Origin of the sequence: Paraburkholderia sp. JHI869, from assembly GCF_038900775.1 — a bacterium.
Lineage (GTDB): Bacteria > Pseudomonadota > Gammaproteobacteria > Burkholderiales > Burkholderiaceae > Paraburkholderia.
Window position 1 is genome coordinate 399,715 of record NZ_JAYMSC010000003.1, and the last position, 176,565, is coordinate 576,279.

Sequence of the window (176,565 nt, forward strand, 5' to 3'; positions counted from 1 at the left end):
AACAGCCGAGTACGTGGGCGGCTCGCTCACGATGACGATCGAGCAGCCCGATCCGCTGCAGCTCTTTCTGCGCTTCGAGTACCGTACGACGCTGCCGACCGCCGATACCGAGGACGATCGCCAGACTTCGGAGATCGTGAAGTCGGCGTATCGCGAGTCGGATATCGACACCGTGCGTCTCATCCGCCAGTTCGTGCAGGGCGACGGCAGCGCGCCGAACGCGCTGCACTGAAAGCCCCCGGCGTTTGTCGGCCCGCCGAAAGGCGGGACGGCAAACGCCGATTCACCGCGCAGCGCCTCTTTCGGTTCAGGCTATCGACATTCGATTTCGATGAATATCGTGTAGTTGAAAATGGGAACGATTATCATTTAGAATCATTCCATCGAATCGAGACAAAGACGTCACGTTCATGACCGAACTGAACCGCACCTCCACGCTAAGCTTGCGCCGCAACGGCAGCTCGGCATTGACCAGCGCGCGGCCGAAACCTGCCGCCGTCGAACGGCCGATGCCGCGCAAGAGCGCCGAACCGGCTCCCGCTCCGGCCAGCGACGAGCGCAAGCTGGATAGCGCGGCGCTGCTGCAAGGCCGCAGCCATGTGAGCATCATGCACAACGGCGAGACGTATCAGTTGCGGGCCACCCGGCTCGGCAAGCTGATCCTGACGAAATAGGAAGCCGCAAGGTTTCAACCGGGTATTGTGGGGACCGCCTCCACCGAGAGGCGTTGGGGCATTAGCCAGCTACGACGGCTTGCACGCGAGATCTAGACCCCTTCGTGCAGACATCCTTCAAGCTTCAAGCCGGCCGTCGAAGCAAGCCAAGCCATTTTTTTGTTCTCATACCAGATTGGGGCAGCGCGCGAAGCGTGAGCCGCCCGAGGCACAAGCCGCGGAATAAAAATCCGCGGCTTATGTTTTTTCTGGCGCCCTCAAGCGCGACGATGGATGCGCCTACTCCACTCCGAGCGCCGCTATGCCAGCGCGCGCAATGGCGGCGTCCTGATCGGACTTCACGCCCGACACGCCTACCGCGCCAATCACGTCGCCGTTCACGATCACGGGCACGCCGCCTTCCAGCATGCCGGTGAGCGGCGCACTCAGGAACGCCGTGCGGCCCTGCTTGATCACGTCCTCGTAGACCTTGCTTTCGCGGCGGCCCAGCGACGCCGTGCGGGCCTTGGACACGGCGATCTCCGCGGTGATGGGCGAAGCGCTGTCGAGGCGGCGTAGATGCAGCAGATGGCCGCCATCGTCGACGATCGCGATCGTCACGTTCCATTCATTCGCTCGGGCGTGCGCAACGGCTGCCTCGGCTACCCGGATCACGTCTTCATCGGTCAGTACTGCTCGCGTTCGCATGCGTCTCTCCGAAAAGTCAAAAACCGGGTTTGGCGAAATAGCCAACCCGGTTTTTTAGAGTAACACCCAGACTTGTGCCGCGACGGCTAACGCCTCGTATGCCGCCTATATCAGCGGCAGATGAAAAAAACTCTCAGCGCACCCAGCCCCAGAACATGAGCCACCACGCGCTGTCGACCACGGCTAGCGCGAGCGCGAAGCCCGCGAATGCGAGCGCGCGCTGCCAGAACCGCGAACTGTAGCGCCCCGTCACGCGCCACGCGAGCCAGGCGCTCCAGAGGTTCGTGATGACGAGAATCGCAATGCGCACCTCGGCGGCCCAGTCGAGCGGCACGTGTTCGGCGCGCAGGAGCGAAAGCGTCGTGGCCGAAAGGCCGAGGAACACGCCCGCGCCCGCGAGCGGTATCAACGACTGCGCGAAATGATGCAGGCGCCGCATCTGGAAGCGCCCGAGCACGGCCGTCGAGCCCGCGAGGATTACGAGCAGCGCCGTGCCATAAACGAGCGCCGTCGCGATGATATAGCCAACGATCATCGTGCCGTCGAGCCACGAGAACACGTCGTTCTGCTCGGGGTAATGCGTGAGCAGGAACCACGGCGCGTTGGTGTCGAGCGGCCAGGTAATGTCGCGGTCGATGAGCCAGCCCGCGAGCCACTGCTTGATGCCGATGAACCACGGCGAGCCGGTCCAGTGGAACGCACCGATCGCCACGCCGAGCAGGCCGTAGAGAATCAATGCGGTGTCCCACGGGTTCGCCTGGCTGTCGCCGAGTTCCACCACTTCTTCCGCGGGCGAGCGCCACGAGAGTTCGATCGCGTCGCGGTGGCCGCTGCAGCGTCCGCACATGTGGCACTGCGCGGCGCCCTTCATGTTGCGCAACGGCACGAGCGGCGCGCAGTTCACGGGAATCACGCGATGCCCGCCGTGCTCGCCGTGCGTATAGGAATTGCGCCAGGCGTCTTCGTCGACCTTGTAGCGGAACGGCGCGAGACGCGCCAGAAGCGCAAAAACCCCGTTCACGGGGCAGAGATACTTGCACCAGACGCGCTTCTCGCGCCCGTACAGAAAGCCGATCACCATTGCGCCGAGCGTCGAGCCGCCCAGCACGAGCAGCACCGCCTTGGGGTACTGGTAGACGCTCACCATCTGGCCGTAGATCGTGGTGAGGCCAAAGGCCACGAAAGGCCAGCCGCCCCAGCGCATCCAGTGCGGAATCGCGCGGCCGCGGCCGAACTTGCTGGCGAACTCGGTGAGCGCGCCTTCGGGGCAGAGCACGCCGCACCACACGCGGCCGAGCATCACCATCGAAAGCAGTACGAACGGCCACCAGATGCCCCAGAACACGAACTGCGCCGCGAGCGTGAGGTTGTTCCACAGGTGCGCCGTATCGCCGGGCAACGGCATCGCCGCCGGCACGAGAATCAGGAACGCGTAGACGGCGACGACGACCCACTGCACGGCGCGGATCGCCGCGCCGTGACGTTGCATCCACTGGCCCGCCTGGGCGAGCTTGCCGGGGCGCCCCGTTGCCTGCATCGGGCGCTGGGATGCACAACTCATGCTGCCTTCCTCTTCGCAACCGCGCCGGTGCGGCCGGTGGCGCGCTTCACGAGGAACCACACCACGAGCCAGTACACGGCGTAGGCAATCAGGTTCATGAGCGCCGGATGCGCACGGTAGCCCGTGAGCGTCGCGACGAGCGAGCCGAAGGTGCTCGAGTCGTCGAGGATCGCCGAAGAGTTCCACACCTGGTCAACGATGGTCGGCAGGATTTCCTTGTCGATCAGCTTGTCCACGCCGGTCTGGAACAGGCCCGCGCCGAGGAACAGCAGCAGGATCTCGGTGACGCGGAAGAAGTGCCGCCACGAGAAGTACTTGCCGCCGAGCTGGAGGATGTAGAACGTGAGGAACGCGAGGCCGAGGCCGATCAGCACGGCGAAGTACTGGCTCGCGTCCACGTGGCCCGACTGGCCGAAGCCGAGGCCGTAGAGGAAGATCACCGTCTCGCTGCCTTCACGTGCGATGGCGAGCGCGACGAGAATCGTCACGCCCCACCAGTTCGCGTCGCGCGTGCTCTTTTCCAGCGACTCTTCCATCTCGCGCTTGAGCGTTCGGCCGTGCTGCTTCATCCACAGCACCATCTGCACGATCAGCACGCACGCCACCAGCACCATGCCGGTCTGGAAATAGTCCTGCGCGTCGCCCGACAGCACTTCGGTGAAGCCGACCAGCGCCGCGCCGAGGCCGATCGCGGCAAGAATGCCGATCGCCACGCCGCCCCACAGGTACGGCACGCCGCGCCGCGCATCCGCGTCGCCGTTTTTCAGCCACGCATAAAGAATCCCGACGACGAGCAGCGCCTCGACGCTCTCCCGCCATACGATGAACATCACCTGACCCATTCAACACCTCCTGCTACTGGCGACGCGCGCCAGCGGCCTTCACTTCGCGACAATCACGCCCTGCGCCTGCTGATGGAAATCGTCGAAGAACTTGTACTCGCCCGGATCGAGCGGCGCGATCACGACGAACGAGTCCGCGCCCGGCGCGAGCACCTTCTCCTTGCGCAGCTGAACGCTTTCGAACTCCGCTGCGCCCTTGCCCGTATTGCGCACCTCGATTTTGATGCGCTTGCCCGCCGGCACTTCGATGCGCGCGGGGTTGAGCTTGCCGTCGCTCATTTCGAGCTTGAACGTGGGCAGATCTTCGGCGTGCGCCACCGCGGCCACGCCCGCCAGCGACACCGCAAAAGACGCGCTGAGCGCGAGCGCCACAAACTTCCGCATTCCAGTCATGGGTTTTACCTGCTCCTTGCTGCCATTCACGCGGCGGCGCTGCACGAGATGCGCGCCGCCGCTCGAACTGCCTCGCGATTACTTAGTAACCGCCCTTCTTGCCGATACCCGCGAACGGGAAATCGTATTCCAGCGTGACCGGCTTGAACCACGGGCCCACGCCCGTTTCCTTGTCGACGTGACGGCCGAACGCCATGTGGCCCGTCTGCATCGGCGCTTCGACGATCAGCTTGAGGTGGTATTTGCCGGGACCGGCCAGTTTCACGTTGTCGCCGTAGTGCGGGCCGTCGTTCGCGACCATCGGCATCAGGTCGCCCTTTTGCACGTAGCTCGAACCCGGCTTCGTGAGTTCGTAGTGAACCTGCAGATACGGCATCCAGTCGCCTTCAGCGAAGCCGGTCGGGTTGTTCTTGACCGCGTGGATGTCCGACTCGAGGTGAATATCGGAATCCGATGCCTTGCGCATCATGCCTTCCGGCTCCATCGTGATCGGCTGCAGATAGACCGCGCCGATTTCCATGCCGCCCTGGATAGCCTGCTTGCCGATCGGGTATTCAGCCGCATGGGCCGAAAATGCCGCTGTGGCGGCCGCGATGACGGCAGTGCCGCGCAAGAGAGAGTGAATCCGCATCGAAACTCCTGGTTTTTATATGAGGGTTACATCCCACTGAGCCTGCCGCATGCACATAAAAAAGTTAATGCGAACAATTCTCAATAATGCCGAAGTTTAACACTGATGCAGATGAGGGACAAATTCAGCGCCACGAAAAGCCTCAGTGGAACAGGGTTTTAGCAGCGCATTGTTAACACAGTCTTAGGGCGCCTTGCGGCGCCCTTTCGGGCGACAGGAAATCCGTCAGATCGGGTGGTCGCCCACGTTCGCCCCGAACACGCGCTGGCGCAGCACGGCGAGTTGGTCGCGCGCCTGCGCGGCCTTCTCGAATTCGAGGTTCTTCGCGTAATCCATCATCTGCTTCTCGAGCTTCTTGATTTCCTTCGCGATCTGCTTCTCCGACATGTCCTCGAACTTCGCGCGCTCCTGCTCCTCGCGCAACTCGGCGCGGGCTTCATCGACGTTGTAGACGCCGTCGATGATGTCCTTGATGCGCTTCACGACGCCGCGCGGCACGATGCCGTGCTCCTCGTTGAAGTGCATCTGCTTGGCGCGCCGGCGCTCCGTTTCGTCGATGGCCCTGCGCATCGAGTCGGTGATGCGGTCGCCGTAGAGGATCGCCTTGCCGTTCACGTTACGCGCGGCGCGGCCGATGGTCTGAATGAGCGAGCGCTCGGCGCGCAGGAACCCTTCCTTGTCGGCGTCGAGAATCGCCACGAGCGACACCTCGGGAATGTCGAGGCCTTCGCGCAGCAGGTTGATGCCCACGAGCACGTCGAACGTGCCCAGGCGCAAGTCGCGGATGATCTCGACGCGCTCGACCGTGTCGATGTCGCTGTGCAGATAGCGCACCTTCACGCCGTGGTCGGCCAGGAACTCGGTGAGCTGCTCGGCCATGCGCTTGGTGAGCGTGGTGACGAGCACGCGCTCGCCCACGGCCACGCGCTCGTTGATCTCGCCGAGCACGTCGTCCACCTGCGTCGAGGCCGGACGCACCTCGATCACCGGGTCGACGAGGCCCGTGGGCCGCACGACCTGTTCCGCGATCTGGCCCGTCACCTTCTTCTCGTAGTCGGCGGGCGTGGCCGAGACGAACACCACCTGGCGCATCTTGCGCTCGAACTCGTTGAACTTGAGCGGCCGGTTATCGAGCGCCGAAGGCAGACGGAAGCCGTAATCGACGAGATTTTCCTTGCGCGCACGGTCGCCGTTGTACATGCCGTTGAACTGGCCGATCAGCACGTGCGATTCGTCGAGGAACATCATCGCGTCGGTCGGCAGGTAATCGACGAGCGTGGGTGGCGGCTCGCCGGGCAGCGCGCCCGAAAAGTGCCGCGAGTAGTTCTCGATGCCCTTGCAGAAGCCCAGCTCCTGGAGCATTTCCAGATCGAAGCGCGTGCGCTGCTCGAGGCGCTGCGCCTCCACGAGCTTGCCTTCCGTATGGAAGAACTCGAGGCGATCGCGCAATTCGGACTTGATGGTTTCGACGGCGCGCAGCACGGTTTCGCGCGGCGTGACGTAATGCGACGACGGATAGACCGTAAAGCGCGGAATCTTCTGGCGCACGCGGCCCGTGAGCGGATCGAAGAGCTGCAGCGTTTCCACTTCGTCGTCGAACAGTTCCACGCGCACCGCCATCTCGGCGTGTTCGGCCGGGAAAATGTCGATGGTGTCGCCGCGCACGCGGAAGGTGCCGCGCTGAAAGTCCTGCTCGTTGCGCGTGTATTGCATGGCGATCAGGCGCGCGATGACGTCGCGCTGGCCGAGCTTGTCGCCGTGGCGCAGCGTGAGAATCATCTGGTGGTACTCGGACGGGTTGCCGATACCGTAGATCGCCGAAACGGTCGCGACGATCACCACATCGCGCCGCTCCATCAGGCTCTTGGTGGCCGAAAGCCGCATCTGCTCGATGTGCTCGTTGATCGACGAATCCTTCTCGATGAAGAGATCGCGCTGCGGCACATAGGCTTCCGGCTGGTAGTAGTCGTAGTACGAGACGAAGTACTCGACGGCGTTGCGCGGAAAGAACTCGCGGAACTCGGCGTAGAGCTGCGCCGCGAGCGTCTTGTTCGGCGCGAAGACGATGGCCGGGCGGCCGAGACGCGCGATGGTGTTCGCCATCGTGTACGTCTTGCCCGAGCCCGTCACGCCGAGCAGCGTCTGGAACGAGAGGCCGTCTTCCACGCCTTCCACGAGCGTTTCGATGGCTGTAGGCTGGTCGCCGGCCGGCAGGTACGGCTGGTAGAGCTCGAACGGCGAGCCTTCGTACTGGACGAATTTCGACTCGTCGAGCGCGTGCGCGTCGGCGACGGTGTGGTCGGACATGGGGGCATCCTGTGCGCGGAGCAAACAACTATTCTAGCGTCTCGCCGGATCTGGCCGTCGGGCGAGCCTGGGAGGGGTTCTGTGCTAGATGGGTGCGCGTGGCGGCGCTGCAAGGGCGCCGCGCCGCGGCAAAGGTTGGCGGGCGGCGAGCGCTGCGCGGCCACGCGCCAGAAATCGTCCATTCGTGCCGGAAATAGCCCTGAAAGCGGCGCGGAGAATGGCAATTCCGCGGAAAACCGGCTTGAGGATTCGTTACAATAGCGAGTTCCGTGGCCGGTGCAGCACGTGGCCCAACCGATCTTCCTTCACTTTTGCCGAACGATCATGTCCCTCTTTTCCGCTGTCGAACTCGCCCCCCGCGACCCGATCCTGGGTCTGAACGAAGCCTATAACGCCGATGCGCGCGCGACCAAGGTGAACCTCGGCGTGGGCGTGTACACCAACGAAGAAGGCAAGATTCCGCTGCTGCGCGCGGTGCGCGAAGCCGAAAAGGCGCGCGTGGAAGCCGGTCTGCCGCGCGGCTATCTGCCGATCGAAGGTCTCGCCGCCTATGACGCCGCCGTGCAAAAGCTGCTGCTCGGCGACGACTCGCCGCTGATCGCCGCGGGCCGTGTCGTCACGGCGCAGGCGCTGGGCGGCACGGGTGCACTGAAGATCGGCGCCGACTTCCTCAAGCGCGTGAACCCGAACGCCAAGGTCGCGATCAGCGACCCGAGCTGGGAAAACCACCGCGCCCTGTTCGAAAGCGCAGGCTTTGAAGTCATCGCGTATCCGTACTACGACGCGCAGACCAACGGCGTGAACTTCGAAGGCATGCTCTCCGCGCTGAACGGCTACGCCGCCGGCACCGTCATCGTGCTGCACGCGTGCTGCCACAACCCGACGGGCGTGGACCTCACGGTCGACCAATGGAAGCAGATCATCGAAGTCGTGAAGGCGCGTAACCTCGTGCCGTTCCTCGACATCGCGTATCAAGGCTTTGGCGACGGCATCGCCGAGGACGGCGAAGTCGTGCGCCTCTTCGCCGCTTCGGAACTCAACGTGTTCGTGTCGTCGTCGTTCTCGAAGTCGTTCTCGCTGTATGGCGAGCGCGTGGGCGCGCTGTCGATCCTCACGAGCAGCAAGGAAGAATCGTCGCGCGTGCTCTCGCAACTCAAGCGCGTGATCCGCACCAACTACTCGAACCCGCCGACGCATGGCGGCTCGGTGGTCGCAGCCGTGCTCGGCTCGTCCGACCTGCGCGCCATGTGGGAAGCGGAACTCGGCGAAATGCGCAACCGCATTCGCGCCATGCGCACGGGCCTCGTCGAGCGCCTTACGGCAGCCGGCGTGGACCGCGACTTCAACTTCATCAACGTGCAGCGCGGCATGTTCTCGTACTCGGGCCTGACCGCTGCGCAAGTCGATCGCCTGCGCGAAGAGTTCGGTATCTACGCCGTGAGCACGGGCCGTATCTGCGTGGCCGCGCTGAACACGCGCAACCTCGATGCCGTGGCTAGCGCTGTTGCACAAGTGCTGAAGTAAGTTCGTTTGTCAGCGCCGCTGCAAGGCGGCGCGCTGACGGATAAAAAAGGCGTCCGTTCTATCGAACGGACGCCTTTTTCTTTGGCGAACCAGGCGGAAAACTCAGCTGCCGTGGCCGCGCATGTCGCGGTGGATATCGTGCGTGACGAAGCCCGAGTCGTTGTCCGGCTTGTCGAGCCAGCCAGGCTGCGCGAGCGAGGCGCGGATGTCCTGCAAGCCACTCGCCCAATGCTCGTGCATGGTCGAGAGGCCGAACTGGTAGTCCTTGAAGTGCCCCTCGTATTCCTTCTGCCGGTAGATGAGGTGGATCACGTTGTACTTCTTCGAGCACGAGAGTTCATCTGCCAGCGCGACCCACGGGTCATTGCGATGCTCGGGCGCGACGCGATCGAGAACCTCGCGCAGCACATGCCGGTAACGCTGCGAGCGCTGCAGGATGTCGGTCACGAGACGCGTGCGGCTCGAATACTGAATGTCCTTCACCCGGCCCTGCACGTCGATGAGGTTGTCGGGCACCGGCCCGCGCGCGCTCCAGAGATCGACCTGGAACGCAAGCGTGTCGCGCCGCGGCGTGGTCTGGATCACTTCATAGAGCGGCGTGTTCGACATCAGGCCGCCGTCCCAGTAGTACTCGCCGTCGATCTCGACCGCGGCAAAGCCCGGCGGCAGCGCGCCCGAGGCGATGAAATGCTCGGGACGCAACGTCGTGGTCTTGTTGTCGAAATAGCAGAAGTTGCCGCTGCCCACATTGACCGCGCCCACCAACACCCGCGTTTCACCCGAGTTGATGCGATCGAAGTCGCACAAGCGCTCCAGCGTGGCCTTGAGCGGCTTCGTGTCGTAGTAGCTGGCCTTTTCGGGCGAACCCGATCCATGCGGCAGCGGCGGCGGAAAGCGCGGCACGAAGAAGCCCTTCTGCCCTTCCACGATCGCACCTGCCGCCTGCATGGCCGTAAAGGTCTTGCGCACGGCGGCATTCGAATTGAAGAGCGCATGCTCGACGAAGGGCGGCAACGGGAAACTGTAAGCGGGCTGGCAGATGGTTTCCCAGAACTCGCGCAAACGCGCCACGCGATGCTCAGGCGCATTGCCCGCGATGATGGCGGTATTGAGCGCACCGATCGAAATGCCCGCAATCCAGTTGGGCGCAATGCCGGCCTCCACGAGCCCTTCGTACACGCCCGCCTGATACGCGCCGAGCGCACCGCCCCCCTGCAGCGTAAGCGCGATGGTTTCCCACTCTTTCGCTTCCGCGCCGCACTGGGAAACATGCGGGCGCGCTGCCTCGCCGGCATGCGCGCCGGTATGCACGCCGACCTCGTCGGCGACCGCGCTCGCCTCTACCTGCCCCTTCTTACGTTGCGCCATTGCCGCGCCTCCTCCGCTCGATGCGTGCGTTATTGCATGAACCAGCCGTGGCTCACCACGAAGGACTGGCCCGTGAACGCAGCGCTCGGGAACGCCGAGAGAAACAGCACCGTTTGCGCGACGTCCTCGACGGTCGTGAAAATGCCGTCCACCGTGCCGCCGAGCATCACGCGCTTGACCACTTCTTCCTCGGAGATGCCGAGTTCCTTGGCCTGCTCGGGAATCTGCTTTTCCACGAGCGGCGTGCGCACGAAACCCGGACACACCACGTGCGAGCGCACATTGTGCTTGCCGCCTTCCTTGGCAAGTACGCGCGCGAGACCGAGCAGTGCGTGCTTGGCCGCGACGTAGGCCGACTTGAGCGGCGACGCTTCGTGCGAGTGCACCGAGCCCATGTAGATGACCACGCCGCCGCGGTCGTCCTTGTACATGTGCTGGAGCACCGCCTTGGTGGTGAGGAACGCGCCGTCCACGTGAATGGCCTGCATCTTCTTCCAGTCGGAGAACGCGTAGTTCTCGATCGGGTTCACGATCTGGATGCCCGCGTTCGAGATGAGGATATCGACCGGGCCGAGTTCGGACGCGACGCGATCGATACCCTGGTTCACGGCGTCTTCATTGGTGACGTCCATGGCGACGCCGATGGCCTTGCCGCCCGCGCCCTTGATCTCTTCGGCCACGGCGTCCGCGCCGCTCTGGTTCAGGTCGGCGATGGCGACCGCGGCGCCCGCCTGCGCGAGCGTGAGCGCGATTTGCTTGCCAATGCCGCTGGCCGCGCCGGTAACGACTGCGACCTTGCCATCGAGTTTCGTGTTCAGTGAGAGAGACGACATCGGGCACCTCCAGGTGAGTGAACGGGACAGGATGAAACCTCGGGGGGCGCGCCGTCAAACCTGACGAATGGCTTATGCCATCCGGCCGGATGTTGCGTCGCGGCCAACCGGGCTATTGTGCATGAAGGCGCCTGGTCGAAGCATCGAGCAGGACAAGCAAAAGTGTTTTTCGCCGCACTGCAAGGCGCGGCGCGCGGCCGAGGCCCGTTCAGCAGCAATGGCCAAGTCGTGCTAGCTTTATCGGCTCACAAGGAGGCGTTAATGAACTATCGGCGACTGGGCCGCTCAGGCCTGCAGATAAGCGAACTGTCCATCGGCTCGTGGGTCACCTACGGCAATCAGGTCGACGCCAGGCTCGCGCGCGAATCGCTCGCGGCGGCGCGCGACGCGGGCATCAACTTCTTCGACAACGCCGAGGCTTATGCCGGCGGCAAATCGGAAGAGTTGATGGGCCAGGCGCTCAAGGAACTCGCGTGGCCGCGCGTGAGCTACGTGGTCTCGACCAAGTTCTTCTGGGGCTTGAACGAAGCGCCCAACCAGTACCACACGCTCAACCGCAAGTACCTCATGAACGCCATCGACGGCTCGCTCAAGCGGCTGCAGCTCGACTACGTCGATCTCGTGTTCTGCCACCGCCCCGACCCGAACACGCCGGTCGAGGAAACCGTCTGGGCAATGAGCGACATGATCACGCGCGGCAAGGCGCTCTACTGGGGCACCTCGGAGTGGAGCGCCGACGAAATCCGCGCCGCGTGGGAAATCGCAGAGCGCCATCACCTTCACAAGCCGGTCATGGAGCAGCCGCAGTACAACCTGTTCCACCGCACGCGCGTGGAAGAAGAATATCGCCGGCTCTATGAGGATATTGGCCTCGGCCTCACCACCTGGAGCCCGCTCGCTTCTGGCCTGCTCACCGGGAAGTACCGCGGCGGCGTGCCCTCGGGCAGCCGCGCGGAACTGCAGGGCTACGACTGGCTGCGCAAGAACGTCACCGACCCTGACAAGAACGCGATCGTCGGCAAGCTCGCCGAATTCGCGAAGCAACTGGACTGTTCAGTGGGGCAACTGGCGCTCGCGTGGATCCTGAAGAATCCGCGCGTGAGCACGGTCATCACCGGGGCCTCGCGCATCGAGCAGATCGGCGAGAACATGAAGGCGCGCGACGTGGCGGAAAAGATCACGCCGGACGTCAAGGCGCAGATCGAGGCGATCGTCGGCGACGCGTACAACTGACGTCCCGCGCATGCCCGGACGGCATACCGCGGGTGACGTATCGCGGTGGCGTACAATACGCGGCCTCGCAGGCGGCGCAGCCATCGCGCCGCCGTCGCCGTCTTCCCCGTTTTCACCGGACCCCGTGTCCCGTCCATCATGCTGAGCTACCGTCACGCCTTCCACGCCGGCAATCATGCCGATGTCCTGAAACACGCCGTCGTCGTGCAACTGCTGCATTACCTCGGCAAGAAGGACAAGGCGTACTGGTACATCGACACCCACGCGGGCGCCGGCGCCTATGCATTGCGCGAAGGCTACGCCACGAAGAACGCCGAGTTCGACACGGGCATCGGCAAGCTGTGGGGCCGCGACGACCTGCCTGCGGCGCTCGCGGACTACGTCGACGAAGTGGCGGCGCTGAACCCCGACGGTGACCTGCGCTTCTACCCAGGCTCGCCGTATCTGGCATGGCGTCTCATGCGCGAGCAGGATCGCATGCGGCTCTTCGAATTGCACAGCACGGAAATCGACGTGCTGCGCCACCGCTTCCACGACGCGGGCCGCCGCGTGATGATCTACGCAGGCGACGGCTTCGACGGCATCAAGGCGCTCCTGCCCCCGCCGCCGCGCCGGGCGCTCGTGCTGATCGATCCGTCTTTCGAGGACAAGCGCGATTACTCACGCACGCTCAAGTGCGTCGAGGAAAGCCTCCTGCGCTTCGCGAACGGCACCTATGCGGTCTGGTATCCGCAGGTCACGCGCCCCGAGTCGCAGCGCTTCCCGGAGCAACTCAAGCGGCTGCAGAACAAGAACTGGCTGCACCTCACGCTGTCGGTGAGCAATCCGCCCGAGGACGGCTTCGGCCTTTACGGCAGCGGCATGTTCATCCTGAACCCGCCGTACACGCTTGAAGCGGCAATGAAAGAGGCGCTGCCGTGGCTCGTGAAGACGCTCGGCCAGGACGCCGGCGCGCAATTCAAGATCGAGTCACGCGGCGACTAAGCGGCGCGATCAACCCACAAGCGGCCTCCCCCCTGCGCGAGAGGCGTCACTGCCCAGACGGTAAAGGCTGCGGAAGCGGCGGCGTTGGGCGATGAGGGGGCCGCGGCGGTCGCGGTGGCGGATTCGGCCGCCCACCGCCTTGTTGCACTTCCACGTACGGCGCGACGACGTAGGGCTGCGACGAATCCGGCGCGAGACCCGCCGGTTGCGCCGCCTGAACCATCGGCTCGTGCGAGAGCGGCGCGTTTTGCAGCACCAGCCCCGATTGCCCGTCGCTAATCCCTCTTTGCGTATCCAGAATAAGCGGCTGCCCAGCATGCGCGCCGGCGCTAGCGCACGCCATGACGACAGCGATCAGGCCCGCACGCGCGACAGATAAGCGACGCAATGCGCAGCGCGGCAACACAAGCCTGCGGTGGGAAATGCGGTCTTGCACCATGAACAGCCCCCGGAGAGTAAGCGACACCATTGCTATGACGGCTCGTCGCAAAAAAGACTTTACCTTACCCCGGTGGGAAGGCTCAGACTCTGTTCCATCGACGGTGCAGAAATGACAAAGCCCCGCCAATGCGGGGCTAGAAGCGCTACTGCTTGAACCGGGTCAGACCTGGCTTACAGCGAGTTGTAGCCGTTCGACTCGATCGAACGAATGCGCTGTTCGAGCTGCACGATGTCGGACGACGATGCGAGATACGCTTCGCGGCGACGACGTTCAGCAGTTTCAAACCAGTTGCTCAGCTTTTCAAGAAGGAATGCAAACATGATGGTGTGCTCCAAGGATTCGGTTCGGCGATCCCCGGTGAATTCGCATCAGGGATAACCCTCATAAGGGATAACCCGCATTATAACGGTTGCACCGAACTTTGCTAGTGAATTGCCCGAATACCGTGCATTCCATTTTGGAATGACCTTGGAATATGAATTGGCAACATCATGTTTTATCGACACATTTTCCAGCGACTTCGCGGGGGCTTGACAGCAATCGCGCACAATCGCACCAATATGGTGCAATTGACGAGGAAGGTTGCGTCAATTTGCCCGCCGCGGTTGCACCTGCGTTCAGTGCGTATGGTCAGGCTCATGGCAGTCTGCCCCGGCAACGTCGGCGAGCCGTTCGATGATCGGACAGTCGGGCCGGTCGTTGCCCTGGCAGTGCGAGGCCAGGTGGGCAAGCGTGTCGCGCATCTGGGAGAGCTCGGCGATGCGCTGGTCGAGTTCGGCGACGTGTTCGAGCGCGATCGACTTGACCTCGGCGCTCGCGCGCGAGCGGTCGTGCCAGAGCGCCAGCAGGCGCCGGATGTCTTCCACCAGAAAGCCGAGCCGGCGCGCCTGGCGGATGAAGCGCAGCGAATGCACTTCCTGGGCGCCATACACCCGATAGCCAGACTCCGTGCGCCCTTTGGGCGCCAGCAGCCCGACACTTTCGTAGTAGCGAATCATTTTCGCCGTAACGCCCGATTCGCGCGCCGCTTCGCCAATGTTCACGCCGTTCTCCCGCTGATAGGTCAATGGTTTGATCGTACACCTTCCCACTATGGGAAGGTCCAGCGCGACAACCAGCCCCGGCTGGCATAATCCGCCGGCGGCCTCATATGAGTAGTAACCAGCCTCAATCTCTGAAAAAGGAACACACGATGATCCAGTTCAACGTCGAAGGCATGAGCTGCCAGCACTGCGTAGGCGCCGTCACCCGCGCCATTCACGAGCAAGACGCGCAGGCCAAGGTCGAAATCGATCTGGCCGCCGGCCGCGTGAAGGTCGAATCGAGCCGAAGCGCAGAAGCCCTGAAGTCGGCGATCGACGAAGCCGGCTACACCGTGGTCGGCACGGCCAACGTCTGACAGGCCGCGCCATGTTCAAGGTTGCCGTGATCGGCGCGTCTGGCCTGCTTGGGCGCGCCGTGGTGCGCGAACTCGCGGCCGTTACCACCTGGCAAGTCGTGCCAACCGCGTTCCGCCACGGCGGCCCGCAGCAGACCGTGCTCGATGTGCGTGACGCGCAGGCGGTGAATGCATTCGTCGAGCGCGAAGCGCCCGACGCGATCGTGCTGGCCGCCGCCGAGCGCCGTCCCGACGTGTGCGAACACGATCCGGCGGCCGCGCGCGCGCTCAATGTCGATGCGGTGCGCAACGTGGCCGCAGCGGCGCGGCAGCGCGGCGCGTGGGTGCTCTCGATCTCCACCGATTACGTGTTCGACGGCACGCAGCCGCCCTACCGCGTCGACGACACGCCGAATCCGCTCAATGCCTATGGCCACAGCAAGCTCGAAGGCGAACGCGCCTTGCTCGAAGCCAGCGACAACGCCCTCGTGCTGCGTCTGCCCCTACTGTTCGGGCCGATCATCGGCTGGCACGAATCCGCGGTCACGAGCCTCGTGCCGGCTATCCTCGCTTCGGCTGAGCCCGGAGCGAAGGCGGCGCCAATGGACGCATGGGCTACGCGCTACCCCACTTTCACGCCCGACGTGGCGTTCGTGATCCGCGAACTGTTGCTGCGCTGTGCAGACGGCGAGCCCGTGCGAGGCGTCGCGCAGTGGTCCGGCGACGAACCGATGACGAAGTACGACATCGCCCGGCGGATCGCCCAGGTGCTGGGCGTGGCGGCGGATCTGCTCGCACAGCCGACGCCCACCGACGCCACGCCGCGCCCGCGCGACTGTCATCTCGATTCGAGCCGCCTCGAAATACTGGGCATGGGCCGCCGCACCCCGTTCGACGCGGCGATTCGCGCCGTGCTCGACGCTTTCATGAGAGACGGCGGGCAACCAACCGCGTAGCGGCGAGCCAGCCGCGCTTCAATGAAAATTCCGGCTCTCGGTCGCGAGCCGCCCGAGCAGCCGGCTGTGGTCCTCCAGCCGGTGCGCCACGAGGTGCACCACCTCGCCCTCGCGCTGCACCACGCCCGCCACCGCCAGCAGCGATGACCCCAGCAGCTCCTTGCGCTGCGACTCGACGAGCGCCGCGTGCACGATCACGTTGACACTGCCGGTCTCGTCCTCCAGAGAAACGAAGATCGTGCCGTTCGCCGTGCCTGGCCGCTGCCGCACCGTGACGATTCCACACACGCGCGCGAGCATGCCGTGGCGGCAATGCGCGAGTTGCTCCGCCGTGCGAAAACGCTGCTTCGCGAGACCGTGGCGCAGCAGTTCGAGCGGATGGCGATTGAGCGTGAGCCGCAGGCTCGCGTAATCGGCGACGATTTCCGCACCCTCGGAAGCACGCGGCAACGCGAGCGGCGCCTCGGCGACGGGCGCATCGCGCAACAGCGCTGGCACCGCCTGCTGCGCCGTCACGGCCCACCACGCCTCGCGCCGATGGCCTGCGATGCTCGCCAGCGCGTTCGACGCCGCCAGCGCCTCCAGCTCGCGCCGCGTGAGCGCCGCGCGGCGCGCGAGATCGTCGACATCGGCGAACGGCGCGCGCTCGCGCGCCTCCATCACACGCCGTGCGGCGTCTTCGGAAAAGCCCTTGATGAGACTGAAGCCGAGGCGCACGGCCGGCCCGCCGCGTCCATAGCGTCGCGGCGCGAGCGCAATGCGTGAGCGCGCGATGCGCTTGAGGCCGTCCATGAACCTGTGCCGCCGGCCGCCGCGCTTGAGCGTGCCTCTGCGCATCAACGCGGCGGCGCCCAGCAGCGCGCGATAACGCAGCACGTCGGCGTTGCGCGCGCGGACCGCCTCGGCATCGAGCCGTTCGCCGGGTGCGCCGCGCCGCTCCAGCACCGACGCCCAGTCGCTCAACGCGATATCGGGCGCACGCACCTGCACGCCGTGACGCTTCGCATCCTGCACGAGCTGCGAAGGCGAATAGAAGCCGAGCGGCTGACTGTTCAGCAGTCCTGCCAGAAATGCCGCGGGCTCGTAGCGCTTGAGCCACGAACTCGTGTAGACAAGCAGCGCGAAACTCGCCGCATGGCTTTCCGGAAAGCCATAGTCGCCGAAACCCTCGATCTGCTTGCAGATGCGCTCGGCGAATTCCGGCGAGTAGCCCTTCTTGAGCATGCGCTGCGTGAGATCGGCCTGATACGGACGCAGATCGCCGTCGCGCCGCCATGCGGCCATCGCGCGGCGCAGCTTGTCGGCTTCCTCGCCGGTGTAATCGGCGGCGACCATCGCGAGATGCATCACCTGCTCCTGGAAGATCGGCACGCCGAGCGTGCGCTCGAGCACCGGGCGCAATTCTTCCTTTGCGTACTCCACCGCTTCGTCGCCGTGCCGGCGCTTCAGGTACGGATGCACCATGTCGCCCTGAATCGGCCCCGGCCGCACGATCGCCACCTGGATCACGAGGTCGTAGTATGTACGCGGCCGCAAACGCGGCAACATGCTCTGCTGCGCGCGCGACTCGATCTGGAACACGCCGACCGTATCGGCCTTGGTGCACATGCGATACACCGCCGGGTCTTCGACGGGAATGTCCTGCACGCGCATCTCGGTCAGCCCGCGCCTTAGCGCCACGAATTCGAGCGAACGACGGATCGCCGAGAGCATGCCGAGCGCGAGCACATCGACTTTGAGCAGCCGCAGCGCGTCGATATCGTCCTTGTCCCATTCGATCACGTAGCGGTCCTTCATCGCCGCGTTTTCGATCGGCACGAGGCGCGAAAGCTTGTCGCGCGCAATCACGAAACCGCCCACGTGCTGCGAGAGATGGCGCGGAAAGCCGCGCAGCTCGCGCGTGAGGCGGATGAGTTGCTGCGTGACGTGTGAGTCCGGCGAAAAGCCCGCCTCCTCCAGATGACTCGCGATCGAATCGGGACCGTCCCACCACTGATGCGCGCCCGAGAGCTTTTCGACGAGCGCATTGTCGAGGCCGAGCGCCTTGCCCACGTCGCGCAACGCGCTGCGCGAGCGATAGGTGATGAGCGTCGCGGCCAGCGCGGCGCGGCGCGTGCCGTACTTGCGGTAGATGTACTGAATGACTTCTTCGCGGCGCTGATGCTCGAAGTCGACGTCGATGTCGGGCGGCTCGTTGCGCGCGCGAGAGAGAAAGCGCGCGACGAGCATGTTCATGCGCACCGGGTCGATCTCCGTGATCTTCAGGCAGTAGCAAACCACCGAGTTCGCCGCCGACCCGCGCCCCTGGCACAGGATCTTCCGCTCGCGCGCGAAGCGGACGATGTCGTGCACCGTGAGGAAGTACTTCTCGTACTTCAGCTCGTCGATGAGCACGAGTTCCTGTTCGATCTGATCCCGCCGCTTGTCGTTCAGCCCGTCGGGCCAGCGCTCCAGTGCGCCCTGCATCACGAGCTTGCGCAACCACGTCTGAGGCGTCTCGCCGGGCGGCACCAGTTCCTCGGGATATTCATAGGCCAGTTCGCCGAGCGAGAACGTACAGCGGCGCGCAACCTCGAGCGTCGCGTCGAGCGCCTCGCGCGGATAAATCGCGCCAAGCCGCACACGCGAGCGCAGATGCCGCTCCGCGTTCGCCTCCAGCGCGCGCCCGCACGAAGCGAGCGGCTTGCCGATGCGGATCGCGCTCAGCGTGTCCTGCAAGGGCTTGCGCGAGCGCGCGTGCATCAGCACGCCACCCGCCGCGACGAGCGGCAGGCCGCTCTCCTGCGAGACGTGGCGCAGCACTTCGATCTGCGTGTCGTCGCCGCCGGTTTGCCAGAGTTCGAGCGCGAGCCACGCGCGTTCGGCCGCGAAGCCCGCGAGCCAGTGCGCGGCGCGCAGCGTTTGCGCGAGCGTGGCCGTGCGCTGCGGCACGAGCAGCAGCACGCAGTCACGCAAATGCTTCAGATGCTCGAAGCCAGTTTCGGGCTCGATGAAATCGGCGGGATGCACGCGATAGCTGCCTTTGGGCGCACGCGAGCGCGCGAGCGTGATCAGTTCGCACAGATTGCCGTAGCCTTCGCGATTCATTGCGAGCGCAACGATCGTGCAGAACGGCGCGCCATGTTCATCGACGAGATTGAGCTCGCTGCCGATCAGCAAGTGCAGCGAAGGCTCGAACGGGCCCAAGGAGGCCGCGGCTGTGTTGCCGCTGCGCTCGCGAGCTTCGCGCACGGCTTCGTCGTGGGCTTTTTTGCGCCCCTCGTCGTATTCGTTGAGTGCGCTCCAGGCGCGCACGACGCCTGCGAACGAGCATTCGTCGGTGATCGCGAGCGCGCGGTAGCCGTGGCGGATCGCCTGCTCGACCATCTCACCCGGGCGCGACGCGCCCTGCAGGAAGGTGAAATTGGTCAGGCAGTGCAGTTCCGCGTAGTCAGGTAACTGCGCGGGCAACTGCGCGGGCAACTGTGGAGGCGACGACATGTTTCCTGAAACCCGAATGAGCGAAGACCAGGCGACAACCAGGCGCTAGCCGAAAAGCCCTTGCAGATACCACTGGCCGCCAATGCGTTCGCGATACAGCCAGAACATGCGGCCCTGGTCGTCGGCGGCGACGTAGTAGTCGCGCCCGACGCCCTCGCCGTCCCACCAGCCGGACTCGATGCGCTCGGTGCGCGTGAGCGTCTTGAGCGGCCGTCGATAAACCGGGCGGTCGCCGCGCATCGCGAGCTTGAGCGGCTTTTCGAGCAGCCACGCCGGACGCGGCTGGGTCGGCAGCGGCACCTCGGGCAGATCGAAGGCGCTTTGCGCGGGTGCGCTCGCGCCGGTTTCCGGCTGCGGCTTGCCTGCCTTGCGCGGCTTGCGCGCACGCTTCACGCCGCTCTCGCGGTAAGGCCGCGCCGACATCGCCAGCTCCGGCCGATGATCGTCCTCGACGAACAGCTGCAGCACGTTCTGCTCGCCAAGCCGCGCGCCGATGCGCTCGAAGAGCTGCCCGAGCGACGCCTCGGCGGCCTCGGCCATCGGAAAGAGCGTGTCGGTGGGCGCCGCGTATTCGCTCACGTGCGAAGCGACGAGCGCGAGGCCGATCACGGGCGCGGCGAGTTCGGTCTGATTCAGGCGCTCGCGCAGCAGCCACAGCAGATGCTCGGCATCGCGCGAAGGCGATGCCCAGGCGATCGTGAGCGTCGAGGTGCGCGGCGCGTGCCGCGAAGCCAGCTCGTGTTCGAGACGCAACTCGAAGCCGGAAAGCGCCGCGTGCTGCGCGGCGAGCCAGCCGGCCAGTTGCATCACGAGCCGGCGCGCGGCAAAGAGCAGCGCCTCGGCGCTCTCCACGCGCGCCTGCAATTCGAGCGACGCGTGAAACGACGGCGGCGCGGCAAACCAGACACGCGGATCGGGCGCTTCGCCGCGCGCCTGCGCGAGCCAGCCGAGCACGCCGTCGCCGAAACGCCGCACGATGCCGTCGCGCGGCAGCCGCCGCAGATCGCCGAGCGTGGCGCAGCCGATCTGCGTGAGCGCGTGCTCGTGCTGCGCGGCGAACGGCGCGAGCGTGACCGGCAGCGCATCGAGCACGCGCGCGAGCGTCGTTTCCTTGAGCACGTGCCAGCGGCGCGACGAACGCGTGACGCGCGCCTGCGCGAGCGTCCACGCGCCCCACGCCGTGGGCGCGCAGGCCATGCGCGCGGTGTGCCCGCAGCCGGCCACCGTCGCCGCAACCTTGGCGAGCAGCGCGCGCACGCCGCCGAAAAGACGCAAGCCCGAACCGACTTCGAGCAATAGTGTGTGCGACTGCGCGAACGACACCTTGGGCGTATAGGCGAGCAACGCGAGCGCGAGCGCCTCGAACGCGCGGGTCTCGCGCGCCGGCTCGGCTTCGAGCAGCACGAGCCCCGGCGCGAGCGCGAGCGCATGCGAGCGCGTGTTGCCGGGCTCGACGCCTGCGCGCAGCGCGTCGAGATCGGCGATCAGGATGCGCGTGTGGTCGGCGAGCGCGTAGCAGCGCGGCGCGCTGACGGTATCGGCGTCGGCATCGGCGCTTTCAGGCAGGCGCGATGTTGACGGCGCCGGCGGCGTCAGAGGTCTGACGGCCTCCAGCGGCAACAACGGCAAGGTGACGGCGATCCACAACATGATTGACCCCGGGCCACGGCATGACGACGGAGGCTGCGTCCGGCTGGGGCAGCACCGCGTCCTGCAGCGGCAATGTAATGACGAGTGGCTGGGCGGGCGGCGGCCCGCGGCGCTTGAAGATATCGACGGAGAGCGCGGCGAGCTGCATCCATTCGCGCCGGTTCAGGCTCGCGTCGTCGGGCGGCGGCACCGGCGAGCAGGTCATGCGCAGCGGCGCCGGCGACGACTGGTTGCGCGCGGCGAGCGGCCGCACGAGAAACGCGAGCGCCTGCGAATCCTGGGCGGCGACCTGCAGACGACGCACGGCGTCGGCGCGCGCCTTCGTCTGCCAGAGCAGCACGGCGCCCATGCCTTCCTGCTTGAGCGCCTGCTCGGCCACCCAGGCGGCCTCGCCTTCGGCCGCGCGCACCCAGATCACGCGCTCGAGCGCGAGCCCCCATGCCTTGAGCGCACAAGCGTACGGGCGCCACGGCGGCGCGACGAGCAGCACGTGCCGGCCCCCCTGCGCGGTGAGCGCGCGCAATGCGGGAGCGACGAGCCGCATCTCGCCCACGCCGCCCTGCTCGACGAGCAGTTCGGTCAGGCTGCCCGCGGGCCAGCCGGCGCCGGGAAGCTGGGCGTCGAGCGTGGCGTGGCCGCTCGGCACCGAGCGCTCGCTGGCGTGCGCAAGCTGATCGCCTTGCCACACGCGGCTTTGCAGCCGGGGGGGCAAGTGCGCGGCGAGCTGAGCAGTGGTCTGCGCAGTGATCTGAACGGCTGCCATGGTTCGTGGCCTGGTTGATGGGAACGCTCCGCCCTGCCCGGCAAGAAATGGGGCATCGGCAGGAAGGAGGTCGGTTCGCCTCCACCTGTATATTTATACAGTATTTTATGGGATTAGAGGAAGGCGGGAAATGGGGGAAGGGTCACTTGGCGATCCATTGCGGATCGCGCAGACAGGCGAATCGCGCGCCGCGCTGAGGGTGCGCTGACGCATCTCGCCTGCCTTTTCCCGCCTGTCAGGCCGCGTGCGCCGACGTCAGACTGAGCGCCACGGCTTGCGCCACTTCGATGCCGTCAATGGCCGCCGAATAGATACCGCCGGCATACCCGGCGCCTTCGCCGGCCGGATACAGACCTTCGACGTTCACGCTCTGGTAATCGTCTTTGCGACGAATACGCAGCGGCGACGACGTGCGCGTCTCGACGCCGGTGAGCACGGCATCGTGCATCGCGAAGCCTGCGATCTTCTTGTCGATCTGGGGCAGCGCTTCACGGATGGCTTCGATCACGTAGTCGGGCAGCGCCGTGCTGAGATCGGTCGGATGCACGCCCGGCTTGTAAGACGGCACCACGGAGCCCAGCGACGTCGAAGGCCGGCCGGCGATAAAGTCGCCGACCAGTTGGCCCGGCGCCTGATAATTGCCGCCGCCGAGTTCGAACGCGCGCTCTTCCCACTTGCGCTGGAACGCGATGCCCGCGAGCGGGCCGCCCGGATAGTCCTCCGGCGTGATGCCGACGACGATGCCCGCATTCGCGTTGCGCTCGGCCCGCGAATACTGGCTCATGCCGTTGGTGACCACGCGGCCGGGTTCGGAGGTCGCCGCGACCACCGTGCCGCCGGGGCACATGCAGAAGCTATAGACGGCGCGGCCATTGTTGGCGTGATGCACCACCTTGTAGTCGGCCGCGCCGAGCTCCTTGTGGCCCGCAAACTTGCCGAAGCGGCTGCGATCGATCACGCCCTGCGGATGCTCGATGCGAAAGCCCAGCGAAAACGGCTTGGCTTCCATGAACACACCGCGATCGTGCAGCATCTGGAACGTGTCGCGGGCGCTGTGGCCAACAGCCAGCACGACGTGGTCGCACGGCAGCGTCTCGCCGTTCGAGAGTTTGAGCGCGCGCACCTTGCCCTGCTCGATGTCGATGTCTTCGACGCGCGTTTCGAAGCGCACTTCGCCGCCCAGTTCGTGGATGGTGGCGCGCATCTTTTCCACCATGCTGACGAGGCGGAACGTGCCGATGTGCGGGCGGCTCAGATACAGGATGTCTTCCGGCGCACCCGCCTTGACGAATTCGTCGAGCACCTTGCGGCCGTAGTGGTGCGGATCCTTGATCTGGCTGTACAGCTTGCCGTCGGAGAACGTTCCGGCCCCGCCTTCACCGAACTGCACGTTCGATTCCGGGTTGAGCACGGACTTGCGCCACAGGCCGAAGGTGTCCTTGGTGCGCTCGCGCACGGCCTTGCCGCGCTCGAGGATGATGGGACGAAAGCCCATCTGCGCGAGGATCAGTCCCGCGAACAGACCGCACGGTCCCATGCCGATCACGACCGGACGCGGACGCGTCGAGTGCTCGGGCGCCTTCGCGACGAAGCGGTAGGTCATGTCCGGTGTCACCCCGCAATGCGGCTTGCCGGCGATCCGCTTGAGCACCTTCGCTTCGTCCTCGACTTCGATGTCGACGATATAGTTCAGCTTGATATCCGAGCGCTTGCGTGCATCGTGCGCACGGCGGAAGACGGTGTAACGGACGAGCGCGTCCGCTGCTACGCCGAGTTCCGCGAGGCGTCCCCGAATCGCGGCTTCAAGATCGCTTTCGGCGTGGTCGAGGGGGAGTTTGACTTCGGATAAACGTAACATGGCTGCCAGGGTGCGATCGCCACGGGAATCGTGGCCGATCCGTATTTTATAAGCTCGACGGCTTTTCAAATGGAACGGCGCCGTACGACGAAACGCGAGCGTATACGACAAAAACGGGAGAAAAAGAAAAAGGGGCTACAGGCCAATGGCGTGTAACCCCTCGGTATTGCTGGTCGGAGCGATAGGATTCGAACCTACGACCCTCTGATCCCAAATCAGATGCGCTACCAGGCTGCGCTACGCTCCGACGAATCCGAGATTGTATCGGTAGTGCCCCCGCGCCGTCAAATCCCCTTGAACAAAAAAGAACCGCATCACGCGCTTGCCGCTCACCAGCGGGGCGTGCACCATGAGAGCACACGCCGAAAGTGCACCCCATACCGCGAAAAAAGGAGACGCCATGCACCTCATCCTCTGGCGCCACGCCGAAGCCGAAGACATCGCCGCCAGCGACCTCGCCCGCCAGCTCACCACGCGCGGACGCAAGCAGGCGCAGAACGTCGCGCGCTGGCTGCGCGCGCGGCTGCCCGACGACGCCGTGATCCTCGCCAGCCCCGCCGCACGCACCATCCAGACCGCCGAGGCGCTTACCGATCAATATCGCGTCGTGCGCGAACTCGCGCCCGATGCGAGCGTCGAGCAGGTGCTCACCGCCGTCGGCTGGCCCGAGGGCCTCTCGTCCACGGTCGTTGTCGTCGGCCATCAGCCCACGCTCGGCGAAGTCGCGGCGCGGTTGCTCTCGGGCGGCGCCGACCCGCGCAGCTGGGCCGTGAAGAAAAGCGGCGTGCTCTGGCTCGCGAGCCGCGAGCGCAACGGCAGCGAGGCCGTCCTGCACGCGGCCATCACACCCGATCTCGTCTAGTCCTCCACCCGCCTCCGTCTGCCCCGCCGGGCCGCCTCTACGCGGCCCCTACAGCGGTTCCCACGCTCCCGCCGCCCCTGGCCATTCGGCTAGCTCGCCCGTCTGCCTTACACCACGTCATTGAATCGTCATTGCGTTTTCATGGAAACGTAACGGCGTATTACTAAATTGCCGGAAAAGTTCTCTTACTTCCGACCAGGACGCCCCATGCGAGATCTGCCGACGCCCACCCTGCCGTTCGCCTCGATTTTCGAGTCGAACCGACGCTTGCCGCGCGCCGAAGAAACGGTCACCGCGCAGCATCGGCTGCAGGTGGCCTGGGCTCGCACCGACGAGGAGCTGCGCGAAGCCCAGCGTCTGCGCTACCGCGTGTTCGCCGAGGAAATGGGCGCACGCCTGACCGGCCCCGCCGGTCTCGACGTCGACGCCTTCGACGCCTACTGCGACCACCTGCTCGTGCGCGACCTCGACACGCTCAAGGTCGTCGGCACCTATCGCGTGCTGCCGCCGCACCAGGCGGCGCGCATCGGCCGTCTCTATGCCGAAAGCGAGTTCGACGTCTCTCGTCTCGCGCATCTGCGGCCGAAAATGGTCGAGGTGGGCCGCTCGTGCGTGCACCCCGACTACCGCAGCGGCTCGGTCATCATGTCGCTGTGGGGCGGTCTGGGCGGCTACATGCAGCACAACGGCTACGAGACGATGCTCGGCTGCGCGAGCGTCGCGATGGCCGACGGCGGCCACTACGCGGCGAACCTGTACTGCGCGCTCGACGCGAACGCGCTGACCGCGCCCGAATACCGCGCGTTCCCGCACACGCCGCTGCCCGTCGAAGAGCTGCGCACCAACTCGCCCGCCGTGGCGCCGCCGCTCATCAAGGGCTATCTGCGCCTTGGCGCGAAGATCTGCGGTGCGCCCGCCTGGGACCCCGACTTCAACACCGCCGATTTCCTCACGCTCTTCCGTCTGTCGGAGATCAACGAGCGTTACGCGCGCCACTTCCTCGGCGAAGCCATCGCGCGCTGACACCGCATGCGCCCCTCTGCGGGCGAAAACAGTGGACGAAAAAAAAGCCCGGCTCACGAATGAGCCGGGCTTTTTCTTTACCGATTGACGATGGGCAAAGCGCTGCGCGCTTCGCTCACTCCTCCGTATAGACCACGCGATACGGAATGCCGATCTTGCCCCATTCCGCCGCTTCCTGAACGAGGTTGTAATCGGTGAGCGGATTGTTCTGGACCCAGGCATTGGGCAGCAGCACTTCGTAGCCGTTGCCCTCTTCCTCCACCGTGATGTGCGGCAGGCCGACGTCGGCGCGGCGGCGCGTCAGCAGCGCGGCGAGCCGCAGGCAGAACAGCAGCGGCCACTCCACGTCGCGCGTTTGCGAGAGCTTGCCGAGCTTGCCCACGTGGCCGAGCACGAGCGCGGCGAGGCGCGCCTGATCGGTGCGCGAGAAGCCGGGCATGTCCGCGTTGCTGGCGATATAGGCCGAATGCTTGTGATACGCGCTGTGCGAAATGGAGAGCCCGATCTCGTGCAGCGACGCCGCCCACGTGAGGAACATGCGGTTCTCTTCGCGGCGCTCCTCGTCGGGCTCTTCGAACTGGTCGTAGAACTTCACGGCCAGCTCGCCGATGCGCCCCGCCTGCGCGCGATCCACGCCGTAGCGGCGCATGAAGCCTTCCACCGTGACCGTGCGCATGTCCTCGTGCTGCGAACGGCCTAGCAGGTCGTAGAGCACGCCCAGACGCAGCGCGCCGTCCGTGGTGTCGACATAGTCGATGCCGAGTTCCTCGAACACCGCGATCATGATCGAGAGGCCGCCCGCCAGCACCGGGATGCGGTCGGGCTTGAGCGCGATCAGCTTGAGCCGGTTCACGTTCTCGGCCTTGATGAGCGCGCGCTTCAGACGCTCGAGCCCGCCGCGCGAAATGCCGTGCGTGATGCCCGGATCGTTGAAGCCGTTCGCCTCGACGAGTTCCGCGAGCGCGCGCGCCGTGCCCGACGAACCGATCGCCTGGTCCCAGCCGGTCTTGCGGTAGTCGGCGGAAATGATCTGGATTTCGCGCGTGGCCGCGAGTTCGGCCTGGCGCATGGTGTACTCGTCGACGTTGCCCGAGGGGAAGAACTGGCGGCTATGGCTCACGCAGCCGATATAGAGGCTTTCCATGCGGATCGGCGTGTAGTGCGCGCCGATGATGAACTCGGTCGAGCCGCCGCCGATGTCCACCACGAAGCGTTTGCCCGCGCTGGCCGGCACCGAGTGCGCAGCGCCCGCATAGATGAGGCGCGCTTCTTCGCGCCCCGCAATCACTTCGATCGGGAAGCCGAGCGCGGCTTCGGCCTCGGCGAGGAACTCGCCCGCGTTCTTGGCGACGCGCAGCGTGTTGGTCGCCACCGCCCGCACCTGGTCGGGATGAAAGTCGCGCAGCCGCTCGCCGAAGCGCTTGAGCGCGTCCCAGCCGCGCACCTGCGAGGCGCGGTCGAGCAGTTTGTCCTTCGAGAGGCCGGCCGCGAGCCGCACCGGTTCGCGCAGCGCATCCACCGGGTAGATCTGGCTGCCGGCGTCGGTTTCCTCGACGCGGCCTACGATCAGACGAAAGCTGTTCGAACCGAGATCGACGGCGGCAAGCAGTTGGGGATTGGTGACCATCGAGGGGGCAGGCTCCATGCGTGCATACATAGACGAACGCGCGGCCATGCGAGCTTGTTGCGCCGCCGCCGCACCGTCCAAATGCGTCATTTTAAGCGTAGCCGACTTCACCATGTCGCTCCTCGCATTGGTCATGACCATGGGTACTTTTACCCAGCGTGCATGTTCGCAACGCGACTTGTCGATTTCGTGAAAATGCGGCGTAAAATTTATGACATACCGAATGTCACAATAAAGTCATATTACTGTGAGAATTTCCGAGCGTCCGTTCGAATCACTTCCTGACATTCCGTTTTCATTGCCGATGTCCATCCGCTATCCCCTACTCAATCGCGAACTGGGCATTCTGGGATTCAATGAGCGCGTGCTCGCACAGGCGTCCGATCCCGCTGTTCCTTTGCTGGAGCGCTTGCGCTTCATCTGTATCACCAGCAGCAACCTCGACGAATTCTTCGAAGTCCGTATGGCCGGACTTCAGGAGCAAATGCGCGACAACCCCGGCGTGCTATCGCCCGACGGCATGTCGCTGCAGCACGTGTACGACCTCGTGGTCGAGCGCGCGCAGCGTCTCGTGCATCGCCAGTACCGCATGCTGCACGACACCGTGCTGCCCGCGCTCGAACAGGAAGGCATTTATTTCCACGGCACCGACGCCTGGAACGAGGCGCAAACCGCATGGGCGCGCAAATACTTTCTCGACGAACTGCTGCCGGTTCTCACGCCTATCGGGCTCGATCCCGCGCACCCGTTTCCGCGCGTGCTCAACAAGAGCCTGAACTTCGTGGTCGAACTCGAAGGCAAGGACGCGTTCGGGCGCCAGGCCGTCATGGGCATCGTGCAGGCGCCGCGCGCGCTGCCACGCCTCGTGCGCATGCCACAGGAGCTATCCGGCTTCCAGCACGGCTTCGTGCTGCTCGGCTCGCTGCTGCAACGCTTCGTGGGCGAGCTGTTCCCAAGCCTCGTCGTGCGCAGCTGCAACCAGTTCCGCATCACGCGCAACAGTGAACTCTTCGTAGACGAAGACGAAATCACCAACCTGCGCGTGGCGCTGCAGGGCGAACTGCCCGCGCGGCACCTGGGCAATGCGGTGCGGCTCGAAGTGTCGGCGGAAACGCCCCCGCATCTCGTGAAGCGCCTGCTCGACGAGAGCGGCCTCAATGAAAAGGACTGCTATTTCGTCGATGGCCCCGTGAATCTCGTGCGTCTCATGCAACTGCCCGAGATGGTCGATCGCCCCGACCTCAAGTTCGTGCCGCACGTGCCTGCCATTCCGCAGCGCATCGCCGCGAACAGCAACATGTTCGACGTGATCGATCAGGGCGACGTGCTCCTGCATCATCCGTACGAGAGCTTCCAGCCCGTGCTCGAACTGCTGCTGCAAGCCGCGAACGATCCGAACGTGGTCGCGATCAAGCAGACGATCTACCGCACCGGCACCGACTCGCCGCTCATGGACGCGCTCATGCAGGCCGCGCGCAACGGCAAGGAAGTGACGGTGGTCGTGGAACTGCTCGCACGCTTCGACGAAGAAACCAACATCAACTGGGCAGCGCAGCTCGAAGCCGTGGGCGCGCACGTGGTGTACGGCGTGGTGGGCCACAAGTGCCACGCCAAGATGATGCTGATCGTGCGCCGCGTGCCCGTGAACGGCCGCATGGTGCTGCGCCGCTACGTACACCTGGGCACCGGCAACTACCATCCGCGCACGGCGCGCCTCTATACCGACTTCGGCCTCATGACCTCGGAGCCGAAGATGTGCGAGGACGTGCATCACGTCTTCCAGCAGCTCACGGGCATCGGCGGCGAATTGCAGCTGCACGATCTGTGGCAGTCGCCGTTCACGCTGCACCCGAAGATGATCGAGGCGATCCGCAACGAAGCCGACGCCGCGCGCGCGGGCAAGAAGGCGCGTATCGTCGCGAAGATGAACGCGCTGCTCGAGCCGACGGTGATCGACGAGTTGTACGAAGCATCGCAGGCCGGCGTGAAGATCGATCTGATCATCCGCGGCGTGTGTTCGTTGCAGCCGGGCGTGCCGGGGCTCTCCGAGAACATCACGGTGCGCTCGATCGTAGGGCGGTTCCTCGAGCACCATCGCATCTACTACTTCTATGCGGGCGGCAAGGAAGACGTTTACTTGTCGAGCGCGGACTGGATGGATCGCAACCTGTTCCGCCGCGTCGAAGTCGCGTTCCCGATTCACGACCGCAGGCTCAAGCGCCGCGTGATCGCCGAAGGGCTTTCTATGTTCCTCGGCGACAATCAATCGGCTTGGCTCATGCAAAGCGACGGGCACTACCGCCGCCGGCGCGCGGGCAAGGCCGTGCGCAATGCGCAAATGAGCTTGCTGGCGAAGTTCTGTCCGTGATGTCTTGACGAGCCGATAACGCTGGACGCAAAAAAGCCGCTTCGAACGAAGCGGCTTTTTCATTTGCGGCTGCAGATGGTTATACCGGCGCCGGCTGCCTTCTCGTCGTGCGCGCGTTCGGAAAGCGCACCGTGAACGTGCTGCCCCGCCCTTCCTCGCTCTTCACTTCGAGCGCCGCGTCGTGGCGCTGCAGCACGTGCTTGACGATCGCAAGGCCCAGCCCCGTGCCGCCCGTGTCGCGCGAGCGGCTGCGATCCACGCGATAGAAACGCTCGGTCAGGCGCGGAATATCGGCGGCCGGAATGCCCAGGCCGCTGTCGGTGACGGAGAACACCGCGCTGCCCTGCTCCGCGCGCCAGGACAGATGCACCGTGCCGCCGTCCGGCGTGTAGCGCACCGCATTGGTCGCCAGATTGCCGAGCGCGCTCATGATTTCGGTTTCGGAACCCGTGACGCTCAAGCCATCGTCGAAATCGGCCGTGATGCGGTGATGCCCGCCCGAGAGGCTTTCGGCGTCCTCGCGCACGTGTCCGAGCACCGCGCGCATGTCGACCATATGGTCACCGGGCTGGCGCCCCTCGCCTTCGAGTTTCGCGAGCACGAGCAGGTCGGTGACGATGTGGCGCATGCGCGAAGCCTGCTGCTCCATCAGCTCCAGATAGCGGTTGCGCTCGGCTTCGCCAAGCGGCAGCTCGCGCATCGTTTCGAGGAAGCCCGAGAGCACCGTGATCGGCGTTTTCAGCTCGTGCGAGACATTGGCCACGAAGTCGCGCCGCATGGCGTCGGTGCGCTCGAGTTCGGTGATGTCCTGCGAAAGAACGAGCTTGCGGTTCTCGCCGTACGGAAACACCTGCACCGAGATCACGTTCTGACGTTTCGCGCCCATGCCGCGCATGATCAGCATGTCTTTGTAATCGTGCGAATTGAGGTAGCGCACGAAGTCGGGCTGGCGCACGAGATGCGTGATGTGCTGGCGCAGATCGCGCCTGGCGTCGAGCCCGAAGTGAACTTCGGAGATCGCGTTGCACCACTCGATCTGGTCGTGGTCGTCGAGCATGGCGACGCCATTGGGCGAAGCCTGGATCGCCTGGATGAAACGCGAATGCTGCTGCTCCACCTGGCGCACCTGAGCATGCCAGCGCTTCGCGAGCTTATGCAGACGGTAGTAGATTTCGCCCCAGATGCCGGGAGCGCTCGGCACTTCGCCATAGACCGGCGCGTCGAGCAGGCGCCAGAGACGCTGCTTGTGGAACGTGCTGAAGAGCATTTGCGCGAGCAGCGCCAGCACGGCGATGCCCAACGCGATCTTGACGCCGAAAATCGCGCCGACACCCGCGCAAACGAGCGCGAGCAACACGATCGATACAAGGGAGCGCGCCCAGATGATGTTCATGTTCCTGCGATCGAAGAAAAATACGGTCGGATGCGGGCACGCGACATCGAGTTACCGCCGCTCGAATACCGGCTGCGGTGAAACGGTCGCGCCGCCCGGTGATTCACCCTGCGGCGCGGCCATGTTTCCAGCTCAGGCGCTCTTGGCGAGACGGTAGCCGCTGCCGCGCACCGTTTCGATCATAGCATCGCAGCCTGCCGGCTTGAGCGCGGCACGCAGACGCTTGATATGCACGTCCACCGTGCGCTCTTCCACGAACACGTGATCGCCCCACACCTGGTCGAGCAACTGCGTGCGGCTATGGACGCGTTCGGGATGCGTCATGAAGAAGTGCAGCAGGCGGAACTCGGTCGGGCCGAGGTCGAGCTTGATTTCCGAGCCTTCGGCGGCGGCGGCCACGCGATGCGTGGCCGGATCGAGCTTCAGACCGTTGATCGCCACCACGTCTTCCGTGAGCTGCGGCGCACGGCGGCGCAGCACCGCCTTGATGCGCGCCATCAGCTCCTTGGGCGAGAACGGCTTCGTCACGTAGTCGTCAGCGCCGATTTCGAGGCCGAGGACCTTGTCCTGCTCGTCGCCACGCGCGGTCAGCATGATGATCGGAATATGCTTCGTGCGTTCGTTGTTGCGCAAGTCGCGCGCGAAGTTCACACCCGACTTGCCCGGCAACATCCAGTCGAGCAGGATGAGATCGGGCAGCACGTCGCTGATCAGGTTCTGCGCCTGCTCCGCGTTGTAGGCGCGGATCGGGCAGTGGCCTGCGTGCTGCAGGTTCACCGAAATCAGCTCGGAAATAGCGGGCTCATCTTCGATGACGAGAATGCTGCTAGGCATCGGCACCTCTTGACCTTGTTACCTGTGTGTGGAGTGATTAGCTGAGTGCTTCGCGTTCGAGCGCGTCGCGCGACTTGTGGCGCACGTCGGTACCCTTCACGATGTAGATGATGAACTCCGCGATGTTCTTCGCGTGGTCGCCGATCCGCTCGATCGCCTTGGCGATGAACAGATAGTCGAGGCCCACGGAAATCGTGCGCGGATCTTCCATCATGTAGCTCACGAGCTTGCGTACGAACGCGCGAAATTCCTCGTCGATCGCCTTGTCGTCGCGCACGATCTGCGCGGCGGCCACGGTGTCGAGGCGAGCAAAAGCGTCGAGCGCGCGGCGCAGGATCGACACGGCCATCTCGCCCGAGACCTTGATCTCTGCGATGTTGACCGTGCGCGACGCACCGTCTTCCATCAGGCGCTTCGTGCGCTTGGCGATCTTCTCGGCTTCGTCGCCGGCGCGCTCGAGGTTCGTGATGGTCTTCGAAATGGCAAGCACGAGGCGCAGGTCGCGCGCGGCCGGCTGGCGGCGCGCGATGATGTTGCTGCACTCCTCGTCGATCTCGACTTCCATCGTGTTGAGGCGGTCTTCAGCGGCGATCACGCGCGCGGCAGCTTCGCCGTCGAAGTCGTTGAGCGCCTGCATTGCCGTGATGATCTGCGATTCGACGAGGCCGCCCATTTCGAGCACCTTCGACGAAATGAGGTTCAAATCGGCGTCGAACTGGCTGGACAAGTGTTTGTCGGACATGATTTGCTCCCTGCAACAATCAGCCGAAACGGCCGGTGATGTAGTCTTCCGTTTCCTTGCGGACCGGCTTGATGAAGATCTTTTCGGTGTCGCCGAACTCGATCAGCTCACCAAGGTACATGTAAGCAGTGTAGTCCGAGCAGCGCGCGGCCTGCTGCATGTTATGGGTGACGATCACCACCGTGTAGTCGCTCTTGAGTTCCGCGATCAGCTCTTCGATACGGCCCGTGGAAATCGGGTCGAGCGCCGAGCACGGCTCGTCGAGCAGCAGCACTTCGGGGCGGATCGCAATGCCGCGCGCGATACACAGGCGCTGCTGCTGGCCGCCCGAGAGGCCGTAGCCGCTCTGGCCGAGCTTGTCCTTCACTTCGTTCCACAGCGCGGCCTTGGTGAGCGCCCATTCCACGCGGTCATCCATTTCCGGGCGCGAGAGCTTCTCGAACATCTTCACGCCGAACGCAATGTTGTCGTAAATCGACATCGGGAACGGGGTCGGCTTCTGGAACACCATGCCGATGCGCGCGCGCAGCAGCGAGATATCGCGCTTGGTCGTGAGCAGGTTCTCGCCGTCCATCACGATCTCACCTTCGGCGCGCTGCTCCGGATAGAGCGCGAACATCTTGTTGAAGGTGCGCAGGAGCGTGGACTTGCCGCAGCCCGACGGGCCGATGAACGCCGTCACCTTGCCTTCGGGAATCTGCAGGTTGATGTTCTTCAGCGCATGATACTTGCCGTAGAAGAAGTTCAGGTCCTTCACTTCGATCTTCGGCTTGCCCAGCGCCGGCAGGCGTGCGCTCTGGGCGGGATCCGCAGGTTCAAACCCAGCGGAGGGCGCATTGCCGTGCGCAGCGGTGTTGAGGTGACTCTCAGCCATGTTCATCGGGAACTCCGCCCTTACTTTTTCGAAAAGACCGTGCGCGCGAGGATATTCAGACCCAGCACGCCCAGCGTGATCAGGAAAACGCCGGCCCACGCAAGCGACTGCCACTGCGCAAACGGGCTCATCGCAAACTTGAAGATCGTGACCGGCAGGTTCGCGATCGGTTGATTCATGTCGGCGCTGAAGAACTGGTTCGACAGCGCGGTGAAGAGCAGCGGCGCGGTTTCGCCGGCGATACGGGCGATCGCGAGCAGCACGCCCGTCACGATGCCCGCGATCGACGCCTTGAGCGTGATGGAGAGCACCATCTTCCACTTCGGCGTGCCGAGTGCGAAGGCCGCTTCGCGCAGCGCGTTCGGCACGAGCTTGAGCATGTTCTCGGTCGTGCGGATCACGATCGGGATCTGCAGCAAAGCGAGCGCGATCGCGCCGGCCCAGCCGCTGAAGTGCCCCATCTTCGCCACTACGAGCGCGTAGACGAACAGGCCCACGACGATCGAAGGCGCCGACAGCAGAATGTCGTTGATGAAGCGCGTGACGCTCGCGAGCCACCCCTTCTGGCCGTATTCCGCGAGATAGATGCCCGCGAGAATGCCGATCGGCGTGCCGACGAACGTTGCGATCACAACGAGCAGCAGGCTGCCGACGATGGCGTTGGCCAGACCGCCGCCATCCGTGTTCGGCGGCGGCGTGGACTGCGTGAACAGATCCAACGAAAGACCGCCGATGCCGAGCGAAATCGTCGTGTAGAGAATCCACACGAGCCACAGAAGGCCAAACGCCATGGCGGCGAGCGAGAGCGAGAGCGCGATCGCGTTGGTCACGCGGCGGCGGCGCTGCAGCTTGTCGCGCATGCGATCCAGTTCGGGGCCGTAAACCGCACCCGGAATTTTCATCATCGGTTCGCTCATCGCGCACCCTCCGATTTTTCAAGGCGCAGCAACATGAGCTTCGAGATCGACAGCACGATGAACGTGATCACGAAGAGGATCAGGCCGAGCTCCATCAGCGCGGCCGTGTGCAGGCCGGGGCTCGCTTCCGCGAACTCGTTGGCGAGCGCCGAGGTGATGCTGTTGCCCGGCGAAAAGAGCGACACGTTGTCGAGCAGGTTCGTATTGCCGATCACGAACGTGACGGCCATCGTCTCGCCGAGCGCGCGGCCAAGGCCGAGCATCACGCCGCCGATCACACCGGTCTTCGTGAACGGCAGCACGATCTTCCACATCACTTCCCAGGTCGTGCAGCCAATGCCGTAGGCCGACTCTTTGAGCAGCACGGGCGTGACTTCGAACACGTCGCGCATGACCGAGGCGATGTACGGAATGATCATGATCGCGAGAATCACGCCGGCGCACAGAATGCCGATGCCGATGGGCGCGCCCTGGAACAGCGCGCCGACGATCGGCATGCCGCCCAGCAGCGAGCCGAGCGGCTTTTCGAACCATTGCGCGAAGATCGGCGCGAACACGAGCAAGCCCCACATACCGTAGACGATCGACGGGATCGCGGCGAGCAGCTCGATGGCGATGCCTAGCGGCCGGCGCAGCCACGCGGGCGAAAGTTCGGTGAGAAAGAGCGCAATGCCGAAGCTCACAGGCACGGCGATGATCAGTGCAATCAGCGAAGTGGCGATCGTGCCGTAGATAGGCACGAGCGCGCCGAACTGCTCGCTGGGTGGATCCCAGTCGGCAGTCCAGAGGAATGCGAAACCGAATTTCTGGATCGTCGGCAACGAGGCGACGAGCAGCGACACGATGATGCCGCCAAGCAGCAACAGCGTGACGATGGCGGCGAGGCGCGCGAGGCCGCCAAAAATGATGTCCCCTGCCGGGCTGGGCGCTTTTTGCTGCGCGGCGTTGCCGGGCGGGTTCGACACGAGCGGGACGTCGGACATGGTGACCTGGGTTCCAGTTGCCGCGAGCGCGTGGCTCACGACGTTGATGCAGCTGTAGGACTGCAAATCGCCCGACTTCCGGCCGTAATACAGACGACTACGTCGGAAGGCGGGCGGCACATCATGGACAGCGCAGAATCAGGCAAGCCACAAGCGAACAGGCCGCGCGCGTCACGCGGCGGCCTTTTTTTACGCTTGCCTGACGCCTTGCTTACTCAGCGACCGGCTTGCCGCTCGCGTCCTTGACCTTCTCCTTCCACTGCGACTTGATTTCGCTCACAACCGACTGCGGCAGCGAGATGTAGTCGAGGCTGTCAGCGGCCGGCGTGCCGTTCTTGAACGCCCAGTCGAAGAACTTGAGCGTTTCCTTGCCCTGGTCCGGCTTGTCCTGTGCCGTGTGCAGCAGCACGAAGGTCGCGCCGACCACCGGCCATGCGTCCTTGCCCGGCTCGTTCGTGAGGATCTGGTAGAACGACTTCTTCCAGTCCGCGCCAGCGGCCGCTGCCTTGAACGTTTCGGTGTCCGGCTGAACAACGGCGCCCGACTCATTCTTCATGGCAGTGTAGACCATGTGATTTTGCTTGGCGTACGCCCACTCGACGTAGCCGATCGCGCCCGGCAGACGTTGCACGAAGGCTGCGACGCCGTCGTTGCCCTTGCCGCCCGTACCCGTCGGCCAGTTCACCGTCGTGCCTTCGCCGACCTTGCTCTTCCAGTCGGGGTTGACCTTCGAGAGGTAGTTCGTCCAGATGAAGCTGGTGCCCGAACCATCGGCGCGGCGGACCACAGCGATGTCGAGGTCAGGCAGCTTGACCTTCGGGTTCAGCGCGGCGATGGCCGGATCGTTCCACTTCTTGATCTTGCCGAGGTAGATGTCGCCGAGCACCGGGCCCGACAGCGTGAGTTCGCCAGCCTTGACGCCCGGCACGTTGATCGCCGGCACGACGCCGCCAACCACCGTCGGGAACTGGAACAGGCCTTCCTTGGCCAGATCTTCGTCCTTCAGCGGAGCGTCCGAGCCCGCGAAGTCAACGGTCTTGGCTTGAATCTGCTTGATGCCACCCGACGAGCCGATGCCCTGGTAGTTGACCTTGCCGCCGCCCGACTTCTGATAGGCGTCCGCCCATTTCGTGTAGATCGGTGCTGCGAAGGTGCTGCCCGCGCCGGTGATGTCAGCAGCCTGCGCTGCGATCGCGAAGAGCGCGCCAGCAACGCCAGCGAGCGCGGTTTGCATCAATTTCATGAGACCTCCAGTGTGTGAGCGGATGAACGACACCGCGAAGCTTAGGGGGTCTCTGTGACAGTACCGTGACGATTCATGAAGCAAACGTGACAATACGATTACCGGCTGAAAGGCGCGTGGCTATGCGTTTTGGGCGTGATTTGTGCGGACCGCGAGGCGCGGTTGCGGCACGGCGGGCAAGGGAGAGGATGGCTGAAAAGGCCACCAGACGGGCGTTTAGAGGCTGCCCCGGGGTCCGATGCAAAAAAATTCGAGGAATCCCTCGAAAGTGGTTTGCAAACCGCTATTCGAATGTTTTAAACGTTTGCTTGTTTCTGCTTCGACGCCGAAAAAATCGAGAAAAAGGATGAGCACGACGGCGGCTCGCACCGTCGTGCTCGCCCATCACGCAATCGAACGCTTGACCACGGTGGCAATCGCCTCGGCGTAATGCACCGTGTCGCGCTCCTCGCGCGCCTCGACCATCACACGCAGCACCGGCTCCGTGCCCGAGGCGCGGATCAGAACACGCCCCTTGCCCTTCAATTCCGCCTCGGCCGAAGCAATCGACTTCTGGATCTCTGCGTTGCCCTTCCAGTCGGCGCCTTGCGCGATGCGCACGTTGATGAGCTTCTGCGGAAACAGCTTCACGCCATCGAGCAGTTGCGCGATCGTCTTGCCGCTGCGCTTCATCGCCGCCAGCACGAGCAGTGCGGAGACGATGCCGTCGCCGGTCGTGTGACGGTCGAGCGACAGAATGTGGCCCGAGCCTTCCGCGCCGAGCTGCCAGCCGCGCTCGCGCAGTTGCTCCAGCACGTAGCGGTCGCCCACGTTCGCGCGCACCAGCTTCACGCCAAGGCCTTCGAGCGCCTGCTCCACAGCAAGATTGGTCATGAGCGTGCCCACCGCCCCTTCCACCTTGCCGTCGGTCGCGATGCGGTCCTTCACGAGCACATAGAGCAGCTCGTCGCCGTTGTAGAGGCGGCCCTGTGCATCCACCACCTGGAGACGGTCGGCGTCGCCGTCGAGCGCAATGCCAAGGTCCGCGTGATTGGCGCGCACGGCGCGCACGAGCGCGTCGGGCGCGGTCGCGCCCACGCCGTCGTTGATGTTGAAGCCGTTCGGCGACACACCGATCGGAATCACGTCCGCGCCCAGTTCGTGGAACACGTGCGGCGCGATGTCGTAACCCGCACCGTTGGCGCAGTCGATCACGAGCTTCAGACCACGCAAGTTGAACGCCTGCGGGAACGTGCTCTTGCAGAACTCGATATAGCGGCCGCCAGCGTCGTGCAGGCGGCGAGCGCGGCCAAGCTGTTCCGACGGCGCGCAGGCGAGTGGCTGCTCGAGCTGCTCCTCGATTTGCGTCTCCACTTCGTCGGGCAGCTTGTTGCCGTCGGCGGAGAAGAACTTGATGCCGTTGTCGTAGTACGGATTGTGCGACGCGCTGATCACCACACCCGCGGCAAGCCGCAGCGCGCGTGTGAGATAGGCGATGCCGGGCGTTGTCATCGGGCCCGCCAGCATCACGTCGATGCCGGCCGCCGAAAGCCCCGCTTCCAGCGAGGCTTCGAGCATATAGCCCGAGATGCGCGTGTCCTTGCCGATCAGCACGGACGGGCGCGTCCCCGAAGCCGCTGCCGAGCCCGCAAGCACCTTGCCCGCGGCGTAGCCTAGCCGGAGTACGAAATCGGGCGTGATCGGCGCCTCGCCGACCTTGCCACGCACCCCATCAGTTCCGAAATAACGACGTCCCATCTTTCTACCCCTCGGTTTGATACTGCTTTGTCCTGTATTGTGGCCGCCCGGATCCGCTCCGGCGCATTTCGCGCTCGTCAGCGTTCTTCCCTGGCCACGGTTCAGCCTTGTGTGTCCAGCGCGCCGCCTTGCATCGCGTCGCGCATCGCTGTCCAGATCTTGAGTGCGTCCACGGTTGGCGCGACGTCGTGCACGCGAATGATCGCCGCACCGCGCTCCGCCGCGCACACCGCCGCTCCCACACTCGCAGCGACGCGTTCTGCAGCGGGCCGGTTCACAAGCGCGCCCAGCATCGATTTGCGCGACATGCCAGCAAGGATCGGATACGGCGCGACGCCTGCGGCTACCTCGGGCGCCGTCTCGGGCAAGTGCGCGAGCAGCGCGTAATTATGCTCGACCACCGTCTTGCCGAAGCCAAAGCCCGGATCCACGCTGATACGCGCCTTCGCGACGCCCGCCGCTTCGAGTTCGGCGCAACGCTGGGCGAGAAACTCCCGCACCTCGCGCACGACGTCCACGTAGTCGGGCTCGCCCACCTGCATCGTCTGCGGCTCGCCGAGCATGTGCATCACGCACAGCCCGCAGTCGCTGCCGCGTACGGCCTCGATCGCGCCGGGCATCCGGAAACCCCAAATGTCGTTGATCATGTCGGCGCCGGCCGCGAGCGCCGCGCGCATGACTTCGGGCTTGTACGTGTCGATCGAGAGCGGCAGGTTCGCCCCCTTGAGCTTTTCCACGAGCGGAATCACGCGCTCGAGTTCCTCGTCGAGCGGCACGGGCGGCGCGCCCGGCCGTGTCGATTCACCGCCAATGTCGATGATATCGACGCCGTCGAGCATCATCTGCTCGGCGCGGCGTAAGGCGTCGCCAAACGCGATATAGCGACCGCCGTCGGAAAACGAGTCGGGTGTCGCGTTGAGGATGCCCATGACGAGCGGACGCTCGAAAGTCAGCGTGAAACGGCCGCAGGCGAGCGGCTCAGGTGGGAGACTACCTTGCGAGGTGATATTGGGCACGTCAAGAAACGTCAGATGTGTAACGAGATGCGGCGGCCCGGCGGCGCGCCAGAAATGCAAAACGGGCCGATGTGAACGTCACACCGGCCCGCAACTTTACTCGATAAGGATCACGCCGGTGCAGTGGCGCTACCGGGTTTGACCTCGGTGCCCGTGCTGCCACCCGACGACGCGTCGCCCGTCGACGGCGTGCTCTTGGGCGAGCGCGGCGGACGGCCGGCCATGATGTCGTTGATCTGGTCGGCGTCGATCGTTTCCCACTCCATGAGTGCCGCGGTCATGGCTTCGACCTTGTCGCGGTTCTCGTCGAGCAGGCGCTTCGCGAGGTTGTACTGCTCGTCGAGCACGCGGCGGATTTCCGCGTCGACCTTCTGCTGCGTCGCTTCCGAAATCGCACGCGTGAAGCCCTTGCCGAACGGGCCGCCGTCGTTGTCGTCGTCGGCGTAGACCATCGGTCCGAGCGCGTCGGTCATGCCGAAGCGCGTGACCATGGCGCGAGCCGTTTGCGTCGCCTTGTTGAAGTCGTCCGAGGCGCCCGTGCTGATCAGGTTCATGAACAGCTCTTCCGCCACGCGGCCGCCGAACAGAATGGCCAAACGATCCAGCAGATAGTCCTTCGAATACGTTTCGTTGTCATGCTCAGGCAACTGCCACGTCACGCCCAGTGCACGGCCACGCGGAATGATCGTGACCTTGTGGACCGGATCGGCCTTCGGCAGCAGCTTCGCGATAACCGCGTGACCCGACTCGTGGTACGCCGTCGCACGCTTGGCTTCTTCGCGGATGACCGCCGACTTGCGCTCCGGACCCATGAAGATCTTGTCCTTCGCGTCTTCGAAGTCCTGCATTTCGACGATGCGCTTGCCGCGGCGCGCCGCGAAGAGCGCTGCTTCGTTCACGAGGTTTGCGAGGTCGGCGCCCGAGAAGCCCGGCGTGCCGCGTGCGATAACCGCTGCATCCACGTCGTTGGCGATCGGCACCTTGCGCAGGTGCACCTTCATGATCTGTTCGCGGCCACGGATGTCCGGCAGGCCCACATACACCTGGCGGTCGAAACGGCCAGGACGCAGCAGCGCCTTGTCGAGCACGTCCGAACGGTTGGTTGCCGCGATCACGATAACGCCCGAGTTCGCCTCGAAGCCGTCCATCTCGACCAGCATCTGATTCAGCGTCTGCTCGCGCTCGTCGTTACCGCCGCCCATGCCGGCGCCGCGATGGCGGCCGACCGCGTCGATTTCGTCGATGAACACGATACACGGAGCATGCTTCTTGGCCTGCTCGAACATGTCGCGCACGCGGGCCGCACCCACGCCGACGAACATTTCCACGAAGTCCGAACCCGAGATGCTGAAGAACGGCACTTTCGCTTCGCCGGCAATCGCTCGCGCAAGCAGCGTCTTACCGGTACCCGGAGGGCCGACCAGCAACACGCCGCGCGGAATGCGGCCGCCCAGCTTCTGGAATTTTTGCGGATCACGCAGGAAGTCGACGAGCTCGGACACTTCTTCCTTGGCTTCGTCGCAGCCCGCGACGTCGGAGAAGTTGACCGCGTTGTTGTTCTCGTCGATCAGGCGGGCGCGCGATTTACCAAAGGAGAACGCCCCGCCTTTGCCGCCCCCCTGCATCTGCCTCATCATGTAGAACCAGAACACGATGATCAGTATCGTCGGTCCAAGGTAATACAACGCCGAAACGAGCGCATTCGGCTCTTCGTCGGCCTTGCCGCTCACCTGCACGCCATATTTCATCAGGTCGCCGACCATCCAGATGTCGCCTGGGGAGACGATCTGGTATTTCTGGCCGTCAGCCGGAGTGACCGTGAGGTTCCGCCCCTGCACCACGACGCTCTTGACCTTGCCGGCCTTCGCGTCGTCCATGAACTGCGAGTACGAAACGCCTTCCTGGACACGGGGCTTGTCGAACTGCTTGAACACCGTAAACAGCACCAGTGCTATCACCAGCCACACTGCTGCCTTCGAAAACATGTTGTTGTTCAAAGCACCACTCCTTCACTCATAGATGGGCGCCTACATTTGCCTTGCGACACCACCAAAGCATTCTAATCCAGTACACCGACCCCTGCCATAACGTTTCGCTACCGCAGGAATAGCCCGAGCGCCTTGTCCTGTCCGCCTCTTGCACCCATTTTGCGGCCAGTTCGCGCCTTTTGCACGGCAATCATGCCCCGATTAACGGGGACGCTTCAGATGTTTGCCCAATATAAACGTTTCGGACGATTTATCGCGCGAAGCCTTCGGTTTTCGCGCTGCGACGACCTTGAACTGTTGCTTGAACTTCTCGACGATCTGACTGTAACCGCTGCCGTGGAAGCATTTGACTAAAAGGGCTCCATCGGGTTTCAGATGATTTTGCGAGAACTCCAGCGCGAGATCGCACACGTGTTCGATACGTGCCGCATCTGCCGACGCGACCCCGGAGAGATTGGGCGCCATGTCCGAAATTACAAGATCAACCGGGCGCCCACCCACCAATTCTTCCAGTTGCCCGAGCACCTCGTCCTCGCGGAAGTCACCCTGCAGGAACTGCACGTCCGAGATGGGCTCCATGGGCAGGAGGTCGAGCGCGATGATCGTGCCGTCGATACCGCCTTGCCGCTCGTCATCGCGCTTCGTGCTCTGCGCGAGCTTGTTGCGCGCGTACTGGCTCCAGCTGCCGGGCGCGGCGCCCAGGTCCACGATCACCATGCCTGGGCGAATCAACTTGTCCTGCTCGTCGATTTCCTTGAGCTTGTATGCGGCGCGGGCGCGATAGCCCTCCCGCTGCGCCATTTTCACGTACGGGTCGTTGATATGGTCGTGCAGCCACGACTGGTTGAAGCGATTTTTTGCCATTAAAGATGAACTCTTGCTGCGTGATTCCGCGCTTTTAGCGGATAATACGCGTTTAATTCGTGCGGCCGTCGCGGCCCGCCTGGCCGGATGTTTGTTTCTCCGCCGGCGTTTTTTGCCCGCGCCCTGCCGTTCCCCACGGTTTTCCGTTGTTCCGACGCGCTTTGCCCGCTGGCGGCCCGCTATTCGCGGACCGCATTCACGTCTGCCCAGGTTGTCAATTCATGCCTGTCGACCCGCGCGGCGCCGTCATTTTAGTCGAGTCTGCCACATCCCATGCCCGCCCTCACTCTTTCCGCCGAACAGCGCTCCGAGCTGCGCTCCCAGGCTCACGCGCTCAAACCGGTCGTGCTCATCGGCGCCGAGGGACTGACCGACGCCGTGCTCAAGGAAATCAAGGTTCACCTTTCCGCACACCAGCTCATCAAGGTGCGCGTGTTCGGTGACGAGCGCGAAGAGCGCCTCGCGATCTACGAAGAGATCTGCGACCGCCTGAGCGCCGCCCCGATCCAGCACATCGGCAAGCTGCTCGTCATCTACAAGCCCGAGGACGCCAAGGCAAAGAGCACCACCGCGCGCGCCGGCGCCCGCGGCACCGTGTCGCGCCCGTCCGCCGATGTACCGAGCGCGCGCGAAGCGGGCAAGCGCGGCGCGGCTCCGCGCACCGTCAAGGTCGTCAAGGCCAGCGACAACCCCATGCGCAAGCCGAAATCGCAAAAGGTGACGGTCAAGGGCAACGAGCGCGTCACGCAAGGCGGCAACATCAAGCGCGCCAAGAAGCGTCAGACCAGCTCCAAGCGAGCCCACCAGGGTTCGAAGTAAAAAGCGCGGCCTTCGAGCCGCGCTTTTTTTTCGCCTGCTCCGGCGGCAGGATGATTGCTTAGTGCGAAGCGGCTTCGAGGCGCTGCGGCAGCGTGCCGCGCGCCGAAGGCAACAGCCACACTAGCCACGCACCCAGCAGGCTCTGCACGAGATAGAACAGGCTCGACACGCCGTGGAGCAGGCCGAAGCGGCTCGCGTAGGGCGAACTGGCCACATCCATGCCGGCGCTCATGGCCTGAACGCGCAACGCGTTCATGAACGGCTGCAGCGCAAAATAGCCGATCAGCACGCACAGCAGCATGGCGGCCAGAATCCAGCGCAGCCGGCGATAGCCCAGTGCGCCGCGGCGCGCAAGCACGTTCGAAAGCCCGAGCAGCAGCACGCCGCACACCACGCCGATGATGCCTTCAAGACGAAAGAGCTGCGCAGCGAGTTCGCCGGCCACCACCCTTTCGAGCGACGCAAACAATACCGGCGCGACCGCGTAGCCGATGGTCAACTGACTACCGACCCACAGCATGGCCAGCAGCCCGAATAACCGGTGCGGAACGAGTGAAACGGGAGTGGCGGAAGCCACGTGGCTAGCAGTACTCACGTCGATGCGCCCTCAGACGTAACGAACCTCAATGACCTCGTACTCGCGCACGCCGCTCGGGGCCTGCACTTCGGCGACATCGCCTTCGGACTTGCCGATCAGCGCGCGAGCGATGGGCGAGCTGACCGAGATCAGGCCGTGCTCGAGGTCGGCTTCGTCGTCGCCGACGATCTGGTAGGTCACCGTCTTGCCCGAATCGAGGTCTTCGAGCTCCACGGTCGAGCCGAACACCACGCGGCCGTCCGCTTCGAGCGTGGCCGGGTCGATGATCTGCGCGGCCGCCAGCTTCGACTCGATCTCGGCGATGCGGCCTTCGATGAAGCCCTGCTTTTCCTTTGCGGCGTCGTATTCCGCGTTTTCCGACAGATCGCCTTGCGCGCGCGCTTCCGCGATCGAATTGATGACCGCCGGACGCTCGACGGATTTCAGGCGCTGCAGCTCACCGCGAAGTTGGTCTGCGCCGCGCTTGGTCAAGGGAATCGTGCTCATAAACAACTCGTACGGCCCACGAGGGCCTAAAGAAGGCCGCGCCACGCGCGCTTCTCGCGCTCGTTGCGGCCATAAAAAAAATTCCGCGGTTAAGTGCATCCCGCCAAGGCGGCCGCGCGGTCTGGCGCAGCCTGAAAACCCTGTTGGGACGCCGCTTAACCGCGGCACATTCAGCTTTTTTAGCCTGCCTCGTTGAACGTTAGACAGACAATTGAAGCCTTAGTTTAGGCGAGCATGGAGGCCTTGTAAATCATAGACTTCCAGGTTCTTCAGGTAGCGCAGGCCCTCGACGGCCGCACGTGCGCCCGACATCGTCGTGTAGTACGTGACCTTATTGGCCTGCGCGCTCATGCGGATCGAACGCGAATCGGCGATCGCCGAGCGGGTTTCGTCCACCGTCGTGAAGACGAGCGAAATCTCGCCGTTCTTGATCATGTCGACGATGTGCGGACGACCGTCCTTCACCTTGTTCACGACCTTCACCGGCACGCCGGCCGCTTCGATCGCGGCAGCCGTGCCGCGCGTGGCGACGATCGGGTAGCCGAGTTCGTGCAGCATGCGCGCGACTTCCACAGCCTTCGGCTTGTCGGCGTCCATCACGGTGATGAAGACGGTGCCCGACTCCGGCAGGCGCGAGCCCGCTGCGAGCTGCGACTTGAAGAGCGCTTCGCCGAACGTCTTGCCCACGCCCATCACTTCGCCCGTGGAACGCATTTCGGGCCCAAGCACCGGATCGACGGTCGGGAACTTGATGAACGGGAACACCGCTTCCTTTACACTGAAGTACGGCGGCACGACTTCCTTCGTCACGCCCTGCTGCGCCAGCTTCTGGCCGACCATCGCACGCGCCGCGATCTTCGCGAGCGGCAGGCTGGTTGCCTTCGAAACGTACGGCACCGTACGCGAAGCGCGCGGGTTCACTTCCAGCACGTAAATGATGTCCTTCTTCGAACCGTCATCCTGCGGCACTTGCTGGATCGCGAACTGCACGTTCATCAGGCCGACCACGTTCAGCGCCTTGGCCATCGCGGCCGTTTGACGCTTGAGTTCGGCAACCGTTTCCTGCGAGAGCGAGTACGGCGGCAGCGAGCAAGCCGAGTCACCCGAGTGCACGCCCGCCTGCTCGATGTGCTCCATCACGCCGCCGATGAACACGTCCGTGCCATCGGAGATACAGTCGACGTCGCATTCGATCGCGTCGTTCAGGAAGCGGTCGAGCAGCACCGGCGAATCGTTCGACACCTTCACGGCCTCGCGCATGTAGCGCTCGAGGTCGCGCGGCTCGTGGACGATTTCCATGGCGCGGCCGCCCAGCACGTAGGACGGGCGCACGACGAGCGGGTAGCCGATTTCGTCGGCGAGCTTGAGCGCTTCGTCTTCGGCGCGTGCGGTGCGGTTCGGCGGCTGGCGCAGACCGAGGTCCTGCAGCAGCTTCTGGAAACGCTCGCGGTCTTCTGCGGCGTCGATCATGTCCGGCGAGGTGCCGACGATGGGCACGCCGTTCGCCTCGAGATCGAGCGCGAGCTTCAGCGGCGTCTGGCCGCCGTACTGCACGATCACGCCAACCGGCTTTTCCAGGTCCACGATTTCAAGCACGTCTTCGAGCGTGAGCGACTCGAAATACAGACGATCGGACGTGTCGTAGTCGGTCGAAACCGTTTCCGGGTTGCAGTTGACCATGATCGTTTCGTAGCCGTCTTCGCGCATGGCGAGCGCGGCGTGAACGCAGCAGTAGTCGAACTCGATACCCTGACCGATCCGGTTCGGGCCGCCGCCCAGCACCATGATCTTTCTGTTGTTCGTCGGGTTGGCCTCGCACTCGTCCTCATAGGTCGAGTACATGTAGGCGGTCTTGGTCGCGAACTCGGCCGCGCAGGTGTCCACACGCTTGTAGACCGGGCGCACGTTCAGCTCGATACGGCGCTTGCGCACGTCGGTTGCGTTCGAGCCGAGCAGCTTCGCGAGACGGCGATCCGAAAAACCGCTTTGCTTGAGGTAACGCAGCTCGTCCTTCGAGAGGCTTTCGAGCGTGCGGCCCTTTACAGCAGCTTCCTTCTTGATGATCTCTTCGATCTGCGCGAGGAACCACGGGTCGATCGCGGTTTCTTCGAAGATCTCTTCGCGCGTCATGCCCACGCGGAACGCATCACCCACGAACCAGATGCGGTCCGGACCGGCTTCGCCGATCTCGCGGATGATCTCGTCGCGGCTCGTGGTCTTTTCGTCCAGACCGTCGACGCCGACTTCAAGACCGCGCAGCGCCTTCTGGAACGACTCCTGGAAGGTGCGGCCAATCGCCATCACTTCGCCGACCGACTTCATCTGCGTGGTGAGGCGCGGGTCGGCTTCGCGGAACTTCTCGAACGCGAAACGCGGAATCTTCGTGACGACGTAGTCGATGGTCGGCTCGAACGATGCCGGCGTCTGACCGCCCGTGATTTCGTTCTTGAGCTCGTCGAGCGTGTAGCCGACAGCCAGCTTCGCCGCGACCTTGGCGATCGGGAAACCCGTGGCCTTCGAGGCCAGCGCCGAAGAACGCGACACGCGCGGGTTCATTTCGATCACGATCATGCGGCCCGTACGCGGATCGATCGAGAACTGGACGTTCGAACCGCCCGTGTCCACGCCGATTTCGCGCAGGACTGCCAGCGAGGCGTCGCGCAGGATCTGGTATTCCTTGTCCGTGAGCGTTTGCGCCGGCGCGACCGTGATCGAGTCGCCGGTGTGGATGCCCATCGGATCCAGGTTTTCGATCGAGCAAACGATGATGCAGTTATCCGCCTTGTCGCGGACCACTTCCATCTCGTATTCCTTCCAGCCGAGCAGCGACTCTTCGATCAGCAGTTCGCGCGTGGGCGACAGATCGAGACCGCGCTTGCAGATTTCTTCGAATTCTTCGCGGTTGTACGCAATGCCGCCGCCCGAACCGCCGAGCGTGAACGACGGACGGATCACGACCGGGTAGCCGCCCGTGCCGGTCTGCTCGGCGATTTCGCCTTGCACCTTGAGCGCCTCTTCCATCGAGTGCGCGACGCCCGACTTCGCCGAACCGAGACCGATCTTGGTCATCGCGTCCTTGAACTTCTGGCGGTCTTCGGCCTTGTCGATGGCTTCCGGCGATGCGCCGATCAGCTCGACGTTGTACTTCTTGAGCACGCCGTGGTGGTGCAGGTCGAGCGCGCAGTTCAGCGCGGTCTGGCCGCCCATCGTCGGCAGGATCGCGTCGGGGCGCTCCTTCTCGATGATGCGTTCCACCACTTCCCACGTGATCGGCTCGATGTAGGTGACGTCGGCCGTGTTCGGGTCGGTCATGATCGTCGCCGGATTGCTGTTGACGAGGATGACCTTGTAGCCTTCTTCACGCAGCGCCTTGCATGCCTGCGCGCCCGAATAGTCGAACTCGCACGCCTGGCCGATGATGATCGGACCTGCGCCGATGATGAGAATGCTCTTGATGTCTGTCCGCTTGGGCATAACGCTCTCGCTAAATATTCCTGTGTCTTTTACGTCTGGCGGCTTACCTCTTGCCGCCCGGGTGCGCGCGTGGGCCGTTTTTTAAACCGGCTCGCTGCGCACCCTGCTCTGCTCTTTCCTTCGGTCGGCGCTTACGCCTTCGCCTTGTCCATCAGCGCGGTGAAGCGATCGAACAGATAGCCGATGTCCTGCGGACCGGGCGACGCTTCCGGGTGGCCTTGGAAGCAGAACGCGGGCTTGTCGGTCAGTTCGAAGCCTTGCAGCGTGCCGTCGAACAGCGACACGTGCGTGACGCGCGCGTTCGCGGGCAGCGTGGCGGCGTCCACCGCGAAGCCGTGGTTCTGCGACGTGATGACGACACGGCCATCTGCGAGATCCTTCACCGGATGGTTCGCGCCGTGGTGGCCCGTCTTCATCTTCAGGGTCTTGGCGCCCACTGCAAGGCCCATGATCTGGTGGCCGAGGCAGATGCCGAACGTCGGGATGCCTCGCTCGATGAACGCTTGCGTCGCCTTGATCGCGTAGTCGCACGGTTCCGGATCGCCGGGGCCGTTCGAGAGGAACACGCCGTCCGGGTTCAGCGCGAGCGCGTCTTCAGCCGTGGCTTGCGCCGGCAGCACGGTCACGTCGCAGCCGCGCTCGGCCAGCATGCGCAGGATGTTCTGCTTCACGCCGTAGTCGAACGCCACGACCTTGTACTTCGGCGCCGACTGCGTGCGGTAGCCTTCGCCCAGACGCCATTCCGTGGTGTTCCACGTGTACGGCTTTGTGGTCGAGACGACCTTCGCGAGGTCCATGCCCGCAAGGCCCGGGAACGAGCGCGCGAGTTCGATGGCACGGGCTTCGTCGTCGGAACCGGCGAGGATCGCGCCGTTTTGGGCGCCCTTGTCGCGCAGGATACGGGTGAGCTTGCGCGTATCGATGCCGGCGATGGCGACCACGCCTTCGTCCTTCAGATACTGGCCAAGCGTGCGCTCCATGCGGAAGTTCGAGGCGAGCACAGGCAGGTCGCGGATGATCAGACCGGCGGCATGGACTTTCGTGGCTTCGACGTCTTCGGCGTTGACGCCGACGTTGCCGATATGCGGATACGTGAGGGTAACGATCTGGCGAGCGTAGCTCGGGTCGGTCAGGATTTCCTGATAACCGGTGATGGCCGTGTTGAACACGACTTCACCGATCGTATGACCCGGCGCGCCGATCGAGTAACCACGAAAGACCGTGCCGTCGGCGAGCGCGAGCAGAGCGGGAGAGAATGACGGCAACACGGGAGACTCCTTGGGGGAGCACCCTGTGCCGACCTGTTATCCGACGTTGCGATCTTGCGACCTGAGAGCGGCTGCGGCGTCGGCACCCTTTTCTGTGAAGATCAGGATGCGCGCGCAGCTCGCTCGCTGCGCGACCTCTTCGTGCGGTTGGCTGTTGTGGCGCCGTGCCACGAGCGCGCGTTTGTGACGCAGGATCGGGCGGCAGCCGGCCAGTTGACGATGAAGCGCGGGCGGCGGATGAACGGATGGGAGGAGGTAGGCGCTAGGGTGCGGGTTGATAAGCTCAAACCTTGAAATTATAGCGCGAAAGTCACCTTTCCTTCAAATTTCAGGATGACGCTGGCGACGGGGAGCGTGCTCGCAGCCCGGTGCGCGGCCCTTTCCACTATAGCGGGCGGGGGCGCGGGGGCAAGCGCCGCCCGCTCGGCGCGGCTCGTGATCGCGCCCATGATTGTTGGCACCCACCAATGAAAACGCCGCCACCTGGCGGGGTGACGGCGTCAAACACAACAAAAACGGAAAAGTGATCGGAGCGAAATACCATGCGCTGCCCCCGCAACGCATGTTTGAGCACCCTTCGCCAGCCGCTATTTTGTCTGGTGCTTCTGCGCGTGGGTTTCGGCCTTCGGGCGGCTCGCCGCACCCTTCGACGCCTTGCTGGGCGCAGCGCTAACCGTCTTGGCCTTGACAGGTTCGGAAACCTTGACAACTTCGGTGCGCGCGCGACCGTGCTTCTTATCGTATCGCGACTTCGACCCGGTGTCTGCAACGCGGGTGCCAATTCGCTGCACGCCACCACCAGAAGCGTTCGTTGCCAGACGCTCCGGCCCCGGTTCGCTCGGCATTGCCTTGTTGACCGGCACGTGCAGCACCAGCACCTGGCCCGGCGCGACGTAGTCGCGATGGGTCTTGTTCCATGCCTTCAACTGGCCGAGCGACACGCCATAGCGGCTCGCCACCGCTTCCATCGACTGCTTGCGGCGCACGCGGATCAGCATCTTGCGCGTGTCGGGCACGTCCGGCTCCATGGCCAGCACAGCGCTTTCCGCCACATCGGCGCTGATGTCCTCGTCGTCGCCGTCGTCGGTGCGCGGCACCACGAGCGTCGAGCCCGCCTTCAGGCGCATGCCCGCCGGAATCTTGTTCACCGACATCAGCGTGTCGGCGTCCACACCGATCTTTTGTGCGATCGCGGCCGGCGTGGTGCGCGAGTCGGTCGTGTAGACGGTCCAGGACGAAAGCTGGCCGGAATAAGCCTTCAGGTTGCGCTCGAACGCGCTCGCGTTGTCGAACGGCAGCAGGATCTGCGGGTCGGTCGCGCCGAGAATCACGGGCTTCTTGAACGACGGGTTGAGCGAGCGGAACTCGTCGGTCGTCATGTTCGCGAGCTTGGCGGCGACGTCGACGTCGATGTCGTGCGAAGTCGTGACCGTGACGAAATACGGGTGGTTCGGAATGGACGGGAGCGTGAGCCCATACTGCTGCGGGTTCATCACGATGTTCTTGACCGCCTGCAGCTTCGGCACGTAGTTACGCGTTTCGCTGGGCATGCGCAGGCTTTGATAGTCGGTCGGCAAGCCCGCCGCCTCGTTGCGCGCGATGGCGCGCTGCACGTTGCCCTCGCCCCAGTTGTACGCAGCAAGCGCGAGATACCAGTCGCCGAACATGTCGTGCAAGCGCGAGAGGTAGTCGAGCGCGGCGCTGGTCGAGGCCAGCACGTCGCGGCGCTCGTCCTGCCACATGTTCTGCTTGAGGTTATAGGTGCGCCCCGTGCCCGGCACAAACTGCCACATGCCAGCGGCCTTCGCGACCGACAGCGCCTGCGGGTTATAGGCGGATTCGATGAACGGCAGCAGCGCGAGCTCGGTGGGCATGTGACGCGCCTCGAGCTCTTCGACGATGTGGTAGAGGTACTTCTGCGAGCGCTCGGTCATGCGCGCGACGTAGTCCGGCCGCTGGGCGTACCAGTTGGCGTTCATGTCGACGAGGTCGCTTTGCAGGTCGGGCATCTGGAAGCCGCGGCGAATGCGCCCCCAGAGGTCGGCGTCGGGGCTCGTCAACTGATCGACGGAGCCTTGATCGACGTTAATGGTTTCCTTCGCAGCGGAGGTCTTACGAATGAGGTCGGCGTTGGCCTGGGCGTTGGCTGGTGCTAGAGAGCTCGCAGACGGTCCCCCGCTCGCACAGGCGGCGAGCATGAGGACCAGCAGCGCACTGATTATGAATCGCATGAAAATCTACATCCGCATGGCTGGAATTTGCAGCCGATAGTACGGAACGCGTCCGTTTCCGTCAATCGGAATTAATGGAAAAAAAGCCATGAAATCCGCAGCTTGGGCGTGATTCCATACGATTGGGTTGAGCATGCCCCCTGACCTGGGTGGGTCAGCGGAACCGATTCTTCCATTCACGCATCATTGCGAATGCCGCAAGCCGGTCCGGCACCGATTCGTGCAACGCCTCGGTGAGCGCGGTTTGCACCGCCGCATCACCCGCGCGCAGGAAAGGATTGACGGCGCGCTCGTGCGCGATCGTCGTTGGCAGCGTCGGCACGCCGCGCTCGCGCAGCGCCGCCGCCTCGCGGCTCCAGTCGCGCAGATCGGCGTTCTCGGGATCGCAGGCAAGCGCGAAGCGAATGTTCGACAACGTGTATTCGTGTGCGCAGTGCACATGGGTATTGCCGGGCAGCGCCGCGAGCGCGTCGAGCGAGTCGAGCATCTGCGCGGGCGTGCCCTCGAACAGGCGCCCGCAGCCGCAGGCGAACAGCGTGTCGCCGCAGAACACGTGCGGCGTGCCGCTTGCATCCGCCGCCTGGAAGTAAGCGATGTGGCCGCGCGTGTGGCCCGGCACATCGATCACCGTGAGGTCGAGTGCGGGGGTTTCCAGATGCACGGCGTCGCCGCCCTTCACCCGGGTGACGAACGGGTCGAGCGGACCGAGCGCCTCGCCGGCCGGGCCATATACGGGCACGCGAGCGTCGGCGAGCAGGTCGGCCACACCGCCGACGTGGTCGTTGTGGTGATGGGTGAGTAAAATAGCGACGAGCCGCCAGCCGCGCTTCGCGAGGTATGCGCGAACCGGAGCGGCGTCGCCCGGATCGACGGCAACGGCATTCCGGCCGTCCGAAACGACCCAGATGTAATTGTCATCAAAAGCCGGAACCGGCACGTACTCGTAGGCGCACGCATCGCTCGGACGCGCGTACTCAAGCGGACTCTTCATGGGGCGACGTATTCTTCGACATGTCTGATCGATTGATTATAGACTGGCCCGCCTGGACCACCTCGCCCGCTGGCAGGTATGTGCTCGGTTGGGAACAGGAGCAGCTCGACCGCGTGGTGTCGAACATATTCGGCTACCATGCGCTGCAGCTCGGCCTGCCGCAGCTCGACGCCCTGCGCGAGAACCGCATGTCGTGCCGCGGCCTCGTGCTCGACGCCGCCAGCGCCGCAAGCTCGCCCTACTCCGTACCCGGTGCGTCGGCCCATGCCCACTCTGACGGCGGCCAAACGATGCCCGGCGCGGGCGGCGCAGCGCAAAACCGCAGCCCAGCTGAGGGCGGGAGTTCGCTGCTTCACGCGCCCGCGGGCCGCAGCACCGTGTGGTGCGACTTTCTCGACCTGCCGTTCGAGGCGCAGAGCGTCGACCTCATCGTAATGCCGCACACGCTCGAGTTCACGAGCGACCCGCACCGCCTCCTGCGCGAAGCCGAGCGCGTGCTGATGCCCGAAGGGCAACTGCTGATCGTCGGTTTCAACTCGCTTTCGCTGTGGGGCGCGCGCCAGTCGGTCGGCAAGCTGACAGGCCATCCGTTCCTGCCCGCGCGCCAGGACCTGATCGCGTTCACGCGCCTCAAAGACTGGATCAAGCTGCTCGGCTTCGAGCTTGAACGCGGGCGCTTCGGCTGCTATCGTCCGCCGCTTGCTACCGACCAGTGGCTCGGCCGCTACGGCTTCATGGAAGCCGCGGGCGACCGCTGGTGGGCGATTTTCGGCGCTATCTATATGGTGACGGCGATCAAGCGCGTGCGCGGCATGCGCCTCGTCGGGCCACTGAAGGTCAAGAAGCCGGTGCTGGCCGCGAGCCTGAAGCCTGCGGCCACCACCCCTTCCCCAACACGCAACAAGGACACATGAGCACACCCGACTTCGTCGAAATCTTCACGGACGGCGCCTGCAAGGGCAACCCCGGCCCCGGCGGCTGGGGCGCGCTGCTGCGCTTTGGCGCGCAGGAAAAGGAACTGTTCGGCGGAGAGCAAGGCACGACCAACAACCGCATGGAGCTGATGGGCGTGATCGCGGCGCTCGAAGCGCTCAAGCGCCCGTGCAAGGTGATCGTGCATACCGACTCGCAATACGTGCAAAAAGGCATCAGCGAGTGGATTCACGGCTGGAAGAAAAAGAACTGGATGACTGCGGCCAAGACGCCGGTCAAGAACGACGACCTCTGGAAGCGTCTGGACTCGCTCGTCGGCCAGCACGAGATCGAGTGGCGCTGGGTGAAGGGTCACGCCGGCCACCCGGAGAACGAGCGCGCCGACGCGCTTGCGAACCGCGGCGTCGCCACGCTCGCCGAACTCTGACCGCTTACTGCAACCGCATCAGGCGGTTGCCCCTCGCCTTCACGTTTTACAAGACATGCGCCAGATCATTCTCGATACCGAAACCACCGGCCTGAACGCTCGTACGGGCGACCGCATCATCGAAATCGGCTGCGTCGAACTGGTAAATCGCCGGCTCACCGGCAATAACCTGCACTTCTACATGAACCCGGAGCGCGACAGCGACCCGGGCGCACTCGCCGTCCACGGCCTCACGACCGAGTTCCTCTCCGACAAGCCGAAGTTCGCCGAAGTCGCCGACGAGATCCTCGACTTCATTCGCGACGCGGACATCATCATCCACAACGCGCCGTTCGACATCGGCTTTCTCGACGCCGAACTCGGGTTGCTCGGCAAGCCGGGGTTCAAGGAGCATTGCGGCGAGGTGATCGACACGCTCGTGCAGGCCAAGCAGATCTTCCCCGGCAAGCGCAACTCGCTCGACGCCCTGTGCGACCGCTTCGGCATCAGCAACGCGCACCGCACACTGCACGGCGCGCTGCTCGACTCGGAACTGCTCGCCGAGGTCTACCTTGCGATGACGCGCGGCCAGGAAAGCCTCGTCATCGACATGCTGGGCGAGCACGCCGCGCCCGGCGCAGCCGCTGCGCCGCGCGTGCAGCTCGGCTCGATCGAGCTGCCGGTGATCATGGCGAGCGACGAAGAAGTCTCCGAACACAACGCCGTGCTCGATGGCCTCGATAAGGCGATCAAAGGGACGTCGGTTTGGCGCACCGAGCCCGCCCCTGCCGAAGCCAATGCGGCCGATGCGCAAAATGCTTAAAAAGGGCTTTACAAGATCGGAAATGCCCTGCATAATCTGAATCTCTTCGGGTGGTTAGCTCAGCGGTAGAGCACTGCCTTCACACGGCAGGGGTCACTGGTTCGATCCCAGTACTACCCACCAGAATTTCTGGTGTTGGTAACGACAAGCACCGAAGAACAAGGGCTTACGTCGCAAGACGTAGGCCCTTTTCCTTTTCCAGCGCCGTTCGTTGCGCCTGCAACCTTCCCGGCTACGCCTGCCCCGCCCCACTGAGGAATTCCCTGCCCTACCCGGTTGGGGGGGTCACCCCGGATGGCCCGACTCCTAAGGTAACGCCAGACATCGGCAATACCGAAGCGCAATTCAGTTCCAGCAATCCGTGCGCGAACAAGGAGACATCATGAAAGCATTGGGCGTCGCTGCTCCCCCCTCCCATCTCGAATTCGCCGTATCCCCCCACTGAACCAACGCACTGCATCGGCCGCTGCGCGCAAAGCCTTCACCCGTACAGTCGCGTCCGTGCGTTGCACCTGTCAGCCGGCCCCAGCCGCTACACCGAGATCGCCCATGCCCAACACCCCTTCCTGGCAGCCAAAGTCCGCCTGGACCATCACGGCCCTCCTCACCGGGCTTTCCACAATCAATTTTCTCGACAAGATCGTCCTCGGCATGGTCGCCGTGCCGCTCATGGCCGAAATGCATCTCTCGCCAGCGCAATTCGGCTTCGTCGCGGGCAGCTTCTTCTGGCTGTTCTCGACTTCGACTGTGCTCGTAGGCTTCCTCTCGAACCGTGTGCCGACACGCTGGATTCTGCTCGCCATGGGCGCAAGCTGGGCGCTGTTGCAGATACCCCAGGCATTCGCCACGAGCGCGTCCGCGCTGCTGCTCTGTCGCGTGGTTCTCGGCGCGGCGGAGGGCCCCTCGTTTCCGGTCTCTGTCCACTCGCTCTTCAAGTGGTTCCCCGACCACATGCGCAGCCTCCCCGTAGCCGTCATCAACCAGGGCGCGGTCGCCGGCATGGTGCTCGCCGGGCTCCTGATTCCCGCGATCTCGCAGCGCTGGGGCTGGCGCACGAACTTCTTCGTGCTCGCCGTGGTGGGCGCACTCTGGTGCGCGCTGTGGCTGGCCTTCGGCCGCGAAGGCTCGCTCGACGTCATGCGGCGCACGCCGCACGAACCGGCCTCGGCCGGCGCGGCGGCCGCTCCGCTGCCCTATCGCAGGATTCTCACTGACGCGTCCGTGCTCTCGGTCTTCCTGCTCGGCTTCGTAGCGTACTGGCTGCTCGGCCAGACGATCACGTGGTTGCCCACCTACCTCGAAAAGGGGCTTGGTTTCGGCAGCGTTGCTTCGGGACGCCTCTTCGCACTCGTCATCGCATTCGCGGCGCCGGTCAACATCGGCCTGAGTGCGCTCTCGCAGCGCATGCTCCGGCAAGGCGCGACCTCGCGCGAAGCCCGCGCACGGCTCACGAGTGTTCTGATGATCGCAGGCGCGCTGCTCTTCTTCGCAATGGCGGCGATCGACCTGACGCCCATGCAAAAGGTGTTCTGCTACGCCGTAGCGGCGGCGCTGTCCACGTTCTGCCTGACGCTCGCACCGGCGATGCTCGCCGAAATGGTGCCGCTCGCCCAGCGCGGCTCGGTCATCGCGATCAATACCGCGGTGGCAAGCCTCGGCGCGGCGATCGGGCCAGCCCTGATCGGCCGGATCGTCGAGTCGTATGCCCCGACGGGCGCGCACGCTTACGAAATCGCCATCGCAGTCACCGCGGCACTGCTGGTCGTCGCGGCACTCGTGGCGCTGCGCTGGCTACACCCCGAACGCTCGCTGCACACGCGAGGCGAAGCCACAGCGCCACTCACTGCCTGAACGAATACATCACGCGTTGCGCACGCAGCGCAACGCGTGAGCCGTTAAAGGCCGCGCACGACGGCCACAAGCACATATCGTCAATGGAGACTTACATGCAAGCAACCGTTAGCGTACCTAACGAGTTTCAGACCGACGCAACAATCGGCGAAAGCTGGCCTTTCACCCTCACGCGGCACACGCCGACCATCGGCGCCGAGATCGGCGACATCGATCTGCGCGAGCCGCTCGACGACGTCACGTACCTGGCCCTGCGCCGCGCGCTGCTCAAATACAAGGTCCTGTTCTTCCGCGACCAGGACATCACGCCCGCGCAGCACGTGGCCGTTGCACGCCGCTTCGGCGAACTGGAGGTCCACCCTACGTTTCCGCATCACCCGGACCACCCGGAACTCGTCATCCTCGGGCGCAACGATTCGAAGCGCGGGCGCGAAAATCTCTACCATTCGGACGTGTCATGGCGCGAAATTCCTTCGATGGGGTCGATGCTGCGCTGCGTGACATGCCCCGAGGTGGGCGGCGATACCATGTGGATCAACATGGCCGCGGCCTACGAGGGCCTGCCCGAAGAGATCAAGACACGCATTGCCAACCTCACGGCGGCCCACGATTTTCTGCCGCTGTTCGGGATCGCCATTCCCGAAGATCAGCATGCCGAAATGAAGAAACGCTTTCCACCTGCCACACATCCGGTGGTGCGCACACACCCGGAAACGGGCGAGAAGATCCTCTATGTCAACGAGGCTTTCACCACGCATCTGGCCAACTACGGTCACAAGACCGCAGACCAGTACCGCGTGGGCTTCGACTTCAAGCTCGCCGAAATGGAACTGTTGCAATTGCTGTTTCGTCAGGCGCAGGTGCCCGAGTATCAGGTGCGACTCAAGTGGCGCCCGAACACGATCGCCTTCTGGGACAACCGGTCGTGCCAGCACTACGCCGTGCAGGACTACTACCCCGCCGTGCGGCACATGATGCGCGCGACCGTCATCGGCGATCGGCCGGTTTGAGCCTGTCACATCGCGACTTGGGAAACGCATCATGAAAACATTGAACCGCTTCTACATCGACGGACAGTGGGTCGAACCCGCGCAGCACGGCACGCGCTGCGTCTCATTCGATATCGTCGATCCCGCCACCGAAGAACGCATCGGCACGCTCGCAATGGGCAATGAGGAAGACGCCGATCGCGCCATCGCCGCCGCGCGCGCCGCTTTTCCCGCGTGGTCGGAAACGAGCCGTGAAACGCGCATCGCGCTGCTCGAGCGCATCGCCGCGATCTATCAGCGCCGCCTGCCCGAGATCGCCGAAGCCGTGCGCCAGGAAATCGGCGCGCCGGTCTCGCTGTGCAATGCGTTGCAGGCGCCAATCGGCCTCGCGCAGTTGCGCGCGACCATCGATATCCTGCGCGACTATGCGTTCGAAACGACGCACGGCAAGAGTTACGTGCGTCGCGAGGCGATCGGCGTCGCCGCGCTCATCACGCCATGGAACTGGCCGCTGAACCAGATCGCGGCCAAGGTCGCTCCGGCGCTGGCCGCGGGCTGCACCGTCGTGCTCAAGCCCTCCGAAATCGCGCCGTTCGACGCCATGATCTTCGCCGAGATTCTCCATGCGGCCGGCGTGCCCGCGGGCGTATTCAACATGGTGTTCGGCGAAGGCCGCACCGTGGGTGCGCGGCTCGCCTCGCATCCGCACGTGGACGTGGTTTCCATCACGGGTTCGGCCCGCGCGGGCGTGGAAGTCGCGATCAGCGCAGCGCCCACGGTCAAGCGCGTCACGCAGGAACTAGGCGGCAAATCCGCCCTGCTCATTCTCGACGATGCCGATCTGCAGTCCGCCGTGGCTAGCGGCGTCGCGCAATGCATGGCGAATTCCGGTCAGACCTGCATCGCGCCCACACGCATGCTCGTGCCACATGCACGCTACGACGAAGCAGTCGGAATCGCAGCGGCGGCCGCGAATGCAATAACGGTCGGCGATCCGGCGGACCCTGCCACGCGCATGGGCCCCATTTCGAACCGCGCCCAGTACGACAAGGTGCAGCACATGATCGAGTCGGGCATCGCGGAAGGCGCGCGCGTGGCGGCGGGTGGGCTCGGCCGCCCGCCTGGGCTCACGCGCGGCTTCTACGCGCGGCCCACCATCTTCGCCGGCGTGCACAACGACATGACGATCGCACGAGAGGAAATCTTCGGCCCAGTGCTCGCGCTGATTCCCTACGACGCTGAAGAAGACGCCATCCGTATCGCGAACGATAGCCCCTACGGGCTTGCGGGCTATATCGCGACGAGCGATCTGCAACGCGCACGCAAGGTGGCGGCGCGCCTGCGCGTAGGGTCGGTACGCGTCAATGGCGCGATGCTCGATGTGACCGTGCCGTTCGGCGGCTACAAGACGTCTGGCAACGGCCGCGAATACGGCGCCGAAGGGTTGGCCGAGTTCCTCGAGTGCAAGTCGGTGACAATGTGAGTCTCAAGCGGAAACGGGACCGTTCTCACGGTCCCGTTTTTCCCGCACATACCGGTTCGACGCACTAGAACGTCGAAAGCGCCAACGTGTTCTTGACCGAGGTCACGCCGGCCACACCCTGGGCGATCCGCGTCGCCTGATCGATCTGAGCCTGTTCCGGCACCCATCCTTCCAGCCTCACTGCGCCATTGGTCGCGCGCACGGTAATGCCGCCGGCGTGCAGTCCCTTTGCTTTCGCGAGGGCGTTCAGCACACGCCGGCGCAGCGCGCGATCAGCGGCCTTCTGCGAAGCCGGCGTTGCGCTGGCGCCTGAAGAGGAAGCCGCGGCAGGCGAACCCGGCACGCCGTCCTGAGCATGGGCCGGCAAAGAAGCGGCAAATAAACCAGTCAAAAGCGTGGCCACAGCTAGCGCGCGCCGGTTGCGAATGACATTCATCTTGGTCCCTTCTCGTTGATTGTGAGTTGCGGCCGCGCCGGAGCGCGGCAATGTCAGTTCAACACGCGCCGTCAGAAGCGATGCGTCATGCCGACCACCCCGAGCACCTGCGTCGAGCCGTAGTTCGTGACCGAAACGCCCGGCCAGCTCATCGTCGCGGTACCGTTGTTTCTCATGTAGCCCGCGCGCAGGTAGAACGCCGTACGCTTCGAGATGCTGTGGTCGTAGCCGATCTGCACGCCCGGGGTGTTGTCGTGCGCGCCGCGCACGTTGCGCGCGATCCCGGCGATTTCGACCGTGTCCGCCGGCGTTGCCTGAATCGTCGCGCCAAACTCCATCAGGCTCGACGACTTGCCCGCGCCAAGCACGGCTGCGAGCGAGTGCGGCGCCGCGTCGTGCGGACGGTTGTACGCGTAGTTGAATTGCAGGTTGACAATGCCGATGCGGTACCCGAGCGCGCCCGTGAAATGTTCGGTACCGAGCAGGTTGAGCGCTGCGGGCAACCCCGCGATCGTCGCCGTGCCGGGATGCTGGTACTGGTAGGCGATGCCGGCATACAGTCCATAGGCCGAATACGAGAGCCCCAGGTCGAGCGTGTTCCCCGACGTCTGTGGCACCGGCTGCGTGACCGTGGCCGAGAAGCCGTACAGTCCGTAGAGCTGGAAGCCTGCGAGATTCGGCGACTTGTAGAGTATCGAGTTGCTCGTGCGGCCCGTCGCGTACTGGGTGGCGAGTGTATTGTGATCGACCGCGAGAACCCCCGCCGAAAGCGGCGAAAGAATTTCATTGCCGCGGAACGGATCGGACGGGTAGACAACCCAGAACGTAGGCTGGTACTGACGCCCAAACGTGAGCGAACCGTATTTGTCGTGCGTGAGGCCAACCCATGCCTGCCGGTAGAAGAGCGCGGTGGTATCCGCGAACAGCCCCCCGTTATTGATGTTGTACCCGGCTTCGACGTTGAACACCGCCTTCAGACTGTTGCCGAGATCCTCACTCCCCTTGAGGCCGAACATCGACCCCGCGTTACCGCCGCTTCGTTCGGAGTACGAATGCTTTCCCCCGTTGTCCAGATACTGGAGGAATACATCGGCCACACCGTACAACGTCACATTCGACTGCGCCGCGGCACTGCCGGCCATCACGGCCAGCGTGGCACCGCAAATACCCTTGCTGATAAAACGCATGCACGTCTCCTCTTTTTTGATTGCCGCGTGCGAGAGGCGCGGCGGATGTGCAACCGGTTTTGCACCGTTTGGCACCGGCAGGCACATGCGGCGCAGTGTTGCAGGGACGACCAGGGGGGCAACTACCCAAACGGAGTGGGGACGGGAATACCCCAAGCGGTATGCGCGTTGCGACCCTACGCGCCAAGCCGATGCGCTCCGGCCACCCGCGCGGGGTGGGGACACCGCGCGTTGCCTGCGTCACCATCGCGATATCGCGCCTTTCGTTGCTGTGGCGCATTCAGGAAGGCAATCGCATGTCTCAAAATGACACCGCAGGCGTGCCGCGCAAGTTGGCGCATACGCGTCAGATCGTCTGTAGCGGGTACACGCGCGAAGACGGCCTCTATGACATCGAAGCCCACATGACGGATACAAAGGGCCATGACTCGGCGCTGTTGTTCAAGGACGTGCCGGTGGGCGGCGCGATTCACGACATGTGGCTCACGATCACCGTCGACGAAAACCTCGTGATCCGCGCGGCGCACGCGCGCACCGACACCGCGCCCACGCCCTGGTGCGCGCAGATCAATGAGGCCTACGCGAAGCTCGCAGGCATCGCGATCGGCAATGGCTTCATGAAGGAGGTGAAGGCAAGACTGGGCGGCACGCACGGCTGCACGCACCTCACCGAACTGCTCGGCCCGATGGCTACCACGGCGTTCCAGACGCTGATGGGACTGCAGAGCGGCGCACACGAGCGTCTTGCCGAATTCGCTGGCGGCGCTCCGGCGCCGCTGCTGCCCATGCTGGACACGTGCCACGCCTGGCGCGCGGACGGCGACGTGGTGCAGGTTCTGCGCGAGCGCACTGCCGGCTCGGTTGCCCGCACGGAAGTCCCCGCCAATGTCTAGCCAGCCCCGCCGGCACGCAACGCACTCCGTTGCGCTGCCGCAAAACAGCACGGTTCGCCAGGCGCGCGCGCCCGCGTGCCCGCGCAAGCGCGCGCGCTACAATAGTCCGATCCTCGTTTCGTCATCGGGCGCGCGCAGACATCGCGGCGCCTGGACTGCAAGGCGCACGCGAACATGCCGCAACGCTGGCCCGATTCCCCTTCCACCGCTGCTGGCGCGGCGTCCCGTGTGATGGCGCCGCGCAGCAAGACACGCGTCGTCGCGCGCGAGCGCGTGGTCGGCCAGTTGATCGAGGCGCGGCGCAAGCGCTGCATCGTGCTCCAGGGCCCGGCCGGCTGCGGCAAGACCACCACGCTCCTCGCCTGGCGCGAGGCGCTCCTGCCGCTCGGCTTCGATCTCGCCTGGCTCACGTTCGCGCCAGAAGACGACGACCTCGCGAGCTTCGTCGACGGTCTCGTGGCGAGCCTCGCCCAGGTCGATCCCGCCATTTGCCGCGAAGCGGCCATCCTCGGCGGCCGCGGCGTGGACGACGAAGCGGTCGAGCGCACGGTGATTGCGCTCGTGCGCGCCATCGGCGGCCGCTCCTCCGACCTCGCCCTAGTCATCGACGATCTCGACCACGTTACCAATGCTCGCAGCCAACGCGCGCTCCAGTGGCTCATCGACTATGCGCCGCAAAACCTGCACATCGTGCTGGTGTCGCGCGGCAGTTTCCCCGTGTCGCTCGGCCGCCTGCGCGACCAGGATCTGGTGCTCGAACTCAACATGCGCGACCTGCGCTTCACCTTCGCCGAATCCGCGCAATACCTGCGCGCACAACTCGGCGAGGTGAGCGAGCGCGACGCGCGCGAAATGCACGAGCTGACGGACGGCTGGGTGGCGGGGCTGCAGCTCTTCGCAATGCACCTGAAGCGACGCCGCACGGCCACTGGCGCGGCGGACGTCACGACGTCGTTCGCGAGCACGCATCTGCACGACGCGCGCGCCTTCGGCGACTACTTCGAGGGCGCGGTGCTGTCGCGCCTTTCGGCAAGCGAAGTCGAACTGCTCGTGCGCACGTCGGTTTGCGCGCGGCTGTGCTCCTCGCTATGCGTCGCGCTCGTCGGCGACGAGCAGCCTTCGAACGAAGTCCTCGCGCTGCTCGCGCGCCTGGAAACCGACAACCTCTTCATCGCGCAAATCGAACGCGTAGGCAACGAGACCTGGTACCGCCTCAACCCGCTCTTTCGGGAGACCCTGCTCGAACGCCTGCACGCGCGCAGCGAGGCGTTCCAGCGCTCGGTGCACCACGCCGCCTGGTGCTGGTTCCGTGACCACGGCCTGCGCGAGGAAGCCGTGCGGCATGCGCTGCTCGCCGGCGAACCGGCCGCCGCCGCCGAACTCGTGCTGAAAGTCGCTCGCGACCTGCAGTTCTCGGGCGAACTGCGCAAGCTTGTCTCGCTGATGCATCTGCTTCCGCATGCCGAGATCGAAGCACGCATCGAACTACGCCTCTGGCGCCTGCAGCTCGAGTTGTACGCGCGCGACTTTCAGGCCTGCGCCGCCACCATCGCGCGTCTCGACGCCGACATTCCGGCTGAAGACGTAGCCGCACGCTACCGCCTCACGCTGCTGCGCGCCGCGGTGGATGTGCAGCGCGACGACGCCGAAAGCGCGATGGCGAACCTGCCGTTGATCCTCGCTGCGCCGCCGGACGCCCACAGCGTGTCGATCGGCGCGCGCGACAACCTGCTCTCATGGCTCTACATGCGCCACGGCGATTACGAGCAGGCCCGCGCCGTGCAAGCCGACACAGCGCGCCCGCTCTATGCCGGCGCGCCGTTGATGGGCACCTCGGCCGGCGTGCTCAATGGCCGCTGTATCGTCGGCTTCAGCTACGCGCTCGAAGGACGCTTTCTCGAAGCCGAGCGCATTAGCCGCGACGTCCTCGCGGAGGCCGACCAGCGCGGCAGCAGCGCGGCGGAAGCCGCCTGTCTCGCAGCGGCGCAGCTAGGCGAGGCGCTCTACGAGTTCAACGATCCGCGCGGCGCAAGGCGTCTGCTCGAAGATCGCGTCGACGTGCTCGAGCGCGTATCCATTCCGGATTCCGTATTGCGCGTCATCAGCGTGCTTTCCGCTGCACATTGGGTCGAGGGGCACAGGCTCGATGCCTTCGCCTATCTCGAGCGGCTCGAAGAGTATGCGCAGCGGCACGACCTGCCCCGGCTCCTTGCGCACAGCCTCGCAGCGCAGGTCCAGCGGCGTCTGCAATGCGGCCAGTTCGACGCTGCCGAAGGGCACCTGGCGCGGCTAGATACGATCGCGGCGCGCCTGCGGCCCACGCGGCCCGGCGCCTGGCGCGACATCAATGCGCTTGCGGAGCGCTCGCACGTCAACTGGTGCCTCGCGCACGAAGACCTCGAAGGCGCCGCTCTGCGTCTGCCATCGCTCATTGCGTTTTGCGGCGAGCACGGCTGGCAGCACCAGGTCGCCCATCTGAAGATGCAGTCCGCACTCGTGGACCACCAGCGCGCACGCGAGGAAGCCGCAAGCCAGGCCGCGATCGCGGGCCTGCGTCTCGGCCACCGGCTGGGCCTCGTGCGCAGCGTGCTCGACGCAGGCCCGAACGTGCTGGACTTCGCGGCTCAGGTGACACACGGTGAAGCGGGCGATCCGGTGCTGGCGTTCTATGTCGACCGGTTGCGCGTCGCGCAGGATGCGGCGTCCGCGCTCGCCAGGACAACGAGCGAAGTCGGGCTCGAACTCGATACGGCGCACATCGGTGCCGAAACGCTCAGCGAACGCGAATCGAAGGTCGTGAGCCTGCTCGCCCAGGCGCTGCCCAACAAGAAGATCGCCCGCACGCTCGGCATCTCGCCCGAAACGGTCAAGTGGCACCTGAAGAACATCTACGGCAAGCTCGGCGTGTCGAGCCGCGATGAGGCGGTCGCGCGCGTGCGCGACCTCGGCATCGACACCTGAGCGGCACCGCGCCGACGCGCTACCCGGTTCGGGTGGTCCGACCCACGACCCCACTCGATATCCTTGCTTTAAGGGGTGCCGCCCAGCGGTACCTCTCCCGACACAATCAACGTGGTGCGCCCGCCAGGTCGCACGCAAACGTTCAGGAGACACGGCTCAATGAGTACGCTCACGGCCAGTATTTCGCCGGCGGTCGCCGTCCGGCCGGTCCGCATGCCCCACCGCGAGACGCTCGTCGAGCGGCGCAGTGACGGCAGCCTGATCCTTCGCTCAGCCAACCCGCCACCCGCCATTACGCAAACGAGCTTCGCGGATTTCATCGAAGGATGGGCAAACGCGCGGGGCGAGACTGCTGCCTTCTGCGAGCGCAACAGCGACGGCGCCTGGCGGCGCGTGAGCTGGCGCGAACTGTGGCAGCAGGTGCAATGCGTCGGCGCGGCGCTGCTCGAGATGGGCCTCGACCAGGCGCATCCGCTCATGCTGCTCTCGGGTAACTCGATCGAGCAAGCCGTCGTGCTGCTCGCCGCCGAATACGTGGGCATTCCCGTCGCGCCGGTTTCGCCCGCTTACTCGACGCTAAGCCAGGATTTCGCGCGCCTGAAGGCCGTGGTCGAACTGGTGCCGCCCGCCGCGCTGTTCGTGCAGGACGCCTCGCCCTTCGAGCGCGCGCTCGCCGCACTCGCGCATCTCGGTGCACCGGTCATCGCCGTGCGCAATGCCCGCGCAGGTCAGATCGAGTGGGCTGCGCTCGCACAGACTGAACTGACAGAGCCGCGACGCGCGGCCGTCGCCGCCGCGCACGCGGCAATCACACCCGAAGCCACGGCGCGCGTGCTCTTCACGTCGGGCTCGACCGGCGCGCCCAAGGGCGTCAATCTCACGTACCGCAATTTCAAGGCGGTGGCTTCTTATTTCGCCGACAACCTCGCCTTCCTGCTCGACACGGAGCCCGTATTCCTCGACTGGCTACCGTGGCACCACGGTCTGGGTGGTGTGCTCAACCTGGGCCGCTCGATCCAGTTCGGCTCCACCCACTACATCGACGACGGCCGCCCCGTGCCCGGCATGATCGAGCGCACCGTGCGCAACCTGCGCGAAGTGGCACCGACGATTTTCACGAGCGTGCCCTCCGCCTGGACCGTGCTCGCGAACGAGCTCGAACGCGATCCCGAACTCGCGGCAAACCTGTTCTCGAAGGTCCACTTCTTCGGCTACGGCGGCGCGAGCCTGCCCACCGAAGTTTGGGAGCGCATTCAGCGCGTGGCCGTCAAGACCATCGGTCTGCGCATCGCCTTTGCGAGCGGCCTCGCCTGCACGGAGACAACAGGCATGGGCACGTTCTGCGGCTGGCCCACGGATACCGTCGGCAACATCGGTACGCCGGTGCCGGGCTCAGAAGTGAAGCTCGTGCCGCTCGAAGGCGGAGATGCGCGCTACGAAATCCGCATGCGCGGCGCGAATGTGTTCGGCGGCTATATCAAGCATCCCGAACTCAGCGCGGCCGCGTTCGACGACGAAGGCTTTTTCCGGCTCGGCGACGCCGTGCGTTTCGCGAATCCGGACAATCCGTCGGAAGGCCTGCTGTTCGCGGGGCGCGTGGTCGAAGACTTCAAGCTCACCAACGGCACCTGGGTGCGCACCGGCGCCATGCGGCTCGCCCTGCTCGACCGCTGCGCGCCGCTCCTTACCGACGCCGTGATCTGCGGTCACGATCACGCGTATGTCGCCGCGCTCGCCTGGCCGAATGTGGCCGCGTGCCAGCGTTTCGCGCCGGAACTCGCCGGGCTTGACGCCGCGGCGCTCGTGCAGCACCCCGTTCTCATGGCCACGCTGAGCGAGCGGCTGCGCGCCCAGCGCGGTCAGGGCGCGAGCGTTCACGTCGAACGACTCATGCTGATGGCCGAACCGCCCTCCATGGACGCCAACGAGATCGCCGACAAGGGCTACGTGAATCAAGCCGTCACGCGAGCGCGCCGGGCTCACCTGGTCGACGCGCTTTATCTTTCCGAACCTGCCGCGCACGTTGCGCGCGCGCATTGATCCACCCACACCGATCCACCGCCACGAACGCAATCGTTCACATTCAGGAATCCTGATATGCATATCAACCGTAACGTCTTCCGCGACGACCACGAGATGCTGCGCACCACCGCGCGGCGCTTCCTCGAGAAAGAATGCGTGCCGAAGCAGGCCGAATGGGACAAGGCCGGCAAGGTCGATCGCGAGACCTGGCTGAAGGCCGGCCGCGAAGGCCTGCTCTGCCTCACGCTGCCTACCGAATACGGCGGCGGCGGCGGCGACTTCGGCCACGCGGCTGTGCTCAACGAGGAAATCAACCGCGCCGGCGTGAGCGGCCTCGGGTTCCCGGTTCACTCGGACATCATCGCCCCGTACATCGCGCGCCTCGGCAATGAAGAGCAGAAGCAGCGCTGGCTGCCCAAGGTTTGCTCCGGCGAATACATTCTCGCCATCGGCATGACGGAGCCAGGCACGGGCAGCGACTTGAAGGCCGTGCGCACCACCGCCATTCGCGACGGCGACGAATATGTGATCAACGGCAGCAAGACCTTCATCAGCAACGGTCTGATGGCTGACCTCATCATCATGGTTTGCAAGACCGATCCGGCGGCGGGTTCGAAGGGCGTGAGCCTGATCGTCGTGGAAGCGGACCGTGAAGGCTTTCGGCGCGGGCGCAAGCTCGAAAAGGTAGGCCAGCACGCGCAGGACACCGCCGAACTCTTCTTCGACAACGTGCGCGTGCCGGTCTCGAACCGCCTCGGCGAGGAAGGCAAGGGCTTCTCCTACCTGATGGCGGAACTGCCGCAGGAGCGTCTGTCGATCGCGGTGGGCGCAGCGGCAAAGCTGGAAACCTGTCTTGAGCACACGCTGAACTACGTGAAGGACCGCAAGGCATTCAACCAGACCGTGTGGGACTTTCAGAACACCAAGTTCAAGCTCGCTGACATCAAGGCCCAGGCGCTCGCCGTGCGTCTAATGGTCGATCACTACCTCTCCGAGCATGTGCGCCGCCGTCTCACGCTGGAAGAAGCGGCCGTGGTGAAGCTCTTTGCGACCGAGTCGCTCGGCAAGGCGCTCGACGACATGGTGCAACTGCATGGCGGCTACGGCTACATGCTCGAATATCCGGTCGCCCGCGCTTTCTGCGACTCGCGCGTCAATCGCATTTACGGCGGCACCAGTGAAGTGATGCGCGACCTGATCTCGCGAAAGCTTTAAAAAATTTCAATACATTTAGGAGTACTGATATGAGTAGAAGCGCATTCATCGCTGGCGTCGGCATGATTCCGTTCAAGAAGCCCGGCACGAGCGAAACCTATGACACGATGGGCGCCACGGCAATTCGCCAGGCGCTCGCCGACGCGGGCCTCGACTACAACGACGTGCAGCAGGCCTACGCGGGCTATGTCTACGGCGACTCGACCTGTGGCCAGAAAGCGCTTTACCAGGTGGGCATGACGGGCATTCCCGTCATCAACGTGAACAACAACTGTGCGACCGGCTCGTCCGCGTTGTACCTCGCGCGCCAGGCCGTGCAGAGCGGCGCGGTGGAATGCGCGCTCGCCGTTGGCTTCGAGTTCATGGGTCCGGGCGCGCTGAAGTCCGCGTGGACCGACCGCGCCAGCGCGCTCGAGCGCGCGCTCGACATCACCGACGAGCTGGTCGGCCGCCCAGAGGGTCTCAGCAACGCCATTCGCCAGTTCGCAGGCGCGGGCATGTCGCACATGAAGAAGTACGGCACGAAGCTCGAAACCTTCGCGAAGATCCGCGCGAAGGCAAGCCGTCACGCGGCGCGCAACCCGCTCGCCGTGTTCCGCAACGTCGTTTCGACCGAAGATGTGATGGCCGCGCCAATGTTGTGGGAAGGCGTGCTCACGCGCCTGATGGCGTGCCCCCCGACCTGCGGCGCGGCGGCGGCACTCGTCGTTTCCGAGGCGTTTGCGAAGAAGCGCGGCTTGCGCGCCAACGTGGTCATCGCGGGCCAGGCGCTCACGACCGACACGCCGAGCACGTACGACGCACGCGACATGATCCGCGTGGTCGGGTTCGACATGACGCAGTCGGCGGCGAAGAGCGCCTATGAGCAAGCCGGCGTCGGCCCGCGCGACATCGACGTGATCGAACTGCACGACTGCTTCGCGCAGAACGAGTTGCTGACCTACGAAGCGCTCAGCCTGTGCGCGGAAGGCGAAGGCGAGAAGCTTGTCAACGACGGCGATAACACCTACGGCGGTGAATGGGTCGTCAATCCTTCGGGTGGCCTGCTCTCGAAGGGCCATCCGCTCGGCGCAACGGGCCTCGCACAGTGCTATGAACTCACGCAGCAGTTGCGCGGCACGGCGAACGACCGCCAGGTGGAAGGCGCAAAGGTCGCGCTCGCGCACAACGTGGGCTTGGGCGGCGCGTGCGTTGTCACGGTCTACAAGTCGGTGTGAGCGTGAACTCCCGCCAATAGCATGGAGCCCTCGACATGATCGACAAACAACATATCGGCAGGACGCTGCCCGCGTTTCGCGCGGTGGCCGAAGCAGGCCGGCTGCGCTTTTTCGCGAAGGCGATCGGCGAAACGAACCCGGTGTACTTCGACGAATCCGCTGCTCGCGACGCGGGCCATCCGGGCCTGCCGCTGCCGCCCACGTTCCTGTTCTCGCTCGAACTCGAGCAGCCGGACGCGTCGTGGCGCGACGAGATCGGCATCGAACTGCCGCGCATTCTGCACGGTGAGCAGACCTTCACGTATCACCGGCTAGCGTACGCCGGCGACGTGCTGCTGTTCGAGTCGCGCATTGCGGACATCTACGACAAGAAGGGCGGCGCACTCGAATTCGTCGTGCGCGAAACACGCGTGACCAACCAGCGCGGCGAGCACGTAGCCGATCTGCGCAGCGTGATCGTGCAACGCAACGGCTGAAGGGAGAACTCGCATGACCATCCAGTACGACACGATCCAGGTGGGCGACACGCTGCCGCCGCTCGAACTGCCGCCCGTCGACCGCAAGATGCTCGCGCTCTTCGCGGGCGCCTCGGGCGATCACAACGCGGTGCATATCGACATCGACTACGCGCGGCGTGCGGGCATGCCCGACGTGTTCGCGCACGGCATGCTCTCGATGGCCTGGCTCGGCCGCTTGCTCGCGCAGTGGGTCGATCAGCGCCAGTTGCGCCAGTTCGGCGTGCGTTTCGTGGGCATCACGCATCTCGGCCACCGCATCGTCTGCACGGGGCGCGTGGTCGAGAAGTTCGAGGCCGAAGGCGAGAAGCGCGTGCGCCTCGAAATCCAGACCGCCAACCAGTATGGCGAACCGCGCGTCGTGGGCGATGCCGTGGTTTCACTGTAAGCAATCCGAATCAAATAATCGAAGGAGAAGGCAGCATGGGTAAGCTCGATGGCAAGGTGGCGCTCGTCACCGGTTCGGGACGCGGCATTGGCCGCGCGATCGTCGAAAAGCTCGCGAGCGAAGGCGCGCGCATCGTGGTGAACGATCTCGACGCCGATCCGGCGCACGAGACGGTTGAAGCACTGAAGCAGATGGGCGCCGAAGCGGTGGCCTGCGTGGGCAACGTTACGGCGCCGGACTTCGCCGAGCGTTTCGTCAACACGGCGATGAGCGCGTACAAAGGCATCGACATCATCGTCAACAATGCCGGCTACACGTGGGACGACGTGATCCAGAAGATGACCGACGAGCAGTGGTACGCGATCCTCGACTGCCATATGACCGCGCCGTTCCGCATCTTGCGCGCCGCGTATCCGCACGTGAAGGCGCTGCACGCCGCCGACGTCGCCGAGGGGCGCGAGGTGTATCGCAAGATCGTGAACATTTCGTCGGTGTCGGCGCTCAACGGCAATGCCGGTCAGATGAACTACTCGTCCGCAAAGGCCGGTGTGATCGGCATGACGCGCGCGCTCGCCCGTGAATGGGGACGCTTCAACGTGAACGTCAACGCCGTGGCGTTCGGCTTGATCCACACACGCATGACGTCGGCCGACGCAAAGGCTGGCGCGACCGTGAAGATCGATGGCCGCGACATCCGCGTGGGCCTGAACCCCGAAATGCTCAAGACGCATGCGCAGCGCAATCCGCTTGGCCGCGGCGGCACGCCCGAGGAAGCGGCGGGCGGCGTGTATCTCTTCTGCACGCCCGAGTCGAACTACATCACCGGGCAGACGGTTGCCGTAGCGGGGAATCTCCAGTAAAGCGAAGCAGCATGTCGGCCACACCGGGAAGCCCGCCGTTGCGCGGGTTTTCTGTTTTGCGGCCTGCCCTATTCGGTGCCGGTGTCGAGACCGATGCCGCGCGCCATGCCTGTGGCCGCGACCACCATCACGACGAGCAGAAGCGTCTGCCATCTGCCGATGCGTGCGTATTGCGGCGCGTGGGTGAGATCCGGCACATCGCCGCGCCGCACGGCAAGACGCCAACGCAGCAACGCCATCATCGGTGCGATTTCGAGCAGCAGGATCAGCACGAGCGCGCCCATCTTCACAAGAAAGAGCGGTTCGTGGAGGTAATACGCCGCGCCTTTCTCGAAGCCGCCGAACGCACGCATGGCGCCAGTCACGATCAGGACGACCGCCGAGCCGCCCCAGCCGTTGTCGGCGCTGAAGATCATCGGCAGGTCTTCGGTGGAGGTGCAGCGGCGCAGACCGCGTGTGCGCCGCAAGATCGACGCGAGCGCAAAGCCGAAGGCGAGCAGATGAATGGCGGCGAGCAACCAGCGGATGAGCATTGCGACTCCTTCGACGGACGACAGGAACGGCAAGCAATAGTAAAGCGACTCGCGCGCCGGCGTGACGCAACGCGGCCAGGCCGCGGCGCGTGTGCAAGCGGGGCGTCAGACCTGCTTTAGCGCGGCATCGAGGGCGAGCGCGGCTGTGCGGTCGCCTTCAGAGCCGAGCCGCGCGCGAAATACAGTTTGACGGTTGTGGCCCGCCGCAGCCGGCGAATCCCAGAGCAATTCGATCTTCGGCCGGCGCGCGGGCTTGCCCGCAGGCGCCGCAGTCGCAGATGCCGACGCCGATGCCGGCCGCTGTTCTACGGGTGCGCCCGGCTCAGGCGTAGCCGCGGACTGGCTGGCCCCCTGCGCTGCGCCGCAATCTGTGGGATCCGCGGGATCCGACACGTCAACCGGTTCGGCAACGCCTGTCGCCGGTGCAGGATCGCCGGTCTGCACCGGCGCCGGCAACAGCGCGGGGCCAGCGGCAACCGCCCCGCCCTGCGGCACCCCGGAAAGCCAGCGCACCGACAACTCGCGCGCATCGTATTGACCGACCTTGCGGCTCTCCTGCCAGACCACCGTCGTGCGCGTGGCGGCATCGATCGAAACGGCGAAACGCCCGATCGCGAAACGCCGCGCGGCGAAGTTGCTGCGCCAGAGCGCGCGTGGCCGGCAAATCCAGACCACGGCGGCATAGAGCGCGGGGGCGGCGACGAGCCAGCCGTTGGTGTCGGCCACGGCGTGGATGGTGCGCCGCCAGCCGGCGGTCCAGACGAACAGCCCGATCGAGCCGATCGCGAACAGAAAACCGAGCACGCCGAAAAAGCGCAGCGCCTGGCGCAGCCACTGCGGCAGTGGGTGAAACGGCCGCTCGACGCGCGCCTTGGCGCCCGGCAGCACGATCAGCAAAAACAGGAAGACGAGATTCAGGCTTGCCGCCGGCGACGACGCCATGCCTTCGAGCGCGGCAAGGAAATTCATCTGCGCCATGGAGTGCAGCCAACGCGCCAGGATCACGAGCCCGATCGCGCGCAGCGCGAAAAGCGTCCCGGCACCGGGTACGGTGGCCGTGGGCGTCGGTCGGGTTCTGGCCAAGGGACTACTCCTTCTCTCACTGTCGTCGTGGGCGCCGCGGATTTTACGGCACGGCCATTATAGGGACATTGAGCGTGCGCCTCACTCGCCGCCGCCGCGAAAATGACAACGCCCCGGTGCACAGGCACCGGGGCGTTGGGGGAAAGCAGGAAAACCAGACGCGCCGCAGCGCATCAGGTTTCAGTACAGGCTTAGCCGGCGTTGACTTCGCGCAGTACAGTGCGATGCTTCTGGCGCAGCAGTTCTTCGTACACGGCCACGTAGTTGCGTGCCATCACCTTCGACGAGAAGCGTGACTCGAACGCGCCACGCACCTTCTCGCGCGACAGCGTCGACAGGCGCTTGACCGCCGCGACTGCGCTGATTTCGTCTTCGACGACGAAGCCCGACACGCCATTCTCGATGACTTCCGGCACCGAGCCGCGCTTGAAGGCGATGACCGGCGTGCCGCAGGCCATGGCTTCGATCATGACGAGGCCGAAGGGCTCCGGCCAGTCGATCGGGAACACCAGTGCGTGCGCATTGCCGAGGAACTCGCGCTTTTCGTGCTCGCCGATTTCACCGATGTATTCGACATGCGGCAACGCCATCAGCGGCTTGATGACTTCTTCGTAGTAGGCACGGTCGGCCTTGTCGATCTTGGCGGCGACCTTGAGCTTCATGCCCGCCTGGCCGGCGATGCGGATCGCGCGATCAAGACCCTTCTCCGGCGAGACGCGGCCGAGGAAGGCGAGATAGCCGGGCTCGACGTTCGGAATCGGCGTGAGCACGTCTTCCGGCAGGCCGTGGTAGACGGTCTGCTGCCAGTTGGCTTGCTGCAGCGGGAGGCGCTGGTTGTCCGAGATCGAAACGACCGGCACGTCGCTGAACGCGGTGAAGACCGGCTGCAGTTCCGGCAGGTCGAGACGGCCGTGCATCGTGGTGACGAACGGCACTTCCTGACGCGCGAACAGCGAGAACGGGTAGTAGTCGATGTGGAAGTGCAGGACGTCGAACTCGTCCGCGCGGCGGCGAACTTCTTCGAGCAGCAGCATGTGCGGAGCCATCACGTCGCGAATCGTGGGGTCGAGGCGCAGTGCCTGCGGCCAGAACGCTTCGAGCTTTGCCGAGGTGATCGAATCGCCGCTGGCGAACAGCGTGACATCGTGGCCCTGTTCGACCAGCGCTTCGGTCAGGTAGGAGACCACCCGTTCCGTGCCGCCGTACAGCTTGGGAGGAACCGCCTCGTGCAACGGAGCGATTTGAGCGATTCGCATAGTGGTGAACTCCTTCCTCGTAATAAATCGGGCAATAGACTGCAAATTTGACAATCGACCTATGCAGGCTGCGGCTTCCTTGTCGCCACGCACCTTACAGGCGTTCCGTACCGCTAACCGCGCCGGAAATCCGGACACAGACCCGACGCAGTTGTGAAGCGGCTAGAGAGCGCACACGCGGCGGTTCAGGCGGTAAACGCGCAGGGTTCGCGGCCGTTGACACAGAAGCTGTCAAATTCCCTACGCCGTTCGAGTCGGCATTATCCCGTTCCAGGGTAAATACCGGCTAGATCATTTCAAAGTCTTTACGTTGTTACAAACCGGAAACACTCCGCAACCCATTGTTTTCCAAGAGAGTTCTAGATTGGGTGCTGCGCTGCGGAAAACAACTGCGGGCGATTGCCGCGGCACTGGTGCGCATCAATCGATCCTGCTCGCTTCCTGGTTTGCGACCGGCGGACAGCGCGTTGCGAGCAAGCACAGCGCTTTTCCGAATGCAATCCGTAATTCTATCTCTAAAACCCCTCTCTCTAAAACGGTCCTGGATTCCTGTTGAACCTCTGCTGCAACAACGTGTCCCCAATCTGTATCCCGCGCTATCTTGTCGCGATATGATGCGCGTCCGCTGGGCACAGGCGGTGCGCCAGGCCCATGGGGTGTTTACAATGCGGTAAGTCCGCCTTTCGTTGCCGCGCGCCCGAAGCCTTTCGTAGCCTGAGCGCCCGCTATCTTTCTTTGAACTTGCACGGACGAAGTTCCGTCAGACCGACCACTCGATCAATTGGAACATCTGACCATCGCTCAGCGTAACGCCCACAACGCAAAGCTCGCGAGCTATGCGCGGCACCCGCTCGCGTTCCTTTTCCGCTACATCAAGCGCCATCCGTTCGCCCACGCCGTCGTGCTCGCCAGCGTGTTTGCGGCTGTCGGCTGCGCGCTTGCGTCGCAGTACGCCATCAAGCATCTGATCGACGTGCTCGGAGCGGGACGCCATCATCCGGGCCCGCTGTGGACCGCGTTCGCCATCCTCGTAGGCCTGATCGCCGCCGACAACCTGCTCTGGCGGGTCGGCGGCTGGTTCGCGGCGCACACCTTCGTCGCCGTGACGGGCGACCTGCGGCGCGACCTCTTCCAGTACCTGAGCGGCCACTCGCCCACTTACTACGCCGAAAAGCAGCCCGGCACGCTCGCGAGCCGTATCACCGCGACGTCGAACGCCGTCTACACGGCCGAGAACACCACCGCCTGGAACGTGCTGCCGCCCTGTATCGCCGTGGCCGGCGCGATCGTCATGATCATCGCGGTCAATCCGCTGATGGCTGCGGGCCTGCTGCTCTGCTCGGCGATCCTTTCGGTCATCCTCTTCAAGCTGGCCGGGCGCGGCTCGTCGCGCCACCACACCTTCGCCTCGAAAGCGGCCGCGGTGGATGGCGAACTCGTCGACGTCATCGGCAACATGGCGCTCGTGCGCGCTTTCGGCATGACGTTCCGCGAGCAAAAGCGCTTCGGCTCGACCGTCAAGGCCGAACTCGACGCGCGCCGCTCGAGCCTGCTCTACCTCGAAAAGCTGCGTCTGCTGCACGCGGTGATCACGGCCATGCTGTCCGCCGGCCTGCTCGGCTGGGCGCTGTGGCTCTGGGATCAAGGCAAGGCAACGTCGGGCGACATCGTGCTGGTGAGCTCGCTCGGCTTCACGATCCTGCACGGCACGCGCGACCTGGCCGTGGCGCTCGTGGACGTCACTCAGCACGTGGCGCGCCTTGCCGAGGCTGTGCAAACGCTGCTGGAGCCGCACGGCATGCCCGACCGCGACGACGCCAAGGAACTCGTCGCCCAGGGCGGCCGCGTCGATTTCGAGGGCGTGACCTTCGCGTATCCGCACCGCAAGGCGATCCTCGATCATTTCGATCTGCGCATCGAGGCCGGTCAGCGCGTGGGCCTGATCGGCAAATCGGGCGCGGGCAAGACCACGGTGCTCGCGCTGCTGCAACACTTCTACGAGACCCAGGGCGGCGCCATCAAGATCGACGGCCAGGAGATCTCGCATGTCACCCAGGACAGCCTGCGCCACGCCATCGCGCTCGTGCCGCAAGACATTTCGCTCCTGCACCGCTCGATCTACGAGAACATCGCTTACGGCCGCCCCGAGGCGAGCCGCGAGGAAGTGTTCGCGGCGGCCCGCGAGGCGCGCTGCGCCGAATTCATCGAGGCGATGCCGGAAGGCTATGACACGATCGTGGGCGACCGCGGCGTGAAGCTGTCGGGCGGGCAACGCCAGCGCATCGCGATCGCTCGCGCCATTCTCAAGAATTCGCCGATCCTGCTGCTCGACGAAGCCACCTCGGCGCTCGACAGCGCGTCCGAAGAGGCCATCCAGCAGGCGCTCGACCGGCTGATGGTGGGCCGCACGGTGATCGCCATCGCGCACCGCCTCTCCACGCTCAACAACTTCGACCGCATCATCGTGATGAGTGCGGGCAAGGTGATCGACGACGGCACTCCGGAAGAGCTGCGCAACCGTCCGGGCCTCTATCGCGACCTCCTCGCCAAGCAGTACGGCAAGCAGTCCACGCTGCATCTGGGGAACAAGAAGGCCGACGAAAAGCACGTGGCCTGACACCGCTCAGGCGGATGCTAGCCTGCTGCTACGCTTTGCCCAGAACGCCCAGACGCAAAAAAGCCGCTTCAGTACATCGACTGAAGCGGCTTTATTTCGCTTTCGCCCTGGTGAGCCCGCGCGGGTGCTCAGCCCTGCGCACGCGCGAGCGGCGGCAAGTTCACCCCTTGCCGCACCCTGACCTGACCGAGATCGCGCATGAAGCGATCGCGCCACACCGAGACATTGTTCTCTCGCAACTGGACCATCATGTCCTGATAGCGCGCGAGCCGCTCGGCGAGCGGCATGGAGAGCGCTGCGCCCAGCGCATCGGCCATGCCGTCGATATCTAGCGGATTGACGATCAGCGCCCCCGAAAGCTCCTGGGCCGCACCGGCAAAGCGCGAGAGCACGAGCACGCCCGGGTCTTCGGGATCCTGCGCCGAGACATATTCCTTGGCGACGAGGTTCATGCCGTCGCGCAGCGGCGTGACGTAGCCGACGTTCGACGCCCGGAACAGCGCGGCCAGCACCGCCCGCTCGTACTGGCGGTGGATGTACCAGATCGGCGTCCAGTCGAGTTCTGCGTAGCGGCCGTTGATGCGCCCCGATTCCGCCTCGAGGCGCAGCCGGATGTCCTGATACGCGTGCAGGTCGGCGCGCGTGGGCGGCGCGATCTGCACGAACGAGACCTTGTTGCGCTGCGCCGGCGCATGGTCGAGCAGCCGTTCGAAGGCGCGAAACCGTTCCACGAGCCCCTTCGAGTAGTCGAGCCGGTCCACGCTCATGATGACCTTGCGCCCGTGCAGCGTGGACTTGAGCGTGCGCACCGGCTTGCCGCGCTCGCCGGCCTTGGCGAGTTCCGCGATCTCATCGGGATAGACGCCGATCGGGTAATCGCCTGCGCAGAGCGTCTGCCCGAACGCCTCGATGCGCGTGAGGCCGTCCGGCTGCATGGCGGTCGTGCCGCCCGCCTCGTTCACGATGTAATCGCAAAAGGCGCGCAGATCGGGCCTGGTCTGGAAGCCGAGCAGGTCGAACGCGCACAGCGCCTCAACCAGCTCGCGATGCGGCGGCACCGCCAGCAGCACCTGCGAGGCCGGAAACGGAATGTGCAGGAAGAAGCCGATGCGGTTCTTCACGCCCGCCGCGCGCAACGCCTGGGCGAACGGAATGAGGTGGTAGTCGTGGACCCAGATTACGTCGTCTTCGCGCAGGAGCGGCACGAGCTGCTGCGCGAGCCACGCGTTCACACGGCTATAGCCTTCGTACTCGTGGCGGTCGTACTGGACGAGATCGGCGCGGTAGTGGAATGCGGGCCAGAGCGTCGCGTTCGAGAAACCGCGGTAGTACTGGTCGTAATCGCGCCGCAACAGGCCGATGGTGGCGAAAGTCACGGGCCCGCGCTCTTCGAGCGCGATCTGCGGCTGGCCGGAGGTGAGCACGTCGCCGCTCCAGCCGAACCACATGCCGCCAGTTTCCTTGAGCGCGTCGTACACGCCCACGGCGAGGCCGCCCGCGGCCGGACCGCCCTCGGAAATCGGCGCGACGCGGTTCGACACGATGATCAATCGGCTCATGAGGGGCGGGGTCCGTGCAGGAAATCGGGAAGGCGTAGTGAGCACGAGGCCAGGCCTCGCGCAATGCAAACCAGGTCGAAAGTGAAGCCAGGCATGCGCGCGGTCACCGGGCGCCCGGCATGGCCGCGACAAGCGATGCGAGCCAGCCGATCAACGCCTCGACGGAGTCGACGCGCGTCTGCGCGATGGTGTCGCCGCCGCCGACCTTGATCGACAATCCACCCAGGTCGTTGACGACGGCAAAGCCCTTCTCGTCGGTCAGGTCGTCGCCGGCGAACACCGGGCGGCGGCCCGCGAACGGTGGCTCGTCGAGGAAGGCGCGCAGCGAGCGGCCCTTGTCGACGTCCTTCGGCTTGATTTCATAGACCATCTTGCCCGGCTGCAGCACGTAGGCGTCGGCGTAATCGGCGGCGAGACGCTCGGTCGCGGCGCGCGCAGTGCCTTCGTGCTCCGGCGCGTTGCGGTAGTGCAGCGCGAGCGACGCACCCTTGATCTCGAGCAGCATGCCCGGATGCGTGCGCACCACCTCCGCGAGCACCTGCTCCATGTGCAGCAAGCGCTGGTCGTTGAAGCCGACACGCTGCGTGTCGCCGTTGGCGTCGCGCCGCTCGGCGCCGTGCAGGCCGGCCACGGGCAGGTCGGGCATGCCGAGAAAACCGTCGATGCTTTCGATGCCGCGCCCGGAGACGATCGCCACGGCGCCGTGCGTCGCGCGGCGCAGCTCGCGCAGCAGCGCGAGCATGTCGGGGCGGACGAGCACCCCGTCGGGCGTAGGCGCGAGATCGACGAGCGTGCCGTCGAAATCGAAGAAAAATGCCGTCTGTTCAGGCGGCAGGACTGCCGGAAGTGCTTGCATTGCGTTCTTTTCACCCATCGGCCAGTTGGCCGGGTATGGCTCCGGGCGGCGCTGCGCCCAGGTAAAGTGTGCGAATCTTACCGCGCCTTGGATCGATTATCGAGAAAGTAAGGGGCTGAGCGGCTGCGCGGGCATCGGCGGACGCGAATCCACGCGTAGGCGGTCCAATCATTCGAGAGGCGCTCCCTACCGCCAGAGCGGTCATTCATCCGATGCGGCATATCGACGCGAGCAATCCGTACGACCGGGGCGCTCGCGACCGCGCGGACCCAATTTTGCTACAGTCGCAGCGACACGCCATCCAATCGAGTCGACGAGATCGCCTTTGCTCCCCATCTTCGAGCCCACGCTGCGCACGTTCCGCACCCGCCTCCACGGCGGCCTGCGGCACGCGGCGCTCGCTGCGGGCGCGATGTTGCTCGCAGCCTGCTCACACCCGGGTGAGCCGTGGCAGCTCACGAACGTGAGCGGCCACCTGCCCGACCTCGACTTCGCGCTCACGGCCGACGACGGCCAGCCCGTAACGGGCGCGAATTTTCGCGGACACGCGACGCTCGTCTACTTTGGCTACACGCATTGCCCCGACGTCTGCCCGGAGACGATGGCGCGCCTGATGCAGGTTATAGCGAAGCTCGGCCCCGACGCCGGGAAAGTGCGGATACTCTTCATCAGCGTCGATCCGGCGCGCGACACGCCGCAGGCACTGCACGCCTACGTCGGCGCGTTCGACGCCCAGCATGCGCGCGGCCTGACCGGCACCGACAGCCAGATCGAGTCGCTCGCGCGACGCTACCGCGTGGCCTACCAGATGGAAAAGCGCGACCCCGACGGCAGCTACGAAGTCACGCACAGCTCGGCCGTCTATGTGTTCGACGCTCAGGGGCACGCGCGCCTGCTCGCCACCGACCACGACACACCGGACGCGATCGCGCATGACCTGCGCCGCGTCATCGACGACGCGGCGTGAACGCATGCCGCCTCGCCAGTCCCATCATCGAGTCTTGACGCAACAGCAAACGCAACAGGAAACCTTATGACGAAGAACCTCAAGTCAATCACCGTCTCGCTTGGCTGCGCGCTGAGCACCTTCGGTGCGCTCGCCGCCTTCGCGCCTGCCGCGCACGCCGCCAGCGCGCTGAGCACGCAGGACGCGTGGGTGCGCTGGCTGCCCAACGACCTTCCGGCGGCGGGCTATGTGACGCTCAAGAACGATGGCGACCAGCCAGTCGATCTCGTGGGTGTATCCAGCGACGCGTACGGCATGGTCATGCTGCATCAGACGGTCTCGAATGGCTCGACGCAGAAGATGGTCATGGTGCACAAGGCGACGGTGCCCGCGCACGGCACGCTCGCGATCGCACCGGGCGGCTATCACCTGATGCTGGAGAAAGCAAAGCACAAGGTCGCGCCGGGCGACACGGTGAACGTGAAGCTGCAGTTCTCGGACGGCGAAACGCTCGACACGCCGTTCGCCGTCAAGTCGCCCTCGGGCCAGTAAGGCCGCCGCAAAACAAGCGCGCATTCACTGTGGTTGCGCGCGCAAGCATGTTGAATCCGCGGAATCCACAATAAGGCCGCCGCCATGCTCGCGATGACCCTGCTCTACTGGCTCCAACCCTGGGAGCCTTCGCCGACCGTGATGATCTGCACGCTGCTCGCGGCGGTGCTGTTCGTGCGCGGCAAACGGCACGCGCGGGTATCGCTCGCACGCCAGATCTCGTTCTGGTTCGGGCTCGGCGCGCTCTACGTGGTGCTCCATGCGCGGCTCGACTACTACTTCGAGCACGAGTTCTTCATGCATCGCGCGCAGCACCTCGTGCTGCATCATCTGGGGCCGTTCTTCATCGCGCTCGCCTACCCAGGCGCGGCGCTGCGCGCGGGTATTCCGTTCAAGTTGCGGCAGCGCTTCGTGCGCCCCGTACTTGCCGCGCGGCCCGTGTGCGTGGCGCTCGACATCGTCATGCATCCCGTCGTTGCGGTCGGGCTCTTTGTCGGCTTGATCTACTTCTGGCTCTTTTCGCCGATCCACTTCATCGCGATGCTCGACTGGCGTCTTTACCGCGTCATGAACTGGAGCATGGTGATCGACGGGCTGCTGTTCTGGTGGCTCGTGCTCGACTCGCGCCCCGCCCCGCCCGCTCGCCTCTCGCCTGGCAAGCGCGTGCTGGTCGTGATCGCGGCGATTCCGCCGCAGATCGTGCTCGGCGCGTTCATCTTCTTCACGCCGCGCGAGCTTTACCCGGTTTATTCGATCTGCGGGCGCGCGTTCACCTGGCTTTCGCCCATGCGCGATCAGCAGATCGGCGGGCTGCTGCTGTGGATTCCGGGGTCGATGATGAGCGTGATCGGCGCACTGGTCGCGCTGCGCCACTGGATGCGCCTATCCGCGCGCGGACGTTTGCAGCGGGAGCGGCGCGCCGGCGTACACGCCGCGCACGGTGCGCATCCCGAGGAAGAACGCACGCTGCGCACATAATGCACGTCGCGACACGCGACGTGGATTGCTCAAGCCGAGCGCATCCACACGTGCGGAATGCCATCCTCGTCGTGAATTTCGCCAACGGGTGAGAAGCCGAACGCCCCGTAGAACTTCTGCAGATGCGCCTGGGCATGCAAACGCATCGCGACGTCCGGCCATTGGCGCTCGATCTGCACGATGGCGCGTTCGAGCAGCGCGTTGCCGAGCTTGATGCCGCGGTGGTTTTGCGAGGTCACTACGCGGCCGATACGCACGTCGGCGTCGTCCGCGTCGGGCAGCAGCACGCGCAAATAGCCCGCGAGTTCGCGCTCGCTGCCCTGCCCGTTCCATGCGAACAGATGCCACGCGCCGAAGTCGAGACCGTCGATATCGCCATACACGCAGTTCTGCTCGACGACGAACGCGTCGGAGCGCAGCTTGAGCATGGCATAGACCTCGCGCGCGTCGAGCGCATCAAAAGCTTTCCATTGCCAGTCGAATTGGGGTAGCGGCAAGGCGGCGGACTGCACGGTCATGGTCGGTGATTTCCATCAAAACATCGTCAATGACCACGATTATGCCGCGCGCCGCGCGCGTCACAAACCCGCCGTACGGGCTGCGCTCACTTTCGCCGGCGCGGTTGCTCGTATTTGCGCCAGTACTGGAACGGCTCTTCATGCAGATCGATGTCGAGATCGACGATGCGCGCCTGCATGCTCTCCTGCGCGTCGGCAATGGCCTTGTTGTAGACCGCCGGCGCGATCTCTTCGAGAAAGAAGCCCAGCAGCGCGCCCGCCGCGATGTTGCCGATCGGCTCTTCCATGTTCGCGTCGAAATAGCGCTGGATGGAGGCAATCGCTTCGGTGCGCGCGTCTTCGGGGAGTTCGATGGACATGTCGGGAAACCGCAGGGGTGGGGTTCCGACTATTTTGGCGCAAAAACAAAAGCCACCCGAAGGTGGCTCTTGTTTTGCATCTGGAGGCGCGAGCCGGAGTCGAACCGGCCTACACGGCTTTGCAGGCCGCTGCATAACCGCTTTGCTATCGCGCCAGAAGCGGACTGACCGGTTTAAGGCAAATTGCTTGCGCCCGCAACCACCGGACAGATTTGTTTGATGGCTTGATGCGCTGATCAAAGCCTGCCAAACAAAAAGGGAAGCGCTGCTTCCCCTTGGCATTTGGAGCGGGAGACGAGTCTCGAACTCGCGACCTCAACCTTGGCAAGGTTGCGCTCTACCAACTGAGCTACTCCCGCAAATGTCCTGCTTTACTGCAATTTTCCTGCTTCAGCGCTTCGTTTTTCCCTACTGAAAAAACGCCGCACCTCAAATTCTGGAGCGGGAGACGAGTCTCGAACTCGCGACCTCAACCTTGGCAAGGTTGCGCTCTACCAACTGAGCTACTCCCGCATATTTGCTTCAGACTTCGCAGATTTTTCGCTTAACCACCGCTTATCTTCTGCTATCTCCACCGCATCTGCTTGCTTGCTACTGCGTCGTGCAGCGGAGAAGTGAGATTATGTATAACCCGCAGAATCGTGTCAACCCCTTCGCGTGATCTTTTTGGAAAAAGCCATGAGGGATTCACAGCGTAACGATCACAGACCGGATCACAGACTGCCCCGCTCGCGGATCTGGGGCCACGCGAGCTTCATGTAGTAGAGCATCGACCAGATCGTGAGGAACGCCGCCACGTAGATGAGCCACGCGCCCCACACGCGCGAGTCGAACAGCGTCACGCCGCCGAGCGTGAGCGGCGCGTAGAACAGCAGCATGGGAATGGCGACCATCTGGCACGCGGTCTTGAACTTGCCGAGCGAATTCACGGCCACGCTCTTCGATGCGCCGATCTGCGCCATCCATTCGCGCAGCGCCGAAATTGCAATCTCGCGTCCGACGATCACGAGCGCGATCACGGCATCGAGTCGCTGCAGATGCACGAGCACGAGCAGTGCCGCGGTCACCATCAGCTTGTCCGCGACAGGATCGAGGAAGGCGCCGAACGAAGACGTCTGATTCCACTTGCGCGCGAGAAAACCGTCGAACCAGTCGGTGAGCGCCGCCAGCACGAAGAGCAGCATCGCCAGCACGTTCTGCTGCATCGGGGAGAGCATCGTCTGCGGCAGATAGAACACGCCAACCACGAGCGGAATCGCCAGGATCCGCAGCCAGGTCAGGAGAATCGGAATATTGAACGGCATCGGCTGGCGCTATCTGTCGGGGGAGATGCAATTATGGGAGATGCAATTGTGCCGCGTCGCCGCACGTGCCACAAGCAACCGTAAGGAAAGGCCGGTCCCGGACCTGGTCAACGCGGCCGCCGCATCAGTGAAGCTGCTGGTAGATCTGTTCGGCGAGCGAGCGCGAGATGCCCTCCACGCTCGCCAGATCTTCCACGCTTGCCGCCATCACGCCTCGCAGCCCGCCAAAGCGCGCGAGCAGGCGCTGACGGCGCTTCGCCCCCACGCCCTCCAGTTCTTCGAGACGCGAAGTCTGGCGTGTTTTGCCGCGCTTCGCGCGCATGCCCGTGATGGCGAAGCGGTGCGCCTCGTCGCGAATCTGCGCGACGAGCATGAGCGCGGCGCTCTCCTTGCCGAGTTCGAGCGGCGCGCGGCCATCGGCGAACACGAGCGTTTCGAGGCCGACCTTGCGCCCCTCGCCCTTCGCCACGCCCACCAGCATCGCCGGATCGAGACCCAGTTCGGTGAACACCTGGCGCGCGATCTCGACCTGCCCCTTGCCGCCGTCGATCAGCACGATGTTGGGTAGCGTGCCGCCGGGCGGCGGGGCTTCGACTGCCTCGTTGGGCTCCACGACTTCCGAAGCTGCGTTCGGGTCGGCGGGATCGGGCGCCGGCACGGGCGCCGCCTCTTCGGCTTCGGCACGCGCCGCTTGCGCGACCATCTTCTCGTAGCGGCGCGTGAGCACCTGGCGCATGGCGGCGTAATCGTCGCCGGGCGTGATGCCGGTGATGTTGTAGCGCCGGTATTCGGCCGACTGCATCTTGTGATGGTGATAGACCACGCATGACGCCTGCGTCGCCTCGCCCATCGTGTGGCTGATGTCGAAGCACTCGATGCGCAAATGCGCGAGATCGTCGAGCTCGAGCCCAAGTAGCTGCGCGAGCGTGCGCGTGCGCGCCTGCTGCGAACCCTGCTCGGAGAGCAGGCGCGCAAGCGCGAGCCTTGCGTTCTGTTCGGCCATCGCGAGCCACGCGCGCTTCTGCCCTTGCGGCTGGCGCAGCACCGAGACCTTGTGCCCTGCCTGCTCGCTCAGCACATCGACGAGTTCGCGGTTCGCGGGCGGATGGCTGACCACCAGCACGGGCGGCACGCGGTTGCCGAAGTAGTGCTGCGCGATGAAGGCATCGAGCACTTCCGATTCGATGCCGATCTCGCGCTTCCCGCGCGAAGCCGCCTGCGGCTCGAGCGCGGGCGTGTCGGCGGGTGTATCGGATGCGGCATCGCTTTCCACGTCTTCATCGTCGGCGAGGTCGGCCGCCATCGTAAGCGGATCGAGCGGATCCGCTTCGAGCGCCGCTTCGTCTTGCGCGTCGGCCTCTTGCGCTTCCTCGACGTAATCCTCCACCGTCTTGCGCGCGAGCGACGGCAGCGACTTCAATGCGCTCGCCGCGACCACGGTCTCGCTGTCGATTTCCTCGGCGACGCCGCCCTCTTCGTCGGTGAGCGCGCGCTCCACATGCGCCGGGAAATAAGCCTTGTCGCCCAGATGCCGGCCGCCGCGCACCATCGCGAGATTCACGCAAACGCGCCCGCCCAGCGCCACCACGGCAAGAATGTCGACGTCGCTCTCGCTGCCCGTTTCGATGGCCTGCTGATGCAGCACGGTCGAAAGCGAACTCATCTGGTTGCGCACGGACGCCGCCTGCTCGAACTTGAGCTCGGAGGCGAACGCGTGCATCTTCGTCTCCAGTTCCTTCATCACCTCGTTTTGCCGGCCCAGCAAAAAGCGCGATGCGTTGTTCACGTCGCGTGCGTAATCCTCTTCGCCGATCGCGCCCACGCAAGGCGCCGTGCAGCGCCCGATCTGATGCAACAGGCAAGGCCGGGTGCGGTTGTTGAACACCGAGTCCTCACAGGTGCGCAACTGGAACACGCGCTGCAGGATCTGGATGCTTTCGCGCACGGCCGAGGCGCTCGGAAACGGCCCAAAGTACTGATTGTTGCGATCGACCGCGCCGCGGTAGTACGCCATGCGCGGGAACTTGTGCCCGGTGATCTTGAGAAACGGATACGACTTGTCGTCGCGAAAAAGGATGTTGTAGCGCGGCGTGAGCGCCTTGATGAGATTGTTCTCGAGCAGCAGCGCCTCGGCCTCGGAACGCGTGACCGTGGTTTCGATGCGCGCAATGCGCGTAATCATCATCGCGATGCGCGGCGAAAGCTGCGTCTTGGTGAAGTAGCTCGACACGCGCTTTTTCAGGTCGCGCGCCTTGCCGACGTAGAGGACCGCGCCTTGCGCATCGTAGTAGCGATACACGCCTGGCAGATGCGGCAATTGCGCGAGCGTCTTTTTCGGGTCGAAAACGTCGGTGTCGGTCATCCAGTTTCGGGGACGGGCGGTGCGTCAAGTGAGGTGAGGCCAGGCCCTGCGCCGCCGTCGCGACGCGTTCATGGCTGTGTCCTAGAATCGCAAGTTTAGATCATTCCATGCCGCGCGGAACCTGCGCCGAACCTGCCGGCGCGATCGCTCTGCACCCGCCTGCGGCATGGCGGCCATGATTCGCCGCGTCGCACGCCACCCTACGCCACCCATGACAGAAGCCCATCCCCCCGCCGCCGCTAGCGATATCCCCATCGCCTGCGACCTCTTTTGCGCCGTGATCGACAATTTCGGCGACATCGGCGTGTGCTGGCGGCTCGCGCGCCAGCTCGCCGGTGAGCACGGCTGGCAGGTGCGCCTGTTCGTCGACGACTTGCACGCTTTCCAGAAGCTCTGCCCCGCGCTCGACCCGAGCCGTGCGACGCAGTCGGTCGAAGGCGTGCTCGTCGAGCACTGGCACGAGCCCGAGCACGCGGGCGACACGCTGCAGATCGCCGATGTCGTGATCGAGGCGTTCGCGTGCGAATTGCCGCCCGTCTACGTCGCGGCGATGGCCGAGCGGGCGCGCAAACCCGTCTGGCTCAATCTCGAATATCTGAGCGCGGAAGACTGGGTGGCCGATTTTCATCTGCGGCCCTCGCCGCATCCGCGCTACGCGCTCGCCAAGCACTTTTTCTTCCCCGGCCTCGGCCCCGGCACGGGCGGCGTGCTCAAGGAGCGCGCGCTCGACGCCGCGCGCGCGGACTTCGAGCGCTCGCCAGACGCCCGCGCCGCATGGTGGCAGCGCGCCACGGGCGGCCCGCCGCCCGGGCAGGAAGCCACCGTGATCTCGCTTTTCGCCTACGAGAACCCCGCCGTCGACCACCTGCTGGAACAATGGCGCGACGGCGCAAAGCCGGTCGTCCTGCTCGTGCCGGAGGGCCGCATCTCTGGCGCGCTCGCGCGCTTTTTCGGGGACACGGCGTTCGGCGCAGGCTCGCAGGCCACGCGCGGCGCGCTGCACGCGCACGCGCTTGCGTTCACCGAGCAGCGCGGTTACGACCCTCTGCTCTGGGCGAGCGATCTGAACTTCGTGCGCGGCGAGGATTCGTTCGTGCGAGCGCAATGGGCCGCGCGACCGTTTGTCTGGCACATCTATCCGCAAGCCGACGAAGCCCATCTGCCGAAGCTCGATGCCGCGCTCGCGCACTACGGCCGCACGCTGCCAGAGGCGCCGCGCGCCGCGCTCGAACGCTTCTGGCATGCGTGGAATGGCCGCGGCACGCCGGACTGGGCCGATTTCGCGCAGCATTTGCCCGTGTACGCGGCGCGTGCGAACGCCTGGGCCAAAGAGCTCGGGCAGGTTGGCGATCTCGCCGGAAATCTCGCCGGTTTCGCAAAAAGTCAGTTAAAATAAGCGGTTATCCGACGGCAGCCGTCTCAAGCGGCCTCAAGCGGTCTAACGCAGCGCTTCGAGTTTCGCGCCCTCATCGTGCACACGCGAAAGAGGGTCGCAGCGGTTGCACCACAGCAACTGCGGCACCGACCGAATCCGCTTGCGACGTTTGCCGTCGAGCACACTCGAAGCTACTTAATCTGGACAGGACAGTTTTTTACTATGAAGACCGCACAGGAACTCCGCGTCGGCAACGTCGTGATGATCGGCAACGACGCCATGGTCGTGCAAAAGGCCGAGTACAACAAATCGGGCCGTAACTCCGCCGTCGTGAAGATGAAGTTCAAGAACCTGCTGACCGGCGCGGGCATGGAAACCGTGTACAAGGCGGACGACAAGTTCGACGTCGTCGTGCTGGATCGCAAGGAAGTGACGTATTCGTACTTCGCCGACCCGATGTACGTGTTCATGGACGCCGACTACAACCAGTTCGAAGTCGAAGGCGAGATGATGGGCGACGCCCTGAACTACCTCGAAGACGGCATGGCTTGCGAAGTCGTGTTCTACAACGAAAAGGCCATCTCGGTCGAACTGCCGACCGTGCTGGTGCGCGAGATCATCTACACGGAACCGGCCGTCAAGGGCGACACGTCGTCGGGCAAGGTCCTGAAGACCGCCAAGCTGAACACCGGGTTCGAACTGCAAGTGCCGCTCTTCTGCAACATCGGCGACAAGATCGAAATCGACACGCGTACGAACGAGTACCGCAGCCGCGCCTAAGGCCACATCAGGCTAAACGCGCCCGCCCGCTGCCCCGGCGGCGAAAGGCGGACACCGCTGTGAAAGCGCCCCCACGGGGCGCTTTTTCTTTTTTTGCCGAACGTGTATGTTTGAGACTGCTACGGAAAACCTTACCGGTTATGCGTAACAAATTGCGCACTTGCCGTCTGCAATGAACAGGCGGCGAACAAGCGCGGCGCGCACCGGTCAGATTGACTCCCGCGGCACGGTTTCTGCTGTGAGGGGAAAGAGCATACGTTCCACGCTCTTTCCCCTTTTCAGGAGAAACACAATGAATAACGACATTGCTGAAGGCAAGTGGAAGCAGTTGGTCGGCAAGGCCAAAGCGGCATGGGGCGAGTTGACGGACGACGAACTCGCGAAAGCCGAAGGCCGTGCGGATCGGCTCGCCGGGCTCATCCAGGAACGTTACGGCAAGACGCGTGACGAGGCAGAACTGGAAGTGCGCCGCTGGTTCGACGCACACTGGCCGCGCGACTGACGCACCGTCCACGGGATGGCCGTTACGGCCGTCGCCCACTTGCAGGCAAACAGGGGGTTGCACGCATGCCAAAGCGCCTGGCGCTTCGGGCTTGCGCTGCTGCTCGGCCGCCGGCGGCTCGCTGCCCGGCGAAGCCGTCGCGCCCCCCGCTCTGGCGCAGCACAACTGGGAGGACCGGAACTGAACACCCTGCTACGAGACATCTCCGTGATCTCGGTGAAATCTTTCGCATCGTGCCGCGCTCCCGCGCGCCGCGCAGCTGTCTGCCGGGGCGCGTGCGCTACCCCGCGCGCGCAGCGCCGGCGCGCCTGCGCTCATCCGTAAGCCGCTACCGCCATGCCACACGCCCTGATTGTCGAAGACGATCCCAATAGCCTGTCAGGACTCTCTGCGATCCTGTCGGCCGACGGGTTCTCCGTCGACACCGCTGCCAGTCTCGCCGAAGCGCGCGCCGCCCTGGCGCGCTTCATTCCTGACGTCGTACTCGTCGACCTGAACCTGCCCGACGGCGGCGGTCTCGAGCTGCTGCCGCACTTGCCCGCGCAGCCGCCAGGCGGCGCGCTCCCCGTGATCGTGATGACCGGCAACGCCACGGTCGAAAGCGCGATCGAAGGCCTGCGCCACGGCATCTGGGACTATCTGCTCAAGCCCGTCAACATTCCGCGCCTGCGCAGCCTGCTCGCGCGCATTCCGCGTCCCTACGAGCTGACCGAGGAAGTGCGCGCGCTGCGCGCCACACTGCGCCAGATGGGCCACTTCGGCCCCATGCTCGGGCGCAGCGCCGCGATCCAGCATGTCTACGACACGCTCGAACAGTTCGCGCCCACCGAATCGGCACTGCTCGTGCACGGCGAGGCCGGCACCGGCAAGGAAGTCGCCGCGCGCACGCTCCACCAGTTGAGCCGCCGCCGCAAAGGGCCGTTCATCGTGTGCGACGCGCGCTCGCTCGTGGCCGAAGCGGCCGCTGGCCGCCCGCTCGCGAGCGTGCTGTTCGGCCACGAGCGCGGCGCGTTCACGGGCGCGGAACAGCGCGAGCCCGGTCTCGTCGATCAGGCGAGCGGCGGCACGCTCTTCATCGACGAGCTGACCGACCTGCCGCGCGAGCAGCAGGAAACGCTGCTGCGCGCGCTCGATTCGCAGACCTTCATGCGCGTGGGCGGCAGCAGTGAGGTGGGCACCGATTTCCGCCTGATCGCCGCCACCCGTGCGATTCCGCGCGAAGCCGTCCAGCAGGGCGCATTGCACGACGATCTGTGGCTGCGCCTCGACGCCGCGGCAATCCAGCTCCCGCCGCTGCGCGAGCGTGACGACGACGCTGCCCTGCTCGCCCTCGCATGCATCGACGAACTCAATCAGGAAGCCCAGGCGCACGGTCTGGCTGGTGCGACGCGGCTCGTCGCGCCTTCGTTCGTCCGCGAGTGCCTCGCGTATGACTGGCCCGGCAACGTGCGCGAGCTGCACGAACGCGTGCGGCGCGCGTGGCACGCCTCGGGCGAGGTGCTGGAAACCTTGCAGGCCGAGGAAAGCAGCGGCGCGGGGCAGCGCGAGATGAACGGCGGCCGCGTGCAGGTCACCGTGGGCACGCCGCTCGCCGACGTGGAAGAAATGCTGATCCGCGCAACGCTCGACGCCGTGGGCGGCACGCGGCACCGCGCCGCCTCGCTGCTTGGCATCAGTCCCAAGACGCTCTACAACAAGCTGCAGCGCATGCGGCTGAACTGAGTCCGCAAGACACGCGCTGCATGTAAAAAAGGCGATCCTTCGTTTCCGAAGGACCGCCTTTTTTGTTTTTCCGACGCCGCAATCAGGGCAATACGCTGCGCAGCAACGCCTGCGCCTCGATGTACCCCGGGTCCGCCACCATCTTGTCCCAGCGTTGCGCCTTGCCGCGTGCACGCATGCGCTTGATGCGCAGGTCCGAGGCCTTGGCGGCACGCCGCGGCTCCGTGGTGCGCAACGCGTCGAGCACCTTTTCGGCCTCGTGCGGCTGGTTGCAGATCAGCACCATGTCGCAGCCCGCTTCGAGCGCGGCGCGCGCGCCCTCGGTGAGCGTGCCGCCCTGGCGCGCGGCCTCCATCGAGAGGTCGTCGCTGAAGATTGCGCCCGTGAAGCGCAGGCGCTTGCGCAGAATCTCCTCGACCCAGATGCGCGAAAAGCCCGCGGGCTTCGAATCGACCTTCGGATAGATCACGTGCCCCGGCATCACCGCCGTCAGTGACAGGCCGAGCCAGTCGTACGGCTGCGCATCCTCGCCGAGGATCGCCTCGAGCGGACGCTCGTCCACCGGCACCGCGACGTGCGAGTCCGCCGTCGCAAAGCCATGACCCGGGAAATGCTTGCCGCAATTGGCCATGCCCGCAAGCGAAAGCCCATGATTGAGACTCTTGGCGAGCAGCGTGACGACGCGCGGGTCGCGATGGAACGCGCGGTCGCCGACCACCTTCGACTGGCCGTAGCCGAGATCGAGCACCGGCGTAAAAGAGAGATCGATGCCGCACGCGCGCAGCTCGCTCGCGAGGATGTAGCCCACTGACGTCGCGAGCTTGGTGGCGAGCAGCACGTCCTTGTCCCACAGCGCGCCGAGGCGCCCCATGGCGGGCAGGACCGTAAAGCCGTCGGTGCGAAAGCGCTGCACGCGGCCGCCTTCATGGTCGACGGCGATCAGCAGGTCCTCGCGCACCGCGCGGATCGAGTCGGTGAGCGCGACGAGCTGCGCGCGGTTCTCGTAGTGGCGCGCGAACAAGATCACGCCACCGGTCATCGGGTGCGCGAGACGGCGCACGTCATCGTCGCTCAGCGTGGTGCCCACCACGTCGAGCATTACGGGCCCGGGATTATTCTTCATCGATGAGTTTTGTGTAGATGCCGCGCGACGCACGGCGAGAGATATCAACCGTTGACTGCGGCGTTGATTTCGGCAACGACGAACGACACCGCGTATTCATGCTCGTCGGTGATGCTCACGCGTGCCGTGATGCCACGTTCGTCGAGCCAGCGCGCGAGATCGCCCGAAGCAACGATCACGGGACGGCCGCCCGGCTCGTTGAGGGTCTGCATGGCGCGCCAGGTCATCGGCATGCGCATGCCTAGGCCGATCGCTTTCGAAAATGCCTCTTTCGCGGAGAACCGCGTGCACAGGTAGGCCAGGCCCCGCGCCTCCGAGCGCGCCTTGCGCGCCTCGTAGACGGCGAGTTCGTCCGGGCCTAGCACGCGCGGCGCGAAGCGCCCGTTGGTGCGCTCCATCACTGCCGCCACGCGGCTCACCTGAATGATGTCGGTGCCGATACCGTAGATCGCCATGAGACTCCCGTCGAGAGATGTCGATTGCGTGAGTACGACGCGTGAGGTTGCGATCAGCCGCGGGTGCCGAGACGCGCCGCGACCATGATCGCCTTCATTTCGCGCACGGCGTTCTCCCAACCCGCGAAGATTGCGTGCGCAACGATCGCGTGGCCGATGTTCAATTCGACGATGCCGTCGATGGCCGCGATCTGCTGCACGTTCGTGTAGTGCAGGCCGTGGCCGGCGTTCACCTTCAGTCCGAGGCTGTTGCCGCAGTTCACGCCCGTTACCACGCGCTCGTATTCGCGTTCCTGCTCGCCGGCGTCGTGCGCCTCGGCATAGCGGCCCGTGTGCAGCTCGATCACCGGCGCGCCCGTTTCGTGCGCCGCGCGGATCTGCGTTTCGTCCGGGTCGATGAACAGCGACACGCGGCAGCCCGCATCGGCGAGCTGACGGCAGGCGGCGGCAACGGCGTCGAAGTGGCCAGCGACGTCGAGGCCGCCCTCGGTCGTCAGCTCCGCGCGCTTTTCGGGCACGAGGCAAACGTCGTGCGGTTTGATTTCGCACGCAATGTCGAGCATTTCGGCCGTCACCGCGCACTCGAGGTTCATGCGCGTTTTCAGTTGCGGGCGCAGCGCGCGCACGTCGGCGTCGACGATATGGCGACGGTCCTCGCGCAGATGCAGCGTGATCGCGTCGGCGCCCGCCTCTTCGGCGAGCAGCGCCGCTCGGATCGGGTCGGGATAAGCGGTGCCGCGCGCGTTGCGCAGCGTGGCGACGTGATCGATATTCACGCCCAGGTCGATCACGTTGGGAGAAGTCAGAAAGAAGCTCATAGGTTCTGCAAGTCGATCAGAATCTGGCGCGTCGCGAGCGGCGTGCCGCCAAGGTAAGTGTTCAGCAGAAAGCGCATGAGCGCCTTGCTCTGCGCAACCGTCTGGGGTCGATGGTAATCGTCCTCTTCCATGTCGAGCAACGTCTGCCCCGAAAGCCGTGGCCATTGCGCAGGCCATTCGTCCGACGCTTCGCGCACGCCGCGTTCCGGATCGAACACGTAGCGGCCTTCCGCCACCACGGCTTTGCGGTTCACAGTGCGGTTGAGCGCGAGCGCGTAACCCGCCTCGCGCAGCAGCACGCGCTCGAACGAGCGCAGCACCTGCACGGGCGGCTCGTCGTGAGCGAGTCGCGTGAGCGTCACGACGTAGTGGCGAAAGAGTTCGGGGTGCGGGTCTTCGCGCGCAATGAACTTCACGAGCAACTCGTTCACGTAGAAGCCGCACAACAGCGCGTCGCCGGTCAGCGGCAACATGCCGCCCACCCACTCGGCGCCCGTGAGCGTGCGCACCTCGCCCTTGCCGCTCCACGACAGCGCGAGTGGCTGGAAAGTTTGCAGCACGCCGCGCAGCGCCGAGTGCGGACGCTTCGCGCCCTTCGCGACGAGCGCCACACGGCCGTGATCGCGCGAGAGCACGTCGATGATGAGGCTCGTCTCGCGGTACGGGTAGCTGTGCAGCACGAAAGCCGGCTGCTCGGCGATGCGGTAATCGGGTGTGGTGCTGCGGGAGGCGCGCGGCAGTTGCGAGCGTGCGGTGGTCTTGCGCGCGGGGCGCGGTTCGGCTCGGCCTTCGAGCGTGGCGTCGGCGCCTTCGGTCATCGCGTTGCGCGTGGCCGCGCCTTTCGCCACCTTCGGGCTTTTGCCGTTTTTCGCGGATGAGCGCTGCGTGCCGCGGGAATCCGACGCTGCTTCGCCCGCGGCGAATACCTCGTCGGCCTGCGCTTCGTCGTGCGCGGGCCGGTCGTCGTGCAGGGTTCCGGCTGCGCCGTCACTCATACGCGGTGCCCGTCGTGCTTACTCGTAACCGTAGGCGCGCAGCCCGGCTTCGTTGTCGGCCCAGCCGCTCTTCACCTTCACGAAGGTTTCGAGGTACACGGGACCGTCGAACAGCTTCTCCATGTCGAGACGCGCCTCGGTGCTGATCTGCTTGAGCTTTGCGCCCTTCTGGCCGATCACCATCGCCTTCTGCGTGTCGCGCTCGACGAGGATCGTCGCGAAAACGCGGCGAAGGCGCCCTTCCTGCTCGAACTTGTCGATGATCACGGTGCTCGTGTACGGCAGTTCGTCGCCGGTCCAGCGGAACACTTTCTCGCGCAGGATTTCGGCGGCAAGGAAACGCTCGCTGCGGTCGGTCAGATCGTCTTCGCCGTAGATCGGCTCGCCTTCGGGCAGATACGGCTTGAGCGTCGCGAGCAGGCGCTTGATGTCGTCCGGGTTCTGCGCCGAAAGCGGCACGATCTCGCGGAACTCGCGCAGCCCTTGCACCTGCTGAATGAACGGATAGAGCGTGCCCTTGTCGGTCACGCGGTCGATCTTGTTGGCAATCAGGATCGTGGGCGCATTCGGCGGGATCAGGTCGAGCACTTTCTGATCGTCGGGGCCGAATTTGCCAGCCTCGATCACGAACAGCACGGCGTCGACCGCGCTGAGCGTCGAGGTGACCGCGCGGTTCAGCGAGCGGTTCAGCGCCGTGCTGTGGCGCGTCTGGAAACCGGGCGTGTCGACGAAGATGTACTGCGCGTCGTCGATCGTGTTGATGCCGGTGATGCGATGGCGCGTGGTCTGCGCCTTGCGCGACGTAATGCTGATCTTCTGGCCGACCAGCGCGTTCATCAGCGTCGATTTGCCAACGTTCGGCCGGCCGACGATCGCGACCATGCCGCAGCGGAAACCGGCAGGAGTGGAAGTGGGAGCGTTCATGATCGGACCGGAATAGGAAAACGGGAGGCGCGCTCGCGGCGCGCCTCGGTGGAATCAGTGGCCGGCATCGGCCGCGCGCACGGGAATGGCCGTAGTGGCTTCGGCATGCGTCTCGGCGTCGCTGCTGGCGCCGCCAGTGGTCGCGGTTTGCGCACGCTCGGCGGTGCGCAACGCCGATTCGGCTTTGACCGGGGCCGAACGGTGGCCGATGGCCCCGGCGCTCGGTACGGCGTCGAAACCTGTGGCCTTGTCGGTGGGCTTGTCGCTCGCTTTGTCCGCACCGCGCTCAGCCTTCTCCGCGGGCTTGTCCTTCTCCGCCGGCCGCTCCTGCACGTGCGCAGCGCGAATCACCGCAAGCGGCGCGCCTTCGGCTGCCGCGGCTTGCGCCGGACGTTCCGTACGCGCCGCGGCACGCTCACGGCGTTCCGGCGAACGCAGATCGAGCGCGCCCTGCACGCCCGTCACGCCAGGGACGACCTCAGGCTCCGGCTTGGGAGCACGCGCGCCCTTCGAGCGGCGCGGCTTGGCTACCAGCGCGGGCGCCGCGGCCATGACCTCGTCGAGCGCCTTCTTCGCCGCGGCCTGCTCCGCCGCGCGACGGCTCGCACCCGAGCCCGACACCTTCACGTCGAGCTTGGGCACCGTGCATTCGACTTCGAACTGCTGATTGTGCGCCGCACCATGTGTCGCGACGACCGTATAGGTCGGCAGCGCAATCTTGTGGCCTTGCAGGTACTCCTGCAGCAGCGTCTTGGAATCTTTGCCGAGCGTGCGTGGGTCGATGTGATCGAGAATCGGCACGTAGAGGCGTTTGATGACCGTCTGGGCGGCGTCGAAGCCGCCATCGAGGAAGATCGCCCCGAAGATCGCTTCCAGCGCATCGGCGAGGATCGACGGGCGGCGGAAGCCGCCGCTGCGCAACTCGCCTTCGCCGAGACGCAGGCCGTCGGCAATATTGAGGGCCTGAGCGATCTCGTAAAGCGACTGCTGCTTGACCAGGTTTGCGCGCACGCGCGAGAGGTCGCCTTCGTCCAGCTTGCCAAAACGTTGGAACAATAGGGCAGCCACCGCGCAATTCAGAACCGAATCACCGAGGAATTCGAGGCGTTCGTTATGCGTGGCACTGTGACTGCGGTGGGTTAAAGCCTGGCGCAGCAATTCCGCATTGCGAAATTCGTAGCGCAAACGGCTTTCCAACGGAGATTGGGGCATGGCGAGAGTATAACGCGCCCGCCGCCCCCGGCGAAAACAGGGGGCGGCGGGCGAAAAACCGTGATGAAGCGACGTTACCGAGGATTCTTCAAGTAGCGCGCGAAGATGCGATGCGCTTGAAGCGAGTGAAACTCGTGTTCGCGCCTACGCTTTTTGTTGCGGCTTCTAGTGCGTCTTCGCGCGGCGTGATCAACATGCATCGCATGTCGATCAAACACACATTACTCGAACGAACCGATGCGACGCAGGTTGCTGAAGTTCATCCAGATGAAGAACGCGCGGCCCACGATGTTCGCGTCGGGCACGAAGCCCCAGTAGCGGCTGTCCGCGCTGTTGTCGCGGTTGTCGCCCATCATGAAGTAGTGGCCCGCCGGCACCTTGCAGATCACGCCGCGCGCGTTGTACTGGCAGTTGTCGCGATACGGATAATCCTCTGCACCCACGATGAACGGCGGCACCGCCGGATTGTTCAGGATGTTGTTCTTGCGGCCGTTGCCAAGGTCTTCCGTGAACTGCTTCGCGTAGCCAATGCGCTCTTCGTCGAAGAAGTCGCCTTGCGGCACTTCCGGCACCGGCTTGCCGTTGATCGTGAGCTGCTTGTCCTGATAGGCAACCACGTCGCCCGGCAGGCCGATCACGCGCTTGATGTAGTCGACCGACTCATCTTTCGGATAGCGGAACACGACCACGTCGCCGCGCTCGAGCGGACGGCCCTGCGTGACCTTCGTGTTCGTGATCGGCAGGCGGATGCCGTAGTCGAACTTGTTCACGAGGATGAAGTCACCCACGAGCAGCGTGGGCACCATCGAACCCGACGGAATCTTGAACGGCTCCACGACGAACGAGCGCACGAGGAACACGATCAGGATGACGGGAAAGAAGCTCGCCGTGTATTCGAGCCACCACGGCTGGCGCAGCTTGTCGTTACGCAGGTTCTGCCGCGTGACAGGCGCGTTTTCATCGGCAAAGCGCTCGCCAATGCGCTCCTGCTGACGGTCGAACTCCGCAACCGCCGCATCGGCGGCGAGGCGCCGGCGCGGCATGAACACCAGTTTGTCTGCAACCCACGCAACGCCCGTCAAGATGACGAGCACAAAGAGTATCAGCGCAAAATTCATGTAGATAGATCCGTTGTCCGGCTTATTTGCGTTACTTATTTATCTTCGACACGAAGGATGGCGAGGAAGGCCTCTTGCGGAATCTCGACCGAACCGACCTGCTTCATCCGCTTCTTGCCTTCCTTCTGCTTTTCGAGCAGCTTCTTCTTACGCGTGATGTCGCCGCCGTAGCACTTGGCCAGCACGTTCTTGCGCAGCGCCTTGATGTTCTCGCGCGCGATGATGTGCGCGCCGATCGCGGCCTGAATGGCTACGTCGTACATCTGGCGCGGAATGATCTCGCGCATCTTCGCCGCCACTTCGCGGCCGCGGTACTGCGACTGCGAACGGTGGACGATGATGGACAGCGCATCGACCTTGTCGCCGTTGATCAGCATGTCGACCTTCACGACGTCCGCGCTGCGGTACTCCTTGAACTCGTAGTCCATGGACGCATAGCCGCGCGACACCGACTTCAGACGATCGAAGAAGTCGAGCACGATTTCCGCCATCGGAATTTCGTACGTGAGCTGCACCTGGCGGCCGTGGTACTGCATGTTGATCTGGTTGCCGCGCTTCTGCGTACAGAGCGTGATGACCGAACCCACGTAGTCCTGCGGCATGTACAGGTTCACGGTCACGATCGGCTCGCGGATCTCGGCGATCTTCGGGGGCTCCGGCATCTTCGCCGGGTTCTCGACCTTGATCTGGGTGCCGTCCGCCTGCACGACTTCGTACACCACGGTAGGCGCCGTGGTGATGAGGTCCATGTCGAACTCACGCTCGAGACGCTCCTGCACGATTTCCATGTGCAGGAGACCCAGGAAGCCGCAGCGGAAACCGAAGCCCAGCGCCTGCGACACTTCCGGCTCGTATTGCAGTGAGGCGTCGTTGAGCTTCAGCTTTTCGAGCGATTCGCGCAGCGCGTCGTACTGGTTCGCTTCGACCGGATAAAGGCCCGCGAACACCTGCGGCTTCACTTCCTTGAAGCCCGGCAGCGGCTCGGGCGCCGGCTTCGTCGCGAGCGTGACGGTGTCGCCCACCTTCGTCGCGGCCAGTTCCTTGATGCCGGCGATGATGAAGCCCACCTGCCCCGCCGAAAGCTGCTCGAGGTTGCGCGACTTGGGCGAGAACACGCCGACGTGCTCGACCGGATACTGCGCACCGGTGGCCATCAGCTTGATCTTGTCCTTCGGACGCAGCGTGCCGTTGACGATACGCACGAGCATGACCACGCCGACGTAGTTGTCGAACCACGAGTCGATGATGAGCGCCTGCAGCGGTGCTTCCGGATCGCCCTCGGGCGGCGGCACCTTGGCGATGAGTGATTCGAGCACGTCTTCCACGCCGAGGCCGGTCTTCGCGCTGCAGCGAGTGGCGTCGGTCGCGTCGATGCCGATCACGTCCTCGATCTCTTCGATGGCGTTTTCGGGGTTGGCCGCGGGCAGGTCGATCTTGTTGAGCACCGGCACGACTTCCACGCCGAGTTCGATCGCGGTGTAGCAGTTCGCCACCGTCTGCGCCTCTACGCCCTGGCTCGCGTCCACCACGAGCAGCGCGCCCTCGCACGCGGAGAGCGAGCGGCTCACCTCGTACGAGAAGTCGACGTGCCCCGGCGTGTCGATCAGGTTCAGGTTGTAAACCTTGCCGTCACGCGCCTTGTACGAGAGCGCTGCGGTCTGCGCCTTGATGGTGATGCCGCGCTCGCGCTCGAGATCCATCGAGTCGAGCACCTGCGATTCCATTTCGCGGTCGGACAAGCCGCCGCACAGCTGGATGATGCGATCGGCAAGCGTCGACTTGCCATGGTCGATGTGCGCAATGATCGAGAAGTTACGAATATGATCCATTCAGTGCCGATCAAGCGAAAAAGGCGCGCCCCAACGATAGCTGGACACGCCTCGTAAATAGATGAAAAACCGGACTATTTTAGCCGAAAAGGGGTCCCACGGGCGAACCATCCGGTGATGTAACGGATGTGTCATGCCGCGGCGGAGATGTCCCGCGGCGTGCCGGCCGTAAGTTTCACGCTCCGCCCGGCGCCGTCAGCGGTACGCTCGGCGCGTCCGGACCCAGGCCCAACGTGGCGCGCACGCGCGCTTCGTCGAGGTGGTAGTGACACAACTCGATGCCGTCGCAAAGGAGCACCGGCACGAGTTCGTCGTAGCGCGCCTGAAGCTCGGGGTCGGAATCGACATCGATCACGTCGATCCGCGCCCCCGCTGCCGCCGCGAGCGGCTCGAGCGCCGCGCGCATCTCCTCGCACAGATGACACCACGCGCGAGCGTAGAGCACGAGGTGCGCGCTCGCACGCTCGAGCGCGCCCGGCGCTGCCGACGATGACCGCATGGGCGTGCGCATCGGCGTTACTTCTGCCCCGGCGCGCGTGGGCGCAGCGGCACAAACTGCGTGTTGTCGCCGCGCCGCACGAGCACCGCCACCATCTTCTGCGGGTCGAGATGCGACGTGACGTCCTGGAACTGCTTCGCGCTCGTGATATCCGTGTCGCCCACGCGCAGGATGATGTCGCCCTTCTGCAGGCCGGCGCGCGCCGCTGGGCCGTCCACCGAATCCACCATCGCGCCGCCCTTGATCTTGAGCTGGGCGAGCTGGTCGGCGGGAATATCGACCGCCGCGATACCGAGCGCAGTCAACGCGCGCGGCTTGGGCTCCGGCGCCTTTTTCGGGTCGGCCTTCGCGCTCTTGTCGGTCTGCATCTCGGCGATCGTGATCGGCAAATCGCGCGTCGCGCCCTTGCGCCAGATCGTGATGGTGGCCTTGGTGCCCGGCTTCGTGTCGCCGACCATGCGCGGCAGGTCGGTCGCGGCATCGACGAGCACGCCATTGAACTTCTGGATGATGTCGCCCGGCTGGATGCCCGCCTTGTCGGCCGGCCCGCCCGGCTCGACGCTGGAAACGAGCGCGCCTTGCGCCTTGGGCAAGCCGAGCGAGTCGGCCACGTCCTTCGTCACCTCGCCGATCGCCACGGCAATACGGCCGCGCGTAACCTTGCCCGTGGACTTGAGCTGATCCGCCACGCGCATCGCCTCGTCGATCGGAATCGCGAACGAGATGCCCATGAAGCCGCCGGTGCGGCTGTAGATCTGCGAGTTGATGCCGATCACCTCGCCCTGCATGTTGATGAGCGGACCGCCCGAGTTGCCGGGGTTCACTGCCACGTCGGTCTGGATGAACGGCAGATAGTCGCCCGTGTCACGCCCCTTCGCGCTCACGATGCCCGCCGTCACGGTGTTTTCGAGGCCGAACGGGGAACCGATCGCCACGACCCACTCGCCCACGCGCACCTTGTTCGAATCGCCCATCGTCACAGCCGGCAGATTCGCGGCCTGGATCTTCACCACGGCAACGTCCGTGCGGTCGTCCACGCCGATCAGCTTCGCCTTGAATTCGCGCTTGTCGGTAAGCGTCACGTAGATGCTGTCCGCGTCGTCCACCACGTGCGCGTTGGTCATTACGTAGCCGTCGCTCGACAGGATGAAGCCCGAGCCGACACCGCTGTTCTGCTCGGAGTCGTTGCCGCTGTCCGGGCCGGAGTCGGAGCCGCCGCCGGGGCTTCCGCCCTGGCTGCCACCTTGACCGCCGCCCTGCCCACCCTGCGGACCTTGCGGAAGCGGGATGCCGAAGAAACGCCGGAAGAATTCCGACATGTCGCCTTGATCCATGCCCGGCGGGAGTCCGCGTTGGGCCGAGGAGACGCGCGTGGTTGTGCGGATATTGACGACCGACGGCCCCACTTTGTCCACGAGGTCGGCGAAGTCGGGCAGGTTGGCAGCCGGCGCCGCCGATGCCACGTGCGGTGCGAACGGCAGGCACGCCGCCACGACCGCGGCCGCGAAGAATTTGCGCAGCGGGAGAATCGTCATATCGAAGTCAGCCGAAGGAAGGAGTTACCTGGGAGCCTTGTATTCTATGGCAGACGCGAACTGCTGCAACGTGGTCTGGGGCACTTCGCCAAGCAACGTGATGAAGTAATCGCCGTTGCGCTTCACGAGCACGTGGGTCGCCCCACTGCTGCCCGAGCCTTCCTTGCGACTGTTGTTCTTGACCGGTTCGATGAAGACGGAAAGCGTGGACAGCCCGTCGGAAAACACGGCCTGATCGACGGGAATAGGCGGTTCGCTTGCATCGCGCGCCGCCATGGGCCGGCGCACTTCACGAATTTTCTGGAAGCCCGGTGCAGCCTGGCCGAACGACCAGCCCTGCGCTTCGATGTCGACCGGCTGGAGCGGCGGGCGCACCACGTTCCAGCCCTCGATATTGCGCATGCCGTTCACGATAGGCGTCTTGTCGACGGGCCCGCCGATGTGCACCTGCGTGAACGCAAGCTGCTGGAGCACCTGGCCGTTCAACGGATCGAGCATCTGCGAGCGCAGCAGCAGACCGGTTTTCGCATCGGCCCACAGCTTGTAGGCGAAGCGGAAATTGTCCTTCGGGTCGAGCTGAATGACCTGGCTATCGAGGCCCGCCACCCGGTCGTTGCCGAGCATCTTCGGCTCGTAGACGCTCAGCACCTGGTCGCCACTCGTGGAGAGCAGCGCCGGGAAAGCGTCCTTGTTCTGGCGCTTTTCGACGACGAGCAGCTTGCGCTCGGGCACGAAGGTGTAGAGATCGTCGTTGTGGCGCAGCATCGTCCGCGGTTTGCCGTCGAGACTTTCGAGCTTCTCGAACTCGCCGTCCTGCTTCGAGGCGTAGTGCGTGATGCGCGAGGACTGAACGAACTCGCCGCGCTGGTAGACGAAGGTGCCTTCGTAACTTTGCTGCTGGGCGGCCTGCTGGATGCGGTCGAGCAACTGCGCGGCGCTCTGGCGCGTGGCAGCATCGGCCGCGGACGCGCCTTGCGCGTGAACACACGGGGCGACAGACAGAGCGGTGAACATCACGGCTGCGCAGCAGAGAAATGCCGGCAACCGCCCCCAGATTGTCTTTTTATTCAACCGCAATGTCTGCATCAAACTTATTGGCCTTGCGTGGAGAGAGCGGCTGACCGGACGTACGGCATGGCATCCGAGATGACCGGCTGCTGCGCGAACTGCTGGTGCGCCTGAAGATATTCGTCGAGGCGTGCGTCGCGGATGATATTGCCGTCCTGACCGCCCGCGACAGGCGCCGGCGTGGTGTTCATGGCCACGCGCTGCACGCCGTCCTGCGACTGCACGGCGGCGATTTGCGGCGCGCCGGCCATGCCCACACCGCGCATTTGCGGCATGACGATCCACGTGAGCGTGGCTGCGGCGGCGGCCACGGCCAGCGACGGCATTACGCGGCGGCGCAGCGCCAGAATACGGCCCACGCGCGCATTGCGGCCAGCCTGCGCCTGCGGCAACGCAGCGGGCGCGAGCAGATGCGGCTCCGCTTCGAAGCGCGCGGCGAAACCCGTCATGAAAGCCCGGCTCGCGGCCTGACTGAGGGCCAGATCGTCCGAGCGTAACACGTCGCCGATCAGGTGGTACTCCGACCAGGCTGCGCGCCCTTCGCCGTCGAGTTCCAGATAATTTCCGTTCAGATGCTCCTGCGCCGACGCTTCACCGTCGACGAAGGCGGACAGACGCTCGCCGCGCGAGCTTGATACCGATTGCATCGAGACCGAACCCATGATGCTCCCCATTCCCTAACAGACGTCCCTGTGACACCAACTCATTCTGGTGAATCGCGTCGCCGCCCGGGGCGAAGCTGGATGTTCTTCTTACCAGCGCTTGCCTTCCGGAGTGTCCAGCAGCGGACGCAATTTTGCCGCAATGGCTTCCCGAGCGCGGAAAATTCTCGATCTGACGGTGCCGATCGGGCACCCCATCATCTCGGCAATTTCCTCGTAGCTTAGGCCTTCTATTTCCCGAAGCGTAATGGCGGTGCGCAGCTCTTCCGGTAAAACCGCCATTGCAGCATTGACCGTCTGTGCGATCTGCTTGCTCATCAACATCGACTCGGGCGTATTGATATCCCTTAGTTGATCGGCGTCCGAGAAAGTTTCCGCTTCTTCTGCATCTGCCTCGGTAGAAGTCGGCGCGCGTCTTCCCTGGGTCGCAAGGTAGTTCTTCGCCGTATTGACAGCAATTCGGTACAACCACGTATAGAAAGCTGATTCGCCACGAAATTGCGGTAGTGCGCGGTAAGCCTTGATGAAGGCGTCCTGGGCCACGTCCTCGACCTCGGCGGGGTCCCGCACAAGGCGCGAGATCAGCCGGATGATCTTGCGGTGGTATTTCGAGACCAGGAGCTCGAACGCGGCCTTGTCGCCTTTTTGCACGCGCTCGACCAGAACCTGATCAATTTCTTTTTCGCTCACCTGAAAAATCCGTTAGCACATGAAGTAGACGTGGGGGCACCATTGTAGCGTCCCCGCCACGGTCTCACGTTACGCGAGTAACAGCGGTTACAAGCTTTACAGCGAAGGGAGGCTCAGCGGCCGGCCGCGCTGCGCGCGCGCACGGCGAGCGTACGGAAGATTTCCGGCGAAACGGCGTCCGCGGCGATGAGTATCGTCGTGCGGCGTGCGCCCTGCTCCACGACGAGCGCAAGCAGCCATGCGCCCCATTGCGACGCGCCGGCAATCTGTCCCGCGACGAGACAGGCGCCATCGCGCGAATAGGCCGCGAAGAAATCTGACCCGATTTCGATGAAAGCCGGCTGCTTGCGACGCCAGGCCGCAGCCGCAAGACCGCCGGTCGCCAGAAACGCCAGCGTGATCGGCAAGGCTTGCCAGGCGCCGTGCCAGGACGCAAGCGTCGTGTAGACGGCGGCCGTAGCCACGCCCAAGGCCGCGGCAACGAGCAGTTGCAGCGCGAGAGAAGGACGCAGGCAAAGAAGCGGCGCGCCCGCGCGCCGCGAGGGGAAAGCAGGAGGAACGCGGCCGGCCGGAGAATTCGGCGCGGCCGCTGTCTCGTCGTGCGAGATCAAACGTGACGCTTGAAGACCAGCGTGCCGTTCGTGCCGCCGAACCCGAACGAGTTCTTCAGCGCGACGTCGATCTTCATGTCCCGCGCGGTGTTCGCGCAGTAGTCCAGGTCGCAAGCCGGATCCTGGTTGAAGATGTTGATCGTCGGCGGCGAGATCTGGTTGTGCACGGCGAGCACCGTGAACACCGATTCGAGACCGCCCGCGCCACCCAGCAAGTGACCCGTCATCGACTTCGTCGAGTTCACGACGATATTCTTCGCGTGGTCGCCGAACGCGCGCTTGATCGCGGTGGTTTCCGCGAGATCGCCGAGCGGCGTCGAGGTGCCGTGGGCGCTCAGCCAGTTCACTTCGTTGGCGTTGACGCCCGCGTTCTTCATCGCCGCAAGCATGCAGCGGCGTGCGCCGTCGCCGTTTTCCAGCGGAGCGGTCATGTGATAAGCATCACCGCTCATGCCGTAGCCGCCGATTTCCGCGTAGATCTTCGCGCCGCGCGCCTTCGCGTGCTCGTACTCCTCGAGCACCATCACGCCCGCGCCTTCGCCGAGCACGAAACCGTCGCGGTCCTTGTCCCACGGACGGCTCGCCGTCGCCGGATCGTCGTTGCGCTGCGAGAGCGCACGCGCCGCCGCGAAGCCGCCGATACCGAGCGGCGACACGGTCGATTCCGCGCCGCCCGCGATCATCACGTCGCAGTCGCCGTATTCGATCAGACGCGACGCTTCGCCGATGCAGTGCAGACCGGTCGTGCAAGCCGTGACCATCGCCAGATTCGGGCCCTTGAGGCCGAAATTGATCGACAGATGGCCGGAGATCATGTTGATGATCGAGGCCGGCACGAAGAACGGCGAGATGCGGCGCGGGCCGCGGTTGAGCAGTTCGGTTTGCGTGACTTCGATCATCGGCAGGCCGCCGATGCCCGAGCCGACGTTCACGCCGATGCGCTCCGCGTTCGCTTCGGTGACTTCGAGACCGCTGTCCTTGATCGCCTGCATGCCCGCTGCGATGCCGTAATGGATGAACGTATCCATATGGCGCGCTTCTTTCGCCGGCATGTAGTCTTCGACGTTGAAGCCCTTCACTTCGCCGGCAAAACGGGTCGAGAAGTTCGTAGCGTCGAACTTCGTGATGTTGGCGATGCCGGACTTTCCGGCGACCAGATTGGCCCAGCCGTCGGCAACATTATTGCCAACAGGCGAAATCAGCCCCAGGCCTGTAACAACAACTCGACGACGGCTCACGGTAACCCCTTATCCATAGATGACAAAAACAAAAGCCACAGAGGCCACAGGAAATGCTCCTGTGAGCCCTGTGGCTAGTTGACCGGCAGATGCCCCGCAGCGAGTGCGGCAGGCGTATGCGGTTTCACGGGCGAGCGTCCTCGCGGGCCGCCAGCGCATGCGTTGCGCGGCCCAGGCGGGAATCTGGCGCTTAGGCCTTGACGTTCGCGCGAGCGTAGTCGATCGCTTGCTGAACCGTCGTGATCTTCTCGGCTTCCTCGTCCGGGATTTCCATGCCGAACTCGTCTTCGAGAGCCATGACCAGTTCGACGGTGTCGAGCGAGTCGGCGCCCAGATCGTTCACGAACGAAGCTTCGTTCTTGATTTCAGCTTCGGCGACGCCCAGTTGCTCGGCGACGATCTTCTTGACGCGCTGTTCGATGTTGTCCATTACCCCTCCAAGGGAAAAAAAGTTAGCTCATGAATGCGAGTGCGCGCATTTTATCAGGTTTGACCTGGCTGAAAAGCGGCGCTCAAGGTTCCGGAAGGCTATCCGCGACGGCGCTTGAGCAAGGTTTTGCAGCAAGCGCATCAAGGCGCGGATAGTACCTGAATCCGGTTAAGACATATACATGCCGCCGTTCACGTGCAACGTCGTGCCCGTGATATAGGCCGCCTGCGGCGACGCGAGGAACGCAACCGCATGCGCGATGTCGTCCGGGCTGCCGAGGCGGCCCAGCGGAATCTGCTGCTTGAGGGCGGCTTGCTGCTCCGCCGGCAAGTCCTTCGTCATGTCGGTGTCGATGAAACCGGGCGCGACGCAGTTCACGGTGATGCCGCGGCTGCCGATCTCACGTGCGAGCGCGCGCGTCATGCCCGCCACGCCTGCCTTGGCCGCTGCGTAGTTGGCCTGGCCCGGGTTGCCCGACGAGCCCACCACCGAGGTGATGTTGATGATGCGGCCGCCCTTGGCCTTCATCATTGGGCGCAGCACGGCGCGCGAAAGGCGGAACACCGACTTGAGGTTCGTGTCGATGACCGAGTCCCACTCGTCGTCCTTCATGCGCATCGCCAGGTTGTCCTGCGTGATGCCCGCATTATTGACGAGGATCGCAAGACCGCCGAATTCCTTGACCGTTGCGTCGATGAGCGCTTCTGCCGCAGCGGCGTCGTTCACGTTGAGCACTGCGCCGCGGCCCTTCAGGCCCGCTTCTTCGAACGCGGCCGAAATGGCCTGCGCGCCGGCTTCGCTCGTTGCCGTGCCGATCACCGTCGCACCCTTGCGCGCCAGTTCCAGCGCGATTGCGCGGCCGATGCCACGGGTGGCGCCGGTCACGATCGCGGCTTGATTGTCGAGAGTCTTTTCCATCGTTTGAATCCGTTAGCGGTGGTGACGTAGGCGCTTAGGCCTGCAGAAGCGCGAGCGCTTCTTCGAGCGACTTCGGATCGAGCACCGAGGCGCCGACCAGGTTGCCGTCGATACGCTTGGTGAGGCCCGCAAGCACCTTGCCCGGACCGCATTCGACCACGTGCGTTGCGCCTTGCGCTGCGATGGCCTGCACGCACTCGACCCAGCGCACAGCACCCGCGGCCTGGCGCACGAGCGCGTCGCGGATCTTCGCGGGGTCGGTTTCGAAGGCCACGTCCACGTTGTTCACGACGGGAATTTGCGGCGCGTTCAGCGTGACGTTCGCGAGGTAGTCGCGCAGCTGGTCCGAAGCGGGCTTGAGCAGCGACGAGTGAAACGGCGCCGAAACCGGCAGCGGCAGCGCGCGCTTGGCGCCCTTCGCCTTGGCGATTTCGCAGGCCTTCTCGACCGCGCCCTTGTGGCCCGCGATCACGACTTGCGCCGGCGCATTGAAGTTCACGGCTTCGACCACGCCGCCGCTTGCTGCGGCGGCTTCGGTGCAGACGGTACGCACGGTGTCGTCATCGAGGCCGAGCACGGCGGCCATGCCGCCCTCGCCCACCGGCACCGCGCTTTGCATGGCCTGCGCGCGGAAACGCACGAGCGGCACGGCGTCGCGGAACGCGAGCACGCCGGCGGCGACGAGCGCCGTATATTCGCCGAGGCTGTGGCCCGCGACGATCGCCGGAGCCGGGCCGCCTGCCTGCTGCCACGCGCGATAAACGGCGTAGGCAGCGGTGAGCATGACCGGCTGCGTATTGGTGGTGAGATTGAGCTCTTCGGCGGGGCCTTCGGCGATCAGCTTGCCGAGGTCCTGACCCAGTGCGTCGGACGCTTCTTGCAGCGTTTCGCGCACGACGGCGTTATCGGCGAAGGCGTCGAGCATGCCGACGGCCTGCGAGCCTTGGCCGGGAAAAACGAACGCAAATTTCATAACGTCCCCAAATTCGATCAATACGGGTGGGCGATGCGCTCGGATCGACCGCCGCCGGCTGCGCACAACGAGCACGTTGTGCGCGGCGCCCGGCCGCGGGAGCGCGAAAGCCCGCTCAGGATGCTTAGAAGCGGATGACGGAGGCGCCCCAGGTGAAGCCGCCGCCCACGCCTTCGATCAGCACGTTCTGGCCGCGCTTGATGCGGCCGTCGCGCACCGCGACGTCGAAGGCGAGCGGAATCGAAGCCGCCGAGGTGTTGCCATGCTCGCCCACCGTGACCACCATGCGCTCGGCGGGCAGGCCGAGCTTGCGGCAGGTGCCCTGCATGATGCGGATGTTGGCCTGGTGCGGAATGAGCCAGTCGACCTGGTCGGCGGTGAGCTGCGCCTTGTCGAGCGCCTCGATCGCAACCTTTTCGAGCACGTTCACGGCCAGCTTGAACACCGCCTGGCCGTCCATGTGCAGGAACGCGTTGCCCGCAATCACGCCGCCATTGACGTTGCCCGGCGTGCACAGGATGTGCGCGTAGCTGCCGTCGGCGTGCAGCGCGCTCGAAAGCACGCCCGGTTCGTTCGACGCCTGCAGCACGATTGCGCCCGCGCCGTCGCCGAACAGCACGCAGGTGGTGCGGTCGTTGAAATCGAGAATACGCGAGAAGGTTTCCGCGCCAACGATGAGCGCCGTGCGGTGCTGGCCGCTGCGGATCAGGCTGTCGGCCACCGAAACGGCGTACGCGAAGCCCGAGCACACGGCCTGAACGTCGAACGCCGCGCCGTGATTGCGGATGCCGAGCTTGTTCTGCAAGAGGCAGGCCGTGCTCGGAAAGACGAAATCGGGCGTGGAAGTGGCGACGATGATGAGGTCGATCGACTGCGGATCGACGTCGGCGGCCGCGATCGCACGCTGCGACGCCGCAAGCGCGAGATCGCTCGTCGTGACGTCGGGCGCGGCGAAGTGGCGTGCGTGAATGCCCGTGCGGGCGACGATCCACTCGTCGCTCGTCTCGACGCCTTTCGCGGCGAGCCGTTCGGCCAGTTCCTGGTTGGTGACGCGATCAGGCGGAAGGTAGCTGCCCGTGCCGATCACGCGGGAATAGAGAGTCGATTGAGCCATTATGCCTTCGAGGATGATGCGGCACCGGGCGGTACCTCGCCCGCTGCCTGGCCAGGCGCACTAATAACCTGCGCGGCTTGCGCGTTCTGGGCGCCGCCGGGCTCGCCTGCCGCCTGTTCGAGCGAACCGGCGTTTTCTTCCATGGCGTGCGCAAGTCGCTCCAGCACGCCATTTTTGACGGCATCATACCCGCGATTGATCGCACACTCAAACGCGTAGGCATCGGCCGAGCCGTGGCTCTTGATGACGAGGCTTTTCAAGCCGAGCAGCGCCGCGCCGTTGTACTGGCGATGGTCCACACGCTTCTTGAAGCGCATGAGCACCGGCAATGCGGTAATCGCCATGAGCTTGGTGAGCCACGAGCGGCCGAACTCTTCCTTGATCATGTCGTTGAGCATCTGCGCGAGGCCCTCCGACGTCTTGAGCGCGACATTCCCAACGAAACCGTCACAGACGATGACGTCGACGGTGCCCTTGTAAATGTCGTTGCCTTCGACGTTGCCGCGGAAATTCAGCGTGCTCGCGCGCAGGAGCTCGCCCGCGCGCTTGATGGTCTCGTTACCCTTGATGACTTCTTCGCCGATATTCAGGAGCCCGATGGTTGGGCGATCCTTGCCCTCGAGCGCCGCGACGAGTGCGTGGCCCATCTCCGCGAACTGCAGCAGGTGCTGAGGTTCGCAGTCGACGTTCGCGCCGAGGTCGAGCATCGTCGTATAGCCGCGCGGGTTCGGCAGCGCAAAGGCGATAGCCGGGCGCTCGATGCCGGGCAGCGTCTTGAGCACATAGCGCGACACGGCCATGAGCGCGCCGGTGTTGCCGGCAGAGATGCAGGCTTGCGCCTCGCCCTCTTTCACGCGATTGAGCGCGACGCGCATGGACGAATCTTTTTTCTTGCGCAGGGCGACTTCGACCGGATCGTCCATTTCGACGATCTCGGTGGCGGGCACGACGGTAAGCGCGGGATGGTCCGCCGCCTTCAGCTTTTTCAACTGGGCGCGGACCGCCGACTCGACGCCCACGAGCATGAGATGCGCGTCGGGGTGCGAGCGGACGAAATGGACTGCGGCAGGCACCGTCACAGACGGGCCGTGGTCGCCTCCCATGCAATCTATCGTGAGCGTAACAGTCATGGAATGCGACGGATTTCAGGCATAAAAAAGCGGCAGTTGAATGCCGCCTTTTTTGCCGAGCCGAAATATGGTCAAGCGAACGGAATCGTCAGTTGCGGCGCCAGGCTGGAAGCCACGCGCCGCACGCTGGAACGATTAGTCGTTCTTGGTCTTGACGACTTTCTTGCCGCGGTAGTAGCCGTTCGGGCTGATGTGGTGACGCAGATGCACTTCACCCGTGCTCGGCTCGACGGCCAGCGGCGCGCCCGTGAGGAAATCGTGCGAGCGGTGCATACCGCGCTTCGACGGCGACTTCTTGTTTTGTTGAACTGCCATGATAACTCCTGAAAATTTTCCGAATTCTAACACAGCCCGATCCGGCCGCCGCCACCGGGGGGGTGACCGGACTCCGGGCTCAGGCCCACGCGTCTGGTACTGCCTGCCCTGTGCAGCCGCCTAAGGCTGACCTTAATGCTTGCTGCCAGGACCGTCCTTCTTGAGCGATTCGAGCGCGGCAAACGGGTTGACGCGCTCTTCCGGCTCGATTTCCTGCTCCGGCACGTCGTCCACGGAATCCACGCCTTCCGCGCCGTCGGGACCCGAGGCGAGGCTTTCGTGAATTTCCGGACAGACTTCGTGCTTCGGCACCAGCGGCAGCGAGAGCAACAGCTCCTCTTCGATCAAGTCGACGAGATCGAAATGGCGCGAGCCCACGATCACTTCGACTTCATCGTCGTCGAGCGGAAACTCGTCCGCCTCTTCTTCCGTCTGGACGATACGGAAGGTCGCATCCGCATTGAATGCCTGCTCGTACGGAGCGAGGCACCGCTGGCACGCGAGCCACGCGCCACCGTGAACGGCCAGGCGCAGGTATGGCTGCGCCCCTTCGGTGCCGTTGTCCTGCAATTCCTGCTGGCTAAAGCCCGCAGCCTGCCAGGTGAACGCGGTGTCGCGATCTCGCGCTTCGGCCGGGACTTCGTTTAACATGCGCGGCAGTTGCGAAACGCGCACGACACCTGCTGCTTCACGCTCGCTGCGCGCGAATTCGAAGATATCGACGTCACGCGGATTCAGTTCAGCGCCAGCAGGCTTACCAGAATGTTCGGTCATGTGCGCTCTCCTGCTTCAAGGCTTGGCGACCGGCGAGCGATGCGCGTAAGCCGATAGAGGCTCGCAGCAATCCAGCTTGTACCGGCCCGCATTGGCCATCGGAACGCTGCCAGCAAGGCCTTTTGAGCCGCGACGCCAGCAAATACAGGCGCCCGCACAAGACGTGCGACGAGAGCATACCGATGAAAAGCCCAAAATCATATCGCCTTTATCTTTGTGAGTCAAACACTTAAGCTCGCGTACGCAAGTGTTTGTGTGTGCGAGGTTTTCAGGCGTCTCTGACGATGCTTTGCGGGAAATCCGCCCCCGTTTTCGAGGCGAAATCGACCCGAAAATCGCCAAACCTCAGCCGACTTTTCCAGTTACATTCGCAGCCGTTTCCATACTCCGATCGAACATGCAGGATTCTCACCCGCAGGCCCCGCGCACGGGCCGCCCCGCTCTCATCCTCGCCTCCAGCTCGCGCTACCGGCGCGAGTTGCTCGAACGTCTGCGCATTCCGTTCGACACGGTCGTGCCCGCCATCGACGAAACGCCGCAGCCCGGCGAGACACCCGAGGCGACGGCGCTGCGCCTGGCCGGCGCGAAGGCCCACGCCGTGGCCGCGGGCCTGCCCGCAGGCACGGGCCGCACGCTCGTGATCGGCTCCGACCAGGTCGCCACCTTCGATGGTCGCCAGATCGGCAAGCCCGGCACGCACGAACGCGCGCTCGAACAGTTGCAAGCCATGCGCGGCCGCGAAGTGTTGTTCCATAGTGCCCTAAGCCTGCTCGACACCGCTACTGGCCAAACGGATACCGTCGATATCGTCACGAAGGTGCGCTTTCGCAACCTGCCCGATGCGGCGCTCGACGCCTACCTGCGCGCCGAAACGCCCTATGACTGCGCGGGCAGCGCGAAATCGGAAGGGCTCGGCATCGCCTTGCTCGAAGCGATCGAATCGGACGACCCCACCGCCCTGATCGGCCTGCCGCTCATCGCGCTCACGCGCATGCTGCTCGCCGCGGGCTATCCGCTGCTGGAGACGCAAGCATGACGAATGGAGCAAAGGGCACCCTCTATCTGATCCCGAACACGCTCGGCGAAGGCGACGATGCCGCGCTCAACGCCGTCCTGCCCGTGCCAGTGCGCGAACGCGCAGGCGCGCTCGCCAGCTACATCGGCGAAAACGCGAAGACCACGCGCGCCTTCCTCAAGCGCGTGGGCACGACGCGCCCGATCCAGGAAATCGAGATCCGCGAACTGAACGTCAACACGCCCGCTGGCGAAGTCGAGAAGCTGCTCGCGCCGCTGCTCGCGGGTATCGACACGGGGCTCGTTTCCGAGGCGGGCGTGCCCGCTGTCGCCGATCCGGGCGCGCTCCTCGTGCGGCGCGCGCACGAGCGCGGTATCAAGGTCGTGCCGCTTGTGGGCCCGAGCTCGATCCTGCTCGCGTTGATGGCGTCGGGCCTGAACGGCCAGAGTTTCGCGTTTCACGGCTACCTGCCCGTCGACGCGAACGAGCGCGTGAAAAAGCTGCGCGAACTGGAGCAGACCTCGCGCAAGGGCAAGCAGACGCAGATCTTCATCGAGACGCCCTACCGCAACCGCACGCTACTCGACGCCCTGCTCGCAACCTGCGCGCCCTCCACGCTCGTGTGCGTCGCCGCCGACCTCACGCTGCCGACCGAGACGATCATGAGCCGCGCCGTGTCCGACTGGAAGAAGAAGCCCGCGCCCGAATTGCACAAGCGGCCGGCGATTTTCCTGCTGCTCGCAAACTGAGGCGTTCACAGCGCGCAAAAACGATTCGGCCGCTGCGCAAGCTTCGCGCAGCGGCCGATTTTTCTTGAATCCCGCCAAAAGCAGGAACGCCGAACTCTCAGCGAACCGACAGCTTGCCGCCCATCAGCAGCGAATGCATGGCCGCCGAGCCGATGTTCGCGCCCACGCGCTTCGCCACGCGATCGGTGAGGCTCTGCTTGACCGTGTAATCGACGACGTCGGGCGCCTTGATGACCTCGCGCGCCACGTAGTCGGTGTCGCCGTAGCCGTCCGCGAGACCGAGTTCCACGCTCTTCTGGCCGGTCCAGAAGAGGCCCGAGAAGATATCCGGCGAGTCCTTCAGGCGCTTGCCGCGGCCCGCCTTCACGGCGTCGATGAACTGCTGGTGGATCTGGTCGAGCATCTCCTGAGCGTGCGCGTCCATTTTCGGCGTATCGGGCGAAAACGGATCGAAGAAGCCCTTGTTTTCGCCGGAGGTGCGCAGGCGCCGCTGGACGCCGAGCTTGTCCATCAGGCCGGTGAAGCCGAAGCCATCCATCAGCACGCCGATCGAGCCCACGATGCTCGCCTTGTTGACGTAGATCTTGTCGGCGGCGGCCGCGACGTAATAGCCGCCCGATGCGCACATGTCGCCCACCACCACATACAGCGGGATAGCCGGGTACTTCGTGCGCAGACGGTGAATCTCGTCGTTGATGATGCCGGCCTGCACCGGGCTGCCGCCGGGGCTGTCGATATGCAGGATCACGCCCGCGGTGCCGTCGTCGTCAAAGGCGCTGTCCAGCGCGCTGATCATGTCCTCGGCATTCGCCGAGGTGTCGGAGCCGATTTCGCCATCGAGCGAAACGAGCGCCGTATGACGCCCTTCACTCTCCACGCGCGCGCCCGAAAGGTCGAGGATCGCCCACGCGATCACCACGAACACGGCGAGGAACGCGAAGCGAAAGAAGATGCGCCAGCGCCGCGCCGCGCGCTGTTCGGTGATTGCCGCGAGCGCAATGCGTTCGAGCGCCTCGCGCTCCCAGCCAGGCGCGCTCGCGCCGCGGTCTGACGAAGCCGCGCGGGGCGCTTCGTTCGAATCAGGGGTCGGATTGTCGGACATGCGAGCGGGTAGCCGGTCGAAAGGGTTCAGAAGTCGGAGCTCAGTTTGGGGTCGGACGCAAAGCGTCGTCCGGCAGCCAGAATACCGCACGGCCCTCTGGCGTGTCGCGTTCCTCGACCTGCACGGCGCGCAAACGCCCGCCACGGCACGGCCCGCCCACGCACTTGCCCGTGTCGGGCTGGTAGATCGCGCCGTGCGTGGCACACATCAAATAGAGCCCCGACGACTCGAAGAACTGGCCCTCGACCCAGTCGAGCTCCATCGGCACGTGCGCGCAGCGGTTCAGGTAGCCGTAGACCTCGCCGCCGTAACGCACGAAGAACACCACGGCGTCGCCACCCGCGTAGGTCGCGTTCATGCGCCGACCCTCGCCGCCCTCAATGAGTTCTTCGGCTGCGCACACGCGCACCGGTTCGGGTATCGCTGCCCCCGGCGCCGCGCTCATGCGTTCTCCCTCAGCCAGCCCGCGAGCGCCGCCACGTCCTGCGCGACGAAGCGCGGCTCGAGCTTTTCGAGCGCGCCGGATGCATGCGCGCCATACGCCACACCGATGCCCGCCGCGCCCGCGTTGATCGCCATCTGCAGGTCGTGCGTCGTGTCGCCGACCATCACCGTGCGACCGAGATCCTGCCCCAGTTCGCGCGTGAGTTCCTGAAGCATGGCCGGATGCGGCTTCGAGAAGGTTTCGTCGGCGCAGCGGGTGCCGTCGAAGAGGCTCGTGAGCCGCGAATCCGCGAGTGCGCGGTTCAGCCCCACGCGGCTCTTGCCCGTCGCGACGGCGAGCAGATAGCCGGTGTCGCGCAGTTCCGTGAGCATCTCGCGCACGCCCGCAAACAGCTCGGTCTGCTGGTCCTTCAGCAAATAGTGGATGCGATAGCGCTCGACAAGCCGCGGGTAGTCGGCCGGATCGAGCGTGGGCGCCGCAATCTGCAGCGCTTCACGCAGGCCAAGGCCGATCACATAGCTCGCCGCCTCGTCGCCAGGGACGGGCAGGCCGAGGTCGCGGCACGCCGCCTGGATGCTGCGCGTGATATGGGCGGTCGAGTCCATCAGGGTGCCGTCCCAGTCGAACACAATCAGGTCAAATAACTCTCGAGCCATGCAGGACTTCTCCAAACGCTGTCAGATTCGGTGTCATTCGGAACGGGCCGCGTCAGGTCGCGCCGCGCCAGGCCGGGCTGTCGCCGCGGCGTCTTCGCCAGCGCCGCCGTCGCGCTGCGCGCGCAGCGCGTCGACGAAGCCGCGGCAATCCGCCGGCAACGGCGCCTCGAACTGCAACGGGGCGCCCGTAATCGGGTGGGCGAGCTTCAGGCGGTGTGCATGCAGGAACATGCGCTTGATGCCCGGCCGCGCGCCAGTGCGCGCGAGTTCCTTGTTGAGCGCGAAGTCGCCGTACTTGGCGTCGCCGACGATCGGCAGCCCGAGGTGAGCCAGGTGCACGCGGATCTGGTGCGTGCGGCCCGTCTTCAGCTCGGCTTCGAGCAGCGCGTAGCCCGGCCAGCGCTCGACGAGATTGAACACCGTGTGCGAGGGCATGCCGTCCGGCTGCACGCGCACGCGGCGCTCGCCTTCCGGGGTCAGATATTTATGAAGCGGCTCCTTCACGGCGCGCCGACGGCCCCAGTCGCTTGCCCATTCGCCGTGGACGCAGGCGAAATAGCGCTTGTCGGTCTGGTTGTCGCGCATCTGCGCATGCAGGCCCACGAGCGCGGCGCGCTTCTTGGCGAGCATGAGCACGCCCGACGTTTCGCGGTCGAGCCGATGGACCAGTTCGAGAAACTTGCCCTGCGGGCGCGCTTCGCGCAACTGCTCGATCACGCCGAACGCCACGCCGCTGCCGCCGTGCACGGCGACGCCGGCGGGCTTGTCGATGACGAGCAGCGCGTCGTCCTCGTAGATGACCGGAAACTGGGCCGCCGGCACCGGCGCAGCGCCCGCCGGCGCGCTCGATTGCGAGGTGCGGATGGGCGGCACGCGTACGATGTCGCCTTCCGCGAGCCGATATTGCGCATCGACCCGACCCTTATTCACGCGCACTTCCCCGCTGCGCAAAATGCGATAGATGTGGCTCTTCGGCACGCCTTTACAGACGCGCAAGAGAAAATTGTCGATGCGCTGACCGGCCGCGCCGTCGTCGATTTCGACGAACGAAACCTGGTCGCTTGCGACTTGATTCTGGGATGTTTTGCCTAACCCTTTCATTCTGAATATAATTTGCCCAGCGCCGACGCAACGGTAGGCCTTTCGGCCAAATGTCCTGCGAACCCCAAGAGGGTTATCCTGGACTCGGACCACGCGGCGAGCGCAGGCTGCAAGCGATAAACGGTTATTTTACTTGCGCCCGGGGCTGGTTGCTCACCCCGCTTGATGAGAAGCAACGAGTTGCACGCACGGATCACCATTCCGGCAGGGACGGCGCCCACAGGCACGTTCGGTCAGGAGCGGCTCCGACGGTAACGGAACAACGGTATAAAGAATTTATCCGGCGCGTCCCGCCGCGCGGTCGAAGTGACCGCCGCAGGAGGCGCTGGTGGCGAAAATACGGCGAGCGCCCGAAGCGTCCCGGCAATGTGCGGGACACGGCGACGTCAAAAGTGGCGAGACACCCCGAGGGGGAAGACGGGCGTTCCTGAAAAGCTTCCCGTGCGCGGCCCTGATTGAATCTGGAGGCCGCGAACCTGATCCAGTCGCAAGCGCGCGCGGTTCGCCGCTGCGGCCGGCGTCTGTCACGGCCAGTGCGATGTGTACACGATGGGCACAACCCTCGGCACATCGCTGGCCACGGCAGCCAGGTGGATTGGAAGCGCAGGAAAACGTTGCCGTCGCGAACCCGCGGCATGTCTCTTCGCTTCTTGAAGACGTATTTCGCATGTGCCCACGCGGCCCCGTCCACGGCAACGCAACGCCGGACCGGCGCCCACAAAAGGCAATTCTCCCCGCCGTCGTTCCCGCTCCAGCGTGCTTGTGACAACACAATAAGGCGCGGCTCGCCGCTGCCCGCATCGTGCTGCCTGGCGTCGTCGCCGCGCACTGTGCGGCTCGCGCGCGAACGCACTGGAGTCGTTCAATGAAACGAATGCTGTTCAACGCGACACAGCAGGAAGAACTGCGTGTCGCCATCGTCGATGGACAGAAGCTCATCGACATCGACATCGAAACCGCCGGGCGCGAACAGCGCAAAGGCAATATCTACAAGGGCATCGTCACCCGCATCGAGCCCTCGCTCGAAGCGTGTTTCGTCAACTACGGCGAAGACCGCCACGGCTTCCTGCCGTTCAAGGAAGTCGCCCGCCAGTATTTCCGCGAAGGCATCGACATGCGCGGCGCGCGCATTCAGGACGCCCTCAAGGAAGGCCAGGAGCTGATCGTCCAGGTCGAGAAGGAAGAACGCGGCAACAAGGGCGCTGCCCTCACCACGTTCATCTCGCTCGCCGGCCGCTACCTCGTTCTCATGCCGAACAACCCGCGCGGCGGCGGCGTCTCGCGCCGCATCGAGGGTGACGACCGTCAGGAACTGCGCGAAACCATGGCGCAGCTGCAACTGCCGGACGGCATGAGCATCATCGCGCGCACGGCCGGCATCGGCCGCTCCGCCGAAGAGCTCCAGTGGGACCTGAACTACCTGCTGCAACTGTGGCGCGCCATCGAAGCCGCGTCGCAGGCCGGCCAGTCCGGTCAGCCCATGCTGATCTACCTGGAATCGAGCCTCGTCATTCGCGCGATCCGCGACTACTTCCAGCCCGACATCGGCGAAATCCTCATCGACACCACCGAGATCTATGACCAGGCACGCGCCTTCATGGATATCGTGATGCCGGACAATGTCAATAAGGTGAAGCGGTATCACGACGATGTGCCGCTTTTCTCGCGTTTCCAGATCGAGCACCAGATCGAGACGGCGTATTCGCGTACGGTTCCCCTGCCCTCGGGCGGCGCGATCGTGATCGACCACACCGAAGCACTGGTCGCCATCGACGTGAACTCGGCGCGCGCCACCAAGGGCGCCGACATCGAGGAAACCGCCGCGCGCACCAACCTCGAAGCCGCCGACGAAGTCGCGCGCCAGCTGCGTCTGCGCGACCTGGGCGGCCTGATCGTGATCGACTTCATCGACATGGAGTCGGCCAAGAGCCAGCGCGAAGTCGAGCAGCGCCTGAAAGACGCGCTGCGTCACGACCGCGCCCGCGTGCAAATGGGCAAGATCTCGCGCTTCGGCCTGATGGAGCTGTCGCGCCAGCGTCTGCGCCCCGCCCTCTCGGAAGGCAGCCACGTGACCTGCCCGCGCTGTAACGGCACGGGTCATATCCGCGATACGGAATCGTCGGCGCTTCAGGTCCTGCGCATCATCCAGGAAGAAGCGATGAAGGAACACACCGCGGCAATTCATTGCCAGGTGCCGGTCGAAGTGACCGCCTTCCTGCTCAACGAAAAGCGCGCGGAAATCAACAAGATCGAGTCGCGCTTCAAGGTCGGCGTCGTTCTGATCCCGAACAAGCACCTCGAAACGCCGCACTACAAGCTCGAGCGCCTGCGTCACGACGATGCGCGCCTCGACGACCCGCGCGCCTCGTGGAAGATGGCCGAAGAAGCGGCTCGCGAGCTCGAGTCGGAAACCGGCTACAGCAAGCGCACCGCCGAAGCCAAGCCCAAGCAGGAAGCCGCGGTGAAGGGCATCACGCCGGAGCGTCCGGCGCCGAGCGCGCCGGTCAAGCCGGCAGAAGCGCCGGTGGCCGCGCAAGTGGCCGTTACGCCCGCGGGCGGCGGCTTCTTCGGCTGGGTCAAGCGCCTCTTCGGCGGCGCACCGGCTGCGGCACCTGCACCGGCACCGGTCGCGCAACCCGAAAAGGCCACCCGCCCGACCCGCGAAGCGCGTACCGAGCGCGGTGAGAAGAGCGGCGGCGACCGCAACCGCAATCGCCGCACCGGCGGCCGCGACGCGGCAGGCCGCGGCGAAGGCGCAGGCGGCGCACGCACCGGCCAGCAAGGCGGCCGCCGTGAGGAACGCGAACCGCGCGAACAACGTGAGCCGCGTGAACCCCGCGAACCGCGTGAAGCACGCGAAGGCCGCGGCGCTCGCGAGCCGCGTGAACCGCGTGAGCAACGCGAACCGCGCGAGCAACGTGAGCCGCGTGAAACCCGCGAAGCACGCGGCGAGCGCGAACAGCGCATCGAACGCGTCGAGCGCGGCCAGGAACGCAGCGACGTGACGGCGGAAGCCGGCGCCGCACGCGGTGAGCGCCAGGAACGTGGCGAGCGCCGCGAACGTGGTGATCGCAATGAGTCGCGACGCCGTCAGCAGGCCGAGGCCGCCGAAGCCCAGGAAGCGCGTCTTGACGCAGCATCGGCAGATGCCGAAGGCGTTGAAGCACCGCTGTCGGAAGAGTTGCCCGAAGGCGTGAGTGCGGGTGCCGACGAAGAAGGCGCACCGCGTGAAGGCGAAGAACGCCGCCGCCGCCGCCGTGGCCGCCGTGGCGGTCGCCGCGAGCGCGAGACGGATGCAGCAGGCCTCACGCCGGGCGCAGACGCGCCGGAAGGTGCAGAGGAAGCCGCACCGGCTCAACCGGCCATCGAGCAGCCTGCCGTTGCTGCGCAGGTGCATGAAGCGCATGAAGCGCCGGCTGTGGAAGCGCGCGCCGAGACTGTTGTCGAGACTGTTGTCGAGACTGTTGTGACCGCACTGCCGGCCGCAGCCGTCGTCGCCGAAGCCGCACACGTGCCCGCTGCCGTGACGACCACGCCGGTCGAAACCGTCGCGCCCGCTGCAGAGCAGGCTCCGACCGCGGCCGAGCCGGCTCCGGCACCCGCCGAAGCCGCACCGGTGAGCGTCGAAACCGCGCCTGTGGTCGAGCCGAAAGCCGAGGAGCCGGTGGCGCCTGCAGCAGCGGAAGAACAGGCCGCGCCGGCAGCCCCGGCCGAAACGCAACCTGTCGTGCGCGAAGATCGTGTCGAAGCGCCGCAGACGGTAGAGCCGGCGGAAGCGCCCGTCGCTCAACCGGAGCCGGTGCAAGAAACGGTTGCCGCCGCTCCGACGGTCGTCGCGATCGCCGAGCCGGTGGCAGAGCGTCCGGCCCCGGTGGCACCGGTAGCACCGGTTGCACCCTCGACGGCAGCGGCCGCCGCGGATACGCTGCGTCCGATGCTGGAATCGGCGGGTCTCGTCTGGGTCAACACCGACGCCGACAAGCTGCACGCCGCCCAGCAAGCCGCCGCGCAACTGGTGAAGCCCGCCCGCGCACCGCGCGAGCGCAAGCCGCTGCCGCCGGTCGACAGCTCGCCGATGCAGCAGGTCGAAACCACGCGCCAGCCGTAAGCGCTGCAAGCGTAACTGGCCACGCGCCGGGCCTCGAGTCCGGCGCGCCCCAAAAAGCCCGCCGCTCCCGGCGGGCTTTTTTTTGATATATCAGCGTTCTCCCTCGTCTGTCGGTGCGCGCTGGTTCGGCTAAAATCGAATCAACGCGAGAACGAAGAGACCATGACACGACGCATCATCCCCGTTGCCGATGTTCGAACGCTGCCGCCCGAGCTGCCCCGGCCGGCCGCGGGAACCGTGCGCGCGCCGTCTGGCGCGGTCTTCGACACGCTCGCCAGGCCCCTGCGCGACCTGCGCATCTCGGTCACGGACCGCTGCAATTTCCGCTGCGTGTACTGCATGCCGCGCGCCGTGTTCGACAAGGACTATCCGTTTTTGCCCCATTCCGCGCTGCTTTCGCTCGAAGAAATCGAGCGGCTCGCGCGGCTTTTCGTCGCGCACGGCGTCACCAAGATCCGCCTCACGGGCGGTGAGCCGCTGCTGCGCAAGAACATCGAATTCCTGATCGAGCGCCTCGCCGCGCTGCGCACGCCCGAAGGCGAGCCGCTCGACATCACGCTCACCACCAATGGCTCGCTTCTCGCCCGCAAGGCGCGCGCCCTGCGCGACGCGGGCCTCACGCGCGTGACGGTAAGCCTCGACGCCCTCGACGACGCCCTCTTTCGCCGCATGAACGACGCCGACTTCGCGGTGGCCGACGTGCTCGACGGCATCGCGGCGGCCCAAGCCGTGGGTCTCGCTCCGATCAAGGTCAACATGGTCGTCAAGCGCGGAACGAACGACGGCGAGATCGTGCCGCTCGCCCGACATTTCCGCGGCACGGGCGTAACGCTGCGCTTCATCGAGTACATGGACGTGGGCACTTCGAACGGCTGGAACATGGCCGAAGTGCTGCCGTCGGCCGAGGTCGTCGCGCGCATTTCTGAACACTGGCCGCTCGTGCCGCTGGAGCCGCACAACGCCGCTGAAACGGCGCAACGCTGGGGCTACGCGGACGGCGCGGGCGAGATCGGCGCGATCTCCAGCGTGACGCGCGCATTCTGCGGCGACTGCACACGCGCGCGCCTTTCGACCGAAGGCAAGCTGTACCTGTGCCTGTTTGCCTCGATGGGCTACGACCTGCGCGCGCTGCTGCGCAACGGCGCGACCGACGCGGCGATTTCCGGCGCAATCGCGCAGGTATGGGAAGGCCGCGCCGACCGCTACTCGCAACTGCGAGGCAGCGCGCAGGCCCCGGCGGCCTCCGACGAGCGCCGCATCGAAATGTCGTATATCGGCGGCTGAGAAGCCAATGACGCCGATGAGCGCCAACACCATTTCCATCGCATCGATCACGGGCCTCGTACTCGCGGGCGGCCGCGGCCAGCGCATGGGCGGCGCGGACAAGGGCTTGCAGATGCTGCACGGCAAGCCGCTCGCGGCGCACGTGCTCGCGCGCCTCGCGCCCCAGGTGGGCGCCCTCGCGATCAGCGCAAACCGCAACGGCGACGCCTACGCGGCACTCGGCGCGCCATGGCAAGCAAACGTGCTCGCCGATACGCTGCCCGACTTCCCCGGCCCGCTCGCGGGGCTCCTTGCCGGACTGCGCGCGGCGCAAACCGAATGGCTCCTCACGGCGCCCTGCGACTCGCCCTGGCTGCCAGCCGATCTTGCCGAGCGTCTGGGTCATGCCGCGTTGGGGCAGCACGCCGACATCGTCACCGCGACCACGACGAATGCCGCAGGCGAGGTCTCGCTCCACCCCGTATTCGCGCTGGTACGCACCTCGCTTGCCGACGACCTCGCCGCCTTCCTCGCTGCCGGCGAGCGCAAGGTGCGTGCGTGGTACGCGCGCCACACGGCCACCGAAGTCGCCTTTGCCGACGAACGTGCGTTTTACAATATCAATTCCTTACAGGAACTGGCCGAACTCGAACGCGCCTGAATTGCAATCGGGCGGCGCCCGGCCAGCCGCCGTCCCCGGCACACGGCCGGCACGCCCGCCTTGGACGATCGCCGCACACGCTGTGCGGATGCGACGCTTCCTCACTCGATGACCACGCTTAACCATCCCACCGGCCAAGCCGGGTGCATCAGCCAGTACGATCCGCAAGCTTTGCCCGTCAGCGCCGCGCAGGCCATCGTGCTGCAGTGGGTGACGCCGCTTGCGGCGAGCGAACGCGTGCCGCTGCGCGAGGCGCTTGCACGTGTGCTGGCTGAAGACGTGATTTCGCCCATTGACGTCCCCGCGCACGACAACGCCGCGATGGACGGCTATGCGTTCGACGGCGCGGCGCTGGCCGACGCCGGCGGCCCCCTCTCGCTCGCCGTGTGCGGCAAAGCCTTCGCCGGTCATGCCTACCCGGGCGAAGTCGCCGTGGGTGCCTGCGTGCGCATCATGACCGGCGCGCCGATGCCCGCGGGCTGCGACACCGTCGTGCCGCAAGAACATGTGTCGGCGCTGGGCGAAGTCATCTCGTTCGAAGCGAATATCGTCAAACGCGGCGCGAACGCGCGCCGCAGGGGCGAGGATCTCGCGCACGGCGGTGTGGCGCTCGCGGCCGGCCGCGTGCTGCGCGCGTCCGACATCGGCTTGCTGGCCTCGCTCGGCCTCGTCGAGGCGAACGTCAAGCAACGTCTGCGCGTGGCCTACTTCTCGACCGGCGACGAACTGCGCTCGCCGGGCGAACCGCTCGAGCCGGGCTGCATCTACGACAGCAACCGCTATGCGCTCGGCGCGATGCTTCAGCGCCTGAACGTCGAAGCGATCGACCTGGGCGTCGTGCGCGACGACCCCGCGGCGCTGACCGCCACGCTGAAACTCGCTGCCGAAACCGCCGATGTCGTGCTAACCTCCGGCGGCGTCTCGGTCGGCGAAGCCGATTTCACGCGCACCCAGTTGCAAGCGCTCGGCGACGTCTCGTTCTGGGGCCTCGCCATGCGCCCCGGCCGCCCGCTCGCGTTCGGCCGCATCTGGTCGGGCGGACACCCGGGCGCCGGCCGCGCAGCGCTCCTGTTCGGCCTGCCCGGCAACCCGGTCGCGACGATGGTCTCGTTCTACCAGATCGTGCGCCCTGCCCTCATGACGATGGCGGGCGCGCAAGCGCAGCCCGTCCCGCTCGTCCCCGCGCTGAGCGATCAGCCGATCAAAAAGCGCGCGGGCCGCACCGAGTTCCAGCGCGGCCTCGCGCGCCGCGACGCCAGCGGCCAGTGGCGCGTCGCGCCGACCGGCTCGCAAAGCTCGGGCGCGCTCAGCACGATGAGCGAAGCGAATTGCTTCATCGTGCTCGCCCATGAGGCGGGCGACCTCGACGCTGGAGACCCCGTCGACATCATGCTGTTCGATGGACTCGTCTAGCGCGGCGGCGCCTCAGAGGCCATCAACCGTATCCACACGTCCACACCTGCATAACGGACCGACTACTATGAAAAAACAGATCTCGTTCATCGCTGCGGGCCAGACCGCCAAGGCGCTCATCCTCGTGTACCTGACCTTCAGCGTGCCTATCGTGCTGCTCGGCGTTCTCGTGGCGTTCGTGCGCTATGGCTCGGTCGAACTCTCGACCATCTTCAGCGCGCTGCTGCTCAATGCGATCGTCGGCTTCATCCTGCTGTGGATCGCCTGCCACGCGTACAACTGGGTGGCCTCGCGCTTCGGCGGCATCGAGATCCATCTCTCCGACGTCCCCGAGGAAGCGTGATGAGCGCGACGATCCGCGCCGCCACGGCCGCCGACGTCGGCGCAATGCACGCGCTGATGTATGAACTCGCCGAGTTCGAGAAGCTCACGCATCTGTTCACGGGCACGGCCGAAGGACTCGCCGACGCCCTGTTCGGCGCACGCCCCGCAGCAGAAGCGCTGGTGGCGGAAGACGCCGGCCGCATCGTCGGCTATGCGCTCTACTTCCACAACTACTCGACGTTCCTGAGCCGCCGCGGCCTTTACCTCGAAGACCTCTACGTGCAGCCGTCGCAACGCGGCACCGGCCTTGGTACGGCGATGCTGCGCGCACTCGCGGCGATTGCCGTCGAACGCGGCTGCGCCCGCTTCGAGTGGACCGTGCTCGACTGGAACACGCCGGCCATCGGCTTCTATGAAAAGCTCGGCGCCACCGTGCTGCCCGACTGGCGCGTCGTGCGCATGACCGGCGATGCACTCGAAAGGCTCGCTGCGCCCGGTGAAACGATGATCGGGTAAGCAAACGCACTGCACACGCTTGAATGCAAACGGGCCGCCTGGGAATCAGGCGGCCCGTTTTCTTTTGGCGAGCAGGTTGGGTCACTCGTCGCCGAATCCCCCTTCACTGCCCGCTTCGCCGTTGCGCAGCGCATCGCCGAGAAGATTCGCTGCTGCCTCACCCGGCAGCGCCTCGACGTCGCGCAGCTTGCGGTTCATTGCACGCGTTCGCACTTCCGCGGCTTCGATGGAACGCGTGACCGTTTCGAGCTGCGACTTCGTGCGCGCGAGCACGTCGCCGAACTTGCCGAACTCCGTCTTCACTGCGCCCAGCACCTGCCACACCTCGCTCGAGCGACGCTCGATCGCGAGCGTGCGGAAACCCATCTGCAGGCTGTTGAGGAGCGCGGTGAGCGTAGTCGGACCCGCCACGCTCACGCGGTAGTCGCGCTGCAGGACATCGGTCAAGCCGGGGCGACGCAGGATTTCAGCGTAAAGGCCTTCGGTCGGCAGGAACAGCAGCGCGAAATCGGTCGTGTGCGGCGGCGCGACGTACTTCTCGGCGATAGTGCGCGCCTCCGCGCGGATGCGCAGTTCGAGCGCGCGCCCTGCTTCCTCGATCGCGAGCACGTCCGCGCGCTCCTGCGCGTCGATGAGACGCTCGTAGTCCTCGCGCGGGAACTTGGCGTCGATCGGCAGCCAGACCGGCTCGTCCTGTTCGCCAGCGCCAGCGCCGCGCCCCGGCAGACGAATCGCGAACTCCACGCGTTCCGTGCTCTTCGGCACCGTCGCCACGTTCTTCGCGAACTGGTCGGGCGTGAGCATCTGTTCGAGCAACGCTTCGAGCTGCACCTCGCCCCATGTGCCGCGCGTCTTCACGTTGGTGAGCACCTTCTTCAGGTCGCCCACGCCTGCTGCCAGCGTCTGCATCTCGCCAAGCCCGCGATGCACCTGCTCAAGTCGATCCGAAACGAGCTTGAACGATTCGCCAAGGCGCTGTTCGAGCGTGGCGTGCAGTTTCTCGTCGACCGTGCGGCGCATTTCTTCGAGCTTCGCCGCGTTGTTCGCTTCGATGTCTTTCAGACGCTGTTCGAGCGTCGCGCGCACTTCGGCAAAGCGCCGGTCGTTGACTTCGGTGAGCTGCCCGAGCTGCTGCGTAAGCAACGAGCCGAAGTGGCGCAGCGCGGCGCCCTGCTCGTCGCGCGCCAGCTGGGCCTGCTGATGCAGACTCTGGCGCACGGCGTCGAGCTGCTGCGTATTGGTTGCCGTGAGTTTGGCGAGCTGCTGGGCGAAGCCGTCGATCTGGCTGTTCTGCACCGTCGCGATGCTGCCGAGCTGCGCCGCAAGCGACTGCTGCACCTGTGCAAAGCCGCCGCCGAACTCGCTGCGCGAGGCCTGCGCGGTGCGCGCGATCTCGTTGCGCAGCTCGCGCTCGATGCGCTCGGCCGCGCGCGCCTGCGTGTCGGTCGAGGCAGCGAGGCGGTCGCTCAGTTGATCGAGCGCGTCGAGCGTGACTTCAGCATCGCCTTCGCCGTGGCCTTGACGCGCACGCAGTAGCGCGACGAGCGTCACGACGAACGCGATCGCCAGCGCAACGATCGCCAGCGACATGACTGCGAGCGGACTCATGTACGCGCTTTCCCCAGCACGGCGGGATTGATCGGATTGGGCGGCTGCCCCGCGCGCGGGCCCTCGCCAAGCGCGGCGATGAGATTGTCGGCGGCGAGATTCGCCATGGCGCGGCGCGTGGCTTCGCTCGCGCTCGCAATGTGCGGCGTGAGCACGACGTTCTCCACTTCGAGCAGCGCCGGATGCACGCGCGGCTCGCCCTCGAACACGTCGAGGCCCGCCGCCGCGATCTGGCGCGTGCGCAGCGCGTGCGCGAGCGCCGCGTCGTCGACGATGCCACCTCGCGCGATGTTGGTGAGCGTGGCCGTGGGTTTCATCTGCGCGAGTTCGGCGGCGCCGATCGTGTGATGGTTTTCCGGCGTATAAGGCAGCACCAGCACCACGTGATCGGCCTGCTTGAGCAGATCTTCCTTCGACAGATATTCGGCGTTCAGCTCGCGCTCGATCTCAGGCGCGACGCGCGAACGGTTGTGATACACCACGCGCATGCTGAAGCCGCGTGCGCGGCGCGCGAGCGCCTGGCCGATACGGCCCATGCCGATCACGCCGAGCGTCGCACCATAAATGTCCGAGCCGAGAAACGCGTCGAACGACCACTTGTCCCATTTGCCTGCGCGCAGGAAGTGCTCCGATTCCGTGACTCGGCGCGCGGCCGCCATCATCAGCGCCCAGCCAAAATCGGCCGTGGTTTCGTTGAGCACGTCGGGCGTGTTGGTGCCGAGCACGTTGGCCGCGTTGAAGGCGGCCATGTCGAAGTTGTTGTAGCCCACGGCCATGTTCGATACCACGCGCAAACGCGGCGCAGCGGCGAGCGTTGCGGCGCCGATCGGGTCGCCCGCGGTGAGCGCGCCGTCCTTGTCGGCGAGACGCTGGTGCAGCGCCTCGGGCGAAAGCGCCTCGCCGTCGTTCCAGTCCACGTCGAAATACTGCTTGAGCCGATCGATCACGTCGGGAAAGATCGGGCGCGCCACGAGAATCTTTTGCATCGTTGCTCTCCACACTTCAATCGTTGTCCGTCATTGTTGCGCGTGACGGGGCGCTCAGGGAAGTCTCGCGTGCTTTTTGCGAGCCGCTTCGCAAACCGCTTGCGGCTAGACGAAAAAGAGCCAGGTGGCCGCGAGAAAGACCGGCGCGAGCAGCACGCCCGACCAGCCAAGATAGCCGAAGAAGCCCGGCATGCGCACGCCGCGCGACTGCGCGATCGCCTTCACCATGAAGTTCGGCGCGTTGCCGATATAGGTGAGCGCGCCCATCCACACCGCGCCCGCCGAAATCGCGGCGAGCGTTTTCGCGCCGCCCGACATGAGTGCATTGGCGTCGCCGCCCGCGAGATTGAAGAACACGAGGTACGTGGGCGCGTTGTCGAGAAACGACGAAAGGAGCCCCGTCGCCCAGAAGTACATCGCTTCGTTGGGGCGGCCCGGTGCGTCGTTGACGAAGCGGATCAGCGCAGCGAACGCGCCTGCCTCGCCCGCGCGCAGCATCGCGATGACCGGCGCGATCGTCACGAAAATGCCCGCGAAGAGTTTGGCCACTTCGACAATCGGCGCCCATTCGAAACCGTTGTCGGCGCGCGCCTGTTTCGACGTGAACGCGAGCGAAATGAGTGCGAGCGCAACGAGTCCCGCATCACGCACGAGATTTTGCAACTGCAGATGCGTGCCCGCGACCTCGAAAGCGATACCTGGACGCCACACACCGCTCATCAACACGAGCGCAATGAGTAGCGCGAGCAGCACGAAATTCGCCTTGCCGCCGATGGCGAATCCGCCCGTGTCGGGTGTCGGGTCGAGCGACGCGGCGAGCACTTCTCCGGCACGGCTGAAGTACCAGCTATCGAGCGCGTAGAACACCGCGAGCAGCACGCCGCAGACGAACAGCATGGGCAGCGCGAGATGTTGCGCAGTCCAGAAGAATCCCACACCGTTCAAAAAGCCGAGGAAAAGCGGCGGATCGCCAAGCGGTGTGAGCAAGCCGCCCGCGTTTGCGACGAGAAAGATGAAGAACACGACCACGTGCACGTTGTGCTGGCGATTGTCGTTCGCGCGCAGGAGCGGCCGGATCAGCAGCATCGCCGCGCCCGTCGTGCCCATCACGCTCGCGAGCACGGTGCCAAGCGCCAGGATCGCCGTATTCATGCGCGGCGATCCTCTCAGATTCCCGTACACGCAGATGCCGCCCGCGATCGTATAGAGCGCGCCGAGCAACACGATGAACGGGAGATATTCTTCGACGACAGCGTGCACGAAAAGCGGATACGTCGCGCCAAAACCATGCGTGGCCGCGAACGGCAGCAGGAAGGCCAGCGCCCACGCCGCCGAGATCTTGCCGAAGTGGTGATGCCAGAACGTGGCCGCGAACATCGGGAAGAACGCAATCGAGAGCAGCATGCCGGCGAATGGCAGCGCCCAGACGGCGCCGAGCGATGCGCCATCGAAGGCCGCTGCGTGTGCGCTCGTGCTGAACAGCGTGAGCGCGGCGAAGAGCGTCCCCGCGCAAGCGCTCGCCGTGTTGCGCTTACGCGCCATGCACGACGATCACATGCACGCGATACGGCCCGTGCGCGCCAAGAATGATGGTCTGCTCGATGTCGCCGGTGCGCGAAGGCCCCGAGACGAAATTGACCGCGCGCGGCAGTTCCCCGCGTTCGGCGCGCATGAGCGCGAAGGCGTCTTCGTGGCCCGCGACGATGCGCGAAGCGGGCACGACGGCGATGTGCGTTTCGGGCAGCAGCGCACCCGAGGCCCAGGTATGCGGGCTGGAGAGCAGCACCAGCGTGCCGGTTTCGGCCGTGGCGCAAAAGCAGCCCGTGAGGCCAACGAGATCACGATCTTCGGGCTTGCGGAATTGAACGGCGAGACCCGCGCCAGCCCAGTCGAATGTTTCGAGCGTTTGCCACGCGACGGCCTGCATCGGCAGGCTGTGCTCGGCGAGATAACGTTGCGCGGCGGCAGGCACGTCGGCCATCTGCTGGACTTCGTCGACGGTGCTCGACATCTTGCGCGCCTCGCCCACGAAGCGCGCGACGAGGTCGCCTTCCAGCGGCGGGCGCGGACCCTCGGGATGGCGCGCGAGGTAGTCGGCCACGGCTTCCCGCTCGTGCGCCGCGGGCGTAGCCTCGCGTCCCTGCGCCGCGCGAATGCGCGCGAGTATGCTGCGGCGGGCGGCCGTCGTGTCCATGAACGTCCTCGTCAAATGAAGAAAGGCGACGCGCCGATTATACCGGGGCGTCGCCTTGCGATTCGCGGGTCTCGCGTGCGTTCTTTCAGCCGCTTGCTAGCCCGCGCATTCCTCTTCCACGGGCTGCTCGATGCCGAACACCTGGCGCAGATAGGCGAGATACGCCTTGTCGTCGCACATATTCTTGCCCGGCGAATCGGAGAGCTTGGCGACGGGCTGACCATTGCAGCGGACCATCTTGATGACGATCTGCAGCGGCTGGTAGCCCAGATCGTTGGTGAGGTTCGTGCCCACGCCGAACGCCAGACGGCAACGTCCGCGAAAACGTTCGTACAGGCTCAGCACCTTGGGAATGTCGAGCGCATCCGAGAAGATCATGGTCTTCGTGCGCGTGTCGCAGCGGTTGTCCTCGTAGTGCTTGAGCAGGCGCTCGCCCCAGTCGAACGGATCGCCCGAGTCGTGGCGCGCGCCGTCGAAAAGCTTGCAGAAGTACATGTCGAAGTCGCGCAGGAAGGCCTGCATGCCGTAGACGTCCGAGAGCGCGATGCCCAGGTCGCCGCGGTACTCCTTCGCCCACATCTCGAAGCCGTAGATTTGCGAGTCGCGCAGACGCGGCCCGAGCGCCTGGCACGCCTGCAGGTACTCGTGCGCCATCGTGCCGAGCGGCGTGAGGTTGTGCTTCATCGCGTAGTAGACGTTGCTCGTGCCGGTGAACTGCTCGCCGAGGTCGTCCTTGAGCGTGAGGATCACTTCCTCGTGCCAGCGCTTCGAGAAGCGGCGGCGCGTGCCGTAATCGGCAATCTTGCAGTCGGCGAATTCAGGCTTCGCGCCGAGCAGCTCGATCTTGTGGCGCAGGCGCTCGCGCCCCTCCTCGTACTGCGGATGATGCTGCGTGTTGCGGAAGTACACCTCGTTGACGATGGCAAGCACCGGGATCTCGAAGAGAATCGTATGCAGCCACGGCCCCGTGATCTCGATGTCGATCTCGCCATTGCCCTTGGGCGACGGCGTGACCGTGATGTACTTTTCGTTGAGGTGAAAGAGCGCGAGAAAGTCGATGAAGTCGCTCTTGATGAAGCGCATCTTGCGCAGATACTCGAGCTCGGTCTCGGCGAAGCGCAGCCTGCAGAGCTTCTGGATTTCGCTGCGGATCTCATCGACGTAGGGCACGAGATCGACGTTCGGCGTGCGGCAGCGGAAACGGTATTCCACATTGGCCGCGGGAAAATGATGCAGCACCACCTGCATCATCGTGAATTTGTACAGATCGGTATCGAGCAGCGAAGTAATGATCATGATGGGCCAGCCGGACTGCAATCGGATAGCGCCCGCGAAGCGGGAACCGGACACGCTGCCGGGCGCATGCCCCGCAGCGGCTCCGGGCGGCGAGCGCCAGCGGTGCGCCCATGTTACCCGAATGCCTGCGCGCGCCGCGTGCCCGCTCGCACGCCCCCTTGCGCACAAGGGGTAAAACGTTGCGGACCGCCCCATCTTATAAACTAATCACGAAACGATATAAGGACGGTTGCAGGCCTGTGGTTGGGGTAATTCCTCATCAGTTACAATAGCGCCTTTGGCGAACCGCCATCCCCCGATACAAAAAGCTTGCAGGAGTTGCCTGAATGACTCACGTTGTGACCGAAAGCTGCATCAAGTGCCGCTATACCGACTGCGTCGATGTGTGCCCGGTGGACTGCTTTCGCGAAGGTCCCAACTTCCTCGCGATCGACCCGGACGAGTGCATCGACTGCGCCGTGTGCGTTGCCGAGTGCCCGGTGAACGCCATCTACGCCGAGGAAGACGTGCCTGGCGACCAGCAATCGTTCATCGAGCTGAACGCCGACCTCGCGAAGGGCTGGCCGAGCATCACCAAGACCAAGGCCCCGCTGCCGGAAGCCGACGAGTTCAAGGACGTGAAGGACAAGCTCGCGCTGCTCGCACGGTAATCGCGCGCTGGTTCCGGATTACCCTTAAAGAGATAGCGACAGGGTATTGACAGGCCCAGTCATACCCCATAGAATCTCGTTCTCTGCTTTTGTTGATCCCCGATAGCTCAGTCGGTAGAGCGCCGGACTGTTAATCCGTAGGTCCCTGGTTCGAGCCCAGGTCGGGGAGCCAGAATTCGCAAAAGCCCGTTAACCAGAACGGGCTTTTTCATGACGTAAAGCGTTGTAGCTGTACTGCTGTTCCCCGATAGCTCAGTCGGTAGAGCGCCGGACTGTTAATCCGTAGGTCCCTGGTTCGAGCCCAGGTCGGGGAGCCAAAATATCGAGGGGTTGCGTGTTTGCACGCAACCCCTTTTTCTTTTGGTGCGCGTGTTGCGCGCCACCTCTAGCGGCGGCTCCGCATCACCGCGCGCACAGCCTCACCCTCCCCGATAATGTCGCATCGTCACCTTCGGGAATCCGCATGAAATCCGCCCGCCTTGCCATTCTCCTCGCGCGCCCGCTTCTCACCTGCGCGTGCCTCGTCACCTTCTCTACCGCACACGCCGAACAAATCGGCAGCGTAAACACCAACTTCCGCGTGACCGGTTCGGACAAAGTCGTCGTCGAGGCGTACGACGATCCGCAGGTGCAAGGCGTCACCTGCTACGTCTCGCGCGCCCGCACGGGCGGCGTGAAGGGCACGCTCGGCATTGCGGAAGATCCGACCGAGGCATCGATCGCGTGCCGGCAGGTCGGGCCGGTCTCGTTCGCCGGGCCGCTCAAACAGCAAGCCGACGTCTTCAACGAGCGCATGTCGCTGCTCTTCAAGACGCTGCACGTCGTACGCGTAGTCGATGCGAAGCGCAACGCGCTCGTGTATCTGACCTACAGCGACCGCGTGGTGAGCGGCAGCGCCAAGAACAGCGTCACGGCTGTGCCGGTGCCGGCGGGCACGACGATACCGCTGCGCTAAACTGGGGATCTGAGCAGGATCCTCCACCATGACCGATTCCCGTTTTCGAGATTCCGCCCGCTACTGGCGCACGCCGCTTTTGCCCGGCGCGGATCTCGTCACGGCCGAATACAACGAACATACGTTCGCACCCCATTGGCACGAGGCCTACACGATCCCCGTGATCGAGGGCGGCGCGGAGTGCTTTCGGTATCGCGGCTCGCAGCATGTCGCCGAGACGGGCAGCGTGCCGGTCATCAATCCCGGCGAACTGCACACGGGCTCGCGCGCCGTCGAAGAAGGCTGGAGCTATCGGGTGATGTACGTGCCGATCGACTTCCTGCACGAACTCGCGGGCGAAATCGCCGGGCGCGCGCAGCCACTGCCGTGGTTCGACACCGAGGTGATCCACGATCTGGATCTCGCGCACAGGCTCTCTCGCGCCCACCGGCTGCTCGAAGCCGACGCCGACTCGCGGCGCGCCGCGGCGGTGCCGGACTCCGGCGCGAGCAGTGGTTTGCCTGGCGTGGCGGCGCTACCCTCGCCTTGCGCCGCACCGTCTTCCGATTTGCTCGCCGTGGAAGGCGCGTTGCTCGACGCGCTCTCGACGCTGCTCACACGCTACGGCCGCACGCGCGAGGCGGCGCTCAGGCACGGCCCGAACGATGCGCGCGTGGAAACGATGAAGGCGCTCCTCGCCGCCGATCTCGCCACGCCGTTGCGCGTGGCCGATCTCGCCCAGGCGGTCGGTCTCTCGCCGTTTCACGCCACGCGGCTCTTCACACAGGCGACCGGCCTGCCGCCGCACGCCTGGCGCACGCAGTTGCGCCTGCAACGCGCGCTCGGCCCGCTGCGCGAAGGCGCCACGGTCGCCGATGTCGCCGCGGCGAGCGGCTTCACGGACCAGAGCCATTTCACGCGACACTTCCGGCGTATGTTCGGCGTGCCGCCCGGCCGCTGGCAGTCGTCCTGAACGCGCCGGCGCGCCTCACGCCGCAAGAACGTACAAGCCACGCGCACGGCCGCCCGCTATGCTGTCCCCATGTATCAGGAGGACAGTTTGACCACGCATCCCAGGCCGCATCCCAACCGCTTTGCCGAATTCATCGCCGGCGCGCGCGACACGATCCCCATGATGATCGGCGCCGCGCCCTTCGGCGTGATCTTCGGCACGCTCGTCACCTCGGGCCCGCTCTCGCTGTGGCACGGCCAGTTCATGTCGCTCGCCGTGTTCGCCGGCTCGGCGCAGTTCATCGCGCTCGGGCTGATCGCCTCGCACGCGAGCTTCGCGGTGATTTGGGCCACCACGTTCATCGTGAACCTGCGGCACGTGCTCTACAGCGCGACGCTCGCGCCGTATGTCTCACACCTGCCGCTGCGCTGGCGCCTCGTGCTGGGCGGCCTGCTTACCGATGAGGTCTTCGCCGTCGCGTGGGCGCATTTCCGCCGCCATCCGCCCGGCGACGATGTCTCGCCGTGGCATTTCCTCGGTTCGGGGCTCTCGATGTACCTGAACTGGCAACTCTGGACCGCAGCCGGCCTGCTCTTCGGCGCGGCGTTCCCGGGTTTGCAGTCGCTCGGCCTCGACTTCGCGATGGTCGCGACCTTCATTGCGATCGTCGTGCCGCAGTTGGTTGCCGTGCGCTACTTCGCCGCCGCCGCGACTGCCGGTGCGCTTGCCTTTTTCTGGCAGGGCTGGCCGTACAAGCTCGGGCTGCTCGGCGCCGTGCTCGCTGGCGTGGTCGTGGGTGTCGTCCTCTCGCGCCCGGGTTCGTCACGCGGCGCCCGCGCCGGCAGCGAGTCGCCCCGCAAGTCCCCCACCGTCCAACGCACCGCAGGAGCCGGGCAATGAACTACGTCGTCCTGATTCTCGGCATGGCCCTCATCACCGTGGTCATTCGCACGGCGGTGTTCGTGCTCGGCGACCGACTGGTGTTCCCGCCGCTCGTGCGCACCGCGCTCGGCTTCGTCCCCGTCACGGTGCTCACTGCCATCATCGTGCCGATGGCGGTCTCGCCGCACGGCCAGGGCGCCGAGCTGACCTGGCGCAACCCGCAGCTCGTTGGCGCGCTCGCGGCGATCGTCGTCAGCGCGCTCACGAAGCGCCCGCTCCTCACCATCGCGGTCGGGCTCGGCGTGTTCTTCCTCTGGCAAGGCGTCGTCCTGCGCTAGAGGCGCCCCTCGCCACTCGCGCTCAAGTTTCACCCCGGCCCGCCGTTAAACCCGTCAAGGCCTGCTCTGGCAGGCCACTGCTCGAACGGCGAGAGCGCGCGAGACGCGATACGGAATACACCGGGGTAACCATAATGGGGCACATCACCCTTAACCTGAAGGACGAAACGCTTGCGTCGCTGCGCAAGGACTTCGACGCGTTCCTGCGCGTCTCGCTCAAACTCGACCCGCAGTTCGCCACGCCGGAATTCGAGGATTACCTGCGCGCGAAGCTGCTCGACAACATGACGCCGCTCACGGAGCACGCAGTGCAGCGGCTCCTGCAAGGTGGCCAGTACGCGTGGGCCAAGCGCACGCTGGACAAGGAATTCCCAGAGGTCGTCTCGATCCTGATGCGTCAGGCGGGCGAATTCGGCTTCGGCTTCGCGTCGCGGCCCGAGTGGACGCCCGACGAACTCTCGAAGCAGTGCCGCGACTGGGCGGCGGCCATCGTGAGCGAAGCCCAGGGCGACGACACGCTGGTCGATCCGCTCGCGGCGCAGATCAAGTCAGGCGTGCAGGACATCCAGGCGCTCGAAGAATCGATGCAGACGCCCGCCTGGCGGCTCACGGAGTCGCTGCGCCAGCGTGCGTACGAAGCGAAGATCGGCTGCGAGCAGGCAACGGGCAGCGCCGCGCGCGAGCGTCTGGGCGAACTGCGCGGGCTGCTGAGGCTTGGCGTCACGCATGGCGTGTTTCAGAAGCAGGAAGCGCAACAGATCATGGAATATCTGCGCCTGCTCAAGCCCGAGATTTTCGTCGAGGAGCCCGACGACGTCTTCACGCGCCTGGCCGCGTGGATGCGCAACTTCTTCATGCCGCCGCAACGCGGCACCGCGCGCGAGCAAAGGCGCTGAGCGCTGGCGCGCCCGCCTTCGGGCGGCGCGACGCGTCAACTGCAGAGTCAAGCGTCGCTCGAGCCGCTTGAGCCCCTCGGCGCGCCCCTTAGTCCCACATTCTCCTGAGCTTCGCGGCGATCTCGACCTTCGCCTGCGCGGCAGCGGCGAGTCCCGCCGCGCTTGGCGCGCTCGCCACGGGCGCAGGCGGCCACGCGCACGATTCGAACAGCGGCAGCATGGGCGCGGCGATGAAGCGCGTGCGCGAAGCCCACACGTGCCGGTCGCCCGACGCGACCTGGTTGTGCACGTAAAAGCGCTGCGGCACGACGATATGCAAATCCTCTTTCGCGCGCGTCATCGCCACGTATAGCAGGCGCCGCTCCTCCTCCAGCTCCTCGTCGCTGCCCGCGCCGAGATCGGACGGAATGCAGCCGTCCACGCCGTTGAGCACGAACACGTTGCGCCACTCCTGCCCTTTCGCCGAATGGATCGTCGAGAGGATCAGATAGTCCTCGTCGAGCAGCGGGTCGGCGGATTCGGCGCTCGTGGCGTCGGGCGGATCGAGCGTAAGTTCGGTGAGAAAGCGCTCGCGCGAGGCGTAGGTGCTCGCAATGCTCTCCATCTGCAGCAAGTCGGCGAGACGCACCTGGGCGTCTTCGTGATTGCGCTCCAGATGCGGCTCGTACCAGCGCCGCACGCGCTCGAACTCAGCGGGCCACGGCGTCGAGCGCATGGAGAGGCTGTCGATGAGCGACGCGAACGCGGGCCAGTCCTCGGCGGCGCGCGGCGGCGGCGCGAAGGCCGCGAGCGCCTCGGCGGCGCGATACGCGCCCGTGCACGCGGCCACCTGGTCGAGCAGGCGCGCGGCGTTGGCGGGCCCCACTCCCGGCAGCAGTTGCGTCACGCGAAAGCCCGCCACGCGGTCGAGCGGATTCTCGGCCCAACGCAGCACCGCCAGCACGTCTTTGACATGCGCGGCGTCGAGAAAGCGCAAGCCACCGAATTTCACGAACGGGATATTGCGCCGCGCCAACTCGATTTCGAGCGTCGCGCTGTGGTGCGCCGCGCGAAACAGCACGGCCTGCTGCTTGAGTTTCATGCCCGCTTCACGCGCCTCGAGAATCTGCTCGACGACGTAGCGCGCCTGGGTTGCCTCGTCGGCCACGGTGACGAGGCGCGGGCGCTGTTGCGAGGGGCGGTCGGTCCACAGGTTCTTGGTGAAGCGCTCGGCGGCGGCGTCGATCACGGCGTTCGAGGCTGCGAGGATCGGCGCCGTCGACCGGTAGTTGCGCTCGAGCGTCACCTGGCGCGCGGGCGGATCGAACTGCGCCGGGAAGTCGAGAATGTTGCGCACAGTCGCGCCGCGAAACGAGTAGATCGCCTGGGCGTCGTCGCCGACCACGGTCAGGCCGCGGCCGTCGGGCTTGAGCGCGAGCAGGATCGAGGCCTGCAGGCGGTTGGTGTCCTGGTATTCGTCGACGAGGATGTGGTCGAAACGGCCCGCGAGATCGGCGGCGATGGCCGGCTCCGCGGCCATGTGCGCCCAGTAGAGCAGCAGGTCGTCGTAGTCGAGGACGTTCTGCTTCTGCTTGGCGTCCACGTAGGCCGCGAACAGCGCGCGCAATTGCGGCTCCCATTCGAGGCACCACGAGAACGAGCGGTTGAGCACGTTGGCGAGCGAGTCGCCGGTGTTGACCGCGCGCGAATAGATCGCGAGGCAAGTCGATTTCGAGGGAAAGCGCTTTTCCTTCGCCGAGAAACCCAGTTCGTGGCGCACGAGATTCATGAGATCCGCGGAATCCTCGCGGTCGTTGATCGTGAACGCCGGCGACAAGCCGATGTGATCCGCGTATTCGCGCAAGAGGCGCGCGCCCACGCCGTGGAACGTGCCCGCCCAGGTGAGCCCCTGCGCAAGTACGGCGGCCGCGCCTGGCGCGCTGGCGGCAATGCGCGCCACACGCCGGGTCATTTCCTGCGCGGCGCGCCGCGAGAACGTGAGCAGCAGGATGCGGTGCGGGTCGGCGCCGCCAGCGATCAAATGCGCGACGCGGTGCGCGAGCGTATTCGTCTTGCCCGACCCGGCACCCGCGATCACGAGCAGCGGGCCCGGCAGCGCCGAGCCCGGCGCGTAGCCCGCTTCGCCGCCGTGCTGGACGGCCTCGCGCTGTGCGTCGTTGAGTTTCTCGAGCCACGCGGATACGGCGTTGGCCGCGTCGGCGCGCGCCCGGCTGGCATCGGAGACGGAGGAATCGGCAACGGAAACAGTGGACACGGCGGGCGCTGGGACGATGAACGTGGCGAATCGGAAAGGGGCGACGCACACTGTATATCCATACACCCCTCATCCGCAAGCGCCTGATTCCATGGCGATCTGGCGGGATTTAACGACAATGCCGCAGCGCGTTTCGCCATCGCCTTCGTGAGGAAGCCGTCAGGCAAAACGGCGGCGCCCGTTGCCGGACGCCGCCGCTAGAGGCCCTGCCAAAAGCCAGCGCCCAACGCGCAGGCGCCACCGGCATCAGCCGTTCGTTACTGCGACTGGCCGCCCTGCTGCTGGGCCGACATGCCGTTCATCTGATCCTTCATCTCCGAATCGTTGGCCTGACGGTCGGCCTTGTGGTTAATCTTCGCGTCCTTCACCTGCGCCTTGTACTGCGACTTCGCCTGCTTCTTCGCGTCGCCGTACTCGGCATTTGCCGACTTCTTCGCGCTGCGGTATTCGGCGTTCGCCGCCGCGTTCGCGTTGCGCTTTTGCACCAGCGGGTCGGCTGACTGCGGCGCGGTCATATTTTGCGGCGCGGGAGCCGGTTGCGCGATGCCCGCGGCCGCCGGCGCCTGGCTCGGCACCTGAGCATTCATCTGGCCCGGCATCTGACCGGGAGCCGCACCCGGCGCCATAGCCGGCGCGCCGGAAGGCGCCATCGTGGGGGCTTCGCCGGCCTGTGTCGCGCCCTGGGTCGCGTTTTGTGCATACGCGCCCTGCGCGAATACGGCGGCAGTGGTCACGGTGGCAAAAGCAGCGGTAGCAGTAAGCAGCTTGCGAATCTGGGTCATGGCGTATCCTCTTTGCAGTGGTTCCGAAGGCGCTTGTGCAGCGGGCAAGCCCGCCTCAGCCGCGCCCCCGCTCGATGGAGCCGCGTATGAAAAACTTCAGCGGCGCTGTCGATCCGGGTGAAACCATTTTGGTATGAAGATCGCCGCCGGGTCCCGCGACGTTACTCAACGTTTCATTTACTGACGAATTCATAACATCCGGCCCCGAGATGTGACAGACGCTGCGGCAAGCCCGCCATCGCTTATGATGCTCACCCTTCGCGCGCTTGCCGCACGCCTTTCGAATTTCAATCCGCCATGCCCAACCTCGATTTCACGCTGACCGGCGACTACGTCGAACTGCACAACCTCCTCAAGATCACCGGCCTCGCGGACAGCGGCGGCTCGGCCAAGCAGATCGTCGCCTCGGGCGCGGTGAAGGTGGACGGCGAAGTCGAACTGCGCAAGACCTGCAAGATCCGCGCGGGTCAGGCGGTGCTGCTGGGCGACACGCGCATTGCCATCAAGGCAGCTGAGTGAACTTTCTCGGACGCGCCAGTAATGCACCAGATTTGAGCATCTGGATCGACAAGGTCGCTGTCTCGCAATAAGCTTTCAGTTTCGACAGACGAACCTGGCCGTGCGGCGCGCTTTTCGCGCCGCTTGTTTTTCATGACTCGAACCACGCTTTCCCGCCGCTCCGTTTCCGCGCCGCCCACGCTGCGCCGTCATGCCGCCGATACCGCCCGCCTCGCCGGCCCGCTCGCGATCGCCCAGCTTTCGCAGATGGCAATGAGCGTGACCGACACGGTCCTGCTAGGCTCCCTCGGCGCCGACGCGCTCGCCGCGGGCGGCCTCGGCGCGAACATGTTCTTCGTGGTGGTGACGGTGCTGCAAGGCGTGCTGACATCGGTGAGCGTGAGCGTCGCGCAGGCGCGCGGCGCCGACAACGAAAGCCACGTGCCGCACATCTATTGGACCGGCTTTGCGCTGTCCCTGCTGCTGTCGGTGCCGGCGTTCGCGCTGCTGTCGTTCGCCGAGCCGATCCTGCGTGCGCTCGGGGAGCCGACGCTGCTCGCGCATCACATCGGCGAGTACACGGCCGTGCTGCGCTGGGGCGCGCCCGCCAGCCTCATCGGCGTGGGGCTCATGCGCTCGTTCCTGCCCGCCATCGGCGCGGCGCGGCGCCTCCTGTGGGTGTCGATTGCGTGCGTGTTCATCAACGGCTTTCTGAACTACGGGCTGATCCACGGCGCGTGGAGCCTGCCGCGCCTGGGCTTTCTCGGCTCGGCGGTGGCCACGACCATCACCGTGTGGCTCACCGCGTTCGTGCTGATGGCGCTGCTGCACCTGCGGCCGTCGCACCAGCATTTCGTTGCCGCGCGTCGGCCTACCGCGCCGCTGATGGGCGAACTCTTCACGATCGGCTGGCCGGTTGCGATCACCTACGCCGTGGAAGCGACGCTCTTTCTCGCCACCGGCCTGCTCGCGGGCCTGCTCGGCGAGACGCCGCTCGCGGCGCACCAGATCGCGCTGAACGTGGCTTCCGTCACCTTCATGGTGCCGCTCGCGATCGGCCAGGCGGCCAACGTGCGCGTGGGCTACTGGTCGGGCGCGGGCGTGCCGCGCGCGGCTCGCCATGCGGGCTTCGTCGCGCTCGCGCTCGGCGTCGGCTTCATGACGCTCTCGGCGCTCGTGATGGTGCTCGCGCCGCACTGGATCGTCGGGCTCTACCTGCATCTCGACGACCCGGCCAACGCGCACACGGTCTCGCTCGCGGCCACGCTGCTCGGCGTCGCGGCGATCTTCCAGATCGTCGACGGCGCGCAGACCGTGGGTTCGGGCTGCCTGCGCGGCCTCAAGGACACGCGCGTGCCGATGGTCGCGGCCACGCTCGGCTACTGGGGCATCGGCTTTCCGCTGGGCTACGCGCTCGCGTTTCACTTCGGCCTCGGCGCGCTCGGACTCTGGTGGGGGCTCGCAGCGGGGCTCACCACCGTCGCCGTCCTCATGACATGGCGCTTTCACCGGATGAGCCTGCGCGCGCAGGCTCACGCCGCCACAGCAAGCGCGACTAGCCGCGTAGGCTGAAGCGTTCACTTAACCGGCCCGGCCGCACCGGCGCGACCGGTTAAAATACGCGCCTGGCGCCGCAAGCGGCGTCCGTCCCACGAGGGCAAGAACAGCGCGCTGCATGGGACTGGAGACAACCGCACCCCGCGAGCGCCGCCGGCCACCCCGGCACCGCTTGCCATGCGTGCAGCGGCCGGGTACGCGTTCGCACACATCGACGCCCACGGCCCGCAATACCCGCGCACGCGCCCAGCCAGCGGCGCGACATATAAAACCACTCACGGACCACCCTTTCATGCTTGCCCCGATTACCCGACTCTTCCCGCTCTGGGCCGTCCTCGTCTCATTGCTGGCGTACTTCGATCCGGGCCTCGTCGCGCCGATCGCGCCGCACGTCACGACGCTCCTGATGATCATCATGCTGGCGATGGGCGTCACACTCTCATTCGCCGACTTCCAGCGCGTCTTCACGCGGCCCGCGCCGGTCGCGGCAGGCATCTTCCTGCACTACCTCGTCATGCCGCTCGCCGCATGGGCCATCGCCAAGGTACTGCGCATGCCGCCCGATCTCACCGCAGGCATGGTGCTCGTGGGCAGCGTGGCGAGCGGCACGGCATCGAACGTGATGATCTATTTCGCGCGCGGCGACGTCGCGCTTTCGGTGACGATCAGCGCGCTCTCGACGCTCGTCGGCGTGTTTGCGACGCCGCTGCTCACGCGCCTTTACGTCGATGCCTCGATCGTCGTCGACGTACACGGCATGCTCATGAGCATCCTGCAGATCGTCGGCCTGCCGATCGCCATCGGGCTTGTCGTGAACCGCCTCGCGGGCGGCCTCGTGCGCCGCGTCGAGCCGGTGCTGCCGCTCGTCTCCATGGTGTCGATCCTCGCGATCATCGCCGCCGTGGTGGGCGGCACGCATGCGAGCATCGCCACGGTCGGTCCGCTCGTCGCACTCGGCGTGGTGCTGCACAACGGCATCGGCCTGCTCGGCGGCTACTGGGGGGGCCGCCTGCTCGGCTTCGACGAGTCGGTGTGCCGCACGCTCGCCATCGAAGTGGGCATGCAGAACTCGGGGCTCGCCGCGACGCTCGGCAAGCTCTACTTCTCGCCGCTCGCCGCCCTGCCGGGTGCGCTGTTCTCGGTGTGGCACAACCTCTCGGGCTCGGTGCTCGCGGGTTACTGGGCCGGCAAGCCGGCGCGCGGCAGCACGCGCGATACGCAAGGTGCCGCAAACGCGTCGCCCGAGCGCGGGTAATTCACGCCGCAGGCGAGCGCCCGGCCTAAGGCCTGGCGCTTACGCCACACGCTCCTTCGGTGCACGGTTTCGCGCCTGCGCCTGGCTGCGCGGCGCACGCCGCGCCAGCCTCGCTTGCATCCATGCCCGTAGCCGCGCGAAGCGCCATTCGGGCGGCTGCGCCAGTGGCTCGCTGCGCAATTCGAAGCGCACCGCCTCCCGCCATCCGCTAACGCGCGCCCGCTCGCCGGGCGCAAGCGGCAGCGCTTCGCCCGGTTCGAGCCAGTAGTCCTCGGCATCACCCTCGACCGTCATCCAGACGCGCCCTTCGAGCGCCACGACCACGCCGCCCTGCGCCAGGCGAATCGTATGGCACGCGCCGCTCGGCACCCACAGCGCGCCCGAAAATGCTGCGCCGTTACCCATCCTGATTCCCGTTCTCATTGCGCTCTCCCGTCGTTCACGATGCGCGCAGTGTCGCGCCGCAAGCGCTGCCGACGTTTCCGGCCGCGCTGAAACGTCAGATGCATGCGGCCCGAAAATTGCAAAGACAGCATGCCCGCCGCCGCAGGCCCGGAGGACCGCTTCCCGTAGAATCCTCGAGAAGCCGTGCAATGAAAACGAACCAACACGCGGCGTGCCGCATTGGAGAATCCGTTTGCCCGCGCATCCCGCCCCATCCGAAGCCGTTACGCGACCCACAACCGCGCCTGACGCCTCGCTGCGCGCGCCCTTCGTCGTCTTCGCGCTCGTTGGCCTCCTGCTGGCCACCGGCTGTGCCACACGCCCGCCCGCCACCGACTACCCGCGCGAGACGAGCACCGCACTGCCGGCTTCGGATGCCAGCGCGACGCCGCTTGGCGCCGCACTCGCAGCCCCCGTGGCCGCGCACCCGGACGAGTCGGGCTTTCGCCTGCTCTCCACCGGCACCGACTCGCTGCAGATGCGCATCGCGCTCGCGCGCGCGGCGACGAAAACGCTCGACATGCAGTACTACATCGCCAACGAGGACACCACTGGCAAGCTGCTGCTCGGCTCGGCGCTCTATGCGGCCGACCGCGGCGTGCGCGTGCGCATGCTGGTCGACGACCTGAATTTCCACGACATCGACCGGCTGATGGCCGCGCTCAACAGCCATCCGAATATCCAGATCCGCGTGTTCAATCCGTACGGCAGCACGAGCGAGTCGATGTACCTGCGCACGCGCAACTTCTTCTCGAACGTCGATCAGTTCACGCGGCGCATGCACAACAAGGCGACGATCGTCGATAACGAGATGGCGATCGTCGGCGGCCGCAATCTCGGCGACGAGTACTTCAACGCGAGCCCGACGATCGATTTCCGCGATCTCGACGTGCTCACGGCCGGCCCGGTCGCGCAAAGCGTCTCGGCAAGCTTCGACGAGTACTGGAACAGCTCGATCTCCTACCCCTTGCGCGTGCTCAATCATCAGAAGTTCGACGCACACGATCTCGACACCGCGCGCGACGACCTGCGCAAGCACTGGCGCGAAAGCGCCGAGCCCTACAACGCCAAGCCGCTCAACGCCACGCCGCTCGCGCAGCAGATTGCGGGCAACACGCTCGGGCTCGTCTGGGCGAAATGGGAGTTCGTGGCCGACTCGCCCGGCAAGATCGCGGGCAGCGAAAAAGGCGAGCTGGGCGACGCCATGCGCGCGCTGCTAGACCGCATCCATCAGGCGCATAGCAGTGTGCTGGTGTTCTCGCCGTACTTCGTGCCGCACGACACGGGCGTGCAAGCCCTGCGCGCGCTCACCTCGCACGGCGTGCGCGTGGCGATCCTCACCAATTCGCTCGCCGCCACCGACGCCGTCGCGGTGCAGGCCGGCTACAGCCCCTACCGCGTACCGCTGCTCGAATCCGGCGTCGAACTCTATGAGTTCAAGCCGCAACAAGGTGGGAACACTGACGAGCAGCGCTTCGGCGTGGTCGGTTCGCGCTCGCGCGCGAGCCTGCACGCCAAAGCCTATGTGATCGACGAAAGCACGCTCGTGATCGGCTCGCTCAATCTCGATCCACGCTCGGCGCGCCTGAACACCGAGCTCGCGCTCACTGTGGAGAGTCCGCCGATCGCGCATGAAGTCGCCGACCTGTTCAAGCGTGCGACCTCGCCGCAGGTGAGCTACCACGTAACGCTCGCAACGCCCGCGCAACTGGCGCAGCTCAAAGGCTCGACGGTCAACTCGCAACTCGTCTGGACCGACGAGGAAAACGGCATGATCCGCACCTACAACCTCGACCCCGGTGCGGGTTTCTACAGAAATGTCCTAACCGGGCTATTCTTGCTGTTGCCGGTCGATAGCCAGCTTTGAAGCGCCTCTGAGCGCGACGTCGCTATCGGGCGCGCATAACGTAGAACGATTGACTTACGCCGTACCGTCCGCCGTCGAGCCAGCCGCGCTTTCATTGCGCTTGTCACTTAGAGGCGCAGCGCCGCCGCCCAGCCAGCACGCGGATCCGAACCCGTCACGAAAGCGGCGCCCTCCCACGCAGCGCGAGCGGAAGGCGCCGCCTCAATCACCGGAGTATCAAATGACCGCAAGCAACGAAAACGTCCGCATGGAGCGCGACACGTTCGGCGAGATCGCCGTGCCCGCCCAGCAGCTTTGGGGCGCGCAAACCCAGCGATCGCTGCAGAACTTCCGCATCTCCACCGAAAAGCAGTCGCCGGAACTGATCACCGCGCTCGCGACGATCAAGCGCGCCGCTGCCGAAGTGAATCTCTCGCTAGGCGTGCTCGACGAGAGCAAGGCGAACGCGATCATGCAGGCCGCCGATGAGATCATCGCAGGCAAGCATCCCGGCGAATTCCCGCTCGCTGTGTGGCAAACGGGCTCCGGCACGCAGACCAACATGAACCTCAACGAGGTGATTGCGAACCGCGCAAGCGAGATTCTGGGCGGCGAGCGCGGCGAGGCGCGCAAGGTGCATCCGAACGACGACGTCAACCGCGGCCAGTCGTCCAACGACGTGTTCCCGACCGCGATGCACGTGGCCGCCGCCTTCGGCATCGTCAAGCATCTGCTGCCTGCGCTGAAGACGCTGCGCGATACGCTCGACGCGAAGGCCAAGGCCTTCGCCGACATCGTGAAGATCGGCCGCACGCACCTGCAGGACGCCACGCCGCTTACGCTCGGCCAGGAGTTCTCGGGCTATGTGGCGCAGCTCGATCACGGCATCAAGCACGTGGAGTCTTCGTTGCCGCATCTCTATGAACTCGCGCAGGGCGGCACGGCCGTCGGCACGGGCCTCAACGCGCATCCGCAGTTCGCGCACAAGGTCGCGCAAAGCATTGCGAAACTCACCGGCGTACCGTTCGTCACCGCGCCCAACAAATTCGAAGTGATGGCCGCCGCCGACGCCCTCGTGTTCGCGCACGGCGCGCTCAAGACCGTGGCCGCGAGCCTCATGAAGATCGCCAACGACATTCGCTGGCTCGCAAGCGGCCCGCGCTGCGGTCTGGGCGAACTGTCGATTCCCGAGAACGAGCCGGGCAGCTCGATCATGCCGGGCAAGGTGAACCCTACGCAGTCGGAAGCGGTGACGATGCTTTGCTGCCAGGTGTTCGGCAACGACGTCGCCGTGAACATGGGCGGCGCGAGCGGCAACTTCGAGCTGAACGTGTTCCGCCCGATGATCGCGCACAACGTGCTGCAGTCCATCCGCATGCTCGCCGACGGCGCACTCAGCTTCAACGATCATTGCGCGGTGGGGATCGAACCGAACCGCTCGCGCATCGACACGCTGCTCAACGAATCGCTCATGCTCGTGACGGCGCTCAATCCGCACATCGGCTACGACAAGGCCGCGCAGATCGCCAAGAAGGCGCACAAGGAAGGCACGACGCTCAAGGCCGCCGCGCTCGCGCTCGGCCACGTGAGCGAGCAGCAGTTCGACGATTGGGTGAAGCCCGGCGAGATGGTCGGCAACGCTGACGCGAAGAAATAAGCCCTGTTTGAAGGGCTAGAATGCAAAACGGGCGGCGAGGTTCACACCTTCGCCGCCCGTTTTTTCATGCTGCCGCAATGGCATGCATGCGTATCAAACCTGCCCTTTCGCCACTTCCTCGGGCTTGAGTTCGACGATCGCGTCGAGCGCTTCCTTCACGTCGAGCGCGTACTTCGCGAGGCGCTTTTGCTCATCCGTTTCCGGCACGTAGGTCGGCACGGGAATCGGGTTGCCGTTCTCGTCGACGGCCACGAACACGATCAGGCAGTCCGTGGTGAGGCGCAGCTGGCCGCTCTTCGGGTCGCCGGCATGCACGGTGATGTGGATGTGCATCGACGTGCGGCCCGTGGCGACCACGCGCGCGCGCAGCTCGACCATGTTGCCGACGAGAATCGGCCGGCGAAAGCGGATGTTGCCCACGCTCACCGTCACGCAATAGCGGCCGGACCAGACCGCGGCGCACGCATAGGCCGTCTCGTCGATCCATTTCATCAGCGCACCGCCGTGCACTTTGCCGCCGAAGTTCACCGAAGTCGGTTCGGCGAGGAACCGGAACGTCGTTTCCGAACGGTCCAGCGGCTGGGTAGGCGTCTTCATCTCGGCTTGGCTCATGGCGAAAAGCCGCGTACGGCGGCTCGTATTGTGGGGTAATGAGGCGTTGATTATACGAGCGCAATAAGACAGACACTCGCAGCCGCCTGCGAAACGCCAATTGCGATTGATTCAGCTCGCCGCAAATCGCGCCCGATAATCGATCGGCAGCACGCCATACGACCTTTCGAATGCGCGCCGCAAATTCTGCTCGGTGCCAAAACCGCAGTCGGCCGCGATGCGCTTGAGCGGCCTGCGCGACTGCGCGAGCGCATGCGCGGCGGCCTCCACGCGCATCGCCGCGACCGTGCGCGCCGGCGTGCGCCCCACCGCCTCGACATAGCGGCGCGCGAAGGTGCGCGGGCTCATGCGCGCTTCTTCGGCCAGGCGCTCGACGTTCAGCTCGCCGTGCAGGTTGGCGGCCATCCAGCCGTGCAGCGCGTCGAATTCGCCGCCCGCGGTGGCTTGCGCCGCAAGCGCCTCGCTGAACTGCGACTGGCCGCCGGGCCGCTTCATGAACACGACCAGGCGGCGCGCCGCCTGCATCGCGACCGCATGGCCGCAGTCCTCCTCGATCAGCGCGAGCGCGAGATCGATGCCCGCCGTCACCCCCGCAGAGGTCCAGACCACGCGGCCGTCGCGCTCGTCGCGTATGAAGATGGGCTCGGGGTCGACTTCGACGCGGGGAAAGCGCCGCGCAAGCTGGGCCGCGTTGCGCCAGTGCGTGGCGGCGCGGCGGCCGTCGAGCAGGCCCGCCGCGGCGAGATAGAACGCGCCCGTGCAGACCGACGCGACCCGGCGCGCGTGCGGCGCGGCCGCCGCGATCCAGGCGACGAGTTCAGGTTGCAGCGCGGTGGTGTCGTCGATGGGGACGCCGGGCACGATCAGCGTGTCGATCGTGGCGGGGTCGAGCGTGTCGAGCCGCTCGGTGACGATGGGCATGCCCGCGAAGGTCGGCAGCACGCCGCCAGCGACCGAGGCGAGCGTTGTGCGGTAGGCGCAAGGTTGCGCACCGGTCGCATCGCTCGAGCCGCTTGCCGTGCGCATCGCCAGCTCGGCGCGCCAGAATGCCTCGACGGGGCCGCAGGCATCGAGCAGCACGAGTTCGGGCGCGACGGCGAACACGACATGGCGTGCGGCGGCATGGGACGACGGTTGAGACGGCATGGCGGCGTGCTCGATGCTGACGATAGGCCAGCATCATCGCATGCGCGTGAATGGCAGTCAGGTCAAAGTGACGTCAAATTCTGCCAGCCCGTTTACTTGTGGAACGTGACGCCCTCGTCGATCGTGCCGTACATCGTGATGCCGCTCGCGCTGTGCGCCGACGGCGTGTAGCCGTCTGCACAGGCGGCGCACAAGGCGGCGAGCGCGGCGGCGGCAAAAAGAGCCAGGAAGCGTTTCATGAAGGGCAAGCCATTTGCGTGAATAAACGATTCTAGCGCGGCGCCACCGCGCGCCGCAGTCCGTACCGCCGCAAGCTGTGCTTTGGCCCCATCGCCGTCGATCGAGCGGCTGCAATCGACACTTCATCGCACACTGAAACGTCGAATGCGCCATTTCGCTACAGTAGCGGTGTGGGTTGCATCAGCCGCCAACGCTAGCCATGAAGGAGCCGCCATGACCCTCCCCGCCACCAACGAATCGAGCCACTTCCCGGGCCTCGCGCGCGTGGCCGCCCTGCTCGCCGACCCCGGCCGCGCCGCCATGCTGTGGGCGCTCATGGACGGCAGCGCGCGGCCCGCGGGCGAACTGACGATGATCGCGGGCCTCTCGCCTTCGGCGGCGAGCGGCCACCTCGCGCGCCTGACCGATGGCGGCCTTCTCGCGCTCGACGTGCGCGGCCGCCACCGCTACTACCGCATCGCCACCCCCGAGATCGCCACGGCGATCGAGGCGCTCATGAACGTCGCGCATGTGTCCAACGCCGTCACCTCGCAGCGCCCGACGCCCCGCCCCGCGCGCACGGTGCCGCTGGAGATGCGCCACGCGCGCACCTGCTACGACCACATGGCAGGCGAAGTGGCCGTGCAGGTGTTCGAGCGCCTCGTCGGCAACGGCCTGCTCTCGCGCGACGGGGACACCCTCGAAGCCACCCCCGAGGGTGCGGCGCGTCTCGCAGCATGGGGCGTGGACGTTGCAGCGCTGCGCGCACGGCGGCGGCGCTTCGCCTGCACCTGTCTCGACTGGAGCGAACGCAGGCCGCACCTGGGCGGCGCGCTCGGCGCGGCGCTGCTCGATTCGTGGACGAATAGCGGCTGGATCGAGCGCACGAGCCGCCCGCGCGTGCTGCGCATCACGCCCAAGGGGCAGCGCGAGTTCGATGCGCTGGTGAGCGCCTGAAGCACCTGTCGCCCGGGCCGAATTAGCTGACAAATACCCGACAAAATCGCCGATTTCGCGCGTAAAAACGGGCGTTTCGCCTGCGGTCACACGTTCTGTTACATCTGGTGCATAAGCCTTAACAAATCCGTGAGCATGGAAACAAGCCCGCCAGATACAGTGCCCTGCATGGGATGGCATTACGCGTAACAGCGCCAACTCCCATGGACAGGAGAACAAAGATGACAACGCGCACACCTACGATCACCCAGTTTCGCCGCACCTCGCGCCGCACGCTGTTCGCGCTTGCCGCGCTCGCGGCCCTGAACCTCGCCGCCGCGCCCGCGATCTTCGCGCAGGAGCCGCCGCCCGACGCCGCGGCCGCCCCTGCCGCCCCTGCCGCGACTGGCGGCGATCCGCCGAGCCGTGTCGCGCGCCTCGACTACATGGCCGGCGCCGTGACAACCGAGCCGGCCGGCGCGAGCGACTGGTCGTACGCGCAGCTCAACCGCCCGCTCACGACCGGCGACCAGCTCTGGAACGACTCCAACGGTCGCTCGGAGATGCACATCGGCTCGACGGCGGTGCGCCTCGGTGCGCAAACGAGCCTCGACGTCCTCAATCTCGACGATCGAACCGCGCAGCTCAAAGTGGCGCAGGGCACGCTCTCGACGCGTGTGCGCGAAGTCCCGCCCGGCACCTCGTATGAAATCGACACGCCGAACCTCGCGCTCGGCGTGACGAGCCCCGGCGACTATCGCGTGGATGTGGCGCCCGACGGCAGCACCACGACCGTCACCGTGCGCAGCGGCAGCGTGACCGTCTACGGCGAAAACGGACAAACGCCGATGACGGCCGGCCAGCAGATCCGCTTCGCCGGCACCGACCTGCAGCAGGTGGCGAGCGACCAGACGCCGCCGCCGGACGCCTTCGACCAGTGGGGACTCGCGCGCGACGCCGCCGAGGACCGCTCGGTCTCGGCACGCTATGTTTCGCGCGACATCCCGGGCTACCAGGACCTCGACAACAACGGCACGTGGCGCAGCGATCCGCAGTACGGCGAAGTCTGGACGCCGAATTCGGTGCCCACGGGCTGGGCGCCGTATCACGACGGCCACTGGGTGTGGCAAGCGCCGTGGGGCTGGACGTGGGTCGATGACGCGCCGTGGGGCTTCGCGCCGTACCACTACGGGCGCTGGGCGTACGTCGACGATTCGTGGGCGTGGGTCCCAGGTCCGATCGTCGAAAGCGCGCCGCCCGTCTATGCGCCGGCACTGGTCGCGTTCGTGGGCGGCGGTGACGGCGGCTCGGACTGGGGCGTCAACCTCGCGGTAGGCGGCGTCGCGGCCGCGGGCGTCGCGTGGTTCGCGCTCGGGCCGGGCGAGCCGTGGCATCCGCACTGGGGCGGCTGGAGCCCGCACTACTACGATCGCGTGAACCAGAACGTCGTCATCAACAATTACCGGCGCGACGTCAACATCACGAATATCAACGTTCACAACAACACCTATGTGAACTATCGCGCGCCGGGCGCGGTGACGGCCGTGCCGGCCACGGCGTTCGTCCACGGTCAGCCGGTCTCGCGCTTCGCGCAGCATGTCGATCCGCGGCAGTGGCGCAATGCGCGTATCAACCCGGGCACGCCCGGCATCGCGCCGGTGCAGGGCAGCTTCGGGCCCAACATGCGCCGCGCCGACTACCGGCCGCCCGCGACACTCAACCAGCGCCAGGTCGTGGCTACGCGCGCGCCGGTCGCACCGCCCGCGTTCCACGACAACCTCGCGCAGCGCTTCGCCCATGCCGGCGGCACAGTGCCGGGCGCGGGCGCGCCCGTGGTGCGCGTCTCGGCGCCGGCACATGCGCCCTCCTCGCCGTTCGCTCCGGCTGCGCACGGCGGGTGGCCTGCGCAGAACGTGCATGTCGTGCCGCCGCATTCGCCGGTGCTCGGCGAAGCAGGCAGGCCGGCTGCGCCGCAGGCGCAAGCGGGCCGTCCGGGCATGCCTGGCGGCGCGCCCCAACCGGGCGCCGCGGCGGCCAACGCCATGCCGCGCGGCCCCGAACATGGCCAGCCGGGCATGCCGGCCGCCGCCGCGCAGGAACATGCCGTGCCGCGCCCGCCGCAATTCGCCGGTCGGCCGGAAGGCGGCGCGCCCGCAGCCGGCCAGCCTGGTCCTGCCGCGATGAATGCGGCGAATGCGGCGCGCGGCGAAGCGCATCAGCCGGCCTGGACGCAACCGCACGCGCCGATGGCCATGCGTGGCCAGCCGGGCGGCAACGAGGCTGGCAGGCCGCCCGCCGTCGCAATGCAGGCGCAGCGTGACACGGCGCGCGGCCAGCCGCAGCCGCAGGCGCAACCACAGCAACGGATGCTCGAGCCGGCTGCGGCACAGCATGGCCCGCAGATGCCGCCGCAAGCCGAGGCGCGGCAGGCGCAGCAGCAGCCGCAGCAGGCGCGAGCCGAGTTCCATCCGCAGGCGCAAGCTCCTCAGCCGCAGCCGCAACAGCGCGCGGAGGTCCGTCCTCAGCCGCAACCGCAACCGCAGCCGCGTGCCGAAGCCCGTCCGCAGCTGCAGCCCCAGCCGCGTCAGGAATTCCATCCGCAGCCGCAGCCGCAACCGCAGCAGCGCGCGGAAGCCCGTCCGCAGCCGCAACCGCAGCCGCGCCAGGAATTCCATCCGCAGCCCCAGCCGCAGCAGCACGCGGAAGCCCGCCCGCAGCCGCAGCCCCAACCGCGTCCGCAACCGCAGCCCGCGCCTCATCCGCAAGAGCGCGCAAGCGGCAACAATCACGACGATCGCCACCACGGCTGATCGCCGCGCCACCAACGAAAAAGCCCGCGAACGTCACCGTTCGCGGGCTTTTTTCATGGCGTGGTTCATACCGCCATTAATTTGAATGCGACCGCCTCACACCGCCATTGGCGCGGTGAGCGGCTCGTGATGCCGGTAGTCGACGAGCGAAAAGTCGGACGGCTCGACCTTTTCGAGCCACTCCGGCTCGTAGACGCCCGTCTTCGCGTACTCCGGCACGCGCTCGGAGATTGCCAGACGCGGGCTCGCGTACGGCTCCCGGCGCAACTGCTCGTTAAGCATGTCGAGCTGGTTCTCGTAAATATGTTTTAGGAACTAAAGCAAAAGTACCAAATAGACGTTCGAGCAACAGTGTTATAGGGGTTTCGGAGCACAAGAAGCGATTGTTTAAGAGAATCAAATTTCTTGTCCTTTTCATCAATTTTCACCTAGCATGGGTTCTGATAGGCAGACCATCGTGGGAAAGCCAACTGTCTACTGGGAAAGTTCAGCCATGGCGAAGAACGACATCCTCGAAGCGCAGCTGGCGATAATAAAAGGGGCTGGTTCCTCTGGCGTATTGATTCAGGCCAATGGGGAGTTTCTGGAACTCACCACACCTCGCAACAGATACCCCATTTATAGCGTCACAGATAGCAGCGGCGCAGTCGTGCGAACTGCACACGAATGGCTCCGTAGTCTCACGTTGACGGAAGGGTTATCGAATACCCTTAGCACCGTCGAACAATATGGTCACATCCTTACCTATCTGGTTCGATGGATTGAGCGAGAAGGTCCGTTTCCCGAACTGAGTGTCGATGAAAACATCACCAGGCTGGAACGCGAACATATTCGCGAATGGCTGCAAGATATGAAGCGAATCGGCGCGTACAGCCACGCGACTCGCCGTTCTCGAGAAGCCTGCATTCGGACCTTTTTAGATTGGCTAACAACGCATGATGCGGGCTTGCTCAGACGACTCGAAGATTCGCCTTACGGTCGCGACAATACACTCCGATATCTCACTGCTACACCCACGCCACAGACTCCGAAGTTCATCCCCGCGGAAGTCGTCATTGAAGTATTGCAGCGCATGCATAACGAGTGCGAGCGCTGTATGTTTCACGCACAGTTTGATACCGGCCTCCGCATATCCGAGCTGATAAACCTTACACAGGGGGACGTACCTGATGCCTCCAGGTACAACACCGCATTCGAGTTCATCCCGATGTGTGCGAGACGAGTAAAAGGAAGAGGTGGCCAAGGGCCCCAAAAGGCCACTCTAATATCGCGGGCAGTTCTGAACCGAGTAAAGCGCTACCACAACAGCCTCGAATACAAGCTTGCCCCAGATTGGGATATTCACGACCCAGACAAGCCCGCTTTTCTGACCGCAAATCAGCTCAAGTGGAGCCCGCGCAACGCGTCGAAACAGTTCAAGAATGCTGTCCGACGAGCGAACGTCGACGTTCTCATGTCGACGCATTGGATGCGCCACGGTACGGCTTTCTCAGTTCTGCGCTCCGACATTGGCAAAACGTACGAGGACCGAATGCTGATTGTCCAACAAATGCTGGGACATGCGCATCTGACCACGACTGAGATTTACACCCAGATTCCGCCCGCGATGCTGCAGCGTCTAACGAAGCAAGGCGAACAGCAGGACAGACTGAAGGAAGCCGAGTTCATTAGAAGTAGCACCTTCCTTGGGGCCCTTCAGCATCGAGAAAAGCGAGGGCATCATGCGTGAGCAACCGGTGAGACTGAACAAGCCTCCTCGCCCCACCCTCACCTCCCCCAACGAGCAAATCCGGTGGATGTTCTATCAGCTCGAAGCGGAATATGAACCGCGAAGTGCCGCTCGCATACGATGGGCTGCGAATAGATATTTGCAGTTCGTGACGGAAACGAACGCCTTTTATCCCGAACTCACGCAGGATAAGCGGTTCTTCCTAAGCAAATATTGGGAGGCCGACGCATTGGTTAGATTCTGCAAGTGGCTTCCCTCGCAAAACCTCAAGAGCAAGACACGTTACAGCCTATACAAATCAGTACGCCAAGTCATGGACATGGCCTACGCCCTTCGGATTATCGACTCAGTCGTCTACCACGCGCCGATGTTCATAGGCACATCCGAGACCAATCAGCGTTCAGCATACCAAGCAGATGAACACGAGATAATCAATGCGTCCATCGCTCGTTGGGTCGGCCTAGCTAACAGCGTGCTCAACGGGTACACGCCAACAGGACTCGGAATTCCGTATCGCCCCAAACGTTTTGAACTTGACTTGGTAATCGACGGCGCTGAATACACGCTATCCGAAGCCTCGAAGCACTTCGGCATCAGATATGAAGCACTTTCTGAACGACTTCGGACAGGCTGGCCGGTCTTGCAGGCGGTCGGACTTGAGCCACGTCCTGCCTACACCGAAAACGTTGAACTCACTGTCGACGGGCTGACCTATCCGTCGATGGCCGCGGCGGCGGCAGCCTATGGGATAAGCGCCAAGACGCTCGGCCCACGGGTTCGCAAAGGCTGGACACCTGAACAATGCGTCGGCCTCGAACCCGTTTACGTGTCCAGAAATGACGAAAGAGCAGTCCTATGGATGTTTGAGAATCAATTCGAATGCGATGCGCGGTATATGTACGAGTATGTCTACAGCCGCGGATGGAATCAAGGCAGCTATGCATGGAGCTTGAAAAAGCTTTCGGCCTTATTCATGAGATGGGGCGTCTGGCCGTATGTCGACGACCGTATCGTCATGCCGCTGGCAGCAGAACTTTGTATGCTGACTGGTCTGAATGTCGAATCGCTCAAAGAACTCGAAGTCGACAGTTATCGCCAGAAGCACCCACTGACAGGCCAACCTGTTCTTATGTACGTTAAACCTCGGTCAGCGAGCAGCACGCGTTCGGCAGAAAAGGAACTGCATCTCCCTTTGCTCGAGATGAATGAGCAATATCTCGAAGCATCGGTCGTTCAGCGGGTTGAAAAAATCATCGGCCTAACTCTCGCTCTGACGGAAAAGATTCGGTCAGACGCTCCGCCAGAAATCGCTCGTAAGCTTTTTATTTTCGAAGACGTTGAGCGCTCCCGACGAGACGGTCAACGCTCCATAGTGGCAATCGACCCAAAAGGGAAAACAGCTGTTTGGTACGAACGATTTTGCACGGAGGAAGGACTGCGTCAACTGCTCGGTCCGAACTTCAATTTCACTCTAGCGCGCTGCCGCCCTACGCTTGCGACCAACATGGTCCTCGCCGGCGCTACCCTCTTCGACATACAAGTGCTCTTGGGACATGCCAGCATCAAGACCACGGCAACGTATCTCGACGAACGCGGCTTACAGCCCGCCTTTAACCGAACGGTCAGTGAAGCGCTCCACAGAATCGCGAGTCGCTCGCGGAGCTTAATGGAAGAGCGTGAGGACGAGGCTGCAGATAGTTCCTTAGACGAGGCAAACGTCTTCCACGAAACACTCTCTGGATGCGGCTGCAGCAATCCCTATAGCCCCAGCAAGAATGTGCGCACTGTCACGAAGCATATCAAAGGCACCGCGTGTAAATACTGGAACATGTGCCTGCGCTGTGACCGCGCCGTTGTGACAGAAAGGTCACTCCCGAAACTCGTATTGTATCGGCAGCGGGTCATGGCGGCTCTTGATACCGATTCTCCGGCGATAAGAAGTCGGAAGGAGCTATTTCGAGACGCAGTTGCCATCATTGACGGAATATTGGTCGAAGATGAAATCTTTCCTGCAGCCGTGATTCGACAAGCTGAATTTCAAGCCGTTACGATGAACGACATGCTAGTCGACCATTTGATTTATCAAGGAGTATAGTCATGACGTCGACAGCAGCGCTCCCCAAAGTAGCTGACATCATTGATGGCCATGCTGTTTTTCACGATGACATGCCTGTGTGGGAAGGCATCTTTGGTGAAGAATGCTGGCCATTCTTCAAGCCAGATTCCCCCTTCTTCCGGGGACATCTAACCAGCAGCATTTCTTGGCGGGATTTTGTTGATGGCCGAGGCCACACACACCCTAACTCCATTGCTCGCAGCAAATATGCGTTTTGTCTTACCCCAGAAATTGTCTACGATTTGAAAATCGTGGCGGTAATCTACGGCCAATTTCCAAAACTAATCAAACATTCACATGCGAGAAAAGATGGTCAATTAGCTCCAATTACAGTAAAAGCTCGCATAGATATTTTGGCAAAAATACTTTCCATCGCAATAATCACGGGAAAGAAAAAATACAATCTCGACATTAAACGCACTTCCGATATCCCATTTTCATTGCTTAAGGAAGTCATTCCCACATATTCAGGCAGGCCACAAGAACTGAAAAGAGCATTGAAATTGCTTTCTGACCCGATGGTACAGAGGAACCTGAGTGCCCCGTTGCAATGGGGGCAACCCGACATCGAACAATCCTCTATAGCGTGGCCGCAGTCTTCTGACATAGTAGGTACCCCTACATTGTTGGACACGCAGTTCCTCTTTCTTTTGACGCACTGCATAGCAGCCATCGCAAAGTTTATGGCAGCAGCCGGCCTGGTTGCACACGACAGCGAATGTCGCGCCTTATCGGAATTGTCAGATTGGTACAAGAAGCCGAAGGCCGCTCGTGCGATTGACGCATACTACAAAAACGGGAGGCTCGACAACCCCACATTTTCAAACAAGTATGGATACTCCAGAAGAGAAATCAGAGAGTTGATTGGGGATGCTCATATCTCGGCGATGGTTCTCGTTCTTTTACTCACGGGCATACGACGTTCGGAAACTCAATTTTTTATGCGCGACTGCCTTGCTGAAGAGTTCGGATATCATTTTTTTCGCTCGAAGGTTGTGAAGCATCGCCCTCGAGATACGCCGATATCCGAAGGGTGGCTAGCAATTGACTTAACGAAAGATGCGTACGATGTTTTGATGTTCGTGACGAAAAAAACGGGGTGTCCGCACCTCTTTTCGGCTCCATGGCGAAAGGAAAAGGACGTTGCAAAGCTACACGCGTATCGCCCGGCCTCTTTGAACCTCATCATCATAAGATGGCTGGAACGGATTGATATCGACGAATTTTTCCTTGGCTGGACATTTTCGGTACATCAGCTACGAGAGACGCTTGTCTCACAATTGGCGAAGCAGCAAGTCGGCCTGCCGTTCATTAGCATGCAGTTGAAGCACTTCAACAGCCGCTTCAACTCGATGCCAAATGCTGTAACCGCAGGTTACGGACAGTACAGAAAGCAACTGATGACGAGCGTCTCAAACCGCCTCGCTCTTGAACGCGAAGCTGCGCTATTCGACGTCTACGGTGAGGACGCAAAGTTCGCCGGTGGCGGCGCAGCTGAGCATAAAGCGCGTATCGACACCTTTTTTTCGGGCACGGGCCTGTATGGCAAAGACCGAGAACGATATATCAAGGAGATGGCTCAGCGCGGAGTCAAACTGATGCCGACCAGTATAGGACATTGCGCAAAGAACTTTCTTGTAGCGACAACTGACGCGCCGCCCCCGTGTTACGGCGACTATCACTGCGACCCTAACTGCACAAGCCACGTTATTACCGCCCGGTCAGCGGAAGTCCTCATCATGCGCAGAGAGTTCGCTCACAATGAGGCTCTCTGTGAGACAAACTCGGACTACAAGGTCATATGGCTCGGTTTGGCAAACGAGTTGGACAAACACATCCGTTCGCTTAGGTAGAGGTCCCTATGAGTAATGGCCGTCCAGCCGAACTCTCGAGACACTTGGAAGCCGCCTCGGAGAAAAATGATAAACTCATCGTCCACGCTTTGGGTGAGCTACAGGACCCGGCTAAGCGCGGAAAGCGCAAGCCGACGGTCGCCGTCATATGCCAGATGACGGGGCTGTCGAGGAATACTGTACGTAGCAGGGCATGGGCACTGGACAAGCTAAAGGCTATCAAGGTGAGCCTGAAGGCCGGAGAGGCGACTCAAGCCACTGCCGAGTTGTCCAGCGAACTCTCTGCCCCCACTCCTCGCATGTTGAGGGAGCGAATCAAGTCCATCCTTGGACAGAATGCCTTGTTGTACGAGGAAATCCTGTCTCTCCGGAGAATCGTTGCAAGCAGGGACGAGACCATCCGGGACCTCAAGGCCGCAAAGATAGCCCCATTCCCCCCACCTCGTGGGCGGGCCACCGAATAATCGGATGTCGATATGAAGCAATACCTCGAACTCCTCGAAGATATCCTGGAGAACGGTGTCGTCAAGGGTGACCGTACCGGCACCGGCACCAGGTCCGTTTTCGGGCGCATGTTCCGCCACAACCTCTCGAAGGGCTTCCCTCTTCTGACGACGAAGAAGCTGCATTTCAAGAGCATCGCCAACGAACTTATCTGGTTCCTGAGCGGTAACACAAATGTGAGCTGGTTGAACGAGAACGGCGTCACCATCTGGAATGAGTGGGCCACTGACGAGAACGAACTCGGCCCGGTCTACGGCAAGCAGTGGACAGCGTGGCCGACCAAGGATGGTCGCACCATCAACCAGATTGACTATGTTGTCGATACGCTGAAGAACAATCCGAACAGCCGACGCATCCTTTTCCACGGCTGGAACCCGGAATACTTGCCGGACGAGAAGGTCAGCCCGCAGGAGAACGCGAAGCAAGGTCGCATGGCGCTTCCGCCGTGCCATTTGCTGTACCAGTTCTATGTCGCGGAAGGCAAGCTCTCCTCGCTGCTGTATATTCGCAGCTCGGACAGCTTCCTCGGCCTGCCCTACAACATCGCGTCACTGGCATTGCTCACGCACATGCTCGCGCAGCAGTGCGACCTGGTACCGCACGAGATTGTGGTCAGCCTCGGCGACCTGCACGCGTACTCCAATCACATGGAGCAGATTCACACGCAGTTGAATCGCGACGTACGTGAGTTGCCTAAGCTCGTCATCAATCGAAAGCCTGATTCGATTTACGACTACCGCTTTGAAGACTTCGAGGTCGTGGGCTACAACCCGCACCCGAACATCTCGGCTCCAATAGCGATTTGAAGTGCTGATTGGTTGCGAGGGGGAACTCCGTCCCCCTCGCCGCCACAGATAGCCCGGCGAAGAACAACCATCGCGCTGGCTACCTCCCCTCTCGCCTCACGGGAGGCTCCTTGTCTCTCAGGGGGCTACCGTCCCCTGCCTCTGTCGAATCCGCCGACTGTCCGGTGTCGGCGTCATTCTCCTTCTGCAGTAACGCCCACCAGCTCCACTGGGTCCACGCCAAGGCCAAAGGCGAGGCGCTGAACATTGTCGAGCGTTATGTTTACAGTGGCCCGCTCAACTTGGCTCACGTATGTGCGATGGAATCCACATCGAGCGCTAAGCGACTCCTGAGAGACTCCTCTCTCCAACCGCAGCCTACGAACGTGCTCGGCCAGTCGGCGCCGGAGATATGGGTCGATGTTTTTGCTTTCAGTCTCGGTCATGCCCGCGAGGTTCGCGCAACATCACCTTTTCGTCTACCTCACAAACATCTACCGTACAAATATCTACCCTCTATACATCTACCTTTTATACATATACTGTCTAAACATCTACCGTGTAAACGTATACAATGCGGGCCGTCGCAGCACTCCGCCAGGCACGCAATGCGTCATCGCATATCAACGGCGGCAGGAATGCCTTTGGCCTGAACCAACACGGGAGATAGTTTTGACGGAAGTTGAATTGGCAGCAGGCAACCCAAACGTTGCTGAACGCAGGTCGAATGTGCGGCCACGAGGGTCGGTGCCCGCCGAACAGAGTGCACTGTTCGCAAAATTCCCATTGCTCTTCCGTGCGGTTGCATCTCAAGAGGTACATCCCTCAAACATCGGCAACTTTGGTATTCAGTGCGGGACGGGCTGGTATCCGCTCATTGAGGAAGCCGCGAGGCTGATTGAGCACGAGCTTCTCGAAATGTCGCGCAACCAACTTGTGCAGTCGAAAAACATTGCAGCGCTCGAGCACGCTGTGCTGATGGAAAACACGGGTAAGCCATACCCCGTGCTTCCGCTTTGCACGGACATCCAACAGGTCAATGGCGCGTTGGCAATTGTGATTGTGCAGGGTTTTCTTGTAGACCCGGTCGTTTGGCAGCGCGTACTTGCCGTCGTACATGCAACCAGGGAGAAGTCGCGCGCGGTTTGCGAGAACTGCGGTGTGCCGGGCAAGATGCGCCCGGTCTATTGGCGCCATGTGTATTGCGAAGACTGCATCGCGCCGATTGGTCCACTCGACGACGAAGACGAGTAAAAGTTGTTTTGCGGGAAATGCACTTAGCTCCACTACACAGAATGCAAAACCTTCGACCGAGCGACGTACCGAATGACTTTCCTCGCAGCAGCACGATAGGTGTCGTTGCGGGTGCACAGCCGAAGATTTGCGCTCGCGAGTCCGATGGCAAATACGTCAGCGCGCAGACGGATGACGAACGTCACGAGCGCTGGGACGTCTGCGAAGACCTTGCGCACCAACTCGTCCCGAAAGCGCGGAATGAGGCCACAGCCCATCCGGAACACGACGCGGAAACCACCCTCGAGCGCATTCGCGTTGCAGTCGCTCGCAAGAATTGGGTTTCGCCCAAAGAACTGGTCTGGCTTATTGCTCGTTTGCGCGCGCTACTGAATTGGTAACTGCCGGCGCGATAAGCGCACCCACACAATCTTCGTCTGCCACAATGCCTTCCTCGCCGTCCGCTCCGAAATCGCCACTTAGCCCCCTCGCAGCGGACCTTCGCGCTCTGGGCCGTCTCATCTATGGGCGCCGAATCGAATGTGGACTCGACTTGCTCGACGCGGCCGAATATAGCGACGTCGACGTAGCGGAACTAAGCCGCATAGAGGACGGGCAATCCTCGGGCACCGAGGCTTTGTTCAATATCCTGCGGGGATTCGGTCTTGAGATGCTTATCATGCGACGCGACGATGCCGGTGACGCGCTCACTGCCGTCGGACATACCGTCAATTGGCAAGAGGTGATGCAAGAGCGTGCGCCGAAGCGCGAGCACTCAGAGCGACGGGCGCCAACGCAGTTGGTACTGGATAACACCACGCCGACGCTGTTCGTTGATTTCGACGGGACACTCCACGTGGGCAACGCTTACATCGACGATGCCGGCGAGATTTCGCTCGACACGGGGCGCCCGCTGCTTGAATTCGCGACGCTGCTTGTCGACTTGCTCGCCCCCTACCCTAAGGTGGAAATCGTGCTCACGACATCGTGGGCGCGTCGCTTGCCAGAGGAGCGCGTCATTGCCTACCTGCCGCCGGAACTGCGACCGCGCGTGGTAGGCACGACCAGCAGCATCAAGCCACGGCGCAGCTACGTCCTGGACGGCACCGAGCGCACCGACGTCATCCGGAGCTATGCGTATGGCAAGCGCCTAAAGCACTGGCTAGCAATCGACGACGCGGTGTTCGGCGCCGAGCAATTCGAGCGCGTACCAGGTGAGCTGGTCAAGCATTTTCTCCTACTCGATTCGTCCAAAGGAATTCGCGATTACAACGCATTGAGACGTATCGCGCGATGGCTGTCAGAGGTTCACCTGGAAACGGAGTAAGCCATGACGCTAGTCGAAGTCGCAGAATATCTATTCGTCAGCCGCGCCCATGTGAAGAAGCTGGTGGAGTCTCGGAGGCTGTATGAGGTCCTGCCGAGAAACTCATGCGACACACTTGATATCGACGTCGCCTCCGTGGAGAAGTACAAAGCAGAGCTAGACGCCGCAAGGCGAGCCTACCTCGACTCCCGAACCGAGGACGACGACCAGATGAAGCAGCGACCACCAAACCGCTAACCGAACGCCGACCAACAGGCTGCCTTCGTGCTTTGCAGCGCAACGCTCAGATGAAGCTCATGACGATGGCACCACCAGTGATGTGGCAACCGGAGAAGAGATGAGTGAATCAGTAGCCGGTTGACTCTTTCGAGACGCCCGGCAACAAGCGGCAAATATGTTCCCGTTATCCGAGTCTTCAGCCTGAACGGGCAACATCTTGCTGGTTGTTGCAGAAGCTTGTCGAAGCAGAAAGAGCAAGACACTAGCCTCAATCCACCGATGCGAATACGGACACCAGACGAGATAGCGGCTGAAATCGGGCAGAATTTGAAGACGCTTCGAATACACAAGAACCTCGACCAAGCCACTGTCGCGGCACGCGCGGGCATCAGCGTTCGCTCGTTGCGCAACCTGGAAAGCGGCGATGGCTCATCACTGCACACGCTTATCTTGGTCCTTCGCGTGCTGGGGCGTGAAACATGGTTCGACACCATTGCGCCGGTGCCGACCATCAATCCAATCATGATGACGCGTAAGGCTGTGCCAAGACAGCGAGCGAGCAAACCGCGGCTGAAAGATGTCGGATAAGCCGCATGGCTTGCTATTCTTCGGCCTTCTCGTCGAGTTGCTGAACTGCGTAAACGCCTCTGGGAATGGGCTATCTAATTGTCGCTCAGCCCAACACTGTACCCCCAACGTCATTTACATCGAACTCGCCGCCTCGCCCGCTCGCCGCAGACTTTCGTGCTCTCGGTCGGCTGATTCGAGACGCGAGCCAACGCGCCGACCTGAGCCTCCTCGATGCAGCCGCCCGGTCCGCTCTCCGCGTCCTTCGACGGACGTTCCGGACGCGCTCATCGTCGTAGTTGCGTGCCTATCAACAACGAGCAAGATATTTCCCCTTGAACGACTTTTTCGTTCCACTGGGCAACTTCTTGCCGGTCGTTGCGTACGGACAAGCGCTCGGGCAACTACTGGACGCAATATGGCTATCGCATTCGATGCGTTACAACGAGAAGTATCCCCATAGCGCACTAGAACACTGCTCGCCTCGCGAGTTCCGGCGCTCAATGGATTCAGCAATCCTTATTGTGACGCTGTGTCCGGGATTGAAGGGTCAACTCCAACCATTTTCAGGGCGGTAATCAAGGGCGCCATCTCTACGCAGACGGCCGCGATTTTTTGTGGCTCGTCGCCACCTTGCGTTCAGAATCGGTCTGCTTTGCTCCTACAGTTTGTACCGGCGCAGTGCGCTCGTGCCGTTCGACACGCTGGGTCGCAAGTCCATCGTACACCCCAGACTCGGACAATTCGGAAGCGATTTCCTTCAACGTCGCAATCACAATCCGAATTGCCGGCGTTATCGACCCCTGGCTTGAACTGGCAAGCGTCACGAAGCGCGTGATGTTGGGCTTGATAATTCTCGCTGCACGCAACCGGCCAGCGCGCACATCGGGCGCGATTGCCCACGGCCCGAGCACTGCATATCCGCGACCACTGGCTGCCACCTCCCTCTGGACAGCAAGTGAGTCTGCCTCCAGTACGGTCCTAAGCTCGATACCAGCGCGACGAGCTTCGTCATCCATCAGATTTCGCAGGCGGTTGGGGCGTCCCGGCAATATTAGTGGCAATCCCTCAAGGCGCCGGAATTCGACAGTTTCCCGCTCCAGCACAGGCGAATCCGGAGCACCTACCAGATAGGTTTCGATTGTCGCGAGCGTCGCAAGCCGCTCCGTGGTCATCGAGCGCTCAGCATGGAAAAGGATAGCGAGGTCCACGCGACCACTGTCCAACCACGTCTCCACCTCCCCCAATTGACTCTCCCGAACGTTCAGACGAATGTCTGGATAAGCTGTATTGATACGCTCACATAGGGTGGTCATCAGCGGATGGGCCGTCGACGGCAAAATGCCGATTCTCACTTCGCCGAATGGTGTGCCCGAAGAGGTCCGAATCTCGTTGAACAGCTGGTCGGTGTCTGCAATCCACGCGCGAATTCTCGGAATAATTCGTTCTCCGAAACCGGTCAGCTTCACACCGCGTCCTGTCCGTTCGAACAGGCGGCCTCCGCATTCGCGCTCAAATTCGGCTATTTGCCTGCTGACATTGGACTGCACAGTCTGCCGGAGCGCGGCAACGCGACTGATGCTGCCTAGCTCAGCCACTTCGATAAAAAGCTTGAAGGCTTCCCGTTCCATCGCTGTCTCCACCTATCTCTCTGGAAGCATATCTGAAATCACACCAATGCGCCTATCGGCATGATTTTTCATTGCATAGACTGCTTGAAAACATGACGGAATTGCTGGTGCCAGCACTACTCGGACGACTGGCCAGCAGAGGAGACAGTCGCTTGCAGACAAGCGCCGAGACGCGATGTACGGCAGGCCGCACCACCATTAATTCGAACGCCGAATACAAGCGCCAGCGTTAGTACCGCACACGCCTTCCTTGTAGGTCGACTCGACCTTCAGGCCGCGAACACCAATCCGAGTTCCCCGTCCCGAGAGCGTTCCCGACGCCCCCGGCGGGCACTGCTGTGCCATACAAATACTCAAGGAGACACCACAGATGAGAACCGACCGGAGCGTGCGCATTGGGCGCAGATTGGCTCCAAGTTATCTCGCAGCCGCATCAATTTCCATTTGGTCAGGGTTCGCTCATGCGCAGCCAGCCTCGGCGGACCCTTCTGCCCCGATTCAACTCTACGGCCTCGTAGGCACATATATCGCACAGTCAAAAGTGAGCGGTGCGCCGCAAGGTAGCGTCGTGCTGGGAGGAGGCGGCCTGACGACGTCGTTCTGGGGACTGCGCGGCAAGGAAGACCTCGGCGGCGGATATGCGGCTATCTTTGTACTGGAAAGCTTTTTCCGTCCGAACACTGGTCAATTGGGACGAAACGCTACGGACGGCCTGTTTTCACGCAATGCCTACGTGGGCTTCACGACCCCGTATGGCATCTTCCGGTTCGGCGAGCAGACGACACACACCTACCTGAATCAGATTCTGCTGAATCCGTTCGGTTCTTCCGTCGTGTTCTCTCCGCTTGTCGTCCAGTCGTACACCGCCGCGTACAACAACACGGTTGTCGGCGACACGGTTTGGGCCAACGTCGCGAGCTACGAGAGCGCGGACTACATGGGTCTCACCGGGACTGTGCAATACGGGTTCAGCGGAACGACAGGCCACCAGGGGCGAGACAACCTCGGCCTGAACCTTAATTATGAGCATGGCCCGCTTCAGATTGCCTTGTCCGCACAAAGGGTACGCTCCGCGGTCAACATGCCCAACGTCCAGCAGTATCTCTACCTCGCGGGCGCCACGTATAACGCCAACTTCGCCAAGTTCTACGCAGCAATGCAAACGACGAACACGACGACGACGGAGGTGGGCTCGCATACGTACGAGGTCGGTCTCTCGATTCCCGCTACGCAGACCTCCGCGGTGCTCGTCGAATGGGCGAGAACGAAGCAATCAGCCCCTAAAGAAAAGGACTCGATTCGAAATACAGCATCGGTCGGCTACGACTATTACCTGTCGAAACGCACTGACGTCTACGCCGTCTATTCCTACGACAAGCTGAGCGGGAAACCCTCCGGAAGCACCTACGGCGTGGGTATGAGACATACCTTCTAGAATCCATCTAGCTCTCTTTTAGAATGCCGGCACGAACCGTGAGATTCGTGCCGGCATTTTTGTATTCGCCACATTCTCCGTTTAGCACCTGCACGCCGACGTTCCAATGCGCCATGCTTGTCGTCGCCCTGATGCAAAAAAACATCGCCGCGCACTGTCAAGGCGCGCGGCGATGTCTCAAGTGCTACTCCTGCCAAGGAAACCACCTTCCATGCCCGAGCACCGAGAAGCGGTTGTCAAGGCGAAATTTCTTCGAGTGAGCGGTTAGTCGTTTCAATCATTGCACGAGACGCCAGTAGCCCAACAATTGTCGTAGCGGCGAACATCAAAAACACCGCGGAAATCCCGTGACCAGACAGGACGAAACCGACGATGGCAGGTGCAGCAGCAGAGGCAACTCTCAGCCACGACGTTGCCAGTCCCGTACCAATTGCCCGCATCCGGGTCGGATAGATTTCCGGCGTGTAGAGATAGAGCATGACCGTCGTCGTTCCCATCACCGCGTAGGCAGACGAACCCAGCAACATCACCGACCATGGACTGCCTTTTGCCAACGTCCCGAGTACGAGGAGCAGTAGCCCGCTAAGCACGAATGTCGCCATCGCCCAGCGCCGTCGACCAACACGGTCGACCAGGAAAGCGCAGAGCAACACTGCGCATGCACTGAGCACGTTAGATAGCGATGCCATGTGCAAGGACTCTTGCAGTGGTAGGTGATACACCGTACGGTACAGGCTCGGCAGCCAGTTGTTGATGCCATTGGCCACGAAGTACGAACTGGCCCACAAGACCCACACAATAAGCGTGCGGCCTCGGTAAACTTCCGAGAACAACTCTCTCCACGACGCTCTTTTCCTCGTCTGGCTCGCATCTCGAATCTTTGAGAGTCGGCGCTCGACTTCCACCCAGTCGCGTTCGACGTCCAGGTTGCGACGCGGCGTGCTGGCCTCAATCTTCTCGATAATGCGTTCCGCTTCGTCGTACCGCCCCTTCGAAATAAGCCATCGAGGTGACTCTGACAGACGGGCGATGAATAGCGTAACGAGAATCCCGGGAATCGCGCCAACCAGAAACATACATTCCCAGCCGTAACGCGGGACTACGAATGCGCCAACCTGGGCTGCGCCAAGCAGCCCCAACGGGAAAATCAGTTCGTAGATGAGGAAGAAGCGGCCTCGACCGTGCGCCTGGCTCAGTTCGCTAATATATGCGGCCGCGACAGGCACCTCGCCGCCAACGCCTATACCTTGAAGGAAGCGCGCCAGAAAGAGGAGCTGAAAGTTCCCCGCAAATGCACACGCAACGCCCATGATGGACATCACACCTACCGTCGTGGTCGCGCTAGGCACTCGGCCAAACCGCTCAGCTATCCAGCCAAAGGTCAGCGCTCCGACAAACTGCCCAAGATACCCGGCAGCGATGAGCACGCCTATCTGCATAGGCGAGAGATGCCATAGTCCGACCAGCACCGGCAGAGCGAAGGCGAGAGAAAGTGCGTCGAACGCATCGAAAAATGTGGCACTACCCATGATGATTCGGGCCTTTGTGTGCCACCGGCTAAATGGAACGTTCTCGATGCGGAAAAGCAACTGTGCAGCGCGCGCTACAGGTTCAGACTTGTTACATGCCATATGGTCGGAGCCGACCACGGCGCCTGCCAGAATCTTGCCCATTTTGTCTCCATCCAATCCACCGACTGCGGACTCTAATCCGGCCCACTTATATATCGTTTGTCATGGCCCCCTCGGTATTGCAATCGCGCACTGTGCTTCGTCGACAGGCCCTTCATATGACCGTTGTATGGGTGCTGTCATGTGAGAGAACAGGCTAAGCACTACGCGTCGCACGATGGGCCGAGTCCACGGAGACCTCGGCCCATACTACTGGCAGCTCACGTACTTTCGCACGTGATGGCCCGGTATCGCCAGTTAGTCAACGAGACCGGCCGACCGCAATGCTTGTGCGATTTCGACATCAGCTCCTTCTTGCAGCGGCAGCAGAGGCGAGCGAACCGTTGCGTGCTCGAGGATGCCGCGTGCGACCAGACCATGCTTGAGAGCGACGGTGCCTTCCATATGCGAGCCACGGTGATACACCGAACGCGTGACGGGGAGCAGACGGTCGTGGATAGCGCGCGCTGCCTTGTAGTCCTTCGCCTTACCGGCCTTGATGAACTCGATGAGCGGCTCCGGTGCCAGACCACCGTAACCGACCAGAGCGCCGTCGACATCGAACATCGTGTGCAGCAAATATTCGTCGTGGCACGTCAGGATTTGTAGTTCGGGGCGTTCGCGGCGGATGACGGGGATTTCCGTGTCCCAGCGGCGCATGTTGCGTACGCCGTTCTTCATCGCGAACACGCCCGGCTGCGCGGCAATCTCAAGCTGGGTTTCGAGGTTGTACGTTGCCTTCGTCACGTCCGGGTACTGGAAGAGAATCAGCGGCAGACCGCTCTCTTCGTGAATGGTGCGATAGCGGTCCTGCGGCGCTCCCTTCTGATAGCCGAAGCGCAGCCAGCCGTGGGACGGATACACCAGGCCCGCCGACGCACCGGCCTCGACTGCGCGCTTCGCTTCGAGTGCTGCCACTTGCGTGCCTTCGAGGGTGATGCCGGCGATGACCGGAATCTTGTTGTCGACTGACTTGACGAAGGCCTCGATGACCTTCTGCTGTTCGTCTGGCGTCATGAACGTACCTTCGCCGGCGTGACCCAGAACGGTAAGGCCTTTGACGCCTTCGATGCCCCCGAGCCACGAACCCAGACGCTGGATAGCTGCATAGTCCACGGCGCCGTCGCGGGTGAAGGGAGTAACGGGAGCGGGAACCAGGCCCTTGAGGTCGATGCTTTTCATGCTGTCTCCGAAGGTGCAAAGCAGTTACGTATCTGGATGTCTCCCTGTCCGGGACACATGCCACTGTCAACTCGCCGTGGGGCCTGGCTATCTAGCCTGCGCGTCACGCAGCGGGTATGGAGACCAGTGTAGGCATCGACGCAATATCGAGAAAGGCATGGAACTGCATTTCAGTTATCTCTCAATTGAGATGGCCAATGCGCAGATTCCCCCAATGCATATCATCTGGCAAGCGTCGACAGCCAGTGGCTCAAGAAGGGGCAAGTTGGCGTGGTTGGCTTCTCTTTCTCACGTGTCGTTAGCGGGGTTTTGCTTACAGCGTATGTCCCGTGCGTGCACTTATCTCACAGGTCTCGGGGAGGGAGCCCAGCCTCCTGCTACGCCGTAACACCGTAGCTCGTACAGACACGAACGGCGCGCACGCGTCGAACACTGCAGCTTTGGTTTGGCGCCGGAGAGAACGCAGATTACGCGAGAGCCATCCAAACTTGTTCCGAGGACTCCCCGCACAGTTGTCGGACCATGAGCGCTTTGCACTTGCGGCAACGGTAGTGCTCAAGTGCAACGCGACCCTCGCACTGACCGACCCCGACCAAGGTCATCTCGTCGTTACTAGCGAGACTCGACGAGCGCCCGTCCAGGTTGCTGCATTCCTCACACAGTTCCATGGAAATCCTCCGCAGCCGTCGCTCCCGAGGTGAGCCGGACGGAAAAGATGGCCCGGCGAGCGCACCGCAAAGTCGACGTTGGTAATGCGGCGTGCGTCCAACTCAAATATCCTCCAAACTATGGTGCAGTGCAACAGGTTCTGCTCGGTATATGCACTTCAGAATGCGGGTACCTGCCGCGTAGCGTAGAACGTTGGACGTTTCACACGGAAAACGTTAGTGCTGGAAGCACTTCATGAACAGTCTGACCAACGTCAAGGAGCTGGCACATGGAAGTGAGCACTGAAGCGCTTGTTGAGATGCTTTGCGAAGTCGAGGCAGAAGACCCAATCGCCTATGCGGACCTACCGTTCGGCGAGCGGGAGCTACGACGCCTTGTCATGACTTCGCTGGTGGAGCGGCACCACGCGGTGGAAGCGGCGATGTCGGATTCGGACCTCCAGGCGATGTATCTGCTCAGCACTGCGAAACTTGTTCTCGAAAACTTGGTGCTCCATGCTCGCCTGCTTTTGCTCCAGGGCCAACCAGTCGACGTTCAGTCTGTCCTAGCCTCATACACCCTCAAGGGAAAAAAATGAGGTAGAGGATGGGTGCCGATAGAGTGGCTCATTCAGTCTCCGCCTCTGAGACACCGTACATTTGCCTTCGTGCTTGGGCTAACCGCCCAGGACGAAGGCGAGGTCCTCCAGCGAGGGGGGTTTGATGAGGACGCAGTCGAAGCCGCTTTCTTCGGCTGCAGGGTCCGATGAGGTCCCACTGTAGCCTGTCAGCGCAACCAGACGGGTCGATGAGCATTGCGCACGCTCGCGCAATAGACGCGCCAGTTCATGGCCGCCCATACCAGGCATGTTGATGTCAATGAGTGCAATGTCGGGAATGAAAGACTCGACTATCGAGAGCGCTTCCAACCCCGTCTGTGCGCGCTGGACCTCGGTGGTCGCGCTAAAGGCTCTTGATTTGCCGTTCCCGATTTCTCGCCTTCCGCTTTCGGCGCAGTTGCAATGCTCTTCGACACACGCGGCGGTGCGGGAAACGCTTCAGCAGCCATCAGTTCAGAAGGGAAAAGATTCAGGAACGAACGCGCTTCGTCCGTCGACTTGGTGCCGAGCCAGTCCCTGGTCGGCTGCAATCGCCGCGGCCGTCCTGTCGAATACTCGCCGGCCCAATACACTCTCATTCTGGCCGGCGAAGCTTCAGCGATTAGTGCGCGAAGAAGTCGAGAACCATACGATTGAACTTGTCCGCATGCTCCCACTGCGCCCAGTGGCCGCAGCGATTGAAGATATGGTACTCAGCGTTCGGCATGCCCCAGAGGAGGCGCAGACCGACGTCCATCGGCACGAAGCGGTCATCGCGACCCCAGATGATTAGCGTGGGCGCCTTCACTTCCGACAAGCGATGGCCAACATCGGGGAACTGCTTTGGATTCGCATCGATGCTCTTCACGAAGTTCTCGAGGTGGTCCTTGCGCGCGAGCATGTTGTCGAGGCGGGCCTGAAAGAGGTCTTCAGTGAGGCTGCTCGCGTCATAGACGAACACGTTCATCATCCGCTTGAGGTTCTCAATCGTTGGCACACGATAGAGGCCCTGCAGCAGCTTGATACCTTCGGTCGGCATCGGAACGAACTGGCTCGGGCCGCCCGTTCCGCCCCCCATCAGCACCAGCTTACCGACGCGTTGCGGGTTTGCGAGTGCGAACGCTACCGCCGTATGGCCGCCCATCGAGTTGCCGATGATATGCACGGGACCCTGAACGTCGATGGTATCGAGAAGACCCTTCAGTGCACGCGCATTCAGCCCTGAGCGATTCTCCGTGCAAACAATCGGGTCGCTCTTGCTCCAGCCCGGGCAATCCATGAGGATGACGCGATAGCCCTTCTCGACGAGCGGCTCCAGATTGCGGTTGAAATTCGCCCAGCCGCTTGCGCCCGGGCCAGAACCATGGAGCATGACGACGGTCTCGGGGCCGTTGCCCATATCGTTGTAGTGAATCTGAAGGTCGAGGTCGCCTTCCTTGATGCGAGCGAACTTGCTCGTCGAAGCTTCGGTGAGTGCAGTATTCGTGCTCATACTCGATTCCTGTGAAATTTTAGGTGGTACAGAGCAGCGGCGCTGGCCGCTGCATTCAAAACTACGGCTGGAAGGACCTTAAACCCTGCCCAGCACGCTTTCGAGAGCAGCCATAAGCGCCTGTCGTGCCGTAGCCCGGTCTGATACGCCATCAAGTTGTCGCCACGCCACGTAGCCATCGGGGCGCACGAGCAGCGCGCCAGCTTCTTCAATTTCGCGCAGGCGCTGCCAGTCGCAGTAGACGTCCTGGAAGTCGTCCTTCCCGATTACCACCGTGCGCAGGAACGGCAAATCCAGTTCCTCTGCGGCTTCCGCCCAAGCACTCCCGGAAATGCCCGTAAGGATGGTGAACTTGCCCTTACCGACAACGTCAAGCGTGGACACCCGCGCACCGGTCGAGTTGACGAGCCAGGCGTGTGGGAGCTTGGCGCCCGGTCGGGTCGTCGCCTGAAGATAGAGTTCCGGGTCGCGCTTCCATTCTTCCGGGGACGAATCCGCGTCGGGCACTACGGCGGTGGAAACGTAGCGCTGATTCATCTCGACACCCTGTGCATTGAATTCCTTATTTTTCAGTTCGAGTGCAGCACAGGCGAGGCGGCGAGCGCTCGCTCCTTCAGGTCCTACGTCCCTGAAGCGTGCGATGCCGGCGGCCACAGGGTTCTCTGCACCTTCGACGCTGAACGCCTCTTTGATAAGTGCGTAGTCCTTGCGTGACTGATTTGCTCGCAGCACGATTTGTTTGCCGACGGGTGCGCGCTCGTCCGAATAGCTCTGCAGCAGCTTGTCGTTTGCATAACCCTTAATAACGTACGCAAGCTTCCACGCCAGATTGAATGCGTCCTGAACGCAGGTGTTCAGCCCAAGCCCGCTTGACGGCGGGTGACGATGGGTGGCATCGCCGCCGCAAAGCACGCGCCCCTTCGAACATGACGTCGCGTAAGCCTGATTGACGTACCAGACAGAACTACGCACCAACTCCACATCAAGTTCAGGGTCGCCGACGAGCACACGAATTTTTTCTAGGACGGCCTCGTCGCTCAGGTCCGGGTCACCTTTGGAAATGTCAAAGCCCCACCCCGCAATCCATTGGGTCCACGGCTTGACTGCACGCAGGAGACCGAGACCGATTTCACCGAAGCTTGCGTGCGGGCTGACAATCCAGTGCAAGATGCTGGGGCGGTGTTTTACGTACTTCGACAGGTCGGCGTTGAAGATGACATATGCCGTGCCTGCACGCGCCATCTCGCCCTCAATTTTGAGGTCCAACTCTTCGACGATTTTGGAGCGCGCGCCGTCGGCACCGACAAGAAACTTGGCTCGGACTGAATACTCTCGACCCGTGTTGCGGTCCTGAAGGCGAGCATTCACCCCCGACTCGTCCTGTGTGTGAGACAGATATTCGGTGTTCGTCGCGAAAGACGCACCCCGCTCAGCCGCGTTCGTGAAGAGGATGGGCTCCATCTTCGGCTGAATGAGGTCAACCAGCGGCGATGGACTGCCTTTGACATAGTCGCCATGGCGCTCGTCACCCGTGCCCCATGCGCGGATGCGAATCAGCTCTTCGCCGGCGAGACTGGTTGCAAATAGGCTGTCGCCCATCTGGTCCCACGCCGTCGAGTTGCGAATGACCTCTTCTTCGATGTCGAGGTCACGGAACACCTCCATGGTGCGCTGATTCGTGATGTGGGCACGAGGCGTATTAGCGAGCCAATTCCAGCGCGACACCATGTGAGTACGAACGCCGTAAGTGGCTAGCGCCAATGCGGCCGTTGCGCCCATCGGGCCAGAACCAACAATCAGCACGTCGGTTTCGAATTCAGCGGTGGTACCCATAGTCACATCCTGTGTCTCATCAAAATTATCAAAAATCGCATCCATGGGCACTTGCCACTGGCTGCACACGAAACTTTGCGTGCTGGTCGCCACAAAGGCGCCCCCGTCTTCTTAACGTAGTCTCGTTCTGCGCTGCTGGCCGCGCGCTTAAGCCTGTTCGAGACCGTCGAGCACGTCCTTGCCACGCACGCGGACTGCTTGCTCAGGGAAGGCGAAGGCGATACAGAGCGCGCCGACAGCCGACAGCACGGCGATGCCGATGACGCCTGGCGTCAGACTTCCCGTCGTCGTCTTGATGTAGCCGAGCAAGGGCGGGCTTGCGAACCCAGCGATATTGCCAAGCGTACTGATGAATGCGAGACCGACAGGCGCAGCCTTTTTGCCGAGGTAAGCAGGCGGAATCGCCCAGATAAGGGGGCCGCTCGCGCCGGTTGCGAAGCTTGCAACGGCGAACGAGACGAGCATTAGCGGCAGAGAATGCGTCGACGTGCTCGCAATCAGGCCCAGCGCAATCAGGCAAAAGCAAAGGGCCAGGTGCCAGCGACGCTCCTTGAGCCAGTCAGAACTCCAGCTCAGCAACACGGCGCCAACGAAGCCCATGGCGAGAGGAATTGCCGTAAGCAGGCCAACGTTCACGAGAGAGGCGACGCCACTCTCTTTGACGATGGTTGGCAACCAGAAGAAGAGCAGATAGTTGCTGCAGATTGCCGTGAAGAAAAGGAAGGCAACCATGTAGTTAATCGGGTTCCCGAGGACCTGGCGCAGCACACCCGTGGAATGGTCGGGATGCGTCACCGCCTCCGATGCAAGGTCCGCCTTGATTGCTGCCTTTTCTGCGTCGGTGAGCCATTCGGCTTCTTCCGGCCGGTCGCGCAACGCTTTCAGGCAGACGAGGCCCATAACGCATGCAGGCAGCCCCTCGAGGATAAACACCCACTTCCACCCTTCGAGCCCCCAAACACCGTTCATGCTGCTGAGAATCCAGCCGCTAATCGGCGCCGCGACAGAGCCGGCTGCGGCATTGGCAACAAAGATGACTGCGGTCACGCGAGCGCGCATGCTCGCCGGAAACCAGAACGTCAGATAAAGCACAATACCCGGCAGGAACCCCGCTTCGAACGCACCTACCAGCAGGCGAAGCGTCACCAGATGGCCAACGGTCGTGATGAATGCCGTGGCAGCGGTTGCGAGTCCCCACAGAAACATGATGCGGACAAACGTAATACGCGCTCCCCACCTTGCTAGGAGAATGTTGCTGGGAATCTCACAAAGCGCGTAAGTGATGAAGAACGCTCCGGCCGCAATGCCATACCACGTAGCATTGATGCCCAGCGCGTCACTCATCTGAAGCTTGGTAAAGCCAAGGTTGATACGGTCGATAAATGCGATGCCGTAGCATACAAACAACAAGGGAATAATGCGCCGCCAGACTTTCCGGTAAGCACGACGCTTTATGGCGTCGCTGTCGTTTCCCGAAGCAACATATTCGTTCATGTCTTCCTCCAAACGCGGATTGAATTTTTTTCTTGTGATTGCCGGGCTCGTTATCGAGCCCGGGCATTTACTAACTGCTCTGCTGTGCTTCAGACTGCCTGTTCGTCACGTTGACGAACCAGGTCAAGCGCGACGTCGACAATCATGTCTTCCTGACCGCCAACCATCTTTCGCTTGCCGAGTTCGATGAGAATCGTCCGTGTGTCGAGGCCGTACTGCTTGGCTGCGGCTTCAGCGTGGCGAAGGAAGCTGGAATAAACGCCCGCATACCCGAGACTGAGCGTTTCGCGGTCCACGCGGACGGGACGGTCCTGAAGCGGGCGAACCAGTTCTTCAGCCGCATCCATCAGCGCATACAGGTCGGTGCCGTGGTTCCAGCCGTGCGCGTCTGCTGCGGCGACGAACACCTCCAGCGGCGCGTTGCCAGCACCTGCACCCATGCCCGTCAGGCTTGCATCAACACGAATCGCGCCGTTCTGAACAGCGACGATGGAGTTCGCAACGCCGAGCGAAAGGTTGTGGTGAGCATGAATGCCGCGTTCCGTTTCGGGCTTCAGCACTTCGTCGTAGGCGCGAAAGCGCGCCGCGACGTCATCCATCGTCATGGCCCCCCCGGAGTCGGTCACGTATACGCAATGGGCTCCGTAGCTCTCCATCAGCTTCGCCTGTTCTGCGAGCTTGGCTGGCGCGACCATGTGCGACATCATGAGAAAGCCGGAGACATCCATACCGAGCGAACGCGCGTATTCGATGTGCTGCTTCGAGACATCGGCCTCCGTGCAGTGCGTCGCAACGCGCACGGAGCGCACGCCAAGTTCGTATGCGCGCTTGAGGTCGTGTGCGGTTCCGATGCCAGGGATGAGCAGCGTGGTCAACTTCGCGTGCGAGATGACATCGGCTACAGCTTCAATCCACGCCCAGTCCGTATGGGCGCCAAACCCGTAGTTGAAGCTCGAACCCGAAAGGCCATCGCCGTGAGCGACCTCGATTGCGTCGACCTTCGCAACATCGAGCGCCTTCGCGATGGAGCGGACGTGGTCGAGACTGTACTGATGCCGGATGGCATGCATGCCGTCACGCAACGTCACGTCCTGGATATACAGCTTGGATTTGATTTCGGTGCTCACAGCGCCTCCGCTTTGCTAGTTTCCTGCGCTTGACGCCGCGCGATGCGCTCCGCGGTCGACAACGCCGCAGAGGTCATGATGTCGAGATTGCCCGCATACGCCGGGAGGTAGTGCGCTGCGCCTTCGACCTCGAGGAACACCGTTACCTTCGTCCCGGTGAACCACTGGTCCATTTCGGCGATGTAGAGCGGGTTTTCCTTCGTGTAGTGATGGAACTGCACCTGCTGTTTCAGGCGATAGCCCGGGACATAAGCGTGAACCTTCGCGACCGTCGCTTCGATGGAAGCGGAAATTGCCTCTTCATCGGCGCTGTCGCAAAGTGCGTAGACGGTGTCGCGCATGATGAGCGGCGGCTCGGCCGGGTTCAGGACAATGATTGCCTTACCGCGCTTCGCGCCGCCCACGTCCTCGATTGCTTTTGAGGTGGTTTCCGTGAACTCGTCGATGTTGGCTCGCGTGCCGGGGCCCGCGGAGCGCGATGAAATCGACGCGACGATTTCTGCGTAATGCACCGTCGCCACCTGACTGACGGCGGCGACAATCGGAATCGTCGCCTGCCCGCCGCACGTCACCATGTTCACATTCGGCGCGTCGAGGTTTGTTTCACCGTTCACACACGGCACTGTGTACGGACCAATCGCGGCCGGCGTGAGGTCGATGACGCGCTTGCCGTGCTGCTGCAGGATGGCATCGTGATTCTTGTGTGCACCGGCCGATGTTGCATCGAAGACTATCTTGATGTCTTCGAAGCCCGGCAGGCGCGTGAGGCCGTCGATGCCCTCTGCGGTCGTCGGCACGCCCATACGGGCGGCACGCTTGAGGCCGTCCGATTCAGGGTCGATGCCAACGAATGCACCCATCTCGAGTACATCCGACAGGCGAAGTACTTTAATCATCAGGTCGGTACCGATGTTCCCGGAACCGATGATGGCCACTTTGGTTTTGGACATTGCAAACCTCTTAAACGAATTTAGCCGTGACTTCGCCGAGTCCCGACAGTTGAGCAACGAACGTGTCGCCAGCCGTGACCGGGACCATCGGACCAAGTGCGCCGGTCAACACTACGTCGCCGGCTTTGAGTGGGCGACCGCGCCTTGCCACTTCCCCCGCGAGCCAGACCGCGGCGTTCAAGGGATGGCCAAGACAGGCTGCTCCGCTGCCGGTGGAAACCACATTCGGGCCTGTGGTTACGCCTGCATGCTCGCGTCGCATCGTCATTTGAAGACCGCGCAAATCAAGGTCGTCAATTCGGCGGGCCGGACCGCCGAGGACGAACATGCCCGACGAAGCGTTGTCAGCAACGGTGTCGAAAATCCGGATGTCCCAGTTCGAGACACGGCTACCAACAATTTCGAGCGCCGGCACGACATACGCAGTCGCAAGAATCACATCCGCGATGGTCGGCCACTCGATGTCGAGGTCCTGCCCGAGGATGAGCGCAATCTCAGCTTCAACCTTCGGCTGGTGCAAACGGCTCACTGCGATTTCTTCGCCCTCGCCGGCCGCCATATCTGCGAACAGCATCCCGAAGTCCGGTTGGTCGACGCCGAGTTGCGCCTGTACGACCTTGGAGGTCAGACCAATCTTGCGGCCGACCAGGCGGCGGCCTTGGCCTTCATAGAAGCTCGTGTTGGCATCCTGAATTGCGTACGCCGTATCGACGTCGTCGCGTGTGGTGCGTGTGCGCAAGGGGGCAACCGTCTGCCCGGTCTCGAAGCAATTGCGCAGTTCCGCAGCCAGCGCGGCAACATTCGCAGTATCGAGAGCCGGTCGGTCAATGGTTGCGTCGGACATGGAAAACCTCTTTGAGTGTTGCCGCAGCAAAGTAAATGTCAGGAGAGAACGCCGACTTCGAGTGGGTGGTACCCTCCCCGCCAGTGAAGGAGCGGCGACTTTTCGGCGACCCGCGTACGGAGTACGCGGCCGATGAAAATGGTGTGGTCGCCTGCTTCGACTTCGCGTTCACGCACACACTCAATCCAGCCGAGGCAACCTGAAACTAGCGGAAGACCTTCGACACCTTCCAGCGAATCGACATACGCGAAGCGGTCCAGAGGTTTGCAGAAGATTCGCGAGACATCCTCCTGGTCCGATGCCAGGATGTTCACTGCGAAGTGCGTCGCCTGACTGAAGATGGGATACGAGTACGACGTCGTAGTTAGGCTCCACTGAATGAGCGGAGGGTCGAGCGACAGCGACGCAAACGAACTCACTGTCGCGCCATAAGGTTTGCCCTGTGCATCCAGCGTCGAAATCACGGTGATGCCCGTCGCGAAATGGCCGAGTGCATGGCGAAAGTTAGCCGCGGATATGTCGCACTTGCGCTCCGACGCGGCATCCGTAACGTTGATTGAAGACATGGTTCGCTCCTGTGCAGCGAGCGGTCCGGGAACAGGCTCTATTCGCGGACCACATCGACGTGGTTAGTCCAGAGCGGGCTCTAGCTCTTTGACTGAGCTAGCCGTGATGTCTTTGCCCACTTCCGGCTGGCCTGCGAGTGCCAATGCGTTATCCACGAGGCGCTGCATGTCCGGGCTCTGGTTGCTCAGGTAGTTCATCGCGAGATTGCGGACGGGGTCGCCGGCGTAATAGCGCTCGTACTGCACGAGGCGTTGGCCAAACGCTTCGCCCGCGAGGTCCCAAGCGAGCTTGAAGAGACGCACTCGGTCGACGGACGGCATGCCGCCTGCACCCTGGTAGTACAGCGCGAGGTCATCGGAAAGCTCCGGAGCCCGGAAATCGGCTCCGCTCGGCATAAGCATGAAGCCGCCCGCCCCGATGGTCTGCAGGACTTCGATGACACGCGGATACGCAGTGGGAAGCATCGTCCGGATTGCCTGCAAAGGAGCAAGCGACGGCCGGATAGTGCCCACGTCCGACAGCTCGGACTCGTACTCAGAGCGCACGAGCGCGCTTTTGACCTGCTCGATGTAACCGAGCAGTTCGCCGAGCATCTGCTGAACGTGGAGGAACTGGTCAGCCTTAATGGACTTCGCCACAGCGATGGCGAGCCCGACCGAGAACTGCATCTTCACGAGCGCACGGGTATTTGTCTGGTGCGCGGTGTGATTGCGAAGTAAGCGGCCGGGCAACCCATCTTGAGGATCGGTAAAGCTCTTGGGAGTATCGTGTCCACTTAACGAATAAGCGGACACGTGAACACTATCGAAGAAGTGACACCCTCCGAACGTCGACGCCGGCGA

General features: G+C 64.1%; 158 protein-coding genes, 7 tRNA genes and 1 pseudogene (1 of these 166 only partly in view). 68 read left to right on the forward strand and 98 right to left on the reverse strand.

Annotation, left to right across the window (positions count from 1 at the left end; translation table 11 throughout):
* A protein-coding gene (locus VSR72_RS08220) for an SRPBCC family protein (protein WP_342951891.1) crosses the window boundary here: on the forward strand, positions 1–232 show its 3' portion. 254 nt of this gene lie to the left of the window's left edge; 232 of the gene's 486 nt are visible here — the last part of the coding sequence; its start codon lies off the left edge, out of view; the stop codon is at positions 230–232.
* Positions 233–410: 178 nt separating this feature from the next.
* A complete protein-coding gene (locus VSR72_RS08225) occupies positions 411–674 on the forward strand; it encodes a hemin uptake protein HemP (protein ID WP_342951892.1) in 264 nt (87 codons plus the stop codon).
* 279 nt (positions 675–953) lie between these two features.
* Here the strand turns inward: VSR72_RS08225 and VSR72_RS08230 are convergent, their stop codons facing one another.
* The 6 genes from VSR72_RS08230 to uvrB form a co-directional block, all read right to left on the reverse strand.
* Positions 954–1,361, reverse strand: a complete 408-nt coding sequence (locus VSR72_RS08230) for a heme-binding protein (RefSeq protein WP_342951893.1) — start codon at positions 1,359–1,361, stop codon at positions 954–956.
* Between the two features lie 133 nt (positions 1,362–1,494).
* Positions 1,495–2,898, reverse strand: coding sequence for a 4Fe-4S binding protein (locus VSR72_RS08235; RefSeq protein ID WP_342952041.1), 1,404 nt, complete (start codon positions 2,896–2,898; stop codon positions 1,495–1,497).
* Positions 2,899–2,918: 20 nt separating this feature from the next.
* Complete coding sequence (locus tag VSR72_RS08240; RefSeq protein WP_342951894.1) at positions 2,919–3,764, reverse strand: FTR1 family protein; 846 nt, start codon at positions 3,762–3,764, stop codon at positions 2,919–2,921.
* A gap of 39 nt (positions 3,765–3,803) precedes the next feature.
* A complete protein-coding gene (locus VSR72_RS08245) occupies positions 3,804–4,148 on the reverse strand; it encodes a cupredoxin domain-containing protein (RefSeq protein ID WP_342952042.1) in 345 nt (114 codons plus the stop codon).
* Between the two features lie 91 nt (positions 4,149–4,239).
* The gene (locus VSR72_RS08250; protein ID WP_342951895.1) at positions 4,240–4,788 is read right to left on the reverse strand and encodes an iron transporter; all 549 of its coding nucleotides are present in this window, start codon (positions 4,786–4,788) and stop codon (positions 4,240–4,242) included.
* A 225-nt stretch (positions 4,789–5,013) separates the two neighbouring features.
* Positions 5,014–7,095 (reverse strand): excinuclease ABC subunit UvrB, encoded by a 2,082-nt coding sequence (gene uvrB / locus VSR72_RS08255; RefSeq protein WP_342951896.1) that lies wholly within the window; start codon positions 7,093–7,095, stop codon positions 5,014–5,016.
* 324 nt (positions 7,096–7,419) lie between these two features.
* On the opposite strand from uvrB, the gene VSR72_RS08260 reads away from it, so the two are divergent.
* Positions 7,420–8,619: an amino acid aminotransferase gene (locus VSR72_RS08260; protein ID WP_342951897.1), complete on the forward strand. Its 1,200-nt coding sequence runs from the start codon at positions 7,420–7,422 to the stop codon at positions 8,617–8,619.
* A 102-nt stretch (positions 8,620–8,721) separates the two neighbouring features.
* Here the strand turns inward: VSR72_RS08260 and VSR72_RS08265 are convergent, their stop codons facing one another.
* Together VSR72_RS08265 and VSR72_RS08270 are read right to left on the reverse strand one after the other, a co-directional pair.
* On the reverse strand, positions 8,722–9,987 hold the full coding sequence (locus tag VSR72_RS08265) for a patatin-like phospholipase family protein (protein ID WP_342951898.1): 1,266 nt from the start codon (positions 9,985–9,987) through the stop codon (positions 8,722–8,724).
* A gap of 29 nt (positions 9,988–10,016) precedes the next feature.
* Complete coding sequence (locus VSR72_RS08270; RefSeq protein WP_342951899.1) at positions 10,017–10,820, reverse strand: 3-hydroxybutyrate dehydrogenase; 804 nt, start codon at positions 10,818–10,820, stop codon at positions 10,017–10,019.
* A gap of 261 nt (positions 10,821–11,081) precedes the next feature.
* Between VSR72_RS08270 and VSR72_RS08275 the strand changes: the two genes are divergently transcribed.
* Together VSR72_RS08275 and rlmJ are read left to right on the forward strand one after the other, a co-directional pair.
* A complete protein-coding gene (locus VSR72_RS08275; protein ID WP_342951900.1) occupies positions 11,082–12,053 on the forward strand; it encodes an aldo/keto reductase in 972 nt (323 codons plus the stop codon).
* A gap of 138 nt (positions 12,054–12,191) precedes the next feature.
* Positions 12,192–13,037 carry a 23S rRNA (adenine(2030)-N(6))-methyltransferase RlmJ gene (gene rlmJ / locus VSR72_RS08280; protein WP_342951901.1) on the forward strand — a complete coding sequence of 282 codons (846 nt, stop codon included), beginning with the start codon at positions 12,192–12,194 and terminating at the stop codon, positions 13,035–13,037.
* Positions 13,038–13,649: 612 nt separating this feature from the next.
* On the opposite strand, the gene VSR72_RS08285 is transcribed toward rlmJ, so the two are convergent.
* Positions 13,650–13,799, reverse strand: coding sequence for a DUF3563 family protein (locus VSR72_RS08285; RefSeq protein ID WP_342951902.1), 150 nt, complete (start codon positions 13,797–13,799; stop codon positions 13,650–13,652).
* Between the two features lie 297 nt (positions 13,800–14,096).
* Complete coding sequence (cueR, locus tag VSR72_RS08290) at positions 14,097–14,522, reverse strand: Cu(I)-responsive transcriptional regulator (RefSeq protein ID WP_342951903.1); 426 nt, start codon at positions 14,520–14,522, stop codon at positions 14,097–14,099.
* Between the two features lie 149 nt (positions 14,523–14,671).
* Here cueR and VSR72_RS08295 point away from each other — a divergent pair, with 149 nt between their 5' ends.
* Together VSR72_RS08295 and VSR72_RS08300 are read left to right on the forward strand one after the other, a co-directional pair.
* Positions 14,672–14,878, forward strand: coding sequence for a heavy-metal-associated domain-containing protein (locus VSR72_RS08295; RefSeq protein ID WP_342951904.1), 207 nt, complete (start codon positions 14,672–14,674; stop codon positions 14,876–14,878).
* Positions 14,879–14,889: 11 nt separating this feature from the next.
* Complete coding sequence (locus VSR72_RS08300; RefSeq protein ID WP_342951905.1) at positions 14,890–15,813, forward strand: SDR family oxidoreductase; 924 nt, start codon at positions 14,890–14,892, stop codon at positions 15,811–15,813.
* Between the two features lie 18 nt (positions 15,814–15,831).
* Here the strand turns inward: VSR72_RS08300 and VSR72_RS08305 are convergent, their stop codons facing one another.
* The 5 genes from VSR72_RS08305 to VSR72_RS08325 all read right to left on the reverse strand — a co-directional run bounded on the left by VSR72_RS08305 (position 15,832) and on the right by VSR72_RS08325 (position 23,811).
* A complete protein-coding gene (locus tag VSR72_RS08305; protein WP_342951906.1) occupies positions 15,832–19,293 on the reverse strand; it encodes an error-prone DNA polymerase in 3,462 nt (1,153 codons plus the stop codon).
* 45 nt (positions 19,294–19,338) lie between these two features.
* Positions 19,339–20,943 carry a DNA polymerase Y family protein gene (locus tag VSR72_RS08310; RefSeq protein ID WP_342951907.1) on the reverse strand — a complete coding sequence of 535 codons (1,605 nt, stop codon included), beginning with the start codon at positions 20,941–20,943 and terminating at the stop codon, positions 19,339–19,341.
* The gene (gene imuA, locus VSR72_RS08315; protein WP_342951908.1) at positions 20,852–21,706 is read right to left on the reverse strand and encodes a translesion DNA synthesis-associated protein ImuA; all 855 of its coding nucleotides are present in this window, start codon (positions 21,704–21,706) and stop codon (positions 20,852–20,854) included. The genes VSR72_RS08310 and imuA overlap by 92 nt, the downstream gene beginning before the upstream one ends.
* Positions 21,707–21,941: 235 nt before the next feature.
* Positions 21,942–23,564 carry an NAD(P)/FAD-dependent oxidoreductase gene (locus tag VSR72_RS08320; RefSeq protein ID WP_342951909.1) on the reverse strand — a complete coding sequence of 541 codons (1,623 nt, stop codon included), beginning with the start codon at positions 23,562–23,564 and terminating at the stop codon, positions 21,942–21,944.
* A 170-nt stretch (positions 23,565–23,734) separates the two neighbouring features.
* Positions 23,735–23,811 (reverse strand) — tRNA-Pro (locus VSR72_RS08325).
* A 153-nt stretch (positions 23,812–23,964) separates the two neighbouring features.
* Between VSR72_RS08325 and sixA the strand changes: the two genes are divergently transcribed.
* On the forward strand, positions 23,965–24,426 hold the full coding sequence (gene sixA / locus VSR72_RS08330; protein WP_342951910.1) for a phosphohistidine phosphatase SixA: 462 nt from the start codon (positions 23,965–23,967) through the stop codon (positions 24,424–24,426).
* Between the two features lie 207 nt (positions 24,427–24,633).
* Positions 24,634–25,449, forward strand: a complete 816-nt coding sequence (locus VSR72_RS08335; RefSeq protein WP_342951911.1) for a GNAT family N-acyltransferase — start codon at positions 24,634–24,636, stop codon at positions 25,447–25,449.
* A 115-nt stretch (positions 25,450–25,564) separates the two neighbouring features.
* Here VSR72_RS08335 and ppx read toward each other — a convergent pair whose 3' ends face one another.
* Positions 25,565–27,187 carry an exopolyphosphatase gene (gene ppx, locus VSR72_RS08340; RefSeq protein WP_342952043.1) on the reverse strand — a complete coding sequence of 541 codons (1,623 nt, stop codon included), beginning with the start codon at positions 27,185–27,187 and terminating at the stop codon, positions 25,565–25,567.
* Between the two features lie 193 nt (positions 27,188–27,380).
* On the opposite strand from ppx, the gene ppk1 reads away from it, so the two are divergent.
* Positions 27,381–29,444 carry a polyphosphate kinase 1 gene (ppk1, locus tag VSR72_RS08345; protein WP_342951912.1) on the forward strand — a complete coding sequence of 688 codons (2,064 nt, stop codon included), beginning with the start codon at positions 27,381–27,383 and terminating at the stop codon, positions 29,442–29,444.
* A 79-nt stretch (positions 29,445–29,523) separates the two neighbouring features.
* Here ppk1 and phoR read toward each other — a convergent pair whose 3' ends face one another.
* The 11 genes from phoR to VSR72_RS08400 form a co-directional block, all read right to left on the reverse strand.
* Positions 29,524–30,837 (reverse strand): phosphate regulon sensor histidine kinase PhoR, encoded by a 1,314-nt coding sequence (gene phoR, locus VSR72_RS08350; protein WP_342951913.1) that lies wholly within the window; start codon positions 30,835–30,837, stop codon positions 29,524–29,526.
* 132 nt (positions 30,838–30,969) lie between these two features.
* Positions 30,970–31,671, reverse strand: coding sequence for a phosphate regulon transcriptional regulator PhoB (gene phoB, locus VSR72_RS08355; RefSeq protein ID WP_042261377.1), 702 nt, complete (start codon positions 31,669–31,671; stop codon positions 30,970–30,972).
* A gap of 37 nt (positions 31,672–31,708) precedes the next feature.
* On the reverse strand, positions 31,709–32,413 hold the full coding sequence (phoU, locus tag VSR72_RS08360; protein WP_158758206.1) for a phosphate signaling complex protein PhoU: 705 nt from the start codon (positions 32,411–32,413) through the stop codon (positions 31,709–31,711).
* A gap of 19 nt (positions 32,414–32,432) precedes the next feature.
* Positions 32,433–33,293 carry a phosphate ABC transporter ATP-binding protein PstB gene (gene pstB, locus VSR72_RS08365; RefSeq protein WP_342951914.1) on the reverse strand — a complete coding sequence of 287 codons (861 nt, stop codon included), beginning with the start codon at positions 33,291–33,293 and terminating at the stop codon, positions 32,433–32,435.
* A gap of 14 nt (positions 33,294–33,307) precedes the next feature.
* Entirely contained in the window at positions 33,308–34,204 is an 897-nt protein-coding gene (gene pstA, locus VSR72_RS08370; RefSeq protein ID WP_342951915.1) for a phosphate ABC transporter permease PstA, read from the reverse strand.
* Positions 34,201–35,187: a phosphate ABC transporter permease PstC gene (pstC, locus tag VSR72_RS08375; RefSeq protein WP_342952044.1), complete on the reverse strand. Its 987-nt coding sequence runs from the start codon at positions 35,185–35,187 to the stop codon at positions 34,201–34,203. The genes pstA and pstC overlap by 4 nt, the downstream gene beginning before the upstream one ends.
* A 211-nt stretch (positions 35,188–35,398) precedes the next feature.
* Positions 35,399–36,430 carry a phosphate ABC transporter substrate-binding protein PstS gene (gene pstS, locus VSR72_RS08380; RefSeq protein WP_342951916.1) on the reverse strand — a complete coding sequence of 344 codons (1,032 nt, stop codon included), beginning with the start codon at positions 36,428–36,430 and terminating at the stop codon, positions 35,399–35,401.
* Positions 36,431–36,814: 384 nt separating this feature from the next.
* Complete coding sequence (gene glmM, locus VSR72_RS08385; protein WP_342951917.1) at positions 36,815–38,167, reverse strand: phosphoglucosamine mutase; 1,353 nt, start codon at positions 38,165–38,167, stop codon at positions 36,815–36,817.
* 101 nt (positions 38,168–38,268) lie between these two features.
* Positions 38,269–39,096, reverse strand: coding sequence for a dihydropteroate synthase (gene folP / locus VSR72_RS08390; RefSeq protein WP_342952045.1), 828 nt, complete (start codon positions 39,094–39,096; stop codon positions 38,269–38,271).
* Positions 39,097–39,293: 197 nt separating this feature from the next.
* Positions 39,294–41,180 carry an ATP-dependent zinc metalloprotease FtsH gene (gene ftsH, locus VSR72_RS08395; protein ID WP_342951918.1) on the reverse strand — a complete coding sequence of 629 codons (1,887 nt, stop codon included), beginning with the start codon at positions 41,178–41,180 and terminating at the stop codon, positions 39,294–39,296.
* A gap of 192 nt (positions 41,181–41,372) precedes the next feature.
* On the reverse strand, positions 41,373–42,035 hold the full coding sequence (locus VSR72_RS08400) for an RlmE family RNA methyltransferase (RefSeq protein ID WP_342951919.1): 663 nt from the start codon (positions 42,033–42,035) through the stop codon (positions 41,373–41,375).
* 273 nt (positions 42,036–42,308) lie between these two features.
* Between VSR72_RS08400 and VSR72_RS08405 the strand changes: the two genes are divergently transcribed.
* Positions 42,309–42,854 carry a YhbY family RNA-binding protein gene (locus tag VSR72_RS08405; RefSeq protein ID WP_342951920.1) on the forward strand — a complete coding sequence of 182 codons (546 nt, stop codon included), beginning with the start codon at positions 42,309–42,311 and terminating at the stop codon, positions 42,852–42,854.
* A gap of 58 nt (positions 42,855–42,912) precedes the next feature.
* On the opposite strand, the gene VSR72_RS08410 is transcribed toward VSR72_RS08405, so the two are convergent.
* From VSR72_RS08410 to gloB, 6 genes are all read right to left on the reverse strand, one after another.
* A complete protein-coding gene (locus tag VSR72_RS08410; RefSeq protein ID WP_342952046.1) occupies positions 42,913–43,374 on the reverse strand; it encodes a DUF4149 domain-containing protein in 462 nt (153 codons plus the stop codon).
* A gap of 87 nt (positions 43,375–43,461) precedes the next feature.
* Positions 43,462–43,938: a transcription elongation factor GreA gene (gene greA, locus VSR72_RS08415; RefSeq protein WP_342951921.1), complete on the reverse strand. Its 477-nt coding sequence runs from the start codon at positions 43,936–43,938 to the stop codon at positions 43,462–43,464.
* Positions 43,939–44,157: 219 nt separating this feature from the next.
* On the reverse strand, positions 44,158–47,412 hold the full coding sequence (gene carB, locus VSR72_RS08420; protein WP_342951922.1) for a carbamoyl-phosphate synthase large subunit: 3,255 nt from the start codon (positions 47,410–47,412) through the stop codon (positions 44,158–44,160).
* A gap of 131 nt (positions 47,413–47,543) precedes the next feature.
* The gene (carA, locus tag VSR72_RS08425; protein ID WP_342951923.1) at positions 47,544–48,680 is read right to left on the reverse strand and encodes a glutamine-hydrolyzing carbamoyl-phosphate synthase small subunit; all 1,137 of its coding nucleotides are present in this window, start codon (positions 48,678–48,680) and stop codon (positions 47,544–47,546) included.
* 587 nt (positions 48,681–49,267) lie between these two features.
* Positions 49,268–50,911, reverse strand: coding sequence for a transglycosylase SLT domain-containing protein (locus VSR72_RS08430; RefSeq protein ID WP_342951924.1), 1,644 nt, complete (start codon positions 50,909–50,911; stop codon positions 49,268–49,270).
* A gap of 154 nt (positions 50,912–51,065) precedes the next feature.
* Positions 51,066–51,902 (reverse strand): hydroxyacylglutathione hydrolase, encoded by an 837-nt coding sequence (gloB, locus tag VSR72_RS08435; protein ID WP_342951925.1) that lies wholly within the window; start codon positions 51,900–51,902, stop codon positions 51,066–51,068.
* Positions 51,903–51,922: 20 nt separating this feature from the next.
* Between gloB and VSR72_RS08440 the strand changes: the two genes are divergently transcribed.
* From VSR72_RS08440 to VSR72_RS08470, 7 genes are all read left to right on the forward strand, one after another.
* Positions 51,923–52,816, forward strand: coding sequence for a class I SAM-dependent methyltransferase (locus tag VSR72_RS08440; protein WP_342951926.1), 894 nt, complete (start codon positions 51,923–51,925; stop codon positions 52,814–52,816).
* Positions 52,813–53,262 (forward strand): ribonuclease HI, encoded by a 450-nt coding sequence (gene rnhA, locus VSR72_RS08445; RefSeq protein ID WP_342951927.1) that lies wholly within the window; start codon positions 52,813–52,815, stop codon positions 53,260–53,262. The genes VSR72_RS08440 and rnhA overlap by 4 nt, the downstream gene beginning before the upstream one ends.
* Positions 53,263–53,317: 55 nt before the next feature.
* Positions 53,318–54,064: a DNA polymerase III subunit epsilon gene (gene dnaQ, locus VSR72_RS08450; protein WP_342951928.1), complete on the forward strand. Its 747-nt coding sequence runs from the start codon at positions 53,318–53,320 to the stop codon at positions 54,062–54,064.
* Positions 54,065–54,112: 48 nt separating this feature from the next.
* Positions 54,113–54,187 (forward strand) — tRNA-Val (locus tag VSR72_RS08455).
* Between the two features lie 426 nt (positions 54,188–54,613).
* Positions 54,614–55,915: an MFS transporter gene (locus VSR72_RS08460; protein ID WP_342951929.1), complete on the forward strand. Its 1,302-nt coding sequence runs from the start codon at positions 54,614–54,616 to the stop codon at positions 55,913–55,915.
* Between the two features lie 95 nt (positions 55,916–56,010).
* Positions 56,011–56,925 carry a TauD/TfdA family dioxygenase gene (locus VSR72_RS08465; RefSeq protein ID WP_342951930.1) on the forward strand — a complete coding sequence of 305 codons (915 nt, stop codon included), beginning with the start codon at positions 56,011–56,013 and terminating at the stop codon, positions 56,923–56,925.
* 31 nt (positions 56,926–56,956) lie between these two features.
* On the forward strand, positions 56,957–58,387 hold the full coding sequence (locus VSR72_RS08470) for an aldehyde dehydrogenase family protein (protein WP_342951931.1): 1,431 nt from the start codon (positions 56,957–56,959) through the stop codon (positions 58,385–58,387).
* A gap of 64 nt (positions 58,388–58,451) precedes the next feature.
* Here the strand turns inward: VSR72_RS08470 and VSR72_RS08475 are convergent, their stop codons facing one another.
* Complete coding sequence (locus tag VSR72_RS08475; RefSeq protein ID WP_342951932.1) at positions 58,452–58,790, reverse strand: BON domain-containing protein; 339 nt, start codon at positions 58,788–58,790, stop codon at positions 58,452–58,454.
* A gap of 104 nt (positions 58,791–58,894) precedes the next feature.
* Positions 58,895–60,010: a porin gene (locus VSR72_RS08480; protein WP_342951933.1), complete on the reverse strand. Its 1,116-nt coding sequence runs from the start codon at positions 60,008–60,010 to the stop codon at positions 58,895–58,897.
* 296 nt (positions 60,011–60,306) lie between these two features.
* Here VSR72_RS08480 and VSR72_RS08485 point away from each other — a divergent pair, with 296 nt between their 5' ends.
* The 8 genes from VSR72_RS08485 (at position 60,307) to VSR72_RS08520 (ending at position 70,081) form a co-directional block, all read left to right on the forward strand.
* The gene (locus tag VSR72_RS08485; protein ID WP_342951934.1) at positions 60,307–60,903 is read left to right on the forward strand and encodes a DUF2889 domain-containing protein; all 597 of its coding nucleotides are present in this window, start codon (positions 60,307–60,309) and stop codon (positions 60,901–60,903) included.
* 174 nt (positions 60,904–61,077) lie between these two features.
* The gene (locus VSR72_RS08490) at positions 61,078–63,864 is read left to right on the forward strand and encodes a LuxR C-terminal-related transcriptional regulator (protein WP_342951935.1); all 2,787 of its coding nucleotides are present in this window, start codon (positions 61,078–61,080) and stop codon (positions 63,862–63,864) included.
* Positions 63,865–64,023: 159 nt separating this feature from the next.
* On the forward strand, positions 64,024–65,904 hold the full coding sequence (locus VSR72_RS08495) for a feruloyl-CoA synthase (protein ID WP_342951936.1): 1,881 nt from the start codon (positions 64,024–64,026) through the stop codon (positions 65,902–65,904).
* A 57-nt stretch (positions 65,905–65,961) separates the two neighbouring features.
* Positions 65,962–67,101 carry an acyl-CoA dehydrogenase family protein gene (locus VSR72_RS08500; protein WP_342951937.1) on the forward strand — a complete coding sequence of 380 codons (1,140 nt, stop codon included), beginning with the start codon at positions 65,962–65,964 and terminating at the stop codon, positions 67,099–67,101.
* 29 nt (positions 67,102–67,130) lie between these two features.
* Positions 67,131–68,318 (forward strand): lipid-transfer protein, encoded by a 1,188-nt coding sequence (locus tag VSR72_RS08505; RefSeq protein WP_342951938.1) that lies wholly within the window; start codon positions 67,131–67,133, stop codon positions 68,316–68,318.
* A 35-nt stretch (positions 68,319–68,353) separates the two neighbouring features.
* Positions 68,354–68,794, forward strand: a complete 441-nt coding sequence (locus VSR72_RS08510) for a MaoC family dehydratase N-terminal domain-containing protein (RefSeq protein ID WP_342951939.1) — start codon at positions 68,354–68,356, stop codon at positions 68,792–68,794.
* A gap of 13 nt (positions 68,795–68,807) precedes the next feature.
* The gene (locus tag VSR72_RS08515) at positions 68,808–69,221 is read left to right on the forward strand and encodes a MaoC family dehydratase (protein WP_342951940.1); all 414 of its coding nucleotides are present in this window, start codon (positions 68,808–68,810) and stop codon (positions 69,219–69,221) included.
* Between the two features lie 35 nt (positions 69,222–69,256).
* Positions 69,257–70,081 carry an SDR family NAD(P)-dependent oxidoreductase gene (locus VSR72_RS08520; protein WP_342951941.1) on the forward strand — a complete coding sequence of 275 codons (825 nt, stop codon included), beginning with the start codon at positions 69,257–69,259 and terminating at the stop codon, positions 70,079–70,081.
* Between the two features lie 68 nt (positions 70,082–70,149).
* Here VSR72_RS08520 and VSR72_RS08525 read toward each other — a convergent pair whose 3' ends face one another.
* From VSR72_RS08525 to VSR72_RS08535, 3 genes are all read right to left on the reverse strand, one after another.
* Positions 70,150–70,614, reverse strand: coding sequence for a DUF2214 family protein (locus VSR72_RS08525; protein ID WP_342951942.1), 465 nt, complete (start codon positions 70,612–70,614; stop codon positions 70,150–70,152).
* Positions 70,615–70,719: 105 nt separating this feature from the next.
* Positions 70,720–71,697: a hypothetical protein gene (locus VSR72_RS08530; protein ID WP_342951943.1), complete on the reverse strand. Its 978-nt coding sequence runs from the start codon at positions 71,695–71,697 to the stop codon at positions 70,720–70,722.
* Between the two features lie 191 nt (positions 71,698–71,888).
* Entirely contained in the window at positions 71,889–72,953 is a 1,065-nt protein-coding gene (locus VSR72_RS08535; RefSeq protein ID WP_342951944.1) for a glycosyltransferase family 4 protein, read from the reverse strand.
* 781 nt (positions 72,954–73,734) lie between these two features.
* On the opposite strand from VSR72_RS08535, the gene VSR72_RS08540 reads away from it, so the two are divergent.
* Complete coding sequence (locus VSR72_RS08540; RefSeq protein ID WP_342951945.1) at positions 73,735–75,570, forward strand: ABC transporter ATP-binding protein; 1,836 nt, start codon at positions 73,735–73,737, stop codon at positions 75,568–75,570.
* Between the two features lie 128 nt (positions 75,571–75,698).
* On the opposite strand, the gene otsA is transcribed toward VSR72_RS08540, so the two are convergent.
* Both otsA and otsB read right to left on the reverse strand, forming a co-directional pair.
* Positions 75,699–77,129: an alpha,alpha-trehalose-phosphate synthase (UDP-forming) gene (gene otsA, locus VSR72_RS08545; RefSeq protein ID WP_342951946.1), complete on the reverse strand. Its 1,431-nt coding sequence runs from the start codon at positions 77,127–77,129 to the stop codon at positions 75,699–75,701.
* A gap of 103 nt (positions 77,130–77,232) precedes the next feature.
* Positions 77,233–77,985: a trehalose-phosphatase gene (otsB, locus tag VSR72_RS08550; protein ID WP_342951947.1), complete on the reverse strand. Its 753-nt coding sequence runs from the start codon at positions 77,983–77,985 to the stop codon at positions 77,233–77,235.
* Between the two features lie 412 nt (positions 77,986–78,397).
* Here otsB and VSR72_RS08555 point away from each other — a divergent pair, with 412 nt between their 5' ends.
* From VSR72_RS08555 to VSR72_RS08565, 3 genes are all read left to right on the forward strand, one after another.
* Positions 78,398–78,952, forward strand: coding sequence for an SCO family protein (locus VSR72_RS08555; RefSeq protein ID WP_342952047.1), 555 nt, complete (start codon positions 78,398–78,400; stop codon positions 78,950–78,952).
* A 66-nt stretch (positions 78,953–79,018) separates the two neighbouring features.
* Positions 79,019–79,483: a copper chaperone PCu(A)C gene (locus tag VSR72_RS08560; RefSeq protein ID WP_342951948.1), complete on the forward strand. Its 465-nt coding sequence runs from the start codon at positions 79,019–79,021 to the stop codon at positions 79,481–79,483.
* Positions 79,484–79,576: 93 nt separating this feature from the next.
* Positions 79,577–80,461, forward strand: a complete 885-nt coding sequence (locus VSR72_RS08565; RefSeq protein ID WP_342952048.1) for a cytochrome c oxidase assembly protein — start codon at positions 79,577–79,579, stop codon at positions 80,459–80,461.
* 29 nt (positions 80,462–80,490) lie between these two features.
* Here the strand turns inward: VSR72_RS08565 and VSR72_RS08570 are convergent, their stop codons facing one another.
* From VSR72_RS08570 to uvrC, 7 genes are all read right to left on the reverse strand, one after another.
* Complete coding sequence (locus VSR72_RS08570) at positions 80,491–80,979, reverse strand: GNAT family N-acetyltransferase (protein ID WP_342951949.1); 489 nt, start codon at positions 80,977–80,979, stop codon at positions 80,491–80,493.
* A gap of 86 nt (positions 80,980–81,065) precedes the next feature.
* A complete protein-coding gene (locus VSR72_RS08575; RefSeq protein WP_342951950.1) occupies positions 81,066–81,338 on the reverse strand; it encodes a DUF2164 domain-containing protein in 273 nt (90 codons plus the stop codon).
* A gap of 81 nt (positions 81,339–81,419) precedes the next feature.
* A tRNA-Cys gene (locus VSR72_RS08580) sits at positions 81,420–81,493 on the reverse strand.
* Between the two features lie 128 nt (positions 81,494–81,621).
* Positions 81,622–81,697: transfer RNA gene (locus VSR72_RS08585), tRNA-Gly, on the reverse strand.
* 78 nt (positions 81,698–81,775) lie between these two features.
* Positions 81,776–81,851, reverse strand: a tRNA-Gly gene (locus VSR72_RS08590).
* A gap of 200 nt (positions 81,852–82,051) precedes the next feature.
* Positions 82,052–82,642, reverse strand: a complete 591-nt coding sequence (gene pgsA, locus VSR72_RS08595; protein ID WP_042261239.1) for a CDP-diacylglycerol--glycerol-3-phosphate 3-phosphatidyltransferase — start codon at positions 82,640–82,642, stop codon at positions 82,052–82,054.
* A gap of 124 nt (positions 82,643–82,766) precedes the next feature.
* Complete coding sequence (gene uvrC, locus VSR72_RS08600; RefSeq protein ID WP_342951951.1) at positions 82,767–85,004, reverse strand: excinuclease ABC subunit UvrC; 2,238 nt, start codon at positions 85,002–85,004, stop codon at positions 82,767–82,769.
* Between the two features lie 211 nt (positions 85,005–85,215).
* Here uvrC and earP point away from each other — a divergent pair, with 211 nt between their 5' ends.
* The 4 genes from earP to VSR72_RS08620 all read left to right on the forward strand — a co-directional run bounded on the left by earP (position 85,216) and on the right by VSR72_RS08620 (position 89,383).
* Entirely contained in the window at positions 85,216–86,400 is a 1,185-nt protein-coding gene (gene earP, locus VSR72_RS08605) for an elongation factor P maturation arginine rhamnosyltransferase EarP (protein ID WP_342951952.1), read from the forward strand.
* A gap of 201 nt (positions 86,401–86,601) precedes the next feature.
* Entirely contained in the window at positions 86,602–87,159 is a 558-nt protein-coding gene (efp, locus tag VSR72_RS08610; RefSeq protein WP_133183590.1) for an elongation factor P, read from the forward strand.
* A gap of 292 nt (positions 87,160–87,451) precedes the next feature.
* Positions 87,452–87,661, forward strand: a complete 210-nt coding sequence (locus tag VSR72_RS08615) for a CsbD family protein (protein WP_342951953.1) — start codon at positions 87,452–87,454, stop codon at positions 87,659–87,661.
* Between the two features lie 336 nt (positions 87,662–87,997).
* The gene (locus VSR72_RS08620) at positions 87,998–89,383 is read left to right on the forward strand and encodes a sigma-54 dependent transcriptional regulator (RefSeq protein ID WP_342951954.1); all 1,386 of its coding nucleotides are present in this window, start codon (positions 87,998–88,000) and stop codon (positions 89,381–89,383) included.
* A gap of 82 nt (positions 89,384–89,465) precedes the next feature.
* On the opposite strand, the gene nagZ is transcribed toward VSR72_RS08620, so the two are convergent.
* The 22 genes from nagZ to VSR72_RS08730 all read right to left on the reverse strand — a co-directional run bounded on the left by nagZ (position 89,466) and on the right by VSR72_RS08730 (position 109,814).
* The gene (gene nagZ, locus VSR72_RS08625; protein WP_342951955.1) at positions 89,466–90,506 is read right to left on the reverse strand and encodes a beta-N-acetylhexosaminidase; all 1,041 of its coding nucleotides are present in this window, start codon (positions 90,504–90,506) and stop codon (positions 89,466–89,468) included.
* 44 nt (positions 90,507–90,550) lie between these two features.
* Positions 90,551–90,961, reverse strand: coding sequence for a holo-ACP synthase (gene acpS, locus VSR72_RS08630; protein ID WP_342951956.1), 411 nt, complete (start codon positions 90,959–90,961; stop codon positions 90,551–90,553).
* Between the two features lie 53 nt (positions 90,962–91,014).
* On the reverse strand, positions 91,015–91,779 hold the full coding sequence (gene pdxJ, locus VSR72_RS08635; protein ID WP_133183593.1) for a pyridoxine 5'-phosphate synthase: 765 nt from the start codon (positions 91,777–91,779) through the stop codon (positions 91,015–91,017).
* Complete coding sequence (gene recO, locus VSR72_RS08640) at positions 91,776–92,774, reverse strand: DNA repair protein RecO (protein ID WP_342951957.1); 999 nt, start codon at positions 92,772–92,774, stop codon at positions 91,776–91,778. The genes pdxJ and recO overlap by 4 nt, the downstream gene beginning before the upstream one ends.
* An 18-nt stretch (positions 92,775–92,792) precedes the next feature.
* Positions 92,793–93,698, reverse strand: coding sequence for a GTPase Era (gene era / locus VSR72_RS08645; protein WP_342951958.1), 906 nt, complete (start codon positions 93,696–93,698; stop codon positions 92,793–92,795).
* 54 nt (positions 93,699–93,752) lie between these two features.
* Complete coding sequence (gene rnc / locus VSR72_RS08650) at positions 93,753–94,910, reverse strand: ribonuclease III (RefSeq protein ID WP_342951959.1); 1,158 nt, start codon at positions 94,908–94,910, stop codon at positions 93,753–93,755.
* Positions 94,911–95,131: 221 nt separating this feature from the next.
* Positions 95,132–96,028, reverse strand: coding sequence for a signal peptidase I (gene lepB / locus VSR72_RS08655; protein ID WP_342951960.1), 897 nt, complete (start codon positions 96,026–96,028; stop codon positions 95,132–95,134).
* Between the two features lie 35 nt (positions 96,029–96,063).
* Positions 96,064–97,857, reverse strand: a complete 1,794-nt coding sequence (gene lepA, locus VSR72_RS08660; RefSeq protein ID WP_342951961.1) for a translation elongation factor 4 — start codon at positions 97,855–97,857, stop codon at positions 96,064–96,066.
* Between the two features lie 175 nt (positions 97,858–98,032).
* Entirely contained in the window at positions 98,033–98,368 is a 336-nt protein-coding gene (locus VSR72_RS08665) for a glutaredoxin family protein (RefSeq protein ID WP_342951962.1), read from the reverse strand.
* A gap of 5 nt (positions 98,369–98,373) precedes the next feature.
* Positions 98,374–99,891 carry a DegQ family serine endoprotease gene (locus tag VSR72_RS08670; RefSeq protein WP_342951963.1) on the reverse strand — a complete coding sequence of 506 codons (1,518 nt, stop codon included), beginning with the start codon at positions 99,889–99,891 and terminating at the stop codon, positions 98,374–98,376.
* A gap of 24 nt (positions 99,892–99,915) precedes the next feature.
* Positions 99,916–100,977: a MucB/RseB C-terminal domain-containing protein gene (locus tag VSR72_RS08675; RefSeq protein ID WP_342952049.1), complete on the reverse strand. Its 1,062-nt coding sequence runs from the start codon at positions 100,975–100,977 to the stop codon at positions 99,916–99,918.
* Between the two features lie 5 nt (positions 100,978–100,982).
* Complete coding sequence (locus VSR72_RS08680) at positions 100,983–101,621, reverse strand: sigma-E factor negative regulatory protein (RefSeq protein WP_342951964.1); 639 nt, start codon at positions 101,619–101,621, stop codon at positions 100,983–100,985.
* A 90-nt stretch (positions 101,622–101,711) separates the two neighbouring features.
* Positions 101,712–102,311, reverse strand: coding sequence for an RNA polymerase sigma factor RpoE (rpoE, locus tag VSR72_RS08685; protein ID WP_027795258.1), 600 nt, complete (start codon positions 102,309–102,311; stop codon positions 101,712–101,714).
* 113 nt (positions 102,312–102,424) lie between these two features.
* Positions 102,425–102,922, reverse strand: a complete 498-nt coding sequence (locus VSR72_RS08690; protein WP_342951965.1) for a protein YgfX — start codon at positions 102,920–102,922, stop codon at positions 102,425–102,427.
* On the reverse strand, positions 102,919–104,160 hold the full coding sequence (gene fabF / locus VSR72_RS08695) for a beta-ketoacyl-ACP synthase II (RefSeq protein WP_342951966.1): 1,242 nt from the start codon (positions 104,158–104,160) through the stop codon (positions 102,919–102,921). The genes VSR72_RS08690 and fabF overlap by 4 nt, the downstream gene beginning before the upstream one ends.
* Before the next feature lie 190 nt (positions 104,161–104,350).
* Positions 104,351–104,590 carry an acyl carrier protein gene (gene acpP / locus VSR72_RS08700; protein WP_004197638.1) on the reverse strand — a complete coding sequence of 80 codons (240 nt, stop codon included), beginning with the start codon at positions 104,588–104,590 and terminating at the stop codon, positions 104,351–104,353.
* A 168-nt stretch (positions 104,591–104,758) separates the two neighbouring features.
* On the reverse strand, positions 104,759–105,508 hold the full coding sequence (gene fabG, locus VSR72_RS08705; protein WP_342951967.1) for a 3-oxoacyl-ACP reductase FabG: 750 nt from the start codon (positions 105,506–105,508) through the stop codon (positions 104,759–104,761).
* A 34-nt stretch (positions 105,509–105,542) separates the two neighbouring features.
* Positions 105,543–106,481: an ACP S-malonyltransferase gene (fabD, locus tag VSR72_RS08710; RefSeq protein ID WP_342951968.1), complete on the reverse strand. Its 939-nt coding sequence runs from the start codon at positions 106,479–106,481 to the stop codon at positions 105,543–105,545.
* A gap of 124 nt (positions 106,482–106,605) precedes the next feature.
* Positions 106,606–107,595 (reverse strand): beta-ketoacyl-ACP synthase III, encoded by a 990-nt coding sequence (locus VSR72_RS08715; protein WP_342951969.1) that lies wholly within the window; start codon positions 107,593–107,595, stop codon positions 106,606–106,608.
* The gene (gene plsX / locus VSR72_RS08720) at positions 107,595–108,725 is read right to left on the reverse strand and encodes a phosphate acyltransferase PlsX (RefSeq protein WP_342951970.1); all 1,131 of its coding nucleotides are present in this window, start codon (positions 108,723–108,725) and stop codon (positions 107,595–107,597) included. The genes VSR72_RS08715 and plsX overlap by 1 nt, the downstream gene beginning before the upstream one ends.
* 135 nt (positions 108,726–108,860) lie before the next feature.
* Complete coding sequence (gene rpmF / locus VSR72_RS08725) at positions 108,861–109,040, reverse strand: 50S ribosomal protein L32 (protein WP_018441573.1); 180 nt, start codon at positions 109,038–109,040, stop codon at positions 108,861–108,863.
* A 132-nt stretch (positions 109,041–109,172) separates the two neighbouring features.
* The gene (locus VSR72_RS08730) at positions 109,173–109,814 is read right to left on the reverse strand and encodes a DUF177 domain-containing protein (RefSeq protein ID WP_342951971.1); all 642 of its coding nucleotides are present in this window, start codon (positions 109,812–109,814) and stop codon (positions 109,173–109,175) included.
* Positions 109,815–110,211: 397 nt separating this feature from the next.
* Here VSR72_RS08730 and VSR72_RS08735 point away from each other — a divergent pair, with 397 nt between their 5' ends.
* Both VSR72_RS08735 and VSR72_RS08740 read left to right on the forward strand, forming a co-directional pair.
* On the forward strand, positions 110,212–110,850 hold the full coding sequence (locus tag VSR72_RS08735) for a Maf-like protein (RefSeq protein WP_342951972.1): 639 nt from the start codon (positions 110,212–110,214) through the stop codon (positions 110,848–110,850).
* Positions 110,847–111,578, forward strand: coding sequence for an SAM-dependent methyltransferase (locus tag VSR72_RS08740; protein ID WP_342951973.1), 732 nt, complete (start codon positions 110,847–110,849; stop codon positions 111,576–111,578). Before VSR72_RS08735 ends, VSR72_RS08740 begins: the two co-directional genes overlap by 4 nt.
* A gap of 97 nt (positions 111,579–111,675) precedes the next feature.
* On the opposite strand, the gene VSR72_RS08745 is transcribed toward VSR72_RS08740, so the two are convergent.
* From VSR72_RS08745 to VSR72_RS08760, 4 genes are read right to left on the reverse strand one after another with little or no spacing between them, the layout of a single operon-like run.
* Complete coding sequence (locus VSR72_RS08745; protein ID WP_342951974.1) at positions 111,676–112,680, reverse strand: S49 family peptidase; 1,005 nt, start codon at positions 112,678–112,680, stop codon at positions 111,676–111,678.
* Between the two features lie 40 nt (positions 112,681–112,720).
* Positions 112,721–113,125, reverse strand: coding sequence for a Rieske 2Fe-2S domain-containing protein (locus VSR72_RS08750; RefSeq protein WP_342951975.1), 405 nt, complete (start codon positions 113,123–113,125; stop codon positions 112,721–112,723).
* A complete protein-coding gene (locus VSR72_RS08755; RefSeq protein WP_342951976.1) occupies positions 113,122–113,781 on the reverse strand; it encodes an HAD-IA family hydrolase in 660 nt (219 codons plus the stop codon). The genes VSR72_RS08750 and VSR72_RS08755 overlap by 4 nt, the downstream gene beginning before the upstream one ends.
* A 33-nt stretch (positions 113,782–113,814) precedes the next feature.
* Entirely contained in the window at positions 113,815–114,882 is a 1,068-nt protein-coding gene (locus tag VSR72_RS08760) for an RluA family pseudouridine synthase (RefSeq protein ID WP_342951977.1), read from the reverse strand.
* A gap of 865 nt (positions 114,883–115,747) precedes the next feature.
* Here VSR72_RS08760 and VSR72_RS08765 point away from each other — a divergent pair.
* From VSR72_RS08765 to VSR72_RS08790, 6 genes are all read left to right on the forward strand, one after another.
* Positions 115,748–118,990, forward strand: coding sequence for an Rne/Rng family ribonuclease (locus tag VSR72_RS08765; RefSeq protein WP_342951978.1), 3,243 nt, complete (start codon positions 115,748–115,750; stop codon positions 118,988–118,990).
* Between the two features lie 162 nt (positions 118,991–119,152).
* Entirely contained in the window at positions 119,153–120,274 is a 1,122-nt protein-coding gene (gene moaA, locus VSR72_RS08770; RefSeq protein WP_342951979.1) for a GTP 3',8-cyclase MoaA, read from the forward strand.
* A 16-nt stretch (positions 120,275–120,290) separates the two neighbouring features.
* Positions 120,291–120,914 (forward strand): molybdenum cofactor guanylyltransferase MobA, encoded by a 624-nt coding sequence (gene mobA, locus VSR72_RS08775; protein WP_342952050.1) that lies wholly within the window; start codon positions 120,291–120,293, stop codon positions 120,912–120,914.
* Positions 120,915–121,022: 108 nt separating this feature from the next.
* The gene (gene glp, locus VSR72_RS08780; protein WP_342951980.1) at positions 121,023–122,327 is read left to right on the forward strand and encodes a gephyrin-like molybdotransferase Glp; all 1,305 of its coding nucleotides are present in this window, start codon (positions 121,023–121,025) and stop codon (positions 122,325–122,327) included.
* Between the two features lie 67 nt (positions 122,328–122,394).
* Positions 122,395–122,670, forward strand: coding sequence for a hypothetical protein (locus VSR72_RS08785; RefSeq protein ID WP_028212919.1), 276 nt, complete (start codon positions 122,395–122,397; stop codon positions 122,668–122,670).
* Positions 122,670–123,167, forward strand: coding sequence for a GNAT family N-acetyltransferase (locus tag VSR72_RS08790; protein ID WP_342951981.1), 498 nt, complete (start codon positions 122,670–122,672; stop codon positions 123,165–123,167). The genes VSR72_RS08785 and VSR72_RS08790 overlap by 1 nt, the downstream gene beginning before the upstream one ends.
* 81 nt (positions 123,168–123,248) lie before the next feature.
* Here VSR72_RS08790 and rmuC read toward each other — a convergent pair whose 3' ends face one another.
* From rmuC to pncB, 5 genes are all read right to left on the reverse strand, one after another.
* Entirely contained in the window at positions 123,249–124,775 is a 1,527-nt protein-coding gene (gene rmuC / locus VSR72_RS08795; RefSeq protein WP_342951982.1) for a DNA recombination protein RmuC, read from the reverse strand.
* Positions 124,772–125,761: a D-glycerate dehydrogenase gene (locus VSR72_RS08800; RefSeq protein WP_342951983.1), complete on the reverse strand. Its 990-nt coding sequence runs from the start codon at positions 125,759–125,761 to the stop codon at positions 124,772–124,774. Before VSR72_RS08800 ends, rmuC begins: the two co-directional genes overlap by 4 nt.
* A 105-nt stretch (positions 125,762–125,866) precedes the next feature.
* Positions 125,867–127,303: a sodium:proton antiporter gene (locus VSR72_RS08805; RefSeq protein ID WP_342951984.1), complete on the reverse strand. Its 1,437-nt coding sequence runs from the start codon at positions 127,301–127,303 to the stop codon at positions 125,867–125,869.
* Positions 127,293–127,955: a lactate utilization protein C gene (locus VSR72_RS08810; protein WP_342951985.1), complete on the reverse strand. Its 663-nt coding sequence runs from the start codon at positions 127,953–127,955 to the stop codon at positions 127,293–127,295. Before VSR72_RS08810 ends, VSR72_RS08805 begins: the two co-directional genes overlap by 11 nt.
* A gap of 96 nt (positions 127,956–128,051) precedes the next feature.
* Entirely contained in the window at positions 128,052–129,251 is a 1,200-nt protein-coding gene (gene pncB / locus VSR72_RS08815; RefSeq protein ID WP_342951986.1) for a nicotinate phosphoribosyltransferase, read from the reverse strand.
* A gap of 326 nt (positions 129,252–129,577) precedes the next feature.
* On the opposite strand from pncB, the gene fdxA reads away from it, so the two are divergent.
* From fdxA to VSR72_RS08855, 8 genes are all read left to right on the forward strand, one after another.
* Positions 129,578–129,901 carry a ferredoxin FdxA gene (fdxA, locus tag VSR72_RS08820; RefSeq protein ID WP_028206706.1) on the forward strand — a complete coding sequence of 108 codons (324 nt, stop codon included), beginning with the start codon at positions 129,578–129,580 and terminating at the stop codon, positions 129,899–129,901.
* Positions 129,902–129,997: 96 nt separating this feature from the next.
* Positions 129,998–130,073: transfer RNA gene (locus VSR72_RS08825), tRNA-Asn, on the forward strand.
* A gap of 69 nt (positions 130,074–130,142) precedes the next feature.
* Positions 130,143–130,218, forward strand: a tRNA-Asn gene (locus tag VSR72_RS08830).
* A 146-nt stretch (positions 130,219–130,364) separates the two neighbouring features.
* Positions 130,365–130,856, forward strand: coding sequence for a CreA family protein (locus VSR72_RS08835; protein ID WP_342951987.1), 492 nt, complete (start codon positions 130,365–130,367; stop codon positions 130,854–130,856).
* 28 nt (positions 130,857–130,884) lie between these two features.
* Positions 130,885–131,808, forward strand: coding sequence for an AraC family transcriptional regulator (locus VSR72_RS08840; protein WP_342951988.1), 924 nt, complete (start codon positions 130,885–130,887; stop codon positions 131,806–131,808).
* A gap of 69 nt (positions 131,809–131,877) precedes the next feature.
* On the forward strand, positions 131,878–132,687 hold the full coding sequence (locus tag VSR72_RS08845) for an AzlC family ABC transporter permease (RefSeq protein ID WP_342951989.1): 810 nt from the start codon (positions 131,878–131,880) through the stop codon (positions 132,685–132,687).
* On the forward strand, positions 132,684–133,007 hold the full coding sequence (locus tag VSR72_RS08850) for an AzlD domain-containing protein (RefSeq protein ID WP_342951990.1): 324 nt from the start codon (positions 132,684–132,686) through the stop codon (positions 133,005–133,007). The genes VSR72_RS08845 and VSR72_RS08850 overlap by 4 nt, the downstream gene beginning before the upstream one ends.
* 134 nt (positions 133,008–133,141) lie before the next feature.
* The gene (locus tag VSR72_RS08855; RefSeq protein ID WP_342951991.1) at positions 133,142–133,903 is read left to right on the forward strand and encodes a DUF4088 family protein; all 762 of its coding nucleotides are present in this window, start codon (positions 133,142–133,144) and stop codon (positions 133,901–133,903) included.
* Between the two features lie 88 nt (positions 133,904–133,991).
* On the opposite strand, the gene VSR72_RS08860 is transcribed toward VSR72_RS08855, so the two are convergent.
* Positions 133,992–136,157, reverse strand: a complete 2,166-nt coding sequence (locus tag VSR72_RS08860; protein WP_342951992.1) for an ATP-dependent helicase — start codon at positions 136,155–136,157, stop codon at positions 133,992–133,994.
* Positions 136,158–136,414: 257 nt separating this feature from the next.
* Positions 136,415–136,939: a hypothetical protein gene (locus VSR72_RS08865; protein WP_342951993.1), complete on the reverse strand. Its 525-nt coding sequence runs from the start codon at positions 136,937–136,939 to the stop codon at positions 136,415–136,417.
* 297 nt (positions 136,940–137,236) lie between these two features.
* On the opposite strand from VSR72_RS08865, the gene VSR72_RS08870 reads away from it, so the two are divergent.
* The 3 genes from VSR72_RS08870 (at position 137,237) to VSR72_RS08880 (ending at position 140,249) form a co-directional block, all read left to right on the forward strand.
* Positions 137,237–137,458 (forward strand): RNA-binding S4 domain-containing protein, encoded by a 222-nt coding sequence (locus VSR72_RS08870; RefSeq protein WP_342951994.1) that lies wholly within the window; start codon positions 137,237–137,239, stop codon positions 137,456–137,458.
* A 132-nt stretch (positions 137,459–137,590) separates the two neighbouring features.
* Positions 137,591–139,009, forward strand: coding sequence for an MATE family efflux transporter (locus tag VSR72_RS08875; protein WP_342951995.1), 1,419 nt, complete (start codon positions 137,591–137,593; stop codon positions 139,007–139,009).
* Between the two features lie 277 nt (positions 139,010–139,286).
* Positions 139,287–140,249 carry a bile acid:sodium symporter family protein gene (locus VSR72_RS08880; protein WP_342951996.1) on the forward strand — a complete coding sequence of 321 codons (963 nt, stop codon included), beginning with the start codon at positions 139,287–139,289 and terminating at the stop codon, positions 140,247–140,249.
* A gap of 39 nt (positions 140,250–140,288) precedes the next feature.
* Here VSR72_RS08880 and VSR72_RS08885 read toward each other — a convergent pair whose 3' ends face one another.
* Complete coding sequence (locus VSR72_RS08885; protein WP_342951997.1) at positions 140,289–140,672, reverse strand: DUF2917 domain-containing protein; 384 nt, start codon at positions 140,670–140,672, stop codon at positions 140,289–140,291.
* 277 nt (positions 140,673–140,949) lie between these two features.
* Between VSR72_RS08885 and VSR72_RS08890 the strand changes: the two genes are divergently transcribed.
* Together VSR72_RS08890 and fumC are read left to right on the forward strand one after the other, a co-directional pair.
* Positions 140,950–142,560 (forward strand): phospholipase D family protein, encoded by a 1,611-nt coding sequence (locus VSR72_RS08890; protein ID WP_342952051.1) that lies wholly within the window; start codon positions 140,950–140,952, stop codon positions 142,558–142,560.
* A 220-nt stretch (positions 142,561–142,780) separates the two neighbouring features.
* Positions 142,781–144,196: a class II fumarate hydratase gene (gene fumC / locus VSR72_RS08895; protein WP_342951998.1), complete on the forward strand. Its 1,416-nt coding sequence runs from the start codon at positions 142,781–142,783 to the stop codon at positions 144,194–144,196.
* Positions 144,197–144,289: 93 nt separating this feature from the next.
* On the opposite strand, the gene VSR72_RS08900 is transcribed toward fumC, so the two are convergent.
* The 3 genes from VSR72_RS08900 to VSR72_RS08910 all read right to left on the reverse strand — a co-directional run bounded on the left by VSR72_RS08900 (position 144,290) and on the right by VSR72_RS08910 (position 146,193).
* Positions 144,290–144,793 carry an acyl-CoA thioesterase gene (locus tag VSR72_RS08900; RefSeq protein ID WP_069262939.1) on the reverse strand — a complete coding sequence of 168 codons (504 nt, stop codon included), beginning with the start codon at positions 144,791–144,793 and terminating at the stop codon, positions 144,290–144,292.
* Between the two features lie 126 nt (positions 144,794–144,919).
* On the reverse strand, positions 144,920–145,954 hold the full coding sequence (locus VSR72_RS08905; RefSeq protein ID WP_342951999.1) for a helix-turn-helix domain-containing protein: 1,035 nt from the start codon (positions 145,952–145,954) through the stop codon (positions 144,920–144,922).
* A gap of 92 nt (positions 145,955–146,046) precedes the next feature.
* Complete coding sequence (locus tag VSR72_RS08910; RefSeq protein ID WP_342952000.1) at positions 146,047–146,193, reverse strand: hypothetical protein; 147 nt, start codon at positions 146,191–146,193, stop codon at positions 146,047–146,049.
* Between the two features lie 214 nt (positions 146,194–146,407).
* Here VSR72_RS08910 and VSR72_RS08915 point away from each other — a divergent pair, with 214 nt between their 5' ends.
* Both VSR72_RS08915 and VSR72_RS08920 read left to right on the forward strand, forming a co-directional pair.
* Complete coding sequence (locus VSR72_RS08915) at positions 146,408–147,130, forward strand: helix-turn-helix transcriptional regulator (protein ID WP_342952001.1); 723 nt, start codon at positions 146,408–146,410, stop codon at positions 147,128–147,130.
* A gap of 221 nt (positions 147,131–147,351) precedes the next feature.
* Complete coding sequence (locus VSR72_RS08920; protein WP_342952002.1) at positions 147,352–149,919, forward strand: DUF6600 domain-containing protein; 2,568 nt, start codon at positions 147,352–147,354, stop codon at positions 149,917–149,919.
* A 96-nt stretch (positions 149,920–150,015) separates the two neighbouring features.
* Here VSR72_RS08920 and VSR72_RS08925 read toward each other — a convergent pair.
* A pseudogene (locus VSR72_RS08925) lies at positions 150,016–150,225 on the reverse strand (thymidylate synthase); the annotation flags it as partial.
* 187 nt (positions 150,226–150,412) lie between these two features.
* Between VSR72_RS08925 and VSR72_RS08930 the strand changes: the two are divergent.
* The 5 genes from VSR72_RS08930 (at position 150,413) to VSR72_RS08950 (ending at position 156,927) form a co-directional block, all read left to right on the forward strand.
* Positions 150,413–151,648 (forward strand): tyrosine-type recombinase/integrase, encoded by a 1,236-nt coding sequence (locus VSR72_RS08930; RefSeq protein WP_342952003.1) that lies wholly within the window; start codon positions 150,413–150,415, stop codon positions 151,646–151,648.
* A gap of 67 nt (positions 151,649–151,715) precedes the next feature.
* Positions 151,716–153,743: a hypothetical protein gene (locus VSR72_RS08935; RefSeq protein WP_342952004.1), complete on the forward strand. Its 2,028-nt coding sequence runs from the start codon at positions 151,716–151,718 to the stop codon at positions 153,741–153,743.
* Between the two features lie 2 nt (positions 153,744–153,745).
* On the forward strand, positions 153,746–155,617 hold the full coding sequence (locus VSR72_RS08940) for a hypothetical protein (protein ID WP_342952005.1): 1,872 nt from the start codon (positions 153,746–153,748) through the stop codon (positions 155,615–155,617).
* Between the two features lie 44 nt (positions 155,618–155,661).
* Complete coding sequence (locus VSR72_RS08945) at positions 155,662–156,081, forward strand: hypothetical protein (protein ID WP_342952006.1); 420 nt, start codon at positions 155,662–155,664, stop codon at positions 156,079–156,081.
* Between the two features lie 12 nt (positions 156,082–156,093).
* Complete coding sequence (locus VSR72_RS08950) at positions 156,094–156,927, forward strand: thymidylate synthase (protein ID WP_342952007.1); 834 nt, start codon at positions 156,094–156,096, stop codon at positions 156,925–156,927.
* A 173-nt stretch (positions 156,928–157,100) separates the two neighbouring features.
* Here the strand turns inward: VSR72_RS08950 and VSR72_RS08955 are convergent, their stop codons facing one another.
* Positions 157,101–157,352, reverse strand: a complete 252-nt coding sequence (locus VSR72_RS08955) for a helix-turn-helix transcriptional regulator (RefSeq protein WP_342952008.1) — start codon at positions 157,350–157,352, stop codon at positions 157,101–157,103.
* A gap of 226 nt (positions 157,353–157,578) precedes the next feature.
* Between VSR72_RS08955 and VSR72_RS08960 the strand changes: the two genes are divergently transcribed.
* The 4 genes from VSR72_RS08960 to VSR72_RS08975 all read left to right on the forward strand — a co-directional run bounded on the left by VSR72_RS08960 (position 157,579) and on the right by VSR72_RS08975 (position 160,273).
* Complete coding sequence (locus VSR72_RS08960; RefSeq protein WP_342952009.1) at positions 157,579–158,160, forward strand: hypothetical protein; 582 nt, start codon at positions 157,579–157,581, stop codon at positions 158,158–158,160.
* A gap of 532 nt (positions 158,161–158,692) precedes the next feature.
* Positions 158,693–159,466, forward strand: coding sequence for an HAD domain-containing protein (locus VSR72_RS08965; RefSeq protein WP_342952010.1), 774 nt, complete (start codon positions 158,693–158,695; stop codon positions 159,464–159,466).
* A 3-nt stretch (positions 159,467–159,469) separates the two neighbouring features.
* A complete protein-coding gene (locus VSR72_RS08970) occupies positions 159,470–159,703 on the forward strand; it encodes a hypothetical protein (RefSeq protein WP_342952011.1) in 234 nt (77 codons plus the stop codon).
* Positions 159,704–159,922: 219 nt separating this feature from the next.
* Positions 159,923–160,273 (forward strand): helix-turn-helix transcriptional regulator, encoded by a 351-nt coding sequence (locus tag VSR72_RS08975; RefSeq protein WP_342952012.1) that lies wholly within the window; start codon positions 159,923–159,925, stop codon positions 160,271–160,273.
* A gap of 572 nt (positions 160,274–160,845) precedes the next feature.
* Here the strand turns inward: VSR72_RS08975 and VSR72_RS08980 are convergent.
* Positions 160,846–161,883 (reverse strand): LysR family transcriptional regulator, encoded by a 1,038-nt coding sequence (locus tag VSR72_RS08980; RefSeq protein ID WP_342952013.1) that lies wholly within the window; start codon positions 161,881–161,883, stop codon positions 160,846–160,848.
* A 370-nt stretch (positions 161,884–162,253) separates the two neighbouring features.
* Here VSR72_RS08980 and VSR72_RS08985 point away from each other — a divergent pair, with 370 nt between their 5' ends.
* Positions 162,254–163,318 (forward strand): porin, encoded by a 1,065-nt coding sequence (locus VSR72_RS08985; RefSeq protein ID WP_342952014.1) that lies wholly within the window; start codon positions 162,254–162,256, stop codon positions 163,316–163,318.
* A 236-nt stretch (positions 163,319–163,554) separates the two neighbouring features.
* Here VSR72_RS08985 and VSR72_RS08990 read toward each other — a convergent pair whose 3' ends face one another.
* Together VSR72_RS08990 and VSR72_RS08995 are read right to left on the reverse strand one after the other, a co-directional pair.
* Positions 163,555–164,991, reverse strand: a complete 1,437-nt coding sequence (locus VSR72_RS08990; protein ID WP_342952015.1) for an MFS transporter — start codon at positions 164,989–164,991, stop codon at positions 163,555–163,557.
* Positions 164,992–165,246: 255 nt separating this feature from the next.
* Positions 165,247–166,170, reverse strand: coding sequence for a dihydrodipicolinate synthase family protein (locus tag VSR72_RS08995; RefSeq protein ID WP_342952016.1), 924 nt, complete (start codon positions 166,168–166,170; stop codon positions 165,247–165,249).
* Positions 166,171–167,107: 937 nt separating this feature from the next.
* Between VSR72_RS08995 and VSR72_RS09000 the strand changes: the two genes are divergently transcribed.
* Positions 167,108–167,416, forward strand: a complete 309-nt coding sequence (locus VSR72_RS09000; protein ID WP_342952017.1) for a hypothetical protein — start codon at positions 167,108–167,110, stop codon at positions 167,414–167,416.
* A 78-nt stretch (positions 167,417–167,494) separates the two neighbouring features.
* Here VSR72_RS09000 and VSR72_RS09005 read toward each other — a convergent pair whose 3' ends face one another.
* From VSR72_RS09005 to VSR72_RS09045, 9 genes are all read right to left on the reverse strand, one after another.
* The gene (locus VSR72_RS09005; RefSeq protein ID WP_342952052.1) at positions 167,495–167,809 is read right to left on the reverse strand and encodes a response regulator; all 315 of its coding nucleotides are present in this window, start codon (positions 167,807–167,809) and stop codon (positions 167,495–167,497) included.
* A gap of 229 nt (positions 167,810–168,038) precedes the next feature.
* Positions 168,039–168,908, reverse strand: a complete 870-nt coding sequence (locus VSR72_RS09010) for an alpha/beta fold hydrolase (RefSeq protein ID WP_342952018.1) — start codon at positions 168,906–168,908, stop codon at positions 168,039–168,041.
* Positions 168,909–168,986: 78 nt separating this feature from the next.
* Positions 168,987–170,786, reverse strand: a complete 1,800-nt coding sequence (locus tag VSR72_RS09015; RefSeq protein WP_342952019.1) for an FAD-dependent monooxygenase — start codon at positions 170,784–170,786, stop codon at positions 168,987–168,989.
* A gap of 102 nt (positions 170,787–170,888) precedes the next feature.
* Entirely contained in the window at positions 170,889–172,235 is a 1,347-nt protein-coding gene (locus tag VSR72_RS09020; RefSeq protein ID WP_342952020.1) for an MFS transporter, read from the reverse strand.
* Between the two features lie 89 nt (positions 172,236–172,324).
* Positions 172,325–173,362 carry a 4-hydroxy-2-oxovalerate aldolase gene (dmpG, locus tag VSR72_RS09025; RefSeq protein ID WP_342952021.1) on the reverse strand — a complete coding sequence of 346 codons (1,038 nt, stop codon included), beginning with the start codon at positions 173,360–173,362 and terminating at the stop codon, positions 172,325–172,327.
* Positions 173,359–174,312, reverse strand: coding sequence for an acetaldehyde dehydrogenase (acetylating) (locus tag VSR72_RS09030; protein WP_342952053.1), 954 nt, complete (start codon positions 174,310–174,312; stop codon positions 173,359–173,361). The genes dmpG and VSR72_RS09030 overlap by 4 nt, the downstream gene beginning before the upstream one ends.
* Before the next feature lie 10 nt (positions 174,313–174,322).
* The gene (locus VSR72_RS09035; RefSeq protein ID WP_342952022.1) at positions 174,323–175,156 is read right to left on the reverse strand and encodes a fumarylacetoacetate hydrolase family protein; all 834 of its coding nucleotides are present in this window, start codon (positions 175,154–175,156) and stop codon (positions 174,323–174,325) included.
* 38 nt (positions 175,157–175,194) lie between these two features.
* Entirely contained in the window at positions 175,195–175,722 is a 528-nt protein-coding gene (locus tag VSR72_RS09040) for a flavin reductase family protein (protein WP_342952023.1), read from the reverse strand.
* Between the two features lie 63 nt (positions 175,723–175,785).
* On the reverse strand, positions 175,786–176,565 hold a 780-nt coding region (locus VSR72_RS09045; RefSeq protein ID WP_342952024.1), incomplete at its 5' end, for a 4-hydroxyphenylacetate 3-hydroxylase C-terminal domain-containing protein.

Bases quoted from the DNA above. Each gene is read 5' to 3' on its own strand.
- VSR72_RS08790 (WP_342951981.1), top strand. From the start codon at position 122,670: ATGAGCGCGACGATCCGCGCCGCCACGGCCGCCGACGTCGGCGCAATG.
- pncB (WP_342951986.1), bottom strand. From the start codon at position 129,251: ATGATCATTACTTCGCTGCTCGATACCGATCTGTACAAATTCACGATG.
- VSR72_RS08535 (WP_342951944.1), bottom strand. From the start codon at position 72,953: ATGCGAATCGCTCAAATCGCTCCGTTGCACGAGGCGGTTCCTCCCAAG.
- pstS (WP_342951916.1), bottom strand. From the start codon at position 36,430: ATGAAATTGATGCAAACCGCGCTCGCTGGCGTTGCTGGCGCGCTCTTC.
- VSR72_RS08460 (WP_342951929.1), top strand. From the start codon at position 54,614: ATGCCCAACACCCCTTCCTGGCAGCCAAAGTCCGCCTGGACCATCACG.
- VSR72_RS08870 (WP_342951994.1), top strand. From the start codon at position 137,237: ATGCCCAACCTCGATTTCACGCTGACCGGCGACTACGTCGAACTGCAC.
- rnhA (WP_342951927.1), top strand. From the start codon at position 52,813: ATGAGCACACCCGACTTCGTCGAAATCTTCACGGACGGCGCCTGCAAG.
- acpP (WP_004197638.1), bottom strand. From the start codon at position 104,590: ATGGACAACATCGAACAGCGCGTCAAGAAGATCGTCGCCGAGCAACTG.
- VSR72_RS08270 (WP_342951899.1), bottom strand. From the start codon at position 10,820: ATGTCGTCTCTCTCACTGAACACGAAACTCGATGGCAAGGTCGCAGTC.
- VSR72_RS08470 (WP_342951931.1), top strand. From the start codon at position 56,957: ATGAAAACATTGAACCGCTTCTACATCGACGGACAGTGGGTCGAACCC.
- imuA (WP_342951908.1), bottom strand. From the start codon at position 21,706: ATGGCAGCCGTTCAGATCACTGCGCAGACCACTGCTCAGCTCGCCGCG.
- VSR72_RS08855 (WP_342951991.1), top strand. From the start codon at position 133,142: ATGGGGCACATCACCCTTAACCTGAAGGACGAAACGCTTGCGTCGCTG.
- VSR72_RS08300 (WP_342951905.1), top strand. From the start codon at position 14,890: ATGTTCAAGGTTGCCGTGATCGGCGCGTCTGGCCTGCTTGGGCGCGCC.
- VSR72_RS08555 (WP_342952047.1), top strand. From the start codon at position 78,398: ATGTTGCTCGCAGCCTGCTCACACCCGGGTGAGCCGTGGCAGCTCACG.
- VSR72_RS08810 (WP_342951985.1), bottom strand. From the start codon at position 127,955: ATGGACACGACGGCCGCCCGCCGCAGCATACTCGCGCGCATTCGCGCG.
- VSR72_RS09015 (WP_342952019.1), bottom strand. From the start codon at position 170,786: ATGGATGCGATTTTTGATAATTTTGATGAGACACAGGATGTGACTATG.
- VSR72_RS08440 (WP_342951926.1), top strand. From the start codon at position 51,923: ATGTCTGATCGATTGATTATAGACTGGCCCGCCTGGACCACCTCGCCC.
- VSR72_RS08800 (WP_342951983.1), bottom strand. From the start codon at position 125,761: ATGCAAAAGATTCTCGTGGCGCGCCCGATCTTTCCCGACGTGATCGAT.
- acpS (WP_342951956.1), bottom strand. From the start codon at position 90,961: ATGGCGATCTACGGTATCGGCACCGACATCATTCAGGTGAGCCGCGTG.
- VSR72_RS08490 (WP_342951935.1), top strand. From the start codon at position 61,078: ATGCCGCAACGCTGGCCCGATTCCCCTTCCACCGCTGCTGGCGCGGCG.
- VSR72_RS08230 (WP_342951893.1), bottom strand. From the start codon at position 1,361: ATGCGAACGCGAGCAGTACTGACCGATGAAGACGTGATCCGGGTAGCC.
- moaA (WP_342951979.1), top strand. From the start codon at position 119,153: ATGACACGACGCATCATCCCCGTTGCCGATGTTCGAACGCTGCCGCCC.
- VSR72_RS08335 (WP_342951911.1), top strand. From the start codon at position 24,634: ATGCGAGATCTGCCGACGCCCACCCTGCCGTTCGCCTCGATTTTCGAG.
- earP (WP_342951952.1), top strand. From the start codon at position 85,216: ATGACAGAAGCCCATCCCCCCGCCGCCGCTAGCGATATCCCCATCGCC.
- VSR72_RS08935 (WP_342952004.1), top strand. From the start codon at position 151,716: ATGTTCTATCAGCTCGAAGCGGAATATGAACCGCGAAGTGCCGCTCGC.
- nagZ (WP_342951955.1), bottom strand. From the start codon at position 90,506: ATGAAGAATAATCCCGGGCCCGTAATGCTCGACGTGGTGGGCACCACG.
- VSR72_RS09010 (WP_342952018.1), bottom strand. From the start codon at position 168,908: ATGAGCACGAATACTGCACTCACCGAAGCTTCGACGAGCAAGTTCGCT.
- VSR72_RS08560 (WP_342951948.1), top strand. From the start codon at position 79,019: ATGACGAAGAACCTCAAGTCAATCACCGTCTCGCTTGGCTGCGCGCTG.
- VSR72_RS08465 (WP_342951930.1), top strand. From the start codon at position 56,011: ATGCAAGCAACCGTTAGCGTACCTAACGAGTTTCAGACCGACGCAACA.
- gloB (WP_342951925.1), bottom strand. From the start codon at position 51,902: ATGAAGAGTCCGCTTGAGTACGCGCGTCCGAGCGATGCGTGCGCCTAC.
- VSR72_RS08400 (WP_342951919.1), bottom strand. From the start codon at position 42,035: ATGGCAAAAAATCGCTTCAACCAGTCGTGGCTGCACGACCATATCAAC.
- VSR72_RS08995 (WP_342952016.1), bottom strand. From the start codon at position 166,170: ATGAAAAGCATCGACCTCAAGGGCCTGGTTCCCGCTCCCGTTACTCCC.
- VSR72_RS08615 (WP_342951953.1), top strand. From the start codon at position 87,452: ATGAATAACGACATTGCTGAAGGCAAGTGGAAGCAGTTGGTCGGCAAG.
- VSR72_RS08755 (WP_342951976.1), bottom strand. From the start codon at position 113,781: ATGGCTCGAGAGTTATTTGACCTGATTGTGTTCGACTGGGACGGCACC.
- otsB (WP_342951947.1), bottom strand. From the start codon at position 77,985: ATGCAAGCACTTCCGGCAGTCCTGCCGCCTGAACAGACGGCATTTTTC.
- VSR72_RS08745 (WP_342951974.1), bottom strand. From the start codon at position 112,680: ATGTCCGACAATCCGACCCCTGATTCGAACGAAGCGCCCCGCGCGGCT.
- VSR72_RS08410 (WP_342952046.1), bottom strand. From the start codon at position 43,374: ATGCTGTGGGTCGGTAGTCAGTTGACCATCGGCTACGCGGTCGCGCCG.
- VSR72_RS08235 (WP_342952041.1), bottom strand. From the start codon at position 2,898: ATGCAGGCAACGGGGCGCCCCGGCAAGCTCGCCCAGGCGGGCCAGTGG.
- VSR72_RS08835 (WP_342951987.1), top strand. From the start codon at position 130,365: ATGAAATCCGCCCGCCTTGCCATTCTCCTCGCGCGCCCGCTTCTCACC.
- pstC (WP_342952044.1), bottom strand. From the start codon at position 35,187: ATGTCCGACGTCCCGCTCGTGTCGAACCCGCCCGGCAACGCCGCGCAG.
- VSR72_RS08305 (WP_342951906.1), bottom strand. From the start codon at position 19,293: ATGTCGTCGCCTCCACAGTTGCCCGCGCAGTTGCCCGCGCAGTTACCT.
- VSR72_RS08980 (WP_342952013.1), bottom strand. From the start codon at position 161,883: ATGGAACGGGAAGCCTTCAAGCTTTTTATCGAAGTGGCTGAGCTAGGC.
- VSR72_RS08940 (WP_342952005.1), top strand. From the start codon at position 153,746: ATGACGTCGACAGCAGCGCTCCCCAAAGTAGCTGACATCATTGATGGC.
- VSR72_RS08760 (WP_342951977.1), bottom strand. From the start codon at position 114,882: ATGAAAGGGTTAGGCAAAACATCCCAGAATCAAGTCGCAAGCGACCAG.
- VSR72_RS08880 (WP_342951996.1), top strand. From the start codon at position 139,287: ATGCTTGCCCCGATTACCCGACTCTTCCCGCTCTGGGCCGTCCTCGTC.
- VSR72_RS08840 (WP_342951988.1), top strand. From the start codon at position 130,885: ATGACCGATTCCCGTTTTCGAGATTCCGCCCGCTACTGGCGCACGCCG.
- rlmJ (WP_342951901.1), top strand. From the start codon at position 12,192: ATGCTGAGCTACCGTCACGCCTTCCACGCCGGCAATCATGCCGATGTC.
- VSR72_RS08850 (WP_342951990.1), top strand. From the start codon at position 132,684: ATGAACTACGTCGTCCTGATTCTCGGCATGGCCCTCATCACCGTGGTC.
- pstB (WP_342951914.1), bottom strand. From the start codon at position 33,293: ATGAACATGGCTGAGAGTCACCTCAACACCGCTGCGCACGGCAATGCG.
- VSR72_RS08900 (WP_069262939.1), bottom strand. From the start codon at position 144,793: ATGAAGACGCCTACCCAGCCGCTGGACCGTTCGGAAACGACGTTCCGG.
- VSR72_RS08785 (WP_028212919.1), top strand. From the start codon at position 122,395: ATGAAAAAACAGATCTCGTTCATCGCTGCGGGCCAGACCGCCAAGGCG.
- VSR72_RS08805 (WP_342951984.1), bottom strand. From the start codon at position 127,303: ATGGCGCGTAAGCGCAACACGGCGAGCGCTTGCGCGGGGACGCTCTTC.
- fumC (WP_342951998.1), top strand. From the start codon at position 142,781: ATGACCGCAAGCAACGAAAACGTCCGCATGGAGCGCGACACGTTCGGC.
- VSR72_RS08320 (WP_342951909.1), bottom strand. From the start codon at position 23,564: ATGTTACGTTTATCCGAAGTCAAACTCCCCCTCGACCACGCCGAAAGC.
- uvrB (WP_342951896.1), bottom strand. From the start codon at position 7,095: ATGTCCGACCACACCGTCGCCGACGCGCACGCGCTCGACGAGTCGAAA.
- fabD (WP_342951968.1), bottom strand. From the start codon at position 106,481: ATGAAATTTGCGTTCGTTTTTCCCGGCCAAGGCTCGCAGGCCGTCGGC.
- VSR72_RS08510 (WP_342951939.1), top strand. From the start codon at position 68,354: ATGATCGACAAACAACATATCGGCAGGACGCTGCCCGCGTTTCGCGCG.
- VSR72_RS09020 (WP_342952020.1), bottom strand. From the start codon at position 172,235: ATGAACGAATATGTTGCTTCGGGAAACGACAGCGACGCCATAAAGCGT.
- rmuC (WP_342951982.1), bottom strand. From the start codon at position 124,775: ATGAGTCCGCTCGCAGTCATGTCGCTGGCGATCGTTGCGCTGGCGATC.
- mobA (WP_342952050.1), top strand. From the start codon at position 120,291: ATGAGCGCCAACACCATTTCCATCGCATCGATCACGGGCCTCGTACTC.
- VSR72_RS08515 (WP_342951940.1), top strand. From the start codon at position 68,808: ATGACCATCCAGTACGACACGATCCAGGTGGGCGACACGCTGCCGCCG.
- fabG (WP_342951967.1), bottom strand. From the start codon at position 105,508: ATGGAAAAGACTCTCGACAATCAAGCCGCGATCGTGACCGGCGCCACC.
- VSR72_RS08715 (WP_342951969.1), bottom strand. From the start codon at position 107,595: ATGGCTCAATCGACTCTCTATTCCCGCGTGATCGGCACGGGCAGCTAC.
- fdxA (WP_028206706.1), top strand. From the start codon at position 129,578: ATGACTCACGTTGTGACCGAAAGCTGCATCAAGTGCCGCTATACCGAC.
- VSR72_RS08985 (WP_342952014.1), top strand. From the start codon at position 162,254: ATGAGAACCGACCGGAGCGTGCGCATTGGGCGCAGATTGGCTCCAAGT.
- VSR72_RS09040 (WP_342952023.1), bottom strand. From the start codon at position 175,722: ATGTCTTCAATCAACGTTACGGATGCCGCGTCGGAGCGCAAGTGCGAC.
- VSR72_RS08225 (WP_342951892.1), top strand. From the start codon at position 411: ATGACCGAACTGAACCGCACCTCCACGCTAAGCTTGCGCCGCAACGGC.
- VSR72_RS08310 (WP_342951907.1), bottom strand. From the start codon at position 20,943: ATGTTGTGGATCGCCGTCACCTTGCCGTTGTTGCCGCTGGAGGCCGTC.
- ppk1 (WP_342951912.1), top strand. From the start codon at position 27,381: ATGTCCATCCGCTATCCCCTACTCAATCGCGAACTGGGCATTCTGGGA.
- VSR72_RS08970 (WP_342952011.1), top strand. From the start codon at position 159,470: ATGACGCTAGTCGAAGTCGCAGAATATCTATTCGTCAGCCGCGCCCAT.
- VSR72_RS09035 (WP_342952022.1), bottom strand. From the start codon at position 175,156: ATGTCCGACGCAACCATTGACCGACCGGCTCTCGATACTGCGAATGTT.
- pgsA (WP_042261239.1), bottom strand. From the start codon at position 82,642: ATGCCGTTCAATATTCCGATTCTCCTGACCTGGCTGCGGATCCTGGCG.
- recO (WP_342951957.1), bottom strand. From the start codon at position 92,774: ATGAGTGACGGCGCAGCCGGAACCCTGCACGACGACCGGCCCGCGCAC.
- pdxJ (WP_133183593.1), bottom strand. From the start codon at position 91,779: ATGAGCTTCTTTCTGACTTCTCCCAACGTGATCGACCTGGGCGTGAAT.
- folP (WP_342952045.1), bottom strand. From the start codon at position 39,096: ATGGGCATCCTCAACGCGACACCCGACTCGTTTTCCGACGGCGGTCGC.
- otsA (WP_342951946.1), bottom strand. From the start codon at position 77,129: ATGAGCCGATTGATCATCGTGTCGAACCGCGTCGCGCCGATTTCCGAG.
- VSR72_RS08240 (WP_342951894.1), bottom strand. From the start codon at position 3,764: ATGGGTCAGGTGATGTTCATCGTATGGCGGGAGAGCGTCGAGGCGCTG.
- VSR72_RS08950 (WP_342952007.1), top strand. From the start codon at position 156,094: ATGAAGCAATACCTCGAACTCCTCGAAGATATCCTGGAGAACGGTGTC.
- VSR72_RS08265 (WP_342951898.1), bottom strand. From the start codon at position 9,987: ATGGCGCAACGTAAGAAGGGGCAGGTAGAGGCGAGCGCGGTCGCCGAC.
- VSR72_RS08845 (WP_342951989.1), top strand. From the start codon at position 131,878: ATGTATCAGGAGGACAGTTTGACCACGCATCCCAGGCCGCATCCCAAC.
- phoR (WP_342951913.1), bottom strand. From the start codon at position 30,837: ATGAACATCATCTGGGCGCGCTCCCTTGTATCGATCGTGTTGCTCGCG.
- pstA (WP_342951915.1), bottom strand. From the start codon at position 34,204: ATGAGCGAACCGATGATGAAAATTCCGGGTGCGGTTTACGGCCCCGAA.
- VSR72_RS08990 (WP_342952015.1), bottom strand. From the start codon at position 164,991: ATGGGCAAGATTCTGGCAGGCGCCGTGGTCGGCTCCGACCATATGGCA.
- plsX (WP_342951970.1), bottom strand. From the start codon at position 108,725: ATGACTGTTACGCTCACGATAGATTGCATGGGAGGCGACCACGGCCCG.
- VSR72_RS08905 (WP_342951999.1), bottom strand. From the start codon at position 145,954: ATGCCGTCTCAACCGTCGTCCCATGCCGCCGCACGCCATGTCGTGTTC.
- VSR72_RS08480 (WP_342951933.1), bottom strand. From the start codon at position 60,010: ATGCGTTTTATCAGCAAGGGTATTTGCGGTGCCACGCTGGCCGTGATG.
- VSR72_RS08670 (WP_342951963.1), bottom strand. From the start codon at position 99,891: ATGACGATTCTCCCGCTGCGCAAATTCTTCGCGGCCGCGGTCGTGGCG.
- VSR72_RS08910 (WP_342952000.1), bottom strand. From the start codon at position 146,193: ATGAAACGCTTCCTGGCTCTTTTTGCCGCCGCCGCGCTCGCCGCCTTG.
- VSR72_RS08735 (WP_342951972.1), top strand. From the start codon at position 110,212: ATGCAGGATTCTCACCCGCAGGCCCCGCGCACGGGCCGCCCCGCTCTC.
- VSR72_RS08885 (WP_342951997.1), bottom strand. From the start codon at position 140,672: ATGAGAACGGGAATCAGGATGGGTAACGGCGCAGCATTTTCGGGCGCG.
- VSR72_RS08955 (WP_342952008.1), bottom strand. From the start codon at position 157,352: ATGACCGAGACTGAAAGCAAAAACATCGACCCATATCTCCGGCGCCGA.
- VSR72_RS08295 (WP_342951904.1), top strand. From the start codon at position 14,672: ATGATCCAGTTCAACGTCGAAGGCATGAGCTGCCAGCACTGCGTAGGC.
- VSR72_RS08875 (WP_342951995.1), top strand. From the start codon at position 137,591: ATGACTCGAACCACGCTTTCCCGCCGCTCCGTTTCCGCGCCGCCCACG.
- glmM (WP_342951917.1), bottom strand. From the start codon at position 38,167: ATGGGACGTCGTTATTTCGGAACTGATGGGGTGCGTGGCAAGGTCGGC.
- era (WP_342951958.1), bottom strand. From the start codon at position 93,698: ATGAACGCTCCCACTTCCACTCCTGCCGGTTTCCGCTGCGGCATGGTC.
- lepB (WP_342951960.1), bottom strand. From the start codon at position 96,028: ATGAATTTTGCGCTGATACTCTTTGTGCTCGTCATCTTGACGGGCGTT.
- VSR72_RS08680 (WP_342951964.1), bottom strand. From the start codon at position 101,621: ATGGGTTCGGTCTCGATGCAATCGGTATCAAGCTCGCGCGGCGAGCGT.
- greA (WP_342951921.1), bottom strand. From the start codon at position 43,938: ATGAGCACGATTCCCTTGACCAAGCGCGGCGCAGACCAACTTCGCGGT.
- VSR72_RS08275 (WP_342951900.1), top strand. From the start codon at position 11,082: ATGAACTATCGGCGACTGGGCCGCTCAGGCCTGCAGATAAGCGAACTG.
- VSR72_RS08915 (WP_342952001.1), top strand. From the start codon at position 146,408: ATGACCCTCCCCGCCACCAACGAATCGAGCCACTTCCCGGGCCTCGCG.
- phoB (WP_042261377.1), bottom strand. From the start codon at position 31,671: ATGCCTAGCAGCATTCTCGTCATCGAAGATGAGCCCGCTATTTCCGAG.
- rnc (WP_342951959.1), bottom strand. From the start codon at position 94,910: ATGCCCCAATCTCCGTTGGAAAGCCGTTTGCGCTACGAATTTCGCAAT.
- VSR72_RS08930 (WP_342952003.1), top strand. From the start codon at position 150,413: ATGGCGAAGAACGACATCCTCGAAGCGCAGCTGGCGATAATAAAAGGG.
- VSR72_RS08730 (WP_342951971.1), bottom strand. From the start codon at position 109,814: ATGACCGAACATTCTGGTAAGCCTGCTGGCGCTGAACTGAATCCGCGT.
- VSR72_RS08575 (WP_342951950.1), bottom strand. From the start codon at position 81,338: ATGTCCATCGAACTCCCCGAAGACGCGCGCACCGAAGCGATTGCCTCC.
- VSR72_RS08430 (WP_342951924.1), bottom strand. From the start codon at position 50,911: ATGCGATTCATAATCAGTGCGCTGCTGGTCCTCATGCTCGCCGCCTGT.
- VSR72_RS08865 (WP_342951993.1), bottom strand. From the start codon at position 136,939: ATGACCCAGATTCGCAAGCTGCTTACTGCTACCGCTGCTTTTGCCACC.
- VSR72_RS08245 (WP_342952042.1), bottom strand. From the start codon at position 4,148: ATGCGGAAGTTTGTGGCGCTCGCGCTCAGCGCGTCTTTTGCGGTGTCG.
- VSR72_RS08495 (WP_342951936.1), top strand. From the start codon at position 64,024: ATGAGTACGCTCACGGCCAGTATTTCGCCGGCGGTCGCCGTCCGGCCG.
- VSR72_RS08570 (WP_342951949.1), bottom strand. From the start codon at position 80,979: ATGACCGTGCAGTCCGCCGCCTTGCCGCTACCCCAATTCGACTGGCAA.
- VSR72_RS08750 (WP_342951975.1), bottom strand. From the start codon at position 113,125: ATGAGCGCGGCGCCGGGGGCAGCGATACCCGAACCGGTGCGCGTGTGC.
- VSR72_RS09030 (WP_342952053.1), bottom strand. From the start codon at position 174,312: ATGTCCAAAACCAAAGTGGCCATCATCGGTTCCGGGAACATCGGTACC.
- VSR72_RS08740 (WP_342951973.1), top strand. From the start codon at position 110,847: ATGACGAATGGAGCAAAGGGCACCCTCTATCTGATCCCGAACACGCTC.
- dnaQ (WP_342951928.1), top strand. From the start codon at position 53,318: ATGCGCCAGATCATTCTCGATACCGAAACCACCGGCCTGAACGCTCGT.
- VSR72_RS08285 (WP_342951902.1), bottom strand. From the start codon at position 13,799: ATGTTTGCATTCCTTCTTGAAAAGCTGAGCAACTGGTTTGAAACTGCT.
- VSR72_RS08485 (WP_342951934.1), top strand. From the start codon at position 60,307: ATGTCTCAAAATGACACCGCAGGCGTGCCGCGCAAGTTGGCGCATACG.
- VSR72_RS08675 (WP_342952049.1), bottom strand. From the start codon at position 100,977: ATGCAGACATTGCGGTTGAATAAAAAGACAATCTGGGGGCGGTTGCCG.
- efp (WP_133183590.1), top strand. From the start codon at position 86,602: ATGAAGACCGCACAGGAACTCCGCGTCGGCAACGTCGTGATGATCGGC.
- sixA (WP_342951910.1), top strand. From the start codon at position 23,965: ATGCACCTCATCCTCTGGCGCCACGCCGAAGCCGAAGACATCGCCGCC.
- VSR72_RS08620 (WP_342951954.1), top strand. From the start codon at position 87,998: ATGCCACACGCCCTGATTGTCGAAGACGATCCCAATAGCCTGTCAGGA.
- VSR72_RS09000 (WP_342952017.1), top strand. From the start codon at position 167,108: ATGGAAGTGAGCACTGAAGCGCTTGTTGAGATGCTTTGCGAAGTCGAG.
- VSR72_RS08920 (WP_342952002.1), top strand. From the start codon at position 147,352: ATGACAACGCGCACACCTACGATCACCCAGTTTCGCCGCACCTCGCGC.
- VSR72_RS08665 (WP_342951962.1), bottom strand. From the start codon at position 98,368: ATGCGCACGCCCATGCGGTCATCGTCGGCAGCGCCGGGCGCGCTCGAG.
- VSR72_RS08765 (WP_342951978.1), top strand. From the start codon at position 115,748: ATGAAACGAATGCTGTTCAACGCGACACAGCAGGAAGAACTGCGTGTC.
- carB (WP_342951922.1), bottom strand. From the start codon at position 47,412: ATGCCCAAGCGGACAGACATCAAGAGCATTCTCATCATCGGCGCAGGT.
- VSR72_RS08405 (WP_342951920.1), top strand. From the start codon at position 42,309: ATGCCCGCCCTCACTCTTTCCGCCGAACAGCGCTCCGAGCTGCGCTCC.
- glp (WP_342951980.1), top strand. From the start codon at position 121,023: ATGACCACGCTTAACCATCCCACCGGCCAAGCCGGGTGCATCAGCCAG.
- uvrC (WP_342951951.1), bottom strand. From the start codon at position 85,004: ATGACCGACACCGACGTTTTCGACCCGAAAAAGACGCTCGCGCAATTG.
- VSR72_RS08505 (WP_342951938.1), top strand. From the start codon at position 67,131: ATGAGTAGAAGCGCATTCATCGCTGGCGTCGGCATGATTCCGTTCAAG.
- VSR72_RS08250 (WP_342951895.1), bottom strand. From the start codon at position 4,788: ATGCGGATTCACTCTCTCTTGCGCGGCACTGCCGTCATCGCGGCCGCC.
- phoU (WP_158758206.1), bottom strand. From the start codon at position 32,413: ATGTCCGACAAACACTTGTCCAGCCAGTTCGACGCCGATTTGAACCTC.
- VSR72_RS08525 (WP_342951942.1), bottom strand. From the start codon at position 70,614: ATGCTCATCCGCTGGTTGCTCGCCGCCATTCATCTGCTCGCCTTCGGC.
- VSR72_RS08565 (WP_342952048.1), top strand. From the start codon at position 79,577: ATGACCCTGCTCTACTGGCTCCAACCCTGGGAGCCTTCGCCGACCGTG.
- VSR72_RS08260 (WP_342951897.1), top strand. From the start codon at position 7,420: ATGTCCCTCTTTTCCGCTGTCGAACTCGCCCCCCGCGACCCGATCCTG.
- VSR72_RS08520 (WP_342951941.1), top strand. From the start codon at position 69,257: ATGGGTAAGCTCGATGGCAAGGTGGCGCTCGTCACCGGTTCGGGACGC.
- rpmF (WP_018441573.1), bottom strand. From the start codon at position 109,040: ATGGCAGTTCAACAAAACAAGAAGTCGCCGTCGAAGCGCGGTATGCAC.
- lepA (WP_342951961.1), bottom strand. From the start codon at position 97,857: ATGGATCATATTCGTAACTTCTCGATCATTGCGCACATCGACCATGGC.
- VSR72_RS08500 (WP_342951937.1), top strand. From the start codon at position 65,962: ATGCATATCAACCGTAACGTCTTCCGCGACGACCACGAGATGCTGCGC.